Here is a 230,686-nt window from a genome sequence, read left to right as displayed (position 1 = left end):
TACCGCCGCCGACGATGACGAAGTCGTAGGTATCGGAGGAAGGCATTTCGTTCATGGACACCACCCTCGCGCCGGGCGATGTGCCCCCGCATCCGTCAGGTGACGGTGATCGCGACGTAGCTCATCGGGCCGCGGAACGACGTACGTCGATGCCAGCGTCATCTGACGGATGTGCCGCCCGGGCCCCGGCGACGACAGTGGAGTCGTACAACCCGCATCCACCTGTTAGAAGGACGAGATCCCATGGTCGACAACGGAAATGGCCGCAACAAGCGACGCGCTACCCGGGCTGCCGCCGCACTGGTGGCCGGTGTCGCGGGCCTCGCCCTCGCCGTCGCCTGCTCCTCGAACACCGTCACCCACGCCGGTCCCGACGAGGATGCGCCGCGACCGACCATTGTGCTCGAGCACGGCGCGTTCGCCGACGGGTCCAGCTGGAACGATGTGATCGCGAAGCTGAGCAAGGACCGGTATCCCGTGGTGGCGGCGGCCAACCCGCTGCGCGGTCCGGGCAGCGACGCCGCCGCGCTGCGTAGCGTGATCAGCCACATCGACGGGCCCGTCATTCTGGTCGGGCATTCCTACGGTGGCTCGGTCATCAGTGCCGCGGCGGCCGGAAACGACAAGGTCAAGGGGCTCGTCTACGTGGCCGCGTTCTTGCCTGCGCCCGGCGAGACCGCGCTCGAACTGACCAACAAGTACCCCGGCTCCACCCTGCCCGGCACCTTGAATCCGGTGCCGTTCACCAATTCCGACGGCAGCGCCGGCACCGATCTCTACATCCAGCAGGCCAAGTTCCGCGGCCAGTTCGCGGCCGATGTGCCCGAGGATCGCGCCGCCCTCGCCGCCGCGGCGCAGCGCCCGATCGCCCAGTCCGCGCTCGAGGAGAAGACCACGGTCGCGGCCTGGAACGAGAAGCCGAGCTGGGACATCGTCACCACCGAGGACCTGAACATCCCGGTCGCGGCGCAGCGCTTCATGGCCGAGCGGGCACACGCGCAGGTCACCGAGGTCGACGCCTCGCATTCGGTCGCGGTCTCGCATCCGGACGTGGTCGCCAAGGTGATCGAGCAGGCTGCCGCAGCCGCGCACTGACCCGAAACCCCACCACCACAGGAGAACACGATCATGGATATGAAACTGGAAGTCGTCGTGCTGCCCGTCGCGGATGTCGATCGCGCGAAGGCGTGGTTCCTGCAAGAAATCACGCAGCGCGCGCCCGGCCGCTGACCCCCAGAGCCCTGAAAGCACATCATGTCTGACGAGAACATCCAGACCTACGACGTCATCGTCCTCGGGGCCGGGCCGGTCGGGGAGAATGTCGCCGACCGCACCAGCGCCGCCGGACTGAGCACCGTCATCGTCGAATCCGAACTGGTCGGCGGCGAATGCTCCTACTGGGCTTGCGAACCGAGCAAGGCGCTGCTGCGTCCGGCCCTGCTGTACAGCGAGGCCGCGCGGTTCCCCGGCGTCGCGAGCGCGGTGACCGGACCGCTCGATGCCCGCGCCGTCTTGAAAAACCGTGACCGCATGGTCGCCGACTGGAACGACCAGGGCCAGGTCGAATGGCTCGAATCCTCCGGGATCGCACTCATTCGCGGCCACGGGCGCCTCGATGGCGTCCGGCAGGTCACGGTCGAAACCCCTGACGGCGGCATCGTGCGCCTGCATGCCAGGCACGCGGTCGCGGTCTGCACCGGCACTCGCGCGGCGCTGCCGCCGCTTCCGGACCTGGACACGCTGCGGCCATGGACGAGTCGCGAGGCCACCAGCGCCCCCGACGTGCCGCGCCGGCTCGCCATTCTGGGCGCGGGTGTGGTCGCGGTCGAAATGGCAACGGCCTGGCGGGCTCTCGGCTCCGAGGTGATCCTCATCGCCCGCGAGCCGCGACTGCTCACCCGTGTCGAACCCTTCGCCGCGAATCTGGTGGCCGACCGGCTCCGCGCGGCGGGTGTCGAGTTGCGCTTCGGCTCGGGCATCGCGACCGCGGAACGGGCGGGCGGCCCCGATGACGGCGTGCATCTGAGCCTGGACGACGGCACCCGGATAGTCGTCGACGAACTGCTGCTCGCGACCGGTCGTGCGCCGCGCACCGATGACATCGGCTTGGAGACGGTCGGTGTGGCCTCGGGGGAGTGGCTTACCACCGATGACACCTTCACGGTGACCGCGGTCGAGGGCGAATGGCTCTATGCCGTCGGCGATGTCAATCACCGGGCGCTGCTCACGCATCAGGGCAAGTATCAAGCGCGGATCGCGGGCACGGTCATCGCCGATCGGGCGTCCGGCGGGGAACTCGACACGTCCCCGTGGGGACGGCATACGGGAACCGCCGATCTACTCGCCGTCCCACAGGTCGTGTTCACCGATCCGGAGATCGCCGCCGTCGGCCTCACCACCGAGGACGCGGCACTAGCGGGCCGGACGGTCGATGTCGTCGACTACGACATCGGCCGGGTCGCCGGTGCGCTCCAACATGATCCGGACTATCGCGGGCGGGCGCGCATCCTGATCGATCCCGAACGGCGGGTGATCGTCGGGGCCACCTTCGCCGGAGCGGGCGTCGCCGAACTGCTGCATTCGGCCACCATCGCCATCACCGGCGAGATCACCCTCGACCGGCTATGGCACGCGGTGCCCTCGTTCCCGACCATCAGTGAGGTGTGGTTGCGGCTGCTCGAGACCTATCGGGACCAGCGTGCGAAAGCCTAGTCGGTCGGCACGGACGAGCGTCGGGTGAGCGTCGTGGATTACGTCATCCGACGCTCGCCGCCCGCGCGTGGCGGATTTTAACGTCGGACTATGACGACGACCACAGCTCAGCGCGGAGTCCCGGCCATGACGGAGGACGAAGACGAATGATCACCTACGACCGGCTCTATGTCGGTGGCTCGTGGACCGAGCCCACCGAACCGGCACTGCTGGAGATCCTCTCGCCGCACGATCGATCGCTCATCGGCCGTGCGGCGCAGGCACAACCCGCCGATGTGGACCGTGCGGTGGCGGCCGCACACACGAGCTTCGAAGACCGCGTGTGGCGCGACACCGCGCCCGTCGAGCGCATCGCGGTGCTGCGCAGGTTCAATGAGCTGCGCGAGGAACAGGCCGATCGGATCGCCGAGCTCATCACCGCCGAAAACGGTTCCGCCGCATGGTTCACCAAGGCCGGTCAGGCCGGTCTGACCCGGCAGGCGAACGCTTACCTCACCGCCGCCGAGAATTTCGACTGGGAGCGCACGCTCACCCCGTCGGATCCGAATAGTAAGGTGCGCAGCGTGGTTCGGCGCGAACCGGTCGGCGTGGTGGCCGCGCTGATCCCGTGGAACTCGCCCTTCTCCTCCGCGACCTCGAAGATCCTGCCCGCTCTGCTCACCGGAAATTCGGTGGTGCTGAAGGCATCCCCGGAGAATTCGCTGAGCATGGGCCTGCTCGCCGAGCTGGTGGATCGCATCGGCCTGCCGGACGGCGTGATCAGTGTGCTGCCCGCGGAACGGGAGACGAGCGAGTATCTGATCTCGCATCCGCGAGTAGACAAGATCGCGTTCACCGGTTCGACCGGAGCCGGTCGCCGGATCGCGACCATCGCGGGCGAGCAGCTCAAACGGGTCAGCCTGGAGCTGGGCGGCAAGTCGGCGGCGGTGATCCTGCCCGATGCCGATCTGACCGCGGTGATCGACGGCCTGAAGTTCGGCTCGCTGCTGAACAACGGCGAATCCTGCATCGCCCAGACCCGGATCCTCGCCCCGAACTCCCGCTACGAGGAGGTGGTCGCGGCGCTGACGGCGCTGGTCGAATCCCTGCCGGTCGGTGATCCGCGCGACCCGGCAACCTTCATCGGGCCGATGGTCCGCGGCGATCAGCAACAGCGGGTCCGCGACTACATCGAGATCGGCCTCGGCGAAGGCGCCCGCCTGGTCTGCGGCGGCCCGCAGCTGCCGCCCGGCCTGCACGACGGCTTCTACGTCACGCCAACGGTTTTCGCCGACGTCACGCCGGACATGAGGATCGCGCGGGAGGAGATCTTCGGTCCGGTCCTGGTCGTCATCGCCTACGACGACATCGACGACGCGATACGCATCGCCAACGACTCCGACTACGGGCTCTCCGGCGGCGTGTGGTCGGTGGACGAGGCCGCCGCCGTGGCCGTCGCCCGGCGCATCCGCACCGGTACGGTCACCATCAACGGTGCACCGGTCGGATTCGACGGTCCCTTCGGCGGATTCAAGGCCAGCGGAATCGGCCGCGAATTCGGCGCTGTGGGCCTGGGCCAGTACACCGAATATCAGACGATCACCGTCTGACACCGCTGGTAGAGTGGCCGCGTGCTCATCGAGGAAGTCGACAGAATCTAGCCGCCCAGCCGAAGGCGGCGCTCTCTCACACCTTCTTGCCTTCGTCTGGCTCCGTGACGTCCGAAATCACGCGCGGCCCGCTCGTTCACGAGCAGGAAAGAGTCGACGACCCATGTCTTTGTCGATGTACACAGCCACATCCATGCCCTCTGCCATCACCTTGCAGAATCTGTCCTTCGAATGGCCCGACGGCACCGTCGCGCTGTCCGGGCTCAACGGCACGTTGAGTACCGGGCGCACCGGTCTGGTCGGCCGCAATGGCGCCGGGAAATCGACGCTGTTGCGGCTGATCGCCGGACTGCTGACACCCACGTCCGGGCGCATCGAAACCACCGGCGCGGTGGGCTATCTCCCGCAGACACTCACCCTCGGCCGCGAGGCCACCATCGCGCAATTGCTCGGTATCGCAGGCAAACTCGCCGCCCTGCGCGCGATCGAATCCGGCGAGACCGCCGACGCGCACTTCGAGACGATCGGCGACGACTGGGACATCGAGGCCCGCGCCGACGAGGCGCTGCACGAAATCGGTTTCAGCGCCGCCGATCTGGACCGCCGGGTCGGGGAGGTCTCGGGCGGTGAAGCCGTGCTCGTCGCGATCACGGGTCTGCGGATCCAGCGCACGCCGATCACCCTGCTCGACGAGCCCACCAATAACCTCGACCGCGAAACCCGTGCCAAGCTGGCCGGATTCGTGGACTCGTGGCCGGGCACCCTCGTCGTGGTGAGTCATGATCTCGAGTTGCTCGAGCGCATGGATGCCACCGCGGAGCTGCACGGCGCGACGCTCGAGGTATTCGGCGGGCCCTACAGCGCCTGGAAGCAGTACGTAGAACAGGAACAGGCGGCGGCCGCGCAGGCGGCTCGGACCGCCGAACAAGCGTTGAAGGTCGAGAAGCGGCAGCGCATCGAGGCCGAGACCAAACTCGCCAGACGCGAGCGCACCGCCCGCGCGACCCAGAAGGACGGCGGAATTCCGCGGATCCTCGCGGGCAACCGGGCGAGCAGGGCGCAAGGCTCGGCCGGGACCATGCGCACCACGCTGGACGCGAAAGTCCGTGCGGCCCAGGACATCCTGGACGCCGCGTCGTCGCGGGTCCGCCGTGACGAGCACATCCATCTCGAACTGCCCGATCCGGAGGTGCCGCGCAGCCGCCGCATCGCGGAACTGGGTGACAGTGACCGGCGCGTCGTCATTCAGGGCCCGGAACGAGTCGCCTTGATCGGCCCTAACGGCGCGGGCAAGTCGACGCTGATCGAGCATCTGGTCGCGGGCAGCGATCCGGACCGCGGCATCCTGCTCACCGATCGGGTGGGATATCTGCCGCAACGGCTGGACAACCTGGACGAGCAGGCCAGCGCTCTCGACAACGTCCACGCGGCGGCCACCACCACCGCGCCCGGCACGATCCGAAATCATCTGGCCCGCTTGCTGCTCCGCGGCACCAGCGTGGAGCGGCCCGTCGCGACGCTGTCGGGCGGTGAGCGCTTCCGAGTGTCTCTGGCGCGCTTGCTGTTCGCTGATCCGCCGCCGCAACTGCTGATCCTCGACGAGCCGACCAACAACCTCGACATCGCCAGCGTGGATCAGCTGGTCGAGGCCATCGCCGACTATCGCGGTGCGATACTCGTTGTCAGCCACGACTATCCGTTCCTGCACAGACTCGGCATCGAGACGGTCATCGAGCTCGACGGCGAGGGCGGTATGCGGCGACGCGACTCGCTATAGACAGCAGACAGCCGGTCCCGGCGGTATTGCCGGGACCGGCTGTCGTGCGATGTCAGAGGTGGTCGGCGTCGATGATCGCCTGCGCGAACGGGTGTGGCGCTTCCTGCGGGACGTTGTGCCCGATGCCGTCGAGGACGCGGTGCTCGTACTTCCCGGTGAACTTGGCGCGGTAGCCCTTCCCGTCCTTGGCGGCTCCGTCGAAATCGCTGCCGATCGTGATGGCGGGCACGGAGATTGCCGGTCCGGTGGCGAGTCGCTGTTCATAGGCGTCGTATTGCGGCTCGCCCGGGGCCAGGCTCAAGCGCCACCGGTAATTGGAGATGACGATGTCCACCTGGTCGGGATTGTCGAAGGCGGCGGCGCTGCGGTCGTAGGTGGCGTCATCGAAATTCCATGCCGGAGAGGCCCGCTTCCAGATCAACTTGTTGAAGTCGTGCCGATTACGGTCGTAGCCGAGGCGGCCGCGCTCGGTGGCGAAGTAGTACTGGTACCACCAGCCCAATTCAGCCTCCGGCGGCAGCGGCTGCTGCTGAGCGGCCTGCTGGGTGACGATGTACCCGCTCACCGCGACCATGGCCTTGACCCGCTCCGGCCACAGTGCGGCGATGATGTCGACCGTGCGTGCGCCCCAATCGAATCCGCCGAGCACGGCCTTGTCGATGTGCAGGGCGTCCATGAAATCGACGATGTCGCGTGCAATGGCCGACTGCTGTCCGTTGCGGACGGTCTGCGCCGACAGGAAGGTGGTCTCACCGTAGCCGCGCAGGAACGGGACCAGCACTCGATATCCGGACGCGGCCAGCAGCGGAGCGACATCGGCGTAGCTGTAGGCGTCGTAGGGCCAGCCGTGCAGCAGGATCACGGGTTGCCCGGTGGCGGGTCCGAACTCGGCGTAGGCGACATTGAGGACACCGGCGTCGATCTTCTTGATCGGTCCCAGGCTGGTGTTGGCTCCCGATCCCACCCGCAGGGCCGCGCCCGGGATGGTCGCGGGGGAGTTGGTCGTGGTCGCGGAGGCGGAGTCCGTGGAGCAGGCAGTGAGGGAAGCCGCGGCCACGCCCGCCGCCAGCACTCCAGTGAAGAGTCCTCGTCGGTTGATGTTCATGACGTCGACGCTAGGCAGCGCGCCCACCCCGCCGCGTGCGTCGGATGACGTAATCGGTGTCGATCGGCCGCGCAGGCGGCCGATCGATCAGCTCGCCGTTTCCTCCAGGGTGGGCAGCAGCGCCGCGAGGTCGCCCCGCGAACTGATGCCGAGCTTCGGGAAGATCCGGTGCAGGTGGGTGCTGACCGTCCGGTGCGACAGGTACAGCCGCTGCCCGATCTCCCGGTTGGTCAGCCCCTGCGCCGCCAATTGCGCGATGCTCAGCTCGTGCGGGGTGAGCCGTTCGCGGGCATCCGGGTCGCGATTCGGGCTGGATTCGCCCGCGCTGCGGAGTTCCAGGCGGGCCCGTTCACTCCAGGCGGTGAAGCCGAGAGCATCGAAAATCTCTCGGGCGGTGCGCAAATGGGTGCGGGACTCCACGACCCGGCGCTGCCGCCTCAGCCATTCGCCGTAGGCCAGGTGTAGGCGGCCGCGCTCGGCCGGCCAGCCGGTGAGATCCGCCGCCAATGCCACGGCGAACAGCTCCGAGGCCAGATCTCCGGCGAGAACCGCTCGCGCGTAACGCATTCCGATGTGCAAGGCAGGCGACGGCGTGGACGCCGCAACCGGTTCCAGTCCGCGCACCAGTTCCATCGCGGCGTCGGTCTGCCCGGCGCGGACCGCGGCCTCGGCGAGTTCGGTGAGGAAGCACGCGCGCAGCGTCAGCGAATATGACGGGTCGCGCGGATCATGGATGCGGGCCAGATCGGTGAAGGCGTCATCGAATCGGCCCTCGCCGAGCGCGGTGAGCCCCCGGGTGAGCTGCACGGTGGCCAGCACGGGTCGCGCACCGGCGGCCAGACCGGTCCGTTCGGCTTCCGCGGTGAGCGCCGTGGCGTGCGCGTAATCCCCACGCAGAGAGGCGATTTCGGCCTGCACCGCGATGACTGTCGCGTGCATGAAGGGTTGCCCGGTCTCCAGTGCGAAGGCCGCGGCCTCCGCCGCGATGGGCGCGGCGGCGGTGAGGTCACCGAGTCGGGCCAGGCTCCAGGCCTGGATCGCGAGTGCGCGGGTCAGCAGACCTAATTGCCCGGCGGCCCGGAATCCTGGTGTGGCCGCGGCGGAGAAGTGGGCCGCGAGGTCGAAGGCGCCGACCTGGTAGGCCGCGCTGCTGAGAAAGTGATCGACGTCCGTATCGCGCCCCGTGCTTGTGGCCAGCACCCGCAGGTGACCGAGGACCTGTTCGCCGCGCTCGAACGGTGCCACGATCGAGTCGATCGCGAGCTTGGCCGGGTCGCCGTCGGGAATACCGAAGGTATCGGCGACGGAGAGCACTGCGCGACGGATATCGGGTCCGGGTTCGGACCAGAAGCACCGTGAGGCCGCGGCCCACAGGATCCGCAGCCCGGCATCGGGAAATCCGTCGGTGGCGACGGAGGCCGCGAGCGCGGCCAGCTCACCGATGTGCGCGGGATTGTCGCGCATGCCGTCCTCGAACCCGCTGAGCACCCACTTCGCGGTGGCCTCCTGCCCGGCGGTGAGCGGGAGCATGCGCGCGGTGTCGACAAGCCGTTCGACTGTCTCACGGTGGCCGGAGTCGACGGCCAGCTCGGCCGCCCGCAGCAGCCGATCCGCGCGGCGGACGGGAGTGGTGCTCAGGGCCGCGGCACGTTCCAGCGCCGCGATCGCGCCACCGCGGTGCCGGGACCGTTCGGCCGCGTCCTCGAGTGCGGCGGCCACGTTCTCGTCGGCGCCCGAAGTACCCGCCGCTCGATGCCACACTTGGCGATCCGGGAATTCACCGAGTGTCTCGGCGAGTGCCTGGTGTGCGCCTCGGCGTTCCTCGGCCGTCGCCGCCGCGACCAGGGCGGATCGAACCAGCGGATGGCGGAAGGTCACCGTGCCGGAACCGGCGCCGATCAACCGGGCCGCCACCGCGGGCTCGAGGACTTCGGATGTCACCCTCGTGTCCAGGAGAATCCCAGTGGCAGTGAGTGTTTCGGCGGCCGAATCGCCGTCGTTGAGCGCGGCGACAAGCAGCGCCGAGCGGGTCGGCCCGGGCAGCGCGGAGCCACGCGCCGAGAACGCTCGTTCCAGCCGCTCGGTCAGGGGTAGCGCGGGAGCGGTCTCGGTGAGATCCGCTGCGGCCATAGGTAGTTCGGCCAGCGCCAGCGGATTGCCATGGGCCTCGGTGAGCACTCGGTGGCGGAGCGGGGCGGGCAGGTTCGGTGCGATGGTGTCGAGGAGCGCGTTCGCGTCGTCATCGAGCAGCGGGCCGAGCCGCATGACGGTCAGTCCGGTGTCGTGCAGCGGTGACGTCGTGGAGTCGCGTGAAGTGGCCAGCACCGCAACGGGTTCGGAGTCGATGCGGCGCGCGACGAAGGCGAGTACCTCGGCGCTGGCCATATCGAGCCAGTGCACGTCCTCGGCGACGATCAACACCGCGCGGTCGGCCGCCGCGTCGGCGAGCAGGGTCAGCGCGGCGAGACCGACCAGGTGGATGCTCGGCTCGTCGGTGCTGTCCGACATGCCCAAAGCAGTTGCCAGCGCCTCGAATTGACGTGACGGCAGGGCATCGAACTCACGCCGCAGCGGATACAGGAGCCGGTGCAGTCCGGCGAAGACCAGATTGCTCTCGGCCTCTACCCCCGCGGTCCGCAGCACCCGCAATCCCGCGGCGGTCGCGTCGGCGGCGGTCTGCTCGACGAGCGTCGATTTCCCGATGCCGGGCTCACCCTCGATCAGGATGCCGCTCCCGCCGTTGCCGGCCACGAGCGCGGCCAGGTCTTTCAGTTCGGTGTCGCGTCCGAACAGCAGCATGGTGCGGAATCCTCCTTCGGACCCCGAAACGGTATCGGGCCCGGTCGTGACCCTACCCAAACTGGATTACGTCAAGACAGCGTCATCTGACAGATTCGGCGCCCTGCCACCGGCGACGAAGGTATTTCCCATGGCTACCGTTCGCTTTCACCTGATGTCCACCCTGTCTCCCGCCGAAGTCATGCACGTGCTCACCGACTTCGGACCTACCCGGCCCGAAGCGTGGCCGAGCATCGACGCCGAACACTTCACCGTCCACGCCCGCGGCGAGAACTGGGCCGAGGTCACCGAGGGCACCGCCGCCGCCTGGGAACGCGCCCGCTACGACTGGGATCCGGCCGGGGACACCGTCACCGTCACCACGCTCGACTCCAAGCTCTTCGGCGCGGGCGGCGGCTGGGTCTTCAAGATCACGCCCGACCTGCCCGGCTGCCGGGTCGACGTCGAACTGACCCGGACCCCGCAGGCGCTCAAGGGCAAGATCCTGGCGGCGCTGCTGCCCCTGGTCGGGCCGTCTTCGCTGCGCAAGTCCTTCGCCACACCGTTGCAGGCCGCGTGATGTCCATGTCGAACACGACCTCCGACGTGCTCGCACCTGGCGCACACGCCTTCGAGTCCGACAGGCTCATTCAGCGGTATCACGTGTACGGCAGTGGACCGGTCTGCCTGGTACAGCCCGGCGGGCCGGGTATCCACTGGGAGTACCTACGCATGCCCGACCTGGAAGAGCACCTCACCATGGTGTACGTCGAGGCGCTGGGCACCGGTGCGTCCGGCCGCCTGCCGACGCATCCGAACGGCTACACCCGGGAGCGCTACAGCGTTGCGCTGCAACGAATCATGGATCACCTCGGCGTGCCGGAGGTGTATCTGATGGGCCACTCGTACGGCGCGTTCGTTGCCGCTTACCACGCGATCCATCGCCCGGCCGGGCTGGCGGGGATCATCCTGTACGAGGGCGCACCGGTGACCGGACCCGAGCACGGTGCGGAGGCCGCGCGCCGACTTCAGGAGTTCGCCGCCGCGCACGCCGATCGGCCCGAACTGGACGAGGTGCTGGCGGCCTTCGGTGGAATGCAAGACATTTCGAGCGATGAGCAAACCCTTGCCGTCGCCCGCGGTGTCCTGCCCTCGTACATCGCCGACTACTGGGGCGACGAACAGCGCTGGGCTCCGGTCCGAGATGCGCTGCGCGCCAGCTACATCTCAGGACTGGACGCGCTCGGTTCCCCCGATCTCATCGACGACCGCGCCGACCTGCCGAAAGTGACTGTCCCGGCGCTGATCATCGTGGGTCTCTTCGACGTCATCTGCGGACCGCGCTGGGCGCGGGAACTGCACGACCTGATGCCAGGTTCGCGGCTGGTGGTCCTCGAAAACAGTGGCCATCTCGGGCATCTGGAAGAACCCGAGCGTTTCACCGACGCCGTCCGGAACTTCGTCCTCTCGACTCGATCTCTGCCATCGCCGAGCGATAGCAATCCCGAAAGGCTCATGAGATGAACCAGCAATATCCCGAACGACCTTTGATCGCAGAGCTTTTCGTCTGCGGACCGATCGCGATGCTGATCTGGTCGGAGACCGCCGTGCTGGACGGTCGTGGACCGTCCGTACGGGAGCTCATGGGCTAGCAGCGCGTCCTGCTCGACGCCGGTTACCGCGTGATCACCTACGACCGCCGTGGTTTCGGCAACTCCAGCCGCCCGACCGTCGAGAGGGGCCCGGAACCATCTGGCTCCGGGCCTTTTTCATGTTCGGACCAGATCCCCGCAAGCAGCTGAACCAGCGGTTTGCGGTGGACACCGTCAGTGCAGGTGGGTGTTCAAGAAGGACAAGGCATCCGGGAGCGAGGCGAGGAACGCGCCGCTGTGGTCCTTGCCCGCGTACTCGTTCAGGGTGATCCGGACGCCCGGGTTGAGCGATTGCAGGGTGGTGGCGTAGGTGGGGGTGTCGGTCGGCGGGACATCGATGTCGGCGGTGCCGTAGCCGATCATGAGATCGGTGGGCAGTCCGTCCTCCTGGTAGCCGACCAGGTCCACGAGATCGGTCTCGAAGGTGGGGGTGGGGCGGTCCGGGTCGGCGACCAGCGCGGCGGGGCGCTGCCCGGCGGCGGTGGCGACCAGGTCGGAAAGGCAGGCGGTGGCGGCCTTGTCGACGAACCGCGTGCCGAATTCGGAGAGGTACGGCGCGACGCTGCCGGGGTGACGATCCTCCAGGGAGGCCAGGTAGTAGCCCGCATAGCCGACCTGATTGTCCGAGCCGGTGGAACTGCGGCGGAACATCTCTCGCAGGCTCTTCGCCGGATTGCTGCGCAAACCGGTGGCGATGACGCCGCTCAGGCCGGGAGCCGCGCCCCCGGAACGGTTGTAGAGGCTCGCCGCGCTCATGACCGCGTGCGCACCCTCGGACTGGCCGACCAGAACCCACTTCGCGGACAAGGGAATCGGGAGGGAGCGGACGGCGGTGACCGCGTCCAGGATGGAGTGGGCCTCGACATCCGTGTTGTAGTAGCTGAAATTGCCGCCGGTGCCCAGGCCCTGGTAGTCGGGAGCCAGTACGGCGTAGCCATTGTCCAGAATCTGGTTGAAGTAGCTGCGGTTTCGCTCCGACTGTGGGCGGTGCGAGGGCGCGCAGTCATTGCCGATGCCGATGGTGCCGTGCGCCCACACCACCAGTGGCCAGCCGCCCAGGGGTGGCAATCCCGGTGGTAGGTACAGCCCGGCGGAGGCGCGCGCCGGGGCGTCGCGCTGATCGACCGTGCCGTAGGTCAGGCCGAGGGAGGTGGCGGCCTCACCGAATGACCATGCGGCATCGAGCAATTCGACACCGCTCAGCTGTCCGGAGGTGAGGGTTTCGGCGGTGGCGGGCGCGGCCGTGAGACCGAGTGTGGTGCACAGCGTCAGCGCACCGGCCAGCGTGCCCCGGCGAAGGAAGGACGCGAATCCGCGACGAATCGGAAGTCGGACCGGCATGACAAATCACTCTCTACGACGGGCTGCCCACCCGCGTGGATCATAACGAAGATCACGCGATGAAAAGGTGAGTGCCGCAATCACATCGCCGGGTGTGATTGCGCGATGATGCTGCTGCCCATCCAGCGGCGGAGGTAGCGGCGGAGCTCGTCTTCGGTTCTCGGCGGGGTGCCGGGGGAGACGAAGAAGGATTGCATGGTGCGCAGGACGTATTCGACGAGTTCGTGCAGGGAGGCTTCGTCGTAGCCGTAGTGCTCCCAGTCGACGTCGAAGCGCCGGATCATGGCCATGCCGAAGGTTTGCGCCTCTTCGGAGGTGAGGCCGTCGGGGGTGGCGTTGGAGTAGGTCGTTGAGAGCAGGATGCCCAGGTGGGGGGTTCGGGGTACTTCGGCGAGGGTGAAGACGACGGCCTCGGTCATGGCTTCGGCCGGGTCTTCGATGCCGCTCACGCGTGCGGTCAGGCGGTCCAGGAAATCGGATACCGAGGCGATGGCCGAGGCGCGCATCAGTGAGTCGGCGCTGGGGAAGTATCGGTAGACCGTCTGACGGATCACGCCGAGCGATTCGGCGACTTCGGCAATGCTGATCTCCGCGCCGGTGCGGGCGATCAGATCGACTGCCGCGGAGACGATTCGGCGGGCCGCCTCCTCGTCGTTTTCCGGTGGGCTGCCGCCCCACCCGCGCCTTCGTGCCACTGCCCCCGCTTCCTCGGACGAAGCCTCGACGCTACCAGGGAGGGTCTTGCCGCAGGTGGTGGGGATTCTGTGGCGGCCTGCGAATTGTTATCATACATCGTGGCGCATCGGTGTATGTTGACTCGAAGCAACCGCGTGGGTCGCTGAACCAGCCCGCGTCCGAAAGACGAGGTATCGCCGAAAATGACGGATCTGATTGTGCGAAAGATGAATTTCGCCTTCGAGGATTACGATGTGCCCTTCCTGTGGAACGAAGAGAACCCGGCGTTCTCGAGCATGGCCAATGCGGTCTCGTTCCTGGCGATCGGCTTCGAGAAGATGATCGTGAAAATGATCCTGCAGACGAAGCCGCTGATCACCGATCCCGAGATCGCCGAGGAAGCGGACGCGTTCATGCGGCAGGAGGGGCAGCATTCGACCGCCCATCGCCAGCACGTGCGGGCCCTGATCCGGCAATACCCGGGGCTGCAGGACACGCTCGACGCGGTGATCGGCGAATTCGATCTGCTCACCGCGAACACCCCGCTGAAGTACCGGCTCGCCTACACCGCCGACCTGGAAGCCACCTTCACCTCGGTGTTCAAGCTGATGCTCGACAATGAGGAAACCCTGTTCCGGCCGGGCGACGATCGCGTTGCGTCACTGTTCATCTGGCACTTCGTCGAGGAAGTCGAGCATCGCAGTTCGGCGCTCATCATCTTCGAATCCGTTGTGGGAAGCGATATGTACCGGATGCGGGTGGCTCCGTCGATCTTCCGGCATGTGATGAGGATGATCCGGATCGCCTGCGAAGGCTTCAATGAGCATGTGCCGCTGGAGGATCGGAAGTCCGACGCGATGGGGATGTTCGCCTCGCATCGGAATATGCAGAAGCTGCGCGGGTGGCTGCCGTGGCTCGACGCGCAGGACAACGGCCCGATGCCGCGCGCCTTCGACAGCCTTGCGCTGGGTGAGCAGCTCATCGCCTTGCGGGGCATCATTCGCAGCCAGCTACCCAAACACAATCCCGCCCACGAGCAGCTGCCCGCGCTCGCCGACGTGTGGTTCCGGCGCTATGAGGCCGGGTATGACGTCGCGCATTGGTACACCGCGGATGCCATTGCGGCGGAGGCCCAGTCGTGACCGACCATTGCTCACCCACCTTCGATCAGCTCGCGACGGCCCTCGGATTCTCCTGTCAAAAGGCCGGAGGGCTCGTCGAGGTCCGTAATCCGTTCGGGCTGGAGAACTGGACCCTGCCGGTTCTCGAACTCACCATCATTCTCGGTTCGGTGCTCGCGCTCGTGCTGGCGATCGTGCGGCTGCGCCGGAACGGTGATCCCACCAACCTGGTGCTCTGGTTCGGCGCTACCGCATACCTTTTCATCATCGAGCCACCGCTGTATTTCCCGGCGGCCTTCGGCATCGGCGACCATGTCGACACCATGTTCGCGCACAATGTGTTCACGGTGGACTTCCTGTGGGGTCGGCTCCCGCTGTACATCGTCGCGATCTACCCGTTCATGGCGACGGTGGCCTACGAGATCGTCCGGATGTTCGGTGTGTTCCAGCGATACGGCGTCCTGATCGGCGCGACCTGTGTCGGCTTCGTGCATCACGCCTTCTATGAGATCTTCGACCATCTCGGACCGCAGCTGCGGTGGTGGGAATGGTCGACCTCGAATCCGCTCAATCAACCCATGTTCGATTCGGTTCCGCTGCCGAGCGTGGTGGTGTTCGCGGCACTGTGGCCGATGTCGCTGGCCTTCTGCGTGCAATGGTTCGTCGGTCGCCACGTCGATCAGGGTCGGCGGTTCAGTGGTGGCCAATTGGTGTGGCGCACAGTGGTAATCGGAATGCTGGCATCGCTCGGCACGTTCATACTCCCGCTCCCGGCGACCGTGTTCGGTATGGGGAGTGACACGGTGCGAGGGGTCCTCTACGCGCTGGAACTGGTCATCGTCACGCTCGTCGCGATTCCGGTGCTGTTCCGGCAATGGGTACGGCTGCGCGGGGAAGCTTCGGATGCCTCGGGATACTCGAATGGCTTCGTCCGTATCTACAGTGCGCTGTACCTCTGCGTCTTCGCAGTGCTCTGGGCCACCGCATTGCCCGATTTCCTTGGCGCAGTGGATGGCTCGACGAAGAACGGAGACCCGATCGGAAGTCTCTGGTACACACTGGCCTGCTTCGCCATCGCAATACTGTGCGTGATCGGCGTCAACACCTTGCCGCGCAGGGCGGGAGCGGTCGGCATTTCCGCTGATGCGCAAGCTGATTCGGCGGTCGCCGAGACTCCGTGACCGTCAGGCCAGGGCGCTGCCGCGCTGCCAGTCGGGCCAGGGGAGGGTCCAGTCGCCGCCCTGCCACATGTCGAGGGGGTCGCCGCCGGTATTGCGGACCTCGACCACGTCGCCTGGGTTCGCGAAGTCGTAGAACCAGGCGGCGTCGTCCGGGCTGAGGTTGAGGCAGCCGTGCGAGACGTTCGTATTGCCCTGGGCCCAGACGGTTGCCGCGAGTTCGTGCAGGTAGATGCCGTCGTGGCTGATCCGGACGGCATTGCTGATCATTTGGTCGTAGCCGAGGCTGGAGTGCACGGGCAGACCGTAGCTGGAGGAATCCATCTTCACCTGGCGCTTTTTATCCAGGACGGTGTAGACGCCGGGGCGGGTCCAGAAGGACAGCGTGCGCCCGCCCACGGTCGCGGTGCCGCCCCGGCCCATCGAGGTGGGCATGGTCCGGATCAGCGTGCCGTTCTCGAATACCTCTATGTGCTTGGTGTTGTCATCGGCGATGGCGACGTGCGCGGGGCCGATCAGAACCGAGACCCGCTCGTCCTGTGTGCCGTACAGGCCGTCGCCGAGGCGGACGCCGAACAGGTTGGCGGCGAGGGTGATTCGGGTGCCGGGGGCGTGATAGCGCTCCGGCCGCCAGTGCGCGTTGCGGTCGTCGAGCCAATACCAGGCACCGGGTGCGGCGGCCGGTTCGGTGATGACTTGCAGGGCCCGCTCCGCAGCGAATCGGTCGACGGGTTCGTCGAAGCGCACGGCCAGCACCAAACCCACTCCGTAAGTGGCGTTTTCGAGCAGTGCGTCCTGGTTGTTCGAGCGCAGTGAAACATCGGTCAGTTCGGCGGGATTCACGGTGGTGAAGGTCGCGGTGACGGCCCGGTCACCGGTCTCGCCGTGCGCGGTGGCCGTGGCCGTATAGAAATGCCCATATCCGAGCGGTTCGACGCTGGTCCAGGCGGCGCGATCGGGTGTCAGCAAACCGGGCAGCGGTCGGCCGGTCTCATCGATCCATTGGACCGAGTTCAGCGTCCCGTCGGCCACGTGCACGCTGCCGAGTTGTCGTGCGTCGAGGTCCTGTCCGCCCGCCGGGGTGATTACGATCCGGGCGGTGGTGGGGATGTGCGCCGCGACCGGAGGGAATCGCCGATCCGCCGCACTCCCGGCCAGCAAGAGCGCACCTATCCCGGTGAGCCCGGTCAGTACCTGACGACGACGCAACTCCATCGCCCTCTCCCTTCGCCCGGTCACCCGAGCACAAGATCGACTCGGTGGCGTCAGCATGCCGCTGCGAGGGTGCGCGATCACCACGACAGCGCGAATCTCGACCGATCCGTCGCGCAACCGACACCTCGCGGCAACCGAGTACTAACCGAGCGGTTTGTGGCGATCACGCTCGTCCGCGGCGGCGGCAAAGACCGAGGGGCCCGATCGTTTTCCGAACTGCCATTCATTGAAGGCCAGATTGAGTACGACGGCCGTGAGGGCGGCGGCGCTGATTCCGGAGTTCAGGACCACACCCACCTTCTCGGGGAAGGCGTCCCAGAACTTCGGGGCAGCAACGGGTATGAGCCCGAAGCCGACTCCGACCGCGACAATGATCATATTGAGGTTGTCCTCGTAATCGACCCGGGAGAGCGTGCGAATCCCCGCCGCGGCGACCGAGCCGAACAGGACGAGTCCGGCCCCGCCGAGCACCGGATAGGGGATTCCGGCGACGATCGCGCCGACCACGGGAAGCAGGCCGAGCAATACCAGGATCAATCCGCCGGTCGCGACCACGAACCGGCTCTTGATCCCGGTCAGCGCGACCAGCCCGACATTCTGGGCGAAGGCGCTGCATGTGAAGGATCCGAATACCGGTGCGACCGTCGTCGACAACATGTCCGCGCGCAGTCCGTCCGCGACCCGCCGGGCATCGACATCGGTCCCGACGATCTCGCCGATGGTCAGGATGTCGGCGGTGGTCTCGATCAGGGTGACCAGGATGACGATGGTCATGGCGACGATGGCCCCGACCTCGAAGGTCGGTGCGCCGAAATGCAGCAGCTGCGGCGGTGCGATCAGCCGCGCGTCACCGACGCTCGAGAAGTCGGCCTTGCCGAGGCCCGCCGCGATGACCGTGCCCAGCACCAGCCCGATCAGTATCGACAGCCGCGACAGCGCCCCTTGGAACAGTCGACTGATCACCAGAATGATCAAGAGGGTGAGTCCGGCCAATCCGATATTGGCCATCGACCCGTAGCCGGGTTTCGAGGGATTGTTGCCCAGCGCCCAGGAGAAGGCGACCGGCATCAGGGACAGTCCGATCACCGTGATGATCGTGCCCGTCACGACCGCCGGAAACAGTCGCACCAATTGCGCGAAGAAGGACGAGAGCACCAGCCCGATCACCCCGGCGACAATGATCGACCCGAAAACCGGTTGCAGCCCGCCCGTGCTCGCGATCGACACCATGGTCGACACGCCCGCGAAGGAGATGCCCTGCACGATCGGCAATCGGCTGCCCAACGGTCCGATACCGAGGGTCTGTAGCAGTGTGGCCAGGCCCGAGACGAAAAGTGCCGCGGTCACCAGCAATCCGATCTCGGTGGCCGACAGCCCCGCCGCGCCGCCCACAATGATCGGAGGTGCGATAACACCGCCATACATAGTCAGAATGTGCTGCGCCCCATAGGCGGCAAGCTGTCCCGGCGAGTGCCTGGCGTCCTCCGGCCGCAGCCGGTTCGTATGCTCTCGCCGCCGGTTGAATATCGCCATCGGTCATCCTCTCCGAGCGCGGACCCCTTCTTCCGCTGCCCGGAAATGTGACATGCCTCACGAGACGCCGTCCATGGTATGACCGTCCAGACAACGGTCCGTATTGGCGGCTGTCCTTTGGTGATTCGGTTACTTGTAGTGGAAATCCGTGCGGCCAGAACCGGACCGGCTGCTGGATCGGCTGGCTCACGTGGCGCTCGTACAGCAAACCCCGCCTCGTTATCCAAAGAGGCGGGATGAGCTGCCATTTCGATTACTGGAAGCTGCCGCCACCGAGCGCCTGGGCGGAGCCGAGGGAGAAGTCGGAGGCCGAACCGGTGACGATGGAGAAGAGCTCGAGCAAGGAGGTTGCGACGGACATTAGTGATGGCCTTTCATTTGTGGGTTGTGTTGCGTGCGCGGGACTTTCGGTGTCCCGCTTTCCGGAAGGAACAACCTCCGGAAGTCTTCGGTCCGGTGACCTACGCGGCCTTCCGCGTGGCCGCCATCAGCTCGTGGTATCGCTTCATCAGGTAGGCGTGGTGCACGAGTTCGGCTGCGCCCCAGGGCCCCCCGACGCTGTAGTGCTCCAGCTCCTCCAGCACTTCCACGAGGGTCAGGTCGTCATCGGTGATGGGTTCGGGCATGTGTCAGCTGCCGCCGGATCCGGTACTCGAACCGCTGTTGCCGGAGTCCATCGCGCCGGTCGCGAGGGCATCGATCCACGCGGTGCCGCATGCGACCGCGGCGAGTTTGTACTGAAACTTCATTCGAGGGACTCCGATTCTTTCCTCGCCGACCGTTTGCCGGCAGCGCATTAGCAGCCGTAATAGATTGTGGTACAAGGGAATTCGGTCAGAATCCGGTTGTGCTGGTGGCTCTGGCCGTGGCACCAAGAATGCAGGCTGGTCCGGATCTGTGTCAACAGATTCGCGCCAGAAATGGCGCGATTATGATCCATTGAGATGGTCATGTACGGTTGAAACCGCTGGTCAACCGCACAATATTGGATCGAATTCAGAACATTGTGAGTCAGGTCACTATCTGTTGTGAAGTGCGAAGACTGCTTGGCGGTTGGCCCGTGAGTGGCCCATAATCGGGCCGTGAGTGCGTGGACGGAGTGGAAATCGGCGGTCTCCCAGGGAGCTAGTCAGCGGGCTATCGCCGCGCGGCTGGGGATGCCGCATAGCAAGCTCGACCGGCACCTGAATACCGAGAGTCCAGTGGCGGAGACCGTTATCGCGTTCGCGCGGGCCTATGGCGTCAGCCCTACCCAGGGGCTGGTCGCGGCGGGGATACTCACTCGGTCCGAAGCTGATGGGAACGCGATTCGGGACGGTCTGCAACAGGCGAGCAGGAGCGAACTCTTGGACGAACTCGATCGCCGACTGGCTGGGGCCGAGGCGAAAACCCGCAAATCCGATCAGCGCTACAGCGACCGCGAACCCCAACGCGGCGGTCCTTCCATGGCGGAGCGGTTACTCGGATGACCAGCACTATCCTCTTCGCGGCGGCGCTGCTCACCGCCGCCTACGCCATCTGGCTGCGCGCCCACGATTGGGGCAGGCCCGTCGCGGTATCGCGACCGTTCACACTCGCGCTCGCCTGCTTGGCGCTCTACGCGGTTTTCAAGCTCGGCTGGCCCAACCTCGATGACGGCCCCGGCCACGAAATCATCGACCTGCTCGATGATGCCGCCCTGCTCGGTGCCGACGTCTTTCTCGCCGCCCACATAATCCGAACCTGGGGCTACGGCCGCATCCTTTGGATCGCCGCAGCCGCAGCCGCACTCGCCGCCTACGCCGTCGTCGCCCACGTCACGTTCGGCCCCTCCGACAGTCCCACCGGCGGCATCTGGCCCACTACCGGCTGGGCCGTCCCGTACACCTACGCCGGTCTGATCGCCGACGCCTCGGTGCATTCGGCGGTGGCCGCTTCCGCATTCTGGATGTGCCGCCCCGGCATCGGCACCCCGCGCGCAAGTCTGCTCCCGCTCGTCCTGCTCGGCTCCGGCGGCGCGGTCATCGGTCTTGTCCGCCTGCACATCCTGTTGGGCCACGCCATCACGGCGCTCCCCGAACCATCCATCACCGCGGAAGTCCGCCCCTCCATGGCCGTCGGAACAATTCTCTACGCCATGTCCGCCATCGTCTGGCATCGAGCGTCGGCGAAGGCGGCCCGTGAGCGAGACAACGCGTCAACCGGATCGCCTGCCTGAGAGATTCGACCAGCGAATAGTGTTGCAGTACAAGCGAAGCCCGCCCGGGCGCACTGCCTTACCGTTGCCGCATGCCAGCGAATCCGCAGTATCACCCGGCCGATACAACCGATGCCTCGATTATCAGCCAGCTCTTGGAGCGGGGCAAGCGACCGGTGGGCCCGCACCGCGCCAATTGATGTAGCCGATGGTTAGCTGAATCGTCGAATATGCGATCAGGCAACTAGGGCTCGGTTAGGATCTTGGAGGGTTTGATCGAACATCTTCGAATTCGAACCGGCCGGAGGATGTAGTGGATACTGCTCTCTCGGATTCATCCCGCGTAGTCGTGCTCGGCCACCAGCATGCCGATAAGGCGTTCGTGGTGCGCGATTTTCTGGAGCGAAATGTCGTGCCGTACGCGTGGCATGACATGAATCGGAGCGAGCCTGCCCGGGAGATGGCGCAACGGCTGGGAATGTCCGGAGATGCCGCGGTCACCGTGGTGCTGCCGGACTGTCGGGTTTTGCATGATCCCTCGCTGATCGACCTGGCGCTCGCGCTGGATCTGACTCGCCCGGCCAAGTCCGATACCTACGATCTGGTCATAGTCGGCGGCGGCCCCGCCGGGCTGGCATGTGGTGTGTACGCCGGATGCGAGGGCATGAAGGTTGTCATGATCGAGGACGACGCTCCCGGCGGACAGGCGGGTAGCACCTCACGGATCGAGAACTACCTGGGGTTTCCCAGCGGAATCGGCGGTGCGGAACTCGCGCGGGCAGCGCTCACCCAGGCCAAGGGTTTCGGAGTCGAATGGCTCTCGGCACGAGTGGCGAACCGTCTGGGCACCGACGGTGACTGGCGAACCGTCGGACTTGCCGACGGCTCGGTGATCCGCGGCCGCGCCGTGCTGATCGCGACCGGAATGCAGTGGCGTCGTCACCCCGCGCCCGGCGTGGATCGTTTCATCAATGCCGGGGTGTACTACGGATCATGTCTGAGCGAAGCCGCGACCGTCGCGGGCGAGGATGTCTACATGGTCGGCGCGGGGAACTCCGCCGGGCAAGCGGCGCTGGCGTTCGCCCGCTACGCCCGCTCGGTGACGATGCTGGTGCGCACCGCCGAGCTGGATACCATGTCGCACTATCTGATCGAGCGACTCAAGGCTTGTCCCAACATCTCCGTGCGCACCCGGACGGAGGTCGTCGAATCACTGGGTGACACGTCACTGACCGGATTGGTGCTCCGGGACGGTGTCACCGGTAGTACCGAAACAGTTCCCGCGGCGGCGTTGTATCTGCTGATCGGAGCCACACCGTGCACCGAGTGGTGTGGCGATCTCATCGGACGTGACGATCATGGTTTCGTTCTCACGGGCACCGAAGTCGTTCGCGATGACCGGCCGCTCGCGGTCCCGTGGTCGGCAGCCCGCGACCCGCTGTTGATGGAGACCAATGTGCCCGGAGTGTTCGCCGCCGGTGATGTCCGATCCGGGAGCGTCAAGCGCGTGGGCTCGGCGATCGGGCAGGGCGCGGTCGCGCTCCAGGCGATCAATGAATATCTCGGCAGTATGGTGACCGCGTCGGCGAAATCCTGACACACGTAGGCAATTGACGCACCCAGAGTCGCGCGCCGCCCATGGCGTTCAATTTGCCCTTCTGTTGCTGTAACGACGAAGAGGAATGTGCGTGAATGGGTAGTTTCGCGGAGTCCATCACGATCGAGTCGCTGTATACCGACCCCTATCCGATCTATGCGCGGTTACGCCTGGAAGAACCGGTGGCATGGGTACCAGCGCTCGGCGTCTGGCTGGTCGCCCGCCTGCAAGATGTTCGTCAGGTCCTGTCCAGTCCGGAGTCCTTCGCCACCAGCGATCCCGATGCGCCGCTGACGAAACTGTGCGGCCCGGGTATGTCGATCCTTGCCCGGGAGGGCGACGCGCACACTGAGATCCGGGACAGCGTCGCCGGCCGTGTGGCCGGCGACGCGAGAGCCAACCTCGAGAATGTCGCGAACGAGATCGCGACAGCGCGATTGGCGGAAATAGGTCACCGCGACACCATCGACCTGATGTCGGAGTATTTCCAGCCCGTCTGCGTTGCCGCCATGGCCCGGACTCTGGGTCTCGGCGCGGTCCCCGAGGCCACGCTGCGCGGGTGGTCGGCGGCCTTCACCGATGCGCTGCAGAACCCCGGCGGCGATCCTGGCCGGAGCATCGCGGCCATGGACGCAAGCCGGGAGATGGATACGACCCTCGGCCCGCTGCTCACCGAACTCGGCGCACACCCGGACGGGTCGTTCCTGTCCGCCCTGCTGCACACCGGGCGACCGGCCGACCGACCCAGGAATGCCGAAACCGTCCTTCCGACAATCAAAATGATGATCAGCGCATTCCAGGAGCCGGGGTGGCTCGCGGGAAACCTGACCTACGCCCTCGCCACCCATCCCGACCAACGCGCGCAGGTATCCGCCGATCGCGAGTCGCTCGCGGCCGCCGTGCACGAAGCGACGCGCTGGCTCGCACCCGTCGGATTGGTCGGGCGCAAGACCACGCGGGAGATCTCCCTCGGCGGCGTGCGAATTCCCCATGGCGCGTGGGTATCTCCGTGCCTGTCCTCCGCCAATCGAGACGAGCGCGAATTCGACGACGCCGACCGATTCGACATCCAGCGGGTTCGCAAGCCGTACCTCACATTCGGCTACGGCCTCCACCAATGTCTGGTCGGCGCACTGGTACCGGTCCTCGTCGAGGTCGCCGTCGATCGGTTGCTGCGTGGTATCCCGAACCTGCGCATCGAACCGGACGCTGGAGAGCTACGCGGCTGGAAGTTTCGCTATCTGAACCACATTCGCGCTACGACAGCACACGATTTCAGCACAGGTCGGTAACCGCGTACCACGAGGAAGGCGGACAATGCTCTCGCATGTGCAGTCAAACCGGTGGGCCGAATCGGTCGATGTCAACCCGCTCTACTGCGGGCTGGTGCCCGAGGGCGGGGTACCCAGATTCAAGCTCCCCGACGGTCCGATGCCGCCCGATGCCGCCGCCGCGCTGATCCGCGACGAACTCATCCTCGACGGTAACGCGCGACTGAACATGGCGACGTTCTGCACGACCTGGATGGAACCACAGGCCCGGGCTTTGATCGCGGATACCTTGGATCGCAATATCGTCGACTACGACCAGTACCCGCAGACCGTCGAACTGGAGGCGCGCTGCGTCAACATTCTCGACAATCTGTGGGGCGACCCCGATGGCATCAGCGTCGGCTGTTCGACCGGCGGTTCCAGCGAGGCCGCGATGATGGGCGGGCTGGCCATGAAGTTCAGGTGGCGCGAACGCCGGCGCGAACAGGGCCTGCCGGTCGACCGGCCGAACCTGGTGCTGCCCACGGCCGTACACACCTGCTGGCCGAAATTCTGCCAGTACTGGGATGTGGAGCCGCGGTGGATGCCGATCGAGGAGCCCTCGTACACGCTCGACCCGTCGCGACTGTCGGAACTGTGCGATGAGAACACCATCGGCGTCATCGGGGTCCTGGGCTCCACACAGGTCGCCAAGCTCGATCCGATCGAGCGCATGGCGGCGGAGCTGGACAAGCTGCAGCAGCGCACCGGGATCGACATTCCGCTCCATGTCGACGCCGCGATAGGAGGCTTCGTCACTCCGTTTCTGGAGCCGGATACGGTGTGGGACTTCCGGTTACCGCGCGTCCAGTCGATCAACACCTCCGGACACAAATTCGGTTTGGTGTTCCCCGGAGTGGGCTGGATCGTGTGGCAGGAACCGTCCGCGCTGCCCAAGGACCTCGTGATGAGCTGCGAACTGCTCGGCGGCAGCATCGAAACCTTCACCCTGAACTTCTCCCGCTCCGGGGCTCCGGTCATCGCGCAGTACTACAACTTCCTGCGCCTGGGCTTCAATGGATACCGTGCAGTCCATCAAGCGTGCCTGGACGTCGCCCGCCATCTCGCCGAACAGTTGGCTGATATCGACAGCGTGCAGGTGATCTCGGCCGGTGAGCACCTCCCGGTCCTCGCCCTGCGGATCCACCCCGACTACGAGAACACATACACCGTGTTCGATCTGTCCAACCGACTGCGCACCCGCGGCTGGCAAGCCCCCACGTACACGCTGCCGCCCAACCTGGAACACATCTCGGTCATCAGGTTCGTCATCCGCAACGGTTTCAGCCGAGACGTCGCCGAAATGCTGCTGTCCGACCTGCGTCGGGAGATCGGAATCCTGGAGGCGACCCCGAAGCGCTCCGAGGGGTGAAATGAAAGTCCCTGACCGGAATTACTTCATTTCCCCGGGAAGGGGGAATTGACCGTTGTGAAGTATTGGGCCGCGGCGAGGATTGCTATGGGGGCGGTGATGAAGATTTGTCCGGCGAGGGTGCCTAGGAAGCCGACGGCTCCCATGCCTGCGATGCAGCCGACGACTGCGCCGGGGAGGGCGCCGAACATGGCGGTGAGGGCGCCGGTGAGGAGGGCGCTGGTGGCTCCGCCGATCAGGCAGCCGATGCCTGCGCCGCCGATGCCGCCTACCAGGGTGGCGATGCTTGCGCCGAGGCTGATGGTGCCGGTCATGCGGCTCCAGGCGGCGACCTCGCGGTCGTATTCGGACTTCCAGGGGGCCTTGTCTTCGAAGGGGAGGGCGACCGGCTTGTAGGTGGCGTGGGCGAGGTCGAATTGGGGGGTCAGGGTGGCGGCGTTACCGGCGATGTCGGCGGCTATGGGGAAGACGAAATCGTCTACGCGGAAGTTCAATTCGGTTCCGGCGACGGTGGTGCCGTTAGCGGCTTTGATCTTGAAGACGCCGTTCTCGACGACCATGGAGCCCGCATCGGTGTTGATGATGGTGGACGCTTCGGTGGTGGTGGCGGTGTAGTTGATGGACTCCGCGTTGATGGCGCCCTCGGTGTCGGGGGCGGCGTGGCTCGTGCCGGCGGTGACGCCCAGGGCCGTGCTGAGGGCAGCGGCGAGCAGTGCGTACTTGGTGAATTTCACTGGGGGAGAACCTCTTTCAGGCATGAGCGGTGAGTGGCGGCGGGCAGGGATGGAAGCTCTGACCCGAACCGCTTCGAAACGTTAGGGTAGGCAAACCTTCATCCACAAGAGGTTGGTTAGGCTAGCCTTGCTTTCGGACCTGGCGATTCTCTCGCCCGAAAACGCCTGACCTGCCTGAATACGCTGGAGAAAACGTCTCGATGAAAAGATCGTTGTGGCTGCTGGCGGTGGCCGGATTGGCTGCCGTCTGTTTGCTGAGCCTGCTCGTCGGCACCAAATCGATTCCGGTCGCGGAGATTTGGGCCGCACTGTGCGGTGACGACAGTTCGCCCGATCACCTGATCGTCACCGAGTACCGGGTGCCGCGCACCCTGCTCGGACTGCTGGCGGGGGTCGCGCTGGGTGTCGCGGGCTGCCTTATGCAGGGGCTGACCCGGAATCCGCTGGCCGATCCGGGGCTGCTCGGCATCAATGCCGGTGCGGCATTCGCGATCACGGTCGCGGTCGCGTTTTTCGGGATCGGTGAGATCACCTCGTACGTGTGGTTCGGGTTCGCGGGGGCGGCCATCGTCTCGGTCGCGGTCTACCGATTGGGGACCGCGGGACGCAGGGGGACCGATCCGGTGCGGCTGACCTTGGCGGGTGTCGCCCTGACGGCGGTGCTGTCCGGGCTCACGAAGGGGCTGATTCTGTTGAACGCCACCGCATTCGATGAGATGCGCCAGTGGGATTCGGGGGCGCTGACCGGGCGTGGTTACGCGATCATCGCCGGGGCCGCGCCGTTCATCGGCGTGGGAGTGATCGCCGCGGTGATCGCCGCGCGCTCGCTGAACGCGGTCGCGCTCGGAGATGATCTGGCCCGGGCGCTCGGTGTCCGGGTCGGCCGGACCCGGCTGCTTACGGCCGTGGCGCTGACCCTGTTGTGCGGCACGGCGACCGCGGCGGTGGGGCCGATCGCCTTCGTCGGATTGGCGGTGCCGCATATCGCGCGCTGGATCGTCGGCCCGGATCAGCGCTGGATCCTCGCCTTCTCCATGCTGCTCGCGCCGACTCTGGTGCTCGGTGCGGATGTGGTGGGGCGCATCATTATTCGGCCCGCCGAGATTCCGGCCGGGCTGGTCACCGCGTTTCTCGGCGCGCCGGTGCTGATCTGGCTGGCTCGCCGTCCCCAGGTGAGTGCGGCATGACCGCCCGCGTGGATTTCGGCCGTTCGATGCTGGTGGTCCGGTCGCGCGTGCTGGCCACCCGGGTCGGCGTCCGAACCGTGCTGGTGTGCGCGGTGCTGGTGGCGGCCGCCGTGGCCGTGGCGGTGCTGGCGCTCGGCACCGGTGACTACCCGATACCGCCGGTGCGGGTGCTGCGGGCGCTGTTCCTCGGGGATGAGCGATTCGATCGACTGGTGGTGTGGGACTGGCGATTGCCGCGCATTCTGCTGGCGCTGGTGTTCGGGGCCGCGCTCGGGGTGAGCGGCGCGATCCTGCAAACGGTGACCCGGAATCCGCTGGGCAGTCCGGATATCGTCGGCTTCAATACCGGCGCGTACACCGGTGCGCTGGTCGTCATCCTCGCGCTCGGCGGCGGGCAGTTCCGGACCGCGCTGGGCGCGCTGATCGGCGGTCTGGGTGCGGCCGTGGTCATCTGGCTGCTGGCATTCCGGCACAATGTGACCGGCTTCCGGCTGATCATCGTGGGAATCGGGGTCAGCGCCATGCTGGCCTCGGTGAATACGTGGCTGATCCTGCGCGCCGATCTGCACGCGGCCATGTCGGCCGCGGCGTGGGGTGCGGGCTCGCTGAACGGATTGTCGTGGCCGCAGGTCGGGCCCGCGCTGGCCATTCTGGCGGTGCTGACGATCATGCTGATTCCGCTGGCGCGGCAATTGCCGGTGCTGGAGTTGGGCGATGAGCTGGCCAGTTCGTTCGGTGTCGGCCTGGGCCGCAGCCGGTTGCTCTTGATCGCGGTGAGCGTGGCGTTCACGGCGGTGGTCACCGCGATCGCGGGCCCGATCGCGTTCATCGCCTTGGCCGCACCGCAATTGGGCCGCCGCCTGGCCCGCACGCCTACGACCGGGCTGTTCCCGGCCGCGGCCATGGGGGCGCTGCTGCTGGTCGCCTCCGATTGGATCGCCCAGCGCGCATTCGCGCCGACCACATTGCCGGTCGGCGTCGTCACCGTTTCGATCGGCGGGCTGTATCTGGCGTATTTGCTGGTGGCCGAGGCGCGCCGGAATTAGGACCCGATGGAATCAGAGGAAGCGACGATGAACGAAAACCACGGCCCGCGAGCCGGATTCGATGCCGCGGATGAAGCCGAGTCCCGGTTGCGGGCCGAAGCCGCGGACAAATCCGAGTCCAGGTTGCGGGCCGAACGGGTACGCCTCGGCTATCGCGGGCGGACGATCAGCGACGAGCTGTCGGTGGATATTCCGGATGGGGCATTCACCGTGATCATCGGCCCGAACGCCTGCGGCAAATCCACCTTGTTGCGCGCACTGGCCCGCTTGCTGACGCCCGAATCGGGCGCGGTATTGCTGGACGGCAAGCAGATCGGCGCGTATCCGGCCAAGGAGGTGGCGCGCCGGATAGGGCTGCTGCCGCAGACGTCCACCGCACCGGATGGTATTCGCGTCGCGGATCTGGTTGCGCGCGGGAGGTATCCGCATCAGTCGCTGCTGCGGCAGTGGTCACGCGCCGATGAGGAGGCGGTGGCGGCCGCCATGGCCGCCACGGGTGTGTCGGAGTTGTCGGCGCGACTGTTCGACGAATTGTCCGGCGGGCAGCGGCAAAGGGTGTGGATCGCCATGGTGCTGGCACAGGACACGCCGGTGATCCTGCTGGACGAGCCGACCACCTATCTCGATATTGCGCATCAGATCCAGCTGCTCGACCTGTGCCGGTCGCTGCAACGGGATTCGGGGCGCACGGTGGTGGCGGTGCTGCACGATCTGAATCACGCCTTCCGCTATGCCGATCACCTGATCGCCATGAAGGACGGCCGGGTGATCGCCGCCGGTCCGCCGCAGGAGATCGTGACTGCCGAACTGGTGCGGGAGGTGTTCGCGCTGGGCTGCCGGATCATCGATGACCCGGAAACCGGTGCACCGCTTGTCATTCCGCTGGCCGAGAACGCTGTGGGTGCGCACTGAGGGGTCCGTGGACGCGATTGCCGCAGGCCAGGACGTAGCAACACCACGGCAAGTAAAGTTAGGCTAACCTTTCTTCTTGAAGTTGTCACTGAGGGAGGAAGTTACCGTTGTCGCCGATCGAACCTGACGCTACGCCGGGCGCGGGTGCCGACCATGTCGGATTGCCGCTGACGGGACCGCAATCGGGCATCTGGAATGCCCAGCGGTTCGACTCCGAATCCGGGCGGTATCTGGTCGGCGAGGTACTCGAGATCACCGGTGACGAGCCCATCGATGTCGATCTGCTCGCCGAATCGATTCGCCGAACGGTGGCCGAGGCCGAGAACATGCGGCTGAGATTCCGCGAGACCGCGGATGGGCCAAGGCAATTCGTCATCGACGCGGCGGCCGAACTGCGGCCCACCATTGATCTGCGCGCAGCAGCCGAGCCGGTCGCGCTGGCGCATGAGGCGGTGGCGCTCGAACGGCGGCACGCTGCGGAACATGCGCGCGGCATGGTGGACCGGCAGCTATACAGCTACACGCTGATTCGGGTCACCGACTGTGAGGTGTGGTGTGTACAGCTGTACCACCACCTCATTGTCGACGGCTACAGCGCGGCCCTGCTGTCGCGCCGGGTCGCCGCCCACTACACCGCTCTGCGGCGCGAAACCTCGCCACCCAAGCGGACTTTCGGGATGATCGCCGAGTTGGTCGACGAGGAACAGGCCTATCGCGCGAGTGAGCAGTTCGAACTGGATCGCCGATTCTGGCGGGAGCAGTTGACGCCCTGGCCGGACCTCGATGGCCGTGGGCGACACCTGGGTGGCCCGGTGGAACGGACCATTCGGGCCGAGGCGGTACTCCCCGTCGCCACGCTCGACCGGTTGCGGGAATGCGCGGACAACTGCGGAATCACCTGGGCGGACGCGCTGGTCGCCTGTTACGCGGCATTCGTGAACCGGGTGCTCGGCAGCTCCGATGTCGTCGTCTCGATGCTCTTGATGGGGCGGGTCGGCCGGGCCGCGCTGCGGACGCCCGCCATGGCCGTGAATGTGCTGCCGCTGCGACTGACCGTGCACTCCGATGATCGGTTCGCGGAACTCGGGCCTCGGGTCGCGGACGCCCTGCGTGAGGTGCGGGCGCATCAGCGCTACACCGGTGATGACCTGGCTCGGGACTTCCATGGCTTCGGTGCGGGCGAACTGCTGCACGGGGTCGGCGTCAATCTCAAGGTCTTCGACTTCGCCCTGGATTTCGACGGGGCTCGGGGCGTACTGCGCAATATCGCGGGCGGGCCGCCGGAGGATTTCGGGCTGGTGGTGACACCGCTTCCCGATGGCACGGTGCTGCTCGGCTTCGAATCCGATGCGCGGACCAATGATCCGGAGGCCGTGCGACGGCGGATCGACGGACTGGTGCGGGTGATCGAGGCGTTCACGGGCGGGGACAAGCCGCCGGTCGGGGCATTGGCGTTGATCGCGCGGGACGAGCGGGCGCGACTTCTGACTGACCGGTCGGGGCCTGCGGAGAGTGCTGCCGTCGAGCTATTGCCCGACGCCTTCGATCGGCTCGTACGTGAGCGGCCCGAAGCGATACTGCTCACGAGCGACGGGGAGCAGTGGGACGCAGCCGAACTCGGCGATCGGATCAACCGGCTCGCCCGCTATCTGCGCAGCAAGGGAGTGGGGCCGGAGACAATCGTCGGCATTGCCCTGCCCCGCAGTGTGGAGTTCGTGGTGGCGATGTTCGCGGTGTGGCGGGCCGGTGGTGCGTACCTGCCGCTGGATCCGGAATACCCATTGCCGCGATTGCAGGCGACGGTGGAGGATGCGGCACCCTTGCTGGTACTCACCGCCGGTACGCTGGGCACGGCCTTCGGGGCCGACACCGTGGCGATCGATGAACCGGCATATCAGGCTGAGCTGCAACAGCATTCATCAGAACCACTGACAGCTGCCGAACTTGGTTTCGCGCCGCATGAGAGTCACGCCGCGTATCTGATCTACACCTCGGGATCGACCGGTCGGCCCAAGGGAGTGCTGGTTGAGCATGGTGCGGTGGCGCGACTGCTGGCCGCGCACCGATCCGGGATCTATGCCGAGACTGCGGCCAGGGCCGGGGATAGGCCGCTGACCGTGGCGCACACGACTTCGTTCGCGTTCGACGCCTCGCTGGATCCGCTGCTGTGGATGCTGGATGGACATCGTATTCATCTGTACGACAGTGAGATTCGGCGCGATCCTGCCGCACTGGTGGCGGCCTTCGCTTGCGATCGGATCGATGTCGCGGATGGCACGCCGGGGCAGGCGGCGGCACTGTTGGAGCACGGGTTATCGACCGTCGCACCGCATTTGCTTGTACTCGGCGGAGACGCTTGCCCGCCGGATCTGTGGCAGGAGATTCAGAGCCTCGGTATCACCGCGGTCAACCTGTACGGGCCGACCGAGGCGACCGTCGATGCGATCGGCGCGCCGGTGCGCGGTACCGCACCGCATATCGGTCGGCCGCTGCCGGACACCCGGGCTTATCTGCTCGACAACGGCTTGCAGGTTGTCGCCGAAAACCAGGTCGGGGAGCTGTATTTGGCGGGTCCGCAGATCGCACGCGGCTACTTGGGGAGATCGGCGGTGACGGCGGATCGATTCGTCGCCGATCCGTACGGGCCGCCGGGTGCGCGCATGTATCGCACCGGCGATCGGGCGCGCTGGGTTCCCGGGTACGGCTATGAGTATGTCGGCCGCGTCGACAACCAGGTGAAGATTCGCGGGCACCGGGTCGAGCTGGCCGAGGTGGAGGCGGCGCTGGGTGCGCTGCCTCAGGTGCGGGCCGCAGCGGCGGATATTCGCGAGGTCGCGGGTCGGCCGACCCTCATCGGGTATGTCGTTGCCGCCGGTGGGAGTGCGCCGAACTCCGTCGAATTGCGTTCCGGGCTGGCGACTTCCGTGCCGGACCATATGGTGCCGTCGCGGATCGTCGTCCTCGAGGAACTGCCACGCACGGTGAACGGGAAGCTGGATCGCTGTGCGCTTCCGGAGCCGCCGTCCGATGCGGGTGGGCGAGCGCCTTCCACTCCGGCCGAGCAGGCACTGTGTGCGGTGATCGCCGAGGCGCTCGGCCACGATGCGGTCGGTATCGACGATGACTTCTTCGGTGTCGGCGGTGACAGCATCACCGCCATCAGTGTCAGCAGCCGGTTGCGGGAGCAAGGGATCATGCTGTCCCCGCAACAGCTGCTGACCAGGAACACGGTGGAGTCGCTCGCCGCCGCCGTCGAATTCGATTCCGGCGCTGTGGAATCCGTCGTCGGTGCTACCCCTTCCGGCACCGGGGCGCTGCCGCAGCAGACCATGGACGAGCTGACCGCGCGATACGGACCCATCGCCGATGTGCTCCCGCTGTCGCCGCTTCAGGAGGGCCTGCTCTTCCACGCATTGCGGGACGGGGCCGAGGACGTCTACACCATGACCGCACGCTTCGAGCTGGACGGCGTGGTCGATACGGATCGGCTGGCGAATGCCTTGGAGCACATGCTGGCCCGGCATCCGAACCTGGGCGCGGCCTTCCGCTATGAGGAGTTCGATCATCCGGTACAGGTGATTCCCCGGACGCCGCGATTGTCCTGGCGGGTGCGGGATCTGCGCGGCCGTGCGGGCGAGGACCTCGACAGGCTTGCACTCCGGCTGGAGCGCGAGGCCGGTGCGGAGCTTTTCGACATCGGTGAGCCACCGCTCTTGCGGGTCTTGCTGATTCGTATGACCGATACCGTGCATCGGCTGATCCTCACCGCGCATCACCTGCTCGCTGACGGCTGGTCGGTGCCGATCATGCTGCGGGAAACGCTCGCGCTCTATCACGGTGCGGACCGGCTTCCCGAATCTGGTTATTACGGTGACTATTTGGCGTGGCTGGCCGCGCGGGATTCAGACTCGGCGATCGATCGCTGGCGCGAATACCTGGACGGGCTGACCGTGCCGACGCTGGTTGGGACTACGGGAAGCAAAGAGCCTGCGGTTGGACTGCGAGTTCCTCTATCCGACACGGCAGCAACCGAATTGGAGGCAATCGGCCGACGCTACGGGCTGACCATGAACACCCTCTTGCAGGGCGCATGGTCGATGGTGCTGGCCGACCATCTCGGCCGCACCGATGTGGTCCTCGGTGCGGTCGTCTCCGGCCGCCCGGCAGATCTGCCGCAGGTCGAGACCACGGTGGGGCTGTTCAGCAATACGATTCCGGTGCGGCTGCGCCTGGATGTGCAACGCCCACTGCCGGATCAGCTCGTCGAGTTCCAGCAGGCATCGTTCGCACAGCAGGCCCATGCCTACCTGGGTTTGGCCACGGTCGAGCGGGCCGTGGGGCTGGGGCGGTTGTTCGACTCCCTCGTCGTCTACGAGAACTTCCCGAAAACGGGTTTGCGACAGCCGGATTCGCACACCCTTCGGGTCGCCGATGTGGCGGTCCACAGTCTGACGCATTACCCGATTACGGTGACCGCGCTACCCGGCGACCGGTTCAACCTGATGTTGCACCACGATCCGGGGTCGGTGTCATCCGAATCGGCCACATGGCTGACGAACCGGTTGGGGGAGATCCTCACCGCTCTGGCCGCCGACCCGGCCGTGACGGTCGCGGCCCTGACGGAGACGACCGGGCGGCGGGATACCCGAGGCGACACCCTGGCGACCTGGGGATCGACCGCGGTGGTCGATCCGGACGCATCGGCCATCACGGCCGAGAGTGGAGCGATCAGCCACGGGGAGTTCGAAGCTCGTGCCAATCGCCTGGCCCGCTGGCTGGTCGCGCGCGGTGTCGGACCCGAATCGGTGGTCGCGGTCGCCATGGGCCGCAGTATCGATTCGGTGATCGCGGCGCACGCGGTGTGCCGCTCCGGCGGCGTCTACCTGCCGGTGGATCCCGAACAGCCCGCGCAACGCGTCGATCTGATTATCGAAACCGCTGGTCCCGCACTGGTTCTCAGCACCTATTCGGATGGGTTTGCGACCGATCGGGCCGAGGTGGTGGCACTCGAGGAGCTGGATCTGACGGGGGTCGCCGACACGGCGCTTGCCAACATCGAGCGCAAATCCCCACTGCGTCCGGACAATTCCGCCTATCTGCTGTTCACCTCCGGCTCCACAGGTGTCCCGAAGGGCGTCACCGTCAGCCATGCCGCGATCGTGAACACCTTCGAGTGGTTGCAGCGACAGCACCGATTCGGTCCGGGCGACACCATCCTGTACCGCACCCCCGCCACCTTCGACGCTTCCCTGCTGGAGTTGTTCCTGCCCCTGCTGACGGGGGCGCGCATCGTGCTGACCCGCCCCAACGGACATCGTGACCCGTACTACCAAGCCCAGCTCATGCGCCGCGAGCAAGTGACCGCCATTCAGATGACGTCCTCCATGCTCGGCGTCCTCGGCGAGGAAGCCGATCTGGCCGGATACACCGGCCTGCGCTGCGTCTTCACCGGCGGCGAGGCACTTCCCCCGGCCACCGCACACCGCATTCGCGCCCTGACCGGAGCCCGGGTCAATAACCTGTACGGCCCCACCGAGGCAGCCGTCTGCATCACCTATCACCAGACCATCGATGCCGACACCGGCACGGTGCCGATCGGCAAACCCGCTCCCAATGCGGGAGTCCGCGTCCTCGACGAGAACCTCCGCCCAGTCCCCGCCGGTGCGGTGGGTGAGCTGTACCTGACCGGCGTTCAGCTGGCTCGCGGCTACTTGGCCCGTCCCTCGCTCACCGCAGGCGCATTCGTGGCCGACCCGTACGGCACCGGCGAAAGGATGTACCGCACTGGCGATCTCGTGAAATGGGGTCCGCACGGCGAGCTCGAATACGTGGGTCGCGCCGACAGCCAGGTGAAGCTACGCGGCCAGCGCATCGAACTGGGCGAGATCGAATCGGCCTTGTCCCGCTGCACCGGCGTGGCGACCGCAGCCGTCCTGCTGCGCGAGGACACCCCCGGTGACCAGCGGCTGGTGGCCTACCTCAGCGCCAAGGGGGATACCGAACTCGACACTGTCGCCATTTGCTCGGACCTGGCAAAAGCCCTGCCCGCGTATATGATTCCCGCCGCCTTCGTCGTACTCGACCACATCCCCCGCACGACCAGCGAGAAGCTCGACCGTAAAGCGCTTCCGGCCCCAACCTACGAGACGGAATCTGCGACAGCCGAGCAGGTCTCGGCCGAGCGGCAGGCGTCCGGCGATGATGGTCCGCTCGGCGAGATCCGTCTCGCGATGGCTGCCGTGCTGTCCGCGTCCGTCATCGGAGCCGATGAGGACTTCTTTGCTGCCGGTGGGCATTCGCTCACCGCCGTCCGCCTGATCGGCCGATTGCGGCGCGCGGGAATGGAAGTGGTGCTCGACGATGTGTTCGAGGCTCCGACCGCGCGTGCGCTTGCGGCTCGAATCAATACCGCCGCTGTCGATTCCGACGCCTCGCCGAGACCCGTCGACGGCCTCGCCATGCTGGGCGGTCGCCTCGATCATGTGCTGGAACTGCGGTCCACCGGGTCGGCGGAGCCGTTGTTCTGTGTTCACCCGGTGGGCGGAACGGCATGGCAGTTCGCGCCTTTGGCCCGATTGCTGCGCGCGGATCGGCCGATCATCGGACTCCAGCTGCCTTCGCTCAGCGGGAATGAGTTCCGGGCGAGCACGATCGACGAACTTGCCCGGCACTATCTGGTGACGATTCGCGAGATTCAGCCGCACGGTCCGTATCGCCTGCTCGGGTACTCCCTCGGCGGCAATATCGTGCACGCGCTGGCGGCGATTCTGGAGGCTGCGGGGGAATCGGTTGCGTATGTGGGCCTGGTGGATTCGTTTCCGTTGGCGGGCCTCGCCGAGCAAGCCGGGCGGGCATTGGCTGATCCCGCGGAGCTGGACCGGCTGTTGCCAGAACTTCCTGATGACGCACCGGAACTCGCGTCGGTCATCCGGGACGCCGCGACCGCGCTGCTCGGGATGGTCACCGAATCGTCCTCGCCTCACTACCGCGGACTGATGGCGCTCTATGCCGCCGATCCGGGTGGCGATCCCGATTCAGCCCCGACCCCCGGCCGTACCGATGCGCAGGTGGCGGGCTGGCGCGCGGCGGATGCCCGCCTCGTGGTCCGCCGACTGCCGTACACCCACGTCGGCATCGTCTCCGAGACCGGCTGGGCGGATGTCGCCGCACTGCTCGACGCTGACCCCGCGCTGTCCACCTGACAGTGGCGTCCCCCTGAGCTGCAGGGCTTCTCAACAGCTGCAGGCCTTACAACCCCTGCAGCTGTCGAGAACCCCTGCAGCTTCCGCACGACACAGAAAGTTGACACACGCATGACCTGGAAACGACGCGCGAGCCGAATGCGCGCCGCCTTGGCCCTACTGCTGATCGCATCGGCAGCGGTGGCGGGTTGTAGCTCGACATCGGACTCAGCTACCGCATCCGAGACGCGTGCGGTGCAGACGGACCGCGGATCTGTCACCGTGCCGAGCGATCCGAAGCGGATCGTCGTCGTGAACGGCGCGCTCGCCGGGTACCTCTACGATCTCGGTGCGCCCGTGACTGCCGCCGACCCGCGCTTGCTCGGGGTCAGTGGGCGTAGTGGCGATTTCCCGCCCGCGTGGGCGGAGGACGCGAAGCGGCAGGGCACTCAGGTGCTTCCGGTCGGCGACAAGATCAACTTGGAGTTCATCGCCTCGCAGCATCCGGATCTGATTCTCGGTGGCGGGCAAGGCTATCCGGCGCAGCAGTCGATCGACGCCTATGACCAGCTGTCGGCCATCGCGCCCACCGTGTTGGTGTCGGCCACCACCACCAATTGGCAGGACCAGCTGCGCGCGGTCGCCGATGCGGTGGGGCGCGGCGATCGGGTCGATACCCTGCTGAACGCGTACCGGGACAAGGTCAAGCAGGTGAAGTCGACGATCAAGCCGCCCGCCGGGTCCGTCGCCTACTTCCAGTCGCAGAAGAGTCAGCAGCCGACGCTGGTTCTGCCGACTGCCACCCTGCCCACACTGCTGGCCGAGGTCGGGATCGTCGCGGATGACAAGGTGCTGGCCAAGGCGGGGAATCCGTCGCGCAATGAGGCCGCGGACTGGTTCCAGTTCAGTCCAGAGCTGCTGACCGCCGTGGTCGACGCCCCGGTGTTGTTCGTGCTCACCCTCGACGGCGGCCGCACCGCAACGCAGCTGGCCACCGATCCGATGTACGCCAAACTGCCCGCCTTTCAGCAGAACAAGGTCTTCGAACTGCCCGCCAGCAGTCAGCGTCCGGATTACCGCGGCGTCATGTCCACCCTCGATCTGATGGCGGAGCGCTTCCAGTGACAGGCCTGTCCGGGCTGGTCATCGACGTCTCCCCGCTTCGGGCCAGCCGGGCTTTCCGGTGCGCCTTCGGGGCCCGGCTGGTGTCGGTGCTCGGGATCGGGCTGCTGCTGGTGGCACTGCCCGTGCAGATCTACCAATTGACCGGATCGACCCTGCACGTCGCGGGCGTCACCGCCACGACGGCGGTCGCGTTGTTCGCCGGAAGTCTCGGCGGCGGGGTGATCGCCGATCGATACGACCGGCGCACGGTAATCCAATGGTCGCGGACCGCAGCGGGTTTGGGGTTTCTGGCACTGGGAGTCAATGCGCTGCTGCCGAATCCGCTGCTGCCGATGATCTATCTGGCGGCCGCAGTGGACGGGGTGGCGGGCGGTATCAGCGGCAGCGCCATGATGGCCCTGGTGCCGATGCTGGTCGGGCGCGAGAACGTGGCGGCCGCCGGAGCGCTCACCGCGCTCTCCTCCGATCTCGGCACCATGATCACTCCGGCGCTGGCCGGTCTGCTGATTGCCGAAACCGGAGTTGCCCCGGCGTATTTCATGGCCGCGGCGGCAACGGTCGCGACCGTAGGGCTGATCCGGGCGATAGGCGCGGCACCACCACCGGCCCGAGCCACCGCGAACCCGTTGCGGGAATTGTCGTCCGGTATCGGATTCGCGGTACGGCACCGGATCATTCGTGCCGCGCTGCTGACCGGCCTGCTCGCCATGCTGGTGAGCGGCCCGCTGGTGTTGCTCCCGGCCATGGCCGATGAGCTCGGTGCAGGGCCGACGACCCTGGGCCTGTTGTATGCCGCCCCTGGTGCGGGAGCCGTGCTCGGCTCGCTGACCAGCGGGTGGATCGGCCGGACGGGTCGCAGTGGACGTGCCTTGCTGATCTCGCTGGCGCTCATGCCGCTCGGGGTCATCGCGGCCGGGGCCGGGTCGCATGCGATCTGGGTCTTCCTCGGACTGGCCGGTTTCGGGCTGGCCCGGGCGGTGAACACGGTGTTGCGCTACACGCTGCTGCAACAGCAGTCGCCCGAGGAACTGCGCGGCCGGATCTCGGGCCTGCTCATGGTGCAGGCGGTCACCGGGACCGCGATCGGATCCCTGGTGGCGGGCGTGGTGGGGCAACTCTTCGCACCCGGGACCGCGCTCATGGTGTACGGGCTGACGGTGCTGGTGCTCGGCGGGCTCATGGCGGCCGCCGCTGGGCCGTTGTATCGGCTTTCCGGACCGAGTGCACGGAGCACTCGCGTCGAGAAGATCGAAAAAGCCGATGCGCGAGGCGCTTTCGCCGCCTCCGGATCGGATAGCGGAAAGGATGAGAGGTAATGGATCGCGCTGCTTATGCCGAGCGCATCGACGAGGTGCTCGCCGGTACCCAGGGTGCCAAGGTCGGCTACCCGATTGGACTGCGAGAGGTGGGGGTCGTGCGCAGCGTGCCCGTGGGATCCGGGTTGCTGCGCATCACCTTCGGCGGTCCGGAGTTGGACGGTTTCCACAGCTATGTCCCGGATGAGCATGTGCGCCTCGTCTTTCCGGACGACGAAGGCGTCCTGCGACTGCCGGAGCGGGATGGACTGTCGCTGGAGTGGGGGAGTCCGCGGCCGGTGTCCCGGGAATACACGGTGCGCCGCTACAGCGCGGAGGACGGTGAACTGGATATCGACTTCGCCATCCACCCAGGCGGTTTGGCGTCCGAGTGGGCACTGGCGGCCACGCCGGGTACGCGAATCTACATCGCGGGCCCGCCCGGGGGCGTAGTCGTTCCGCGCAACTATGACCGATATCTGCTTGCCGGGGATATCACCGCATTACCCGCGATCGCCCGCTGGCTGGAGTGGTTGCCCCGCAACGCCTTCGGCTGGGCGTTCATCGAGGTGAGTGGGGCGGAGGAAGAGATTCCGCTGGACCATCCCGTAGGAATCGACGTGCGGTGGGTGCATCGCGGCGCGGTGCCGCCCGGGAGTAGCGATGCGCTGGAACAGGCCGTGCGCGGTATCGAAGCACCTGTCGGAAAACGGGTTTATGTCTGGCTGGCCGGTGAGGCGAACTGCCTGCGTCCGCTGCGCGGCTGGGTGCGCAAGGAACTCGGCGTGGGTGCGAAGGACAGCCTGATCGCCGGGTACTGGAAGCGCGGCGTCGCCGACTACGACCGTGATGAATGACGACTTCAGGGAGTGAGCATGACCAAGGATCAGACTGTCGCTGAGAATAGGCAGCGTGTAATCGACGATGTGGCAACAGCTTTGGGTATCAGCCCAGAGGAGCTGTCCGCCGAGACCGACCTGATGGATGCCGGATTGGATTCGGTCCGGATCATGTCGCTGGTGGAGAAGTGGCGGTTGGCGGGCCACGACCACATCGACTTCCCGACCTTGGCGTCTGATCCGGTGCTGGGGTCCTGGCTCGAAGTACTGGCGTAACGGGGTGGCGCGATTGTCGCGCCACCCCTTCCGGTCAGTGTCCGCCCGTCCCGTTCGCCAGCAGCTGCCGCAGTTCCTTGCGGCTGGTCTTGCCGACACCCGTCTCCGGGAAGTCCTCGACGATCACCACGGCGTCGGGCATCTTCCACGCCGCCACCCCGCGCTGCCGCACGAAGGCGCGCAGGGTGGTGAGGGTGAGCCGCTCGGCAGGATCGGCGGGCTGGACGAAGGCGCAGATACGTTGTCCCAGAATCGGATCCGGTGTGCCGACGATTACCGCGTCGCGAACCTCGGGATGGGCCAGCAGGTGTGCCTCGAGCTCCTCGGCGGATACCTTCTCGCCGCCGCGGTTCACCCAGTCACCGGCGCGGCCCTGTACCTCCAGATTCCCGTCGGGCCGCACGCGCACCACATCTCCGGTGCGGTACCAGTCCTCGGCCGTGAAGCTGCGGGCATTGGCTTCCGGGTTGTCGTAGTAGCCGCGAATTGTATAGGGCCCATGGGTGATCAGATTGCCGTCGACGCCCGGAGGAACTTCCTCGTCATTGTCGTCCACTACCTTCACTTGGTCGTGTTCGGACATGGGGCGGCCCTGGGTGGCGACTACGACCTCGAGCGGATCATCCAGGCGCGTATAGCAAACCAGGCCCTCGGCCATACCGAACACTTGTTGCAAGGTCACTCCGAGGGTCGGTCCGACCCGCCGCGCCAGTTCTTCCGGGCAGCGTGCGCCGCCCACCTGCACCACGCGCAGGCTGGAAAGATCCGGTGTGTCACCGGCTTCGGCGCGCTCCACCCACAGGCGGGCCAGGGGCGGCACCAATCCGGTGATGGTGACGCCGAATCGCTCGATCGCGCGGAAGGCGGTCGCCGGTGTCGGATCCGGAGTGAGTGCGACCGTGCCGCCCGCCCACAGCGCTCCGAGAATGCCCGGGGAGCTCATCGGAAAGTTGTGCGCCACCGGCAGCGTCGCGAGATACACGGTGTCGCTGCCGAGTTCGCAGATCTCGGCGCTGCGCCGCACGCTGTAGAGGTAGTCGTCGTGGGTGCGGGGGATGAGTTTCGGGATTCCGGTGCTGCCGCCGGACAACTGGAGGAAAGCGACGTCACCCGCGTCCACCACGGGCAGTTCGCCCGGCTGGTCCCGGAATTCGGCGATATCACGCGTGCCATCCGGCAGCGGTGCGTCGGTGTCGTCGGTGACGAGCAGCACGTGCCGCAGCGAATCTACCTGGTCGCGAATCGAATCGGCCAGTGCCGCATGGTCGAATCGCTGATGCCGGGCGACCGTGATCATGGCCACCGCCGCGCTGGCCGTGGCGATCGGCACCAGTTCCGCCTGCCGGTGCGCGGGCAGGCAGAACACCGGCAGCGCGCCCAGCCGGAACAGCGCGAAGATCACTTCGACGAATTCGGCGCGATTGGGCAGCTGCACGAGAACCCGGTCGTGGCGGCCGATTCCGAGCCGGGACAGCCCGGTGGCGAGGGCGCGCGAGCGGCGGTCGAGTTCGGTGTACGTCCAGCGGTGCGCGTCATCGACGACGGCGAGTGCGTCCGGCGTCGCCGCGGCGTGTGCGGTCAGGACATCGCCGAATGTCTCACCGGTCCACAGGCTTTGGGAGCGGTACTGCTCGGCCTGGTCCGGCGGCCACGGAGTGAAGCCGGGGAGAACGGTCGGGGGCATGCTGGCCACCTCTTTCCAGGGGATCGTGTGCGGCTCGACTGGGCCTCGGGAGGAACGGACCCACTATTCGATCATGTCAGGTTAGGCTAACCTTATGTCCACGATCGATTCGGCGACAGGGGTTGTCGTCATCACCGGAGCAGCGGGCGGGATCGGCGCGGCGATCGCCGCGGAACTGGCCGACCACGCACGCATTGTGTCGCTGTGGGATCGCGACCCGCGGGTGCACGAGGTCGCCCGCGAACTCGAGGTTCGCACCGCGGGATCCGTCTCGGTGCACGCCATCGAGGTTGATGTCAGCAACCATCAGGAGGTGGGCAGCGGTTTCGACCGGCTTGCCGCCGAGCATGGTCCGGCCGACATCGTCGTGCATGCGGCGGGAGTTGTTTCCAGCGCAACCGCATTGGACGTCACGCCCGAGGAATGGGAACGCTGCGTCGCGATCAACGCCGGTGGGGCGATGTACGTCGCGCAGCGTGCGGCCCGGGACATGGTCGCGGCCGGTCGCGGATCGATCGTGGTCGTATCGTCCAATGCCGCAAGCACTCCACGCGTCGGCATGGCCGCCTACTGTGCGGCGAAGGCGGCGGCCACCGCCTATACCCGTGCGCTCGCATTGCAGGTCGCGCCGCACGGAGTCCGGGTGAACCTGGTCTCGCCCGGCTCCACCGATACGACCATGCTGCGCGGCATGTTCAACGAGGGCGACCAGGCTCTCGACGAGGCCGCGCACACCGGCCTGCTCGACGGCGATCCGCAGGCCTACCGCCTCGGAATTCCCTTGCGTCGCATTGCCACTCCCGCCGATATCGCCGCGGCGGTTCGCTTTCTGGTATCCGATGACGCCCGCCATATCACCATGCATGACCTGCGGGTGGATGGCGGAGCCACGCTCGATATGTGACCCCGAGAGGATGATCATCATTTCCGACACACCAGTCGACACGTCGGAGGCCGCCTTTGTGCTGTCTCGCCCGCATCGGACCGTGATCGCGACAGCGGGCGGCCGGGCCTTCCGCTCGGCCGCCGAGGCGGTCGCCGCGCTGCGCAGTGGGCAGGTCAGCCACATTGTGGGCGCGCTGCCCTTCGCTCCCGATGCGCCCGCAGCCCTGTGGGCTCCGGATTCGGTGACGGTGCGCGACGGCGGCTACCGGTCGAACGCGCCGAAAGCCCTGCCCGACTTCGATTTCGATGAGGCCATCCCCGCACCCGAGGCGCACGTCTCGCGGGTCGCCGCTGCCGTCCGGCTACTGGGCGATGCCACTCATCCGGTGCGAAAGGTGGTGCTGGCAAGGTCGATTCGAGCCCGATCCGATCGCCCGGTGCCCGCCGCCGACATTCTGGATCTGCTGGTATCCACCGATCCGGTAGGCAATGGGTTCCTGGTGGATCTCTCCGCAGCGGGCGCATCGTATAGCGGCAGGCGCCTCATCGGCTCCAGCCCCGAAGTCCTGGTTGAGCGCACCGGCACCGACGTACTGAGCCACCCCCTCGCGGGCTCCGCGCGACGCGTCCCCGGCGACGATGCGGCGGACCGCGAAGCCGCTCGAAACCTGCTGGGCTCCGCGAAGGATCAGCACGAGCACCGCTACGTGGTCGACCAGGTCAGCGATGTGCTGCGCGACCGCTGCATCAGCGTGCGCACCCCCGGAACTCCGGAACTCACCGGCACTCCAGAAATGTGGCATCTAGGCACGCCGATCACCGCCACCGTGCGCTTCGACGGCCCCTCCGCCCTGGAGTTGGCCGCAGCCCTGCACCCCACACCCGCGGTCTGCGGCACCCCCACCGCCGCGGCTGCCCGGCTGATCAGGGAACTCGAAGGCGACCGCGGCTTCTACGCCGGTGCGGTCGGCTGGTGTGACGCGGACGGCAATGGCGAGTGGATGGTCAGCATCCGCTGCGCCGAACTATCCAGTGAGGGAACAACTCTCCTCGCCCACGCGGGCGGCGGCATCGTCGCAGAGTCCGATCCGGCGGCCGAATTAGCCGAAACCACAGGCAAATTCCAGCGCATCCTCGCCCCCCTCGGCATCGCGGATCTACCCGTCACCGTCGGCTGACCCGACCCACCCCTCGACGAACCGGAGCCCCGTCATGGCTATCCCCCCGATCGCCCCCTATTCCATGCCCACCCCCGACGAAGTCACCCCCGGCGGCGTGACCTGGTCCGTGGACCCCTCCCGCACCGCCCTCCTCATCCACGACATGCAGCAGTACTTCATCTCCGCCTACGACCAGGACCGCGATCCCGCCCGCACCCTCCTCGCGAATATCGCCCGCCTCCGAGACCGCTGCCACGAACTCGGCATCCCAGTCATCTACACCATGCAGCCCGGCAACCAGCACCCCTCCCGCCGCGGCATCCTCGCCGACTTCTGGGGATCCGGCATGTCCCAAGGCCCCGACACCGAAGTAGTCCCCGAACTCCGCCCCACCCCCCAAGACATCGAAGTCACAAAGTGGCGCTACTCCGCCTTCCAACGCACCGACCTCCGAGAACTCCTCGCCTACTACAACCGAGACCACCTCCTGGTAACCGGCGTCTACACCCACATGGGCTGCATGCTCAGCGCCGCAGAAGCTTTCATGAGCGACGTCCGCCCCTTCCTCATCCTCGACGCCACAGCCGACTTCTCCCGAGAAGAACACCTGATGGCCCTCAACTACACCGCCCGCCGCTGCGGCACAGTCCTGACCACCACCCAAGCCCTCTCCCACCTATCCAAAACCTCATCGAACGAGGCAGTCCGCCGCATAACCCCAGGCGCAGCCTGACCCCCGACCAACCCGCTTCCCCGCAGGTCACGGCCGGATTTGGCGATTCCCCACCCCCGTGTGTAATGTTGTGTTCACACCGACGCGGGGTGGAGCAGCTCGGTAGCTCGCTGGGCTCATAACCCAGAGGTCGCAGGTTCAAATCCTGTCCCCGCTACTACGGAAATGGCCCCGGAATCACTGGTTCCGGGGCCATTTTCTTTGGATTGGCAAAGCGAACTGCTACTGGGAGTTGTAGAGTTCCACGATCGCGGTGGCGGTCTTGGCCAGCTCCTCGCAGGTGGTTTGGCCGCTCATCTCGACGACGTCCACCCAGCGTTCGGGGTCACCGGAGTTATAGGTTGTGACGCGGGGGCTCTTCTCGTCGAGGTAAAGGTCCAGCGAGCAGTAGGCCGGTTTGGAGCTGCTGATTCTGGCCCGTGCGCTGCCGACCTGCATGGTCTCGTTCTTCTTCACCGCGTATTCCACCATGTCCAGCGTTTTCTGCGTGGAAGTCAGATTCTGCGCGGTGGACTGGTCGTCGCTGTCGAGCATGAATCCGCAGTAGTAGGGAACGACTCCGGTCTGCACCTTCAGGCGCGGGCGGTTCTTTCCCACGATCGACAGGGCGGCACACGGATCCATCCGCGCCAAGGGTGTGTTGTTCAGCGCGATCTTCGATTCGCTGCGCAGCGGCGTCGTCCGGAACTGGGGGAGGGCTGCGGTAACGAACTTCTTGGCCTCGGAACAGGTATCGGATCCGTTGAGGCTGTCGGTCCAGAAACTGATTACCCGATTCCGGAAGGGCACATCGGCGATACAGTATCCGCCCTCCGCTTTCACTCCGACGCTGGTCCCACCGAGGTCTACCTTCGGTGAAGAGCTGCCGCGGAATTCGGTCGTCACCTTGATCCTGGACAGTTGGTTGGGGCCGACCGCGGGCCTGAAGATCAGCAGGCATTCGTCGAAGCCCTGGTCACGTCCGAAGTAGGTGGGCGTGCCGAGCGTAGCGATCGCCGCGTCGTTGACGAATCCACACGGATCCAGTTCCCGGACGAAATCTTTTGCCGCGAGATCCTGCCGCACCTCCGCGCCGAGCCAGCCACGGTATTCGGACCCCTTCGGCGCCACCGATACTGGGCTTCCTTCAACCGCTCGCACACAGCCGGTCAAGGCCGCGACCAACAATAGAACGGTGGTAAGCAACACCCTCGTCCGTCGGTACCCATCCCCGGACCGTGACGGCTCGTCATCCCACACCAACCCCAGCCCCCTTATTCAAAATTGCTGTGTGCCAAGCTAACCCATACCTGGCCGATCACTCAAGGTGCCGTCCTCTTCCGGTGGCATTGCCCGCGGCAGCCTCGCGCCCCGATGTCCATTACCTCTCGCGTGATCGACATCGAAGGCGAAGGCCCGCTGCTCGTTCTGATGCAGGGGCTCGGCGACGTCCGGGCAGCCTACCGCTTCATGGTTCCCGAGTTGGTGGCTTCGGGGTACCGGGTCGCCAATGCGGATATGCGCGGTCATGGGGAATCGAGCGTCGGCTGAAATTCGTACTCGCGCACCGATATTGCGGACGACCTCATCGCACTGATTCGCCACCTGGGTGGACCGGTCACCATTGTCGGCGCGTCATGTTCGGGAGCTGCGGCGGCGATCGTCGCGGCCAGCGTCGGAATGTATTTGCGCTACTTGAATTTCGCCTACCCGACCGTCAAACCTGCCGAATACACCGAGACGCTAAAGGCCAACCTGCGCGAGCCTGGGCGAATGGACGCGGCAGCCAAGGCGGCCTTCTCCTCACCGGCCGACGCGCAGGCCCACCTCTCGAATATCAGGTCACTACCCCCACTCCCAATACCCGAACGAGGTTCTAGCTGCCGTCCTCCCCTTCCTCGCACGGCTCCGAACCAGCTAGAAGAGCGCCGTTTTGGTATATCGACCCAACACTTGTACCGTTCTGTTCACCCAACGCGGGGTGGAGCAGCTCGGTAGCTCGCTGGGCTCATAACCCAGAGGTCGCAGGTTCAAATCCTGTCCCCGCTACTAGGGAAAACGCCCCCGGAACCACTGGTTCCGGGGGCGTTTTTCGTTGGATTGGCAACGGATTTGGCAGCGCTGCTCAGATCCCCGGCGAGGGCCGCGCGGAGGATCGATCGCCGACACGGCTCGTCGCCACCCGGGGGAGGAGGAAACCGAGTGCGACCATGCCGACTCCGAGGCCGAAGTGCAGCCAGTTGTCAGCGGTGTTGACCGGGACGAAGTTCGCATCGCTGGTGCGATCGATGACCAGCCCGTAGATCCACAGCGCCAGGTAGATCACACCGCCGCCGATCAGGAAGTTTCGCGAGGCGGACGCCATCCGTGCCGCGAGAATGCCATTCGCGCGCGGCGCATCAACGTCCTACCCCGGCCGGGCGCGGTGAATCAGCGAATGTTCCGGCGCTGCACCGACTGTTTCCCGATCGGTTGTGAGGGTAGGGCAGAGATGTCAGTACACAACTCACGAAAGGAATCGACAGCGATGACCTCATCGACGGAAACCGGTAGTGCGACGGGCACGGCCGACAAGGATTACAACCTCATCTGGTTCACCGAGGCGTGCTTGAGCAACGCCCTGCGGATGCAGATCTACGCCCAGGACGCCGAACGAGCCGGCGACAACGAGCTTGCGAAGTTCTTCCGCCGGGCCCAGGCCGAAAGCCAAAAGGGTGGCGAGCAGGGCAAGGAACTGCTGCGGCAGCGGCTGGGCCACTGACGTCGGGCAACGCCGACCCGCAGCATTGCGGTCCGTGCTTGGACGCTAAGTCGGGTGATGCGCCGGTGGCGGCTGGCGGCTCGGGGCCATGTGGTCAATACCGGATTGAGGGATCAGTTCGAGGTGGCGAATCCGAATGCGACGGAGGATATTGACCTGCTGATCCGGCAATTCGGATGCCCTCGCCGCATCGACTACGTTCTCGTCGGCGCGTCTCTCGCCCACCCCCGTGCCTTTGCCCGGATCCGCAGTGCCGCACTGGCATTCGACAAGGCGGTCGACGGGGTATGGGCAAGTTATCATTTCGGGCTGGTGGTCGACCTCGAAAACCCTGTGAGTGAGCAGATTTCGGAGTTGGGACGTCCTGCGCGGTGACCGCCTGGCGGTGATGTTGCGCCATATACGGCGCGTCGGCGGTGGGTGCGGAGTAGCTTCCGTCCATGCCCGACCGGCCGACGAACCCGCACGATGCGTACTTCCGGCATGTGCTCAGCCGACCGGCTGACGCGGCCAGCGAGTTGCGGGCCGTACTACCGGAAGGTGTTGCGGCACGCGTCGATTGGGGCGCCCTAGTCCTTCAGCCGGGCAGTTTTGTGTCCGAGGAGCTGCGTTCGCGCTACAGCGACATTTTGTTCCGTACTCGCCTCGATGGGCACGACGCGTATGTCTTCTTGTTGATCGAGCATCAGAGTCGCAGCGACCGGTTCATGGCCTTCCGAATGCTGGACTATCTGGTTGCGATCTGGAACCAACACCTGCGTGAGTACCCCGACGCCCGGACGTTGCCCGCGGTTGTCCCGGTGGTCGTGCACAGCAATCACACCGGCCGTGCTTGGAGCGCGGCGACCGAGCTGTCGGAATTGATCGACCTGGACCCGGCGACGCGGGCGGTGTTGGGACCTTTTCAGCCGAGTTTCCGGTTTCTGCTTGACGATGTCGCGGCGCTGGACCTGCCGGCCTTGAAGGCGCGGGATCTCACGCCTGCTGCCCGGGTGATGCTGATGTTGCACAAGATCGCGCCAGGCAATCATCAGCTGGGTGTGGACCTGCTGCCGCTGGCCGATGATCTGCGTGCGATCTTGGATGGTCCTGGTGGTATGCGGGAGCTGCGGTGCCTTGTGACGTACATTCTTATTGTCGGCGATACCACCGAAACCGACTTCGAACCCCTGATGGATCGACTCGGTCCCCAAGTGAAGGAGGCCATCATGACCACTGCGGAACGCCTCCGCGCGGAGGGTGAAGCCAAAGGACGGGCCAAAGGTCGGGCTGAAGGCTGGGCTGAGGGTGAAGCAGTCGGCGAGGCCAGGGGCCGAGCGGCAACTTTGGTCTTGCTGCTGACCGAAAAATTTGGGTCGGTACCCGCAGCGGTCGCCGAATCCGTGAGCGCCGCCGATCCCGCGACTGTACAGATCTGGACCCGCCGCGTTCTCACCGCGGACAGCCTCGACGATATTTTCCGCTGACCGGCAGCTCCATCGCACGGTTCGTCGGTGCCGCGCACTGCTCGGTTTAGCTCGTCCTCGATCGTTTTGCTTGAGCTGCCTCCGCCGACTACGACCGTCTGGGCGCCGGTACCCGCGCCGATCAACAGCCTGTTCGTCCCTGAATCCGCAAGATTGACAACGAATTTGGCAGCCGGACGTGGCGGAATCCACCGAGCCGTCGCCGAGTGGGCGTCGATATTCTCGGATTACGCTCTGTTGCAACCATTTTCGCAACTCGATCGAGCGTTCTGGGTGCCGGGCTCACCCGTGTTCACGGCAGGCCTGAGCGGATACCACGGCCTCGAAACCCTGGCACTGGCGCACCACGGGTGGACACGGGAATCCTCCGACGGCGCCATCGACCGAATGGTGCGGCGGCTGTCCGCTGGCGGGTCGATCCAGCTGCGGATTTCGCCGAGCCTCGAATGGCGAGATCTGATGCGGTATTCGACCCACACCATAACGAGCATCGACCCGATCGACACCGACCTGCACACCCTCGACCCGGTCACCGCATCGGAGCTGATCCGCGAATTGGAGGCACTCCGCGCTGGATGAGAACACCTGGGAGGCGCCCGACGCCTGGCTACAGCTCAACTCATGAGCTGTAGCTCACGGATCAATTCCGAGGCAGCGATCGGGTCGAGTTCGGACAGGGTCGCTCCATAGAGGGTGGCTCGAGTAATGGTCTGCTTCTCGTCATCGTGGAGCGCGCCCAACCAGAGTCCGGGCTCGATCGTGATCTCGGCACGGACGTTGTCTCCGAGCGTGCGCGTCAAGCGGGTCACGACACCCCCGCCGGTTTCCTGCCACCGCCAATCGAATCGCTCGAGGCCCAACACCGTGCCGGTGCGCACGGTCCGGCCGGCGAGGCGGTCGAGCGCCTCGGCGAAGCCCGGTGAATCAGCCGTCCACCAGGGGCGTTCCAACTGCTGGAAGGGTGCGAGTACCTCGTAGTCGGCGAACAGCCGCGCCCACTCACGTGTCGACCGGCCCAGTTGGACGGGATGCGCAACCCCGACGAGCGTGTCACCGGCCTCCACGACCTCGTCATTGATGTCCGCGCGGCTGCCGTCTTCGGCGATCCGGAAGGACCCGGTGACCGCACCGGCCTCGTCGACGATCACCCAGACGAGCCTGCGGGCCAAGTGTTGCATCACCGGATGCTCGACGAACAACCGCTGAAACTCCGCACTGGACCAGCGCCGCCCCGAAACCATCGCCTGTTCGAGCCGCTTCGTCTGGGCCGCGACTGTCGTTTTCAAGATCTCCTTGAAAGCGGTGTGATCCTGGTAGGCAGGGACAGCCTTGTCCTGATCGTCCTTGGCCGTTGGCCGGGGAAGCAGCTTGCGGCTGCCCGCCGCGGCCCACCCGCCGCGGTCATCGAGCACCGCGTCGAACACGAGCGGGCAGAGTCGATGGTCGATTCGGACGAGAAATGCGCGAGTGCCGTAATCGACGAGCATCGCTCCGGTTTCGCGCAAGCCGAAGTCCGGCACCAAACGGTCGGCGAATTCTTCGTCGGTGAGGCCGCGTGCATCCGCAATCTGGCGCACAGCTACAGACGCGTGCTTTTTGAACGCCTTCGCCTTGGCTTGCTGAGAGATCCGATGCAGCACCGTGAGGGAAGCATCGCTGTCGATGGCGACCAGCACCCGCAGGGCGGCTTCCGCCGGTGAACCCGCGCCGTAATCCCAAGACCGGATAATCGGTTCCAGTCGCCAGGCGGTCTCGTCATCACCGAAGAGCGCCAGCGCCTGCATCACCCATATGCCGCCGTCGATCAGGCCGGAGAACCGCCACGCCTCGAACAGCCCCCAGGCGAAGCCCGCCAGCGAGCCCGGTTCGGCGACCGCGGCGAGTTGTGCGATACCCGGATGCTTACCGTGGGACTCGCTCAACGCGAGCATGGTGACCAGCGTGTGGACTGCCGCATCGGGAACCACGAAACCGCTCTCGCGCAACACGATCGGTGGCAAACCCGCAAGCATGAGCCAGTCCGGCAGCGCGGGAAGGTCTTTCGGCGGAGTCCAGCTGTCCACTATCGCGGTGACGGTCTCGACGGCGTCGGGTACCAGGATCGCCGCGGTCGCCAGAAGCGTGTCTCGGTGCCGATCGGCCAACGTGCGCACCGCCTTGTCGGCGGCGGTCCTGGATTTGCCGGGCACATCGAGGACCGCGGCGACCAGATCCGGTGAGGCCGTGGCGATATGCCGATCGAACCAACGGCGAGCAGCGATGCGGTGTTTCTTGCCGTTGAGCCAGCCGATCATCCACGTCGTCACCTGAGTTCCGACGAACGGCATCAGGATTTCCGGGTCGATATCGCCGACCTTCGGACCGAACGTGAGCAGGAAATCCGAGGCGTTCGCACTGTCGACCCGGCTGACGGACCGCCGCCGATCCAGGTGCGTAGCCCACCGGGCCTTTTCGCCGGGCAGCCAGTCGAGCGAGATGGGTTGGTGCCCAAAGGAAGAGGTGGCGACAGCGGGCCGGGCACGGGCAACTCGACGCTGATGAAGTGGCGTCCGCAGCGATTCGGGAAGAATATCGAGATCTGCCCAAGCACGCGGGGAAAGAAGAACTCCGAATTCGGTCGCGAGATCAGGGCGCGTGCGGGCGTAGCGGTCACGGAGATCGCGCACAACGAGGGAGGGTCGTTCCCACCCGGCAAGTACCCTCATCGCGCGCCGCGGAAAACGGGCCATCGATGCAAGTACCTGTGGCGAAATGCGAGGTAGGTCCAGGCGGGCCAACAGCAGAGAAAATGCTTCGTCGGAGGGGAGGTGTGCCAATATTTCGGCGAACTCCCGATACCAACCCTGCGTGTCATTGCTGAGGAGCTGATCCACCACGGCGGCCGCGTCGGCACCGAGTCGAGCGACGCCCGTATAGAACGGGGCACGGTCGATGGAGGTCCCTAGTCTCGGCGAGCCCGCTTTTTCAACCAACGCGGTGAATTGCTCGCGTGTGGAGATCGACATCAACAGTAAGCGGTGCAGGTTGTTCAGATTGGCGGGCTGCTTCCTCGCGTCGCGTATGTCCTTGTCGACCCAATGTTGCTCGGTGGGCGCCAGCACCGATGTCGCGATTCGGGTGACCGGGTGCACGTTCGGACCACGCAGCTCTCCGAGCCGGACCGCCACCGTGCGATAGGTGTCGTCGGGTAGCACTGCAAGATGCTGCCGCATCCGGAACAGTATCGAGGGGTACACCGAACCGCTGATGTCGTCCGGACGACGCCTGCACGGGACAAACGTCCGCGCTTGCCCGTGCCAACTACTACCCAAACTGGCCAACTGCACAGCGGCCTCGGCAGCGAAGACTGCGCCGTAAGTACTGACCCAGGCGTCGGCGACAGCGGCGTGTGTCTCAGACCAGTGGCCGGTGAGCGCCACGGTCTGCGCAAGCACAGCCGCACCGAGTGGGGTTGCAGACGCCGAGTCTTCCAGTGCTGCCCTACCGGCATCGCCGAGCTCCGCACATTCAACGCCGTCCAGCACTTGACGAATCTCGGAGATCCGTGCGGCCACCACCGCGTCCGCGCATTGTTCGGCTGACCCCGCCATCGCATCGGGATCCAACGCCGCCTGAGGTCCGCACCCACGGCCGGGGACTACCGGCCATCCGGCGGGCACCTCCCAGACATCCTCGACGGATTCGATCGGAATCGCGTGAGTCATAGTCCCCCCCAATATGTTGCAACACACTCACGCAACAACTTAACGGGCTGGTACGACAACCCTCGCATGGACCGTGTCCATAAACCTCCGGCAACGAAACCCTTGTGAGACAACGGAACACCGCAGATCACACGAGAGCGGCTTTGGGTGATGCTCGAGCAATCCCAGCCCGGACCCCAGCCGACCGCTCGCCGGGTGTGGTGTCGCGGGGTAAGTCCTTGGCGCGTAAGATCATTACCGTCGGCCCATCCCCCCCGGGTCGACCATCGCGGGCCTCGGCTGACTCCCCCCCTTTGCCGAGGCCCGCCCCCATGTCCGGAGTCGGGGTGGAGAACCGGGCCACTCCCCTCCTTCTGGCCCGATTCCCCACCGCCCCACGCCTATTGGTCTTATTGCACCCCACTCTGTTTCGCGATCATTTCTGATCGTCAGGGAAGTAAATCATAAGATGGAAGGTGGGGAAAGTTCACGGTTGCTAGGAACTGGTCCTGTTCTCCGAGTGCCGGTCTGGCGCTCACAAATGATCGTGCCAATGGCAGACTGGGCCTCATGACCGATGCTTCGCAGAAGACGCCCACCCTGACTTGCGGTAGCCGCCACCGCACCCAGTCCGATGCGCTCGCGCGTGCGGGACAGCTCGGATCGGCGATTCTGGCGGCCGGTATCGGGCGCGGTGACAAGTGTGTGATCATGGCCCGCAACGACATCGAGTTCCTCGAGACCTCGGTCGGTATCGCCTCCACCGGTGCGAACCCGCTGCCGATCAATACGCGCTGGGCCGCCCCCGAGGTGGCGCACGTACTCGCCGACGCGAACGTGCGAATGATCTTCGCGCACACCGAATTCGTGCCCGTGGTCGAGGCTGCCCGCGAACTCGTCGCCAGTGACGCCCGAATCATCGAGATCGCCATGTCGGCCGAGCTGCTCGCCGAAGGCGGGTGGGATCAGCGGCTGGCCGAGCCCACCGGCCGTCATGAACTGCTCGAAGAGCTGATCGTCGCGCACCCCGACCCTGTCGGTCATATCGAAGGGGCAATCGCCGACAGCATGGGTGTTATCTACACCTCGGGCACTACCGGCAAACCCAAAGGTATTGCGCGCGAGAAGATGGCACAGCAGCAGTTGCTCACCATGGCCGGGGCCAACGTGCAACGTGCGGGTCTGGCCCCCGGTGTACCGATACTGGTGGCCGGGCCGCTGTATCACACCAGCCCGAACGCGCTGGCAGTGCTCGGGCTGCGCATCGGCGCCGACATCGTGATCATGCCCAAATGGGATGCGCGCAGGTTCCTGCAGCTGGTCGACAAGCACCGTATTCAGCAGGTGAAGATCGTGCCCACCATGATCTCTCGCATCCTGAGCGTGCCCGCCGAGGAACGCGCGACCTACGATCTGTCGAGCCTGACCCATGTCATCCATTCCGCCGCTCCATGCCCGCCAGCGCTCAAGCGGGCCGCCATCGACCTGTTCGGCGAGGCGCTGTGGGAGTTCTACGGGTGCAGTGAAGCGGGCACGATCACCTGGATCGGCGCCAATGAATGGCTCGCCCACCCGGGAAGTGTCGGGCAGCCTGCCGACGGGTCAGCGGTGACGATCGCCGACGAGCACGGAAACCCGTTGCCCGCCGGGGAGATCGGGCGCGTGTATGTGCGGGGCGCGGACTACTGGCCCAGCTTCGAATACCTCAACCTCGGTGCGCCCTCCTCACCGGTACCGGGCATGCTGTGGGTCGGGGACCTGGGCTACCTCGATGGTGACGGCTATCTGTTCCTGACCGGTCGTGACACCGAAGTCGTGATCCGGGGCGGGGTCAACATCTATCCGGCCGAGATCGAGAACGCCCTCATCGCCCTCGAGGGTGTGGAGGACGTTGCGGTGTTCGGTATCCCCGACACCGGCGATCTGGGGGAGGTGGTGGCCGCGCACATCCAGCTGCGTCCCGGCACGGACCTCACCGAATCCGCAGTGCGCGAGGCGTTGTCGTCTGAGCTGGCCAACTACAAGGTGCCAACCCATATTCGCATCGTCGAGGCGCTTCCCCGTGACGACAGCGGCAAGATCTACAAGCGTCAGATCCAGACTGCTTACGCCGCAGGTGAGTTCGCGGAATCCGGTGCCGGGGTAGCGTGACGTTCGTCATCGGCGCGGCGAGCCAGCGTGTACTCCCGGGTTTCGCGGGCTCGCCGCAACGCACCACTGATCTGTCCACTGAGCAGACCGCTGACCAGCAATGTCAGCGCCGTCAACCCGGTGGCGACGCTGACCGGTGATTCCAATGGGATGACCTCGCCGGTGAAGTATCGGACCGCTGTCCCGGCCACCTTCCACCCCGCCCAACCGACACCGAGTACACAGCCCGCAAACGTCGCCCAGCGCGTGATCCCACGCTGAAAGCGAAACACGAACAGCCCCAGAGCCCCCAGCGGTAGTCCCAGCCACGCGGCGAAGATCAGCTCATAGATCACGACGCGAAGGTCAGCGCCGTAGGCGTTGAGAAAGTCGTTGCTGGGCAACAGCTCCGGGCCCGGAAGCCAGGAAACTGCGCGAAGCACCACCGTACTCGAGACTGCCGATACGCACAGCCCGATCACGCGCCGTCGGTGCGTCTTGGCTGAGTCCCGCGGTTGCTTCATGATGATCAGCAGTAATGCCAACATCGCAGTTCCGGCGGCTACCGCGAAGGTTGCCGCCCATACCCGCTCATCGGTGGTCATCGGGACGCGCACACCGGAGACTCCCAACCGCGCGAACTGCCGCATGGCGAGGGCGTAGAAGGCAATTCCGATCCCGAGCAGCTGCTGGGTCTTCACGCCCCGCCACATCCCGCGCCCGAACACGACCATCCCGACCAGGAAACCGAGCCAGGACACCCCCGCAATTGTCTCGCCCACTTGCTCTGTGATCCCGAATCTCGATCTCTGTTGCCCGTTACACCGTGCCGAACGCTTCCGCCAAGCCTCGCGCCACCCCGGGCATCGGCACGGACGTTCCGGCCTGCTGTCGTTTGATCTCCAGCCCGACCTTGCGCGCGAAACGTTCGCACAAAGCTTCCTGGAGACGCGCTTTCATGGTTGCACGATAGCCGAGCAGTTTCTTCTGCGTGCAGTTGTGGCCCTGCAGCAGATGCCATAGTTCATGCGCCAGAATGTGGACCTGGAACTCTTCGGTCGCATCGTCGGGTACCAGGATGACCCCGCAATCTCCTTCGCGCACAACCATTCCGGTCAGCGGAGTCCCGCGTCGCACCTTCGGGAGCACGATCAGTCGCATGCCCAGGACTTGTCCGGCTCGATCCACAAGGCCTGTCATCGTGTACGGCGTAGGCACAATCCGCACTGCAAGATCGTTCATACGGTAACGCCGCGTACGCATCTATCTCTCCGGTCCCACCTCGTCGTTCAGCACCTGACGCGCAATGTCCAAGAGCCCACGCAACTCCGTGTGCGCCTCGGGCGTCAGATCGCCCATCGTACGTAAGCCAGCCAGCTGCAGCCGGGACTCTCGAAGTACCGCCGCGACTTCGTCATCGCTGGTGGCGGAGAAATACCCCAAGGGCTTGCCGAAGAATTGTGCGATCGCCTCGAGTACCGCGCCATCGACCTTGCGGACCTTGCCGGCACGGATTCGATAGATGTACTGCCGGTCGATATCCCGGCCCGTCACTCGAGAGACGAAGGCCGCCACCTCCACGGTTGCCGCACGACTCCCGGCAGGCCAGCGCTCCGCGAACAGCGCGTCGATTTTGTCAGCCAGAGACCTGCGGTCACGACTCATATCGCCCACACTCCAAGCAACACCGAAGTCCGCCTCTCACCGCTCCCACGGTACTCATCCCCACCCCGATTGCCGCGCATACGTTTCCGTCCGAGGCGTAATACTTACCAAGATTAACGACCCGACCCCGATGAGCGAAACCAGATTTCCGGCCGGGGCGAGGCACACTGGTGTGAGTCGTGAACTGCGGGAGGGGGCACCCGCTGAACTCACACGCTTGGAGGCGAGTTTGCGTTGATGACGGATTTCGAGACCTTCGATATTCGAACGTCGGGCACCACGATTCACGGCCGTACCAAAGGAACTGGACCGCCGGTTCTGTTGCTACACGGGATTCCGGAGACCCATCTGATGTGGCATCGGGTCGCGCCGCGGCTGGCGGAGCGGTTCACCGTGGTCGCGACCGATTTGCGCGGATTCGGTGACAGCGGAACTCCGCCGAGTACGCCCGACCATGACCCGTACAGCATGCGGGCGATCGCCGCGGAGCAAGTGGAGGTGATGGCGGCGCTGGGACATCGGCGGTTCGCGGTGGCCGGGCACGATCGGGGAGCGCGGTGTGCCTATCGGATGGCGCTCGATCACCCCGGCGTCGTCACTCGATTGGCGGTGCTGGACATCATTCCCACCGCCGAGGTGTTTCGGGCGGATCCCGGCGGATTCTGGGTCTGGTCGTTCCTGGCCGCGCCGGAACCCGTTCCGGAGCAGTTGATTTCGGCTTCGCCGGACACCCTGGTCGATCACATGCTCGACTCGTGGTCGAGCACTCCCGGGGTGTTTCCCCCTGACCTGCGCGCGGCCTACCAGGCCCAGTTCCATGATCCGCGCACGGTGCACGCCATCTGTGAGGAGTATCGGGCCGCGGCCACGCTGGATCGACAGCACGATGAAACAGACCGGGACAACCGGAAAATCGCCTGCCCCACGCTGATCCTATGGGGAGAGTCCGGCGGAATCGCCGATGGCACAACAGATCCGCTGGAGACGTGGCGGCCATGGTGCCAGGCCGTCACCGGCCGGCAATTACCCTGCGGGCACTTTCTGCCCGAGGAGGCACCGGAGGAAACCACAGCTTTGCTGCTGGGATTCCTCACGGCCTGACCGGGCTCAGAACCTCGGGGTCGCAGGTTCGAATCCTGTCCCGCTACTACTAGGGCGGTCTACTCACCGCACGCTGAGTGCCGTTGGCGAGTCGATGTGGGTCAGCTTTTCCGGGTTGCGGACGAAATAGAGCCCCGTGATGCGGGTGTCGTCCATTCGGAAGGTCATGATGCCGACTTCGCCGTCCCAGCGCAGGACGAGGGCCGGGTTGCCGTTGACAACGGTGGGTTCGGTGCTGAGCGTGGCACCGATCTTGCCGAAGCCGACCAGCAGGTTCCGCAGCACGCGCTCGATGCCGATGATCGGCACCCGTGCCGCGGTCTTGATGCCGCCGCCGTCGGTGAGAAGCACGACATTCGGGGCGAGCACGTTCAGAAGCCCTTGCGGGTCACCGGTTTCCAGCGCCATCTGAAACGATTCCAGGGCCGCTCGCGCCTGGCCGGGGGAAACGACCGAGCGCGGGCGTCGGGCCTCGACATGCTGACGCGCGCGGTGGGCGATCTGGCGAACCGTCACCGGTGTCTTGTCGACCGCGGCAGCGATCTCTTCGTAACTGACGTCGAAGACTTCGCGGAGCACGAACACCGCACGCTCGGTCGGCGACAGCGTCTCCAGCACGAGCATCAGCGCCATCGACATACTTTCGGCAAGCTCGATGTCTTCGGCCACATCGGGTGCGGTGAGCAGTGGTTCCGGAAGCCAGGGGCCGACATAGGATTCCTTGCGGCGCTTCATGGTTCGAAGCCGGTTCAATGCCTGTCGAGTGGTGATCCGGACCAGGTAGGCGCGATGATCCTGCACCTGGTCCATATCGACCTGCGCCCACCGCACCCAGGTCTCCTGCAGCACGTCTTCGGCGTCGGCAGCCGAGCCGAGCATCTCGTAGGCGACGGTGAACAGCAGATTGCGGTAGGCGACGAATGTGTCGGTCGCCGAGTCGGCCGTTGCGCTGCTCATTCCGCTCCTCATGCCTTGCCGCAAATGCCCGGCAAGGCTACAGGGTCAGGCAACGAACGGTTCGAGCACGAACCGGCCCCACACCACGAATGCCGCCATCGCCAGATAGATGACATTCGCAGTGATCACCTTGTATTCGCCGTCGCGGATGTGGGTGATCATCGCGCCGATCATCAGGATCGACCAGCACACGGCGGTGACGGCGACCATGACGGGCGCGATATCGAGCACGGCGGGCAGAATCAATCCGATCGCGGCCAGAACCTCCAGAGCCCCAAGGGTTTTGATGACACCGGCACCGGCGGTGGCTGTCCACTGCCCGCCCGGGGCTTGGGCCAGTTTGGGCTTCGGCGTGAACATTTTGATATTGCCGCTGACGAGCGCGACGACAGCCAGCAGTCCGGTGACGATCCACAGTGCGATGTTCATGATGTTCTCCTTGCTCGAGGTTCGAGCCTGAAGACACCCTGAGCCCCCATTTCCGTGACATTGCGTGACGCAGGTCACTGTCGAAACATCAAGGCCAGCATTGGATCGCCAGCGTCGCTATCCGTTCGAGTTCCTTTCGGCTCGCGCCGTCGCGCGCGGACTGGGAGATGCCCTGCAGCATCGCGGTGGTGTATCGGGCCAGCGCGGCCGCATCGGTTCCGGAAGGCAGTGTGCCCGAGTCGATATCGGCTTTGATGCGCTGTTCGTAGACCGCGACGTCGCCATCGCGGAGTTGGCGAAGCCGTGCGGCCACCTCGGCGCTGTTGGTGTTGTCCGCCGCGCACAACAGCATGCATCCGCGTGGTCGCCCCGGCCGGGTGTGCTCGGTGGCGGCCTCGTGCAGTATCCGGCCGATGGCCTGCTTCGCGGTGGGTTCCTCGGCCAGCGCGCGGGCGATCCATCCGCCGTAGTTGAGGCTGTATGCCTCGATCACCTCGTCGAACAGTGCCTGTTTGTCGCCGAACGCGGTGTACAGGCTGCGGACGCCGATGCCCAGCGCGTCGGTCAGGTCGCTGATGGAGGTCGCCTCATACCCCTTGGACCAGAACAGCCGGACCGCCTGGTCCAAGGCCGTATCCCGGTCGAACTTCCGCGGTCGGCCGCGCTGAGGTTTCTCCACAAGATTATTTTACAGCGATCGCTGCATATTCTGATAACGTCTGTTTCTGCAACGATCGCTGTAAAAAGATGGAGGTGGCGTCATGGCCGCACTGACAGGCAAGACCGCACTGGTAACCGGGGGTAGCAGGGGTATCGGCAGGGCCGTAGCCGAACGCTTGGCGCAGGACGGCGCGCGCGTCGGCGTGCACTACAACACCGGCGCGGACGCCGCCAAGCAGACCATCGCCGCGATCGAGCGGGCGGGAGGTTCGGCCTTCGCCGTTCAAGCCGAACTCGGCGTCGACGGTGACGCCGAAGCACTCTGGACGGCCTTCGACTCCCACGCCGACGGACTGGACATCCTGATCAACAACGCGGGCATCGCGGAGCTCGGGGGAGTCGCCGACACCACCCCGGACGCGTTCGCCCGCCTCTTCGCTGTCAACACCACCGCACCGTTCTTCATCACCCAACTCGGCTTGGACCGCCTGCGCTCCGGCGGCCGCATCGTCAACGTCTCCACCAGCTACACCCTCGGCAAACCCGACCCGCAACTCACCACCTACGCGATGACGAAGGCGGCCATCGACGTGTTCACCTCCGCACTGGCCAAGGAGCTCGGCCCGCGCGGGATAACCGTCAACGCGGTCAACCCCGGCGCGATCGACACCGACCTCAACGCCGCATGGTTGCGATCGAACGACGAGGCCCGCGCCGCCACCGCCGCCCGCTCGCCGCTGGCCCGCGTCGGCGTCCCGACCGATGTCGCGGGCGTGGTCGCGTTCCTGGTCTCCACCGACGCGGGCTGGGTCACGGGCCAACTCCTCGACGCGACAGGCGGGGCGCTGCTGTAGCGGTGCTCTCAACCCGGGATGAGATGCGAGGCGTCCTGGATGGTTTCGGCTCGCTTACTGACCCGACCCAGCGCCCTGCCCGCCGATGTGGGCAGGGTGCCCAGGGTCAGGATTTGTGGGACTTGATCGGCGCTGTTGTGGGTGGGAGGAATAGGTGGCCTCGGAGGCTGCCCGTGGCGGTTTGGGTGGCGACCAGGCACCAGGTTGCCAGTAGGCCCATGAAAGCGATTACCGCGGCGACACGAAATGCGGGTAGGTCGGTGTGCACTGCCAACTGCGTTGTGCCGGTGACGAATGTGCCCACTGGGAAGGTCAGGCTCCACCACGTCAGTGCGAAAGGCATCCCGCGCCGAGCGGTACGCACGGTCAGTGCGGTCGCGAGGGCAATCCACAGCACTGCGAAGCCCCAGATCGGAACTCCGAAAAGGATTGCGAATACCCGCATTCCGGTGGCGACTTCCGGTGCGACTGCGAGGGTGGCGTTGGCGCCGAGTAAGCCTGCGGCGGTGATGGATTGGCCGAGAGGGCCGAGGACTATCCAGAGGGTGGGGACTCGGGCTGTGCCGGAACTGCCGAAATGGGCGAGGCGGCTCCAGACCATCGTGATGATGATGATTGATGCGAACAGGGATAGGCCGAACATCGCGTAGCAGCCGTAGAGCAGCGTTGCGCGCCCCGATCCGGGTGGCACGTGCGGGATGAGCAGCGCACCGGTGGCGGCGGAAACCATTGGGGGCACGACCGGCATGAGCCAACCGCCGAAAGCGCCATCGGGTTCGACGGAGTGGCGGGTGAACATCAGATAGGGGATGGTCAGGGCGGTGAACAGGCCGCCGATCGTGCCTGCGGTCCATAGGGTCCAGTCGAGGGCTACTGCGGCTGGCTCTCCGATCAGGGACTTTCCTACCAAGTTTGCGCCCGCGCCGACGGTGAGCAATGCCATCGGTGCGGCACCGTAGAAATGCGCCATTTGCGGGTTGTACGCGCGGGCCTGGGCCGGATGGCGGATCCAATGGGCGGCTGACGCCAGCAGCACGATCGCTAGCAATGCCGAGGCGATCAGCCAGACCACCCGGGCGAAGACCTCTTGTCCGGGGATCTGTACCGGCAGGGTTGCTGCCGCTGTGGCCACGATTCCGGTTCCCATGACGGGCGCGAACCAGTTGGGTCCCAGGTGGCCGAGTATTTGGCTCGGCGACTCCAGCGAGGGCAACAACCAGGGCTTTTTGGTGGGGCCGCTTACGTCGGGGCTGTCCATGGCGGTAGTGAAGCAGGTATTTCGGACCGGATTCGGCACGCCGACGACTCCGCCGCAGCGTGTCGAGGTTAGTAGCGCTAGTGAACTAACCCGTCTACGCTGCTCCTATGACGGACTGGCGGCCCACGGCCTGCATCCTGTGTGAGTGCAACTGCGGCATTCAGGTGCTGCTTGGCCCGGATGGGCGGTCCTTCGAGAAGATTCGCGGGGACAAGCTGCATCCTGCGTCGGCGGGGTACACCTGCAATAAGGCGCTGCGGCTGGACCACTATCAGAATGGACGCACCGGGCGGGTGACCGCGCCGCTGCGGCGGCGGGACGATGGTGAGTTCGAGGAAATCGATTGGGAGACTGCGATTTCCGAGATCACTGCGCGGATGCAGGAGATCGGGCATCGGTATGGCGGGGAGTCGATCTTTTATTACGGGGGTGGGGGGCAGGGGAATCATCTGGGTGGGGCTTATGCCCCGGCGACCATGGCGGCGTTCGGGATGCGGTACCGGTCCAGTGCGTTGGCTCAGGAGAAGACGGGGGACTTCTGGGTAGGGGCGCGGATGTTCGGGTATCCGGTGCGCGCCGATGTCGAGCATGCCGAGGTGGCGTTCTTCATCGGTAAGAATCCGTATCAGTCGCATGGGTTTCCGCGTGCGCGAACGGTTTTGAAGGAGATTGCGCGCGATCCGGGGCGGTCGATGATCGTGCTGGATCCGGTGCGGACCGAGACCGCGGAGCTTGCGGACTTCCATCTGCAATTGCGGCCGGGGACGGATGTATATCTGCTGTCGGCGATGGCGGCGATTCTGGTGCGCGACAACCTGATCGACGAGGAGTGGCTGGCGGAACATGCCGAGGGCGTCGACGAGGTGGTTGCCGTGCTTCGGGCGGTGCCGATCGAGAAGTACTGCGCGATAGCCGATGTCGATGTGGAGCTGGTGACGGCGGCGACCAGGCGACTGGCTGACGCGGAATCCGTGGCCGCGCTCGAAGATCTTGGCGTGCAGATGAATCGGTACTCCACCGTGGTCAGTTATGTGGAGAAGCTGGTGTGGTTGCTGACCGGGAATCTCGGCAAGCCGGGCACCCAGTACGCGTTCACCGGTTTGGCCGCGCTCGGGCACGATCGCGGGCATCCGGCGGGGGAGGGGCCCAAGAGTCCGGTGGCCGGTGCGCCGATCATCAGTGGGCTGGTGCCCGCCAATGTGATCACCGAGGAGATCCTCACCGATCATCCGGGCCGCTATCGGGCGATGTTCATCGAAAGCAGCAATCCGGTGCACTCCCTGGCGGATTCGGCGCGCATGCGGGAGGCGCTGGAAGCTCTGGAACTGGTGGTGGTTGTCGATGTGGCCATGACCGAGACCGCGCGACTGGCCGACTATGTGCTGCCGGTGCCCACTCAGTTCGAGAAGTACGAGGCTACGTTCTTCAATTTCGACTTCCCCCGCAATATCTTCCACCTGCGCCATCCCGTGCTGCCCGCGCCCGAGGGCGTGCTGTCCGAGCCGGAGATCCATGCCCGCCTGGTGGAGGCCGCAGGAGTTCTCAGCGATGCCGACTATGCACCCCTGCGGGCCGCGCTCGCCGAGGGGCGCGAGGCGTTCGCCATGGCCTTCCTCGGCATTCTCGCCGACCCGAGCAAGTCGAAACTTGTTCCCGTGCTGCTGTATCGGACATTGGGCGAAACCCTGCCCGACGGTGCTGCCGCGGCCGCACTGTTGTGGGCGGCGGCCTACAACTGCGTACGCAAATTCCCGCAGAGCGTCGAACGGGCGGGTTATGGAACGGGTTTGGAGGCTGGAGAGCGGCTGTTCGATGCCATCCTGACCGGTGCGCACGGCATTGTGATCACCGAGGACGACTACGAGGTGACGTGGAGCCGGATGCGTTATGACAAGCTGCGGCTGAATCTCGCCGATCTACTGGACGTCGTGGCGACCCTGCCCGAGCCGGAAGGCGATCCCAGCGAGTGGCCGTACGTGCTGTCGGCGGGGGAGCGCCGCGCTTTCACCGCGAATACCATCGTCCGCGACCCGAATTGGCGCAAACGCGATAGCTCAGGCACCCTGCGCATGAGCAGCACCGACGCCGAACGCCTGGGTCTGAGCATGGGCGACCTGGTCCGCGTCACCACCCGCCGCGGCAGCACCGAGGTTCCGGTCGAACCCACCGATCGCATGCGCCCCGGCCACCTGTCCCTCCCGAATGGCTTCGGCCTCTCGGTCACCGATCCGGACGGCAGCACCGTCACCACCGGCGTCGCCCCCAATGAACTCACCGAATTCGACTCCCGCGACGAATGGGTAGGCACCCCGTGGCATAAATACGTGCCCGCCCGCCTGGATACCGTAAGCGCATGAAACGCACCACATTCGCCGACTGGCCGTGCACGGTCGCCCGCACGGTCGACCTGATCGGCGACTGGTGGACGCCCCTGGTGCTCCGCGAGGCCTACTACGGCGCAAGGCGTTTCGACGAGTTCGAGCGCACCCTCGGCCTGAGCCGCAATGTCCTGACCCAACGCCTGACCCGCCTCACCGAAGAAGGTCTCCTGCAACGCGTCCCCTACCAGGACCGCCCACCCCGCCACGAATACCACCTCACAGACAAGGGCAGAGACTTCTTCCCCGTCATCGCCGCCATGATGGCGTGGGGCGACCGCTGGCTGGCCCCCGAAGGCCCCCCAATAGTCCTGCACCACAACACCTGCGCTCACGACACCCACGCCGAAGTAGTCTGCGCCCACTGCCGAGAACCCCTCCACCACCGAGACATGTCCGCCCACCTGGGCCCCGGCTTCCCGACCCGCCACCGCGAAACCGCCCTGGCTACAGGCAGATTCGATGACGCCGCCCGCAATCCCTGACGCCAAGTCAAAGCACGGCGTTGTCGGCACTCCCGGGGAAATCGGTGCTCAGCGCGAGGTCCATGCCCGCGTCGAACTCTGGCATCTGCCGCCGACATCGCCGATGTCCGATCGGGCTTCGGATCGGTTCTACTTGATCGTTCGGGACAACCATCCGGTGCAGTTCATCAGGGTCCGGCCCGACAGTAATCCGATTCTGATGATGAGGGGTGCGGTGGTGACCAAGGAGACGGTGCTGGTGCCTTCCGGCTCGAGGCTCGAGCCGGCGTAGTGGGAGCCCATCCCGACCGGGCAGGGGGCTAGCGCTGGGAGGGTCAGTGGGGGCCGTGTAGTTCCTGCTGCCAGAGCGCTTCGCAGAGCAGGTCCAGGCCGTGGCGTAGGTGGCGGCGGTAGGTGCCGTAGGGGAGGTTCAGGCGGCGGGCTGCGGCTTCCTGGGTGGGGGCGCTGGAGAAGTAGGCTGCGGTCAGGGCCTCGCGGGCGCGTACGCCGCGCGGGTCGGCGGCGAGGTTGTCGACGGTGCGGTGGAGTAGGGCGCGGAGCTCGTCGGCTGGGTTGGCGAGATCGGCTGCCAGGCGGGCGCGGATCAGGGCGCAGGCGGCGAAGGCGGTGGGGGTTCGCCAGTGGGACAGGGCTTCTCGGACGGCCTGGTCGAATGCTGTGCGGGAGAAGCCTGAGGGGCCGGAGGGGGCGGGGACGGCTGTGGCGGAGATGAAGTGGCGCAGCCAGGTTTCGACGGGTACTTGGCGCCAGTCGACGCCGAAAACGCCGTAGGTGTGGTCGCCTACTCGCGGGCGCGCACCAGTGTCGGTGAGGCTGCCCGCGACTCGATCGGACCATGATTCGGCATCCCGCCATACGGCGAAGCCATAGGCGCGGGCTCGGGCTCGGGCGGATTCGGCCTGGGCGCGGGAACTGCTCAGGTCGATGACGCGCGAGGGCACCTGGTACTTCTCGGGGTACACCGAAAAGCGGCTGATACCAATGTGTTCGCCGTCGCGCACGGGCGCGGTGGCCTCGGTGTACTCCCACGCGGCCGCGACGACGGGGTCGGTGGCGAGGTCCTGCGGGTCGGGCGGAGCGGGCAGGGCGAGGCGGGCGGTGAACGCCACGATCCTGCCGGTGCTCACCAGGCGGTAGACGCTGAAGGCCTGAGGCTGGCGCTGCACCCAATAGCGGACCAGGTCCGCGGCGGCGGGGCCCTCGGTCTCTTCGGCCATGCGCAGCACGGTGTCGAGATCGTCCGGACTCAAGGGGCGGTCGTGCACCTCGTCCTCGCGGGACCAGGTACGGGTACGAGCCACGACCTCGCCGTCGCGGAAGAGGTGGAAGAGTTCGTCGGTCACCGTGAAGACCTGCTCCTCGGGTGCCTCGCGCAATAGCCGCAGGTACTCCTCGGCCAAACGCCCGCGCATCGTCTCGAAGGCATTGGGGGCTCGCCAGCGCAGGTCGGCCGCAAGGGTTTCCCGTGCGGCATCGTGCGGGTACAGCCCCCGATGCGTGGACTCCATGAAGGGCAGATCCCGTAGCCAGGTGAACAGGAGATGGGCGTCCTGATCGGGCAGCACCGCGGCGAGTAGTTCCTCCGAAGTCGAATACGCTTGCGCCGCAACCTCCAAAGCGCGGCGGTGGGCGGCGGTCGGCACCTCGCCGATCAGGCCCGCCAGCAGGGTGCGCAGGGTGTCGGCCGAGGGTGCCCAGGTCTCCTCCGGACCCCAGTCGGCCATTGCGGCGGCAGCCGCGAGCGACAGGGCCAGCGGATTGCCCCCGGCAAAACGCAGGATGCGCGGGCGCAGTGCGGGCGGGACCCGACTGGTGGTCAATAGGTTTCGGGCCTGCTCATCGGAAAACGGCTCGAGTTCGCGGACATACAGGATCTCGGCCCAGGCCGGGTCGGCCGTCCACTGCGGCTGCGGCGCGAGCCGACCCGCCAGCACCACCAAGGTGTCTTCGGCGGCACGCGGCAGGAAGCGTTGCCACAGCCAGCTTTCCAGCCACTGGCAGTGCTCGAAGGAGTCGACGAACAGCACCGTGCCGGGAATGTGGAGGAACGCCTCCGCATTGCGTTCGAAGTCGGCTGGATCCCGGCTCACGAAGCGGCCGTCCAGTTCCAGGAGTGTCCGGTCGGCTGCGCGTGCCTCATCGGCGAGGCGCCGGAGCAGTGTCGACTTTCCGATCCCACCGGGCCCGAACAGGTAGAACGCGAACGGAGCCGTGGTGTCGCCCGCCAGTGCCTGCGTGAAGTGTTCGAGTTCGCCCTCCCGGGCGACGAATGCCTGAACGCGCGCACTTGCCAGTCTGTCTCTCACGGATGCCACGACGGCTTCGCCTTCCCATGCTTTGGCGCCCGTACTGCCTCGAGCCTCACCCGGCCAGATCCTAACCAAGGACGGCGAAAGGCGCCGGGTGCCGAGTGGACAGCAGTGGACAGCATTGAGCACCGTCCGGGTCTGGGAAATGGACAGCGGACGGGGCCAGGCTTTGTGCCATGGACCTCACCACCGAAAAGCCCTATCTGACAGGTCATTACACTTCCGTCGCCGACGAGATCACTGCCACCGAGCTCACCGTCGAGGGCACGCTGCCGCCCGAGCTGACGGGTCGGCTGATCCGCAATGGCCACAACCCCAAACCCGGTGTCACACCGACCCATTGGTTCAAGGGCAGCGGCATGGTGCACGGCATCCGCCTGCGTGAGGGCCGGGCCGAGTGGTATCGCAATCGCTGGGTGCACACGCCCGCGCTCGACGGCGCGCCCTATATGACCGAGCACGGCCCTGACCTGACCGCCAGCGTCGCGGGCACTCATGTCATCGAACACGCGGGCCGCCTGCTCGCGCTGTGCGAGGCGAATCTCCCCTACGAAATCACCGCGGACCTGGATACCGTGGGCGCCTACGACTTCGACGGCAAGCTGAGCTCCGTCATGACCGCCCACCCGAAGACCGATCCGGTGACAGGCGAGCTCCATTTCTTCGGCTCGTCGCCGTTCCCGCCCTTCCTGATCTATCACGTCGCCGACGCCAAGGGGCAGCTCGTGCAGAGCGCCGAGATCCCCGGGGCCACAGCCGCTCTCAAGCACGACTTCGCTATCACCCGCAATCACGTTGTGTTCATCGAGGGCAGCGTCACCTTCGACCCGAACGAACACTCCGGTATCCCGTACGGCTGGAATGACCAGCAGCCCGCCCGCATCGGCGTCATGCCGCGTGGGCCGGAAGGGCCCGCGAGCATCCGCTGGTTCTCGATCGAACCGGGCAATATGCTGCACGCCGCCAACGCCTACGAGGATGGGCAGGGCCGCATCGTCCTGGAGGGTCCCACCGTGGACCGTGAGGGCTTCCGTCTCTCCTGGAACTGGTGGGTCGGCGCCCCGGGGCGCGGCACCGAGCCCAATGCCCGTTCCTACACCCGCCGTTGGATGATCGATCTGACGGCAGGCACCGTCGACGAGCAGATCATCGATGATCTGGCGGTGGAGTTCCCGACGCTCAACGAGGACTACCTGGGCAGGGAGCACCGCTACCAGTACGCCATCGCCTTCCCGGACGAGAAGGGCTTCGGCGCTTACGGTCTGGTCAAATACGACCGCACCACGGGTGCGCGGCGCGTCCGTCCCGTCGGCGACGCCCGGCTGCCCAGCGAAGCCGTGTTCGTGCCCGCCGCCGGGGCCACCCGCGAGGACGACGGCTACCTTCTCACCGTCGTCTCCGACCTCAAGCAGGAGGCCTCCCAACTGCTGGTCCTGGACGCCTCCGGTCTCGATCAGATCGCCGCCGTCCACCTCCCGCGTCGCGTCACCGCCGGGATCCATGGTTCCTGGATCCCCGACGACGAACTCCGCCACTGACCCGCCTGTCCGACGATGTAGTTTCGGCCCAGTCCACCCATAGAAGGAAAACCATGTCTCACACCGATATCCGCTCGGCCCTCACCGATCTGCTCTTCACTCCGGGACTCGACCTGGACGTCGCCGCCGATCGCCACTTCGCCCCGGACTATCGGCAGCGCACCGACGGCCGATGGGACGACCGGTCCGAGTTCCTGACGCACATCGCGCATCTGCGCGGCGTCGTCGCGGACGGTTCGGTCGAGGTGCACGATGAACTCGCGGACGGCGACCGATACGCCGATCGCCACACGGTGACCGTCACCAAGACCGACGGTGCCACGGTTCGCATGGAGGTCTACCTCTTCGCGGAGTTCGCGCCCGACGGCCGTTTCCGCCGTATCGAGGAGACCACCCTCATGCTCGAAGGCACCGCGGCGGACCAGAATCTCGGCAGCGCCCGCTGAGCACACCCGACTCGACTCCGTGGTTGCGCTGGGGCGGCTCAGCGGGCTGGGTTTGTCAGGGCTTGGGCCAGGAAGTCGGACATGGCTGTCAGCTGTGCTGGATTCAGGGAGACGTGTTCGCCGAAGCCTGGGACTGCGCGGAAGTTCACGCCGTTTGTGGCGAACTGGGCGGCTAGGAGGCCGTGTAGGGGGGAGGGTATTTGGGTGTCGGTTACGTTCAGCAGTAAGAGGATCGGGGCGGTGTAGCCGGAGGTTGGGACGGCCATGTAGTCGGTGAGGGTGTCGCGGAAGCGGGTGTCGGACAGGGGGCGTGACAGGAGTGATCCCAGGCCCATTCCGAGGGTATAGGTCTGGATTGCGGGTAGGCACATGGTGTCGAGGGTGTCGGCTACCGTGCGGCCCATGGGGGTCAGGTAGCTGTCGACATCCAAGGCGGGGCGGGCGGCTCGTAGTGCGGCCAGAATCATGGCGTTGTATCCGGTGGTGGTCGGATCGCCGATGGCGGGTGTGGACGGCCCCGCTTGTGTCAGCACCAACTCGACGTCGGACTCCGGATCCACCGCGACCGTTCCCCGGAAGTCCAAATCGGGGACATAGGCTGCCTGTAGATGGCTGGTCCCCAAAGCGGCTTGACCGCCTTGCGATTCACCCACCACCGCCCAGGTGCGTGACAGCCCCGGCTCCCGCTGGTGCGCCGCGCGCAGCATGTCGAGCGTCGCCGTCGCCTCGTTGCCGATATCCAGGTAGGGGTGCGGCCCGGTGTCGAAGCGGCCCAATCCCACGTAGTCGGGGGCGACGACGGCGTATCCCTTCGACACCCAGTCCCGGAAGAACTGCGAAACACGTTCCGCATGAACCGGATCCGGATCGAACATGGAGTCGACGCCACCGGAACAATCCGCCGCCATGCCGGTCGTCCCATGGTCGTAGACGACAACCGGCCAGCCTCCCGAGGGCGGCTCACCCGGCGGCACGAAGAGCGCCCCGGTCGCTTGCACCGGCGTACCGGTGGCACCGTTCGTCCAATAACTCAGCACCGACCCGCCCTCGATGCCACGAATACTCGCGGGCAGCGGTTGCGATTCGATGAGCTGGCCGGGATTGCCGGTGTCAGCGGTGGCGACCCTCGGCTCCGCCGACACGACGAACACGCACAAAGCGACGGTGCCCGCGGCCCGGGCGAACGACCCATTACGGCGCATGACCGCGATCCTAGGTACCAGTTACCTGATGGCTACCCAAACACGCGGGGAGGAGGTCCGCTTCGCTCTTCTGTGACCTCCGTCCGGCGCGGAAGCCCGCCTTCAGGGCGTGATGATCGGCCCGAACACCCGGCCCCTCACTCGTACGCGTTCGACGGTGCCGGACGGGTGGGGATCATGGTGATTCGGGCGTCGGTCGCGAAGCCGATCTGCCCCAGCGTGAGGGGCATCATGCAGTCTCGCACCGGGTGCGTGAAGATCGGGTCGAGTCCCGGGTCGGTGCGTCCCGTCGCCGACTTGAAGTAGGGCCCGAACGGTTGTCCGCCGGACACGCTCACCCCGAAGCAATCGACCTCCAGGATGTAGGTGCCGTCGCCGCCGCAGTGGGCCGCCGCACCGCTCCACCATCGATCCAGCGTGCAGTCCTGCGGTTCCGCCCCCGCCGAACCCGCCACGACCGTAGCCATTGTCGCGGCACTCGCGATCAGAATCGGCATACCGACAATGCGGCGAACCATCGCTCTCATTCACGTCTCCGAATCCCTGGCCGAAAGAGCTTCTCGGCCAATCACCCTAGGGCTGTGGCGATACCCGGCCGCTGAACGACACAGTTGTCCGGCCGGGCTTCGCGCCGAACCTCAGATGGTGTAGCCACCGTCCACGGCGAGGGCGGTTCGGGCGGCGTGGCTGGTCACCGCCGCCTGACCGCCTTCTGGCCGGCGGAGATGAACAGGAGGCCGGAGGTGTCGAGGTAGCCGAGATCGCCGGTGTCGAGCAGGCCGCTCGCCTCGTCGGGCGGCGGGGTGTCGGCGTTGTCGCCGAAGAGCTGGTGATTGCCGATGTGGATCCGCCCGATCGTGCCGATCGCGACCGGTCGGCGATTCGGGGCCAGGACGGCCACCGCCGTGCCCAGCGGTGGGCGGCCCGCGGTGGTGGGGGCGGCGCGCAGGTCTTCGGGCGTGGCGATGGTAGCCCAGGGGATCTCGGTGGAACCGTATGTGCCGTAGAGGATGTCGCCGAAGGCGTCCATGAAGCGCAGCACGGTCGCGGTGGCCAGCGGCGCACCGCAACTGGCGACCACGCGCAGACTCGTGGTGTCGTAGCGGGCACGCACGGCGACGGGCAGATCGAGGATGCGCTGCAGCATGGCGGGTATGACGATGAGACTCGTCGCCTGGTGTTCGGCGATCTGGCGCAGGCAGTCCTCGGCGTCGAAATCCCCCGGCAGCACCACCGTGGTGCGCAGGGCTGTGCTCAATTGCAATACGGCCAGTCCCCAGGATTGGAACAGCGGCGCGGGGATGAGCATGGTTTCGTTCATGCACAACGGGATTCGGGACAGTAGTGCCGCGACGGTGGCGAAACCCTTGGCATGCGGACGCCGTGCCTCCTTCGGCGTACCGCCGGTGCCCGAGGTCAGCACGATCAGGCCGCCGGCGTGGGAGGGTTTGCGGAAGGTGCGTCCCAGTGCGATCAAACCGCTGGTGGTCACCCGGCCGGACGCGGTCGGATCGGTCAGGTAGCGGTGAATGTCGGTGTGCGGATATCGGACCAGCGGTTCGAGTTCACTGTCCACGAACAGTGTCCTCAGCCGGTGTCGCCGCACGACGTTCTCGATCTCGACCGCCGACAGTCCGGCATTGAGCAGCACGACGTCCACACCGAGTTTTCCTGCGGCGACCATGATTTCGACAGCCTCGGCGTGATTCCGTGCCAGCAGGCCCACCGCGTCGCCGGGACCGAGGCCGAGCGAGGCCATCGCACCCGCCAGGGCCTGGCTGTGCTCATGGATCTCGCGGAAGGTGCGAGTGCCCCGGTCGTCCACGACCGCGATCCGATGCGGTGAGTACGCGGCGGCGGCAGCGTAGCCGCCCGCCAGATTGAATCCCCATTTCGCAAGTCCGCCAACCTGTTTCAGCACGCGAATCGGCCGGAACGAACGCACCACGCCGGTCGAGACAACCTGTTCGGCCACCCGGACGCGACGCAGCAGCGGCGTGCTTCCGCTGTTCGTCACCACCGAAGGCTGTGTACCGGAGACCAGTGGGGGTCGGATCAGGTTCGTAATGACCGGCAATTCCGTCGTCGTGTCGAATTCTCTGTCAACCATCGAATTCGACATTGCGAGCTGTGCTCATCGTCTACCTCCGAGGCGACACGGTAACCGAAAGCGGCTAGGAACCAGCAGGTTTCGGACCACTTTCGCATGCCGCGGCGGTCAGTCGAGTCGCCATTCGAGCCGGTTGTCCGCGAACGGCCGAGGAGTCCGGTTGCGGCGGCGAGCTGTTCGATCAGCGCGTCGCGTTCGAGTGTGGCGGCCTGTCAATTACGTGTCGGGTAGTCGACTCCAGGGGTGATGGCGGGGAACAATCGCGCCATGGTCGAGATCGGAATCATGTTGCCCAGCAGGGAAACCGCGATGACCGGGCGGCATGATGCCGCCGGTCTGGTGTCCTTCGCGAAGTCCGCGGAGGATGCGGGATTCGACTCTGTATGGATCGGCGACTCCCCATTGGCCCGAACCAGAGTGGATCCGATGACCGTCCTCGCAGCCGCGGCCGCGGTGACTTCCCGGATTCGCTTGGGCACCGCAGCACTGACCGCCACCTTGCGGCAGCCACTACTCGGTGCGCACGTCGCCGCAACCGTAGACCAACTCAGCGCCGGCCGACTGATACTCGGCCTCGGCGCAGGCTTTCCCCTACCGGAGAGCCAGGACGAGTTCGACACGCTCGGCATACCGTTCAATGAGCGAGTCGGACGACTCGACGAGACGGTACGAATCTGGCGACATGCCTGGTCCGGCGGATCGGACTTCAACGGAAGATATTGGAAACTCAAGGATTTGACGCGAACGCTGCCCCCACCCAGCCCCGCTGGCCCACCACTGTGGCTGGCAGGCAGTGATACACCAAAGGTGCTCGCTCGCGTTGGCCGTCACTATGACGGCTGGCTACCCTTCCTACCCGATTCGACGGCCTACGCCCGAGCCTGGGAAACCATCCAGGAGCACACCACCCGCACGATAACCCCGGCGATCTACCTGACAGTCCTCCTGGACCCCGACCCAATCCGAGCCCAAGCCGAACTGGATAACTATGTCCGCCAGTACTACCGACGCTCCCTAACGGAAATGTCCACCATCCAAGCCTATTTCGCCGGTACCCCCGAAGCATGCGCCGAATGGCTCCACGGCTACATGAACGCCGGTGCCTCCCACCTGATCCTCCGCCTAGGCTCCCTGAACGCCCCCCGCCAACTAGACCTCGCCGCCCAGGACCTACTCCCACTCCTCTCCCGCGCATAACCCAGATGTCTCAGAGCGCGGCGAGCATCGACTCCCAGGCCCTGGCCGTTCAGCATGACCGGGTGCGGTGTGGGAACCCTTGTGGTGGTGGCGGATTTTGCTGGACTCCGGCCAGGCGTCGGCGCACTATGAAAACAGGTGACTGAAGGGTCGTCACCCATACCGCGCGGGATGCGGGACACAAGGGGAGGGACGGCATGCCGGAGGACAGTCGGCGAAACACCGCGCGGATACCCGTGATCGATCTGGGCACCAACCGGATGGCCTTCCTCGACCGGCGGGAGGGGAAAGTGCGGTTTGCCTTCCCGCAGATGACGATCACCGACGACGAGATCAAGGCGCTCGCTGCAGATTTCGACGACCCAGCCCGCGCCCGCGCCAACGGCATTCGGGTCGACGGAACCCGATACTCCACGCTGAGCGTGGATACGCGAAGTATCCACGCCCGAATGGGTCAGGAGACCATCCTCGCCGTCGCAACTCAACACTGGATCATCGTCGGGGTATACGACAAAGAACTGGAGCCGGCCAGGGAGACGCAGTTGGTCGAGGTTCTGGCCGGCCTCATCAGTGATGACACCAAGGCTGAACGCATGATCGGGCTGCTGTCCGACCTCATCGACAAAAAGGGTCGATGACCTGACAAGACAGTTGGACGACTTCCTGCCGTGCCCGATCCCATGGATCGAAAGCCCAAGTGCCATCGGAGGCGAAGAATCATTGTTCCTCGCGATGCCACGCAAGTTCTTGATCGGCGCGCATGTTCAGCTGGGCAGATCCCGAAGCGGAGGCATCGCCCGCCGGGCGTACGTTTCTTCGGGGTGGATCGTGACCACGTCGAGCTTTTTCACGAGCGAGCCCGGTGCTTCGCCTTCCTCGAAGTGCTCCAGGGATGGCACGAACACCGCCTCAGCGTCCAACCGCGTCGCTTGTGCCTTCAGCCGCGCCAATGGAGGCCGACCGGAGTTCGGGTCATAGATCACCATGTCCGCGAAGTCGTAGCCGTACCTGGTTGCGAGCCTGCGTATCTCGGACTCGTCCCATTGCTGACTGATCCCGGATACATCGGTTCGCAGGTATCCCAGCGCTGTTGCCCTGTAGCGCATTACCGCCCCTGTGTCCTCGTGGCCGTTGAGTGCGATGTGTCCGTGAATCTCCAGGTAGAACCCGGAGCAGTCGTCTGATTCGTCTCCGTGCGACTGGAGTTCCAGCACGCCACCGGGGAACGGGAACAGTCGTGTACGCGGCGTGGTTTCCGCTTCGGCCTCGAACGCCATGAACCGACGCTACGAATCCGCCTGTGCCGACGTCTACGAACTTGCGGATACTTGCACACTTGGATTCATCTTCCAGCGAGATTCGCTGAGCCAGAGGACCATAGAAGGTGTTAGTCCAAATACACGCAAGTTGTCAGCCGGAGGCTGGATCATGCATCTGAATTTCCTCGGGAAGTGCGGCTCCGACAAGAAGAACTGCCCCACCCTGTACGCCACTGATCAGCGGAGTTTCGTCGTCCAGGGCTGGAGGACCGACCGCCCTGAAACGATCGAGATTCCGCACGCGCTGCTCGGATTCGCCGGAGAGGAGGGTTTCATCGCAGCCGAGATGACCGACACGGGCAGGGGGTCCTTCGTCGTGTCAGGGCGGCCGATCACCGATAGCGGAACTCTCGAACAGCTGACCATGGAAGACTTCGAGACAGCGATCGAGGTTCCGAGAGCTGAGAGGAGCTACTTCGGTGGAATATCGCGGCGTTGACGACTGGGACGATCTGTTCGACGAGTGTCGAGAATCGGCCTATCACATGGAGGTTCGCGATAGCTATGCAGTCGCGAGCGAGTCTGAGCCGCTGCGGCGATTCCTCAATGGGGAACCACCACCGGACTACGACAAGTCCGACTGGATTGACCTTATCCGGGAAGTGACGGGCCGTGGTGTTGTTGTCAGCCGCGTCCGCGTCGTTACGGTGCCGCACAGCGACTACCAGCGGTGGCTGCTGTCAGTCACTGGTGAGAACGTCGAGGCAGGCGAGGATATTCGTTATCTGCCAAGGCATCTCGTCGATTCAGCCGATATTCCCGGCGATGACTGGTGGTTGTTCGACGGCAGTCGCGTTGCCTTCAACCTGGTCGATCAAGCGGGGCGGTCAGTCGGCGTTGCGGTGACGACCGATCCGAAGATCGTGGCGTTTTGCCAGGGCGTGAAGGACCAGTTGCTGGCCGTAGCGACGCCGTATCGGAAGTACGTCGACGAATCTCCGGTGAATAGCCGGTAGTGAGCGATTCGGTACAGGAGGCGCGGGAGGCTCTTGGCAAGCGGCTCCGGGAGATCCGCCGCGACGCCGGAATCACCGGCCGAGAGCTTTCCGCCCGCGAGGGCTGGCATGAGTCCAAGGTCTCGCGTATCGAGCACGGCAAGGCCAGGCCATCGACAGCGGATCTTCGCGCCTACTGTGCCCACTGTGACGCGAGCGAGCAGCTACCCGATCTGCTTGCCAGCCTCCACAACATCGACTCCGCATGGCTCGAATGGCGGCGACTACTCGGAACAGGTGTTAAGCGCGGCCAACAACTGGCCCTGAGGCTCGAAGCCTCGACGACCCTGATCCGGAACTACGAGCCGCAGATCATTCCCGGACTGCTGCAAACCGCGGAATACGCCGAGGCCAAGCTGAAGCGAGTAATCGAGTTCTACCGCTTACCCGATGACCTGGACGCCGGAGTATCCAAGCGCATGGAGCGGCAACAGATCCTCTACCGGCGGGGTCACCAGTTCCACTTCCTCATCGGCGAGACATCGCTGTATACGACGGTCGGCGACGACGACGTGATGCGAAGTCAACTCGACCGACTGCAGACGATTATCGGAATGCCCCGTGTCACACTGGGCATCATCCCGCTGACGGCTGAAGCGCTCGTGGTCGTCGAAGCATTCATGATGTTCGACAACCGAATGGTGAAGGTCGAAGCGCACACAGCCGAGCTGACCGTCTCGCAGCCGAGGGAAGTCGCGCTGTACGGGCGAGCGTTCGACACCCTGGCGAGTCAATCAGTCACGGGTAAGGCGGCACGAATGTTGATTCATGAAGCCATAAACAGGCGAAGCGCTCGGCCCAATTCGCAGCCCCTTTCATAGCGTTGACGGTGGTAATTCGTCGCCCGGCACGGCATGCTGTCATGCGATTTCCGCGGTGGAATCGAGGATGGTTGCTCGTAGGGCGCTGATTATGGTGGCGCGGTGGGGCATTCGGAGGTGGCCGGGTTCCGGTTCGCTGGCCCAGTGGCAGGCGAGTTGGTAGTCGGTGAGCGGGAGCATGATTCGGTCTCCGCGGCGGGGGAGGGTGGCGCCGTGGGCCGTTAGGCGGCTTTGGAGTTGTTGGGGGACAGGGTGGTAGGGGATGGGCGGGGTTACGAGGAAGGTCCAGCGGCGGTTGCGGGGGTCGGCGATGGCGGGGATGGATGGGAGATCGATCAGGCGGTTGCGGACTTGGCGGGCCAGGGGGGTGGGGAGTGCGATTGCTTCGACCGTGCGGCCGGAGATCAGGAAGGGGCGGTCGGCGAATAGTTCTACGGGGAGGCCGTAGCGGGCGCGGAGAAGGTGGGCTGCATCGAAGGGGGAGTGGCAGGATTCGAACATCGGGACCTCCGTGCGGGTGGTGAGGGTGCACCCGGGCCGGGCTTGTCGGGGACGGGTGCCGACAACATGGCGGGACCGAATCGGCGGCGTCGGAACCGATTCGGTGCCTGAAGGGGAGGCGGTGAGCCATGGTCCGGCACCGGGTGCGGAACATAGCTTGCGCGTTGGAGTTTGCCGGGGCGGTGACGTGTGGATGGCGTTCGGGTGACCGGGGGTAACGCTGTGATACCCCACGGCGGTCCCGTCATGGTGAGGAACCTCAGCGCGCCGTTTATCGTTCTGCGCGTTGCCGTTTGGGCGTGGCATGCCGTAGTCGCCCGGGGTGTGACCGCCGGCTAGCCGAAGTGCTGCTGGAACCAGGTCAGCAGTTCGGCCTCGGTCTTGGGCCCCTGGCGGGGGTCGTCGGTGTGCAGCGTGCACGCCAGGACCGCGAATCGCAGTTCCTCCTGGGTGGCTTGCAGGCACGGGTGCAGCGGGGTGCCGCTGCCGGTGACGTCGTCGTAGCAGAAGATGCGGCCCACCGGGCCGTTCGCCTGTTGCCATACATCGTCGGTCCCGGTACCGCCGCACTTGTGGCCGATGACCTGTACGCGATGCTTCTGATAGCCCGTGATCGCGGTTTGACGATCGCGGTAGTTGACGAAGGACACCACGAATCCCGTGGGGTAGCCGCAGGCGATGCGGGTATTCGCGACGGTGTTCGGATCCTTCGGATGTTCGTGCCGGCAGTTGGTGTGCCGGTAATCCTTTCCGAGGACATCGAGCAGTCTGTTGTCGAACTCGTTGAAGGAGTCGGGATCCTGAGCGTCCTGCGAGTTCTGGAACTGAACGGAGTCATTGTTCTTGGCCACATAGTCGCGGACCGCTTCATCGTCGGGGGAGTCCCACGTGTACACCGCCAGCGACTGCAATGCCTCGTTGGTCAGCATCAGAGACGGTTGTGGACTGGCTGGATTGCGGCGGTCGATGAAACACACCTTGCGCCCGACGTCCTTGCCGTGGAAGGCCGACGGGGCGTCCAGCCCAGCCGGATCACCGGCACAGGGTTCGGCGCGGAAGCTGCGGATATAGCTCATGTAGGCGTCGCCCAGACTCTCGATGCTCTTGAAACGCAGGAATTCCGCGTCGGGATCACCGGATGCGGAATTGGCCGTGCACGTGAACGACGCGACCGTCTCGTCCCTGGGTTTGTGGCTGCAGTTGGCGCGTTTGTACCCCGTAGCGGCTGTGCGCGACAGCAACTCGATATCGGGCTGCGTCAAGGCGGTGGCATCTGCCGTCTCCGACCCCTTCAGATTTCGCTGCGGTGCGGCCCAAACCGCGAAACTCACAGTGGCGGCGACCAGGAGCAGTACCCCGAACGTGGCGGCCGCTCGCCGCCGGGAGCGATCCGAATCCCGCATTGCCGGAACAGGAGTGACCACCGGTAGTAGATCCTGAGGTCCCGAGGGCGATACCCGGCTGGGCTGTCCCGGATCGCTCACCACCTGCGTCGTCTCCGGTACCAGGGTCTCGGCTCCGGTCGGGAACGGAGGTAGCGAGTTATCCGGCTCCGTACTCGCCCGGCTGAATCCGGATGGCGTCCAATCGCCGTCCCCCGAACCAGGATCCGCAGATATCTGATGGGTGAGGGCGGCGCGCGCCGCGGTGGCCAGCGCGCCCGCGGTGCGGTAACGCTCGAGCGCGTTCTTGGCCATTCCCTGCGCCACGACGGCGTCGAAGGCCGGGGGGATGGCGTCGGGGCGCACCAGGCTGGGGCGGGGTATCGGGCCCAGGATGTGCGCGCACATGATTTTCGCGGCGTCGGTGCCGGCGTATGCGCGCCCGCCGGTGAGGCATTCGTACAGCACGCAGGCCAGGGCGTACACATCCGCCGCGGGGGCGGCGACATCGCCTTCGGCGAAGCGTTCCGGGGCCATATACCCGTAGGAGCCGATCGGAGTCCCGGTGCCGGTGAGGGTTTCGTCGGTGACTGTCCGCGCGATACCGAAATCCGCCAGGTAGGCGAAGCCCTCGTGGGTGACGAGAATATTGTCCGGCTTCACATCCCGGTGCAGCAGACCCTCGCGGTGCGCGGCATCGAGCGCGGCACCGATCTGGTCGATCAACCCGACGGTCATTTCCGGCGAGAAGGGCGTCCCGCGGTTCAGTAGCTCGCGCAGACTGCTGCCCTCGACGAGCCGCATATCGATATAGAGCCGCCCGTCGATCTCACCGAAGTCATGGATGGGAATGACATGCGCTTCCCGCAGCCGCGCAGCCGCCCGTGATTCCCGCTGAAAACGCTGCCGGTACAATGGATCTCCGGCCAGGCTCGGCGGCAGCACCTTGATCGCGACGACCCGGTCCCGCTTGGTGTCGTAGGCCCGATACACCTCGCCCATGCCGCCGCGCCCGATCAACCTGTCGAGCCGATACGACCCGAACCACGACCCGACGGTGAGTGGCTGCTGCGGATCGGTCATGTCGTCCCCCCACCTTTTCACAGGGCGAAATACATCCTGCTGGGGATACCGTTACCGGGACAAGGCCGCAGTGTCCCGGAAATGGCCCTTCCGCCACTCAGTTTTCACGGATGCGGGAGGCTGGGCCGGTGTCTGTCACCATCCGTCATCTGGACGCCCGGAGCTTTCCTGCCTGGCGCGAGCGCAGTCGAGCCGCGTACGCCGAAGACCTCGTTGCCACAGGGCAAACACGCGAGGATGCCCACCGGCATGCGGACGAAACCATGACTCGCTCCTTCCCCTCCGGCGCACCGGCTGCGGGGCATGTGGTGTTCGACGTGGTCGATGATGCCGGGGTGGCCGTCGGCTATCTCTGGATCGGACCGGACACGAGCGGCGATGCCGGGGCCTGGTGGGTCTGGGACATCGTGATCGACGCCGATAAGCGTGGTCGGGGGTTCGCGCGGAAGGCCATGATCCTGGGTGAGGAATACGCCCGGGCGCAGGGCGCTCATAGCATCGGGCTCAGTGTCTTCGGGTTCAATGTGGGGGCGCGCGGCCTGTACGAGTCGCTCGGTTACGCGACGACCTCGATCAAGATGCTCAAGAAGCTCGACTAGTCGAGCTTGTAGAGCCAGAGTTGGGGGTCGGCGAGTTCGCCTGCTACGGACCAACGGTAGGAGTGGGCTGTGCCGTCGCCGTGGTAGCCGTGCAGGAAGGTGCGGAGGGCGGTGCGGGTGGTGTTGCCGGAGACTATGGCGCGCAGGACTATTGCGGTGAGGTCGTAGGCCTCGACGGCGTAGGCCTTGGCGGGGGTGCCGGTGGCGGTGCGGTAGTCGGTGAGGAAGCGGTCCGTGGCGGGGCCGCAGGGGCAGGCTACGAGGGTGCCGGTGGCGGCGGGTCCGGCGGCGGTTCGGAAAGAGGGGTCGTAGCTGCCGTCGCCCAGGACGAAAGGTGCTTTGACACCGGCACTTCGGAGCTTGGTCACCAGGGTTGCGGCGGCTGCGGCATAGCCGGAGTAGTAGACGGCGTCGGGGTGGGCGGCCGCGATGGCGTCCACCGCCTGGGCCGGATCGCCGTCGGGATCGATGCGGACCGAGCAGGTCGCGGCGGTGCCGAGTCCTTCGGTAACCGAGTCGGCTAGTTCGGCTCCGAATCCGCCGCCATTGTCGCGGACCACGCACACGCGGGAGAAGCCCGCTGTCTTCACCAGATACCGGCCGAGTGCGGGGCCTTGAATGTAGTCGTTTGCCAGACCTCGGAAGAATCCGGTCCATCCGGACTGTGCCAGTACGGGATTCGTCGCCACGGGGGTGAGGAAGGACAGCCCGGCGTCCTCGAAGGTTTTGCCCGCCGCGACCACTTCCCCGGACAGCGCGGGACCGATCACCGCGACGATGGACTTGTCCGCCGCGATGCGCTGGGCGGCCTGCATCGCCGTCGCCTGGTCACCGCCGGTGTCGAACTCCTGCACCGTGACCGGGCAGACATTGTTGCCGCCCTGGACGAACTGGGAGGCGGCCAGCTTCGCGCCGCCGAGCACTGTATGCCCGAGCTCGGCGTCCCTGCCGGTCAACGGCAGCGCGGCCGCGATCGACACCGGTTTGCACGGCAGTCTGCCGTCATTGGCCGGATCTTGCACCGATGCCGGTGCAGCGACCGGGTTTCCGTCCGCGTCGATCCGGGTGAGTGGTGTGAATCCGGGATACACGGCGGCGTGCGAGGTGGCCGCGGTGGGTGGCGTGTTCTTCTGGGTGGATGGACTGGAATCATTTGTCGCCCAGAAGATTCCGGTGGCCACCGCGATCACGACGACCAGTGGACCCGCTCCGGACGCGACCAGACGCCCACTCCTCCGCGCTCGCCCCGAACCAACCCGGGGGCGTGATTTCGAATCCGCCGCGTGCCGTGCCGCCGAATCAGGTTCAGGCTGCGCTGAATCCGCCGCGTGCCGTGGGTCTGAATTCGCCGCGTGCCGGGGCACCGAATCCGCTGCGGACTGCGGCTCCAAATCTGCCGCGTGCCGGGGCTCCCAATCCGTTGCGTGCCGTGGCTCTGGATCCGCCGCGTGCCGTGGCAGCGAATCAGTCAGGGGCTGGGCCACATTCGTCGGGGTCGCAGAGACCCGCGCCGACAAGGTCACCGTGGCGGGCTCGGTATCGCCCGGACGGGTCGTCACCTGCGTGGCCGCGGTCGCCCGATGGGTCGCGGTGGCTGATGCACCGTTGGGCGACGGCAGCAGGGTGGCATCGGAATCGGGCGACATCGCTTGCACCGCAGCCTCGGCGAAGGCGCGGCAGGAGTCGAAGCGATCCTCGGGCCGCTTGGCCAGACCGCGCGCGAGCACCTCGTTCAGGGCGTCGGGAAGCTCCAACCGCCGATCGGTCACCCGTGGCACCGGATGCTGCAGATGCCCCGCGATGACCGCGGCGGCCGTCTCCGCCTGGAATGGCGTCGCACCGGTGAGCAGCCGGAAGAGCGTGCACGCCAACGAGTATTGGTCCGAGCGCGGGTCGAGCGGTTCGCCCGACAGCTGTTCGGGTGAGGCGTAGGTGAGTGTCGCGGCGAGCGTCCCGGTCTTGGTCAGCTCCGCCGTGTCATCGCGCAGGCGTCCGATACCGAAGTCCGTCAGCAGGATTCGCCGTTCCTGCCCGGGAACGACACGGGTCAGCAGAATATTGGCGGGTTTCACATCGCGGTGGACCACCCCCATCGAGTGGGCGTAGTCCAGGGCTTTGGCGGTCTCGCCGATTATGTGCACCGCGTCTTCGGGCGGCAAGGTGTACGGATCCAGTGCCGCGGCGTCCCCGCCGTCGACGTACTGCATGGCGATCCACAGTCGCCCGTCCTCGACGCCGCGGTCGTGCACGGTCACGATATTCGGATGGTCCAGTCGCGCGACGAGTTCGGCCTCCCGCTCGAACCGCCCGCGAGTCTGCTCGTCCGACACCAGTTCCCGCATGAGCAGCTTGATCGCGACCAGCCGCGGCAGGCGGGGATGCCGGGCGAGATAGACCTCCCCCATTCCGCCCCCGCCGAGCCGTCGCTCGATCAGGTATCCCGCAAATTCCTCGCCCGCACGCACCATTCGGCCCCTCGTACCACAAAAACCTTATGAACCCTACCGCTTCGGCGTGCCGTGCGGCTCTCCACCTGTGGATCGCAGTTCATGGCCGGGGCGCAACCTATTGTCCGCGAGGACTACCCGCGCGTGCCGGTGCGACGTCCGGCGCGCTTCCCGTGCCGTCCGCGTGCGGAGTTCCTGATCTGCTGGGTGAACGTCCCACCCGGCACAGAAATCCCCGAGTAGCTCGGCCACCCACCAGCATTTCCGATCCGGTCCGGACGCATGTTGTCCGGACCGGAAACCATTGCCCAACTGCACTTTCGGGTCGAATCACGATCATCGTGACGTGCGCCTAATTGGGCTTCTGCCTAGCGTCATATTCGTCCCGCAATACATTCCGGGAATGACGCACAAAGGCAAGAACAATGAAGAAGATCATTACGGCAGTGGCCATGGCAGGCGCGGCGGTGCTCGCACCGGTCACTCCGGCCCACGCCTACACCTACAACTATGGCGCGATCTCGATCGGCAATAACTGGACCTATGCCGCCATCGCCGTCAACTATCCCACCTGGCAGGACGCCGCCAGCGCCGCCAATGACCGCTGCGGCTACACCGACTGCGGCTATGTCCTGACCTTCTACAACCAGTGCGCCTCGGCGGCGGTGGCGTCGAGCGGTCACTGGGGCTGGGCGAAGGAGCCCTCGCTGAGCTACGCCGACGAGGTCGCCATGGGCTGGGCAGGTTCCGGGGCGTACTGGGTCGTGCACGGCTGCACCGACCGCTAGCGTCCCGTGCCCGTCTGCGGGTTACGCTGCGGTTCATCGGCCGGTTGTGTTCAGCGGGAAGGTGAACCATGTGGGATCCGCAGCAGTATCTGGCCTTCGATGATCATCGAGCGCGGCCTTTCTTCGATCTGGTGAACAGGGTTCGGGCGGAGAAACCGCGCCGGGTGGTCGACCTGGGCTGCGGCCCTGGCAATTTGACCGTGGCGCTCGCCGAACGCTGGCCCGACGCCGTGCTCGAGGCCTCCGATTCCTCACCCGAGATGGTGGCCGCGGCGCGGGCGCGCGGAATCGATGCCGTGCTCGGGGATGTGCGGGAGTGGCGGCCGGGCCCGGACACCGATGTGGTGGTGTCCAATGCCGTCCTGCAATGGGTGCCCGGCCATCCGGACCTGCTGGCCTCCTGGGTGCGGGAGCTGCCCGCCGGAGCGTGGCTGGCCTTCCAGGTGCCCGGAAATTTCGATGCGCCCTCACATGTGTCGATTCGTGCCCTGGCGGCCCGGGAGCAGTGGCGGGAGAAGCTCGCTCCGGCCGGGCTGCTGGAACCGCGCGCCATACTCGATCCGGAGGGGTATGCCCAGGTGCTGACCGCCGCGGGTGCCACGGTCGACGCCTGGGAGACCACCTATCTCCAGCGACTGAGCGGTCCGGACCCGGTGCTCGAGTGGGTCACCGGCACGGCGCTGACGCCCGTGCGCGATGCTCTGGATGAGGCCGGATGGCAGGAGTTCCGGTCACAGCTCGCCCCGACGCTGCGAGAGGTCTATCCGCCGCAGTCCGACGGCACCACCTGGCTGCCGTTCCGCCGCGTATTCGTGGTGGCCCGCACCGGAATCTGATCGCCGAAGCCCCCGGCTAACGTCAACGACGGCGAGAGGGCGCGGCCGGGGGTTGGGCCAGCAGATCCCCGGCGGTCAGTGCACCGGCCTGTTTCAGGCGGCGCAGGACGGGTGACAGTTCGAAGCCGTGAATCCCTTGAAGCGCAGCCAGTTTGGTGGTCGTGTAGCGGTACAGGGCATCGGGTGTTTCGCAGAAGATGGTGGCGAAGAGGTTATGCGGACCGGTCACCGCCGCGGTGTAGGTGGTTTCGTCATGGTCGGCGAGCGCTCGCCCGACCGGTTCCAGTTGGGCTGGACCGACATTGAGCCAGAGAAAGGCCGCGAACCCGGAACCCAGTGCGGCGGGAGCCATATCGAGGTCGAAGTAGAGGATTCCGGCCGCTTGCAAAGCATCCACTCGGCGGATTACCCGGCCGATGGTCATACCGGTGGAGCGGGCCAAGACCGAATAGCTGGTTCGGCCGTCCAGCGCCAGCAGGGCCAGTAGTGCCCGATCGCCGTCTTCGATTTGAGAATCCTTGGCGGGCAACGAGTTCGAATCAACAGGCTGTCCGCCGGTGCGGATTTCCCGCCGACCACGCCAGTCGACGGCGTTCCGGCCGACAAAACGATGCAGGATCATCGAGGCCGTGATGTCCAGGACCGGCGTACTGCGTTGCAGCCGCTGGACGAGCAGATCATCGCGATCCTGCTGAGTGCGCGGATGCAGTGAGAACACGACCTCCGCGCCGCCCGCGGCAATGCTGACCCAGGCGGCATCCTCGCGCCGCGCCAGGGCCTCGGCCACCTGCACCGCGCCCTCGGGGCGACAGCGCACCCGGATCAGCCAGTCGCTTTCGCCGAGGGCGGGCGCGTCGACGAATCCGATCACCCGCGCCAATCCCTCACGGCGCATGCGCCGGTAATGCCGGGCGACCGTCTGCTCCGCGACACCCAGTTCGGACGCTATGTGACTGAAGGACGAGCGCGGATCCAGTTGCAACAGCTGCACGATCTGCTTGTCCAAGGAGTCCAAAGAGGAATTTCTTCTCGGCGGAATCGCTGCCATGGGAGGAAATTTACGCCGCACCCCGAGTTCGTCGACCGATGATGGTCGCCCGCCGGAAACTCGACGCCGTCATAACAGGCTTCGAGGAAGGACACCGGCACATGCGCAAGTGGCTACCGCTGCTGACGATCTGCCTGGGCACGTTCATGCTGCTCATCGACGTCACGATCGTGAACGTCGCACTACCGGACATGGCCCGCGACCTGGATGCGTCGTTCGGCTCGCTGCAATGGGTGGTCAATGCCTATGCGGTGGCCATGGCGGCCCTACTGCTCGGCGCGGGATCGATCGCCGATCTCGCCGGACATCGGAGGATCTATCTCGGCGGGCTCGCGGTATTCGCGGTGTCCTCGCTTATCTGCGGAATAGCGCCGAATCCCGTGGTGCTCATTGCCGCTCGCATCGCACAGGGCGTCGGCGCGACCGCCATGGCCGCGACCACCTTCCCGCTCTTGAACAACTCCTACGAGGGGCGTGATCGCGGCACCGCCTACGGTGTCTGGGGTGCGATCGCGGGGGCTTCGTCGGCCATCGGCCCGATCATCGGCGGGGTGCTCACCGAGGCGGCGGGCTGGCGGTGGATCTTCTTCGTGAACCTGCCGGTCAGCGTGCTCGCGATCGCCCTGTGCATGTGGGTGCTCTCCGAGGACTCCGAAACCCACCGGGCCCGAATCGATCTCGCCGGAATGGGCACCTTCGCCGTGGCCGCCGCGTCCGCGACCTATGCCCTCATCCGCGCGAACGAACACGGCTGGTCCGATACCGGCACGGTGTCCATGCTGGTGGTCGCGGCGGTGGCCTTGGCCGCCTTCGTGATTGCCGAGCGGCGTGCCACCGATCCACTGCTCGACCTGAACCTCTTGCGGGAACGGTCGTTCGCGGGCGTGCTGATCGCCGCCGTGGCACTGTTCTTCGCCGCATTCGCCGCCTTGATGTACACCTCGATCTGGCTGCAATCGGTGCTGGGCATGACTCCGATCCAGGCCGGGCTGATCGGTTTGCCGTTGTCCGCCATGGCATTCGTGGTGTCCGGCGGGTTCGGCCGCTATCTGCACGGCGCGAATGCCGGGCGCATCATCGGATCCGGGCTGCTGGTGATCGGCGCGGGCGGGCTGGTCGGCGCGCTCCTGGTGCACGGTGACGCGAGCTGGCCCGCACTCGTCCCCGGGTTCCTGCTCATCGGTGGCGGCGTCGGATTCGCCACCGCCACATTGGGTTCCGCCACCATGTCGACCGTGCCGCCGCAGCGGGGCGGCATGGCGACGGGTGCGGTCAATACCGCGCAGCAGCTGGGCATGGCATTCGGCATCGCGGTGCTGGGCGGGGTATTCACCGCACGGGCGCGGACTGTGCTCGGTGCGCGCGATGTGCCCGATGCCGAGGCGTCCGCGCGGGCGGTGGCGGGTGGTCGATCGGCCATGCTGCCGCCACAGCTTCAGGATGCGGTACATGCCTCGGCGGTGGCCGGAGTCCAGGGCGCGCTCGCCGTCGCGGGCGTGGTCGGAGTGATCGGCGGCCTCGCGGCGCTGGCGCTGATCCGGCCCGCGCGGGCCGCGGCCATCGCCGATGCGGAGCTCGAGCCGGAGACCGCGGGACGGTAGCTGGGCGATTGGTCCCGTTTCGCGAGGTCGAAACGGGACCATCGGCAAATTTCATAGCAAGAGCACAGGAAAATCGGGAGCAGACTCACGGGTTTTGTCCGTTGAATGGGGGAGTGCTGGTCGACAGCACCCATCGGGCTAGTCCGAGGAGGTCGGGCCATGCACACCGCTGCCATCGAGGTCGGAACCGCCATGCCCGGCGAGCCGCCAGGGGAGATTTCGCGGGAGTTGCCGCGCCTGCTCGGCACGGTATCCGGGTCGTCGGTGAGCAAGGTGGGGCGGCGCACCATCAATGCGGATGCGGTCGCCACCGTCACCGATGAACGGCTGGGGCGCAGTGCGTTCGTGGTCGCGGACGGGGTCGGTGATCATCTCGGGGCCGCGCGGGCGGCGCGGATCGTCGCCCGGACGGCGGCGCGGGTGGCCGTCACACAGGGTGCGCGTGCCGGAATCCTTGCCGCGCAACGGGAATTGCTGCGCCAACTGCCGGAGTCCGAGGCCGACAGCGTGCTGGTGGTCGCGGTGCTACCGGCGAGTGGGCAGCCGGACGGACCGTGCGATATCGCGTGGTTGGGCGACTGCCGCGCCTATCGATGGAACGGCCGCGTGCTGCATCAGATCACCACCGATCACACGGTGGCCGAATACTTCCGGTTGCGCGGCCATGAGCCGATGGCCGGAATGGGACATCTGGTCACCACTTCCGCGCGCACCGTGCGGCCCGGCGATATCGGGGAGGCGAGCACCGGTTCGAGCGTGGGCCAGCTGGTGCTATGCACCGATGGCGTGGGCAAGCGCCTGGAGATGGCCGATATCAAATCGATTCTCGCCGAGGGTGATTCGCCGGGTCGCACCGCGGCCGCACTGGTGGATACCGCGCTGGATGGGGGCGGCACCGACAATGCCACCGCGCTGGTCGTCTCCGCCCCAGCTATCCCTATCGCCCCGTCGCCGCGCAAGCCCCGCGCATTGGGGGCACCGCAAGATCAATAAGCTATCGGCGATGCGAGATACTTCTTCTGATCGGCGACTCGAGAACAAGCGGCCCGGAACCCAAAGGTGCCGGGCCGCTTCGCTGTCCGCGCGGGTGTCGCCGTTCCGCGTGGAGTCAGCTGTCCGCGCGAATCAGCTGTTCGAGGCGAACGTGACCGTCCAATGCTGGTGGCCGTCCTTGTAGATGACCGCGACACCGATCCGGGTGTAGCCGGTGGAGAGCATCAGCGCCTTATGGGTGGGCGAGTTTTTCCAGAACGTCATGGCGTCGTTCGGCGTGATGTTGTATCCCCAGTAATTGATCTCGCCGTAGGCCAGAGTGCTGTTCGAGAGGCCGCACTGGTGCAGGCGGGTGTCGATGCCACGGCCCAGCGTGTCGATGTGGTTGCTGGGGGAGTAGCCACGATTGGCGCTGTCATTGCTGGCCCATTCGGCGGGCCGGGAGAGGGTGTCGTCGATGGCGAGGGTCTTGATACCGGCGTCCTTGCGCAACTGGTTGATGGCGAGCAGCACATCGGGCTCTTCACCGCGCACGGCCAGCGCGGCGGTCTCGACATCGCAATTGGTGTAGGTGGGTGCGGCCGAGGCCGACGGCAGGGCGAAGAGGGTGGCTCCCGCGGTGAGGGCCAGGGCGGCGGCCAGGGGCTTGAGATTCATGGTTTGCTCCGGTGACTGATGGTGGGTTGTCACCAGAGTCGACCCGGCCACTAATGAGTTGCCAGGCAGGAACTAATGGCCGTCGCTCGTCCGGTCGGACTTGCCGCTCGCGTCGGCGAAAAGTTGACCGAGCAGGGTGGCCACCGTGGCCGACCGTTCGAAGTGCAGGCCCTGATCGGCGGCGTGTCCGGCGATCAGATGCCAGGTCGACGCCGCCAGCATGACAGCCGTGCGCTCCACCGTCTGCTGCCCGGAATCCACTGTCGTATCGATGTATTCGGTGACCACGCCTTCGACCATCCCGATCACTCCGTAGATCAGCGGCCGGAACGGTGACACATCGATGCCGAACACGGCCGTCCCGGAGGAGATGCGCTGCCAGAGTGTCTCGGCAATGCGATGGCGGGCAATCGAAATGCTGGTCTCACCGGCGGCGTGACCGTGGACCGGGCCGCTCTGCCCGTAGCGGTACAACCGGGGATGCTCGGCCGCCCACTCGACGATCTCCCGTATCACATCGAGGATGATCTGCTCGACGGTCTTGGCCGGGTCGAGTACCAGCAGATCTTCGTACCCCTCGAGATACAGCCCGAGGATGAACTCACGCACATGCGCGTCGAGATCCTCGCGGTGCTCGAACTGGCGGTAGATGACCGAGCGGGCCAGCCCGGCACGATTGGCGATCTGCTGGATCGATATCTCGGACCCCGGATCCTGCTCCTCGATCAATGCGACGGCCGCGGTCATGATCTGGGTCTTGCGCGCGGAATTGTGTTCCTTCCATCGACGTCCACCGGCCCGCCTCCGGTGGGGTCGCATGTCGATGGGCAGCTCCACGGCGGTGACTATACGGCCGTGTCGGCGCGCTCTGATTCCGGCAAGCTGCCTTCCAGGAAGCGCGGGCGCATCCGCAACGGCCCGTCCGGTCCGCCGGTAAAGGAGATCTGCCTGCGCACGCGCTGGCCGGGCACCGCGTCCAGTTGCAGCTGCTGGGCGAAGGTGGCGACTATGAGCGCGGCCTCCATGGACGCGAAAACCGAAGCGACGCACATGCGTTTGCCCGCGCCGAAGGGGATGGCCGCCCGTTTCTGCTGGCGCTCCAGGATTTCCGGGAGGAAGCGGCTCGGGTCGAATTCCTCGTGGCGCTCCCAGACCTGCTGATTGTGGTGCAGGCCGTGCAGGGAGATGGCGACCGTGGTTCCCGGCTTGATCGCGTAACCGCCCAGCACATCGTGATCCTTTGCGGTCCTGGCCAATCCGATCACCGGCGGCAGCAGGCGCATGGTCTCGGAGACCACGGCCTGGGTCCAGGGCAGCCGGTCGAGATCGTCGGCGGTGGCCGGGCGTGAGCCGAGTACCGAGCGCACCTCGTTCCGGAGGCGTTCCGCGGCCTCTGGATGCTCGGACAGTAGATACCAGACCCACGTCAAAGTTGTTGCGGTGGTTTCCATTCCGGCGCCGATGAAGGTCATCAGCTCGTCGTGGATCTCCTGGTCGCTGTAGCGGTAGCCGGTCTCGGGATCGGAGGCCTCCATCAGCAGTGCCAGCAGATTGTCCTTGCGGTCGATGCGGCCGTTGCGATGATCGGCGATCAACCCGTCCACGACACGTTCGGCATGACGCAGATCGCGCATGGTGCGCGTTTCCCCGACCCACCCGGCCATGCGCATGATCTGGATTCCCAGCCGGGAATTGGCGGCCTCGCCGTCGCGGTGGGTGCGCTTGTGCAGCCAGACGGCGAAATTGTGCAGCGGGTGGCTGGCATTGGTCATGAAGCCGCGCCCGAAGAAGCGCAGCAGGCGGGAGAGCACCACCTCGGACATGGGCCCGGTGATATCGGTGCCGAACATGGTCCGCGAGGTGACATCCAGTGTGAGACGGTTCATTTCGGCATTGATATCGATCACGCCGTCGGCCGCGGCGAGCTCGCGAATGCGGGTGACGGCATCGCGGGCCGCCTCGACCATCACCGGCGCGAAGGCATCGGTATTGCGCTTGGCGAAGATCGGCTGCACCAGCCGCCGATTCCGTTGCCACTGTTGCTCATCCCTATCCGTGACGAGTCCACGGCCGAACGCGACGGCGAGCATGTCGTATTCGGGGGCCTTCATGTAGTTGTTCTGATTATTGATCAGGACGTGCCGCACCAGGTCCGGGCTGCGCACCACCACGAACTTGGCGAAGGGCACCCGCGCGACGATGACATCGTCCTGACCGGGCAGCCCCGCCACATAGTCCATGACGGTGTGATCACGCACCCGCGGCACGATGGCCAGCGACAGGCGGATGGACTCACGCCAGGTGATCGGGGTCTTATGCCATCGAATGAAGGTCGGCGCCCAGCGCGGGGGATGCAATACGGAATCGACACCATCGGCCATGGCCTTGGCTCCCTTGTTGCGTACACGATTTATTGAGACGTGATGTCTCATACGGTAATGGGACATGATGACCCGGTCAATGGTTCGAATAGGCTCGGGACCAGTGTGGGCGCGGAAGCCGCACGGGCAGTGGAAGATCCGCCCGGCCCTCACGCACTGATCAGGACAGGAGTACTTCGCATGGATCTGGGACTCACCGGGCGCACCGCCCTCATCACCGGCGCTTCCGCCGGAATCGGCGCGGCCGTCGCCGAGGCGTTCGCCGCCGAGGGCTGTCACCTGCACCTGGCCGCCAGGACCAAACAGCAACTCGACAATCTGGCCGAACGGCTGCGCGCCGACCACGGGGTCGATGTCCACACGCACAGCGTGGATTTGCGCCTGACCGAGGACATTCAGCGGCTGGTCGATGCGGTCGGCGCGCCGGACATCCTGGTCAACAACGCCGGTGACATTCCCGCCGGATCACTCGAAACCGTCGACGCCGACGCGTGGCGACATGGCTGGGATCTCAAGGTGTACGGCTATATCGACCTGACCCGGCTCGTCTACGCCGCCATGAAGCAGCGCGGGCACGGTGTGATCGTCAATGACATCGGCGCGGCCGGTGAACGTCCCGACTTCGATTACATCGCGGGCAGCACCGGCAATGCCGCCCTCATGGCCTTCACCAAGGCGCTGGGCGGGCGCAGCTGGCGCGACGGGATTCGCGTGGTGGGCATCAACCCCGGGCCGGTGGCCACCGCACGCATCAACCACCTCATCGATTCCAGTGACCGTTTTCGTGCCATGGCCGAAGAATTTCCCTTCGGCCGTCCCGCCCATCCTCGCGAAATAGCGGACCTGGCAGCATTTCTCGCCTCCGATCGCTCCGCGTATACGTCAGGAACCATCGTCACCGTGGACGGCGGTTTGAGTAACTCTTGAGCCCGGCGCTAGGTGGTGGCCGCGTCGATTCGGCCGAGGTCTATGGCGGCGAGCAGCGCATCGTGGTCGGTGGCGGTCTGGTCGGCGTAGGCGAGTGCGAATTCCCCTAGGGCACGGTCGAATACGTCATTGTCGCCGAGGTAGGCGGCAATGGCGACGCGATCGCCGGAGCGGGCGTGGCCACGCGCCAGCGTGTGGCCACACAGCGCGGCATAGGTGCGCAGCTCCTCCGCCGACATGTCGTCGATCGTCACCGAACCCTTCATATCCTTCAGCTGCCGCCAGTAATAGAACGTGCCGTCCGGGCCGCTGGCCCAGCCGAGGAAGATATCCCCGGCAGCTTGGGTCAGGCGTTGGCCGTGCACTACGCGATGGCCCTGATGGCGGAATACGCTGGCGCGCAGGTGTGGTGCCAGGACTGATTCCTCGGCTTGCTTGACTTGCAGGAACAGGGGATCGCCCGTGGTGCGCCCGGTGAGCAATGCGATGAAGCATCGCGTACCCACGCTGCCGACTCCTACGACTTTCATTGCGGTGTCCCGCATTTGGTAGCGATCGAGGAGTACGCGCCGTTCCTCCGGCAGGGTGTTGCGGTAGTCCGCCAGCACCATTTCCAGTGCCGCCATCTCGAGTTCCTGGACCGGCATGACCAGCGGGGGATCCGCCTTGATGTGGGGAATTCCGTCTTCGTCCGGTTCGGTCAGCTTGTCCAGGGCTTGCAAGCTGGTGCGGCCCATGGCTTTATTGATGACTTTTTCGGCGCGCTTGCGATCTTTGGGGGCGGTGGTCAGCTCCGATACTTTTGCTACATCGACCATCTCGTACCAGACATCGGTTTCGCCGAGGGTGGAGAGGCGGTTCATTGTTTCGCGGTAGGCGGTCGCCGCCGCGGTGGCGGCGTCGCTGGCCTCGGTGTCGGTGAAACCATTGGCTCGGGCTGCGACCGCGACGCTTGCGGCTAGGCGTTTCACGTCCCATTCGAATGGGCCGGGGAGGGTTTCGTCGAAGTCGTTGAGGTCGAAGACTAGTGAGCGTTCGGGGGATGCGAATAGGCCGAAGTTCGACAGGTGTGCGTCGCCGCAGAGTTGCACGGTGAGGCCGGTGTTCGCGGTGGAGGCTAGATCTGCCGCCATGATCGCGGGGGCGCCTCGATAGAAGGGGAATTGGCCTGCGGCCATTCGGGCGTAGCGGATTCGCACCAGGTCTGGGACTCGGGTGGTTGCTTGTTTTTCCAGCACGGCGATCGGATCTTGCCGATCTGCGACGGGTTCCCACTTCCCGTGCTCTGAGCGGGACACCAGTTTTCGTGCTGCCCGACCGGCTTCGGCTGAGGATTCCGCGTCGGACAGTGCAGGTTCGGCCTCGGGTGTCGGCATTCTCGGGACTTTAGTTCGGGTGAGGTGAAAGACGAAGAACAAAAGACAAGAGAAAAAGATGCCTGGACGAGAAGGGACCAAACCTTGGTCGGCTCGCTTCGCTTCGCCACACCTCGACACGCCGCGCCCCTGACGCTAGAACACGTTCAGGAGGGACATGAGGCTGGGGGAAACGGACAAAACCCCGGCTCATGTCCCCTCTCGATGGGTGGGCGTGGTGGGGGGCGCACATTTGGCTAGGAGTACAGGTGGTTGAGGGTCCATTGGGTGGCGGCCGGTGTCATGGGGAGGGCGGCGTGAGTGGAGGTTCCGGCCTCGGGGGAGAGGTCTTCGAGGAAAGCGTTTTCTACGCCGGGCTCTTCTATGAAGGACGCGGTGCCTACCGGAGTGAGGATTTGGTCGCCTCGGGTGGAGAGGACTGCGTAGGTGACACCTGGTTGGGTTATGCCGCCTTCGAGGATTTGTTGGGTGATTTCGGAGCCTGAGAGGCAGTCGAGTGCGCCCTGGAAATTGGTGAGGAGGGTGTCGCGGAGTGGGTCGAGGGTGGAATACAACAGGCCGCCTGGGCCATCGGGGGTGGCGGTCAGGTTGATTCCGGCGGTGAGGGTGGCGGCGGTGGTGCCTCGGGTGACGGGGGCGAGGAAGACCGCGTGTTCGACCTGGGGGGAACCGTGCAGGAACTTCAGGTAGTAGTTGGCTACCAGGGCTCCCGAGGAGTGGGCGACTATGTCGACGTGGGTGGCTTCGGTTGTGGCCAGCACCTTCTCGATGAAGTCGCTCAGTTGCTGCGCGGACTCGGGCACTCCGGCGGCGGCGTGCATGGGGCCGATGATGCCGTAGGCGAAGGGGAGGGCGCAGCCGCCGCCGGTGCGGATGCCGGTCATGATTCCGGCCATTTGTTTGTTGATGGTGGCGGTGATGTCGCCTACCGCGCCGAAGCCTGCGAGTAGGACTACGGGGTTGGGGCGGTCCGGGCTCGGGGTGCAGTCCAGGGCGGGTTCGATGGTGGTGGAGATCGGCGGGGCGATTCCGGTGCCTGCGTGGGCGGTGGTGGCCGCGCAGAGGGGGAGGGTGAGGGCCGACAGCAGGGTGCACGCGTGAACACGGATGTTGCGCAATAGTTCTCCCGGATTTGTTGTTGCCGCACGGTGCATGGGTCTCGCGGGGCTGCATTTCTTCCAGACAGGATGCGCTCGAACGGGTCGCGGTGTTGTAGTTCGGAGAACTGGCTGATCGGGATATATGCCTGGTCGGCGTGTCGGCGGTGTGGCTTAGGCTGCCGGGGATCGGAAGGAGCACGGGTATGAGGTACGCGGACCGCGTCGAGGTGAAGTCATGAGTAAGCGCGGCTGGCTGCTGTTCCTGGGGATGGGCGTTATCTGGGGGGTGCCCTACGCGATGATTCGGGTCGCGGTGGGGGATTACGACCCGGTGGTGGTGGCGTTCGGGCGGACCTTCATCGGTGCGCTGGTGTTGTTGCCGATCGCGTTGTACAGCAAGGCTTTCGCGCCGGTGTTGAAGCGCTGGAAGTGGCTGCTGGCCTACACGGTGGTGGAGATCACGGGGCCGTGGCTGTTGATCGGTTCGGCGGAGACCAAGTTGAACAGTTCGACCGTCGGGTTGCTGATCGCGGCGGTGCCGCTGATCGCGGTGGTACTGGCGCTGTGGCTCGGGGATGAGCGCCTCGACACTCGGCGGATCGTCGGCCTGCTCATCGGGCTGGGGGGTGTGGCCGCGCTGGTCGGGCTGGATGTCGACGTGTCCGACTTCGGTGCGCTGGCGGCGATCGCGGTGAGTTCGGTCGGTTACGCGTTCGGGCCGATCATCATCAATCGCAAGCTGGCCGATCTGCCCCCGATGGGCGTGGTGGCGGCCTCGCTGATCGTGGCCGCCGCCATCTACGCGCCGTTCGCGGTGTGGCGCAGGCCGACTCACTACACGGCCGATGCGACCTGGTCGGTGGTCGGGCTGGGCCTGCTCTGCACGGCGATCGCCTTCGTGGTCTTCTTCGCGCTCATCGGTGAGGTCGGTCCGGCGCGCGCGACCGTCATCACCTACATCAATCCCGCGGTGGCCCTGACGATCGGCGTCTCCCTGCTGGACGAGCCGCTGACCGCGGGCATGGCGATCGGCTTCCCGCTGGTCATCCTCGGCTCGATTCTGGGCACGGCCCGCGCCAAGGAAGAGATCAAGGAACCCGCTCCGGCCTGATCCGGGTCACTTCGACGCGGCGGGAGTCTGCTTGCCGCTCTTGTCCGTTCGGGTGCGGCGTTCGATGCGCGGATCCTCGGCGACGTCGTAGCGCTTGATGTACTCGCTGAAGAACGCCTGCACGGTGGCGGTCGCGGGAATGGCGAGCAGGGCCCCGACCGCACCGAGCAGGGCCGCGCCGACCATGACGGAAAGCAGTGCGACGGCGGGATTCACGTCGACCGTGCGCGCGGTGATGCGGGGTTGCAGCACATAATCCTGAATCCACTGGTAGACCACCACGAAGATGAGAATCCACACCGCGTCGATCGGGCGGATGGTGAGCGCGACCAGAATCGGCAGCACCCCGGCCAGATAGGTGCCGATGGTGGGCACGAAGGACGCGACCACGCCGAACCAGATGCCCAGCGCCACCGCGTTCGGCAGCCCGAGAATGGCAAGGAAGGCACCGTGCGCGATGGCGGAGATGACCGCGAGCAGGGCGCGCGAATACAGGTAGCCGCCGGTCTTGTCGATGGCGAGATCCCAGGCGTGCAGCACCGCGCCCTGCCGCGCGGGCGGCAGCAGCGAGCACACCGAACGGCGCAGCTTGGGCCCGTCCGCGGTCATGTACACGCTGAATAGCGCGATGGTCAGGAACCGCGCCAGCCCGCCCAGCACCGTGCTGGACAGCCCCCACACATTATTGGCCGCCCGCTCGGCGTACTGGCTGATCACATCGGAGTCCTTGAACATCCGATCGCGCAGCTGCGTCACGGTGAAGTCTTGGTGGAACGTGTGATTCACCCACGAGATCAGTTGATCGAGCAGTCCCGGCAGCTCGTCGAGCACATCGCCGACGGTCTGCACCATCAGCACGCCGAGGGTGGCCACGAACCCGATGGCACAGGCGAACACGATGATGAACACCACCGCCGTCCCGAGTCCGCGATGCACGCCGCGCGCGGCCAGGGCGTCCACGGCCGGTTCCATGGCGAGCGAGATGAAGAAGGAGACGGTCATCATGATCGCGATGCCGATCAGCTGATGCGCCGCCCAATTGGCGAGCTCGAAGAGTCCGAGGAAGGCCAGCGCGAGCACCATGGCGCGCGGCAGCCAGCTCGGCATGCGGCTGTCGTTCTTCGCGGAAGCGGGAGGGTGGGCGGCCACCGACCCAGTGTCGGGGATTGCGGGAGGTTACTCGGTGCGACTCACCGAGGCGTTCGGCGCGCCGGAGTGTGTGTGACCGCCGCGATCAATCTGGGCGGTCGGTTTTATTGAGACAAAAAGGACCGAGAGCCTTTCCGCCCGAAAGCATTTGCCGCGATAGTGTGCAGTTGTGCTGGCGGGCGGACAAGATATGCGAGTGCGGACGAAATTCTCCATCGAGCTCACGGCATTGACCGATGAGCTCGCACACATGGCACGGCTGACCCATGAGGCAGCCGAGCGGGCCTCGGCGGCCCTGGTCGGGAGTGACCTGACCGCCGCCTATGAGGTCTTCGCGCTGGAGGAGCACGTTCAGGTCGAGCACGCGAAGTGCGAAGACCGTTCGGTCATCCTCCTGGCCCTGGAGGCCCCCGTGGCCCGGGACCTGCGCCACGTGATCACCGCCATGCAGATCGCCGATGATCTGCTGGGCATGGCCACCGCCCTGAGCCGCGTGGCCGAGGTCGTGGTCCGCCACTACCCCGACTCCGTGGCCCCTCGATCGATCACCCTCGTCCTCTCCGAAATCGCGAGTGCCGCCACCGATCTCGCCGCCACCGTGGTCCGCGTGATCGGCGCCCAGAACCCGCCGCGCGACCAGATCCTGATCGCCCGGGACGAGAACATGGACCGCCTGCGCGCGCAGGTGGTCGAGACCGCCGCCGACCCCGCCTGGTCGCACGGCTCCGCCATGGCGATCGATATCGCCATGCTCGCTCATCATTACGGCCATTGTTCAGACCATTCGGTCCGCATAGGCCAATTGATCCGCTTCTTCCACACCGGAATTCCGCTTTACGCTCAAGTAGACGCTTAGCCCCCGGTAAGGCTCCGTTAACCGCGAGGTAAGCTGCCCGAATTGCTTCAATGCGAGGTCTTTTCGAGTAGCACCGCACACAACGGACAGCCGAAACCGACAAGGGCCGCAAAATATGACAAATGCCATTACCGAGGCGCCGGCAAGACCGGTGCGGGTGGAACCTGCTGTGGGTGCGGAACTTTCGCATCGGCAGATCTTGACTGTTTTGTCCGGATTGCTGCTGGGGGTATTTCTGGCCGCACTGGATCAGAACATTGTGAGCGTGGCGATCGTCCGGATCGCGAATAGTCTGCACGGGTTCGATCAACAGGCCTGGGCCACTACGGCTTATCTGATCACCGCCACGATCAGTACGCCGCTGTACGGGAAGCTGGCGGACATCTACGGGCGAAAGCCCTGCTATCTCATTGCGATCGGGGTGTTCGTACTGGGCTCGGTGGCGTGCACCTTCGCCACCTCGATGTATCAGCTCGCGGGATTCCGTGCGGTGCAGGGGCTCGGCGCGGGCGGGCTCATGTCGCTGGCGTTCACGATCGTCGGCGATATCGTGCCGCCGCGTGAAAGGGTGCGGTACCAGGGCTATTTCATGATGGTCTTCGGCATCGCGACCGTGCTCGGGCCGGTGCTGGGCGGCTGGCTCTCGGGCGCGGACCGGCTGGTGGGGCTCTCGGGCTGGCGCTGGGTGTTCCTGGTGAACGTGCCCATCGGCGTGCTGGCCATGCTGGTCGTGGCCCGGGTGCTCGACATCCCGTTCGAGCGCAGGCGACAGCGCACCGACTGGCTGGGGGCGATCACCCTCACGGCGGGCACGGTGCCGCTGCTCATCATCGCCCAGCAGGGGCGGGATTGGGGCTGGCAGTCCCATCGCGCCCTGCTCTGCTACGGCATCGCCGCGGCCGGGCTGGTGCTGTTCCTCCTCGTGGAATTCCTCATGAAGGACGCCGCGCTGATTCCCTTGCGGCTGTTCAGGAGTGGCACCTTCAGCATTGCCATCGTGGGCGGCTTCATCGTCGGCGTCGCCATGTTCGGCGCGATCGTGCTGGTACCGCTGTACTTCCAGGTGGTGCGCGGCTATTCACCCACGCGCGCAGGGCTTTTCATGCTGCCGTTGGTGGTCGGCATCATGATCGGGGCACAGCTGTCCGGACTGGTCACCAAGTTCACCGGCCGCTATAAATTCATGCCGGTGCTCGGCTCGCTGGTCATCGCGCTCGGCTCGGTGCTGTTCGCCCTGGTGCACTACGACAGTCCGCTGTGGCAGCCGCTGCTGTATTGCGGCGTCATCGGATTCGGGCTCGGCGGCTGCATGCAGACGCTCATCATCGCCGCCCAGAATGCCGGACCGCGCGCGGATATGGGCGTCTCCACCGCGTCCGCGACCTTCTTCCGCCAGATGGGCGGCACCCTCGGCGTCGCGGTATTCCTCACCATCCTGTTCAACCTGCTGCCGCACAAGATCGTGGACGCCTTCGGCGGCAAGCTCCCGCCGGGCTTCGACGCGGCGCAATTGTCCAGCGTGGAAACCAATACCAGCGGGATCGCGGCCCTGCCCGGGGAACTGCGGACGCCCATCCTGATCGGCTTCACGCACGCCATGAGTGGTGTGTTCTATGTGGCGGCGGCCGTGGCGGCGCTGGCGGCCTTCGTGCTGCTGTTCATGAAGGAGATTCCGCTGCAGGACTCTCCGGTGCCTGTCGCCGCCGAGGCGGTCGCCGAACCCGATCCCGATCCGGAAATGCCGGAGCCGCAGGAGGATCTGCGGATCATCGAGCCGTCCGGGCTGTCGGTGTCGGGCTGCGTGCACCGCGAGGACGGCCATTCCATTCCCGACGCCGTACTGACCCTGATCGACGAACGCGGACGGCAGGTTTCGCGCGCCATCGGCGAACCCGACGGCTCGTACATCATCGGCGTCCCGCGCGCGGGGGGCTTCGTGCTCATCGTGTCGGCGCACGGCTATCAGCCCGCCGCGGTCACCATCACGGTCGGCCGCCGCCCGCACGAACTGGATATCGCCCTCATGGGTTCGGGCGAGGTGTCCGGCATGGTGCGTTCCGCCGTGCGCGGTGTGCCGCTGGGGGATGCGACGGTCACCCTCACCGATTCCTACGGCGATGTGGTCGGCTCCGCCATCACCACCGCCGAGGGCGTGTACGCCTGCCGCGGCGTGCTGGCGGGCACCTACACCCTGGTCGCGGTGGCCGAGCATATGCGCCCGATCGCCACCACCCTCACCGTGCCCGACAGCGGAATGCTGCGCCACGACCTGGAATTGGCCCCGCGCGCCGTACTCGCCGGTTCGGCCTGCACCGATGCCGGACGCGGCGTCCCCGACGCCCAGATCACCGTCCTGGACGAGGACGGCGACCTGATCGCCGTCACCCGCACCGACGACACCGGCCGCTACCTGGTCCCCGATCTGGCCGAGGGCCGCTACACGGTGATGGCACGCGGCTACCCACCCTCCTTCACCCGCGTCACCGTCTCCGACGGCGAGGTGGCCCACGATGTCCTCCTAGGCTACGAACGCGCCGAGAGCTATGAGCGGGTCGAGTCGGTGGACCACGTGTGAGCGCGCCGGATCGCGCGGGCCTGGGCATGCTGGCATTGCTGCGGCCATCCGGCACGCGCGACGGGCGAGGGGCTGTTAGGTTCCTGAATTGAAGGGCGGTCCAATTGATTTCGGGGATCGATTCCGGGGAGGAAATTCATGAAACCTTTGCGCGCGCTATTCACGGCCGCGGCGATCGGCGCGGTACTGCCCGTCGCGGTCGTTCAGGCCGATCCGCCCGTCGAGGCTCCGGCCTACAACGAGTATGTGGCACTGGGTGATTCGTGGGCCGCCGATGCCACGTTGAGTCAGATCAGCACCGAACATACCCCGTTGAACTGCGTCCAGAGCGCCCACGACTACGCCAAACAGGTGGCCGAGGCGCTGGCAGTGCCGGTCTTCCGCGATGCCACCTGCGGCGGTGCGACCACCGTGAATATGACCGCCCCACAGTCGACCGTGCTGGGTACCAATGCTCCGCAATTCGATCGGCTGACCCCGGACACCGATCTCGTCACGCTCGGAATCGGTGGCAATGACGCGGAATTGGCGATCACGGTCATCGATTGCGTCACCCTCGACCCGTCGGTGAATCCCTGCCTGAATTCCAAGATCGTCGATGGCGTGGATCGCATGTCACTGAAGATTGCCGCCGCCGAACCCAAGGTGATCGCGACCATCGAGGGCATTCGGGCACGCTCCCCGCATGCGCGAATTCTGTTGCTCAACTATTTCGAGGGCATCGGCACGTGGGGCGGCTGCTTCCCGGAGATCCCGATCTCCGATGCCGACGCGGTGTGGTTGGGCACCAAGCTGATCGAGCTGGATGCCATGCTGGCCCGGGCGGCCGAGACGACCGGCATCGAGCTCGTCGACACCTACTCCGGCAGCTCCGGCCATGACGCCTGCAAACCCGTGGGAACCCGCTGGGTCGAGGGTTTGCTGCCGTACTCCGGCAATCCGGTCGGGCTGGCGGTTCCGTTCCATCCCAATCAGCTGGGTGCGGACTACCAGGCCCGGCGGCTACGGGAAGCGCTCGGCGTGAACTGATCTCCGCCCGATTGTGACCATGCGCACTCTTCCCTCCGGCTCTCGATCATGAATACAGTACTGTAAATTTCAATTGGGAGGGAACGGGCATGGTTCACATTCACCACCGCGGCGAGGCCGCGGTTCCGGTCGAGTTCGCCTTCGCGTACATGGTGGACTTCGACCACCTGAAGGACTGGCTCTATGGCTTCCAGAGTGCGAGGCTGATCGGCGATATTCCGCACAAGCAGGTCGGGGCGACCTACGAAGGGGCGGTCAAGATCGGCGCGACGCTCAAGGCCAAGGCGCGGATCACCGAGATCGAGGAGAATCGGTTCTTCGCCACGGAGTCGGTGTCCGGGTTCAGCTTTCAGTCGCGCTGGCAGTTCGAGGAGATCGGGCCCGAACGCGGCGCGCTCATCGTGGATGTGGACTACCAGTTGCCTGGTGGTCTGGCCGGCCGCGCGCTCGGTGCCGCGATCGAACCATTTGTCGCAATTGCCATCCGGCACACCGAAACCAAGCTGCGTCACATCCTGCAGGAGCGCTACCGGTCGGAACAGGCGTCCGTTTAGTTTGCTTTCGGAGAGGCCGTAAAGCCCACTCCACCAGGCATAATCCCCACCGACTCGGACGACACGCCCGCCGCGTTATATAACGACACGCTGAGCCGGTGGGGTACTCTCTGCGCGCAGCTAATGAGCGGCAACGGTGTTGCGGGGGCGGAAGTGCGCGGTGGAAAGGGAGATTCATGATCGCCCCTTGCCTGAGGCTCGTCGGTGTGGTGTCCGGTGCGGCGCTGCTGTCGGCCTGTACCCACGCGGAGCCCCGGGGTGAGGCCATGGCCGTCGACACCACCGAAATGCAGCGCAGCGCCTTCGTGACCGAGTGCACGGGCACCTCCGCGGGCTGGCAGGCCACCGCCGTGGTGAGCAATCGCGATCAGATCGAGCACACCTACCTCGTGGTGATCAGTTTCCTGTCGCCGGAGGCGATCGTGCTGGACCGCACTCGCACCGAAATCGTGGTCGCGCCGGGCGCTACCCAGGACTTCACCACCGAGACCCGGCTCGACCCGGTGGACCGTCCGCAATCGGTGCGTTGCGTGCTGCGCGGGGTCGAACAGCTCTGAAAGTTGCGCGGGCACACCGGTCAACGCCTACTATCGACCCGCCGACCATGCTCGGTGGGCTGACCTGCGTGTCGGCAGGCTGCGAAATCTCCGGATGTGGATTTGTCGGTGCCATGGGGCATGCTCTTGGCACGCAGATGTCCGCCCGTCCGCTCGGAGTGCCCAATGTCGTCCCGTACCACCAAGTCACAACCCTTGTCAGATACCGAAATTCGGCAGATCGCCTCGGAAATCGACGCGGGTAAGACGCCGATGGTGTGGTTCACGGCGGCGGCAGTCGGCGTGCCGGAAGGCCGTTCCGGAAAGGTGATCTCGCTCGGCGATCCGTCCGAGGGTGATTTCCTTCAGGTGAAGCCCACCGGTTCTAAAGATGTGCTGTCGTTCGGCCCCACCGAGGTAACCCTGATCAAGCCGGCCCGCCAAGCCGCAGCCGGTGTCAAACCGGCCGGTGCCAAACCGGCCACCCAGACCCGGGCTGGGTCCAGCCAAGCCGGGTCCACACAAAGACAGGCAAACAGGAAGGACTCCACAGTGACGATGTCGTCTCCCGTGACGACGCCGGCCACCCCGCCGAGCGTTCCGAATACCCCGCCCGCCCCCGTCACCAATCCCGATGCGCCACAGGCCTCCAGCGATACCGCTGGTGACTCGGCCACCGATTCGGGCAAGGGTGCGGCCAAGCCGGCTGCCTCGCGTCCCGCACGCAATGCCGCCAATGCCGCCGCCGCCAAGAAGCCGAAGGCGGCCGAGGTCACCGTCACGCTGAACGGCACCGCCGACGGCGAATGGACCCTCGATGTCGTGAATGGCAAGAAGCGCACCATTCGCGGTCTGTCCGTACCGGGTTCGGCGGTCTCGCAGGCCGCCAAGCTGCTACACCCGGAGGTCGCCGAGGTGGTCGACGGAGTGCTGGAGGCCGTACGGCTCACCCAGCGCGCCAAGGTCGAACAGCTCCAGGCCGAATTGGAAAGCGCCCGTCGGCTACTCGACGAGCTGGCCGGCTGAGTAGTACCGGGTAATCACCGGAAGTGATCGACGCCGGGAGCGCCGCGGGGCATCAGACCGCGGACTCCCGGTGCCAGGTCCGCTGACCGGCCGTGCGTGGCGTGGTCCCGGCCGGGCGCGGTGCGGTGGGACGGGGTCCGGCGTCGGGTCGCGGTCGCCGCAGATCATCGTGGAAGACGTACCCCAGGGAGAATTCCTTGGCGTGGTACATGGCCGAATCCGCCTCGCGCAGAAGCTCATACACCGTGGTGTCGGTTCCCCGCGGCCCGCTGCACGCAATGCCGATACTGGCCGCGATGCGCACCTCGGCCGCGCTCAGTTCGAATGGTTCCCCCAGCGTGGCGAGCAGTCGTCCCGCCAGCAGCAGCGCCTGCTGCCGGGACAGCGGCGCGAGCACCACGAATTCGTCACCGCCATAGCGGGCGGCCGCGTCGTCGCGGCGGATGATGCGCCGAATCCGGGCCGCCGCATTGGCGATCAGCTCATCGCCGACCGCATGCCCCCAGTTGTCATTGACCCGCTTGAAGCCGTCCAGGTCGATGAACAGCAGCGCCAGGGGCTGATCACCCCAGCGGTCCCGATTACGATGCAGCGCCCGCAGCAGGGCGGCGCGGTTCAGGAGTCCGGTCAGCATGTCGTGATCGGCCTGGTACTGCGCGCGCCGTTCGCTGCGGGCGCTGCGTTCGATGGCGCGTTCGCTGCGTAGCAGGACCCCGGCTAGGAGCAGGGCGAACAGCGAGGACACCACCACGCGATCGGTCAGGTCCAGGCTCGAGCCCACCACCGGGACCAGGGCGGCCACGATCATGAGAATGGCGATGATGCTGGCGCGCTGGCGGGACCGGTGCGCGTGAATATCGCGCGGGGCCCCGAGCATCACCATGGTCGGGTGCAGGGCGGCCGCGCCGATCAGCGTGTAGGCCAGTTGCAGTGGCATGAGCAGGATCTGGCGTCCCAGATCGGCCGACCCGGCGGTCTCCAGGTTGTAGCCCAGATCCCCGGCCAGGATCACCAGCATGGCCAGGTAGACCAGCCGCAGCGAGGTTTCCGAGCGCGGCGAGGTGACCACCGAATGCGCGACCACGGTGAGCAGCAGCGCGTCCACGATCGGATAGGTGATGGCCGTGATGGTGGTGAAGCTGACGCCCGCGGTCCGGTGCAGGATGGGCGAGATGAGGAAGGTCCAGGACAGCAGCAGCGCGCCCAGCCCGATCAGCCCGGAGTCCAGCAGCAGATCGTGATCGGTGCTGTTCTGCCTGGGCCGCAGCCACAGCACGGCCGCCGCGCCGATGCAGCAGTACCCGCTGAGGGTGAACAGGTCGTCGAAGGGGTGGCGGTGCCAGTCGGTGACCTCGCGCAGGGTGGTGCCCACGGTGAACTGCACCGCGGAGGCCGAGAGCAGATACCAGGGCAGCGGGTGGCGCGGCCGGTAGCGGCGCACGCCGAGGCCGATCATGAGCAGGCTGATGGTGACGGAACCGATGAGGGTGATCAGCGCCAGCGACCTGGAGTTCACGAGGAGTGGCAGCGCGAGAATCAATAAGCCGCAGCTGAACAGCATGGTGCGCAAGCAGATTCTGAACCGCCACCCGGACCGTCCGGGCGGTTCTGTATCTGTTCCCACCAGCCCCCCTTGTCCACTCCGCCGAGAGAACTTGCCGCGTCGTAGGTATGCGTAATCCCTTGCAATTGCAGCGGTGATCGCATAACCCAGTGTTGCTGTAAGAGCATAGGTCCCAGCCGACGGCGGCAAAATCCACGGTAGAGCGACGCTGCCATCAGATCCGGGCAACCGAGTCGATCATGGCACGAAAACCCGCCCTCCGTAGCGGAGTTCGACGAACCCGCAGGATCGCGCGGTGCGAGGCTCGATATGCTCGCTCCGAATCGAACCGTACGGCCTGCACGACCCCCGGACAGGAGCTCGCGGTGGAATGGACAGTGGGACGATGGCTTGCCCCCGGGCGGGTCAACCTGATCGGTGAACACACCGATTACAACGATGGCTTCGTACTGCCGATGGCCCTGCCCATGGGCGTGACCTGCACCGCCGGGGTACGCACCGACGGCGCGGTGCTGGTGCGCTCGATGCAGGCCCCCTGCGATTTCGTCGAGACCACCCTGGACGGGCTCGGGGCCACGGGCTGGTCGGACCTGCCGCACTGGGCGCACTATCCGCTCGGCGTGATCCGTGAATTCGCGCGCCGTGGCCATGAGCTGCCCGGCGTGGAACTCGAACTCGACGGCGAGGTTCCGATGGGCGCGGGCCTGTCCTCCTCGGCGGCGCTGTCGTGTTCGGTCGCCATCGCGCTGCGGGATCTGTACGCGCCCAGCGTGTCCGCGGCCGAGATCATCGATATCGCGCGTACCGCGGAGAACGTCTATGTGGGCGTACCGACCGGCATCCTGGACCAGTCGGCCTCCATTCTCTGCACCGAGGGCCACGTGCTGTTCCTGGACGTGCGCAGCGGCGCGACCGAGCAAATTCCCTTCGACCTGAACAAATTCGGGCTGGACCTCCTGGTCTTCGACACCGGCAGCCCGCACCGGCTCGTCGACGGCGAATACGCGCAGCGGCGCGTGGAATGCGCGGCGGCGGCCGAGGCGCTGGGCGTGCCGTTCCTGCGCGACGTCCGCGATTTCGCCGATGTGGAACGGCTCAGCGATCCGCTGCTGCGCCGTCGCGCCCGGCATGTGGTGAGCGAGAACTTCCGGGTACTGCTGGTCGCGGAGGAACTGCGGGAAGGCTTCGACCCGCGCAGCATCGGCACCACACTGACCGCCGGACATGTCTCGCTGCGTGACGATTACGAGGTGTCGACCCCGGCGCTGGACGTCGCCGTCGATACCGCGCTCTCGGCCGGGGCCTACGGTGCCCGCATGGTCGGCGGGGGTTTCGGTGGCAGCGTGATCGCGCTCGTCGAGCAGGAACAGACCGGTCGGGTCACCGAGGCGGTGCGAGAAGCGTTCGCGCGCAGTGGTTTCGACGTGCCGCGCGTATTCCACGCCGCCCCGTCGGCGGGCGCGCACCGCCTCGAATAGCCGACGCGACCGGTCCTGCCCGGCTAGCCTGGACAGCGCTAACGATCCACTCGCACATCAGGAACGAGCGAGAAATGGTGAGTCTGTTCGAATTCGCCGGCGGTGATGAGGCTTTGCACCGGCTGGAGGAACTCTTCTATTCCAAGGCCCTCGCCGACCCCGTGCTCCGGGAGGTATTCCCGGAGCGCCGTCCGCACCACGTCGAGCACTTGACCTGGTTCACCGCCGAATCCTTCGGCGGCCCAACGCGTTTCACCGAGAATCTGGGCTTCGATTACATTATCCAGATGCACCGCGGCCTGAAGATCACCGACGCGCAGCGACAGCGGTTCGTCGAGGTGTACCTGGCCGCCCTGGACGAGGCCGGGCTGCCCGCGGACGAGAAATTCCGGGAGGCCTTCCGTCAGCATGTCGACTTCGGCTCGCACGTAGCGCAGCAGAACTCGCTTGCGGAAACTGACGAGCAACTACATCCGTTGCGGGCAGTTCCACACTGGACCTGGTAATTTCCGGACACTTTTACGGATCGCCACGCGCCTCCCGGGTGTTAGCGAACACCCGGCTAGTATTGCGCGCTACAGTCGGTCCCCGCGTCATCTCGTGCCTGTGTCATTCAGTACTGCGCCATCACGTGAGCATAATTCTGTGATCGCCTCGACAGGAGTGCCGTATGTCGTTCGACGTCAGTATGCCCGCCGGCGATTCCGCCGTGCTGGCATCGGCGCTGCGGCTGGATGCCGATCCGATCGACTATGCCCTGGTCGCACTGTATTTCGTCTTCGTGCTCGGGATCGGCTGGCTGGCCCGGCGGCGGGTGTCGACGAGCATCGACTTCTTTCTGTCGGGCCGCTCGCTCCCGGCCTGGGTGACCGGCCTGGCCTTCATCTCCGCCAATCTGGGCGCGGTCGAGATCATGGGCATGTCCGCCAATGGCGCGCAATACGGCATGCCGACCATGCACTACTTCTGGATCGGCGCGGTCCCGGCCATGCTGTTCCTCGGCATCGTCATGATGCCGTTCTACTACGGCTCCAAGGTGCGCAGCGTCCCGGAATTCATGCTGCGCCGCTTCGGACCTGGCGCGCATCTGGTCAACGCACTGAGTTTCGCGGTCGCGCAGGTGCTCATCGCCGGGGTCAACCTGTATCTGCTCGGCTCCATCCTGAATGTGCTGCTGGGCTGGCCGCTGTGGGTCTCGGTGCTGGTGGCCGCGGTGATCGTGCTGTCCTACATCACCCTGGGCGGGCTCTCGGCCGCCATCTACAACGAGGTACTGCAGTTCTTCGTGATCGTGGCGGCGCTGCTGCCGCTGACCCTGGTCGGCCTGCACAAGGTCGGTGGCTGGGAAGGGCTGCGGGTCAGGGTGATCGAGGGACCCGGCGGGGTGGAGCAGCTGCACGCCTGGCCGGGCACCGAGCTGACCGGGTTCACCAGCAATTTCCTGTCCATTGTCGGCATTGTGTTCGGGCTCGGCTTCGTGCTGTCCTTCGGTTACTGGACAACCAATTTCGTGGAGGTGCAGCGCGCGCTGGCCACCCACTCCCTCTCCGCCGCGCAGCGCACCCCCATCATCGGCGCGTACCCGAAGATGTTCATCCCGTTCATCGTGGTGGTCCCCGGCATGATCAGCGCGGTGTTGGTGCCGCAGATCGCCGACTTCAAGACGCAACTCGCGGCCGACCCGGACTTCACCAGCGATGTCACCTACAACCAGGCGCTGCTCTACCTCATGAAGGACGCGCTGCCCAATGGCCTGCTCGGGGTCGGGCTGGCCGGGCTGCTGGCCGCGTTCATGGCCGGTATGGCCGCGAATATCTCGGCGTTCAATACCGTTTTCAGCTACGACCTGTGGCAGACGTACGCGGTGAAGGACCGGCCGGACCACTACTACCTGACCGTGGGCCGCCTGGCGACGGTGGGCGCGACCGTCATGGCCGTCGGAACCGCGTTCATCGCAGGCAATTTCGCGAACATGATGGACTACCTGCAAACCCTGTTCAGCTTCTTCAACGCACCGCTGTTCGCCACCTTCATTCTCGGCATGTTCTGGAAGCGGATGACTCCCGCGGCGGGCTGGATCGGCCTCGTCTCCGGAACCGCCACCGCCATCACGGTTTTCGTGCTCAGCAAGGCGCACGTCTTCGAATTATCCGGGCAGGGCGTGAGTTTCGTCGCGGCGGGCTTCGCCTTCACGGTTGACATCGTGGTCAGTGTGCTGGTCAACGGCTACACCCAGCCCAAGCCGGTCGCCGCACTGGTCGGCCTGGTCTACTCCGAGACCCCTCACGAACTCCGCACCGACCCCGACGCCGCGACCCTGCCCTGGTATCAGCGCCCCGGCCTGCTGGCCGGTATCGCCTTCGGCGTGGTCATCATCCTCAATATCTTCATCGGATAAGAAAGGCGCACAATGCTGTTCGACATCCGCACCATCGTCGGTTCGCTGCTCGCCTGCTACGGCGTGATCCTCATCGTCGTAAGCCTCAGTTACGACTCCGAATTCCAGCGCATGAAAACCGGCGGCATCGACATCAACCTCTGGGCGGGTATCGGCATGGCCGTGGTGGGCCTGGCCTTCTTCGCCTGGGTCCGCCTGCGCCCGGTCCGCGAGGCGGTCACGGTCGTCGACGACGACGCGTAACCGCCTCACGCAAGGGAATTACTTGGCCGGAGCCACGAAGGGCTGGTTGATCGTCGTGAAGTACTGCGCCGCAGCGAGAATCGCCACCGGTGCGGTCACGAAGATCTGGCCCGCGAGGGTGCCGAGGAAGCCGATCACGGACATGCCGACAATGCAGCCGAGGGCCGCGCCGCCGAGCGCGCCGAACATGGCGGTCAGCGCGCCGGTCACGGTCGCCAGCGTCACGCCGCCGATAATGCAGCCGACGGCCGCGCCGCCGATGCCGCCGACCAGGGTGCCGATGGTGGCGCCCATGCCCAGGGTGCTGGTCATGCGGCTCCAGGCGGCCTGCTCGCGGTCATACTCCGATTTCCACGGGGCGGAGTTCTCGAACGGCAGCGCGACCGGCTTGTAGGCGGCGTGCGCGAGGTCGAATGCCGGGGTCAGGGTGGCCACATTGTCGTGGATCTCGGCCGCGATCGGGAAGACGAAATCGTCCACGCGGAAATTCAATTCGGTGCCCGCGACGGTCGTGCCATTGGCGGCCTTGACCTTGAACACGCCGTCCTCGACCACCATGGAACCCGCATCGGTTCGAATGATGGTGTTGGTTTCGGTATTCGTGGCGGTGTAGTTAATGGTCCCAGCGTTGATCGCACCGTTCTCCGCGTCCTGCGGAGCGGCCTGCGAAATGGCGGCCGTGTTGACAAGCACGCTTGAAACGAGAATGGCGGAGACAGCGTACTTCTTGAGCTTCATCAGGTGAATTTCCTTGGGTCAGTGCAGGTCAGGTTCTGCACGGGTAGAGCGGATCCCACTGCAAGGGATCTGCAAAAGAGTAGGCGAATCCGGCGACACGGCCTTTTGGCCGTGCCGCTCAAAGAGATTCGATTTCAGGCGGCGGTGCGACGGCGGGCGTACAAGCCCACCAAAACGTCGGCGATCAGGAATCCGAGTAGCGGATATCCGATCATCGGCGCGAACCAGCCAACCACCACCGCACCCGCCGCGAGCGGCAGCACAATGGCAATCGGCGTCTGCCGCAAGGCACCCCGGCGCGGGGCTTTACCGGCCGCGAACTTCGCATCCTTGGTCGGGCGGCGACGCCACCACATCAGGTAGCCGCGCGCGATGACGGTGATCAGGCCGATCATGATGGCCAGCAGCAACAACTGATTCAGCAAGCCGAACAGCAGGCCCATGTGGAACTGGATGCCCCAGTTGGTCAGCTTGGCCATGAGCGGCCAATCCGAATACCGCAGAATGTCGGTCACATTGCCGGTATTGCCCTCCACCGCAATGGAATCGCGGGTGTAGACGCCCGGACGGCGCAGCTCCTGCGCGACGAAGGCCTTACCTTCCTTCGCCGGAATGCCGATCTCCAGCGGGCCTTCCAGCCCATTGGCGCGCGCCACCCCGTACACGGTGTCGACCATCTTGGGGGCGTCCGCGGCGGGAGCGGCGGCGGGCTGCCCGCTGCCGTGCCCGGCGTGCTCGCCGCCCGCGGGCATGGCCGGACCCATCGAACCCGGCAGCTTGGCGTTCACCGCGGGCGTGGTCCAGCTCATTTCCTCGCGCAGCTTGGTGACATTCTCACCGGCGTACTTCGACCAGGTCATCCCGGTGGCCGACAGCAGCAGGAGCACCGGAATGATCCAGACGCCCACCGCCGCATGCCAATTCATGGTGCGAGCGCGCGGCTTCGAGCGATCCGGCCGGAGCAGCCAGCCCGCCGAGCGGCGTTCGCGCCGAGCCCGGACCCGGCGGTACCAGAGCACCAGACCGGCCAGCGCGATCAACCACAGCCAGGATGCTGCGATCTCGCTGTAGTAGCGGCCGAAGTCGCCCAGATGCAGGTCCCGATGCAGCTGGTCGATCCAGGTGCGAGTGGGCAATGCGCCCGAACTGCCGTAGATCACGCTGTCGCCGACCGGCTTGGCGGTGACCGGATCGATGAACACCGCGCGGCGCTCGGAAGCGCCGAGCGAGGGATCGCTGAAGATGATCCGGGTGGTGTCGCCCGCATTCTGCGCCGGTGCCACCGCGCTCAGCGGCAGCGTGGGCTCGACCTGCACGCCCGCGGCGATCTGCTCCGACAGCGGTTTGGCCGGGCCGGTCGAATCAGTGTGCAGCAGACCACGATCGGTGAAGGTCTCCAACGTTGGCGCGACGGCATAGAGCGCACCGGTCACAGCCGCGATCAGGATGAACGGTGCCACGAACACACCGGCGTAGAAGTGCAGTCGCAGCATCAGCGCCTGGAAGGCATTGCCCGCACTGCGTTTGGTGGATTGCGTGGACGGAGTGGATTCCGTCGATTGGGCAGGGGACGGCGGCGGTGTCGTCTCGACACCGCTTTCGGTGATTGTCACTAGCGGTCTTTCTGGTGGTTCGAGGAACCCGGCGGCTACGCCGATGCCTTGATACGCAGCCTCGGCAGGCGTCGATGCCCGTGGTCCGACCGTCGGGGATGACGCGCGCAGCTACGCATGCCGAAGCCCCTCATGGTGCGCAGGGCAAACGGCGAGCACACACGGGCCGATGAGCCCATGTGCCGGGTGAAGGATGAAACTAGCCTCGAACGCGCGCGGGTGGACCGCGAGTGTGGAAGGCATCGGCCGCGAAGATGCGCAGCACGACGCGATCGCGATGCCGAATCGGCAGCGCGGGCGGTCCGGACAGGACCGGAAGCGAAACGGGAACCGGCAGCACCCAGGACAGCACCGTGGTGCCGATCCGATAGGCGGCCTCCGCGCCGAGAATGACCACGGCGGCGGCCACGGCGGCCGTAATGTGCGCGGCCAGCATGGCCGGACTCCACATGGACGCGTGGTGATGATGATGATGGCTACTGCCGGGCGAACCCCACATCATGGCGAAGTGCCCGAGCATCTGACCGCACACCAGCGCGAGCACCAGGCCCAGCCAGGTGGTGCGCAGCGCACCGACCCCGGTGACCAGCGCACCCACCGCGGCGGAGGCGAGCACCAGCAGCGTCAGCGGCCCGGACTCCAGGGGAGCCGCCCCCGAGATCCAGCCGTGCGCGGCGACGGCAAGAGCTCCGGAAAGCAATCCGGCCGCGCCACCACGCAATACCCCGGCATCACTGCGGGATTGCGCCGTGGAACGGCCGGACGGAGAGCTCACGCGCTGATGATAGCCGAGCGTATGCGGCGGCTATTACCGCCGCGTACACCAGTTCCAGACGGAATTATTCGGCGGGAACCGACATTTCGATGAGCGGCTTGCGTAGCAGCTTGCCGGTGGCATTGCGGGGCAGCTCATCGAGGAAGATCACCTCGCGCGGCACCTTGTAGCGCGCCAGATTGTCCTTCACGTAATCCTTGATCTCCTGCGCATCGCGCTTGGACTCCGGGCTCGGAACGACAATGGCGCGCAGACGCTTTCCGAAGGCCTGATCATCGACGCCGACGACCGCGGCCTCCAGCACGTCATGCCGGTTGGACAGCAGGTTCTCGACCTCCTGCGGGAAGACGTTCTCGCCGCCGGAAATGATCATGTCGTCATCGCGGCCGTCGATGAACAGCAAGCCGTCCGCGTCGAAGTGGCCGACATCGCCACTGGACATGAGGCCGTCCACGGTCTCCTTGGTGCGACCGTCGGTGTACGTCTTGAAGGAGTGGCCGTTCTCGATGAAGATCGTGCCGGTCACATTCGGCGCGGTGATGCGATTGCGCTTGTCGTCGTAGAGCGCGATGCGAATGCCGACCGGCGGCTTGCCCGCGGTGGTCGGGGCCTTGCGCAGTTCCGACGGGGTGGCCACGGTCATGACCGCGCACTCGGTGGAGCCGTACACGTTGTAGAGGCTGTCGCCGAAGTAGTCCAGGGTGCGGGTGACCACGTCCGGCGGGATGGCCGAACCGGCGGCGAACAGCACCTTCAGGGTCTCGCCCGGCTGGTACTTGGCCAGGGTCTCCGGCGGCAGGTCGAGGATGCGCTGCAACATGGTCGGCACCACGGTCAGGCCCTGCGCCCGGTACTTCTGGATATTGGCCAGGGTCAGCTCCGGGTCGAAACGGCGCTGCTGGAACACAACCCGATTGCCCAGCGCGATCGACAGCGTGAACTGGGACAGGCCGGTGGCGTGGAAGATCGGCGCGGCCATGACGACGGTGCTGTTGCGCGGCGTCGGAATCCGGTCCAGGAACTGCGCGGTAATGAAGGGGCTGACCTTATCGCGGGGAGCGCCCTTCGGGGTGCCGGTGGTGCCGCTGGTCAGGATGACCATGCCGCCCGGCTTCTCCGGCGGCGACAGCGCCTCGGTGGACTGCCCGGCCGCGACCGAATCGATGGTCGGGATGGACGGATCGACATTGTCCTTCTCGTCCACCCAGGTCAGGATGCGCGGGACGTCCGTCGGGATGGCGCTCATCAGGTCGACGAACTCGCTGTCGTGCAGCACCGCCTTGACCTTCTCGCGCTCGGCCACATCGGCGAACTGCGGCTTGGCGAAACCGGTGTTCATGAGCACCGCGCGCACGCCCAGCTTGCCGGCGGCGACCAGGCTCAACACCATGCCGCGGTGATCGCGGGCCAGCACGCCGATCACATCGCCGGGGCCCAGGCCCTGTGCGGCCAGGCCGCGGGCGAAGGCGCTGGACTGCTGATCCAGCTGCTCGAAGGTCATCTCGCCGCGTTCGTCCACGATCGCGGGGGACTTCGGATTGGTCTTGGCGGCATGCACCACCGCGCCCGCGAACGGACCGAACTTCAGCACATTGACGGCCGAACGCAGCGCGTGATCCGGGCGCAGCGGATTGAAGAGACCCCCTCGGACCATGACATTGACGCTGAGCGCCGCATCGCCCGCCTTGCGAAGAACCGTGCCTGCCGATGGAAGGGCAAGTGACATTGATACAACCTTCCGCGATCCCCTGCCGGACGAGTCGGCTGACGGACCGCAACCTCGAGATCCAGTGCGGTGCTAACACTAGCAAGCACCGAGCGCCCGGGTGTGGCCGAGGTCTCTGTTACGCGCGGTAGCGCATAAACACCCCAGGTCGTGGGGCAGGTCGCACGGTTGCCACTGTGTCGCGGGCTGACGAGGGCTCCGCCCCCGAACCCCCTGAAAGAGAAGGGAAACTTGGGGGCCAGGCCCCCAAACGCCCGAACGGGAAGGGTGGGACTGACCCTGGCGGGATCAGGGTTTGTAGTCGATGAGGACTTTGCGGAGGAGCTTGCCGGTGGCATTGCGGGGGAGTTCTTCGAGGAAGAAGACGTCCCGGGGGACCTTGTAGCGGGCCAGGTTGCTCTTGACGTAGGCCTTGACCTCGTCCGGCTCCAGCTTCTCGCCCGGTTCGGGGATTATGAACGCGCGCAGGCGTTTTCCGAATTCGACATCATCCACGCCGACCACGGCGCAGTCGAAGACGTCGGGGCGTTCCAGGAGGAGGTTTTCGACCTCCTGGGGGAAGACGTTCTCGCCGCCGGAGACGATCATGTCGTCATCGCGGCCGTCGACGAAAAGCAGTCCGCGGTCATCGAAATGGCCGATATCGCCGCTGGACATGTAGCCGTCGATGATCTGCTTGTGGCGGCCGTCGGTGTAGCCCTTGAAGGGTGCGCCGGAGCGGATGAAGATGCGGCCGGGGACGTTCTTGGCGTGGATGCGCACGCCGTCGTCATCGAAGAGGACCACTTCGCAGGTGGTGGGGGCGCGGCCCGCGGTGCCGGGGGCGAGGGCTAGATCCTCCGGGCGGGCGACCGTCGCGACGGCGCATTCGGTGGAGCCGTAGAGGTTATAGAGGACGGGGCCGAAGACCTCGGCGGTGCGCGTACTCAATTCGGGGGAGAGCGCGGAACCCGCGATCACGATCCCCGTCAGCGAGGAGGTGTCGTACTTTTCGCGAATCGCCGGATCCAGCTCCACCATTCGGTGCAGCATGGTCGGCACCGCCACCAGCATCTGCACGCGATGCTCGGCGATCAGGCGCAGCGTCCGCTCGGCGTCGAAGCGGCGCGTCACCACCACCTTGTTGCCGAAGGCGCATCCGGCCAGCCAGGTGCCGAAGCCGGTGCTGTGGAAAATGGGCGAGACGATCATCATCGTCCCCTGCTGCGGAAAGTCGATGCGATCCACGATCTGCACGGTGGACAGCGGGCCGGTCTTATCGCGCGGCGCGCCCTTGGGCAGGCCGGTGGTGCCGCTGGTGAGAATGATGAACCCGCCCGGCTTCTTCGGTGCGGGCAGCGGAGCCTTGGCATTCGAGGCGATCAGCGCGTCCAGAGTCGTTGTGCCCTCCGGGATTTCGGTGCCCTCATCCACCCAGGTGAGCACGCGCGGCAGGTCTTCGGGCAGGGCGTCGAGCAGTCCGATGAACTCGCTGTCATGCAGCACCGCCTTCACGTTCTCGCGCTCGCACACCGCGGCGAACTGCGGCTTGGCGAAACCGGTGTTCATGAGCGCCAGTCGCGCACCGAGCTTGCCGAGCGCGACCATGGTCAATAGCAGTCCGCGATGATCGCGGGCCAGCACACCCACCACGGTCCCGGGTTTGACGCCCATGCGCTGGAGTCCGCGCGCCACCGCATTCGACTGATCGTCGAGTTCGCGATAGGTGAGTTCACCGCGCTCGTCGGCCAGTCCCGCACGCTCCGGCCACATGCGCGCCGCGCGCCGCACGGCGGTGGCGGGCGGCCCGAAAACCCTGGCCTCCAAGGCGGTTCGCACCGTGGCCACGGGATCGCGCGGATCGGTGATCCCCAATTCCCGCAGGCGTTTCAGGCCTTTGACGGCCTCGCGAGTGTGTGCCAGTCGCTGCTGCGCCGAATACAGGACCGAGGGCATGCCGACCACCTCCGAGAGAACGTGCGCCCATCGCCCGAACCCGCGACGGGGTAGCGCCACCGTAACAGCGAGGTGTGATGGCAGTTACACAAATTCGGTCACAACAGACATTTGCTATGTGTGTGCGAAACGACCACCCGACTTCACCCGCAGGACACGCGCCGTACACCTACGTGACCGAGGCTGCGTGCGAACCCGCTAACCAACTTGATGAGGTATCCCCATGGAATTGCTCGCTGTGCTCGCCAACCTCGTGACCACCCTCTCCTCGGGCAGCGCCGGTCTGGCCGGCTGAGTCGCGAAGCGGTAAGAGCCGCGACCGAGAACGGCCCGCCGGTGTTACGGCGGGCCGTTTCTCATGTCCGGGTCAGTTCACCGTGGACTCGAGACCGGTGGTCAGGCCCAGGTGCGCGGTCGCATCCAGATCCGCGGCCACCGCCGCCAGCTTGCCGCGAATCGCGCCCACCGCATCCGGTCCCAGCGCCAGCCGCAGCGGCGGATTCGCCTGTCCCACAGTGGCGATGACCGCGGCCGCCGCCTTCTCCGGATCGCCCTCCTGCTGCTGATCCGAGGACGGCAGCCCATCCCGGATCGCGCCGACGGTCTCCGCGTAATCCCCGATCTCACCGCTGATCCGCAGCGCCGCGGGCTTGGCGAAACTGGTCCGGAACGCGCCCGGCTCCACGATCAGCACCTGGATGCCCAGCGGATTCACCTCCGCGGCAAGCGCCTCACTGGCCAATTCCAGCGCACCCTTGGCGGCACTGTAGATGCCCACGCCCGCGAAGGACATGAACCCACCCATGCTGCTCACCTGCACGATGGCCCCGCTACGGCGTTCCCGCATCTGCGGCAGCACCAGCTGGGTCAGGCGCAGCGGGCCGTGGAACATGACCTCCATGGCATCGCGCAGATCCGCGTCACTGGTCTCCTCGATCGCACCGACAATGCCGTACCCGGCATTGTTCACCAGCACGTCCACCCGCCCGGCCTCCTTCACCGCGCGCTCGGCGGCATCCGGGTCACGCACGTCCAGCGCCACCACCTGCACCCGATCCGGGTACGCGGCAACCACTTCCGCCATGCTGTCGGGCCGCCGCACGGCCGCCACGACCTCATCCCCGGCGGCCAGCACCGCCCGGACGAACGCCGCCCCGAAACCGCTGTTCGCGCCGGTGATCAGCCAGCGGCGCGAGGTGCTCTGTGCACTCATGGTCGATCCTTTTCGCTGTGCCCCGGCCGTTTCACCCGGGGTCCCGTCGAAAATCATGCCGGGTGCGCGCGTGGCGGGCCATGGCACGAAAGTGGAATATTTGAACTGTGACCGGTGCGCTGACAGACCCCACCCGCCGACCCCGTCCGCTCCCCGACGGTGATGCGCTCTCCCCGGAGGATTTCCGGCGACTCGTGGGTGTCCTGGAATCCGTCGACCGGGCCGCCGACCTCCCCGAGTTCCGGGAAAGCCTCGTTCATGCGCTCCAAAGCTGGTTCGGCTTCACGGGAGTGGCCGTCCTGCACGGCGCCACCCTGTGCGACGCCCTCCTGGGCGGCTGCGGCGTACAAGGCGGCTACTCCCCGCAATTCACCGCGGAATACGAAGCCCGCTGGGCGGATTCGGACCCCCTCCGCACCGAACACGCCGCCGAGGTCATCATGTCCCGAGGCGTAGCCCGCCTGGCCGAAATCGCCCCCGATTCCCCCTTCATCTCTGATTTCCTGCGCCCCAATGGAATCACCGACAAGGCCACCATGGTCGTGGACGCCGCACCCTCCGGCGTCCTCTTCGTGGGCATGGCGGTCTGCGACACTCCCCGAGTCCCCGACCGCGATATAGCCCTCCTGCAAGCCCTCCGCCGCCACCTGGCCCCACTGGTGGCAGAACAACTCGACCGAGACCGAGACCGTCACGCCGCCAGCACCAATTGGCAACTGACCCCGCGTGAATGGGATGTCGCCGACCTGGCCGCCCAGGGCTTGACCAACCGTCAGATCGCCGACCGCCTCTTCATAGGCATAGACACGGTCAAGAAACACCTCAGCCGAGTCCTGGCCGAAACCTCCTGCACCAGCCGCACCCAACTCGCCCTCCGCTTCGCCACCGCCGCCTGACCGAAGGCGGTTCCGGGATGCCGTCAGGGCGTAGGGACTATCGGGATCCGTGGTCGGATCCGCCGGGGCCGACGCCCGGCAGCTTGGTGGAGATGTCGGCGGTGGACAGCAGCAGTGCGGCGATGAGGTCGGTGAGATGCTCACGGCTGGTGTCGATTTCGCCGCGCAGCCAGGCGGCGACCAACTCCATGACGCCACTGACCATGGTGAAGGACGCGAGATCGCTGTCGAGTTGAATGGGCGCGGAGCCGCCGAGTAATTCGCGCGTCATCGCTGACATTGCGTTGGCGATCATGCGAGTGCTTGCCAGCCGCAGTTTTTCGACGCTTTCGGCGGAGCGGGCTTCCATCAACATCTTGCCGCGGCGGGGATCGGCGGCCAGAAAAGCCAGGCTCGCTTCGACAGCCGCATGAATCTGAGCTTCGATGCCGGGTGGCGCTTCCATGGTCGCGGTGACGACCGCTTCCAGCCCCTGAGCGGTCATATCCTGGGCCACCGATTCCAGCAGTGCATCCCGGTCGGTGAAGTGCTCGTAGAAGTAGCGGTCGTTGAGTCGAGCCCGGGTACACACATTCCGCTTGGTGACCTGGTTCAAGCCCCCTTCGGCGAACAGGTCCAGGGCGGCCTCGGCAAGAGCAGCGCGGCGACGGGTCCGGCGTTCCTGCGCGGTCTCTCCGCCGTAGCTGCGTGGTTCCATTCCCGGCATTCTTCCGCATTCCCTTGACGGCTGCCGTGATCTGGTGCACTCTGGCACCATATTATCTGGTGCGTGGGTGCACCAGATGCTCGGAAGTGGCGTCGACCAGCCCAGCAGCTCGACGCCGGAACAAAGGAGTTCACCGATGACCTGCCCCGTGAACCACTCACCGGCCGAGTCGGAAGCCGTCACCACCGCTACCGACGACACGGTCGCGCGGTTCCAAAGGTTCGCCGGAAGTTGGCTCGTCGGATTCTTTGCCGCGGGACTGTTCGATCAGACCATGCTGCCCGCGGTGTCGGGCGCGCTGGAGGACACCGGCCGGTTCCGCAACGCACCCTTCGAACGGGCACTGCGGTCCGCGGCCTCGGATCAGATCATGTTCGCCGGAGATGCGGACGATCGGCGGGCAGAGGCCGAACGGCTGATGCGATTGCACCGCGATGTGAAGGGCGTCGGATACAACGGCATCCGGTACAGCGCACTGAATCCGGAGTCCTGGAATTGGATTCTGATCAGTACCTTCTTCGTCTACCGCGCCGCATTCGTCACCGTCACCGGCGAGCGCCTCAGTGCAGCCGACAATCAAAAGATCTGGGACCACTTCCGCGAGTTGGTCGACGGCCTGCAACTGCCCGGCCGTTCACGACTGATCGAGAACTACTCCGAGATGTGCGCCTACTACGACCGAATGGTCGGCGAAAAGCTGGAATCCACTCGCACCCTCGAGAATGTGGTCGGCACCCTCCGTCGCCCCCCGCTGCCGGGATTTCTCCCCCGCGCCATCGCGCCCGCCTGGAAGCTCGCCGGCCCGGTCGCCGGGCATGTCAGCGGCGTACTCGGCTACGGGATCATGCACCCCGGCGTGCGAGCGATAACCCCGACCCGATGGACCAAACGCCACGATCTCGAATTCGCCGTCCTGACCAAGCTGCTCGCTCTCGGCTATCGGCATCTGCCCCAAGCGATCACCGAAACCCCACTCACCCGCAACCGCCGCAAGTACACCCGGCTGATGGGCCGCTACCAGAACATCGGCCTCACATCCTTTGCCCCGGACAATATTTCGAAGGTCATGCAGTCGGCCTCATAGTCGGCAACAGCAGGTTCACCGCCACCGCCGCTCGAGTGTTCACTGATGCAGGCATTTGCCGAGAAGGGCCCTGCACCAGTGAACACTCGGTGTGGATCAGCTACGCCGAAGGGCTGACGAGCAGGCAATACAGGCTGAGCAGGGGGTCGGCGTTGCAGAGGCCGCCGGCTACGGGCTCGGTTGAGGCGGCGGGGGCCTCGAGGGGGAGGGGGGCGGCCGTGGCGGCACCGGCTCCGGCCAGGGCTGCCGCGCCGATCAGGGCGGCGACGAAAGTTCCACGCAGTGCGGACATTTGAAAACTCCTCATAGGTTGGCGACGTCAACCTATGGCGCTGATCGGGGCAGCGGTATCGGGCAGATGCCCTATTGGGCTCGGCGTGCCAGGGGGGCGGGAGCGCAGTTAAGGTGCGGGCATGTCAGAGAAGGTACGGCTCGTTATTTTGATTACTGCTCAGCCGGGGCGCGGGGAGGAGCAGGTGGCGGCTTTCGAGCGGCTCGCGCCGGTGGTGCGGGGCGAAGAGGGTTGCCTGCAATACGACATGCATCAGGTGAGTGGGGACCCGGATCGGTTCGTGCTCATCGAGGAGTGGGGTTCCAAGGCGGCGCTGGCCGCGCATGATGTGACGGCGCACATGGTGGCGGCGGACGCGGCCAGTCCGGGGTTCCGGGCGGGGCCCGCGACGGTGCTGGAGATTTCGGCGGAATCGGTTGCCTGAGGGGCTATTCGCGCAGTAGGTCGATGACCTTGGTTTCGTGCAGTTCGCCGTGGCCGGCTTCGACGAGGCGGGTGAAGATGTCCTCGGCGGTGTGGCCCAGAGCGGCGGGGGCGGAGACGGCGTCGGCCAGTTCCACGCCGATGCGGGTGTCCTTCAGCCGGAGGGTGGCGGTGAAGGCGATGTTTTCGGTGTGGTCGCCTTCCAGCATCAGGCGGCTCATGCGGACGACCGTGGGGCTGGCCGCGCCGCTTTGAGAGAGGGTGTCCACGACCGTGGGGAGGTGCAGGCCGGAGAGTTCGGCTATGCGCAGGGCCTCCGCGGTGGCGGCGATCTGGATGGAACCCAGGAGGTTCTGGACGAGTTTGTAGGCGGTGCCGGAACCGACCTCGCCGAAGTGAACGATATTGGTGCACAACGGAGTAAGTAGGGGGCGGACGGCTTCGAGGTCGTCGGGGGTCGCACCGACGAACAGGGTCAGTTCGCCCGCGGCGGCCACCTCGGGGAGACCGGTCACCGGGCAGTCGATGTAGCGGAAGCCTTGTGCGGTGGCGTGTTTCGCCAATTCCAGGACCCAGGGGCGGGAGATGGTCGAGCACTCGATGGCGAATGCACCCGGGGCAACATCGGCGGCCAATGCGCCGTCGTCACCGAGCCACACCCGGCGAGAGGCGTCGTCATCGGCGACCATCGAGATGATCGCGTCGGCCTGAGCCGCGGCAATACGCGGCGTCTCGGCCAGGACAGCGCCCGCCTCGACCAACTCGGCTGCCTTCTCCGGGGAACGGTTGTACACCGTCACCTCATGCCCGGCGGACATCATGCGCGCCGCCATTCCCAAACCCATCCGGCCCGCACCCAGAAACGCAATCTTCGCCACGCGCCGCACCCTACCCGGCCGCAATACAAGATCAAGGAGCGATGGTGGCTGGATCCGGGCCGGAAATCCGCCACCACAGCTCCCTCACCGGCTGCGTGCAATACCCGAAACGGGAATTCAGGGCGGCGGGGCGGTCGCCTACGATTGGGCGGGTGAAGGTGCTCGGGGCTTGCCCACTCGATTGTCCGGACGCGTGCTCCTGGGTGGTGACCGTGGAGGACGGAGTGGCCGTCGGGCTGCGGGGGAACAAGGAGCATCCGGTTACCAGGGGTGCGCTGTGCGTGAAGGTGAATCGGTACCTGGAGCAGGTGCAATCGCCGGAGCGAATTCAGTATCCGATGCGGCGGGTGGGGCCCAAGGGGGCGGGGCAGTTCGAGCGGATCAGCTGGGATGAGGCGCTCGGGGAGATCGCCACGCGGCTGGACGGGATCATCGGGGAGCACGGCGGTGAGGCGATCTGGCCGTTCCACGGGACGGGGAGCCTCGGGTACATCCAAGGGCTCGAAGGGTTCTCGGGGCGACGGTTCTTCAATGCGCTTGGGGCCTCGCTGCACGATCCGACCATCTGCTCGATCGCGGGCGGCGTGGGGCTCCGGTACACGCTGGGGACGGCGGCCGGGATGGATCCGGAGGATTTCGCGAAATCCAAGCTGATTCTCTTGTGGGGCACCAATCCGCTGACATCGGGGCATCACGGGTGGAAGTTCATTCAGGACAGCGGGGCCTACACGGTCGCGATCGATCCGGTGCGCACCCGGACCGCGGAGCGCTGCGATGAGCATCTCGCGCCCTTGCCGGGGACCGATGCGGCGCTGGCGCTCGGGCTCATGCACGTCATCGTCTCCCTGGGGGCGCACGATGTGGAGTTCATTGCCGAGCACACCGAGGGCTGGGATGAATTCCAGGGCCGCATAGCGGAATTCACGCCGGAGCGGACCGCCGAGATCACCGGGCTGTCGGTGGAGCAGATCGTCACGCTGGGCGAACGGATCGCGCGCACGCGGCCGACCGCCATCAAGGCCTCACAGGGTATGCAGCGGCATGCGGGCGGCGGCATGGCCTTGCGGGCGCTGGCTTGCCTGCCCGGAGTCACCGGCGACTGGGCGATTCCCGGTGGCGGACTGCACTATTCGACCAGCGATCACTTCGATCTAGATGTCCCCGGACTCCTGCGCCTGGATCTGCTGCCGAATCCGGTGCGCACACTGTCCATGACCCGGCTCGGCGAGGCCCTGCTGGAGGTCGATGATCCGCCGGTCAAGGCGCTGTTCGTGATTGCCGCGAACCCGATCGGCTCCAACCCGAATCAGACCGAGGTGCGCCGCGGACTGGCTCGCGAAGATCTGTTCACCGTTGTGCTGGAACACTTCCCGACCGACACCGTCGACTACGCCGATATCGTGCTGCCCGCCACCATGCAACCCGAACACCTGGATGTCCTGGCCGCGTACGGCAATCTCTACATGGTCTGGAATGAGCCCGCCGTCGCCCCACCCGGCGAATGCCTCTCCACCACGGAGACTTTCCGTCGCCTCGCGCACCGTATGGGTCTCACCGAACCCGCCCTCTACGACTCCGACGAGGAGCTGGCCAACCAGCTGTTGAAGGGCCACGACGTCGATCGGCTGCGCGCCGACGGCTTCCTGAAGATCGCACCCAAGCAGGTCCCCGCGGGCAAGCTCCAGTTCGTCTCGCGCCGAGCCGAATCGGCAGGCCACGACCCGCTTCCGGCCTACACGCCCCCGGCCGACCCCGGCGACGGCCTGGTCCTGATTTCGTCCGCCTCCCACTACTTCCTGAACACCAACTTCGGCAACAACCCTGAATTGCTGCGCCGCTCAGGCGATCCCCGCATCACCATCCACCCGGACGATGCGGCCGCCCGTGGCATCACCGACGGTGCCTCGGTCACCGTCCACAACGATCGAGGCTCCTTCCAAGCCACGGTCGAGGTCTCCGATCAGGTCCGTCCCGGCGTGGCAGCCACCACCAAGGGCCGTTGGGCCAAACTGTCCGGTGGCGCGACCGTCAATGCGACTGTTGCCGAACGTGATTCGGACTTCGGTGGCGGCGCTGTCTTCCACGACAATCGCGTGTACCTCACCCCGGCCGAATAGCGATCAGGGGGTTGCGTTGAAGAGGTTGCGCATGGCGGTGAAGACCTGGGACGCACCGCCGAGGGACCAGCCGCCGTCCACCGGGATGACCGCGCCGGTTACATAGGAGGCCTGGGGCGAGGCCAGCCACAGGCAGCAATCGGCGATCTCCTGGGCGGTGCCATACCGGTTGAGCGGGACCGAATCGGTGACTATGTGTTCCATCGCGGGGGTGGGGGCGAGGCGGGCCATGCCCTCGGTGCCTTCGATAGGGCCGGGGGCCACGGCGTTCACGCGCACGCCGGAAGGGCCCCATTCGAGGGCGCAGACGCGAGTGAGCATGTCCACCCCGGCCTTGGCGGCGCAGGCGTGCGCTTGCAGATCCATCGGGATGGAGGACTGCGGGGCCGAGATATTGATGACCGATGCACCAGGTTTTCGTAGGTGATCGTAGGCGGCGCGCAGGACATTGAAGGTGCCCTTCAAATCGATGTCCACGACGGCGGCGAAGGCTCGCGCGGACATGGATTGTGCTGCGGCAGGGAAGTTTCCGGCGGCCCCCGAAACAAGCACATCCAGCTCACCCAACTCCTGTTGCGCGGTAGTCAAGGCCGCCGACACGGCATCATAGTCACGCACGTCAGCAGCGAAACCCAGTGCGGTGACCCCGATTTCACCGAGCTCATCGACCGCGGACCGCACCTTGTCCGGGGTTCGGGACAGTACAGCCACGGATGCGCCCGCGCGAGCGAAGGCCTGCGCCACGCCCAAATTGATGCCACTCGTGCCACCCGCCACGAAGACGGTCCGGCCGGAGTAGTCGAAAGGTTGTGTCATCATGCGATTTTCCTGCCGCGGCGCGTACGGCGGGTCCGATTCGTAATGGTGCCTCAGTCGGTACGCAACCGCAGTCCCGGATTGGCATCCAGAATCGCGCGGATCGGCTGAAAGGTCAGCGCATTGAACACAGGCCGCTTGACCGAACCACCCACATTCCCCGCGATGCCGACGGCCTTCGTCCCACTGATCAGCGGTCCTCCACTATCACCCGGCGACAGAAAGATGCTCGCGATCGCCCCATGCCGGTAAGTCCCCTGGTTATTGGTGTACTCCTCATCCACGGATGTCACGATGCCGCAGGCGAACCCGGTCACCCCGCCGGACTTACAGACGGGCGCACCGAGCACCGGGTCCGCGATACCGTCGATCGCGATCGGCACCCCATCCCGCACCCCGATCAGATTGTTCCGAAACCGCGCCGCCGCCGCGTCACCGATCCGAATGATCCGGTGATCAACCGCAGGATCAACCGGCACCTGCAACTCCCCAACCTCGGGCCCGAGCGTCGAAGCGGAGAACTGCCCCGGCGTCACCGGAAGCATCCGCGCCACCCTGATCTCGCGCGCAACCGTATCCAGCGATTCCCCCGAATCCGAATCCGTTCTGTCACAGTGCGACCCGGTGATATTGACGACGTTCCCATCCCGATCGGTGCCGTTGAACCCGGTATTGCAGAACATCGGCATGCCATCCCGAACCGTGTAGAACCACGTCCCGCCCACAACCGTTGAATCACCCCCCGCCCCAGCCGCCTGCGCCTCACCGGCATCCATATCGACGGCGCGATACCCGATCGCCTCGCCTCCGGGACGCGTCGAACCCGCTGCGCCACTCTCGATATCGAACCCGGCCGCCAGCGCCGCAGCGCGAGCACCGTCACTCACCGCACCATCCGCGAGTCTGACAACCCCCCGTCCCTCATCGCCGACCCGCACCCCAACGACTGCCGAAGGATAGCTACGCCTCGCATCCCGTTGAAAATCTGCGAGCTGCTGCGCAATTTCGGCCCGCCGCATGTACTGCTCGCCACTCAACCCAAGATCCCGCGACACAGCATCTTCCAACTCCACCGGCAACCAGGGCGCAGCGAATGGAACCGAATTAGCAGGGGAAATAACGCCCGGCCCACACCCCAACAGCGCGGCGCAGCCGCCAATAGTAACCATTCGGCGCAGCATCGAAGTTCTCGCAGCCAACAGTTCTCCCGTGGTCGCCCAAACGTTCGCCACATGCTAGCTGCCACACGGTTCTCGACAATGACACCACACATCCTCGGTGAGTCATCCTCTACGCAGACACGAAAAAACCGGTGCGAGGCAGGTGGTCTGCCTCGCACCGGTTTCCGTTGTGCTGGTTGCTACTTCAGCTTGTCGCTGCTCAGGTTGAGCACGCGGCGGGCCACAATCAGCTGCTGGATCTGCTGGGTGCCTTCGAAGATGTCCAGGATCTTCGAGTCGCGGGACCACTTCTCCAGCAGGGTGCGCTGGGAGTAGCCCGTGGCACCGGCCAGTTCTACGGCCTTGAGGGTGACGTCGGTGCCCATGCGGCCTGCCTTGGCCTTGGACATGGAGGCCTCGAGGGAGTTGGGCTTCTTGTTGTCGGCCATCCAGCCTGCGCGCAGGGAGAGCAGGTAGGCGGACTCCCAGTCGGCTTCCATGCGGAGGAATTCCGCGGCGGCGGCGTGCTGGTTATTGGCGGGCTTGTCGTAGGAGATTTCCACGCCCGCGTCGGTGAGGACCTTGCGGAGCTCTTCGAGGGCGGCGCGGCCCACGCCGACGGCCATAGCGGCGACGAGGGGGCGGGTGTTGTCGAAGGTCTGCATGACCCCGGCAAAGCCCTTCTCCACGTTCACTTCCGGCGAACCGAGGATATTGTCCTTCGGGATGCGGCAGTCCTCGAAGCGGATCTCGGCGGTGTCGGACGCCTTGATGCCGAGCTTGTGCTCGAGCCGGGAGATGGTGAGGCCCTTGGCATCGCGGGGGACCACGAAGGACTTGATGGCGGCCCGGCCCAGCGACTTGTCGACCGACGCCCACACCACGATGTGGGTGGCGCGCGAGCCGGCGGTCACGAAGATCTTGGTGCCATTGAGGACCCACTCGTCACCGTCGAGGGTGGCGGTGGTGGTGACGGCCGCGGAGTCGGAGCCGAAGGACGGTTCGGTGATGGCCATGGCGGCCCACACCTTGCCGAAACGCGACAGCTGCTCATCGGTGGCGACCGCGGCGATGGCCGCATTGCCGAGACCCTGGTAGGGGATCGACAGCATGAGGCCGACATCGCCCCACGAGGTTTCGAGGGCGTTCATGAGCGCGGCCATATTGCCGCCGTTGGTGTTTCCGAGCAGCTCGGTGGCGTGCGAATCGGTTTCACCCTCGGCCTTGCGGCCGCCGGTGGCGCCGGACACGTCCGCGCTGCCGGAGTCGGACAGGCCTTCCACCATGGCGGCCATGGTGTCCAGCTCGACCGGGTAGTCGTGCTCGGCCAGGTCGTACTTGCGCGATGCGGGACGGAAGATCTCCGCGGCGACCTGGTGGGCCTGGTTGGCGCTGGCCCGGAGCTTCTTGGGGAGTTCGAGATTGATCATGGTTGGTGTCTCTCCGTTGAGAAGTTCGGGTTAGACGAGCACGACGCCTTCGGCAACGCCGACGGCACGAAGATCGCGGTACCAGCGCTCCACCGGGTGTTCCTTGGTGAAGCCGTGACCGCCCAGCAGCTGCACACCGTCCAGGCCGATCTGCATGCCCTTGTCGGTGGCCAGCTTCTTGGCCAGCGCGGCCTCGCGGGCGAACGACAGGCCCTGCTCCGCGCGTGACGCACCCCGCAGGGTCACGAGCCGGAGACCGTCGAGCTCGATGGCCATATTGGCGACCATGAACGCCACCGCCTGGCGGTGCGCGATCGGCTCGCCGAACGCCTCACGTTCCTTCACATACGGAATCACGTAATCCAGCACGGCCTGACCGGTGCCCACGGCTAGCGAGGACCAGCCGAGGCGGGCCAGGCGCACGGCGTCGGCGTAATCCTCGGTGCGCTGCGCGACGTCCGCGTCACCCAGGATGGCGGTAGCGGAGACGGCGACATTGTTCAGCAGCAGGCGACCCAGGCCCGCGGCGCGCAGACCCATCGACGGGTCGGCCTCGATGACGACACCCTCGGTGTCGGCCTCGACGATGAAGAAGGCCGGGCGGCCATCCAGCTCGGCGGCCACGATGAACAGCTCGGCATCACCCGCGGCCGGAACCAGGCTCTTCACGCCATTGAGGCGGAAACCGCTGGGCGAGCGAGTGGCCTTGGTCTTCAGCGCGAACGGATCGAACAGCGCCTGCGGCTCGGCGATGACCACCGAGGACTGCGGCACATTCTCACCGGTGTAGGCACCCAGGAAAGTCTTCTGCTGCGCGTCGGTACCCCACTGCGACAGCGCGACCGCGACACCGCTCGGCGCCAGGATCGGCAGCGCCAGGCCCATGTCACCGTGCGCGAGCGCCTCGGCGACAAGGGAGTTGGTGACCGCGCCACGCTCGGAGGCAGCGCCCTCGAGCTCCTCGGGCACATTGATCAGCGTGATGCCGAGTTCGGCGGCGCGCTCGAGCAGATCGCGCGGGGCCTTGGCGGCATTGTCGGCGTCGTAGGCGGCCGGGCGCAGGATTTCCGAAGCGAACTCGCGGACCGTCTCGACGATCATCTGCTGCTCGTCGGTCGGGGTCAGGTCGAAGTAGTCCTTGCCCTTGGACTCGTTGGCGGGCAGCCGCTTCGGGGCGCCGCCACCGGAGACCGCCTCGAACGCACGAGTCGCGGCACCCAGGGTGCGGAACCCGGTCTTGGTGCCCTCGTAGGTCAGCCGTTCGATCGGCTTGCGCAGGTTGTACTTCTCGGCGAGCGGCGACCCCGTGATGGTCGTCATGACCCGCATGGCTGCGCCCATCCAGTCGCGCTTGACGGGGTTGAGGCCGACGGCGGAAGTATCCCGCTTCGTTGCGGTGTCTCGAGTGCTCATAATCACCAGTTCTTCTCGGGGTGGGGTGGGTGATCCTGCCCAGCAATCTTACTCCAGAGTAAGACTATCTTACTCCAGAGTAAGAACAACCGTCGAGGCTTGTCGAATCGGCAGGTCGACGCGGTGGTTTCCGGGCACATCACGGCCGCTCGACAGATAGTGAAACAAACCTCCTTCAAATGGGGTGCGACTGGGCTACGGTGGCGGCGCATCATCCGCCCCCACATGGAGGTCTTGCTATATGAAAACGCTGGTGGGTACGACCGGCGCGATAGCCATCGCCCTCTTCCTCGCCGTGGCGCCCAGCGCCGCTGCCGAGGGAATCCCCTTGCAGCCCGCCCAGCCGGTCGGCGCTGCCCCTATCGGCAACGGCACACAGACCGGATCCGGAAACTCCAAGACCGAGGGCGGTATCAGCCTCGGCTCCGGAGACGTCGGGTCTTCCGGTGATACCGGATCGGGAGAGACCGGTTCGGGCCTCGGCTCCGGCTCGGGTCAGACCGGTTCCGCCGGTAGCGGTTCCGCCGGATCCGGCTCCGGAGTCTCGCTGCCCATCGCCACCACGAATCAGAGCGGTTCCAGCCAGGGCGGCTTTACTGGCGGCACGGCCTCCGCGGGCTAGCCGCCGCGCCCGGCGTGGGGGCCGCAGCCCCGCGCCGGACATGCTTCGGCACAAGTGTTTCAAAGGGGATCGAGTGGGTACCATGAATGCGAACATTTCATTTCGTCTTACCGCGTTCCGGACGGACAATGACGATCGGTATTCACTCTGATCGGGCATGGTGGCGGAATGTACTGGGTAGCGGGGATTTTCGCGGTAGTACTGACTGCTTGTTCGAATCGGTACGGATATCACCGCGACGAACTGTATTTCCTGGCCGCGGGGCGGCGGCTGGATTGGGGATACGCGGATCAACCGCCATTGGTGCCACTCTTGGCGCGGGTGACGTCCGCGATCGACTCGGATTCCCTCGTGGTACTGCGCATTCCGGCGATTGTCGCCGCTGTATTGGTGGTCGTGTGCGCCGGATGGATGGCCCGGGAGCTGGGTGGGGGACGGGCCGCGCAGACGTTGAGCGCCGGTGCCGTGGCCTCCGCCGCACTGCTGCTGGGGGCCGGACATCTGTTCGGCACAACGATTTTCGACCTGGCCGTGTGGTCCGGGGTGACGGTGCTGGTGCTGCGTCTGCTGCGCCCCGACGCCGATTCGCGCTGGTGGCTGCTGCTCGGCGTGCTCGCCGGGATAGGGATGCAGAACAAGGCGCTGGCCGCGCTGCCCTTGCTGGTGCTGGCCGTGTCGATCGCCGTGCTCGGACCGCGAGAAGTGTTCGCTACCAGGTACTTTCCCCTCGCGATCGGCATCGCGGCACTACTCGTATCGCCGTATCTGTGGTGGCAGGCCAACAATGACTGGCCCCAATGGACGCTGAGCCGGGCCATTGCGGGCGGCTCGTCCGGCACCTCGAACTCGCCGCTCAGCTTCGTGTTGTTGCAGTTCGGGCTGATGGGGCCGGTGCTGGTGCCGCTGTGGATATTCGGGCTGTGGTGCCTGTGGCGGCGGCCGCGCGTCCGCGCCTTCGTGCTGGCGTATGGCCTGCTGTTCACGGTGTACCTGTGCACCGGCGGCAAGGCCTACTACCTCGGCGGAATGTATCCGCTGCTGCTGGCGGCGGGCGCGGTGGGGCTCGAGCCGAAGCTCATCGGCAGCCGGATGCGCGGTGCCGCAATGGCTTCCGTGGTCGCGGTCAATGCGGCGGTGTCCGCTGTGCTGTTCCTGCCGATCCTCCCAGTGTCTGAATTGCCTGGTTCTCCGGTTCTGGCAATCAATTACGACGCGGGGGAGACCATCGGCTGGCCCGAGTTCGTCCGGCAGATCGCCGAGATTCGCTCCCGCCGCGCACCCGACGCCGACATCCTCACCGCGAATTACGGTGAGGCCGGGGCGATCGAGCGCTTCGGGCCCCGCTACGGCCTCCCCGTGCCACACAGTCCGCACAACTCGTACTGGTGGTGGGGTCCGCCCGACGGCTCTCACCAGGTGATCATCGTCGGCGTCTCGCGCGAACGCGTATCGCACGTGTGTGCCGATCCAGATCTGTTGGGCGGCATCGACAACGGCCTCGGCCTCGACAACGACGAGCAGGGCAAGCCGGTGGTCCTCTGCCGCGCGCCATTGACCCCGTGGCCCGAATTGTGGTCTAAGCTGCGACAACTCGGTTGATGACATGTCCTCGCAATGTAATTGCGTATGGAATTCTCGAAAAGTGGTTGTGCACACAGCAATTCGCTGCGTAGTGAATCATGCATTGACAGTACTCGAGTGCTGTTAATTCGTTTTGATCATGCGAACTGCTAACGGTCACTACGGTTTTGAACGAGACGAAAGGAGGATCGGTTATGTTGTCAGGACTCGTCTCGCTCGTTCTCAATCTGCTCAGTGGTGTGGTGGGAGTGCTTGTCGGCCCACTCAACTCGGGTAACAGTTCAGGATCGGCATAGTTCTAAACGCACGAAGCGAACACCCCCGCATTGCTGCGGGGGTGTTCGTGTGTTCGAAGGCGTTGCGGCCGTGCTCGATCAGGCCGCGAGCGCCGCCAGCACCTGATCTTGCAGGTGCGAGTTGGTCGCCACCGCGCTGCCGCCGTGCGGGCCCGGCTTACCGTCCAGAGAGGTGAAGGTGCCGCCCGCCTCGCGAATCAGGATGTCCAGCGCGGCCATATCCCACAGCGAGAGCTCGGGCTCGGTCACGATGTCCACCGCGCCCTCGGCCAGCAGGGCGTAGCCGAAGAAGTCGCCGTAGCCGCGCACCCGCCACACCTCATCGCTGAGGGTGATGAATTTGTCGCGCCGTCCGATAGCCCGCCAGCCGTGCAGGCTGGACATGGCCAGGCTCGCCGCACCCAGTTCGGCCACCTCGGAAACCGCGATCGCCTTCGGCTCGGACTTCTCGAAGCTGGTCCACGCGCCCGACCCGGCCGCCGCCCACCAGCGCCGCGACAGCGCGGGGGCGCTCACCACGCCGACCACCGGCACGCCGTCCTCCAGCAGCGAGATGAGCGAGGCCCACACCGGCACGCCGCGCACGAAATTCTTGGTGCCGTCGATCGGGTCGACGACCCACTGCCGCCCGCTGAACTGGGCATCCCCGCCGAATTCCTCGCCGAGCACCAGATCCTGCGGCCGTTGCTCGCCCAGGATCTCGCGGATCTTCTGCTCGACCGCCAGGTCCGCGTCCGACACCGGGGTCAGATCGGGCTTCGAGTTGATCTTCAGATCGAGTGCGCCGAACCGGTCGCGGGTAATGGCGTCGGCGGCATCGGCCAAGGTCAGGGCTAGCGCGAGGTCAGCGGAGTAGTCGGTCACGGCGAAAACGTTAGCGGTTCTCGGTTAACCGCGCGTGTCGGCCGCTAACTCTTCGCATCAGACCGATGCGGGAACGCTGCGGGCGGCGACGAGGGCGCTCGCCCACCACTGCAATTGGTCGAGCATCTCGGCGGCGGCCGCCTCGAACTCGGCGGGCTCGATCAGCTGCCCGGCCTGATCGAACAGCAGGTAGAAGCGCGGGAACGAGACATATTCACGCAGCGTATGGGCGTGCAACTCATTGAAGACCTGGCGCAGGCCCTCGATCGCGAGCAGGCCGCCGCTCTTGCCGCTGTAGCCGACGAAACCGATGGTCTTGCGACTCCACTGCGTGTAGTGCCAGTCGATGGCGGTCTTGAGCGATGCCGGGAAGCTGCGATTGATATCGGGCGTGACGATCACCATCGCATCGGCCGCGGCCAGGCGCTCGGCCAGCTCGGCCGTATTGCCGGGCCGGACCGGATCGGGCTCCATGAGCGGTGACACCGCGGGCAGGGCGTGCGGCAGCGGGTAATCGGCCAGATCGATCACATCGATCTCGAACCCGCCGTGCTTGGCGGCTTCCCCGGCGAACCACTTCGCCACCACGGGGCCGAAGCGTCCCTCCCGGACGCTGCCGATGATCACCGCGAGGCGCAGGGGCGTGCTGGTCATGATGGTCTCCTAAGCGAATTCCGGGCGACCGCAGCGGCCGCTGTGAATGACCTTGCCGCCCGGCCGAATACATAGGGAGACCGCGCCCAGAGTGGTAGTGGCAGGGTCATGATCCCGGTTGCGCGGGTTGGTACCTTCGAATACGTGAGCGATAACGAGCTGGGATTGTTTCTGCGCATCAAGCGCGAGGCGGTCACGCCCGCCGAGGTGGGATTGCCCGCCGGTGCGCGTCGCCGCACGCCCGGACTACGCCGCTCGGAGCTCGCCACGCTGGCCGGGGTGAGTGTCGAATACATCACCCGCATGGAACAGGGGCGGGATCGGCATCCGTCGTCGGCGGTGCTGACCGCGCTGGCGGACGCATTGCATATGACGTCGAGCGAACGCGTGCACATGCACCGGCTTGTGAAGGCCGAGGCGCCGGGGTTCAAGTGCCAGGGCACCGTCGAGCCGACTCGTGTTGTGCGCCCGGCGGTTCGGGCCATTCTCGAGCAGCTCGAGCCCGCACCGGCCTTCGTGGTCAACCGGGCCAGCGAGATCCTGGCCTGGACCGATGCGTATCGCAGCCTGATGGGTCCGACCGGTCTGTTCGACAGCAGCGTGCCCGCCAACTTCGCCCGCTACATGTTCACCGACGCCCGCGCGCGCGTGACGCATCCGGACTGGGAGCACGCCGCCGACACGGTCGTCGCGACCCTGAAGGTCGGCCCGTTCCGCGCCGATCCGGTGGTCTCCTCCCTCGTCGACGAGCTGACCGCCACGGTCGGCGAGGAATTCACCGACCGAGTGGCCCGCATCCCCGGCCTGCCCGACGTCACCGGCATCGAACGCCTCGACCACCCCGAGGTGGGCCCCTTGCGCCTGGCCCACGAAACCCTCGAACTCTCCGCCGACGACGATCAGCGCCTGATCATCCAGCTCCCCGCCGACGAGGCCAGCGCCGCCGCCCTCGACCGCCTCATCGGCCGCAAGCCCGGCAGCCTCCGCGCCGTCGCCGGTTGAAGAAGTAGCGGTGTAGCCCACACCCCCGCAAGGCCCCTCTTCCGCGCCGCACCGACTTGAGTGTGGTGCGGCTGTCGCATGCCCGCTCCCGGTCCGCCGCGGAGTTTTGTGGCCGACAGCCGTACGCCCTCGCCCGGCCGCGGTGCCTGCGGTCCATCTCCCATTGTTTCAACGACCCAGAGAGGGGTTGTAGCCTTGAACACCGTGCATCCTGACGTCTCCGCTGATCTGGCCGAACTCGACACGACTCTCAAGACCGTGGAGTCCGTGATCGATATCGATGAGCTGGTGCGTCGCATCGACGAGCTGGAACATCAGGCAGCCGATCCGGAGCTGTGGAACAACCAGGAACACGCACAGGCCGTGACCAGCGAGTTGTCGCATGCGCAGAGTGAATTGCGGCGCGTTCGCGAATTGCGCCAGCGCCTGGAAGACCTCCCCGTGCTTTACGAGCTGGCGGAGGACGAGGAAGGCGACGCGCAAACCCAGGCGCTCGCCGACGCCGACGCCGAGCGGGCCTCGGTCCACGCGGATGTGGAGGCCCTCGAGGTCCGCACCCTGCTGTCGGGCGAATACGACAAGCGCGAGGCGCTGGTCAATATTCGCTCCGGCGCGGGTGGCGTGGACGCCGCCGACTGGGCCCAGATGCTCATGCGCATGTACGTGCGCTGGGCCGAGCGGCACAAGTACCCCGTCGAGATCTATGACACCTCGTACGCGGAAGAGGCGGGCATCAAGAGCGCCACCTTCGCGATCAAGGTGCCCTACGCCTACGGCACGCTCTCGGTGGAGATGGGCACGCACCGCCTGGTGCGGATCAGCCCGTTCGACAACCAGGGCCGTCGCCAGACCTCCTTCGCCGAGGTCGAGGTGCTGCCGGTGGTCGAGACCACCGACCACATCGAGATTCCGGACGGTGACATCCGCGTCGACGTGTACCGCTCGTCGGGCCCGGGTGGTCAGTCGGTCAACACCACGGACTCCGCTGTGCGCCTGACGCACATTCCGACCGGTGTCGTGGTCACCTGTCAGAACGAGAAATCGCAGTTGCAGAACAAGATTTCGGCCATGCGCGTGCTCCAGGCCAAGCTGCTGGAGCGCAAGCGGCTGGAGGAGCGTGCCCAGATGGACGCCCTCAAGACCAATGAAGGCGCATCCTGGGGCAACCAGATGCGTTCCTACGTCCTGCACCCGTACCAGATGGTGAAGGATCTGCGGACCAGCTACGAGGTCAACAATCCTTCGGCCGTGCTCGATGGCGACATCGACGCCTTCATCGAAAGCGGAATCCGCTGGCGCATGCGGGAGCAGCAGACCACTCAGGGGTAATCACGCATGGGTTCGATTCTCGCCGCCGGCTCGGGCGCAGATCTAGGTAACTGGCTCCGATCCAGCGGGCTCGAGATCGTGCTGCTGATCGTCGGCGCAATGCTTTTCAGTCGCGCCGCCACGTATGTGCGGGACCGCATCACCCGCAAGATCGACGCATCCTTCCGCAGCAGCGATTCGCTGGTGCGGTCGGAGGCCGCCAAGCACCGGCATGCGCTGGCGCAGGTGATCACCTGGGTGGTGCTGTCCGTCGTCTACTTCCTGGTATCGCTGGAAGTGTTGCGGCGCATGGGGTTCCAGCTCGGTGGTCTGGTCGCCCCGGCCGCGGTGCTCGGTGCCGCACTGGGTTTCGGCGCGCAGCGCGTCGTGCAGGATCTGCTCGCCGGATTCTTCCTGATCACCGAAAGGCAGTACGGCTTCGGCGATGTGGTGCGGATCGCCGTCACTGGATCTTCGGCGGATGCCGAGGGTACGGTCGAGGACGTCACGTTGCGTATCACGACTTTGCGTAGCGTCGACGGCGAAGTGATCACCGTGCCGAACGGTCAGATCGTGAAAGTGACCAATCTGTCGAAGGATTGGGCGCGGGCAGCCATCGACGTCCCCGTGCCCGCGACCGCCGATATCAACAAGGTCAATGAGATTCTGCGTGACGTAGGCGCCAAGGCGTTCGCCGATCGCAAGCTGAAAGCGCTACTGCTCGACGAGCCCAGCGTGATGGGTGTCGAGGATCTCACCGTCGACAAGATGAGTATCAAGATGGTGGCCCGGACGCTACCGGGCAAACAGTTCGAAGTCGGACGCGAGCTGCGGGTGCGAGTTGCCGCGGCGCTGCGCCGGGAGGGTTTGAGTTCGGGTGTTGATTAAGAAGGCATCGATCAAGAGAACACGTAAGTCCACGGCGATCCTGATTTCCGTCTGGCTCGTCACGTTCGTGTTGTACATGTTCGTCAAGCCAGAGGGACACGACAATTCGGGCACTCCGCCCATTGTGAACACCGTGCTCAGCAACTATCTGCCGAACGGACCGGAACGCTAGCCGCTCTCGGGCCGCGCCTGCGCGGCGCGCTCGACTACCGTGACCAAACGGTTACACTCTGGTCCCGTGATAACCCTGCGGAACGTCACCAAGTCCTACAAGACCTCGACGCGACCCGCGCTGGACAACGTTTCCGTCGACATCGGAAAAGGCGAGTTCGTCTTCGTCATCGGCCCCTCCGGCTCCGGAAAGTCGACGTTCATGCGGTTGCTGCTCAAGGATGAGAAGCCGACCTCCGGCGAGGTGTGGGTCGCGGACTTCCCGGTCGACCGGCTGCCCGCGCGGAAGGTGCCGAAACTGCGCCAGCGCATCGGCTGCGTCTTCCAGGACTTCCGGCTGCTGCAACAGAAGACCGTCTACCAGAACGTGGCCTTCGCGCTGGAGGTGATCGGCAAATCGCGGGCGTTCATCGACCGCGCGGTTCCGGAGGCCCTCGACATGGTCGGGCTCGCGGGCAAGGCCGACCGGCTGCCCGGTGAACTCTCCGGCGGCGAACAGCAGCGCGTGGCCCTGGCTCGCGCCTTCGTGAACCGGCCGCTGGTGCTGCTGGCCGACGAACCCACCGGCAACCTCGACCCGGAGACCAGTCAGGACATCATGCTGTTGCTGGAACGGATCAATCGCACGGGCACCACGGTCGTCATGTGCACCCACGACAACACCATCGTCGACGCCATGCGCCGGCGCGTGGTCGAACTCGATCGCGGCCGCCTGGTGCGCGATGACGAGCAGGGCGTGTACGGGGTGGGCCGGTAATGCGCTTCGGATTCCTCTTCGGCGAGATCTTCACCGGCCTGCGCCGCAATGTCACCATGACCATCGCCATGATCCTGACCACCGCGGTCTCGCTGACCATGCTGGGCGGCGGGCTCCTGGCGGTCCGGATGGCGGACAAGATTCAGGACTACTACGTCCAAAGGGTCGAGATCAGGCTGTATCTCGACGGGGACGTCTCGCGCAGCGATCTGGACTGCACACAGGATCCGTGCAAGACGCTCATGTCGGATCTGAAGAAGCACAAGTATGTGTCGAGCGTGCAGTTCGTCAATAGCGTGGACGCGGTGAAGGAGGTGAAGGAGACCACCTTCAAGGATCAGCCCGGGCTGGCCGACGAGGTCAGCAAGGACGGGCTGCCCGCCTCGTTCCGGGTGAAGCTGGATGACGTCACCAAATACCGGTCCATCTATGACGACTTCGCCAAGCGGCCGGGCGTGATGACGGTGCTCAATGACATGGACATCGTGGACCGGCTGGTCAGCTTCTTCGTGGGGCTGCGCAATGCGGCGTTCGGGTTGGCCGCGCTGCAAGCCTTGGCGGCATTGCTGTTGATCGCGAACATGGTTCAAGTCGCGGCGCTGGCCCGCAAGACCGAGGTCGACATCATGCGATTGGTCGGTGCGACGCGGTGGTACACACAACTGCCCTTCCTGCTCGAGGCGGCGCTCGCGGCGCTGGTCGGATCATTGCTGGCGGTGGGCGGATTGTTCGTCGCGCAGCCGCTGGTGATCAATCGGGCGCTCGGCAGCCTGTTCAACGATCAGGTTCTGCCTCGCATCTCGGGCGACGATATTGCCGCGGTGGCATTGATCGTCATGCCGGTCGGTGTGGGCTTCTCCGCTCTCGCCGCGTACGCCGCGCTTCGCTACTACGTGCGCGATTGAGCTGCGCGGGTGGCGGATTCGCGTTCGGGATGGATGACGGGACGGGCTTTGGGCGTGTCGCGGTGCGAAGTTGTGGGTGAAGGTAGCGAACGGGTGTTCGGGCGTCGGGTGGTGTCCGTAGGATTGCGGGCGTGAGTGCACCGGAGGTTGAGACCCTGATCGGCGACGCGAGCACGAGCGGCGTCGGGAGTGACGCAGCTCACCAGGTGCTGCGAAAGACGTTCGGGTACGACAGTTTTCGCGGGCCGCAGCGGGAGATCGTCGAACAGGTGATCTCCGGCGGCGACGCGCTGGTGCTGATGCCCACCGGTGGCGGAAAGTCGCTGTGCTATCAGATTCCGGCGCTGGTGCGGCCCGGCGTGGGTGTGGTGATCTCGCCGCTCATCGCGCTCATGCAGGATCAGGTCGATGCGCTGAACGCGGTCGGCGTGCGCGCCGGATTCCTCAATTCCACGCAGTTCCCGGATGAACGGCGCACGGTCGAGGCGCAATTCGTGGCGGGAGAGCTGGATGTGCTCTACCTCGCACCCGAGCGGCTGCGGCTCGCGGCCACGGCGCAGCTACTGGACCGGGGCAAGATCTCGGTCTTCGCCATCGATGAGGCGCACTGTGTCTCGCAGTGGGGCCACGACTTCCGGCCCGACTATCTGGCGCTGTCCATGGTGCATGAGCGCTGGCCCGATGTGCCGCGCATCGCGCTCACGGCCACCGCCACCGAGGCCACGCGGAAGGAGATCGCCGAACGGCTGGATCTGCGGGAAGCTCCGGCAGGCTCCGCGCGTGGTGCCAAGCATTTCGTCGCCAGCTTCGACCGGCCCAACATTCAATACCGCATCGAGGCCAAGAACCGGCCTGAGCAGCAGCTACTTTCGTTCATCCAGAATGAGCACGCGGGTGATGCGGGCATCGTGTACTGCCTCTCGCGCAATTCGGTGGAGAAGACCGCGGCCTTCCTGAGCGCCAATGGTGTGGCGGCGGTGCCATATCACGCGGGTCTGGACAATCGCACCCGTGCGACCAACCAGTCGCGGTTCCTGCGTGAGGACGGGCTGGTGGTGTGCGCCACCATCGCCTTCGGCATGGGGATCGACAAGCCGGATGTGCGGTTCGTCGCGCACCTGGATCTGCCGAAATCGGTGGAGGGCTACTACCAGGAGACCGGTCGCGCCGGGCGTGACGGGCAGCCGTCCACGGCGTGGATGGTCTACGGCCTGAGTGACGTTGTGCAGCAACGCAAGATGATCGACTCCTCGGAAGGGGACGCCGCCCACCGCCGTCAGCTGCAACTGCACCTGGACGCCATGCTCGCGCTGTGCGAGACCGTGCAGTGTCGCCGCACCCAGCTACTGGCCTACTTCGGTCAGCCCGGTACCGCCTGCGGCAATTGCGATACCTGCCTCAACGCGCCGGAATCCTGGGACGGGACGGTCGCCGCGCAGAAGGTGCTCTCCACCGTGCTGCGGCTCAAACGCGAACGGGGACAAAGCTTCGGCGCGGGCCACATCGTGGACATCCTGATCGGCAAGCGCAATCCCAAGGTCGAGCAGCACGCCCACCATGAACTCAAGACCTTCGGCGTGGGCACCGAGCTGCGCGATATCGAATGGCGCGGCGTGGTCCGCCAGCTGCTCGCGCACGGCCTGCTGGCGGTGCACGGCGACTACGGCGTACTGACTCTCACCGAATCCAGCAATGAGGTGCTCTTCGACGGCCGCCAGGTCAGCTTCCGCCGCGAGCCCGAACGGGCCAAGGCGGCCCGAGCATCCAAGCCCGCCAAGGCTTCCCGCCTCGCCGCCGCCGACCTCGCTCCCGGCGACTCCGATCTCTTCGAGAAGTTGCGCGCCTGGCGTGCGGCCACCGCCAAGGAACAGGGCGTCCCCGCCTACGTGGTGTTCCACGACGCCACCCTGCGCGAAATCGCCGCCCGCAAACCGGCCAGCCTGGCCGACCTCGGCGGCATCTCGGGCATCGGCGAGAACAAGCGCGCCAAGTACGGCGAGGGGGTGCTCGAGGTCATCGCGGGCAACGGGTCCGCCGCGACCGGCGGTTCGCCCGCCGACAGCGCCTCGGCCGCGGTGCCCGCCTCGGCCCGAACATCTGCCTCGGCTGGGATGTCTGCCTCGGTAGGAGCATCTGGTTCGGCTGGGACGTCTCCTTCGGTAGGAACAGCTAATTCGGCTGAGACTTCTGCTCTGACAGGAACATCTGGTTCGGTCGGGACGTCGGCCTCGGGCGGGGCATCTGCCCGGTCGGTCTCTTCCGCTCCGGCTTCGAGTCGTGGGGCTTCCGCCACGCCGTCGCGGTCGCGGCTGGATGCCGGGAATCCCGTGCCGACCCGGTCGCGGGCGGCTTCCGTGCCCGCGCAGTCGCGCCCGGCTGCCGGGAATCGTGCGACACCGCCGAGCCAAGTCGCGCCCGCCTTCGATGATGTTCCGTGGCCGGATGAGGCTCCGCCGGACTTCGATGAGCTGCCGCCCGACTACCAGTGACTCGGCGGGCCCGGCGGTCATGACCTTGAAATGATGGCGGTTGTGACCTTGGACGGCCGGTAGCTGCGGATTTGGTTGCTGGGCGTCGGCACGATAAGCTTTCGGAGCTGCCGCGGTCCTCGGATCGCAGCTAGTCACTTGGTCCCGTCGTCTAGAGGCCTAGGACGCCGCCCTCTCAAGGCGGTAGCGCGGGTTCGAATCCCGTCGGGACTACAAAGAAAGACCCTCAGCCATTCGGTTGGGGGTCTTTTTCGTTTCCCTTGGTGGAGAACGCTTTTCAACGCAACCGTGTGGCAAACACCATTTCCTTCACGGGTGACTGTCGAAGACCATCCGGCTTGTGCGCGAAACCATGCTGGAAATGGCGAAGTTCTCGGGCATGTGACTCATAGACTCAAACCCCATGACACGTCGCATGGTTCGCTCGTTTGTTGCTTGCTTGACGGTCGCCGCCGGATTCGCCGGTATCCCGCAGGTTCAAGCCGATCCCGGTATGCCGCCGCTCCCGGCGCAGGACCCCTTCTACGCTCAGCCCGACTCCTTGCGGGGTATGGGCATGGGGCAGGTCGTCGACAGCCGTCCGATCGCGCTCACCGGCGTTTCCGCGCAGGCCCCGCTCTCGGCCTGGCAGGTCAAGTACGTCAGCCAGGACACCAAGGGCAAGCCGTGGACCACCATGGCGACCGTCATCAAGCCGAGCGTGCCGAACCCGCAGGCCAAGCTGGTCTCTTTCCAGCCGTGGATCGACGCCCTCGACACCCGCTGCAATCCGTCCTATCAGCTGCGGGCCGGGGTTCCGTACCAGGCCAGCACCGGCATGATCGCCGAGAACGGCAATCTCGCCACCTTCTTGGACCATGGCTACACAGTGGTGGTCCCCGACTACCTCGGACCTGAAAACCAGTTCGCCGCAGGCTATGTCGAGGGTCGCGCCACCCTGGACGGCATTCGCGCCGCCGAGAACTTCGCGCCCGCCGGGTTGAACGGCAATGCGACCCCGGTCGGCCTGTTCGGCTATTCCGGTGGTGCGCGCGGCACCGAGTTCGCCGCCGAACTCGCCGCCGACTACGCGCCCGAGCTGAAGATCGTAGGTTCCGCGGCGGGCGGGCTGCCGACTGATATGGGTCGGTCCGCCGAGGTCATGAACGGCGGGCCCTTCGGCGGCATCAACTTCAGCGCGAGTTACGGCATTGCCCGCGCCTACCCGGAGCTGAACATCCCCGCCTACTTCAACGATCCCGGTCTGCTTCCGGCCCTGTCAGGAATGTGCCAGACCCAGATCCTGGGCAGCTACCCGTTCGTCCCGATGCAGAGCAAGACCGTCAATGGTGTCTGGCCGCTCGGCGACCCGCAGGTGCAGGCGGTCCTGGACACCTTGAAGGCCGGTCATTACGGCACCCCGAATGCCCCGCTCTACCTGTTCATGGCCGAGCATGACGAGATCGCCGTGACCGAGGGCACCGACGCGCTCGTGGACGAGTACCACCGCCGCGGCGTCGACGTGACCTATGTGAAGTACCCGGGAACCGAGCACGTCATCGCCGAATCCGTGGGCTCACCGGCCGCGATCACCTGGGTCGTCGACCACCTGAACGCCGCCAACTGACCGCTTCGGGCGCACACCTGGAATAAAGGGTTGGCCCGGGCAATTATTGTTGGTCGTTATGAAGGAAAAGGGGCGCAAGGTCATCGCCAGCAACAAGAAGGCCAAGCACATCTACTCCATCCTCGAGACGTTCGAGGCCGGGGTCGCGCTGGTCGGCACCGAGGTGAAGAGCTTGCGCGAGGGCAAGGCGTCGCTGGTCGACGCCTACGCCACCATCGACGACGGTGAAGTGTGGCTGCGTGGCCTGCATGTGCCCGAGTACGGGCACGGCACCTGGACCAACCACGCGCCGCGCCGCACCCGCAAACTCCTGCTGCACCGTCGCGAGATCGACAAGCTGGTCGGCAAGACCAAGGAGTCCAGCCTCACCCTGGTCCCGCTGTCCATGTACTTCTCGGACGGCAAGGTGAAGCTCGAGCTCGCCCTCGCCAAGGGCAAGCAGGAGCACGACAAGCGCCAGGACCTCGCCAAGCGCGACGCCGACCGCGAAGTCGCTCGCGAGTTGGGCCGCCGGCTCAAGGGCATCCGCTGAGACCCATTACCCCTGCTCCCGGGGGTTCTGGGGCGAAGCCCCTGCGGGTCGCGGGAGCATCCACCACAACGCCGGGATAATGGGATGATCCCCTGTTTGACCGGTGTTACTATGGGGAGCCCGGTGAGAGCCGGGTGTTTTATCTGGATCGCTGAAACAGCACGGGGCTGAACGGTTTCGACTGCGTACGTTGATTCAGGGGAAGCGTGTCAGTGCAGGCAGGAGACCACTGTATAAGCGTCACTGCAACCCTATAAGCGCCGATTCCAATCAGCGCGACTACGCTCTCGCCGCCTAAGCAGCGAAGCGTGTCTGTCAGCCCGGGTTCGCCCTCGACCCGGTCCCTGGCATCAGCTAGAGGGCTCTACTGTCCGGCGCGGTCGCGGCGTCGGACAGGACATCAAACAGCGACTGGGATCGTCATCTCGGCTTGTTCGCGTGACTGAGAGATCCGAGTAGAGACATAGCGAACTGCACACGGAGAAGCCCTGGAAACACGGCGGAGGACCCGGGTTCGATTCCCGGCAGCTCCACCAAGGCCCTCCACCTGGGAAACCAGGTGGGGGGCCGTTTTCGTGTCATCCCCGGCCACGGGTTGGCCTCCGGGGCGGGCACGCAGGCAACGTGCTGGCGCGGGGGTAACGAAATCGCGCGGTATGCGGCATGTCAGTGTGTTCCGATACGTTCGCCGCATGGAAATCGGAGCGAAAGAGCGTCCGTCACAATCTCTCCCAGGGGCTGTCGCATGACTCGCACAACCCCGCCCCGTCCGGTCGATCTCGAGGCCGCCTTTCCCGAGCTCACGCCGCTGGCCCGCACCGCGACTCGACTGCACCCGCGCCCGGGAGATCCATCGCCCCAGGACAGTTCGATCGGCGGGCCACTGTTGTGGCCGGCGAGCGAGCCGTGGCCGCACTGTCCCGGGCACGACCACGCCGCGGGACCGCTGCTCCCACTGATCTCGTTGGCGGACGCCAAAATACAACGGCGCATCGACAAAGCAAGGGGCAGCAGACCAGAACGGGCGTACACCACGCAGGAGCGGGCGCTGCTCGAGCGGATCGAGCGGTTGCACAACCCCGAGGGCCCCATCGCGATGTTGCCGCTCGCGCAGTTGTATGTCCGTGATGTGCCCGGTCTGCGTGCGCCCGACGGTATGGATCTGCTGCAGGTGTTGTGGTGTCCCTTCGAACACGTTGACGACGCGATGCCCGCGACCGCCGTCGTCTGGCGGTCCTCGGCGGCGGTCACCGAAATCCTGCTCGCTCCACCGGAACCGGCGGCAGTGGCGTATGGCGTGGACTTCGTTCCCGAGCCGTGTGTGCTCGATCCGGAAGTGGTGATCGAATACCCGGGCTCGCTCGAACTCGACCGGGAGCTGCGTGAGCGAGTGGAGCCGTGGGCCCGGGCCGAGCACCACATCGAGTACGCCAACTTGTGCATTCCGCCCGGATGGAAGGTCGGGGGTTATGTCAATTGGGGCCTGACAGATCCCTATCCGAGCCCCTGCCCCGCTTGCGGCTCCGCGACCGAGCTGCTGCTGAGCATCGCCAGCAGAGAAAAGCATTTCGGTGGCGACCACTGGATTCCTTACCAGGACCAGGCCGCGCATGCCGCGTGGAGCGACGGGCAGAGCGGCCCGAACGCACCGACCGGGATCTGTGTCGGGGATGGCTTCAATCTGATCATCCGAATCTGCGCGGCATCACCTGAGCACCCACACACCCAGATAGTCCAGTAGCCGTGATCATTCTCCGGACGATTCGAACCACCGGGTCACGGCAATGTAGTGCGTTGGGTGGCACCGCGACGACACACCCCATAGTTCGTTGCGCTTGCTCATCGCCACCCGCCCGCCGCCGATAATCGTGCGGTGTCCTACTACGGCATCGATGGATACCAACCACAGTGGCTCACGGGGCGGGCCACCATCGAGTCCGCTCACGGCCAACGGCTAGGCGGACTGGTCGGCAAACGCCTGTCGAGAAGCTGGTTGGTTTGGGACCAATACGACGAGTGGTTCGCCGACTGCCCGGTCGTGCTGGACTTCGGCGGGGAACAGGTCGAGATCACTCACCAGAAGTTCGACGAGCTGTCGATCACCTGGAACTGCATCGACCCCCTTCGGCAGCGCTCGTGGTCCGATCCCGAGGACAACGACCCGGAGGTCCACGCCTTCCACCTGACCTGGCGATCCGACGCCATCCCCGCGTTGAACGCACTCCAAGGCCAGCCGCTACTTGCGGTCGACTTGCTCGAATGGACAAGTCAGCGAGCCGATTTCGCCGCAGGCATGGTCGCGGTCAGCTTCGCATTCGCCGATAACCGGGTGACGATCAGCAACGGACTCGACGAGAACGACCTCGAATTCGGTACACCACCGGCCGACTACCTCCAGCACCCTCTCCACAACTGAGGGTCGGTTGTTCGTCCGGTTCGGTCAGCGACAGATGAGTTCGTCGGGGTGCGCTGTGACGGGATCTATGGGACGGCGGTATCACCGATAAGGAAATCGCCTGAACCGATCTCGGATTCGTCAAGCTCAGGCACGATCAGCCCCATCGTGACGGGTTGACCCGGCCGCCAGCCCACCTTGTCCACGTATTCCACTGCCTTGCAGGTTCCTGATGGTCCGAGCGCACCACCGACTCGTAGCAGCCGAAGTCGATCACCGAGCGACACACGACCTTGCTCGATGTAACCAACGAACACCCTGGCATCGCGAAGGGTCAGCGTGAAGACACTCTCGACCCGAAACCGAAACTGATCGTCCTTCGACGGTTCACTGGGCATCCGATGATCATGCGACCGGCCGAGCCAGCCTGGCCGATGGCACACCGCAGCCGGATGGAAACGGCGCCACCAAGAGCGACTGGCGAGGAGTGCAGTACCTGCTGCCCGATCGCGACTCCAGCAGCGCTGTTGATGCTGTGGTCGAGATGTTCGACGCCTCCTCCATGCGATGCGAAGCGTTGACCACGTTCGGAAAGCTGATATCCGCGGTCCCTACCGGTCAGATAGCAAAGGCGGTCGGTGCCACCGAGTTCGACCAGTGGCGCGCCGACCACGATGTCGCAGAGTTGTCGCCAGGCACGTGTGTCTCACCCAAGCGGTACGCGTTCCTCGGTGGTGACGGCCGACTGAGCGATCGCTCGATCTCGGTGCAGGTACATGTCGGGATGGCGGCCAAGCTGAGGTGGAAAATGCAGCAGCTGGGTTTGAAGCCGGGCGATCGGTTGCCTACAGGTTTCTTCCAGCTCTGAATCCGAACCGACTCTGCCACAGCCGCACCCGGGTATCGACGGAACGATCCATGACCTCGATCGCCTCGTTTCGATCGACCATCTCAATGTCGAATTCGCAGGTCATCGATCGAGGCTAACCACTCGGCTACGGTCCGCATCGAAGGAGCCGAACGACACTCACATCATCTCGTTCCACGTCGACCTGCCCGCGCAATACCAGCGCCGCGACCATCTCGAATTGAGCGATCAGCGGCAAGAGCGGATATTCGGCACGTCAATAGTCCGGATATGCTGACCGATGACTGAGACAGGATCGCTATCGCGACTGAGGAGGTTGATTGTGAGATCGGACCTCAGCGAAGCCGTCGTCAACGAGTTGCGGTCGCGGGCACGGCGGGGAGACACATCGGCTGAAATAGCTACCTGGTTGATGCAGGAGCTTGGGAACACGTCACTCTTCCGGGTCTTTGTCTATTGGCGCGAAGCCTTCGACACACCTATACGGGTTCTCAAGGGCGCCCATGACTGGGTGGGACTCGGGCAAGGTGGCACGCTGTCCGATAACGAACTGAACCATATGCTCAGTCCCGCTGGTTCTCCGTTCTGGTGACCGAGAACGGTGCGATACCTAGATGGTCCCTGGCGGTTCCTGACAGTACCGAGCCTGTTCTGCCACGCGAAACAACGCATTCGCCCTCATCGGCAGATAAGTGCGTTCGCCTGGTCGAAATGTGTTCGGCTCGTTGATCTTCGAGCCGAGCCGCCTGGCCGGTCCGAACCGCGCGCCACGCGGCATGACCGGATGTCGCGTTCGGAAGGCACAGCAGCGATCGCGTCCGGCCTGAACATGCACTTAGACCCATGAATAGTCAGAAAACTGACCGGCAACAGAGGTTAGTGCATGAATAGGCCGGTAATCCGGAATTCGGCATGAGAGGGCGTTCTAGCGGCGCACTTCCGAAAATCCGCGCCCTTGGGTTCCTGACTCGAAGGTGGTAAGTCAGGAATTTTTTGTACGGCCTCGAATCTGGGCGAGATCGTCCCGCCTGCCCTTGACGGAGTGTGTTCCTCTCCGGGGAGAGAGGATCCTCTGACTTACCGCCGACGAGTCAGGAGGCGGGGGTGCGAGTTTTTTGGAGCCCAGGTCGAGAGCTGGGAGGCGGCATAGTGTGGCGGTATGACAGCGGCGAGGGTGTGGTCAGTGACGTCGACGACTCCGACCGAGGATGATGCGCGAGCCATTGCAAGGGCTGTAGTCGCTGACCGGCTCGCGGCCGGGGCCGAGATCAGCGGGCCTGCTACGTCGGTGTTTTGGCACCTGGGGGAGCTCGGCGAAGGCAAGGAGTGGCGGGTCACTCTGCGAACGTCCGCTGCCGTGCGCGACCGGCTCGCGGCACGGGTGGCCGAGCTGCATCCTTGGAGTAGCCCAGAAGTGACGGCGCGCCCGATCGAGTGGTGTATCGACAGCTATGCCGAGTGGGTCGAGCAGACTACAGCTGCGTCGGAATAGGCACGTGCGCGGCGTCGGCACGCCTGGCGAGTTCGAGCCCACCCGCGAGACCGATTGCGGCGCATCGCTGTGCGGCGTGGGGTGTCGCTGATCGAGTCAGGGGGACCGGGGTGTCGATCTTTGGGCCGCGCGGTGGGCTCAGATCTTGACGTCCGCCCACTTGGCGAAGTGCGCCAGTTTGTCGGTGCCGCGCCGTGAATGGGCGAGCACGCGCAGGGTCTCGTGTACCTGGGGATGATTGCGGGTCAGCTCCGGTGCGACCTGGCGCGCCTGCTCGAGGGTTTGGAATGCGCGATCCTTGTTGCCATGCAACAGCCAGGCCCGCGACACGTCGATGTAGTAGTGACCGGCGCGCGACGGCGCGACCGATCCCGCTAGACGGATGTGTTCGGCCCGCGACAGAGCGGTAGTCCCGTCGGATAACTCGACAGGAACGGCGACGGAATGGATGTCGACGTTCGACGGCCGGAATCCTGTGCCGTAGTTGCTGTATCGGCTCTCCCGAATCGCATTGGCCACGCGGCGCGCCTCCTCAATGTGCGACTCGGCGGTATCACCATCGAGCGCGCGGGCCGACAGTATCGACCCGCGCAGGTGCAGTGCGCCACGGACCGCCAACAGGTCCGGCGTCGTCGGAAGCTGTTCGCTCGTCGCGTACGCGCGGTCTATTGTTCGTAGCCCACCAACATAGGCACCGGAGTAGAGCAGGATCAGCGCTCGGTTGTACTCGGCTGCGATCGGCCATATCGGGTCGCCGCTGCGGCTGGCGGCCCATCCGCACCGTTCCGCTGCAAGCCCCGCGAGGTCGAGGTACCCGTACTGATACGCGAACAGCATTGCCTTGCTGTAGGCGTAGGCGAGAGATGAATGGATCTCTTCGAGATAGCGACCGGATGCCTCGGCGTCCGAGAGTTGGTGCAGGCCACGGATCACGTCCGGCAGCTCCGCGGTCATGTCGTTGTATCGAGCGCGGCGCATCCCCTCGCGGACGCGGTCGAGCGCCGCTGTTAGATCGTCGAATGTGGTTGGCCCGGTAGGCGGCTCGTCGTCGAATGCCACAATTGCGCGGCGCAGCTCGGGGATGGTCGCGTGCGCTGCGGTGTCGCCCGGTTCGGGTTCGTACGGTTGCCCGTTCAGGTCGCCGACACTCACACCGAGCACGCGGGCAACGGCGGCCGTCAGGGCAGGCGTCGCCGGGCGGTCGCCCTGCTCGACCTTGCGGAGCAGCGACAGCGAAACGTTGGCCTTCTGCGCCAACTGCACCTGAGTGAGCCGGGTGAGTCTGCGCGCTCTACTAATGCGTGCGCCGACCCCCATGTCGTCCATTCCTCAACGGTGCCACATGCTGTGGCACTTCGCAGGGTCCTGGTGAAGCAGGCTGATCACAGGTTGCGCCGCCGGGTCGATGCCCTCGCCCCACCTGGCTCCCCGGCGTTGCTGCCTGCCAAACCGCAAAGGGCGAGGAGGGAACGTCAGTGACGAAACCAAGGGCTATCGGATACCTGCGCCGGGACATTTCCGGCATTCGGCAGGAGACTCATGAGATTCAAATGCGGAGTCTTGCAGCAAGATTCGGATACGACTACTGCAAAACGATCGTGTTCGGTCAGGACACAGACAGGCCGGTGCATCGGCTGCGCGTCGCCGTAGACCGCACGCGGGCAGCGGCAGTGTTCACACCGAGTATCAGCCATTTCGAGGGCGACACGGTGCCAACCGAACTTGTGCAGGTGGCTGCCGTAATCGCTGTTGATACCGAGAAGACATTCGCGCGTCACGACGCCCCGTTGGAGACTTCCAGGAGAGACGTATGAGCACCCATCTGCCGAGCAGCGTGCGCATGCCCGAGCTTGCGCGGCTGCTCGATTCCGCTGCCGAGATCGCCTCTCACGGTGGGGCGGATCGGGTAGGCGCCGACCATGTCTTGCTTGCGTTGCTGCGCGATCCGGGCGCAATCCCATCGAAAGCGTTGCTGGCGATGGGATTACACCCGAGCCTCGTGATGACGCGGCTCGCGGAATTCGCCTGTCGTGAGATCGATGCCGACCCGGCTGGGCTGCCTGCCAGTGCCCACATTTTCCCCACAACTGCCCTTGCGGCGCGAGCCTGCTAGTCGGGTGTGTAGGGTTCGCCGTCGGCCTTGGGTGGGCGGGTTTGGCCTACTGCGCCTGCTACGGCGACCACTGTGAGTAGGTAGGGGGTCATTTGTAGGATTTCTGTGGGGATGGGGGTTGCCAGGACTTGTAGTTGGCCCTGTAGGGCCTTGGTGAAGCCGAAAAAGAGTGCGGCGGCGGTGGCTCCGATCGGGTGCCAGCGGCCCATGATCAGGGCTGCCAAGGCGATGAAGCCGTTGCCGGCTGTCATTTCCTTGGTGAAGCCGCCGGTTGATCCGATCGTGAAGTATGCACCGCCGAGTCCGGCGACCACGCCGGCGAGCAGGACGGCCTGGTAGCGGATTCGCAGGACATTGATGCCGACCGTGGCGGCGGCGCGCGGGTGTTCGCCGACGGCTCGCACGCGCAGGCCCCATCTGGTCCGGTACAGCACGAAGGTGATCAGGGCGACGAGCACGACCATCGCGTATACCAGTGCGGTTTGGTCGAATACCGTCGGTCCGATGATCGGAATCGAGGACAGTGCCGGCACGGCGATGGGTTGCATGGTGCCTGGCGTGTTGAATCGGGCCGAACCGTCCGGAAGCGCGGTGAGCTGATCGAAGAGGAAGCCGGTGATGCCGGTGGCGAGCACCACCAGCACCACTCCCAGCACGATCTGATTGACCAGGTAGCGAATCGAGAACACGGCGAGCAGCCAGGCGACGAACACACCGGCTACCACCGCGGCCACCACCCCGACGAGGAAACTGCCGCTCACCGTCGCGATGATGGCGGCCGCGAACGCCCCGGCCAGCAGTTGACCCTCGATGGCGATATTGATGACACCGGCCCGCTCGCACAGCACTCCGGCCAGTGCGCCCAGAATCAGCGGGGTCGAGAGCGCCAGCGTGCCTTGGATCTGGTTGGTGAGCGGGAACAGTTTGCCCGATGCCGCCCAGCAGATGAACGTCATGACGAATGCGATGCCGAATACCGAGAATGCGGCGACCGCCCATCGGCCGGACAAGCCGCGCCACAGCTGGGCGACCGCTATCACCAGCGTGATCGCCGCAGGCACCGCCGCGGCCGGTCGCGCCGGCAGACGCAGGTCGCCCGGACCGCTGGAACCCGGTGCGGCCAAACGGAAGTCGACGGTCCCGGCGGCGGTCAACGCCGCCAGCGCGACCCCGGTGATCGCGAGGATCAGCAGCAGTATGCCCAGGCGCAGCCGTCGGCGCCGGTGCTCCGGCGACTCCAGCTGGCGGGTGCTGCCGGTCGCGGTGGTGGTTGCCATTGTCAGTTCCACCCTTTCGCGAGCACGGCCTGCGCGCCCTCGGCCCGGATCCGGAAGACCGTGCGTACCAGCGCCGGTGCCGCCACCAGCAGCACGATCACGGCCTGTAGGACGGTCACCAGCGTGAGCGGGGTGCCGGTCGCCGCCTGCATCTCATTTCCGCCGGAGTGCAAGGCGCCGAAAAGCAATGCCGCGCAGACCGTTCCGACCGGACTGCCGCGGCCGAGCAGGGCGACGGTGATGCCGTCGAAGCCGAAGGATCCGGCGATACCGTTCGTCAACGGCAGATCGGTGCCCAGCACCTGCTGCGTTCCGGCCAATCCGGCGAGGCCACCCGCGATCAGCATCGCCAGGACATATGCCCGGCCGATCGGCATACCGGCGGTGCGGGACGCCTCGTGATTGGCGCCGACGGCCCGCAATTGGAAGCCCAGTGTCGATCTCGACAGCAGCCACCACACGAACACCGCCGCGAGCAATGCGACGAACAGCCCGAGATGCAGCCGTGTGCCCCCGAATCGGGGGAGCTGCGCGGTGGTGTCCACGATCGGGCTGATCGGCTCGTTCCGACCGGGCCGCTGCAGCGAGTGGGTGGTGAGCAGCCAGGTGAGCGCGTACAGCGCGACATAGTTGCCCATGATGGTGACAATGACCTCGTGAGCACCGGTGCGCGCCTTGAGGATTCCGGCAAGTCCGCCCCACAGCGCACCACCGGCGATACCGGCCGACAGCGCTGCCAGCACGTGAATTCCGGTGGGCAGGTGCACCGCGAAACCGACCCATCCCGCGGCCAGTGCGCCGGCGATGAGCTGACCCTGCGCGCCGATATTGAACAGGCCGGTGCGGAACGCCAGTGTGACCGATAGACCCGTGCAGATCAAAGGTGTTGCCGCGACCAAGGTTTCGGCGAGCTGATGCCATCCGCCGAAGGCTCCCAGAAACAGCGCCCGATAGGTATCGCTCACCGCGCGGGCCGCCGCCGACACGGTATCCATCGGCCGCGCCAGGAAATACCCGAATGCCGACGTCACGGTGGGCGTACTGACGATGATGAGGACCGCGCCGACCAACAATGCCAGCAGAACGGCGAGTGTGCTGACAATCAGCTCGTGCAACCACTGTCGTTCAGAAAACCATCTTCTTTCGGAAAACCGCTGTCGTTCAGACATCACGACCTCCGGCGGTGTCCGCCGGTGCACATCCGGCCATCATGAGACCGAGTAGGTCACGCGGCGTATCCGGGCCGACGATGCCGACGATGCGTCCGCGGTACATCACGATAATGCGGTCCGACAGCGCGGAGATCTCGTCCAATTCAGTGGAGACGATCAGCACGGCGGTGCCCTGATCCCGTTCGCGGACAATGCGATTGTGCACGAACTCGATCGACCCGACGTCCAGGCCGCGGGTCGGCTGCCCGGCGATGAGGACCGTGAGTGGCCGGGAAAGTTCCCGCGCCAGCACCACCTTCTGCTGATTGCCGCCGGACAGTGCTCGCACCTGCTCGGCCGGTGACCGGCCGCGAATGTCGAACTCCTGCATCCGGTGTTCGGCATTGCGCTGCACCGCATTCGGCGAGAGCACTCCGTGCCGGGAGAATTCGGGGCGGCCGATCAGATCCAGGACGAGGTTCTCGGCGATGCTGAACACGCCGATATAGCCATCGTGCGAGCGATCTTCGGGGACGTAGCCGATTCCGGCATCCAGATGCCGACGCGGAGAGCGGCCCGCCAACTCCTGTCCGCCGACGGTGATCGAGCCGCGCACCGGTGTCTGCAAGCCGATCAGGGCATTGATCAACTCGGACTGCCCGTTGCCCGCCACCCCTGCCACCCCGACGATTTCGCCGCCGCCGACCTGGAAGGACACGTCGTCGACCAGTACGGTGCCGTCGGCGCCGGTGAGGGTGAGGCCGTCGACGACGAGGGCCGGGCGCGTCGGCCGGGCAGCTGTTTTGGTGACGACGAGTTCGACCGACCGCCCCACCATCAGCTCGGCAAGCTGGGTTTCGGCGGCGGCCGGTGCGACGTTGCCGACCACCTTGCCGCGGCGGATGACGGTGATCCGATCGGCGATCCGCCGGACTTCCTTCAGTTTGTGCGAGATGAAGATGATCGACGTGCCGGTCGCGGCGATCGCGCGCAGCACCGCGATCAGCTCGTCGATCTCCTGCGGGGTGAGCACCGCGGTCGGCTCGTCGAGAATCAGCACCTCGACGTCATTGGCCAGTGCCTTCAGGATCTCCACGCGCTGCTTCTCACCCACCGAAAGGTCGGACACCAACGCGTCCGGGTCCACCGGCAGGCCGTAGCGCTGGGACAGCTCACGCACCTGTCGGCGGGCCGCGCCGCGGTCGAGCACGGCCCGGTAGGTGGTCGGTTCGCGGCCCAGCATGAGGTTCTCGGCGACGGTGAAGACGGGTACCAGCATGAAATGCTGATGCACCATGCCGATTCCAGCGGCGATCGCCGCCGCGGGGGAGCGGCAGACGAACGGCTCTCCGTCGAGCAGGATCTCACCGGAGTCCGGCTGCGAGAGCCCGTACAGCATGTTCATCAGCGTGGTCTTGCCCGCGCCGTTCTCGCCGAGCAGGCAATGGATTTCGCCCGGCTCGACGGTCAGGTCGATGCTGTCGTTGGCAACGAAGGTGCCGAATTTCTTGGTGAGAGCGCGTAATTCGAGCCGCATGACCGCCTCCCGAGCCGCGGCCTATTTGGCCGCGGGCTGCGCCTTCGACGTGATGGTGATCTTTCCGTTCGCTATATCTGCTGCCAGCGCCGTGATTTCACGCTTCAGGTCAGCGGGGACGGCCGTATCGAACTCGTGATAAGGCGCCAGTCCGACACCCTGGTTGGCCAGCGTGCCGACGTAGGTGGTGTTGGTGAATGCCTTGTTGTAGGCGTCGGTGACCGCCTTGGTCACCGCGATATCCATCGCCTTCTGCACGCTGGACAGCAGTGTCGTGCAATATTCGGCGGCGCTCACGCAGCCGTCGGTGTCGACCCAGATCGCGGTGACCTTGCCGCCGGAGGATTTCGCGGCCTCCAGCGCACCCAGCCCGGCCGGGCCCGCGACCGGCAACAGGATGTCGGCGCCCTGGCTGATCAGGTCGTTGGCCTTGGTTTTAGCGGTGTTCTTGTCCTGAAAATCGTTGGTGATCACACCCTGTTGCGCGGCCTCATCCCAGCCGAGCAACTGGACCTGCTTGCCCTTCTGCTGGTTGTAGTACGCGACGCCTTCGGCGAATCCGTCCATGAAGATGGCCACGGTCGGGATATTGATCCCGCCGAAGGTGCCGACCTTGCCGGTTTTCGTCATGCCGCCCGCCAGGTATCCGGCCAGGAACGACGGCTGCGCGGAATTGAAGGTCAGCCCTTGCAGATTCGGCAGCGGCGGGAACTTCTGCTGATCGGTGTAGGAGTAGTCGACGATCGCGAAGTCGATACCGGGATTGGCCTTGGCCGCGGCATAGGTGACGTCGCCCTGCTTGAAGCCGATCGTCACGATGATGTTGCACTTCTGCCGAACCATCGTATCGATATTGGTGGGGTAGTCGTTGTCCGACTTGGACTCCAGTTGAGCCTTCGAAATCCCCAGTGCTGTAACAGCATCGGTGATCCCCTTGTAGGACGTCTGGTTGAACGACTTGTCGTCGAACCCACCGGAGTCCGACACGATGCAGGCCTTGAAGTCCTTGGCCCCCGGAGCACCCGACTTCCCCTGATCCCCCGGTGGGGAACCACATGCCCCGACCGTCAGCGCGAGCACGCTCGCGGCGGTGAGAGTGCGCAACCGTCTGCCCATAGTGAGCTCCTAGACAGCAAGATCATCGAACCGATCCGACGATCCTGCCCCACGCAGCACGAAAATGTATGCGTTTCAAACTATTCGGCGTCGACTGGAGTTCACTGGGAAGGACCACTACGTCGCACTGTTCAAAAGAACCCAAGTCACCAGGTGGGGGCTTTTCATGCTGGGCGCAACTGGCGGGGCTACTGGAGGGCCTTCAGAGCTTCCGCGATGTCGGGAACCTCTTCCATGTTCCCGGTGGCTACGGCGATCACCAACGCTTCGGCGGCGTCATCGTCTACGCGGAGTCGGATTTCGTGGAGCGCGAGTAGCAGGATGCAGGCCATCCACGCGGTTCGCTTGTTGCCGTCGATGAACGGATGGTTCCACGACAGTGAGTGCAGGAGCGCTGCGGCCTTGGAGAACACATCCGGGTAGGGGTCGAGCCCGAATACGACGGTGAGTGGCCGGGCCACGGCCGCTTGAACGAGGCCCATGTCTCGGACCATGGCGGGGCCGTCGCCGGTGACCAGGTTCGCGATCTTGAGGACGTCTTCCAGCGAGACGTATTTCCTCACTTCAGGCGTTCCAGCAGGCCCGCCCAGCGTTCCATCTCGGTGCCGAGGATTTCGTCGACGACGGCGTTGTGGTTGTGGCGTTCGTAGTACTCGGCCACGGCCTTGTTGATGATGTTGTTGATGCTGGTCCCCTCCCGATCGGAGAGTTCCTTAGCTTTGTCTTCGTTGCCGTCGATGAAGCGGACGTTGATAGCCATACTTGATGGTACCAGTGTAGTACCATAGAAGGCCCGGCCCAGCTGGACCGGGCCTTCTACGTTGCTACGGCGGTGGGTTAGCCGCCTGCGCGGCGGCGGAAGGTGCGTTTGCCGCCTGCGGCTGAGTGGGCGCCTCGGACCTTGCCGTCGTTGTGGGCGGCGGCGGCTGTTGCGGTTTGGCCGTTTTTGCGGTCGAGGGCTTCTCGGAACTTGCGCTTGGTTGCCTCTTCCGGTGACTCGGCTTCCTCCGCGAGATGGTCGACGGGGACTTCTTTTTCATCGGACATAGGCCTAGCCTGCCATGCGCGGGGGGTGGGTTCGTTCGGCCAGGGGGAGTTCGCGCTGGGTGCGGGCGATGATGGTGTCGATCAGGCGGGCGGTCAGGTGGGGGGCGAGGGCGGTGAGGCGGCGGATCAGGCGGGCTCGGGCCGAGGGGATTACGGTGGGGCGGCCTCGTGCGGCTCCGGCCAGTAGTGCTCGTGCGACAGCTGTGGCGGGCATCGGTGGGGAGGCGTTGAGGGCTGCGAGTTCGGGTGGTTTGGTGGCGGCTTCGGCGGCCAATTGGGGGGTGTCCACGTCGGGTGGGAGTACGACTGTCACCATCACGCCGGTGGGTTTGAGTTCTTGGCGCAGCACCTCGCAGAGTGCGCTGACCGCGAATTTGCTTGGGCTGTACGCCCCGTAGCCGAAGCATGGCAGGACTCCGGCCATCGAGGAGATGACGGTGATGCTGTCGCGGTCGCGGCCGCGCAGATCCGGCAGGACATCGCGGATCACGTTCAACGCGCCGAAGTAGTTGACTGCCATGTGCTTGTCGAAGTCTTCGGCGGCGAGGCGCGAGAAGTAGTCCGGCTTGGCGATTCCCGCGCAGACGATCAACGCGGCGATGCGCCCGTGCCGTTCGCGGGCGAGCTCTACCGCTGCTCGGGTCTGCTCGGCCTGGCTCACGTCGGCGGCGATAACCGCCAGCCGTCCCGCCGCGGCGGGCATCCGCGTCGGTAGCTCTGTCAGCGCTTGATCGCCGAGCGCGAGCACGCTCACCCGCGCTCCCGCCGCGAGCGCCGACCGGGTTACTTCGAGCCCGATCCCGCTGCTGCCTCCGGTGACCACCACATGCCGCCCCTCCCAATAGCGCGCCACGTCGATCGGGAGCCCGCGTCCCCGCCGCCCACCGATCCGTCGCAGGATCGACGAGGTCATCGCGGGACTCTTCCCGCCGGTGAACGTCCAGCCCACTCGAATATTGCGCACCCGCATCCCCTTTCGTCCAAGGGTCCGGTTCGCCCGAGCCCATGGACGATCGTGGGAGTTGATCCGCAAAGCCACGACAACGGTTCGGCAAGATCACGTAAGGATCCATACCGACCGCTGCGGTGTGGCGTGACAAGTTGATGGTTGTGGGTATTGCCTGAGCATGATTGCCATCGTTGCCGCTGCACTGTTTGCTATCGCGTTGCTGTTGGAGCTTGCCAATAAGGCTGTTACCTATGGGGTTTCGGCGTTTGTTATTGCCGGGCTACTGGCATTGGCCCTGCATATGGCCGGGTTCAGTGATCGTCTTCCGACCGGGCGGGGGCAATGGAAGTCGCGGGCCCGGTGGGGGCGGCGATGAGGTGGGGGTGAATCCATACCGACCGGCCATCCTTCTTGGGCGCGGCAACGAATAATTGATCGGCACAAGTGTCCGTTCGGCTCGTGGCCGGCGGGCGAATCAAGTTGATCTATAAACATCTTTCGCGAAGGAGGAAAGGCATGATCCCGCATTTCATTGGTGACGTCATCGACGCAGTCAACAGCCTCCTCGGGATGTTGTTGATCCCGTAGTACCGCGCATGCTGCGAGAGGCCCTTCGCCTGAACTATCAGGTGAAGGGCCTTTTTCGTGCCTCGGGCGGTGATGGCGGTCACATTCGAGTGTGGGGTGGCGGCGGGCACGTGGCCAGCAAATTCGGAGCGCACTATGGTGGATGTATTGCCGACGTGAGGCGGTAGTCGATGATCGAAAAGCAATCGATGTTTCGAGCCTGGTGGCGGGACCGGGTCGATTACCGATGGCTGGTCGAGACCTTCGAATCCCATGGGGCGCTGGGGCGGTTCAAGTTCATGCTCGGCGCGGGCGGAATCGTCATGCTGTCGATCGCCCTGCTGGCCATGGTGGCGCAGCACGAGTTGACCGGGGTCACCGGGCTGGTCCAGGGCCTCGTCGAGGCCGCGGTGGCGGGGATCTGGACGATTCGGTGGTGGTTTCTGCCGTGGCCGCGCGAGGGCGAGTCGCTGGTGTGGCTGGCCCTGTTCGATATCGACGTCATGCTGAACGATGTGCTCGTCCACGATCGGGTGATCGGGGTGCTGGGGCTGGTGCTGCTGGTCGCGATGGGGGCGTACGTGACCGTCTTCCATACCGCGCGGATTCTGGCCTTGCACGTCGCGTGGTCGCTGGTGGCGGCGGGGCTGCTCGCGTGGCGGCTGTATTCCGGCGGGCTGGGTGGCCATGAATCGGCGGATCACGACCATCGGGTGGAGAACCTCGCGCTGGCCGTCTCGATTGTCCTGGTGGTGTTCGTGGTGGTGGGCGTCATGCTGCCGTTCATGCAGTTCAGCCATTGGCTGCTGCGCGAGGACGCGCTGACGGATCCGCTGACGAAGCTGCTGAATCGGCGCGGTCTCGACTCCCGGGTTTCGACTCACTTCCAGCACTGCCGGAACAGGCAGGCGTATGTGGCCACGCTGGATCTGGATCGCTTCAAAGCCGTGAACGATACCCACGGGCACGCGTTCGGCGATGAGGCACTCGTGCGCACGGCCGAATGCTTGTGCGCGGCGGTCGATTCCGATGCGCTGGTCGCACGGACCGGCGGTGAGGAGTTCGTCGTCATCGGCCGCCCGCGAGAGTCCGCCGCCGCCATCGGCGAACGCCTGCGCCACGCCGTCGAAACCCAGTCGAGACTTCCCCTGACCATCACCGCCAGCATCGGAATCGTGGTTTTCGATGCGTCCGAACCGAATTCGCGATCCGTCACCGCCACGTATCAGGACCTGCTCCGCGATGCCGACTCGGCCATGTACCGCGCAAAACGACTGGGCGGCAACACCGTTGTCATCGCGGAGGCGACCGAACAGATCGGCGCGGCGGTCGGATGGTGATTACGTATCGCGCTGCGTTTCAGTAGATTCGAGTGATGGATCTCGCGAGAGTTCGTGGCCGGCTCGGGGCGTTCGGGGTGTGGATCGCGCCGATGACGCTGCTGGCGACGCCGATGCCGGTGCAGCGCACGCAGTTCGCCCGGATCGACAGTCTGGGGTATGGATCGCTGTGGAGTGGGGAACCGCCCGCGGATTCGCCGATCGGCGGGCGTGAGGCATTCTCCGAGCACGGGTTGATGCTGGCGGCGACGGAACGGATCGTGGTCGGGACCGGCGTCGCCAATATCAGCCGCCGGGATCCGGATGCCATGCACAGTGGCGCGGCCACGCTTGCCGAGGCCTATCCGGATCGGTTCATCCTCGGCCTCGGCGGGCAGTCCGGCGATCGGCCGCTGGCACAGCTGGGTGAATACCTCGATGCCATGGACGCGGCGGCCGAACGCATACTGCCGGATGTCGAGTATCCGCGCGTGCTCGCCGCGCTCGGCCCGAAAATGCATGATGTCGCCGCCCGGCGGGCGCACGGCGTTCATCCGTTCATGCAGACCGTCGAGCACACCGCGACCGCCCGCAAGCTCCTGGGCCCGGACGGCCTGCTGATCCCGCACCAGTTCGTGATGCTGCACGAGGATCCCGAGACTGCCCGCGGCACAATACGTTCGGTGTTCGGCCACGGCAGGAATCTCCCGAACGACTACTACTCGAACAATTTTCGCCGGTCCGGCTTCACCGACGAAGATCTGCGCGGCGATCGCAGCGACCGTTTCGTCGATGCCGTCCTGGCTTGGGGTGACCAGAATACGGTTGCCAATAGATTGCGGGAACATCTGTATGCCGGTGCCGACCACGTATTGCTGCACCCGATCGCCAATGACCTGACCGCAGCCGTCGATCAACTCGAACTGCTCGCGCCGCTCCTCACGGTCTGAGCCCGGGAAGCCGCTTCCACCTGGACTTATGTATCTCGATAGGGTGGCTCACCCAAGGTCACGGCCGCGGTAGTGGTGCGGGTAACACATGTTACGAGTCGGTGGGCCGCGGGCACTCGCATGCGTGGGATGTTCGTTTCTCGGTGCGTTAACAGGTGGTCACGGGTTAACAAGCAGATTGCTAGTTAGTTGCCAAACCGCTGTACTGGGCGTCCGCGATTGGGCGGGTCCAGACAGGGAGCGAACACTTCATGCGCATTCACCACTTCACAGTCGCCGGGCGTGCGGGCTCGACCATAGCGATCATGTTCGGCGTCGGCACGGTGGCCGTGCTGGCGGCCGGTATGGGTGTCGCGGGCATGGGGGCGGCGGAGGCCGAGCCGGTCGCGGTGCTGGGTGGCAGTTCGGGCATTGTGCTCGGTGATACCACCGCGTGCTCCCTCACGGCGATCGGTTACGACGCCGCGGGCAGGCTCGTCGGTTTGACGGCCGGGCACTGCGCCGCGGCGGGCACGCCGGTGAGCGCCGAGCGCGCGCGGGACATCGGCACGATCGGCACGGTCGACTTCTCGGACGGCGGTCGCGGCCTCGATTACGCGGTCATCGCCTTCGATTCGGCGAAGGTGGCCCCGGTCCGTACCGTCGGCGAGACGACCATTGCCGGTTTCGGCCCCGCTCCCGGTCCCGGCGCCACGGTCTGTGCCAGCGGCCGGTCGAGCGGATTCGACTGTGGCGTCGTCTGGGGTACGCAGGGCGACCGTATTCTCAGCCAATCCTGTTCCATCCCCGGCGATTCCGGTGGCCCGGTGACGATGGGGGATCAGCTCGTCGGCATGAATCAGGGTCGCATCAACCCGTTCGGTGTCGCGGTGCCCTGTGTCGCAGCGGCTTTCCCGATTCATTCGCCGGAGTACTTCCGATCCATCGATCAGATCCTGCGGGCCATCGACGCGGCGGGCGGTGTGGGCGCGGGCTTCCGGCCCGCATAGCCCGGTCCACGTAGAGCCCGGTCCAGACGGACCGGGCCTGCGATACGGCGGCGGAGATTACGTATTCGGTTCCCCGTAGGCGGCGGCGACCGCCTCCGAACTGCTCCACCGGCTGTAGGTGGGTGATTGCGGCCATCCGTCGGGCGAGTCCTGCCATTCCTCCTGCCGTCCGTACGGCAGCAGATCGATGAGTGCGAAGGAGTGACTGAGCTGTTCGGTGCCGCGGCCATTGGTGTGCCAGGTGCGGTAGACGGTGTCGCCGTCGCGGAGAAAGACATTGACCGCGAAGCCGCCACCGGGAGGTGCGCCGACATCGGCGCCGAACGAGCTGTTCGCCGTGGAGTACCAGGTCATCTTGTTGCCGACCCGGCGCTTGTACGCGAGCGCCTCGTCGATCGGTCCCTGCGTGACGATCACGAAGCGAGCGTCATAGTTGCCGAGGAACTCCAATCGGGTGAACTGCGAGGTGAATCCGGTACAGCCGCCGCACTGCCACCGCTCACCCGGAAACCACATGTGGTGGTAAACGATCAACTGCGGCATATCGCCGAAGATGTCCGCCAGCCGAACCGGCCCCTCCTCACCTTCGAGCGTGTAATCCGGCATCTCGACCATCGGCAGCCGACGCCGTTGCGCGGCAATGGCATCGAGCTCCCGAGTCGCCGCCTTCTCCCGGACACGCAGCGCATCGAGCTCACGCTGCCAGGTTTCGCCGTCCACCACGGACGGCATTTTATTGATGCTCATAGGGATCCTCCCTGACTGAGTTCACAGATTGCGGGCTGTATATGCAGACCGCGCAGGATCGCGGAACTCATCGGTGGGGAGGCGCTACATTCGTGCGATGCCGGATGTGGTGCTGGCGGGGCGGCGGGCGGACCGGTCGGTCGATTCTGAAGTTGCCTGGGCCTGGCGGCAACTCGCGGTCAGTCGAGGCCGAGTTCGCTTTGGTGATCTTGCTGTCGAGATCGGCTGGAGTCGGCAGCGGCCGGGCAGGCAATAGCGAAGGCCCGGTCCATCGGGACCGGGCCTGTCGTGGGGAAGGAGTTGGGGATTCAGTTGTTCGCGGTTGCCACTTTTTCCTTGCCCGTGGCGGCTTCCTGGGCTTGCAGGGTGGTGGCCATGCGGAGGGCGGCCACGGCGCTGCGGTGATCCTTCGCCATTTCGTGCGCGCCTCCGAGCAGGAACCACATCCGCCAGTCCTCGGGGGATTCCTCCGCGGCGCGGCGGCGTTCGTCGCGGTATCGGGCTGCGGCGGTCTGGTTCACGCGACCCGACGGGGTGCGCTCGATCTCCGGATAGCAGCGGGGATCGCCTTCCTCCACCATCAGGTTCAGGAGGCGGTCGGCGCGCATGCCGAATCGGATCTGACTGGCGATGAGCCAGGCAGCCATGACGCCGAACCCCGCGAGCGACGCGCCGATGGCGATGCCCGCGGGGGACGCGGTGAGCAGGAATCCTCCGGCGGTGTACACCAGCCAGGCGGTGCCCATCAATCCGACCAGCGCCGAGGCGACTGCGAGCAGTTTCTTGTTCATGTCACATCTTCGAGACGACGAGGGCCGCGAACCAGATGATGAACACGGCCGCGAAGGCCAGCGCGATATCGAAATAGATGCCGACAGACATGATGTGCCTCCTGAGGCGGTCAGCGGGCGGGGCAGAACGAGGGCAGGTTCTCCACGGTGCCACTCGTCGGGCACGGATCGAAGGTGAAGATGGTGTAGGTCCCCGCGAGCAGCATCACGACCGCGAACACCGAGACCAGACTGGTCAGCCAGAACCGCGCCCCCAGACTCGGTGCATAGTCACGAATGATGACCCGCACACCATTGGTGCCGTGCAGCACCGCGAGCCACAAAATGGCGAAATCCCACAGCTGCCAGAACGGGCTGGCGTATTTGCCTGCCACGAACGCGAAGTCGACCTTGAACACACCGTCACCGGCGACCAGGTTCACATACACGTGCACGAGAATCAGCACCAGCAGCACGACGCCGGACAGGCGCATGAACAGCCACGCGTACTTCTCGAAGTTATTGGAATTGCCGGAGTTTCCGGGGGCGCCCAGGGCGCGCTCGATCGGAGTAACAGTAGCCACGATGCTCACCTACTTGAAGTAATGGCTCAGATGGTTGACGGTGAACGGGATCATCAGCAACGCCCAGATGATGACCGCGCCCCACAACATCTGGTTCGTCTTGCCCACACCCTTGCCCCACAGGTCGATGAACACGATCCGCAGACCGTTGAGCGCATGACCCAGAATGGCGGCGACCAGGCCGATCTCGCCCAACCCCACGACCAGCGTCTTATAGGTGTGGATGACCTCGTTGTAGGCGTCCGGGGATACCCGCAGCATCAGATTGTCCGCGACGTGGATCAGCAGGAACACATAGATGAGCACACCGGTGATCCGCTGGGCCACCCACGCCCACATGGACAATCCACCCCGATAGAACGGGATCCGACCACGCTTCAGCTCTTCGCTGAGTGGGATCGTACTTGTTGTCACCTGCTCCTCCTCCAAGCCTTTTCTCCGGGCGTCAAGCTAGCACAGCCGAAAGTTGCCTTCTCCCTGCGCGAATGGAGACGGTTTGACACTGGTCGGGCCGATATTGTATTGGGTGCGAGAGGTGAATCTTTCCCATTGTTTCGGGACGTCAAGCTGCTACGCGTCGGTAGCTTTGTTGTGATGCGCCACGGGCTCGGTCGCTGCTCGTGAGCTAGATCACCGAATGCTCCGCATAGGCGTGGCCGTGACGGGCGGTCATCGTCATGGGAAATGCCACACTCCCGCTCACCGGCACGTTCGCGTGTCGCCGTCGGCGTGCCTGCGTCCATTCGGACTGAGCCACAGCGGGATTCGGGCGTCTCCGGTAACTTACCGGGAATGAAGGTGGGAGATAACCGGCGGATCAGACGTGCGTGGTTGAAGAAGACGGTCACGGTCGTGTCGGCGGCCGTGCTCATGTCCTCGGTCGGCCTGGGTGCGGCGGCGGCCGCGCCGGGACATGCGCCGATCATGCGAACGCCGATGGGCGGGACCGAGGATCTCTGGGTGCCATCCAGCATGGGGCCGATCAAGGTTCAGGTGCAGTGGGCGGCGCGCGGCGGCAGTGCGGCGCTCTATCTGCTCGACGGGCTACGTGCCCCGGGCGATCACAGTCAATGGACCACCGATACCAATGCCATGCGCCAGTTCGCGGGCGACAATGTGACGCTGGTGTTCCCGGTCGGTGGGCACTCCAGCTTCTATACCGACTGGTATCGGCCGAGCAGTAGCAATGGCCAGACGACGACCTACAAGTGGGAAACCTTCCTGACCCAGGAGTTGCCCGCATTCCTGGAGGGATACGGCGTTTCGCGCACCAATAATGCGATCGTCGGCCCCTCGATGGGTGGCAATGCCGCGCTGACTTTGGCCGCGCATCATCGCGACCAGTTCAAGTTCGCCGGATCCTTCTCCGGCTACGTGCATCCGACGTTCCCGCTGTGGAGCGAGGCCATGCGCGCCGCCATGCGGGACGAGGGCAATTTCAATGTGGACGATATGTGGGGTCCGACCAGCGATCCCGCCTGGAACCGCAATGACGCCACCAATCAGGCCGAACTGCTGCGCGGACTGCCCATGTACCTCTGGACGGGCAATGCCGTGCCCGGCCTGCCCGACCTGTCGAACGGCGTCACCAATACCGTGAACGCGATGGGCCTGGAGGGGATCACCATGGTCGCCAACCAGATGTTCCGGGATCGCGTGGCGGCCTTGGGCATCGGCGCACGTATCGATTTCGGCCAGGGCACGCACACCTGGCCCTACTGGCAGCAGGCGCTGGCCAACTGCCGCACCCAGATCCTCGACGCGGTCGGCGGATACTGACAGACAATCGAAAGAAGGCCCGGTCCAAGCGGACCGGGCCTTCCTTGTTTTCGGGCTATTGCGTTTTCAGGCTACTGCGGCAGCCGGATCAGTTCGGACGCGTCGTCGTTGTCGTCGTGGTCGTGTCCGTGGTGGTGGTCGGCTTGGTGGTTTCGACCGGTGCCGTGGTGGTGGTCACGGCCGGAGGCGTGGTTGTCTCCGGGGCGACGGTCGTGCTCGGGACCGTGGTGGTCGTGGTCGTCGGCGCGGTGGTCGTCGGGACGGTCGTGGTCGGGTTGACCGAGGTCGACGGATCGGTGGTCGGCGCGACCGTGGTGGTCGGTCCGGTACCGGCGATCTCCTTCACCGGGGCGGTGCCACTGGTGGTGGTCGTCGTCGGTGCGGTGGTGCTCGCCTTGGTCGTCGTCTTGGTCGTGGTGGTCGTCTTGGTGGTGGTGGGTGCGGGCGGGTCGAGGGTCGGCGAGGCCTTGACGACCGCGACGGCCTCGGCGGCGGCCTTGTAGTCCGAGTCCTGCGGCTTGACGGTCTTGTCGACCGGTTCGCCCGCCTGAGCCTTCTTGGCCTGGGCGGTCAGCCACGCGGCGGCGTATTCGGCCGAGGTCAGGTTCTTGCCATTGCTGGAGTCGGAATCCCGCCAGTAATCGAAGTGGTGACCGGTGCCGTTCGGGCCCAGGGTGAGCTGGTAGGGATCGCTCATGATGACCGGGATGGTGTTCTGGTTGGTCACGATCAGCCCGACGATCTCATTGAAGATCTTCTGCGGCAGGTAGGCCAGCGGCGACATCTGATCGGTCGAAATGGAATCCGCACCGGAGTTCGTCGCATCCGCCGCGCCCGGCTTGTAGTTCGGGTCCGACACCTTCAGCAGCACCTGGAGGAACGTTTCGTTGCTCGCCATCCAGTTCTTGTGCGAGGCGATGTAGGTGAAGGCATCGAGCGCGGTATTGCCGAGCTTGACCGCGACATCCGCTCCGGTCGCGGGGGTGAGCCCGTCGTTCTGCAGGGCGTCGACATTCAGCTTGCGGCCCACATTGATCGCCAGCGTCAGGAGCGAAATATTCTGCGGCGCGGCACAGGTGAGGTCACCGTCGGAGCAGAAGGAGGCGATCTTGCCGTTCAGCCTGCCGAAGCCGCCGGCCTGATCCTGCAGCGCGCCCTGGCCGCCCGCGACATTCGTATTGTTCTGGTACTTCGTATCGAAGTTGTCCGGATGGCTGGGGTCCTTCGCGCCGATGAACGGGCCCTCGCCCGCCTTGCGGCCCGAGTCGGCGAGGATGACGACGCCGACGACCTTGTCCGGGTCGACGGTCGTCTCCTTGCCGGGCTCCTCATTGCCGATCTCCATGGCGACGCGGCGCACCACATCCGAACCCTCGGAGTAGCCGACGATGGAGAAGCGGGTGTTCGGGCACGCCGCCGAGATGTCCTTCATGACTTGCTTGGTGTTCGCGGCGCCGGTGGCGACCGCATCCTCATAGCTATTGAGGTTGGCCGGGTACGCGATGTAGACCGCGGCGTAGTTGCCCGGATCGACCTCGGAGGCCGGCGCGTTCACCACCGGATCGACCCAGGTGCTGTGATAGTCGTCGGACAAGGCGGCGGGTAGTTCATTGCCGTTCTCGTCGACGAGCATTTTGGTAGTGGAAGAGTTGGGCGAGTCATTGCGCCCCGCCACCGAAATCGTCACCATGTCATGGCATTCCGTGACAGATGAGGTGAGCTGCGTCTCGATGGTGCGGGACGGTGTCGATGTCAGTCCCCAAGAGGCCGCGACGGCCGCGACGACGCCCAGGGTCGCCAAGGTGGCGATGGGCACGGCGGTGCTACGACGCGTCAAATACTTCGGAAGAGCCAATGTCCTGATCCCCGTTCGGATACATAAACGGATGAAGGCCCCCCGACGGGCCGTGATTCACCGGTGACGTCGGCTTCGGAGAGGGGAGCGTTACATGAACTCCCATATGTGCTGGTCGCTTGGTTTTTCTGGGCCCGCGAACGGATGGCTACCCGGACCGGGCTACTTCACGCTCTTGCGGAGAATCGGCACCAACTTCTCCAGCAGGATCTGCTCGGAGCCGTCGGTCCAATTGCGCAGCGCGTCGACGGCGATCGGATCGTCCAGCACCAGGACGGTCGCCTTGCGCAGGGTGATGGTCTCGGGCAGGTGCACCATGCTGCCCTTGCCCGAATTGGTGTCGCTGCGCACGGCGAGCAGATAGCCCGAGTCGATCTGGTTCAGCACGCCCACATCCGAGGGGTTGTAGGTCGCGGCCAGCGGGCGGGGAGTCGGCTCGTCGTCCACGCGGGTGCAGCCGTGGTGGTAGGTGAAGCCGAGCGCCTCGAAGAAGGTCGCCTGCGGACTGGGCTGAAGATGAATCGCGACCTCGGGGCGGTAACCGTTCTCGCCCGTGACATCCACGGCGGCAATGGTTTTGCCGAGGAAGGCCGGGTTCTGGTGGCGCGCCTCGGCGACCGACTTCGGGGCCGCGACGGATGCGGTGGTGGTCGTGGTGGGGGAGGCGACCGCGTCCGGGGTGTGGTCGCGCACGGCCCACAGGCCGCCGCCGACCGCAAGCGTGACTGTGACCGCCACGGCTCCGGTCGCGAGCCAAAGCCTTTTGCGGGCAGGTGTTTTGGGATCGGCCGTGGTGGATTCAGCGGGCGGCAGTGTCGGGTCGATGAACTCCTGCCGAGCGGTCGGCGGTTCGGGGGCGGCGGCTCCGGGCCGGGTGCGGACGGTCACCACCGACTCGCCGTGATGCAGCGCCCGCTCCAGAGCGCTCGTGAATTCGTGGCAGCTGTCGAAGCGTTCCCGCGGGTTCTTCGCCATGGCGACCGCAAGCACATCGTCCACCGCGGTCGGCAGATCGGGCCGGACGGCGGTGATGCGCGGCGGCGGCTCGTACAGGTGCCCGGCCATCACCAGCGCGGGTTGCGCACCGGGATAAGGGTTCCGGGCCGTGACCAGCTTGTAAAACGAGCACGCCAGGCTGTAGATATCGGTGTGATGGTCGAGCCGCTGCCCGGAGAGCTGCTCCGGTGCGGCATAGGCGATGGTGGCCAGGAAGGTCCCGGTCTGGGTGAGCTCGAGGGTGTCCTCGGTGGATTTCGCCAGCCCGAAATCGGCCAGCAGCACGCGTTCCTCATTGATACAGCCCTCATCGCCGCCGCCGAGGGAGAGCATGAAGTTGGCGGGTTTGACATCACGGTGCAGCAGTCCGCGCCGGTGTGCGTGGTCCAGGCCGCGGCCTACCTCGGTGGTAATGCGCAGCGCGCGTTCCGGTGTCATGCCCTGCGGGAACTCGGTGAGCGCGGCGGAGGCGTCGGTGCCGTCCACATACTGCATGGCGATCCACAGCTGCCCGTGATCCTCGCCGCGGTTGTAGACCGCCACGATATTCGGATGATCCAGGGCGGCAGCGAGATTCGCCTCCCGTTCGAATCGGCCCCGGTATTCGCGGTCATTGCTGACCTCGGTGCCGAGCACCTTGAGGGCGTCGAAGCGCGGCAGGCTGGGGTGTTTGGCCAGGAACACCTTGCCCATGCCACCGGCCCCGAGCACCCGCTCGATGCGGTAGCCGCCGATGACCGTGCCCGGTCCGATATTCATGCCGTTCCCATATTCCTGCGACGCCCTACATCCACGCGCTGTTGACGAGCAGTCCGTATTGCGCCGCGGCGCGCTGCTTCGCGTCCTGCAACTGGGCGCTGGCGACCCGGGCGATATAGCGGCCGTGCCGCACCATGCAGGTGAAGCGTTCGGCCGCAATGGTGTTCGAGGAGTTCTCGGTGCACCGGGCGTCGGGCACGCCCGCCGGGGCGTCGGCGGGCTGTCCGTCGCGGTATCGCGGGTCGGTCATCACCTCGGTGGCCGCGTCGGTGTCGCGCGCGCGGAACTGCAGCGCGCCGTCGGATACCCGGGCGATCGCATCGATGCCGCCGGTCTCGATCAGCGGCATCCAGTTCTCGGTGGTGGCATTGACGAAGCCGCGCGGGGTGAACACGGCCTCCTTGTCGAAATCCGGGAGCATGGTCGACTCCGGATGCAGGGTGCGGCGCAGCATCGCTTGCGGGTCGTAGTCCAGACGCCTGATCTCACGCGCGGACAGCGGAGGGAGCTGGTCCAGCAGCGGCAGCTGCACGGCGAGGGCCTGCTGCGTCAGGGCGCGCAGCGCGGTGAGGTCTGGATCGTGGCGTTCGGCGAACACGCTGACGAGGTAGTTGCCGTGCGCCAGGGTGGCGGTGAGGGCCGGAGTGCCCGGCCGCCAATGGGCTTTCACATCCGGATACCGGTCGAGGGCGACCGGGGCGTTCTCCGTCGCGAGCGCGAGGTCGGCGGCCTCGATTCCGGTGGCCGCGCTGCGGGCGGATTCGATATCGGGGAATTGGATGACGGTCAGGTGCACACCGGTCCCGGCGGGCTCGGTGGCCGCGGCCATGGCGAAGCCGAACATCATGCCGTGGTTTTCGAGGATGGGATTGGCGGCCTCGGTGGGCAGGTTGCCGAGGCGGCGGACATCGCGCGTGCCATCCGAGCGCGCGCCGCTGATCGGGTCGGCCGAGACCTGGCGTTTCAGGCTCGGATCGATCTCCCAACCTCCGGCGACGAAACCGGCCAGGCGCGCGATGGCCAGCTCGGTACCGTAATAGGCGTTGTGCAGGTAGGTGTTCCGGTAGTCGAGCGGATCGGTCGGATACGCGCCGATATCGAGCGGACGGATATCGACCTCGCCCGGTACGGGCACGCCGGTGATCGTGGAACCGCATCCGGTGAGCAGAGCGGCGGCGAGCACGGCGAGAGCGGCCCGCCGCAGGGGCATGCTGAGTGTCATGATCTCCGGCCTACCGGCGTACGAGCAGGGTGTATTGGGCGGAAATCCGCTGGTGGACATCGGATAGCTGGCCTGCCGAGGCGACCATCACGTACCGGTCGACGGCGACATAGCAGGAGTACGGCGCGGCATCCTTGGACGGTCCGTGATACTCGCTGCACCGCGCAATGGGCAGGCCCACAGGAGAATCCACCACCCTCCGGTACTTGTCGGCCTGCTCGGTCGCGAGTAATCCCTTGGCCGACACCGCATCCCGGGCCCGGAGCAACAGACCGGCCTCGGCGAGCACCATGTCGACACCGAACTTCTCGTACTTCGCGCGGGCCGCGACCGGGTCGTCGAGCAGGTGCACGAAGGCATCACGAGGGTAATTGCCGGGCAGGTTGTAGACCTTGTCGCCCGGCGGCCGGTGCACGGCAATGCGATCCAGGCCTTCGGGATCGGTGGGGAGATCGGGGAGGGACTTGGGTGGCGTCGGCTGGAAGGCCTTCAGCCGTTCGGCGGTGACCGTGATCGCATTGTCGGTCAGTGAGGTCAGCAGGTCCTGGTCCGAGGCTCCCAGCGCCCGGTTCTCCTGACTGTCGACCACCGACACGATGACGAACTTGCCTGTGGCATACCAGGATGCGAGCACCTGCTGGTCCGGAACCCAGGAGCGGATGGCCTCCGGATGCTGGGCCGAGCGTGCCTCCTGGACGCGACGCCCGTCCTCATTGTCGGTAATCTTCCAGCCCCGCCGGGAGAGCGCGGTCGCGGCTTCTGTTGCCTGCTGGTCGGTTTCGAAGAGCAGCACCGAGGTCGAGAGCAGGGTCGAGATCGAATAGTCCTGATCGGTTTGTCCCGTGGTGGCGAATCCCGTGACGAATCCGGCCGTGTCGCCGAGGAATCTGTCCTCGTTCAGCCAGTGGTACATCGGCGGCGGGTAGGTGTCGACGGGTTCGAGGAAGGCGTGTACCGCGTCGGGGCGGTTGACCTTCAGCCGCGGGTCGATCTCCATCGGCAGCGGCATTGCCGCGCCCAGTCGCCCGGCCTCCCAGATCCGCGCCACGAAGCGCGGATCGGTGCGCGGCGAGTCCTTCGGCACCGTCTTGTAGATGCCGGTGTCCAGCGCGGCCAGATCGATCACCGGCTCCACGGCCGCTTCCGTAACGGCCTCTGCCGCAACGGAATCCGAGCCACACGCGGACGTCCCCGCCACCAGTCCGGCGGCAACCAGTATTGCCCCCAGGTTCCGCCGTAACCGCACGGATGTCCCTCCACCTACTCGACGTGCTTGCGCAGGATCGCACCACCCCTGCCCACGTCAGAGTCGCTCCCCGTGCAGGAGCATATCGCCGGAATCAGACATTCTTCCGTTCTGACCAATACTGATCCAGGCGCTGAGCCAGCTCCTTCGGACGGCTCAGCATCATGCAGTGGCTGCCGTCGATTTCGTCCGGTGTGATGCCGAGGCGCTTCTGGACCAGCGGCCGCATGAACTCCGGCGGGAAGAAACGGTCGTCGCGGAACAAGAGGAAGCGGGTCGGAACATCCGGCCAGGACTCCAGCGGAATCGGCTTATCGCCATCCTTATCCGTCTGATCGCGCCCGTGCTTCTGTGACTCGGCCACCAGCTCGGCGGGCACATCGTGCATGAAGACCTCGTTGATCTGCTCCTCGGTCTCCATCTTGATCCCGAGGGCCCCGTACTCGGCCCCGTCCCACCACTTGTCCGGCGCTTGACCCGGCACGGGAATCATCGCGTTCAGCAGCACCAGCAGCTCGGTGTGGATCCGCGAGCACACCACCGGCGCGGTGATTCCGCCGAACGAATGCCCGACCACCACGATATTGCGCGCATCTCCGATATCGGCGATCACCGAGTCCGCGTACTCCGAGATGCCCGTGTCCGGGTCCTCGATGGGCAGATCCACCGCGATCACCCGATGCCCGAGTTCCCGCAACTCGGGCTCCACCAAATGCCAATCCCACGAACTGCCCCCACCCCCGTGAATCAGTACGAAGGTGGCCGCATCCTGATCCGAACTCATGTCTCTGTCTCCCATACAGCCCTGTCCTCCCGTACAGCGCAATCCGTTTCATTCGGAGCGTATCGGGAGGCATCGTCACGAAGGGCCGTTCGCGCGAAGCCGTTCTTCCGGTCGGTGTGGCGTCAGCTCAACTGCGTGCCGAACCGATCAAGGGGGCGGAGGCATTGGCGGTTTCGGGGATTCGGTTGCCGCGCAAGGAGGTACCGGCGGTTTCGCGCAGATACCTCCACGCGAACAGGCCCACGAGGGAGGCCAGGGCCATGTAGATGGCGGGGAACAGGGTCCAGTCGGTCTTCTCGATCACGGCCTCATTGATGAGTGGGGCGGTGCCGCCGAAGGCCGCGGTGGACACGTTGTAGGCCAGGGCGAAACCGGCGTAGCGGACGTGGGTGGGGAAGATCGCCGGGAAGGTCGAGCTGATGGTGGACAGCTGCGGGACGTAGAGCAGTCCCAGGACGACGAATCCCGCTATGGCCCAGCCGGTTCCCTGACCCATGAGCCAATACATGGGCAGCGCAAGCACACTGAGGCCGGTCAGGGAGATCAGCCAGAGGGGGCGGCGGCCGATGCGATCGGACAGGCCGCCGAAGAAGGGCAGTGCGACCATGATGACCAGCTGACCGATCAACATCATTGCGGTGGTGGTGGATTCGCCCAGGCCGATGGTGCGCTGCAGGTAGGTCGGCTGGTAGGTCAGCAGCGTGTAGTTGACGACATTGAGGGCGATGACCAGGCCGCCGAGGGTGAGGGTTTCGCGGCGGTAGGTGGTCAGCAGTTCGAGCAGGCCGCCACGCGGTTGCTGCTCCTCGGCGGCCTCGGTGAAGACGGGGGATTCGTCCAGGCGGGCGCGCAGGTACCAGCCGATCAGGCCGAGCGGGAGTGCGAGCAGGAAGGGGATGCGCCAGCCCCAGTCGTGCATGGCATCCGAACCCAGGACGAGCTGGCAGGCGAGAACCACCGCTGAACCGCCGACGAAGCCGAGCATGGTGCCGACTTCGAGGAAGCTGCCCAGGAAGCCGCGCTTGCGGTCGGACGCGCATTCGGCCAGATAGGTTGCGGCTCCGCCATATTCGCCGCCGGTGGAGAATCCCTGTACGACGCGCAGGAGAATGAGCAGGATCGGCGCGAGCACGCCGGCGGTGGCGTGCGTCGGCAGGATTCCGATGGCCGACGTTGCCACGGCCATCAGCAGAATCGTGATGGCCAGCACGGCCTTGCGGCCGATCCGGTCGCCCATCGGCCCCCACACCATGCCGCCGAGCGGGCGCAGCAGGAATGAGATCGCGAAGCTGAGCATGGTGCCGAGCGTGCCCAGTTCGCCGGGGAAGAAGGCATCCGTCAGATAGGTCGCCGTCGCCGCGAACACGCCGTAGTCGAACCATTCGGTGGCATTGCCCATGGCGGACGCGGCGACCGATCGCCGCAGCGGAAATTCCTCTGTCTTCTGGTCCATCGCGTGCAGTCCTCTCCAGCCCGCTGGACGGACCTCGATCAGTTCAGGCCCGGGTCATTGCCCCCGGGTCCTTCGCACGAAGAGAGTCGTTACCCAGGTTCAGCAGATGGCAAACAACCGCTCGGTTTCGTAGACCCGGGTCGCGGAGCCGTGACCAGCGGCCGAGCCGGTAAATGTGAGTGCCACCACACCCCGGGTTTCGGGCCACGGGTTGGGTGAGCGACCGCATGTCGTTCGCTGATTAATAGCTGATGGATATAGCATCCCGCTCATGACCTCGCGTGCGCCGCGATGCGCTGTGCGTCCTCGACCGCACCGACGTTGGTGGGCGGCGGGCCTGATCGCTCTCTTCGTGACGACCTTCCCGGTGACCACCGCGCCCTCGGAGGGGTGGGCGGATCCCGCAGAACATCTGGTGGCGGCCTCAGCGCTGGGAATGGGGAAGTCCTTCACCTTCCCCGGACGCCAGCACGAGATGACCTTGACGCTGCCGGTGCTCCCCGGACTCGTGCCCAGTGCGATCGTCGGGACCATCCAGCTGCCGCCGAAGATTGCTCGCGGGACGCTGGATGTGCATTCGGGGGCGCGACTGCTGGATCGGGTGCCGCTGCCGAACGATCCGAAGGCGCCGGTCCGACTGTCGCTGGCCGGGGCGGAGGTCGAGGACGACACGATCACCGTGACGCTCTCCACGGCTCTGGTCGAGGAACCGGGGACCTGTGTCATCGACTGGCTGGGTCGGCCGACGACGCTGTCCGATCCGGCGATCGTGTACTTCGGCGAGGAAGTGCAGCCCACCACGGTGGCGGATTTCCTGCCCGCGGTGCTGCAACGCCTGACCATTTATGTGCCGTCGGAGCCGACGGAGACCGAGAGTGCGGCCGCGCTGTCGCTGGGCACCGCGGTGATCGCGCGCTACAACGGGCAGCCGGTCGTGGTGGAGCTGCGCAAGATTCCGGCGGGCGGGCAAGCGGATCACGCGCCCGCGTTCCTGGAGCGCCAGATCGCGATCACCGAATCCTCCACTACGGGATTGAGTCTGGCCACGGGTGCGGAGCCGGTGCTGACCATTGCGGGTGACAAGAACTCGCTGCCGGATCAAATCCGTTTGCTCACCAGCGATTTGACCAAGATCGCGCTGGCCACCAAGGTGAGGGCGCAGTCGCTACCCGCCGCACCGCAGATCGCGCCCGAGGCAGCGAGCCTGAGCGAGCTCGGCCAGTCGCAGCTGAGCTCGACCGGGTTCGGCGCGGTGCGCGTCGATATCGGCATCGATCAGGCGCGGCTCGGGCGAGCGGCCAAGGACGTGCGAGTTCGCCTGCTGGGCAACTACACTCCGCTGCCGAACACCATGAACGGACAGATCACCGTGCGGGTGGGCAGCCACCAGCTCGACAGCTGGCCGGTCAGCGGTGACGGTCGCATCGAACGCTGGATCGATATTCCGGACGAGGTGCTCGGCCGGTTCACCACGCTGTCGGTGACCTTGCAGCAGACCGGACTCGCCTACGGCTGCGGGCTGGAACAGCCGATCACGCTGACCATCGACCCCGACAGCGAGGTGACCAGCCGGATCGCGAAACCGCCTGTGCCCGGCGGGTTCCAGGCGCTGCCGCAGGGCCTGCTGCCGCAGGTGGACGTCGGCCTGCGGACTCCCGGCTTCGCGGACACGGTGCGCGCGGCCACCATTCTCAATGGGCTGCAACGCTTGACGAGCGTGCCCATGCGGCCGGAACTGGTGTCCTTCGACACGGCGGTGCGCAGCTCGAAGCCCGCCATTCTGATCACCGCGAATGGTGATGTGCCCGCGTCGATCCGGCTGCCGCTGGCCGAATCCGAGGATGTGCTGACGGTCAGCAGCCACAATGCCGCTCTGGCCGAGTTGAAGATCGATCCGGCGATGCCGTTCGGCTCCCTGCAGACCACCTGGTCGAACAATCGCACGGTGGTCGTGGCCACCTCGACCAATGCACCCGAACATCTGGATCGGGCCCTGGCCTGGCTGGATGCGGACCTGGATCGCTGGACTCGGCTGGAGGGTTCGGTGCTGTTCCAGGCGGGCGATCGGGAGCCGGAGTTCTTCGATCCGGCCGCGGCCGTGACCGGTTCGGGCGGAAACACTTCCACCATCCCGATGGCCCGGATCCTCACGATTGTCGGCGGTGTGGTGCTCGGCCTCGGCGTGCTGCTCGCGGCCTTCCTACTACTCGGTCGACGCCGCAGGCGCTGACATGTCCCATCGGATCGAGCGGCCGCACGTCCACATCACCGTCACCAAGGCGAGCCTGTGGGTGCTGCTGATCGTCATCGCCACGGCGGTCGCCTTCTGGTTCAGCTGGGTCGAGATCGAGGAGGATGTGCGGTACGACTCCAGCATCGGGTTCGTGTTCGTGCTGCCCGTGCTGGCGTTCTTCGCGGCCGCCGGAACGGCTTTGCGGCGCGGTGGCGAGCTGCCGATTCACGATCGGCAGACCGACATCATCGTCGGGATCATGGGGCTGGGATTATCGGCGGCCATTCTCGGACTGCTGGTGCCGCGCTACCGCTACCAGTACGAACTACTGCACCTCGATCTGACCGCGGCCTGGCTGTTCGTCTTGAGCAGCGCCATCCTGCTTTTCGGGCTGCGGCCGGTTTCCCGATTCTGGGCGACCTGGCTGCTGGTGTTGCTGCTACTGCCGCCGCGCAATCAGCTGCTCATGATCGCGTTCGGAGGCACCAAAGTGGCGGCAGGGCTGGTGATGGTGTTGCTCGCGGGATTGGCGGCGGCCATCGGATCCGGGCGTACGCGCAAGCGGGCCTTGGCTGGTGCCGCAGTCGCGCTGCTGGTCGGTGGAATCGCGCTGGCGGTCATGGCATACGGATTTCCGGAGGCGTCGATCCTTGCCTACCAGGCGATTCCGTCGATACTGGGCGTGTTCTCCGCATCCTTCGTCATGTATGTGGACTGGCGGCGCGGGAGCTCGCTGAAGCCGCTGGATCGAAAGGTCAAGCCGCTCACCGCCGCTCAGTCGCGCAGTGCGGCGGTGGTTGTGGTGGTGGCCACGATCGGGCTGATGGTGATTCCCTTGCCGACGCAATACGCGCCGAACTTCACCCGGATGCAAGGCCTGGTGGTCGATGAGAACCCCATCGTCCCACCCGGGTGGACGCTGCTCGGATCGCAGCAGTACCCGTGGGCGCACCGCTATCTGGGGCCGAGCGTCACGCTGACCCGGCAGCTCATTCGCGCTGATCGCGGTAATCCGCAGTGGGACAAGGACTCCCGGCGACGCCGCATCGTGGTGGATATCGTGCGATCGGACAATCCGAACTTCATCGACCGGTATCCGGAATTCACGCTCTACCTACTGAGTCAGCCGCGCATCACGCCGCCCACCATGGTGGACCTGGGCAATGGCATCACCGGGCGGATCAATACCGTGCTGGACGACCGGCGGCTGCTGAGCTGGACCTGGCTGACCTGGAAATGGAGCGGGGCGGGCGGTGCCGAGCGAATCAGCCTGATCGCGGCCGACAATCACCTGCCCGACGCCGAATTCCCGCAGCCGCAGCGGTCGATCAGCGCCAATATCGAGAACCTCATGCATGAGTTCTTGCGCGGAAATGCCGTTGTGCTCGACCCGAATTCGGATGAGGTCGAGGCGGACACCGATCACAAGGACCACGAGATGCTCACCACCGTCGCGCAATCCATTGTGCAGAGCGCGGGCAAGGCGTCATGAGCACGCCGGAGGGCGTCGACCCGGAATCCGAGGCGTTCAAGGCCGAGGCCCTGCATCTGGCGGTGCACGGGCTGCGCGAATCCGATCCGCTGGCCTCGGCTTCGGTGGCATTCATGCCGTGGCAACGCAATACGGCCCTCGCGATCGTGGCGCTGATCGTGCTCTGCGCGGTCTTCTTTCCACTCGGCACGCTCGCCACGCTGGTGGCGATCTGCACGGCCGGGTATCTGGCGGTGCTGATCGACCGGCTGCTGATCCTCACCCGGGGCATGGACCGCGACGCCATTCTCACCATCGATGACGAGCGGGCGCGGGCGCTCTCCGATGACGAGCTGCCGCCCTACACGATCCTGGTTCCGGCCTACGGGGAGCCCGAGGTCGTCGGCGATCTGATCGGCGCTCTCAGTGCCATCGACTATCCGGCCGACAAACTCCAGGTGCTGTTGCTGCTCGAAGAGGACGACTCGCCCACCATCGACGCTGCCCGCAATGCCGGAATCGGTTCCGGCGGTTACGAACACATCGTCATCGTGCTGGTACCCGCTGCCGATCCGCGCACCAAACCCAAGGCCTGCAACTACGGCCTGCGCCGCGCCACCGGAGACATCGTCACCATCTACGATGCCGAGGACATTCCCGATCCGCTCCAATTGCGGCGGATCGTAGCGGCTTTCGGGGATCTGCCGGAGACGGTGGTCTGCATTCAGGCCAAACTCGCCTTCCATAATGCGGGGCAGAACCTGCTCACCCAGTGGTTCACCATGGATTACGGATTGTGGTTCGGGTTCCTGCTGCCGGGGCTCATGCGCAGTCGCGCGCCGATTCCCTTGGGCGGCACCTCGAATCACTTCAAACGCGATGTCGTCACCGATATCGGCGCGTGGGATCCCTACAACGTCACCGAGGACGCCGATCTCGGGGTGCGGATCGCGGCCTCCGGGTACTCGACCGCGGTGCTCGACTCGACCACGCTCGAAGAGGCCAATCCGGACCCGATCAACTGGGTGCGGCAGCGGTCCCGCTGGTACAAGGGCTACCTGCAGAGCTGGCTGGTGCACACCCGTCGGCCGGTCCAATTGTGGCGGCAGATCGGCACCATCAGCTTCATCCGGTTCACGCTGATTCTGGCGGGCACCCCGATCATCGCGTGCCTGAACCTGATCTTCTGGTTCATCAGCCTGTCCTGGATTCTCGGTCAGCCCTCGGTGATCGGGAAGTTGTTCCCGGCCGCCGTCTACTTCCCGGCGCTCATCGCGCTGATCATCGGCAACGCCGCGACCATCTATATGAATATCGTCGCCTGCCGGGAGAACAATCGGCCCGACCTGCTGCTGGCCTGCCTGACCGTGCCGCTGTACTGGCTCATGATGAGCATTGCCGCCACCAAGGGATGCTGGCAGCTGCTACGCAATCCGTCTTACTGGGAGAAGACCTTTCACGGTCTCGGCACCTCGTCGGAGGACAGCAAATGACCGTGACGCAGGCGCATCCGACGGCGGTCAGCGCACCGGCCCGGACCGGGATCCGGCCGCGCACCCTGTTCTGGGTCTCGACCCTGATCTATCTGGCGGCCGGTGTGGTGGTCAGCACCGGGCACGGATACCTGATGGGCGATGCGCTGAGCCGGGTCTCGGCCACGCAGGCCGCCCTGTTCAGTCGCGACCCGCACCTGTCGGCCATCGGCTTCGTGTTCACGCCGCTGACCTCGCTGGCGCAGATCCCGATGGAGCTGTTCGCGCCGATCTTCCCGGGCATCACCACCTGGGGCTTGTCCGGGGTGCTCATGTCGGCGCTGTTCATGGGCGGCGCGGTGACCCAGATCCACGGAATCGGGACCGACCGGGGTGCGCCGATGTGGTTGTGCCTCAGCGTGACCGTGCTGTTCGCATTGAATCCGATGGTGTTGTTCTACGGCGGCAATGGGATGAGTGAAGCGCCATTCCTGTTCTGCCTGTGCTGGGCGGTGCGGCGGCTGAGCCGGTGGGTGCGGACTGATGATGTGCATGATCTGCTCGCCTGCGGAATCGCGCTCGGGCTGGCGTATTTGACGCGGTATGACGCGGTGGCTCCGGCATTGGCTGCGGGGGCAATGGTTTTCGTGCTCAGCTATAAGCGTCGGCGCGAGGATGCGCACCGGTGGTCGGCGGCATTCATGGATCTGGTGCTGGTGTCGGCTCCGATCGTGCTGGCATTCCTGGTGTGGGCGATCACCAGCTGGCTGATCACGGGGCAGGCATTCCAGCAGTTCAGCTCCCAGTACGGGAATTCGTCGATCCTGGCGCAGTCGGGGGCGTCGGGGCCTTCGGCACCCATTGCGGCACTGCAATATTCGATCGCCGCCACCCTGGTGCTCGGACCGATCCTGCCGCTGCTGATTCCGATCTCCGGTGCGCTCGCGGTGCGCCGTCGCGATCTTCAGGTATTGGTGCCGATTCTGTTGTGCGGTGCGGTGCTCGGGTTTCAGGCATTCAGTTACGCCAGTGGATCGACGTTCGCGTTCCTGCGCTTCTATGTGGCCGCGATACCGCTGGCGGCCGTTCTGACCTTGTACATCGCTCCCGCGGCCCAGCAGCCGCCTAGTCATCGACCCGGCCTGCATGTCGAAGCGCCCCCTCCGCATCGTCGCGTGCCCGTGTTCGGTGCGGCTTTGACGGTGGTGCTGTTGGCTGTGTCCGTGCCGATCACCGGGTGGGGCATGAACAGTAATGACCTGGCCGTGCAGGAATACGCGCTGGGCGCGGTGCTTTTCCCGAATCCCGGGAATGCCTCCGCGCGTTATGCCGATCAGCGGCGGATCGCCGCGACCTTCTCCACCGAGCGCAAGATCGCGAACTATCTTGATGCCATGCGGCTGCCGCGCGGCGCGGTGCTGATGGATACCGTGTACGGGTTCGCGGTGGCCGTCGCCTCCGATCGCCCCGATCAGTTCGTCATTCCGTCGGATCGGGACTTCGTTCGAGTGCTGGATCGTCCTGCCGATCGCGGCGTGAAATACATTCTGGCGGTGCCGAACTCGGGGCGCGGTGTCTCCGATGCCGTCAATCGCAGGTATCCCACCATGTACGACAATGGCGCGGGCATCGCGACTCTGGAGTTGGAGATACCGAACGACGGTGCGGGACAGCCGCAATGGCGGCTCTACCGGGTGGTCGGCGCGGACCGCGTCAGCCCACCGTGATCTTCTCGGCGACCAGCGACCACAGCGGATCATCCGGCCCGACATCGTAGGTGCACTCGTTCGGTCGGGGATCGGGAACATACGCCCAGATGAGGGCACCCGCCGAGCCTTCCGCGCGCTGCCCGCCCATGCTCCCGGCAATACTGTCCCGCCGCTCGTTCAGGCTCAGGCACGATCCGGCGTACACCCCGATCTCGGCCACCAGCAAGGGTTTTCCGAGTTCGGCGGCCTGTCGTAGTCGCTGCGCCAGGCCATTGCGCGGACCGCCGGGCAGCGCTATCTCATCGCTGGAGTAGTCGTGGTATTCCACGACATCCACCTGCGGTGACGCACTGACGAAGGCGAAGTCGGCGGCGGCCGTGCCACATTGGCTGCCTCCGGTGAATCCGGCGAAGATCAGGCGGTGCGGATCGAGTTTGCGCACGATCTGCCCCGACTCGTCCAGGAACCTACGCAGCACCGCGGCCGCATCCGCCGGACAGGTGCGGGACCGCAACGCACAGTTCTTTCCGGCGCACACACTGGTTTCCGGTTCCCCCACCAACTCCCAGCCCGCCAGCACCGGCGAACTCCGCCACCGGTTCACCGCGGTCCGCACCCAGTCCCGGAAACTCATGACCGCGCGGCCCGGAATCGAGACGTCCTTGGTCCACCCGTTCACATACCAATCGCGCTGCTTGAACGTCTCGTCATCGCAATCGCCGTCCTGCGGCGCGAGCACCGGCAAGATGACCTGCCCGTACTTCTCCGCAGCCGCGAACACCGCATCCGCCGCCTTGAAGTCCAGCTGCCCGGTGTTCTTGTCCACCGCCAGTGCCTGAAACATCGAGAACCGCGTCAGCGCATTGGCCGGAAGCTTGGCGAAGAAGCCGTCGAGATCGAGTTCCGCCCCGCACCCGAAGTTGATCGAATAGTTCGTGGCCGCCTGCGGAGCATTGAACCCGGCAGGCCACCAAGGCTTCCCGCGCAGCTGTAGCCCGGTTCCGCTCGCGCTCACCGCCGCGTCGGCCGCCGGCGCACCCATCGGCTGGGCGGCCTCCGGACCCGGCGTGAGCCGCACGCTATGGGGCGGCCGCTCCCCGCATCCCGCCGAGCAAACCAGCACCGCGGCCGCGATCGCGATCCGCGCGGCCGTAACCCACCCTGACCTCAGCACCGATCCTCCATCGCCCAAGCGAACACGGAGCAAATGTCGCGAACCTACCCGGATCGCCCGGCATCACCCTCCGCTGACACGCCGGGTCCGGTTTCCAGCGCCCCCGACGGCGTGTCAGCCGTGCACCCGCGGACGGCGGGCGATTACGTTGGTGGAGTTTGCTGATTGTTCGCTTTTGTTGGTGATCGGCGAGGAGGGCCTTGTGAGCACCGTAATCGACGACGCACCCTTCACCGGGTTCCACAAGCGGCTCGCCATCGCCTGTTCCGGCGGGCCATTGCTGGACGGGTACATCCTCAGCATTGTCGGGACCGCGCTGATCGGTATGAAGCCGGAACTGGGTCTGAGCACCGCCGACGTCTCGCTCATCGGTGCCTCGGCCCTCATCGGAATGTTCATCGGCGGCGCGCTTTTCGGTGTGCTCACCGACAAGATCGGCCGCGAGGTCATGTACACCGCCGACCTGGTGGTCATGGGACTGTGCTCGATCGCCTCGTTCTGGGCCGAATCCGTCTGGCTCATAGTGATTCTGCGCTTCATCCTCGGCATGGCGGTGGCCGCCGACTACCCGATCGCCACTTCATTGCTGGGGGAGTGGTTGCCGATCAAACAGCGAGGCCGTCTACTCGGCTTCCAGATCATCGCCTGGTACGCCGGATCGGTTCTCGCCTATGTGGTCGGCTACCTCTGCCTCACCTTCGCCGGAGACGGCAGCTGGCGCTGGCAATTGGCCAGCGGATCAATCCTCTGCGCGTTCTTCCTGATAATCCGCCAGAGCACCGCCCCCGAATCCCCCCGCTGGCTGGCCCAGCACGGCAAGGCCGACAAGGCCGCCCGCATGGTCGAGAAGTACCTCCACGTGCGCATCGCACCCGAAGACCTGATCGAGTCGAGCCTCGACGGCCAGCCGGTCAATCACGGATCGATCCGCGAACTCTTCGGCCCCCTCTACCGCAAACGAACCATCTTCTGCTGCGGCTTCTTCCTCTGCCAGGTGGCGGTCCTGTTCGCCATGCTCACCTTCGGCCCCCAAATCCTCTCGGCCTTCGGCATGCCCGCAGGCACCTGGATGGACACCCTCGGCACAGCCTTGATCAGCATGGTCTTCCTCATCGGCTGCTTCCCCGCCCTCCGAATGATCGACACCATAGGCCGCCGCCCCACCATCGTCTGGTGCTTCGGCCTGATGATCATCCCCGTACTCCTCATAGGCATCTGGCCAAGCATGCCCACAATCCTGGCCTTCGCCCTCCTATGCCTATACGCCTTCTTCTGCGGCGGCCCCAACGTCCTCGACTGGACCTACCCCAACGAACTCTTCCCCACCCACATCCGAGCCACCGCAGTAGGTTTCGCCACCTCGATCAGCCGAGTAGGCGCAGCCCTAGGCACCTACCTCCTCCCCTGGTCCCTAGACCACCTAGGCCTAGGCCCCACCTTCCTCTACGCCGCCCTCCTAACAGCCATAGGCTTCCTGATCTGCCTATGGGGCGCCCCAGAAACCAAGGGCCGCACCCTAGAATCCGCAGCCGCATAACCCCTCGCCTGACGCGATCAGACATTGCGGCCAGGTTCAATGGCCCGGCTCGGCCTTCGGCCATCGCTTTCACAACCGCACACCCCCGGAGGGTCGGCTCGGGGAGCGCGCTACGCCAACCGCAGAGCAAAAGCTTGTTGCGTGGTGACGTCGCCTGCCGTACCCGACTTGAGCTCCCCCATCGGGAGCCGTCCTCTCTCGTACCAGCCTGGCTGAAAGGTTGTGGTCCCGTTCCGGGACCAACAACCAAAGAGAAGAGATGAAAAGACAAGGGCGCCCGGACGAGATAGAGAAAAAGAGCAAAGAGACAAGAGCCAAGACCATCGAGCAGCCCGAAATGTCCGAACTAGCATCCGCCGCTACGCATCTCAGAGGTAGAACACGTTCAGGAGGGACATGAGGCTGGTCTAACCGGACAAAACCCCGGCTCATGCCCCCTCTCGATGAACGGGCCACCGCAACACGCCGACGCCCGTCCCGACTCGGGCTTGCTCGCGTCCGATTCGCCGGATTCCCTGGCTGGGCAGGCGTTCAGTAGGACATGAGGCTGGGGTAATCGGACAAATCCCCGGCTCATGTCCCACTCGACGAAGGGACGGGTCTCGAGTCTTGATCTCGAGTCTTTCAACTCTTTCTCGTCCGGGCGCTCTTATCTTTTGGTCTTTGATCTTTGGTTTTGGTTGTTGGTCCCGGAACGGGACCACAACCTTCCAGCCAGGCCGGAATCGCCGGACAACGGCACCCGATGGGGGAGCTCAAGCCGGGTACGGCAGGCGACGCCACCACGCAACAAGCTTTTGCTCTGCCGCTGGCGTAGCGCGCCTCCCGAGCCGTCCGCGAACCCGCTACTCCGACAACGCCATTGCGGCGTGCACGAGCTGAGGGTCGAGGGGCGCGCCCGGGAGCGGATGGGCCGCGCTGGTGCGCAGGCCGTCGAGCAGTATGGCGACATGCCGCCGCCAGGCGTCCGGCGCGGTCGCGTGAATGCATCGGTGGCGCGGACGACCGCCGGAGCAAGTCGCTATCAGTGGCCACAGGCTTGCGATATGTCCTCAACGACATATATCGTGGTTGTTGTGGGTGAACTGTTCTCCGTAGAGATCGAGCCCGAAGTCCGAGACTGGCTGGAGGCGCTGCCTGCCAGGCATTTCCTCAAGATCGACGAATACGTCGGTCTACTCGCAGAGCAGGCAGAGTCGCTCGGTGAACCCTTCGCCCGATACCTTGGTGACGGGGTCCGTGAGCTGCGTCCAACAGTTGATGGCGCGGCCATCCGCATCACCTACTGGCTCGCGCCGGGCCGGCGTGTCATTCTGCTGACTGTGTTTCGTAAGACGCGGCGTCGCGAAGACGCCCAAGTCAGACGTGCTTGCGCAGCGGGGCACGAGCCCGCCCATCAAGAATTCGTCCGCAATATAGAGAAAGGAGAACTGGACCGATGAGCCACGCACGCTGGAAGACCCTCCGAGAACGCAAACTTGCCGAGGGTCACGCCGAATCCGACGACATCGCCGAAGCCCGCCGCGAAATCCGGCTCTCCATGGCACTGGCCAAGGCCGTCTACGACCGCCGCACCGAACTCGGCCTCACCCAGAACGAACTCGCAGAACGCGCGGGCCTGACTCAGGCCAAAATCTCGCGTATCGAAGGCTCCGACACCATGCCCACCCTCCCACTGCTCGCCAAGTTGGCGGACGCCCTCGACGCCACCCTGAATATCGCCCTGGACGCCGACGCCACCCGAGTCCACTTCACAAGTCACACCGACGCCGCCTGAGGGCGGGCGGCCGTATTGTGCCCGCATTGTGCCCGCATCCGGGCGCGCTACACGGATGGGTCCATTCCCGGTCAGTCGCGCCGCCGCGCTGCGGCTGCTCACTCCGGCTCAGCTGCTGCACACCTTGCTACAGGCAATGGCCGAACGAGGCTCAGGCGCAATTGTTTTCGCGCAGGGATCCTCGGCGCGGCAGCCGAATGCCCGGTTGGCCAGCGTCGGTGTGCCGCAAGCGGGACTGGTCAACTACCTGGTTGCCGCGGATGCCGAGGTACGTGCGCGTGGTGTCCGTGTCGGCAGTCTGCAAATCGGCAGTCTCATCAAAGGCAGTGCCGCCGAACAGCTTTTCGACGCCGGTCACTTCGACGGATTCGATCTCCCCGAGGTTCGCCGGGTCACGCCGGACGTGCTCGCCGACGCCGTGTACGAGATGGCCACCACCGATACGGAGGTCGAGCGCGCCGCCTGACGGACCGTCATGAAATCCCGGCTCGCAGGGCCGGGATTTCGCCGTGAGAGAAGGTATCTCTTTCGAGGGGAAGCGGTTTCGCGGTGGGGCTAGGCTTCGACGATGAGTGACGAGCCGGTGCCCAATGGGACGCTCTCCGGGACGGCTCGGGTGGAGGCGTTCAGTGATGGGGTGATGGCCATTGCTATTACCTTGCTGATTCTGGAGATTCGCGTTCCGCCGCATGAGCCGGGGCATCTGCTCGAGGCGTTGGGGCATATTTGGCCTGCGTATGTGGCGTACTTGGCCTCGTTCATGACCATCGGCGTGATCTGGATGAACCACCATAGTTTCTTCGGGCGGTTGCGCAGTATCGATCATGCGCTGCGGTGGTGGAATCTGATGTTGTTGCTGGGGGTTTCGATCATTCCGTTCCCGACCGCGGTGGTTGCGGATTACATCACGCATGGGACGCATCGTGATGCCGTCACCGCGGTCACCCTGTACGGAATCGTCGGGGTGATGATGACCGTCCCCTGGGCTCCTATGTGGTTTCGGTTGATCAAGCGGCCGGAGATGTTTCGGCCGCCGTATGACGCCGAGTTCGCGCGCAGGGAGAGTTGGCGGGCCTGGCCCGGGATCTTGGTTTACGCGGTGTGCATCGGGATCGGGTTGGTGGCGCCGGAGGTGGCGTTGGTGCTGTTCCTGTTGGTGTCGGTGTTCTACGGGATCACCAACCGGGGGCGGACGTCGGCCGATCAATCCGGGGTCGAGTAGTAGCCGAGGTTTAAGCGGATGTGATTAACTGCATTCAGTCGGCGAGTGGAGTTGCGATGAGTGTGGTCAGAGGACCGGTCACCCAGATTGCCTGGGTGGTGACGGACATAGCGGCGAGCGAGAAATACCTGGGCGCGATGCTCGGGGGAGGCAAGTGGACCCGCATACCGGATGTCGCCTTCGGCCCCGAAAACTGGACCTACCGAGGCGAACCCGCGGACTTCACCGCCCACGTCTCGATGACCTACCAGGGCGATACCCAGCTCGAACTCATCCAGCCCGTGCGCGGAGCCTCCATCTACGCCGAATTCCTGGAGCGCGGCGGACCAGGCCTGCACCACATCTGCTTCGAGCCCGAAGATTTCGACACCGCGCTGAAAGACGCTGCGGCACAGGGCGTTGGCGTGGTGCAGCAGGGCAGCCTGGGCGGCGAAATGCGATTCGCCTACCTCGACGGGGCCGCGGCGGGCGTGCCGTACATCGAACTCGCCGAGGTCGGACCGAACCTGCGCAAGCTCTACGAGAAGATCAAGAAGGACGCGGCGTGAGCGCACAGATTCCGGAAATCGTCGCAGCGGACTCGATCGGCGAGTGGAACGGCGAATTCGATGTGGTCGTCGTCGGATTCGGCATCGCGGGCGGATGCGCGGCCGTGGAAGCCGCCGCGCAGGGCGCACGCGTGCTGATCCTCGAACGTGCCGGAGTCGCGGGCGGCACCACCGCCCTGGCCGGTGGCCACTTCTATCTCGGCGGCGGTACTGCGGTTCAGCAGGCGACCGGGCAGGCGGACTCGGCCGAGGAGATGTACAAGTATCTGCTGTCGGTCTCCCGCGACCCGGAACCCGAGAAGATTCGCGCCTACTGCGACGGCAGCGTCGAGCATTTCGACTGGCTGGAGGCCCTGGGCTTCGAATTCGAGCGCAGCTACTACCCCGCCAAAGCGGTGATCCAGCCCGGCACCCAAGGGCTCATGTACACCGGCAATGAGAAGGTCTGGCCCTACCGCGACCAGGCCGTACCCGCACCGCGCGGGCACAAGGTGCCGGTACCCGGTGAGACTCAGGGCGCCGGCATGGTGATCGAACTGCTGGTGAAGCGGGCCGCGGCGCTCGGCGTCGAGGTCTGGTACGAAACCGGCGCGACCCACCTCATTGTGGACGCCGACGGCACGGTGGTCGGCGTGCAATGGCGGCGACCCGGCGAAACCGGTGCGGTGCGGGCGAAATCGGTGGTGCTCGCCGCCGGTGGCTTCGTCATGAACGCCGATATGGTCGGCGAACACGTGCCATGGCTGACCGAGAAGCCGTTCGTGCTCGGCACCACCTATGACGACGGCCTCGGCATCCGGCTGGGCATCTCGGCGGGCGGCGCGGTGCGGAATATGGATCAGGCCTTCGTGACCGCGCCGGTGTATCCGCCATCGCGGCTGCTCACCGGAATAATTGTGAACCGCGAGGGCAAACGCTTCGTCGCCGAGGACTCCTACCACTCGCGCACCTCGGCCTTCGTGCTCGAACAGCCCGGCGCCGCCGCGTATCTCATTGTCGACTCCGCCCATATGGAGCGGCCCGAATTCCCGCTCGCCCCCTTCATCGACGGCTGGGAGACCGTCGAGGAAATGGCCGAGGCACTCGGAATCCCCACTGAAGCACTGCAATCCACCCTGGACAGCTACAACGAGCACGCCCGCGAGGGCGAGGACCCCGACTTCCACAAGGGCCCCGAATGGCTCCAGCCGCAGGACACCGGACCCTGGGGAGCGTTCGACCTGACCCTGGGCAAGGCGCTGTACGCCGGATTCACCCTCGGCGGCCTGCGCACCTCGGTGAACGGAGAAGTGCTGCGGGACAATGGCTCACCCGTTCCCGGCCTGTATGCGGCCGGTGCGACCTCCTCCACCCTCGCCCAGGACAGCAAGGGCTATGCCAGCGGCACCCAGCTCGGCGCGGGCTCGTTCTTCGGCCGCCGCGCCGGGCGTCACGCCGCCAGCCGCTCCAGCTGACGCAGGAGTTCGGAGGCGGCGATGGCATCCAGCGCACCGAATTCGCCGCCACTGAGCTCCACCGCGACAATGCGCTGCTGCTCGGCCTCATAGCGGTAGCCGCCATGAATGCCCGGGTCCAGGAGCACCGAGACCCGGTGTGACATACCGAACCGGCGATAGATGCGGTCGTAGTCCAGTTCCCACCCACGCTGTCGTAGTCCATACAGCTTGCCGGTGGCCAACGGCCGATCCACAAAGCGGGACAACCGATTCGAGGCCGACTCCTCGGGCGTGAAGCTGTGCAGGCTGCGATCGAGCTGATCGAACGGTTGCAGCAGCTCGTAATCCGCGAACAATTCGCGCCACTGCCCGAGCGAATCGCCGAGGTGCAGGGGATGCGCCACGCCGACCAGCGCATCATCGGGAAGCTCGAAGCGCTCGTCGCCGAGATCGGCGAGCGTGCGATCGGTTTCCACCCGGAACGAACCGGTCACGGTTCCCTCGGTATCGAAAATGGCCCACACCAGGCGGCGCGCCAACTGCCCCAGCACGGGATGCTCGATTATCAGCTCGCGCTGTGCGCCCGCCCGCCAGCGGCGGCCATCCACCATGGCCGCCTCGAACCGCCGGATCTGGTCGGAGGTCACCGTTTTCAGTTCCTTCGTGAAATCTCGGAAGGACTGATAGGCGACGGGTGCGAGTGCGGGATCATCGGCGGCACTCGGTTTCGGCAGGGTGCGCAGCCGCGAACCGTCCGCCGTCACACTGGGCCGCATTTCCTGATCGACGCCGATATGGAAGTGGCGCGCACCGTAATTCAGCGTCAGCGTGCTGTCGCCGGACAGGCCCAGATGCGGGACGACCCGGTCGGCCAGCTCGTCATCGCTCAAACCCCGTGCACGGGCAATGACTTCGACGTGCTCTGCGGCCCGTGCGCGCAGACTGTCGGAGCGGGCCCGCTTGGCGATGGCGTGCAGGTGCATGAGTGCCACCTCACCACCGATGGCCGCCAGGGTATTCACTCCCTCGAGCGCTCGGGCATGCGCGGATTTGCTCGGCCATAGCGTGATGAACGGGACGAGCCGCCGCACGGTGTCGTCATTGCCGAGCCGTCCGAGCGCGTGCAGCACCCAGCCGCTCTTGCTCGGGTAGGCGGCCAGCTGCCAGGCGTCGAAGATCGCCCACGTGAACTCGGCCAGGGAATCGGGGTCGACAGTGTCGGCCACCGTCGCCAACCCGGGATGATCGCCCTCGGTGCCGCCCGCCATCAGCATCGTAATGAACTGTGCGGCAGCGGCTTCCGGTAGTGCGGTGCGCGACTCCCGCAATTGGATCTGCGGTAGCAGCGCGGGCACCAGCCAGGTGGGGGGTTTGGGGGAGCGGCCCTTGCGCTCGGCCGTCAGGACCTCCGGCAGCTGATCCGCACTCGCATCGGGCAGCCGCGTCGATGCCTCGAGCAATGGCACGGCCGCCGGATCCGCGTGTTCGGCAATGAGTTCCGGATGAGCGTGCGCATGCACCCGGAGAATTCGGATCACCACCGGCGAGCTCGACTCCACGGCCCGCCGGGACAGCAATCGCAGGGCGCGCCGCGGATACCTGTCCGACGCCTTGGCGACCTCGGCCGCGACGTACTTATTGTCGATCCTGTCGAGCAGCGCCAGGTATGCCACGTCCTGCGGTATCCGGCCGAGAATGCCTGCGAGCCACTGGATGCCTCGGCCGACCGGGTCCGTCTGGCTGAAGTCCTGCACGATCAGCGGCACGGCTGCCGGGCCGAGCTGGGTCAGCATGCTGTAGTGCTGCTCGCGGCGGTCGTAGTGCCTGGGCGGCGGCGCGATCATCAAGAATCGGGTGAGCTGCTCGGGCGTCGTCACGGCGGTGATCAGCATCTGCAAGGGGCTGGCGTCGCGATCCAACCCGTCCAGTGCGAGATCCGCCTCGAGCCAATCCTGCTGTTCGGGAACCAGATATGAGGTGGCCAGTCGTGCCCACACCGTGCCGGGCTCGGCGCGCAATTGTGAAAAACGTTGCACCACAGCGTGATACTCGTCGTCCGGTGCCGCGGCGAGGTGTGCTCGCACCCGTTGCGCCATGCGGTCGAAGGGATACCGGTTGCCCGCATCGCCGGGGCCCACCGTGCTCAGCGCGGTGTATATCGTGCGATCCGCTGACTGCAGTCGAGCCAACCGGAGTTCGCGTCTGCGGACCACGGCTTCGGCGGCGAACATCAACCCGTGCTCCAGCAGCCAGCTGTCCAGAAACGGGTCGATGATCTCCCGCTCCACATGTTCGGCATGCGTGCCCGCCACCGCTCGGCAGCAGGTCCACATATCGTGCTCGACAATGGCCCAAACTACTGCCGCGCCAGCAGGTTCAGCGCTGCTGTCCGAGGTGAAGTACGCGTATCCGGCATCGGCGATCTCGCCCAGGCCGTTCTCCCGGGCGGTATCGAGGGCGGCGCGAATACTGCCCCGGTACTGGCGGAGGATCTTCATCAATGCTGACGGGCCATCCGGATCGATCCGCCGCGGCGGCACGGTGTTCAGGCCGCGGAACGGCTCCGCCTTCGCCCGCCAGTCCGCGGGCACCGACCACGTGTCCTCATCCGTCATGTGCACGATTTTGCCGTTGCGCACCGACAGTTTCGTCGGTGGCTGCCGGTAGTGTGCTCGATGACGCCTGGGGATGGGCGTGGCTAGTCACATGATCATCGTCAATTGGGGGATATTCATGCGTCTGTCTCGGTATGGAATGGGTTGGCGGACCGGTATTGCGGCCATGGCGGCGGTACTGCTGGCGGCGTGCGGGGGATCGGACGCCGCCCGGGATTCGAATCAGTGGCTGGAGGAGTTGGACAGTCCGCGCGTGCAGTCCTGGGTGGCGGCGGAGAATGCCAAGACGCTCGGGATCCTGGAGAAGGACTCGCGCTATGCCGACAATCTGGCGCAGGCCACGGCGATCGGCAATGCGCCCGATCGGCTGCCGAACCCACGCTTCGTGAATGACGTGATCGGTAATTTCTGGCAGGACTCCGAACATCAGCGCGGCATCTGGCGGGAAACCACGGTCGCGGATTACGAATCGGCACAACCACAGTGGAAGACCGTGCTGGACCTCGACGCGCTGGCCAAGGCGGAGGGCCGGAACTGGGTGTGGGAGGGGATGGACTGCGATCCGGTGACTCGCATCCACTGTCTGGTGCAGCTGTCCGAGGGCGGTGAGGACGCGGTCACCGTGCGCGAATTCGACCGGTCCATAGGGCAATTCGTGCCGGACGGGTTCGTGCTCGAGCGCGGCAAGCAGTACACCTCATGGCTGGACGCCGACACGCTGCTGGTGTCGCGGGAATGGCAGCCGGGGGAGAAGACCGTCTCGAGCTATCCGTATGTCGTCAAGCGCTGGCAGCGGGGGCAGTCGCTGGATCAGGCCGTGGAGCTCGTGCGCGGTGAGCAGTCCGACGGATTGGGCACCGCGCCGGTGGTGTTGGACAGCGGCAGCGGCAAACGAGTCGGTCTGGTGGTGCGCCGCCCGACCTTCTACGAGGTGCAATACAGCCTGCTCGGCGGCGATGGGCAGCCCGTCCGGCTGGCCTTGCCGCCGAAGGCCGACGTGGAAGGCATGGTCGGCAATCGGGTGCTGGTATCGCTGCGCCAGGACTGGACCACCGGTGGTGCCACCTTCGGATCCGGATCGCTGATTTCGCTGGATGCGAGTGAAATGGCCAAGGACCCGGAGCAATTGCGGGCCACCCTCGTCTACGCGCCCGGCCCGCAGGAGACGGTGCAGAGCGTGCTGACCACCCGTGATCACCTGGTGCTGACCTCGCTTTACGACGTGAAGGGCCGCGCCACCGTCTACACCCCGCAGCCCGACGGCACCTGGACCGGAGCGCCGATCCCCTTGCCGGACAATGCGACCGTCACCGCCGTGGATTCGGACACTCGGGGCGATATCGCGTATCTGTCGGTGACCTCGCTACTGGACCCGGCCACCATCTGGCGCGTGAACACCGCGACCGGCGCGGCGAATCCGGTGAAATCCGCACCCGCGCGGTTCGATTCGTCCCGTTTCGTGGTCGAGCAGATCAAGGCCCCCGCCCCGGACGGCACCCAGATCCCCTACTTCATCGTGCATGCCGCCGATATGAAGTACGACGGCTCCAACCCGACCATCATGTACGCGTACGGCGGTTTCGGTATCTCCTCGACCCCCGGCTACAACGGCCTGCTGGGCAAGGCGTGGCTCGAGCACGGCGGCGCGTATGTCATCGCCAATATTCGCGGCGGCGGCGAATACGGCCCGGCCTGGCACGATGCCGCCCTGAAGACCAAGCGGCAGACGGCATTCAGCGATCTGGCCGCAGTGGCCGACGATCTCATTGCCCGCAGCATCACCACGCCGAGGCATCTGGGGATTCAGGGGCAGTCCAATGGCGGCCTGCTCATGGGCGTCGAGTTCACCCAGCATCCGGAACTCTGGAATGCCGTCGATATCGGGATTCCGCTGCTGGACATGGTCCGCTTCGAGCAGATCGCGGCGGGCGCGTCCTGGGTGGGCGAATACGGTTCCGTTGCCAACCCGGACGAACGGAAGTTCCTCGAATCCATCTCGCCCTACACCCAATTGAAGTCGGGCGTGAAGTATCCGGAACCGTTCATCTGGACCACCACCAAGGACGACCGTGTCGGGCCACAACATGCCCGCAAGTTCGCCGCCCGACTAGCCGAGCTCGGCGACCCGTACCTGTTCTACGAGGCCACCCAGGGCGGCCACGGCGCGGGCGCGAATATCGACGAGAAGGCCCGCACCAACGCCCTCGAGTACACCTACTTCATGCGGAACCTGATGTAGCCGCGTCGGTCAGTCGCGGGCGATGAGGGAAAGCGCCATGGGCACGAGCAGTTCCACCAGGTCCGAGACCGGCGGTCGCGGGTCGGAGAGGAGCCATTCGTGAGCGAGGCCATTGACCGCGCCGATCAGCGCGCTGATGGCCAGCTCCGGATTGACGCGGGCGTGCGCTCCCGCACCGGCGAGCGGTTCCACCGACATCAGTAGGACGTCGGTCCACCGGTGGCGGCGGGCCCGGCGGTGCTGCTCCATGCGCTCGCTCACGCCGACCACTTCGACGAAGGCCAGCTTGGCGCGATACGGGTCGGAACCGATCGAGACGAGGAAGGAGGACAGCACCCGGGTGACGGTGTCTTTCGCGTTCGGATTCGGGCCGACATCGCTCAGGGCCGTGGCAAGGGCCGCGGTGGCCTCGTCCTGGATCTGGTCGTAGGCCGCGACCAGGATGTCCTCGCGGGTCTCGAACTCCTCGTAGAACTGGCGCTTGGACAGGCTCGCGGCGGCGCACACGTCGGCGAGTGAGCAGTTGGCGTAGCCGCGCTCGCCGAAGATGCGGATGGCCGCGTCGAGGAACCGCTGTCGGCGTTCGGCTTTGCGCTCGGTGACGGCGCGGCCGCCGTACTGTCTGCCCGCGATGGTGGTCACCGTCTGCCCTCGAACTTCACGCATACCAAGGTATCGGCAGGCGTTACGGATTCAGCGACGGGGACGCAACCCGTCCAGCAAATGCGTCACGGTCTCCTCGAAGAGGCTGTCCGCCTCCTCGGCCGGAATGAACCCGGAACCGACGAAAGCGGCCAGGCCCTGGAGTGCGGCCACCGCCGACAGGCAGATGCGCCGGGGGTCGCCGGGTACCACCTCGCCGCGCGCCTGACCATCGGCGATCATGCTGAACGGCGTGGCGAAGGCGTGCGTCACCGCCTCCTCGATGGCGGGCGTCTGCCGATGCTTGCGCGCGAACATGAGCGCCAGCAGGGCCGGATTGTCGATGGCGAAACGCAGGTAGGCGCGGGCCATGGCACGCAGCCGATCCAGGAGAGTGCCTGTCGCCGCGGCCTCCTCGAAGGTCTCCCCGAGCCGCTCGAATCCGGCCACGGCCAGCGCGTCCAGCAACGCCTGTTTATCGCGGAAGTGCCGGCTCGGCGCGGCGTGACTGACCCCGGTGTCGCGCGCGAGCTGCCGCAGCGACAACCCGTCCACCCCGGCGCGGCGTAGCAGAGCCTCGGCGTGGCGCAGTAGTTCGGCACGCAGGTCGCCGTGGTGATAGGAGCGCGAGCTGACGATGGGCATGGTGAGAGCAGGATATAGGACACACTCGGGGATGTTGGCATTGACTACTTTGTAGTCGCTGCCTACATTTGCCGTCATGGCGAAAGACAGTGTCGTGAAAGGCGATCGACCCGGCGTACCCCTGCGCGGCTGGATCGTCCCCGTCTTCGTGGTCTCCCTGCTCGCGGCGCTGATGGGCACCATGTACCTCGGCTACACCTCCGATCCGGACAAGAACCTGCACGACTTCCCGGTCGCACTGGTCAATTCGGATGACGGCGATGTGCTCGACGGGCGCACGGTCAATATCGGCGATCAGATCTCCGACGCGCTGACCTCGAAGATCCCGGCCGACAAGATCGACCTGCGGCTGATCGGATGGAACGAGGCCCGGCGGCAATTGCAGGACGGGCAGATCTACGGCGCGATCGTCATTCCCAGTGACTTCAGCAAGCGGCTGTCGATTCTCGCGGCCGCCTCGGTGGTGCCCGGCGATGTGGAGCGGCCGGTCATCTCGGTGCACACCAACCCGAGGGCCGGTACCTACGCCTCACAGATCGTGCAGCGCGTCACCGATCGCGCCATGAAGCAGGTCAATGCCACCGTCGGCACCCAGCTCACCGAGCAGGTCAAGGCGAAACTCCAGCCCGCGCCCGGCGCGGCTCCCACCGAACTCAGCGGTGCGGCGCGCTTGCAGCTTGCCAAGCCCATCGATGTCGTGGTCAGCCCGTACCGTCCGCTGCCGGAGGGCACGGGCCAGGGCCTGTCGGCCTTCTTCTACACGCTCATCCTGCTGTTCTCCGGATTCAGCTGCGCCCTGATCATTCACGCCATGGTCGACAATGTGCTCGGCTATGTCCCGGCCGAATACGGGCCCTGGTACCGGCATCTGCAACCGGTGGCCATCAGCCGCTGGCGCACGCTGATCGTGAAGTGGGCCATGGCCGTGATCGCCGCGCCCATCATCTCGGGCATCTTCCTCGGCATCGCCACATTGATGGATATGCCGATCGACCACCCGCTGGCGCTGTTCCTGTACGGCACGCTGGCCATCAGCGCGGTATCGGTGACGGGCCTGTCGATCCTGGCGGCGTTCGGCACCGCCGGGCTGCTGGTCAACATGATCGTGTTCGTGATCCTGGGCCTGCCGTCCTCCTCCGGCACCATTCCGATCGAGGCGACCCCGCGCTATATCGCCTACCTGGCGCACTTCGAGCCGATGCACCAGATCTACCTGGCGGTGCGCTCCATCCTGTTCTTCGACGCGCATCTCCAGTCGGGGCTCGGCACCGGCATCTGGATGACGGTGTTCGGGCTGGCCCTCGGACTGGTGCTGGGCGCGGTCGCCACCCATGCGTACGACCTGCGGGGGCTGCACCGCCTAGGCGTGTCGCACAAGACCACTCCGGGCGCGCTGGTGGAGTAAGTCCACGCAGATCGCCTCATCGCCTGGAATCGGGCCTCCCGCACCCCGTTCGAACCGGACCTCCCCAAATCCATTGGCCTGGTGGAAGACCCGGAGAAGGGCGTGAGCGGCCCGATCTGGGTGCGCGGCGGCACCCACCCGCACCATGCGTGCACGACGGTCAACGGGACTCCAGCCGGGCGTTGAATATTCGGGGAGGCGGTAAGAGCCCTTCGGCCCTGGTTGTTGTAGAGCTGTGACGGCAGGATTGGCCCTGGGCGTCGAATAACTCATCGCACAAGCGATGATCTTGGGGCGGTTCGTTCATGAGTACCTCACAGTTCGACCAGTTGACCGGCCAGTTCCTGCGTGCCGTACGGGATTCCGGTGGCGGGATGACGGCGGTGTGCGCGGCCTGCGTGCGCGTGTTACCCGTGCGGCGCGCCGCCATCGTGCTGGAGGAGCGCGACGCCGGTATGCAACCCTGGTGCGCCAGTGACGAATTCGCCGATCGGGTGGAGGCGGCGCAGGCCACGGCGGGGGAGGGCCCGGCGGTATCGGCGGTGGCGGATGGGGCACCGGTGGTCGTCACCGATCTCGCCTCCGATTGCGAGCACTGGCCGGGATTCGTCGAGGCCCTTGCCGGTGCTCGGGTGTCCGGGTCGCTGCTGGCGGTCCCGCTGCGGCTGGGCACGATTCGGCTCGGCGCGGTGGATCTGTACCGCGATGCGGTCGGACGCCCCGGGCCGCGAATGCTGGCGGCCGCCCTGCATATCGCCGATCTGGTGACGGCCAGTCTGGTGCTGACCGCTGCGGACGGGACGGGGCAGTGGGCGCAGCCCGCGTCGAGTCAGCGGATTCATCAGGCGGCGGGGATCACCAGCGCCCAGCTCGGCATCGAGATCGGCGATGCCTATGCCCGCCTGCGCGGATATGCCTTCACCCACGGGCTTTCGCTGGTGGAGGTGTCGCAGCTGGTGGTGGACAGGTGTATAGCGATCGAGGCCGAATAACCCGCAACTGTTCCGCGAAGCAGTCGTCGGACCATACGATGAACTGACGGCAAATGCGGCACAGTACTTTCGTGGCGGACGCTTCCGGCGCTCGTCCTTGCGGGGTGATGGCGGTGTCCGAGAGTGAGTTGCTGGTGGCGGTGCTGGCGAGGTTCGCGCGGCTGTTACCGGCGGCACACGAGTTGCCGCATATCGTGGACGAGTTGATGCGCAGCGCGGTCGAGGTGCTGGCGCCGGGCGGGGTCACTGTGGCGTTATCCCCGGAGCTATCACCGGATAAGCCGCACGGCGATCAGCACCGGTCCGACCGGTCGGACCACTTCGGCGGCCTGCCCGAGGAACTCCTCGATCTCGAAGTCTGCCAACGCGACTGCGCCCGGGGCCCCGGAGTGGTCGCGCAGACCCGGGGCGCACCGGTCACCGTCACCGATATCGGCCGCTACCACGATATCTGGCCTGAGTACGCGAGTATTGCTGTGCAGCACCGTATTTCATCGGTCGCGGCGATCCCCATGCGGCTCGATGACACCGAAGTCGGTGTGCTGAGCCTGTATTCGCTACGAGAGCGCCGCTGGTCGGCCCAGGACCTCTCGGTCGCGACCCTGCTCGCGGGCATGGCGACCGGTCACATTGTCACCACGAATCTGGTGCAGCGGCACCGCCGCGTGACCGAACAGCTCCAGCACGCACTGGTCAGCCGGGTCGTGGTGGAGCAGGCCAAGGGCGTCATCGCGCATGCCAAGCACACCACGCCCGACGCCGCCTTCGAACTGATTCGCGCCCATGCCCGCCGCAATCGGGTGACCGTGCACGCGGTGGCGCACGGCATTGTCGAACTGGGACTGCGGATCTAATCCGACACGCCGAAGCGGGAGAGTAGCCTGGACAGTTGGCGGAACCGAAAGCCCCTGTCCCCGGCCGGTTTCGAAAATGCCGCAGCGGAAACAACAGTGAAGACTTCATCAGCCGTTCACGGCTGGTGGCCGTCCCAGTACCCGACGGTTCAGTCGACCGGTCTGCATTCATACCCGTCACCCTGGGGGCAAGCGTGAACGTGTCACGAGCACAGCATGATTCCGCGCCGTCGCCGGCGCTATCCGACCGTCCAGCCCGTCCCCCAGGCCGTACCGGCCAATATGCTCGCCGCGCCAGCCAGTACGACCTGCTTCTCACCGCTGTCGCCACCGGCGATCGTGCCGCCTTTGCCGAGCTGTACCGCATGACCCGCGGTCTGATCTATACCCGCATCCTGCCCATAGTCCGCGATCCCGGCTATGCCGAGGAGACCTGCCATGAGGTTTACCTGCAGGTATGGCGCAGCGCCGCCGCCTTCGACCCGCGGCGCGGCAATGCCCTGACCTGGCTCACCACCCTGGCGCACCATCAGGCCGTGGACCGGGTGCGCCGCGAGTCCACCGCCGCCGGACACGAGAACCGCTGGGGCATAGTCGATTACCGTCCGGAGATCGATGTCGTCACCGAGGAGATCATGCGCCGCCACGAAGAACGCGCCGTCCGAACGGGTTTGGCCGCCCTCACCCCGTGTCAGCGCGAATCCGTGGTGCTCGCCTTCTACGGCGGCCTCAGCTATCCGCAGGTCGCCGCCCGCCTGGGCATCGGCCTCCCGGCCGTGAAGGCCCGCATTCGCTCCGGTCTGAGGCAGTTGAAAGTCGTTCTGGCGTAATGGAAGACGGTTCCACCGGGAAAACGCGCGCCGTCCTGACTCCGGTGCCGCGGCTGCTGTTGGCGGTCTGGGCCCGGCGGATCGCCGCGCGCCGGAGCCGATGCCGCGTCCTCAATGCGCTGCGGTGGCCTTGAAGCCCTTGGGTACCAGCACGAAGGTGAGCACCGTGACCGCGCCCACCATTGCCGCGGAGATCCACGAGGTGGTGGTCAGCGCGGAATCGTAAGCCTGCTGGGCTATTTCGAGCACCCGCGCGCCGGTCGTGCCGCCGATCTGATCCGCGATGTATGCCGCTCCGCCGACCGACCCACGGGCCGTCTCGAGTTGATCACCCTGCAATGGGAGGCCGATCATATGGTTGACGAACAACCGGCCGTGAATACTGCCCAGCAGCGCCACGCCGAGACCGATGCCGAGCTCATAGTTGGTCTCCTCCACCGCACCCGCCTGCCCGGCCCGCTCCGGCGGCACCGCCGACACCAATACGGCCGCGGCCGTGGTGATCGCGATACCGTCACCGATGCCGAGCGCGACCAGGATCATGGCGACCAGGGGGTAGGTGGTTTCCGGAACTGCGGCCAGCACGGTGAAACCGATTGCCAGCGCGCCCAATCCGAATGTCATGAGCGCTCGCACGCTCACTCGTTGCAGCAGCCACGGCGTGGACAGCGATCCCAGCAGGGTGGCGATGGCTGCGGGCAGCGTGCGCAGGCCCGCCTCCGACGGCGTGTAACCGTGAATGTATTGCAGCCACAAGGAGATCAGGAACAGCGCCGCGCCGATGGCGAGCATGGCCATGAGTGTCCCCAGCGCGGCCGCGGTGAAGGCGCGATTGCGGAACAGCCGCACATCCAGCAGCGGATCCGGCGAACGCAGCTGCCGGTAGGCGAACAACCCGAGCAGCAGCACCGAGGCCGCGAAGATCAGCAGATCGACCGGGGCCGGATTGCCCTTGGCCACATGCTTGATGCCCCAGGCCAGTGCGATGATGCCGAGCACCGACAGCACCGCGCTGAACCAATCCAAGCTGCCGTGCTGCGGGGCACGGTACTCCGGCAGCAGCCACAGTCCGGCCGCCACAGTCACGATGACCACGGGAACATTCAGCCAGAATGCCGCCGACCACCCGAACGCCTCCACCAGATGACCGCCGACCAGCGGGCCGATCGCCGCGCCCGCACCCGCCACCGAGGCCCAGATGCCGATGGCGAGTGTGCGTTCCCGGTCGTCGGTGAAGATATTGCGAATCAGCGAGAGCGTGGACGGCATCACCATCGCGCCGCCCACCCCGAGCAGCGCCCGCCCCGCGATCAGCTGCGCGGGCGCGTGCGCGGTGGCCGCGACCACCGAGGCCAGCCCGAACAGTACGAATCCGGCAATGAACAATCGCTTGCGCCCGAACCGGTCACCGATCGCCCCGCAGGTGATGAGCAGACCGCCCAGTACCAGCCCGTACAGGTCCACGATCCACAGCTGTTCCATGGGACTGGGTTCCATGTGGTCGATCAGCGAGGGCAGCGCGACATTCAGAATGGTGGCGTCCATGGCGACCAGCAACAAGCTCGCACACAACACGGCGAGCATGGCCCACCGGCTGGTACTCGGGGTGGAGCCCACGTTCCCGCCTCCTCGATTCGGTGATCTCAGCTCACGGCAACAGCGTGGCTAAGACTACAAGGCAGGCAAATGACAGCGTTCGAATGAGAGCGGCCCGCCGCGAGGATCGCGGCGGGCGCTGTCATACGAGCGGTCCGGGCTACCCCCGAAGATTCCGCGAGGGTTCGGGGTACTGACCCTGCGGGTTGGCCGGGGGCTCGGGGGTGTAGCCGCGATGCAGGCCGGTCGCGCCGTGCGCCCCGAAGGCCGCTTCGGACGCATTGCTGTTCTGCTTGGCCAGCAGATCGCGGATCTCGGCGAGCAGCTCGAGCTCGGTGGGATCGGCCTTCACCTTCTCCGGCTTGATCATCCGCGACTTGAGGATGCTCATCGGGTGGATGAGCACGAAGTACAGGACCGCCGCCACGGTCGCGAAGTTGATGATCGCGGTAATGATCGGCCCGAGCGCAATGAACGTGGACGGCTTGTCGGCCATCAACTGCACGCCGAAGCCGAATTCGCTATTGCCCCCGATGGTGGCGAGCAGCGGCTCGATCAGCCCCTTCGTCACCGAGGTGACGATCGCGGTGAAGGCGGTACCCATGACCACCGCCACCGCGAGGTCGATGACATTGCCCCTCATCAGGAAGCCTTTGAAACCCTTGAGCATGACGCTGCGTAATCCAATCCGAGACTGTTCATTCGACGAGCACCGTGTGATTATCCGCGTTCAACTCTAGAGGTTGACGGTGATCACATGAATCCGCCACTTCAGCTTCCGCGTTCGGCCCGGAAGGTGCGAACCAAGGCCGCGCACATGGCCAGCATGACCACGCTGAACGGCAGTGCGACCAGGATCGCCACCGTCTGCACGGTGGTCAGCGCCGCGGTGCCGCTGCCGCTGGCCACCAGCAGCGCGACCGCCACCGCACCCTGCGCGCAGGTCCAGAACGCACGGCTCCAGGTCGGCGGCGACGGATTGCCTCCCGAGGTCAGCATGCTCACCACCAGCGCGCCCGAATCCGCGGAGGTGATGAAGAACAGCACGATCACCAGAATCGCGAGACCGGCCGTGAGGGATCCGCCCGGCAGGGTGTGCAGCAGGGCGAACAGCGCGCTGTCGCGGTCGGGCCCGTCCGGCCCGATCAGCCCACCGCCGCCGAACATTTCGCGATGCAGGCCCGCGCCGCCGAACACCGCGAACCAGACGAAGGTCAGCAATGTCGGCACCAGTAGCACCCCGGCCACGAACTCCCGCACGGTCCGCCCGCGCGAGATGCGCGCGATGAACACACCCACGAACGGGGCCCAGGAAATCCACCAGCCCCAATAGAACACGGTCCACTGCTGCGTCCACGCCGTGCCGGTCGGACCCTCGGTGGCCCCGGTGTAAAGGCTGATCTTGGGCAGGCTCTGGAGGTACGCGCCGAGGTTCTGCACCAGGTCATTGACGATGAACAGGGTCGGACCGGCCACCAGCACGAACAACAGCAGCATGCCCGCCACGCCCATATTCGCCTGCGACAGCAGCTTGATGCCCTTGTCCACGCCGGTCACCACCGACACCGTGGCCAGTGCCGTCACCACCACGATCAGCACCACCTGCAAGCCCTTACCCGGTTCATGCAGCCAGCCTTGGTAATTCAGCCCGGCCGAGATCTGGAGAATGCCCAGCCCGAGCGAGGTCGCCACACCGAATACGGTGCCGATCACGGCGACCACATCGATGACATCCCCGCGCCAGCCCCGAATCCGGTCGCCCACCAGCGATTCCAGCGACCAGCGAATCGACACCGGTCGTCCCTTGCGGTGAATCGAGTAAGCGATGGCCAGGCCCACCACCACATAGATGGCCCAGGGGTGAATTCCCCAGTGCAGGAAGGTCTGCACCATGGCGGCATCCGCGCGCTGTGCGGTCGTCTCGCCGACGCCCGGGCGCGGATCGTCGAAGTGGAACAGCGGTTCGGCCACGCCCCAGAACACCAGGCCGATACCCATGCCCGCCGCGAAGAGCATGGAAAGCCAAGCGCCCATGGTGTATTCGGCGCGCTCGCCATCATCGCCGAGGGTGATATCGCCGAAGCGGCCCACGCCCAGCCAGATCGCGAACACCACGAACAGCGTCACCAGGACGATGTAGTACCACCCCAGCCCGCTGATCACATTGTCCTGCAAGGCTTTCGCCTGATCGGCTGCGGTATCGCGAAAGACGATGGCGTACACGGTGAATGCCGTCACCACAATGGCCGCGGGCCAGAACACCCTGGGCGCGAGCGACGCCGAATGATGGGCCGGGGCCGGTTCGGCGGCGTCGGATGACCGACCGGATCGTTCGGAGGAACTATTCGGCGGTGCGCTCACGTGGAATGTCCTCCGTGGTGGGTTGATCGAGCCGGTTGGAGATGCGGAACAACCCCGATCCCGGGCCGTCGAGCCCGGGATCGGGGTTGCCTGAACTACTTTCCGCCGACCTTGTCCTTCATGGCGGTGACGATCTCGTTGACCGCCGCCATGACGTCCTGGGCGGCGTGTTCGAGATTCGCGCGCACCGCCTCGAGGGTGCCTTGCAGATCCTCGGTATTGATCTTGTCGGCGAATGCCTTTGCCATATCGGCGAGTTCGGCCGCCGCATTGGCGGCCTTGTCGGCGAGTTCGGCGGAGGCGGCGCTGGCCTTCTCGGCCAGCTGTCCCGCCGCCGCTTCGGCCTGATCGCCGAATGTATCGTTCGTCGGCATCTGGGTGCTCCTACTTCGAGCCGCCGAGCCGTTCCTTCATTTTGTCGACGAACCCGCCGACCTTCTCCTTGACGTCCTCCGCCGCATGCTTGAGCTTGTCTTCCATTTGCTCCGCCGCGCCCTGGGCCTTGCCTGCCGCGTCCGAGGCGGCGTCGCGCGCGTCCCCTGCCGCGTCCTTCGCCTCATTGGCAGCGTCATTGATGTTGTCACCGAAAGAAGACATCGAAACCTCCTTGCGTATGGTCACGCCCCGGTCGGGCGCGCATCCAGGACAGTCCGACGAGCAGAACTGCTAAAGCAGCGATCTTTCAGCAACCGATCATAGTCGGATCGGCCAACCGTGCCCAATAACGAATGGGCCGAGGGAGAATCCCTCGGCCCATCGGCGGTGTTCTACGGACGGCTCAGCCGATCGGGCCCAACACGCGCTCGATGTACGCGTTGGTGAAGCGGCCCTTCGGGTCGAAACGCTTGCGGACCTCGGCGAACTTATCCCAGTCCGGGTAGCGCTCGGCCAGGGTCTCGGCGGTCTGGAAGTGCCGCTTGCCCCAGTGCGGGCGGCCGTTGTAGCGGTCGAAAACCCGCTCGCAGGCGCGGAAATAGGGCTCGTAATTCATGCCCTGGTACTGGTGCACGGCGATGTAGCAGGTGTCGCGGCCACCGGCGGGGGAGAGGAAGGCGTCATCGGGGGCGACCCAGCGCACCTCGATCGGCATGGCGGTGTCGAAATGCCTGGCAATGTCCTTGATCTCGCGGATCGCATCGATCGAATGCTCGCGCGGGATGGCGTATTCCATCTCGGTGAAGCGGAACAGGCGGGGGCTGGCGAACACTCGGTAACTGCGCTCCACCTGGCGGCGGTAGCTGCCCGCGTAGGCGGCGGCGCGCTGCACGGTCGGGATGGCGCTCGGGTAACGCCGGGTGAGACGGCACAGCGCGTCGAAGGTGTAGTTGGTCATGAGGATGTCGGAGAACCAGTCCACGGCCTTGCCGCGCGGCTGCTCCGGCAGGTCCACGGTGTTATTGCGCTTGGTCATGGCCAGCGGGCTGTGCGCGAACATGTAGAACTCGAAGTGCTCGTTGCCATCCACGTGGGCGTCGAGGTCGGCCAGGACCTCTTCCACGGGCAGTGGCCGTTCGATTCCCTCGAGCACGAACGACGGCACCATTTGCAGTGTGACCGCCGTGACCACGCCCAGCGCGCCGATATTCACGCGCGCGGCGCGCCAGCCGTCCGGATCGGTCTGCTCATTGAGCTCGACCCGGCTGCCGTCGGCCAGCATGAGTTCCACCGATTGCAGTGCGGCGGAGAGGTTCTGCAGCTTCGCGCCGGTGCCGTGGGTTCCGGTGGCGGTCGCGCCCGCGACCGATTGCACGTCGATATCGCCGAGATTGGGGAAGGCCAGGCCCATCGGGTGCAGCGCATTGCTGGCGGCATTCAGCGTGATGCCCGCTTCGACGCGGGCCAGCCCGCTCTCGCGGTCCACCGAGAGGATGCGGTCGAGCTTGTTCAACCGCATCAGGGTGCCGTCGGTCAGCACGGTCTCGGTGAAGGAGTGCCCCGATCCGGCGACGCGCACGGTGTTCCCGGCCACCTCGGCCTGTGCGAGCACGGCGGCGACTTCCTCGGGCGTGCCCGGTTCGACGATGGACGCCGGAGTACAGCTCTGATCTCCGGCCCAATTCGCCCAAGAGTTGGTCATGCGACCAACATTAAACCGGGAGTGTGAGACGCGCTACCGTTTCCGGCACGCGTACATGGCCTCCTTGGCGCGATCCACCTCGTCTTCGGTCAAGGCGGGTTGCGTGAGCGGCATGCGAGCCACGCCGTCGCCGCGCACGCCATTGAGAATGACGGTCATATAGCGCCGCCAGACATCGGGATTCACCGGCCGGGCGAAACCGGCGACCGCGTCCACCATGTTCACCATGGCGAAGAAGTCACCCGCCTCGATATCCGTGTGCAAGGCCCCGACGTCCTTGGCGCGATTGATGACGGCCTGCATGCCGGGCCGGATCCGATCCCGCATACAGACGAAACGCTCCATGCTGTCGTGCATTTCGAGCACGACCTCGCCGAAGCCGCGGTTACCCGCCATGTGCTTGCAGGAGTACTCGAACAGATCCACCAGGCCCTGCCAGGGGTCCGAGTGGTGCAGCGCGGTGTCGACCGCCTGGGCCAGTTCGGTGACCATCTGGTCGAAGACCTCGAGGATGAGCTCCTGCTTATTGGCGAACCGGCGGTAAACGGTGCCGACGCCGACTCCGGCCCGCTCGGCCACATCGTCGAGCGTGACCTCCAGGCCACGGTCGGCGAACAGCTCGCGGGCGGCCGCGATGATGCGCTGTTGATTGCGGGCGGCGTCCGCGCGCAGACGCCGAGGTGGGGGCGCGGTGGTGACGTGATTCACACGCTGATCCTAACAGCAATCGGGATTATCCGGAGGACTTCTCTCCGTTTAGATGATAGCTTAAGTCGATGCGGAGGCCGCTTCTCCGCTAATCCTAGGGGACGAGGAAAACACCATGACCACAGCACTAGAGAAAGACGTGGCCGCCCCGGTCGACAACGGCCGCCGCGGCTCGCATGCCATGCGCTGGTGGGTACTCGCCGTACTCGGCGTCGCCCAGTTGATGGTTGTGCTCGATGCGACCGTCGTGAACATCGCTCTACCTGAGGCTCAGCTGGATCTCGGCTTCTCCAATTCGGACCGGCAGTGGGTCGTCACCGGTTACGCCCTCGCCTTCGGCAGCCTGCTGCTGCTCGGCGGACGCCTCTCCGATCTGTTCGGCCGCCGCACCACCTTCATTGCGGGCCTGGTCGGATTCGCCCTTGCTTCTGCCGTCGGCGGTGCCGCGGCCAACTTCGAGGTGCTCGTTGGTGCGCGTGTCGCGCAGGGCGTGTTCGGCGCGCTGCTCGCGCCCGCCGCGCTGTCGCTGCTGACCGTCACCTTCACCGAACCCTCCGAGCGGGCCAAGGCCTTTGGCATCTTCGGCGCGATCGCCGGTGCCGGTGGCGCACTCGGCCTGTTGCTCGGCGGCGCGCTCACCGAGTGGGCGTCCTGGCGCTGGGTCATGTACGTGAACCTGGTCTTCGCGGCCGTCGCACTGGTCGGCGCGATCCTGTTGCTGGCCAAGCACACCGCCACCGAGCGACCCAAACTGGACTTCCCCGGCACCATCACGGTGACCGCGGCCCTGTTCTCCATCGTCTACGGCTTCTCCAAGGCCGAATCCGACGGCTGGACCAAGCCGGCCACCCTGGGCTTCCTGATCGGCGGCGCGGTGCTGCTGGCGCTGTTCGTGGCGCTGGAGGCGCGGGTGCGCAATCCGCTGCTGCCGCTGCGCGTGGTGCTCGACCGCACCCGCGGCGCGTCCTACACCGCTGTATTCCTCACTGCCATCGGCATGTTCGCCATGTTCCTGTTCCTGACCTACTACATGCAGCAGCAGCTGGGATACTCGCCGATCATCACCGGTGTGGCCTTCCTGCCCATGGTGGCCGGCATGGTTGCATCGTCCACCACGGTGCCGTCGCTGCTGGTGCCCAAGGTGGGTCCGAAGGTCACCCTCGTCGTCGGATTCCTGCTCGCCACACTGGGTATGGCGCTGCTGACCCGGATCGGCGTGGACACCGCCTACGCCACCCACATCCTGCCCAGCCTCATCCTGATGGGTGTCGGCCTCGGTACCGCCATGTCCACCGCGTTCATCGGCGCGACCTCCGGCGTGCACCACACCGACGCGGGCGTGGCCTCGGCCATGGTGAACACCAGCCAGCAGGTCGGCGGTTCCATCGGCACCGCGCTGCTGAGCACCCTCGCTGCCACCTCGTTCAGTAACTATGTGTCCGACCATGTTCCGCCGACCAAGCTGACCATGGCCGAGGCGGCCGTGCACAGCTACACCACCGCCTTCGGGTGGGCGGCCGGGATCTTCCTGGTCGGCGCGGTGCTCACCGGCCTGATCATGCCGAACAAGGTTCCGGAGCCCTCGGAGGGCGAGCCCGTTCTCGCACACTGAGATTCGGGTTCCCGGGACAACGACGTCCCCGATAACGACTCGGCCCCGCTCACGAATGTGAGTGGGGCCGAGTCGTTTCGAGCTGTTCGAGTCGTCAGCGGCAGTTCGACGGCGGGGCCAGGCCCGCGAAGCGGTCGCCGAGGTAGCTGAAGGCACTGATCGAGCCGGGGAAGATGGCGGTGGCGTGATCCGCTCCGCCGATGATGTCGAACTGGACCGGGGTTCCGGCGGCACAGTAGCGACCGGCGGTGGCGAGGGTCAGATCGAGGGGGACCTGATCATTGGCGCCGTGCCACATGTAGAGCGGGGCGTGGATGAGTTCGGGGGCGATCTCCAGCGCATTCTCATGGAATGTGGCGATCAGGACCGGATCGTTCTCGATGCTGGTGTGGAACATCTCGCTGATGCGATGGTTCGCTCCGGCCGAAATGATGTCGTCCACACAGGAATTGGCGATTCGATCGCGCAGGGCGAAGCCCGCCGGGGTCAGTGCCTCGTCGAGGGGCAGCTGCGCGGGGTATTCGCGTTGCAGGCCGACGCCGACCGCGAAGCCGAGTCCGAACAGCGCCTGCGGGGTGTCACCGGCCTGGATGGCGATCTTGCCGGGGTTCACCGGAGTTCCGCCCAATGCCACGCCGACGATGGGGAGTTCCGGCGCGTAGGACGGGGCCAGCGCGCCCGCGAATCCGGTGGACATCGCGCCGCCCGAGTATCCGGCCAAACCGACTGGACCGTCGGCTAGTCCGGCGGGCGCGAAACGCTTCACCGCGCGAATGCTGTCAAGGGTGATCTGGCCGCCTAGTCGGGCCGCTCCGTACGCACTGGTCGGTCCTAGATGGTCGGGCACGGAAATCGCCCAGCCGCGCGCCAGCAGCAGCGGCAGCGCCTGGGCTTCCTTCATGCTGCCGTCGAACAGGCTGTGCGACGGAGCGCATTGCATGCCCAGCGAATTCACGAACGGCTGATACGACAGCAGCGGCTTCGGGCCGGGCCCGGGGGAGATGAGCGTGGTGACGGCCGCGATCGGCCCGCCCTGGGAATCGGTGGAGCGGAACAGCAACTGCCACACCGTCGCACCGCCGAACGGATGCGCGGGGATCAGACGGGAGTTCAGCACGTCGCCGGGGGCGGCAGCGCCGAGATTTCCTCCCGCATAGTAGAACCCGTCCCGGTCGGCGGCCGGGTAGATCGCGCCCGCGTGAGCGACGGGTGCGGTGGCGACCGCGGCGACGATTACTGCGGCTGTCCCGGCGCTCCGGACCAGCATCCTTCTGATCGATTGGCGGACCGCCAACTTGGGCTCCTCGAGGCCGATGGGACAACACCGGGCAAGCCGCACTATCCTCGCAGTTCCCGGGTGTAGTTCAGGCTCAGCAACACGCCGAACGGCAACGATTGAGCAAACTAGAGAGGAGGCGTGTCGTGAGTCGTATCGATCGAAGCTCCGATGCGCCTGTTCTCGCCGTCATCGCCCTGGGCGGCGCGATCGGCGCGGTCGCGCGCTACGGCATTTCACTTTGGGTGCCGCACAATGGCTCGATCCCGTGGCAGACCTTGACCGTCAATGTGATCGGCTGCTTCGCCATCGGCGTGCTGATGGTCGGCATCACCGAGATCCGGTCGCCACATCGACTGCTGCGGCCCTTCGTCGGAGTCGGCGTACTCGGCGGCTTCACCACCTTCTCCACCTACGCCGTAGAAGTTCGTACACTGCTCGAATCGGGCCAAAACATTTCAGTTGGGTTCGGCTATCTCGGGGGGTCTGTGGTGGCGTCGCTGGTCGCGGTCGTGCTGGGGGTAGGCGTGACGCGGTGGGTATCGGGAGCGGCACGAGGAATGGGGGCAGACGATGAGTGAAACGAATCGGCACTGGGCACCGGCGTCGCGGCTGACGGTACTGCTCGGCGAGAACGACCTGTGGCGGCACAAGCCCCGCTACCACGAGATCGTGCGCCGCGCCCGCGACACCGGACTGGCGGGCGCGAGCGTGTGGCGCGGCGTCGAGGGCTATGGAGTGTCCTCGCAGATCCACACCACCCGGCTGCTCGACCTGGCCGAGCGGCTGCCGGTGCTGGTCATGATCATCGATGACACCGCGCGACTGCGGGAATTCGTGGAATCCAATGCGGATCTTTTCGATTCGGTCACGGTGGCGCTCTCACCCGTAGAAGTGTGGGATGGGGTGCGGCGGTGACGGCGGCCCTGGTGATGCTCGGCGCGGTCGTCGGCGCACCGACCCGCTATCTGGTGGATCGCGCGGTGGGCCGTCGATTCGATACGGTGTTCCCACTGGGCACACTGATGGTGAACGTGACCGGTTCGGCGCTACTGGGCGCTTTGATCGGTGCGGGAGCAAACCATTGGCTGCTCGCCACCGTGGGAACCGGGTTCTGCGGTGCGCTGACCACGTTCAGTACGTTTGGATACGAAACGGTTCGATTGGCCGAGGAGGGCGCTTACAGCTATGCGGTGGCGAACGTCGTGATCGGCGTTGCGGCGAGCCTGGCCGCGGCCTATGCCGGCGCCGGCCTCGGGCAGTGGGTGTGGCCATGATCCTGATGACCAGCCGGGCCCAGGCGATACGGAAGGGAGGCACGAGCATGGCGCACGATCGTGCCGGGCGACCGGCACGGGCCACGGACCTCGAGGACATCGCGCACCTGGTGACGGCCTACTACAGCCAGATCCCGGATCCCTCGGATCCCGCGCAGCTGGTGACATTCGGGACCTCCGGGCATCGCGGGTCCAGCCTCGACAATGCCTTCAATGAATCCCATATCCTCGCGATCACCCAGGCGATCGTGGAATACCGTGCGACCCGCGGCATTACCGGGCCGGTGTACTTGGCGCGCGATACGCACGCGCTGTCCGAGCCCGCCTGGACGACCGCGCTCGAGGTGCTGGCCGCCAATGACGTCACCGCGATCATCGACTCGCGCGACAGGTACACGCCCACACCGGCTTTGAGTCATGCCGTGCTGCGCCACAATCGCGGCGGCACCCGGCATCAGGCCGACGGCATCGTGGTCACACCCTCGCACAATCCGCCGCGCGACGGCGGCTTCAAATACAACCCGCCGCACGGCGGGCCCGCCGACACCATCGCCACCGACGCGATCGCCGCGCGCGCCAATGAGCTGCTGCGCAATGGCCTCTCGGAGGTGAAGCGCACCAGCCTCTCGCATGCCCTGGCCACCAAGGTCGAACGCTACGACTATCTGGATCGCTACATCTCGGACCTACCCAACGTGCTGAACCTGGATGCCATTCGCGGCGCCGGGATTCGGCTGGGCGCGGACCCCATGGGCGGGGCCAGCGTGGACTACTGGGAGGAGATCGGGCAGCGGTACGACCTCGAACTCGAGGTGGTCAATCCGTTCGTCGATCCCACTTGGCGGTTCATGACGCTGGACAGCGACGGCAAGATCCGGATGGATCCGTCCTCGCGGTATGCCATGGCTTCGCTGGTCGCCATTCGCGACGACTACGACATCTCCACCGGCAATGACGCGGACGCGGACCGGCACGGCATCGTCACTCCCGATGCGGGACTGATGAATCCGAACCACTTCCTGGCCGTGGCGATCGAGCATCTGATCGCCAATCGGATGGGGTGGGACGCGCTCACCAAGATCGGGAAGACGGTGGTCACGTCCTCCATGATCGATCGCGTCGTGGGCGTGCTCGGGCGCGACGTGTACGAGGTGCCGGTCGGGTTCAAATGGTTCGTGCCCGGATTGTTCAGCGGCAGCCTGGCATTCGGCGGCGAGGAATCCGCCGGAGCCTCCTTCCTGCGCATGGACGGAACCGTCTGGACCACCGACAAGGACGGCATTGTGCTCGCCCTGCTGGCCGCGGAGATCACCGCCGTCACCGGGCAGAGCCCGTCCACCCGCTACACCGAACTGGAAAAGCGCTACGGCAGCCCCGCCTACAACCGGGTCGACGCCAATGCCACCCCGGAACAGAAAGCGCGGCTGGCGGCGTTGACGCCGGACATGATTACCGCGAAAGAGATCGCCGGTGAGGCGATCACCGGCATCCAGACCCGCGCACGCGGCAATGGCGCGGCGCTCGGCGGCGTGAAGGTGACCACCGAGAACGCCTGGTTCGCCGCACGGCCGTCCGGGACCGAGGACAAGTACAAGATCTACGCGGAATCGTTCGAAGGCCCCGAGCACCTCGCCCAGGTGCAGGCGGCCGCGGAGGAAATGGTGGGACGGGCCCTATCCGGTGAGTGACAGATCGAAAGCCCTGCCGGTCGAGATCTGGGTCCTGGTGGGGTCCGCTTTCACCATTGCCATCGGATTCGGGCTCGTCGCCCCCGCACTTCCCCAATTCGCCCGCAGCTTCGGAGTGGGCGTTGCCGCAGCCTCTTTCTTGATCAGTGCGTTCGCCTTGATGCGCCTGGTGTTCGCGCCCATGAGCGGGCGGCTCATGCAGAAGCTGGGGGAGCGGCCGGTCTATCTGACCGGACTGATCATCGTCGCGGTTTCCACCGGCGCGTGCGCGTTCGCCCAGACCTACTGGCAGCTGCTGATATTGCGCTCGCTCGGTGGTATCGGGTCGACCATGTTCACGGTGTCCTCGCTGGCACTGGTGATTCGCATGTCGCCGCCTACCGAACGCGGCCGGGTCTCCGGCGTCTACTCGACCAGCTTCCTGATCGGCTCCATCATGGGGCCGCTGGTCGGCGGTGCGCTGTCGTTTCTGGGCCTGCGTGCGCCGTTCATCATCTATTGCATCGCCCTGCTGATCGCCAGCCTGATCGTCTATGTGGCACTGAAGGATTCACCGCTGGCGGTCCCCGAATCAGCCAATGGACTGCCGGTCATGACCTTCCGGCAGGGCCTGGCCCGTCCCGAATACCGGGCGGCGCTATGGTCCAACTTCGGTAACGGCGCAGCCGTATTCGGCGTGCGGATGGCGCTGGTTCCGCTGATCGTGGTCGAGGTGCTGCATAAGGACGCGGCCCTCGCGGGTGTCGCTCTGACCGTATTCGCCGCCGGTAATGCCTCGGTCCTGTTCCTGTCCGGCCGTTGGTCGGACACGCTGGGCCGCAAGCCCTTCCTCATCGCGGGCACACTGATCTGCGCCTTCGGAACCGCCGGTCTGGGTTTGGCCTCCAACCTTCCCTGGCTGCTCGTGGCCTCCTGCATCGCGGGCATCGGCTCCGGCATGTTCTCACCCGCCCTGCAAGCCTCGGTAGCCGATATCGTCGGACCCCGCACTCGCGGCGGCCCGGTGCTCGCGGGTTACCAGATGTCCGCGGACCTCGGAACATTCCTCGGCCCGTACCTGATCGGCACGCTCGCCGACCAGGTCTCCTACGGCGTCGCCCTGGGTGTCACCGGTGTCCTCCTGGCCTCCGCCTCGGCGGCTTGGATGGTGGTTCCCGAAACCCTGCGCCGCAAGGAACCAGCCGTCGTGACCAGCTCCTAGCGGCGGTCGTCACACCCGCGAGGTGAAGCTGCCGTGGAATCCGGGGAAGAAATGGCGGTCGACGCGGGCGACGGCGATCGGCGGCTTCTCCGGGTTGGCGGCATCGAGAATCACCAGGGCGCTGCGGTCTTCGGCGGCCAAGTAGGCGACGGTGAGCAGCCAGCCATCGTCTTCGGCGGCGGTGGCGGAGCGCGGCACGAACATGGGTTCGCCGACCACGTCGCCGACGTCGAAGGCGTGTTCGTGGTGTGCGCCGGTTTCGATATCGATCTTCACGATGCGGGGGGTCATCGATCGATCGGCGGAGACGGTGGCGTGGTAGCCGTACCGGTACGGCCGCGACGTGCGCCGCCAATCGTGTTGCGGCAGTTCGGTGCGCATCTCAGTGAAGTCCTCGACGGTCACTCGATCGCCGGTGGTGACCCGCAGGCGGGACGCGAACCCGCCGATGGCGAAGTTCGGATTGCGGAAATCCCGTACCGGGTCGAAGAATTCGCGGTAGTCGTCATAGCGGGTCAGGTCGACGACGATATCGCCGCGATCCTCGAAGGCATTGTTGATGTGCACGTAGACCAGTGGCGGGCAGTCGATTTCGCGATGCTTGCCGCCCCCGCGGGGCACGATCACAATCTTGGTGCCGACGTCGGCGCGGTAGGAGGTGGCGAGCTCGGCGGTGCGGTGGCCCAGCATGGCCTGGATGGGGTCGGCGATGATCGGGGCGAGGACGAAGACGTAGTAGTGCTCGGTGAGCGCGAAATCGTGCTGGATGTAAGCGTGGTCCAGGGGCACCGTGGCATCCACGTGCATGCGGCCCGAGGGGTCCACGCGATAGCACTTGAGGCCGATCGGGAGCTTCGCGGCGATCCGGGGCGCGAAGTCGAGACCGAAGTTGAACATCTCGCCACTGATCGGATCCAGATGCGGGTGCGGGGAGAAGCGCGAGACGGGTGACAGTTTGCCGTCGAAGGTGCACACGCCCCGGGTGCTGAGGTCGTCCAGATCGAGCTCCCACGGACGGCCCGCATCGGAGAGGGCGAGCAGGCGTTCGGCGTGCACGACGGCATGGGTGTTGGCGCTGTCGGCGGGGAAGCGGCCGAGATTGCCGAGCAGGCCGCCACTGCGCTGGTTGCCGATGCCGCGGACGCCCGCGCCCTTACCTGCCTCCTCTGCGGCGAATTTTGGGGTTCGCACGTACTGGCTGCGGAAACGCACGGTGCCACCGTCGATGACGAATTTCGAGACCAGTCCGTCACCGTCGAAGGCGTGCTGGGCGATGAATCCGCCCGCTTCCCATCGGCCCGGACCATTTCGGTAGAGGGTGCCGCGCAGCTCTGCGGGGATGGTTCCGGTGATATCGGCGAGTACTTCCGCGCCGGCCTCGAGGGCCGGGCGAAGGACCGGATGTGTGCCGGTCGACAGGTCCAACGACGTTGTTGGGGACATGGGCCTCTCCCATCTGGAAACGAACGTATCTTCTAGATACGCGCGTGTTCAGAATGTTGCCGCAGGAGGTGTTTGTCAAGATGGTTCCCGTGACGATCGAACGCCCGTACGCGGGCAAGCTGGCGGACGAGCGCAAGCAGACCCGGCGCGCGGCGCTACTGGCGGCGGGGCTGGAGCTGCTCGGCACCGAGGGCGTCCAGGCCACCTCGGTGCGCGCGGTGTGCCGCCAATCCGGGCTGTCGTCGCGATACTTCTACGAAAGCTTCACCGATCTGGACGAATTGCTCGTCGCGGTGTTCGACGACGTCATGGAGGGCGGCTTCGTCCGCGCCCTGGAACAGATTCCGAACCTCGACGGCGACCTCCGCGCGATCATCGCCGCGGTCTGTTCCGCCTTCGGCGAGACCCTCCAAGACCCCCGGGCCATCCGGATACTTCTCGTCGAAGCCTGGGGAAGCGAAGCCCTGCAACGGCGGCGCGTGGAAACCCTGCACGCCGGTGCGGCCGCCCTGGCCGCCGTCGTCCGGCAGGACGCCGACCCCGCCCCCGCCGACGGCGTGGTCGAAATCGCCGCCTTCGCCATTATGGGAGGCCTGCTCGAAACCACCCTGGCCTGGGTTGACGGCGCATTACCGCTCCCGCTCGAGCGAGTCTTCGAACAGTTCATCGACCTGTCCGTCGCCACCATGCGGCAGGCGCTCGCACCCGCACCGCAGGCCTGAAATACGCGGCGCGACAACCATTCCTCCGGCATCCCGGACCCGAACGGGCGCTGAGTCCGGGGTTCGGGCAGAGTGGTGCGCGTGAGCAAACCGACTTCGAAGCACACACCGCAGCCGGTCTCGAGCAAAACCACCTATGCGCTCGGCGCGGTGGCTGTCGCGGTGTTGTTGCTGATCGTGTTCGCCGTCTACCAGTGGAATCGAGGTGGCAGCGACGAGGTCCGCAATGACGGCTACGGTTCGTCGCACGACCCCGCCGTGAGCGTGGCACTCGACTCCGACGGCGCCATCGTGATCGGCAAGCCGAACGTCGCCAAAACCATTGACGTGTACGAGGACCCGCTGTGCCCGGCCTGCGGCCTGATGGAGAAGACCTACGGCCAGGAAATCGCCCAACAGGTCGACCAGGGCAAGCTCACCGTGCGCTACCGCATGGTCAATTTCCTGGACCGCAGCTCCGGCAGCAAGGACTACTCCACCCGCGCCATCGCCGCCAATGAATGCGTAGCCCAAGCAGGCGACGGCCCGGCCTACTCGAAGTTCCACGCCCTGCTGTTCACCACAAAACAGCCCAGCGAGGGCGGCTCCGACCACGACAACAAGGAACTGGCAGCCATCGCCAAGGAGTCCGGCGCCTCCGACGACGCAGTCACCTGCATCACCAAGGCCGACCGCCTCGACCCGGCCCGCAACCACGCCGAAGCAGCCCTGAAATCACTCGGCGACCGCGCAGCCACCCCCACCGTCTTGATCGACGGCAAAAAGGTCGACGTCTTCAAAGACACCGACTGGGTCCTCAACGCATCCAAATAGTCCCGCCCTCAGGACTCGAAAGCAGCCCGGCGCAGGCGACCCGTGTAGTCGCCTGCCCGCCCCAAAGCATCATCCGCCGCATCGATCTCGATAAGCGCTTCATCGAAAACCTCTACAGCTCCGGCAATGCAATACCCCGGCGTCAACAGCGCCCCCACCCCCTCGGTATCCAACAGCAGCCCAGACTCGGGCAGCCCCCGATAAGCCGCAGCCAGCTCCCCCAGCTCATCCCGAAGCCCTTGCACCCGTTCCCGAAGCATCCGCCTCCGCTCCTCGAGCAGCGCGGGATCGCTGGTCATCGCCGCTTCCGAACCTGAATTCCTATCTGCCATCCCCCAAGCATCCGGCACCAAACCCTGCACGGCTCGGCCTTCGGCCATCGCAATCACTAACCGCACCGGTCAAAACCAGCGTCTCGGCCGCTCGTGCCCGAAGCGCACGGCAGTACGGATATAGCGTGGTTGCTTCGCCTGCCGTACCCGACGTTGGCTCCCCAGCCCGGAGCCGTCCTCTCTCGTTCCAGCCTGGCTGGATGGCTGTGGTCCCGTTCCGGGACCAACCACCAAAGACAAAACACGAAAAGACAAGAGATTCAAGACAAAAGACAAGGACGCCTGGACAAGAAGGGACAAAACAAGAGACACAAGACAAGAACAAACCCCAACGAGCAGCCGTGAAGCCTCCGATGGCCCCGCCGCTGCGCGTCTTAGGGGTAGAACACGTTCAGGAGGGACATGAGGCTGGGGTAACCGGACAAAACCCCGGCTCATGTCCCCTCTCGATGAACAGGCCACCCCGCCACGCCGCAACACACCGACACCCGCCCCGGCCCGCCCCGGCCCGTGCGGGTGCATGCCCGGTTTGCCGGATTCCCTTGCCGGGCAAGCCCTCGAGGGGCTCCCCGCCGACCTTCCCAGCGTGTCGCCACCGGGGAGGCACCTCCGATCGCGCATCCCCGGGGGTGGAACACGTTCAGTGGGACATGAGGCTGGTCGATCCGGACAAAACCCCGGCTCATGTCCCACTCGGCGAACCAGCGGCCCCGACACGCGTGTGGCGCGGCTCGACACGCCGGGCAGTGGGGTGAGGGAGCTGTGGTGGTGGGGACACGCCGGAATTCCCGCCACCAGAGCTCCCTCACCACCCGCTAGCCGCAGCTCGACGCCCGCCACCCGCAGCTCGACGCCCGCTAGCCGCAGCTCGACGCCCGCCAGTCGCAGCTTGACGACCGCCATCCGCAACGCGACGCACCCGCCGGGCCCCTTCGAGAATGAGCCGGTGGAGTCCAAGCGCAGCGGGCCCGGGATGCGAAGCCGAGCCACTCAGGGATGCGAAGCGCGACTCAGGGATGCGAAGCGCAGCGAGGTTCGGGATGCGAAGCGCAGGGAGGTCCGGGACGCGCAGCGCAGCGAGCCAGGGAGAGACCTCCACGGTCCGGGGCGTCTCGAGTTCTTTGAGTTTTGTCTCTTCTTGTCCGGGCGTCTTTGTCTTTTGGTCTTTCAGGTCTTGTTCTTTGGGGTTGGTCCCGGAACGGGACCACAGCCTTTCAGCCAGGCTGGGACGAGAGGGGACGGCTCCGGGCTGGGGAGCCAAAGTCGGGTACGGCAGGCGAGGCGACCACGCTATATCCGTACTGCCGTGCGCTTTGGGCACGAGCTATCCGAGTCGTGTTTCTGACCGGTGCGGTTAATGAAAGCGATGGCCGAAGGCCGAGCCGTCAGAGTGGGGGCACAAATGGCCGAGTGTTCACTGGTGCAGGGGAATTCGGACATTTCCCTGCACCAGTGAACACTCGTTGGTCGAGCATGCAATGGCTGAGGTAAATCCCCAGGAAGCCCCTCCATCAGTGCATGCTCGCGGGTGGATTCGGCGGCTGGGGTGGGGTGCGGCCCGTCGGGGGTGCCGGGGTGAGCCGCACCCCGGGCAAGGAGCCGCACTGGGGGTGCGGCTCCGTGGATTGGGGTGCGGCTCAGCGGGTTGCGGGGCGGGGGTCTGGGATGTCGTTTTCTGGGGTGGCGCGGGACAGCTGGGGGTGGATCAGGATGTGGTTGTCCAGGGGGTAGGCGAGGTCGGCTGGGTGGGGGTGGCCTAGGAGGGGGAGTTCATCTTGGGGTGAGGCCGGGCGGAGAGTGTGGGGCTGATGGGGGCGGGGGCGGGTCGGGGCATCGATGTCTGTGTGGGGGAAGAGGTATCGGGCGCCTTCGCGGATGGTTTCGTGGGGTTCGCCGGTGAGATCTATCCAGCGGAGGCGGTCGGTGTCGGCCAGGTAGACGCGCCAAGGGTGTTTTCCGCTGTCGGCCAGGACTTTCAGGCGGTGGTGGTGGCTGCACAGGACTGCTCGGGACGGCATCATCTGTGGGGCCGAGTATCCGGCGTCGGGGGGATTGAATTGGGTGACAACGGTTTCGGCTGCGGGCATGGTGCAGCCGGGAAACCTGCATAGGCCGTCGACGGCGCGTACCTCTCGGGGTGGCGCGGCTGAAAACGGCCGGACCCTGGTGACTTTCGAGTGCGCCGCGCCCCCGATGGGAGTTGCCGCGGCCGCGGATCCAGGACTCGGCGCATCAGTGGCTCCGGGCTCGCGCACCCGTCGATCCCGTTCGATGCCTCCGGGCTCGCGATCCCGTTTGGCGCCTCCGGCTGTGGTGTCCGGTTGGGCGGGTTCGGAATCCGTCGAATCCGGAGGTGCGGGATGTGCGGCGTTCGGGGCCGCGGTCTCCTCGGATCGGGCGGGCTCGGGAGTTGTGAAGTATTCCGGGATCACCTGGAAGCGGGCGTGTTCGGCGATGGTGCGGGCCAAGGCCGGGTCTATCGGGCCGTAGCCGGAGAGGAAGGCTGGGTCGTCTCGGAGGCCGAGGAGGGTTTCGGCGGAGATGCCTACCTGGATGAGGGGGCGGCGGGGGTTTGCGGGGACGGCGGCCTTGGGGCAGTTGGTGCCGTGGGTGCAGGTGCAGTGGAGGCGGGCGGAGCCGTCGGCCAGGGCGATCAGGGCGTCGGCTCGGCGTTGGGGCATGGTGCGCGGGTCGTCGTCGCAGACCTGGAGGCTCATTTCGCGTAGGCGCATGGCCAGGGTTTGAGCGCCTGCCGCGGGGAGGAGGCCGTCGAAGACCGCCATGCCGTCTTGGACCGCGCGGATGCGGACGTCGCGGTCGTTCTCGCGTTCCTCGCGGCGGCGCTGTTCGCCATTCGGGTCCAGGCGGGTCACCCAGCGCTGGGCGGTTTGGCGGAGCCGGGCCGGATCGGAGCGCTGGGCCGCGTCAATGAGCTTGGGCTCCAGCGTTTCTCGTAGTTCGCGAGTCAGACCGCGCATGCTGTCCGCGATGATCTGGACGCGGGACAGGTCGATGCGTCCGGCGGCGAAGGCCAGGCGGGTTTGCGGTAGTGAGTCGAGCGCTAGTCCTATATCTATAAGGGCCGCCGCCACCGCCTCGGAGACGTGCACCGCGACCGCGATCTCCGCCGCCGCGAACTCGCCGGCCCGCACGCCGCCCGGGCCGGGCGCGGCATTGCTCGCCCGATGCCTTCGATACACCTCCCGAATGGCTGTGACTTCCGCCGCTTGTGCGAACGCCGCCGCCCCGTGTGCCCGTCGCAGCGCGTCGATCAGCTCCTCGTCGCCCATCGCCTCCACCTCTCGGCTGTCGAACATATGTTCGAGCGTACGCCTTGAAGATCGCCTTCGCTACCTTCTGTCCAGGCGATTTGGTTTGTAAGAGGCGTGTCGTGTAACTTCGTTCAGGCAAGCGGGGCACGCCCCGGGAGCAAAACTGAACACGGGGCTATGGCGCAGCTGGTAGCGCACCTCACTGGCAGTGAGGGGGTCAGGGGTTCGAATCCCCTTAGCTCCACTTAATCGAAGCCGCAGGTCATTGACCTGCGGCTTCGATTCGTTTTACCCGATGCCGATGGCGGGCAGTTCCCGGATCCGCCCATGTCCGCAGTGATATGCCGAACGATGTTGGTGTTCACCGCGATCGGGAGGACAACGGTGACATTGACGCCGTGCGCGGCGGCCCCGTCACCCACGTCGAGCCCCAGTGCGTCGGCTTTCCCCGGCCCGGTGGCATTCAATTCCGTCGCGACCCGCTGGGCTCCCGCTTCGTCGATGTCGGTGATGAGGACGAAATATCCCTTCTCCACCAATGCGACCGCGTATCCCATGCCGATTCCGGATGCGGCTCCGGTGACTATGGCTGTCTTCAGTGCACACTCCTCAGCAGCCCGCTAATTGCCTCAGACAGTGAGCGGGCTGTGGGTGGGATTGCACGGGTGAACTCTCACCGTTGCGGCGCGTACGCCTCCAAGTACCGGATCAGGGCGAGGCGGCCCTCGGCGACGATGGCCGGATCACCTTCCGGCGCACGCCGATAGGCGATTTCGAAGACGCGGTCCGCGATTTCAATGGCGATTTCCGTGACGAGCGGCGCGGTGTCGGGGCGGATGAGGTTATTGCGGATGAGCACGGCGTGGATCGGCGGCACCATGAGGCCGCGATGGCCGGGGATATCCACACCCAGTTCTTTGGCGTGCGCGTAGTAGAGGACGACCAGGTCGGGGTGGGCATGGTAGAAGCCGCGGTGGCGGACCAGGATTTGGTCGACGGCGGATTCGATGGTGTCGGCGTGGACGTCCTCGAACATGCGGGGGAGTTCGCTGTCGAGTTGATCCATGATGCGGACGATCAACTCGTGCAGGACCGCTTCCCGATTGGGGAAGAACTGGTAGAGCGTCGCGACGGGGACATCGGCCTCGGCCGCGATGGCCCGGGTGGTGGCGGCCGCAATACCGCCCTCGGTCACGAGTTTCATTGCGGCGCTCAGGATTCGCTCGACGCGTTCGCGGCTGCGAGCCTGGGTCGGCTCACGTCGTCGGTGGGGTTGCGGTGTCGGCATCGGGGCTCATCCTGCCATGCCGAATCATTGAACATGAATCATGTTCATGTTACGTTCCGTAACAGCACCGCCCGTCAATGGCGACGGGCGGCGCGTTCTTGATCGTCGAGGATCGGTGAAGCGAAGAAGATGAAAAGGGCTCGCTGCCCGGCCTGGCTCACGCTGGCGCTGGCCTGGCTGATGTTCCCGAGTGCGACGGCCGCGGCCACGGAACTGCCGGTGCCCTATGGCAATGGCGAGATGATCCGGGTCGCGCTCAGCGATTGGGATGGACCGGTCGCGGGCGCGGACGACTACTCTTGCAAGCCGAGTACCGAGCATCCGGAACCGGTCGTGCTGATCGCCTCGACTTTCCTGTCCGCCGCCGTGAATTGGACCGCGCTCGCGCCGTATCTGCACAATCGGGGCTACTGCGTATTCACCTTCGACTATGGCCGCAGGCTCTACAACGTGGGTCCGGGACTGGACGGTATGGATCCGGTTCCGATGTCCGCACAAGAGGTTTCGGCCGTTGTGGACAAGGTGCTCGCGGCCACCGGGGCGGCCAAGGTGGACCTGGTCGGTCACTCGCAAGGCGGTCTGGTCGGGCGCTACTACCTCAATGAGCTCGGCGGCCGCGACAAGGTGGATCAGATGGTCCTGCTGTCCTCGCCGTATGCGCTGACCGGGTTGCCCGTCGATGTCGCGGAGCTGGCACGCAAGGCGATTCCGAAGGATCTCTACGACGCCATCCTCTACAACGGCCGCGTCGTTCCCCTGGGCTTCAACCTCCTCGATCCGTGGTCGGTGGGTGCGGCAATGCCCCTGCAACCCGGCATCCGCTACTCCCAGATCACCGATAGCGCAGACGAAATGGGCCTTCTCGGCGGCATGCGACCGCCCGCCGGCGCGACCAATGCCACTACCGAGTACATCGACGCGGTGTGCCCCACCGACTTCTCGCAGCACTTCGCGCAGCCCTATTCGCCGACCGCCGTCGCCATGATCGGCAATGTGCTGGATCCGACGCATCCGGTCGCACTGCCCTGCACCGTCGTCCCGCTGTACTCGTTCGGTTAGGGGCGATCGCGGGCGTCCGGCCGGTGCCCATCGGAGGGGAGCACCGGGCGGACGCTCGTTCCATGTCATCCGGGTTCGGGGTGCAGTGCTCCCAGTACTCCGTGGGCCGGAACCCAACTGCCGCAGGCCCAGCCGTCGGCGGCCTGGCGGACGCTTTTCACCCAGGCGGAGCGCGCCACCGTGACCAGTCGGCCCGAGACCGGGTCGATCTGTACGGAACTGGGGGTGGCGAGCAGATAGCAGACGCCGGTTGCCAGGCCGGGGGAGGGTAGTCGGTTGCACACCTGCTCGGCCGCCAGATCCAGATCGGCGGCCACCACCACGCCCGCCGGGAGTGACTGCACCAGATCGGGATCCATCAGCATCACCGCTCGGACCATCCACTGTTGGGGTATGACGTCGCCACGCAGGGCCCGGGGATGCTCGGAATCGCTTGTTCCGAAACCATTTTCGGAGTCCGATCGCCGCACCCAGGGGGTGGCGGGCTCGTCGGGCAAGGGCTCGACCATCGTTGTCGGCATTTCCTCGCTCACCAAATACCCCCTGCGCTGGGTTCGTAACTCGAACGAACCGTCAGGGTCTGGAGCGGCATAAACCAGAAGTGTCGCTCGTTCTACTCCGGCGGCTCTACGGGCGCACGAAAATTATTGTAGCGGAACGTTTATCATGAAATCGCCGAATTCTTGCAGTCGGGTTGATTTCGTCGAACGAACGCGTGAATTTCCTTGTCCGAGTAAGTGGTAGTTGCATTTTGAATTTCATTCGCTGTGAGAAGCGACCGGTCGGCACCCGTCATGACTCGAAGGGATGCCGGGTGAGCAGGCGTTCATCGGCGTCGTACTCGTACAGCTCCGCGTACCGCCCCCAGTCGACGGCGGTTCGCAGCTGCCGTTGCGCGGCGTCCTCGGTGAAGCCGCGACGCAGCAGATCCAGGAAGAAGCCGTCGCGCAGTTGATTATTGTGAGCATTGGCCAGCGCATGGTCGATGGCTCCCACCAGTGGGGCCTTGTCCCGGGCCAGCCGGGCGAAGATCTCCTTGGCCTTGTTGATATCGGCCTCGGCGAAATTGTGGCCGTCGAGGGTGAGTTCGATCTCCCCGCCCGAGGTCGTCGCCAGCCCGAGCAGTCCGGCGGCGTCCACCAGCGGCATGATGTCGTCGATTTCGAAACGCAGCCCGCTGGCGAGCTCCGGGATATCGGCGCAACCGCCCTGTGCGGCGACCAGATCCAGCATGCCGCCGATCCCGTCCACACTGGCATCGGGCAGTGGCCGCGTGGTGGGCGTGGGCGCGATGGCATGCCGGTCACCGTCGAACGCGCCGTCGGTGAGCAGCCGGTAGGCCTGATCCACGATATTGAGGAAATGCCGTCCGCGGGTGTCACGCGGATGCTCGAGCCCGACCTTGATCTCACCCTTGATGCGGCCGGGATTATTGTCCAGCACCAGGATTCGGTCGGCCAGCTGCACCGCCTCCTCGATATTGTGCGTCACCATGAGCACCGTCTTGGTGGGGAAGGCGGTCTGCGCCCACAGCCGGATCAACTCACCGCGCAGGTTCTCCGCGGTCAGTACATCCAGCGCCGAGAACGGCTCGTCCATGAGCAGCACCTCCGGCTGGACGACCAAGGCGCGGGCGAACCCGACACGCTGGCGCATACCACCGGAAAGCTCTTTGGGATAAGCGTTCTCGAAGCCGTCCAGACCGATCATGTCGATGGCCGCGGTGACGCGCGGCGCGCGCTCCGCCACGGGAACCCCCTGGGCGCGCAGCCCGAGTTCCACGTTCTGCCACACGGTCAGCCAGGGCAGGAGCGCGAAGGTCTGGAAGACCATGGCCGTGCTCGCGCCCGGCTCGGTGATCTCGGTGTCGCCGTGCCGGGCCGTCCCCGCCGAGGGCTTGACCAGTCCGGCGATAATCCGCAGCAGCGTGGACTTGCCGGAGCCGGATTTGCCCAGCAGCGCGACGATTTCGCCCTCGCGCAGTTCCAGGCAGACCTCCGACAGCACCGGCAGTTGCTCGCCGGAGGGATTGGTGAAGCTCTTTGTGACGCGATCTACGGTGATGATGGGGGTGGACATCGCGGTCCTCCATTTCGAAAAGCGTTGTGTTTCAGGCGGCGTTGTGTGTCAATCGGTGTTGTGTCTCAGGTCAGGGAGTAGCGGCTCTCGGCCTTCGCTTGCAGCCGTCGCCAGACCAGGCGGTTGATGGTGACGGTCACGATGCTCATGACCGTGGTGCCGAGCAGCACCTTCGCGAAGTCGTTGTCGATGGTGGCGTTGGTGATGTACGCGCCCAGGCCGAAGGCCTCGAGATGCGTGCTTCCGGAATCAACCACCTCGCCGACCAGCGTGGCGTTCCATGCCCCGCCGAACGCGGTGATCGCGCCGACGAGATAACCCGGTGCGATCGCGGGCAATATCAAGGACTTCCAGCGTTCCCGCCCGCGCACGCCCAGATCGTCCATGGCCTCGCGCAGATCGGTCGGGATCTGCCCGGCCGCCGCGATCACATTGAACAGCACGTACCACTGCGCGCCGAGCGCCATCAGCACGGTGCCGCCGATATTGAGCGAGATGCCGGTATAGGTCAGCGCCGCGATCACGAAGATGTACAGGAACTGCGCCGGGAAGCTGGCCAGCACCTGCACCACCGGCTGCGCGAACCGGCAGACCCGCGGGTTCATACCGATCCATACGCCGATCGGCACCCACACGAGGGTGGAGAAGACCAGCAGGACGATCACGCGGCTCAGGCTGGCCATGCCCATGAGCGCGGCCGGGCCGAATTCGTCGAAGCCGACGGTCCTTTCGAAGTAGGTGGCCAGCTTCCAGATGAGCCAGCCGACCACGCCGAACACCAGCGCGAAGAAGAGGAAATCCCCTGCGGCGCTGCCTGATCGGTTGTCGTAGGCGGAGCGGGTGCTGCGCCCGAATACCCGCATGGCGCGATCCACACGATCGGCGACCGGCCGCAGCCGTCGCCCGATCCGGCCCGGCACGGTGGTCCGGCGCAGCAGGTCGAGCACGAGACTCCTTGGCGCCAGCGCGCTTTCGGTGTTCTCGATCCGGAATCGCTCGGCCCAGGCGGTGAACGGCCGCCAGAACAGCACGTTCACCAGCACAATGCTGATGACCATCACGACCGCGCCGAGCATGAGCGTGCCGACCTGCGCATCGGCGGTGGCCGCCGCGATGAAGCTGCCCATGCCGGGCAATGCCTGATCACTGCCCGCCGCATTGATCACCTCGGAAGACGCCAGCATGAACCAGGCCCCGCCGAAGCTCATCATGCCGTTCCAGATCATCGGCACCATGGCGGTCGGAATCTCCAACTGCCACAACCGCTGCCAGCGGGTGAGCCGCATCATGCGCGCCGTCTCATCGAGGTCGCGGGGCATATTGCGCAGCGCCTGGTAGTAGGCGAACGTCATGTTCCAGGCCTGCGCGGTGAAGATGGCGAAGATGCATGCCGCCTCCGCGCCCAGGTAGGAGCCGGGGAACATGGCCACGAACGCGGTCACCGTGATCGACACCAGGGCCAGCACCGGCACCGACTGGAGAATGTCGAGTACCGGGATGAGCACCTTCTCGGCCCGCCTGGAGCGCGCGGCCCATTGGCCGACGATCAGCGTGAAGATGATCGACGCGCCCAGGCCGAGGAACATGCGCAGCATGGTCCGCGCGGCGTAGTAGGGCAGATTGGCTGGATCGGTCGAGACGGTGTCCGGGCTGTCGCCGGGCACCCACGGCACCGACATATCGCGAAACAGCTTGAGCACCACAATGATCAGAACGACCCCGGCGGTGATCAACAAGTAGTCGGCGGGCCGGAGACCGCCGCGCACGCGTCGGGCATCGGGGGATGTCTTGGGGCTGTTCGGAATTGCGAGTTCGAGAGTCATTGCTCTGATTCCCTCTTACCGAGAGGCGTTGCCGCCCGGTCTCAGTCGTTCGCTGCCGCGGTGTCGAGTGCGGGTGGGGCGGCCATGACGTTGTAGTAGTGCACGGCTGCGGCGATCAGCGCCGGTACGCCGATGAGAAGGTTGAATACGACCATGCCCATACCGGCCCCGGTGACCGCGCCGGTGAGACAGCCGATGATCGCGCCGGGCAGGGACATGGTGGCCGCGCCGACGAGGCCGAGGCCCACGCAACCGATCGGTCGACGATTCGGGCCTCGCCGCCGATGGAGGGGGTGGTGGTCACGCCGGTGGCGCGCGACTCCCGTTGTGTCGGGTCGGCCCAGCCGGTGGCCTGGTTGCCGACCAGGGCGGCGGCGGTCGCCGCGGCGGCGAGTGTGATCATGCGAATTCTCATCGGGTTGTTCCCTCGATAAAGCGGCCGTCCACGCGGGCGTGCTGTAGCAGGCGCAGCGGGCAGCATTGATTGCCGTATCGCACGATCGTGCGTACGGGCATGGGCTATTGCGAATTGCCGAATTCGGTCGGAATTGCGCACACGAATAATTCGGCAGCGCGGCTGCTGCCGAATTATCGGAGAATTACGCGCACGTCGAATGGACGATGCGGCGTGCGGTGATGGTTATCGGCCGGATTCGGCTGGGAGGGGGTGGTCCGGAGGCTCCGGACTGTCGTCGGGCATCATCGGATGGCACACCTCCTCGCTGGTAGAACGCAGATACGTCGGCGCACGCGGGGGAGGGTGCCCCGCCGGAGCGGGACTCGAACACCCCTCTCGTCAAAGCTTCGGCACTGCACGACGTGTTCCGGAAGATCCGGAAAGCCACCTTGGATAACCCCTTAATCCGGAGAAATCTGTCCTAACCTTGGGCGTCTCTCGACGTCGTCAGATCAGTGGCCTGTGTTCGTGCAGGAGCCTCGCCTATCGAGGTGCGATACCGAATCTAGAGAAGGTCCGCACGAAAGTCAATTTCCGATTGGAAATTCTCGCTATGCCTCGATGAACGTGGCGGCGATGTTCCAGAACAGGGAGCGGTCGACCGCGCGGAAATCCCAAGTCTGCGTGAGGTTGTAGGTGGTGCAGACGATCGCGGGGATGTCGAAGTCCTCGCGGGTGGCGGTGCCCTTGGCCTCGAGGGCTGTGATGACGAAGGCGGTAGCGGTTTCTGCGGTGTGGGGCATGGGCGAGCTCCAATCGAGTACCGGGCCGGGATGTCATACGGTTCGTCCAGTCTCATTACGTCGTACAGTCCGGGGGAGTGCAGAATGCGCCAACTCCGTTCAGGACACGTCAACTCTGCTGTTGCCGAAATGTCGCTGCGATGTTGCTAGAACATGCTGCGGGCGTAGAGGTTTCGATTGCCGGAACCCCTCAGGTCAGCCATCATCGCGTTCTTGCCAGCGCTGCACCGCTCGGCGCAGGCTGGCTGGATCCGCATAGCCGAGATATTGCGCCTGCCGTGCTCGGGGGAGGTGGACGGCGCGCTCGAGCCGACGGCGGCGCGCACCGTCGAGTTCCCTGCGCCAGCTGGTGCCGGACTCGGCCAGTCGCCGTTGCAGCGATCGGGGCGAGATCAGGAGTCGGCGGGCCACGACGTCGAGGGTCGCCACGCCCTCGTGCAGCGCGGCGTCGAGCACGGCGGCCACCCGGTCGATCCAGGTCGCCGCGAACTGTGCGGGCTCGGGCATGCTGGCGGCATAGCCGCGCAGGACGGCGGCGAGTCCCGGATCGGCCGTCTTCATCGGCAGTTCCAGATCGCGGGCGCGCAGCGTGATCGTGTCCGCCGCAGTCCCGAAATCGACTGTCGCGGTGCCGAACAACTCCTCGAACGCGACGCGCGAGCGCGGCTCGGGTTCGCGGAATGTCACCCGCAGCGGATCCACCTGGCAGCGCGTGGCCCAGCGAGCGCGACCGATCATGAACGCGAAGGCGGAGTGTGTGAGCAGTTCGCGCCCACGGCTGTCCTCGACGGCGGTCCGGAGTTCGTAGGTGACCTCTCGATCGGTTCGATCGCCGATCACCAGGCTGTAGCTCGTGGTCAGGGCGCCGGTCCGGTGTACGCAGACCGAGAAGGCAGCGCCCAGCGTCGGCTCGGAGAGGACGAGATATTCGAGCAGCCCGAGTTCGCCGACGGTGCTGTCATCAGCGGCTCGAAGCGCTACTGCCGCCTCGCCGGTCTCGTCTTCCAGCAGCTCCCACAGCCGCAGGCAATATCGGCTGGAGACGCGGGTGGCCTCACCGCCTTCCGCCCAGCCGGGTACACCGGCCAGGCGAGCGAGCCGCTCGGAGTCCAGTCCCGCACCGATCGCCCGGTTCAGGACGAAGCGGGGCATGAGGATGCTGTCCGTCCCGGCCGGCCGGGCACTCATAGGTGCGGGTGCGCACTGGCGCGAGGGCCGGTGTACCCGGTAGCGCACCGGCTCGGGTGCGCACTAGCGCAGTGGCGGAACACTATTCGCGGTCAGGGTCGGCGAATTGCGACTCGGTCGCGCGGGCGTCGGCCGCGTCGAGCTGTTCGAGATGTCTTTTGCGGGCTCGATCGACCTCCATGCTCCATGTTGTTCCCGATTCGGCCAGGCGGCGTTGCAAGGTCCGCGGGCTGGTGAACAATCGGCGTGCCACCTGATCGAGCGCGGGCTCGCCCTCGCGGAGCTCGTGTTCGAGTCCCGCCGCGACCCGATCGGGCCATTCGGTGGCGTGCGGGGGCGGCGGTGGCATGCTCGCGGCATAGCGGCGGAGCACCGCGGCCAGCATGGGGTCGGCGGTGACCTGCGGCAGGTCGAAATCGCTGAGCCGGTAGGTCATGCTGTCGACGGGTGCGCCGAAATCGACTCTGGCAGTACCGAAATGTTCGGTGAAGGCATCGTGCCGCTGGGGTGCGTTCTGGCGGAAGGCCACGCTCACGGGATCGACCGGACGCCCCGTCACCTGACGGATCCGTGACACCAGGATGCCCAGCGAGGATTGCACCGACAGATCGCGGCCGCGCCCCTCCGCATTGATCATGTACAGGTTGAAGGTCGATTCGGTCTCGGTCTGTTCGCCGGGATCCATGCGGAAATTGGTGCTCACGGACCCGACGTAGGGCCCCACCACCGCGAGTCCCTCGCCGAGCGTGTCGGCCGTGGAGATCAGGTAATCGAAGAGCCCCAGCGCGCCGACGCGATATCCGCCGACCATCCGGAGCGTCGTATCCTGGTCGCCCACTTCATGTTCGAGCAATTCCCACAATCGGGGATAGAACTCGCTGGGCACGCGGGCATTGTCATCGGCCAGCAACCAGGTGGGCATCCCGGCCTCGCGCGCCAGCCGGTTCGGATCGATGCCCGCCGCTGCCGCACGAGACAGGATGAACCTTGGCATCAGAACGGTGTCGGAGGTGTGCATCAAGCAATCGTGCGGCGAATGCCCGGGTGAATCCCAGGAATTCGCCGCACTGTCCGGTCAGATGTCCGTTTATGTTTGCTGGCGTCAGGGTCGCAGGAAGCTGGCCACGATGCCCCAGAACCTGGTATGGCAGACCGAGCGGAAATCCCATGTCTCCGCGATATTGTGCGTCGCGCTGACGATGCCGGGTACGTCGAAGTCCTCGCGGCTGGCCGTGCCCTTGGCTTCGAGCACGTCGATGACGTAAGCGGTGGCGGTTTCCACGGTGTGGGGCACTCTCTGGCTCCGATCTGGTCGTAGGGGAGAACGAAGAGCTGGGATCAGGGCTTTGTATCGGTGAGAACGTCCTCGTAGCGGTACTCGGTGGTGCTGGGTTCGCCGGTGGCGTGGACCTGCTCCTCGCGGTGGCGCAGGTCCACCCGGCGGATCTTGCCGGAGATGGTTTTCGGTAGTTCCGCGAATTCCACGCGACGCACCCTCAGGTAGGGGGCGAGGTGGTCGCGGGCGTATTCGAGGATGCTGCGGGCGGTTTCGCGGTTGGGCTCCCAGCCGGCGGCCAAGGCGATGTACGCCTTGGGCACGGCCAGCCGGGTGTCGTCGGGTTGCGGTACGACGGCTGCTTCCACCACGGCCGGATGCTCGATCAGCACGCTCTCCAGCTCGAACGGCGACACCTTGTAATCCGAGGATTTGAAGACGTCGTCGGTGCGACCGATGTACGTGATGTAGCCATCGCGGTCGCGGGAGGCCACATCGCCGGTGTGGTAGTAGCCGCCGTCCATGACCGCGGCATTGCGTTCCGGATCGCCGAGGTAGCCGGTCATCAGATTCATCGGGGCCGCGGCCAGATCGAGGCAGATCTCACCCTCGTCGGACGGTTCCCCCGTAATCGGATCGACCAATACCACCGGTACACCCGGGGCGGGACGGCCCATCGATCCAGGTTTGACGGCTTGGCCGGGCGTATTCCCAACCTGCAGTGTGGTTTCCGTCTGGCCGAAGCCGTCACGGATGGTGAGGCCCCACGCCTTCTCAACCTGGGCGATGACATCGGGATTGAGCGGCTCACCCGCGCCGAGAATCTCTCGCAAACCAGAGGGTTTGTCGCCGAGTTCGGCCTGAATGAGCATGCGCCACACCGTGGGTGGGGCGCAGAAGGTATTGATCTCCGCGGATCGTAGCTGCTCGAGCAGGGCTTCCGGGTCGAAACGGCCGTAGTTGTAGACGAATACGGTCGCTTCGGCGAGCCACGGAGTGAAGAAACAGCTCCACGCGTGCTTGGCCCAGCCGGGTGCGCTGATGGCTAAATGCACGTCACCGGGGCGAAGTCCGATCCAGTACATAGTGGACAAATGACCGACCGGGTAGCTGATCTGGGAATGCTGGACCATCTTCGGCTTGCTGGTAGTGCCGGAGGTGAAGTAGACGAGCAGCGGATCGGTGACCTCGGTGACGGCGTCGAAGGGTCCTTCCGAGGCCACCGTGGCGGCTTCGGCATAGTCGTGCCAACCGGTCACCTTCTCGCCCACCGAGATTCGGGTGTACTCGCCCGGAACCTCGGCGAATTTCGGGGCATCGGTCGCGTTCGCGCAGACGAAACCCGCACCGCCACGCTCGATTCGATCGATCAGGTCCGCGGGGCCCAGTGCGCCGGTGGTCGGCATGATGACCGCGCCCAGCTTGGCCACCGCCAGCATGGCCTCCCATAGCTCGACCTGATTGCCGAGCATGAGCATGACCCGATCACCCTTGCCGACCCCCAGGCTCTTCAGCCAGGTCGCCACCCGATCGGAGCGAGCGGCCATGTCGGCGAAGCTGATTCGCTTCTCCTCGCCGTCCTGCTCGACGATCCACAGTGCGATGCCGTCGTTGTCGCGGGCGATAACATCGAACCAGTCGATGGCCCAGTTGAACGTTCCGGTGAGTTGCGGCCACTCGAAGGTGCGCAGCGCGGTCTCGTAGTCGGTGGTGACCTCGAGTAGTCGGTCCCGCGCTTCGCGATATAGCTCGGTATTGCTGGTCATGCTGCGCCTTTCTTCGCATGCCCGAGGGGCCCTGCGGGGTTACGCAGGCAAACGCGGGGAGGAGGAGCGACGCCTCCGGGCCCTGACTCGGTCATGCGTCCTCCTGAGCGGACAGGCCGAGCAGTCGCGCGGAGATCTCGCGCATCTCGACCTTGCGGATCTTGCCGGTCACCGTCATCGGGAACTCGTCGACGATGTGCACGTAGCGGGGGATCTTGAAATGCGCGAGCCGTCCGGCGCAGAACTCGCGCAGGGTTTCTGCACTCAGGGGCTTTGTACCCTCCTTCATACGAATCCATGCCATGAGTTCCTCGCCGTATTTCGCATCGGGCACGCCGATCACCTGAGCGTCCAGAATGTCCGGATGGGTGTAGAGGAATTCCTCGATCTCCCGCGGGTAGATGTTCTCCCCGCCCCGGATCACCATGTCCTTGATCCGGCCGGTGATGGCGATGTACCCGTCGTCATCCATTGTCGCCAGGTCACCGGTGTGCATCCAGCGGGCGGAATCGATTGCCTCGGCGGTCTTCTCGGGCTCGTTCCAGTAGCCGAGCATGACCGAGTAGCCACGCGTGCAGAACTCGCCCGGCTCACCGCGCGGCACCGTCAGGCCGGTTACCGGATCCACAATCTTGATCTCGATATGCGGTCCGGCCCGCCCCACCGTCCCCGTGCGCTGTGCCAGCGAGTCGCCGCGGCGGGTCTGCGTGGAAACCGGTGAGGTTTCGGTCATGCCGTAGCAGATGGCCACCTCCCGCATGCCCATTCGCTCGATGACCTGCTTCATCACCTCCACCGGACACGGTGATCCCGCCATGATCCCGGTCCGCAAGCTGGACAGGTCAAAGGAATCGAACTCCGGGTCCGCGAGCTCCGCGATGAACATGGTCGGCACCCCGTAGAGCGAGGTACACCGTTCCGCCGCAACGGTTTCCAGCGTCGACCGCGGATCGAAGGCCGGAGCCGGAATCACCATGGCGGCCCCATGGCTGGTAGCGGCCAGATTTCCCATCACCATGCCGAAGCAGTGATAGAACGGCACCGGAATGCAGATGCGGTCCTTCTCGGTGTAACCGCACAGCTCACCGACGAACCAGCCGTTATTGAGGATATTGTGATGGCTGAGCGTCGCGCCTTTGGGGAAACCCGTTGTGCCCGATGTGTATTGGATATTGATCGGATCGTCGGTGGACAGCCCCGCCTGCGCCAGCGTCAACTGTTCCGGATTGGCGGCGCGCCCGGTATCGAACAGTCCACGGCATTGCGGGCTGTCCAGTAGCACCACCTGCTCGAGTTCCGGGCACTCCGGCCGGACCGCCGTGATCATGCCCGCGTAGTCGGAGGTCTTGAAGAACGGCGCCGCGACCAGCGTGTGAACCCCCGCCTGCCGCAACACATATCGCAGCTCATGCTCGCGATACGCCGGATTGATATTCACCAGGACCGCGCCGATCTTGGCAGTCGCATACTGCGTCAATGTCCACTGCGGGCAGTTCGGCGCCCAGATCCCCACCCGATCGCCCTTGCCGACCCCCGAGGCCAGCAACCCCAATGCCAGCGCATCCACCTCCGCCGCGAACTCCCGATACGTCCACCGAATGCCCGTCGTGTAGTCGACCAAGGCCTCCCGCCCCGGATGTGCCGCCACCGTGCGATCCAGATTCGCCCCGATGGTGTCCCCCAACAGGGGCGCATCCCACACCCCGAAGGAGTAGCTCGCCGACTGGACCCGACCCGTGCTTGTGCTCACATGGATAGGATCTACGTCACAGTTGGAGCCGACTACCCCCGGAAAGGGGTACCTGATGCCCCCCGACACCGAAGCCCTGCTGCGCCCGAGCGACGCCGACGCCCTACGCGCCGAACTACGCACAATCGCCACAGCCTCCCAGCTCCCGGTGGTCTTCGGCGGCACGGTCCACGAGGGCACCCTCATCCTGAGCGAGTTCGTAGGCACCCGCACCAACGGCATGCGAGGCCTGGTGGTCGCCCAAAGCTCCGGCCTGGGCGGAGCCGCCGTAGCCACCCGCACCCCCCGCTCGGTAGCCGACTACCGCTCAGCCTCCACCATCACCCACCACTACGACATGCCTGTCCTGGGTGAGGGCCTGCGCGCAGTAGTAGCAGTCCCGGTAGTCGTAAGCGGCGAAGCCCGCGCCGTCCTCTACGTAGCCAACCGAGAATCCGGCGTAATCGGCGACCGCATAGCCGACGAAATGCTCCAATCCGCCCGCCGCCTGAGCATCGAACTAGCCATCCGAGACGAGGTAGACCGCCGCCTCCGCCTCCACTCCACCCAGCCCGCGCCCCCCACTCCCGACGCAATCATCACCGAACAACTCCGGGATCTGCACGCCGAGCTTCGCGGAATCACCCAGTCAATTCCGAATGGCCGGGCCCGGGTCCGGCTTCGTGAAGTATCGGACAAGCTCGCAAGGCTGGTATCCGGCGTCCCCGCCCCAGATGAGGAGATCACCCTCGCCCCCCGCGAGCTGGACGTGTTATCCCAAATAGCCCTCGGTTGCACGAACAGCGAAGCAGCCCAACGCCTCTCACTCCGCCCGGAGACAGTCAAGAGCTACCTCCGCAGCGCAATGACCAAACTGGGTGCGCACACCCGCCACGAAGCCGTAGTCCGGGCGAGGCGCCTCGGCTTGCTGCCGTAGCTGGGGAGAGCAAGAGACGAAAAGACAAGAGATTCAAGACAAAAGACAAAGACGCCTGGACAAGAAGAGACAAAACAAGAGACACAAGACAAGAACAAGGACCAACGAGCAGCCGTGGAGGCCTCCCATGCCCCCGCC

At 65.7% G+C, this 230,686-nt stretch carries 206 protein-coding genes, 4 tRNA genes, 1 other RNA gene, 2 pseudogenes and 1 riboswitch (1 of these 214 running past the window's edge); of the genes and pseudogenes, 115 read left to right on the top strand and 98 right to left on the bottom strand.

Annotated features, from left to right (window positions below):
- Positions 1–55, bottom strand: the 5' end (the start) of a protein-coding gene (locus AB0N05_RS17105; RefSeq protein WP_364694242.1) for a GMC family oxidoreductase N-terminal domain-containing protein. It extends 1,466 nt beyond the left edge of the window; the window shows 55 of its 1,521 coding nt (coding positions 1–55); the start codon lies at positions 53–55; its stop codon lies beyond the left edge, outside the window.
- 188 nt (positions 56–243) lie between these two features.
- Here AB0N05_RS17105 and AB0N05_RS17100 point away from each other — a divergent pair, with 188 nt between their 5' ends.
- From AB0N05_RS17100 to AB0N05_RS17085, 4 genes are all read left to right on the top strand, one after another.
- Positions 244–1,095 carry an alpha/beta hydrolase gene (locus AB0N05_RS17100; protein ID WP_364694240.1) on the top strand — a complete coding sequence of 284 codons (852 nt, stop codon included), beginning with the start codon at positions 244–246 and terminating at the stop codon, positions 1,093–1,095.
- Positions 1,096–1,254: 159 nt separating this feature from the next.
- On the top strand, positions 1,255–2,712 hold the full coding sequence (locus AB0N05_RS17095; protein WP_364694237.1) for an NAD(P)/FAD-dependent oxidoreductase: 1,458 nt from the start codon (positions 1,255–1,257) through the stop codon (positions 2,710–2,712).
- Between the two features lie 146 nt (positions 2,713–2,858).
- The gene (locus AB0N05_RS17090; protein WP_364694234.1) at positions 2,859–4,301 is read left to right on the top strand and encodes an aldehyde dehydrogenase; all 1,443 of its coding nucleotides are present in this window, start codon (positions 2,859–2,861) and stop codon (positions 4,299–4,301) included.
- 193 nt (positions 4,302–4,494) lie between these two features.
- Entirely contained in the window at positions 4,495–6,078 is a 1,584-nt protein-coding gene (locus tag AB0N05_RS17085) for an ABC-F family ATP-binding cassette domain-containing protein (protein ID WP_364694231.1), read from the top strand.
- A 52-nt stretch (positions 6,079–6,130) separates the two neighbouring features.
- On the opposite strand, the gene AB0N05_RS17080 is transcribed toward AB0N05_RS17085, so the two are convergent.
- Positions 6,131–7,183, bottom strand: coding sequence for an alpha/beta hydrolase (locus tag AB0N05_RS17080; RefSeq protein ID WP_364694227.1), 1,053 nt, complete (start codon positions 7,181–7,183; stop codon positions 6,131–6,133).
- 87 nt (positions 7,184–7,270) lie between these two features.
- Positions 7,271–9,982, bottom strand: a complete 2,712-nt coding sequence (locus tag AB0N05_RS17075; protein WP_364694224.1) for an AAA family ATPase — start codon at positions 9,980–9,982, stop codon at positions 7,271–7,273.
- A 130-nt stretch (positions 9,983–10,112) separates the two neighbouring features.
- On the opposite strand from AB0N05_RS17075, the gene AB0N05_RS17070 reads away from it, so the two are divergent.
- The 3 genes from AB0N05_RS17070 to AB0N05_RS17060 are packed head-to-tail and all read left to right on the top strand — an operon-like array spanning position 10,113 to position 11,613.
- Complete coding sequence (locus AB0N05_RS17070; RefSeq protein WP_364694221.1) at positions 10,113–10,541, top strand: hypothetical protein; 429 nt, start codon at positions 10,113–10,115, stop codon at positions 10,539–10,541.
- Positions 10,542–10,546: 5 nt separating this feature from the next.
- Positions 10,547–11,485 carry an alpha/beta hydrolase gene (locus AB0N05_RS17065; RefSeq protein WP_364694218.1) on the top strand — a complete coding sequence of 313 codons (939 nt, stop codon included), beginning with the start codon at positions 10,547–10,549 and terminating at the stop codon, positions 11,483–11,485.
- Positions 11,482–11,613: a hypothetical protein gene (locus tag AB0N05_RS17060; protein ID WP_364694215.1), complete on the top strand. Its 132-nt coding sequence runs from the start codon at positions 11,482–11,484 to the stop codon at positions 11,611–11,613. Before AB0N05_RS17065 ends, AB0N05_RS17060 begins: the two co-directional genes overlap by 4 nt.
- A gap of 174 nt (positions 11,614–11,787) precedes the next feature.
- On the opposite strand, the gene AB0N05_RS17055 is transcribed toward AB0N05_RS17060, so the two are convergent.
- Positions 11,788–12,954, bottom strand: coding sequence for a lipase family protein (locus tag AB0N05_RS17055; protein WP_364694212.1), 1,167 nt, complete (start codon positions 12,952–12,954; stop codon positions 11,788–11,790).
- A gap of 80 nt (positions 12,955–13,034) precedes the next feature.
- Positions 13,035–13,649 carry a TetR/AcrR family transcriptional regulator gene (locus AB0N05_RS17050; protein WP_364694209.1) on the bottom strand — a complete coding sequence of 205 codons (615 nt, stop codon included), beginning with the start codon at positions 13,647–13,649 and terminating at the stop codon, positions 13,035–13,037.
- 183 nt (positions 13,650–13,832) lie between these two features.
- On the opposite strand from AB0N05_RS17050, the gene AB0N05_RS17045 reads away from it, so the two are divergent.
- The gene (locus AB0N05_RS17045; protein WP_364694206.1) at positions 13,833–14,771 is read left to right on the top strand and encodes a metal-dependent hydrolase; all 939 of its coding nucleotides are present in this window, start codon (positions 13,833–13,835) and stop codon (positions 14,769–14,771) included.
- Positions 14,768–15,931, top strand: coding sequence for a hypothetical protein (locus AB0N05_RS17040; RefSeq protein ID WP_364694203.1), 1,164 nt, complete (start codon positions 14,768–14,770; stop codon positions 15,929–15,931). Before AB0N05_RS17045 ends, AB0N05_RS17040 begins: the two co-directional genes overlap by 4 nt.
- Before the next feature lie 3 nt (positions 15,932–15,934).
- On the opposite strand, the gene AB0N05_RS17035 is transcribed toward AB0N05_RS17040, so the two are convergent.
- From AB0N05_RS17035 to AB0N05_RS17025, 3 genes are all read right to left on the bottom strand, one after another.
- Positions 15,935–17,143, bottom strand: coding sequence for an Ig-like domain-containing protein (locus AB0N05_RS17035; RefSeq protein WP_364694200.1), 1,209 nt, complete (start codon positions 17,141–17,143; stop codon positions 15,935–15,937).
- A gap of 141 nt (positions 17,144–17,284) precedes the next feature.
- Positions 17,285–18,676, bottom strand: a complete 1,392-nt coding sequence (locus AB0N05_RS17030; protein WP_364694197.1) for a nucleobase:cation symporter-2 family protein — start codon at positions 18,674–18,676, stop codon at positions 17,285–17,287.
- Between the two features lie 461 nt (positions 18,677–19,137).
- Positions 19,138–19,302 carry a hypothetical protein gene (locus AB0N05_RS17025; protein ID WP_364694194.1) on the bottom strand — a complete coding sequence of 55 codons (165 nt, stop codon included), beginning with the start codon at positions 19,300–19,302 and terminating at the stop codon, positions 19,138–19,140.
- 438 nt (positions 19,303–19,740) lie between these two features.
- Between AB0N05_RS17025 and AB0N05_RS17020 the strand changes: the two genes are divergently transcribed.
- The 5 genes from AB0N05_RS17020 (at position 19,741) to AB0N05_RS17000 (ending at position 25,131) form a co-directional block, all read left to right on the top strand.
- A complete protein-coding gene (locus tag AB0N05_RS17020; RefSeq protein WP_364694191.1) occupies positions 19,741–20,145 on the top strand; it encodes a helix-turn-helix domain-containing protein in 405 nt (134 codons plus the stop codon).
- A complete protein-coding gene (locus AB0N05_RS17015; protein ID WP_364694188.1) occupies positions 20,142–20,873 on the top strand; it encodes a hypothetical protein in 732 nt (243 codons plus the stop codon). Before AB0N05_RS17020 ends, AB0N05_RS17015 begins: the two co-directional genes overlap by 4 nt.
- Before the next feature lie 292 nt (positions 20,874–21,165).
- Positions 21,166–22,449, top strand: a complete 1,284-nt coding sequence (locus AB0N05_RS17010) for an FAD-dependent oxidoreductase (protein WP_364694185.1) — start codon at positions 21,166–21,168, stop codon at positions 22,447–22,449.
- A gap of 95 nt (positions 22,450–22,544) precedes the next feature.
- Entirely contained in the window at positions 22,545–23,741 is a 1,197-nt protein-coding gene (locus AB0N05_RS17005; protein ID WP_364694182.1) for a cytochrome P450, read from the top strand.
- A 37-nt stretch (positions 23,742–23,778) separates the two neighbouring features.
- Positions 23,779–25,131: a glutamate decarboxylase gene (locus AB0N05_RS17000; RefSeq protein ID WP_364694179.1), complete on the top strand. Its 1,353-nt coding sequence runs from the start codon at positions 23,779–23,781 to the stop codon at positions 25,129–25,131.
- A gap of 26 nt (positions 25,132–25,157) precedes the next feature.
- Here AB0N05_RS17000 and AB0N05_RS16995 read toward each other — a convergent pair whose 3' ends face one another.
- Positions 25,158–25,865, bottom strand: coding sequence for a hypothetical protein (locus tag AB0N05_RS16995; RefSeq protein ID WP_364694176.1), 708 nt, complete (start codon positions 25,863–25,865; stop codon positions 25,158–25,160).
- Between the two features lie 200 nt (positions 25,866–26,065).
- Here AB0N05_RS16995 and AB0N05_RS16990 point away from each other — a divergent pair, with 200 nt between their 5' ends.
- The 8 genes from AB0N05_RS16990 to AB0N05_RS16955 all read left to right on the top strand — a co-directional run bounded on the left by AB0N05_RS16990 (position 26,066) and on the right by AB0N05_RS16955 (position 39,726).
- Complete coding sequence (locus tag AB0N05_RS16990) at positions 26,066–27,052, top strand: iron chelate uptake ABC transporter family permease subunit (RefSeq protein WP_364694173.1); 987 nt, start codon at positions 26,066–26,068, stop codon at positions 27,050–27,052.
- On the top strand, positions 27,049–28,098 hold the full coding sequence (locus AB0N05_RS16985; protein WP_364694171.1) for an iron chelate uptake ABC transporter family permease subunit: 1,050 nt from the start codon (positions 27,049–27,051) through the stop codon (positions 28,096–28,098). Before AB0N05_RS16990 ends, AB0N05_RS16985 begins: the two co-directional genes overlap by 4 nt.
- Positions 28,099–28,125: 27 nt before the next feature.
- The gene (locus tag AB0N05_RS16980; protein WP_364694168.1) at positions 28,126–29,010 is read left to right on the top strand and encodes an ABC transporter ATP-binding protein; all 885 of its coding nucleotides are present in this window, start codon (positions 28,126–28,128) and stop codon (positions 29,008–29,010) included.
- A gap of 107 nt (positions 29,011–29,117) precedes the next feature.
- On the top strand, positions 29,118–36,212 hold the full coding sequence (locus AB0N05_RS16975) for an amino acid adenylation domain-containing protein (protein ID WP_364694165.1): 7,095 nt from the start codon (positions 29,118–29,120) through the stop codon (positions 36,210–36,212).
- A gap of 111 nt (positions 36,213–36,323) precedes the next feature.
- The gene (locus tag AB0N05_RS16970; RefSeq protein WP_364694162.1) at positions 36,324–37,316 is read left to right on the top strand and encodes an ABC transporter substrate-binding protein; all 993 of its coding nucleotides are present in this window, start codon (positions 36,324–36,326) and stop codon (positions 37,314–37,316) included.
- The gene (gene entS, locus AB0N05_RS16965) at positions 37,313–38,632 is read left to right on the top strand and encodes an enterobactin transporter EntS (protein WP_364694159.1); all 1,320 of its coding nucleotides are present in this window, start codon (positions 37,313–37,315) and stop codon (positions 38,630–38,632) included. The genes AB0N05_RS16970 and entS overlap by 4 nt, the downstream gene beginning before the upstream one ends.
- A complete protein-coding gene (locus AB0N05_RS16960) occupies positions 38,632–39,468 on the top strand; it encodes a siderophore-interacting protein (protein ID WP_364694156.1) in 837 nt (278 codons plus the stop codon). The genes entS and AB0N05_RS16960 overlap by 1 nt, the downstream gene beginning before the upstream one ends.
- 18 nt (positions 39,469–39,486) lie before the next feature.
- Complete coding sequence (locus AB0N05_RS16955; RefSeq protein ID WP_364694153.1) at positions 39,487–39,726, top strand: phosphopantetheine-binding protein; 240 nt, start codon at positions 39,487–39,489, stop codon at positions 39,724–39,726.
- A 34-nt stretch (positions 39,727–39,760) separates the two neighbouring features.
- On the opposite strand, the gene AB0N05_RS16950 is transcribed toward AB0N05_RS16955, so the two are convergent.
- Complete coding sequence (locus AB0N05_RS16950; protein ID WP_364694150.1) at positions 39,761–41,410, bottom strand: AMP-binding protein; 1,650 nt, start codon at positions 41,408–41,410, stop codon at positions 39,761–39,763.
- 94 nt (positions 41,411–41,504) lie between these two features.
- Here AB0N05_RS16950 and AB0N05_RS16945 point away from each other — a divergent pair, with 94 nt between their 5' ends.
- From AB0N05_RS16945 to AB0N05_RS16930, 4 genes are all read left to right on the top strand, one after another.
- Positions 41,505–42,314, top strand: a complete 810-nt coding sequence (locus AB0N05_RS16945) for an SDR family oxidoreductase (RefSeq protein ID WP_364694147.1) — start codon at positions 41,505–41,507, stop codon at positions 42,312–42,314.
- A 10-nt stretch (positions 42,315–42,324) separates the two neighbouring features.
- A complete protein-coding gene (locus AB0N05_RS16940; RefSeq protein ID WP_364694144.1) occupies positions 42,325–43,473 on the top strand; it encodes a chorismate-binding protein in 1,149 nt (382 codons plus the stop codon).
- A gap of 34 nt (positions 43,474–43,507) precedes the next feature.
- Positions 43,508–44,188, top strand: a complete 681-nt coding sequence (locus AB0N05_RS16935; RefSeq protein ID WP_364694141.1) for an isochorismatase family protein — start codon at positions 43,508–43,510, stop codon at positions 44,186–44,188.
- Positions 44,189–44,271: 83 nt separating this feature from the next.
- A tRNA-Met gene (locus AB0N05_RS16930) sits at positions 44,272–44,345 on the top strand.
- A gap of 65 nt (positions 44,346–44,410) precedes the next feature.
- Here the strand turns inward: AB0N05_RS16930 and AB0N05_RS16925 are convergent.
- Entirely contained in the window at positions 44,411–45,298 is an 888-nt protein-coding gene (locus tag AB0N05_RS16925; RefSeq protein ID WP_364694138.1) for a hypothetical protein, read from the bottom strand.
- A 261-nt stretch (positions 45,299–45,559) separates the two neighbouring features.
- On the opposite strand from AB0N05_RS16925, the gene AB0N05_RS16920 reads away from it, so the two are divergent.
- Positions 45,560–45,718 (top strand): hypothetical protein, encoded by a 159-nt coding sequence (locus AB0N05_RS16920; protein WP_364694135.1) that lies wholly within the window; start codon positions 45,560–45,562, stop codon positions 45,716–45,718.
- A gap of 424 nt (positions 45,719–46,142) precedes the next feature.
- Positions 46,143–46,216, top strand: a tRNA-Met gene (locus AB0N05_RS16915).
- A 76-nt stretch (positions 46,217–46,292) separates the two neighbouring features.
- Here the strand turns inward: AB0N05_RS16915 and AB0N05_RS16910 are convergent.
- A pseudogene (locus AB0N05_RS16910) lies at positions 46,293–46,550 on the bottom strand (DUF4383 domain-containing protein); the annotation flags it as partial.
- 144 nt (positions 46,551–46,694) lie between these two features.
- On the opposite strand from AB0N05_RS16910, the gene AB0N05_RS16905 reads away from it, so the two are divergent.
- From AB0N05_RS16905 to AB0N05_RS16890, 4 genes are all read left to right on the top strand, one after another.
- The gene (locus AB0N05_RS16905; protein WP_364694132.1) at positions 46,695–46,928 is read left to right on the top strand and encodes a hypothetical protein; all 234 of its coding nucleotides are present in this window, start codon (positions 46,695–46,697) and stop codon (positions 46,926–46,928) included.
- A gap of 54 nt (positions 46,929–46,982) precedes the next feature.
- Positions 46,983–47,303 carry a hypothetical protein gene (locus tag AB0N05_RS16900; protein WP_364694129.1) on the top strand — a complete coding sequence of 107 codons (321 nt, stop codon included), beginning with the start codon at positions 46,983–46,985 and terminating at the stop codon, positions 47,301–47,303.
- A gap of 65 nt (positions 47,304–47,368) precedes the next feature.
- Positions 47,369–48,394, top strand: a complete 1,026-nt coding sequence (locus AB0N05_RS16895) for an Rpn family recombination-promoting nuclease/putative transposase (protein ID WP_364694126.1) — start codon at positions 47,369–47,371, stop codon at positions 48,392–48,394.
- 288 nt (positions 48,395–48,682) lie between these two features.
- Positions 48,683–48,973: a hypothetical protein gene (locus AB0N05_RS16890; RefSeq protein ID WP_364694124.1), complete on the top strand. Its 291-nt coding sequence runs from the start codon at positions 48,683–48,685 to the stop codon at positions 48,971–48,973.
- Between the two features lie 35 nt (positions 48,974–49,008).
- Here the strand turns inward: AB0N05_RS16890 and AB0N05_RS16885 are convergent, their stop codons facing one another.
- Positions 49,009–52,098 carry a DUF4132 domain-containing protein gene (locus tag AB0N05_RS16885; RefSeq protein WP_364694121.1) on the bottom strand — a complete coding sequence of 1,030 codons (3,090 nt, stop codon included), beginning with the start codon at positions 52,096–52,098 and terminating at the stop codon, positions 49,009–49,011.
- A 549-nt stretch (positions 52,099–52,647) separates the two neighbouring features.
- Between AB0N05_RS16885 and AB0N05_RS16880 the strand changes: the two genes are divergently transcribed.
- Entirely contained in the window at positions 52,648–54,228 is a 1,581-nt protein-coding gene (locus tag AB0N05_RS16880; protein WP_364694118.1) for an AMP-binding protein, read from the top strand.
- Here AB0N05_RS16880 and AB0N05_RS16875 read toward each other — a convergent pair.
- From AB0N05_RS16875 to AB0N05_RS16865, 3 genes are all read right to left on the bottom strand, one after another.
- Entirely contained in the window at positions 54,183–54,968 is a 786-nt protein-coding gene (locus AB0N05_RS16875) for a hypothetical protein (RefSeq protein ID WP_364694115.1), read from the bottom strand. The genes AB0N05_RS16880 and AB0N05_RS16875 overlap by 46 nt on opposite strands.
- Positions 54,969–55,026: 58 nt before the next feature.
- The gene (locus AB0N05_RS16870) at positions 55,027–55,368 is read right to left on the bottom strand and encodes a hypothetical protein (protein ID WP_364694112.1); all 342 of its coding nucleotides are present in this window, start codon (positions 55,366–55,368) and stop codon (positions 55,027–55,029) included.
- A 102-nt stretch (positions 55,369–55,470) separates the two neighbouring features.
- A complete protein-coding gene (locus tag AB0N05_RS16865; protein WP_364694109.1) occupies positions 55,471–55,872 on the bottom strand; it encodes a hypothetical protein in 402 nt (133 codons plus the stop codon).
- Between the two features lie 237 nt (positions 55,873–56,109).
- On the opposite strand from AB0N05_RS16865, the gene AB0N05_RS16860 reads away from it, so the two are divergent.
- Entirely contained in the window at positions 56,110–56,973 is an 864-nt protein-coding gene (locus tag AB0N05_RS16860) for an alpha/beta hydrolase (protein WP_364694107.1), read from the top strand.
- A 63-nt stretch (positions 56,974–57,036) separates the two neighbouring features.
- On the opposite strand, the gene AB0N05_RS16855 is transcribed toward AB0N05_RS16860, so the two are convergent.
- The 3 genes from AB0N05_RS16855 to AB0N05_RS16845 all read right to left on the bottom strand — a co-directional run bounded on the left by AB0N05_RS16855 (position 57,037) and on the right by AB0N05_RS16845 (position 59,038).
- Entirely contained in the window at positions 57,037–57,930 is an 894-nt protein-coding gene (locus tag AB0N05_RS16855; protein WP_364694104.1) for an RNA polymerase sigma-70 factor, read from the bottom strand.
- A 45-nt stretch (positions 57,931–57,975) separates the two neighbouring features.
- A complete protein-coding gene (locus AB0N05_RS16850) occupies positions 57,976–58,359 on the bottom strand; it encodes a DoxX family protein (protein ID WP_364694101.1) in 384 nt (127 codons plus the stop codon).
- Positions 58,360–58,447: 88 nt separating this feature from the next.
- Positions 58,448–59,038 carry a TetR/AcrR family transcriptional regulator gene (locus AB0N05_RS16845; RefSeq protein ID WP_364694098.1) on the bottom strand — a complete coding sequence of 197 codons (591 nt, stop codon included), beginning with the start codon at positions 59,036–59,038 and terminating at the stop codon, positions 58,448–58,450.
- Between the two features lie 82 nt (positions 59,039–59,120).
- Between AB0N05_RS16845 and AB0N05_RS16840 the strand changes: the two genes are divergently transcribed.
- The gene (locus AB0N05_RS16840) at positions 59,121–59,873 is read left to right on the top strand and encodes an SDR family oxidoreductase (protein ID WP_364694095.1); all 753 of its coding nucleotides are present in this window, start codon (positions 59,121–59,123) and stop codon (positions 59,871–59,873) included.
- Between the two features lie 106 nt (positions 59,874–59,979).
- Here the strand turns inward: AB0N05_RS16840 and AB0N05_RS16835 are convergent, their stop codons facing one another.
- Positions 59,980–61,131, bottom strand: a complete 1,152-nt coding sequence (locus tag AB0N05_RS16835) for a TDT family transporter (RefSeq protein ID WP_364694092.1) — start codon at positions 61,129–61,131, stop codon at positions 59,980–59,982.
- Between the two features lie 107 nt (positions 61,132–61,238).
- Here AB0N05_RS16835 and AB0N05_RS16830 point away from each other — a divergent pair, with 107 nt between their 5' ends.
- The 3 genes from AB0N05_RS16830 to AB0N05_RS16820 are packed head-to-tail and all read left to right on the top strand — an operon-like array spanning position 61,239 to position 64,265.
- The gene (locus AB0N05_RS16830; protein WP_364694089.1) at positions 61,239–63,488 is read left to right on the top strand and encodes a molybdopterin-dependent oxidoreductase; all 2,250 of its coding nucleotides are present in this window, start codon (positions 61,239–61,241) and stop codon (positions 63,486–63,488) included.
- A complete protein-coding gene (locus AB0N05_RS16825; RefSeq protein WP_364694086.1) occupies positions 63,485–63,994 on the top strand; it encodes a helix-turn-helix domain-containing protein in 510 nt (169 codons plus the stop codon). The genes AB0N05_RS16830 and AB0N05_RS16825 overlap by 4 nt, the downstream gene beginning before the upstream one ends.
- A complete protein-coding gene (locus AB0N05_RS16820; RefSeq protein WP_364694684.1) occupies positions 63,972–64,265 on the top strand; it encodes a hypothetical protein in 294 nt (97 codons plus the stop codon). The genes AB0N05_RS16825 and AB0N05_RS16820 overlap by 23 nt, the downstream gene beginning before the upstream one ends.
- Positions 64,266–64,308: 43 nt before the next feature.
- Here AB0N05_RS16820 and AB0N05_RS16815 read toward each other — a convergent pair whose 3' ends face one another.
- Entirely contained in the window at positions 64,309–66,309 is a 2,001-nt protein-coding gene (locus tag AB0N05_RS16815; protein ID WP_364694083.1) for a hypothetical protein, read from the bottom strand.
- A gap of 170 nt (positions 66,310–66,479) precedes the next feature.
- On the opposite strand from AB0N05_RS16815, the gene AB0N05_RS16810 reads away from it, so the two are divergent.
- Entirely contained in the window at positions 66,480–67,841 is a 1,362-nt protein-coding gene (locus AB0N05_RS16810) for a carotenoid oxygenase family protein (RefSeq protein ID WP_364694080.1), read from the top strand.
- Between the two features lie 53 nt (positions 67,842–67,894).
- Positions 67,895–68,287: a nuclear transport factor 2 family protein gene (locus tag AB0N05_RS16805; RefSeq protein ID WP_364694077.1), complete on the top strand. Its 393-nt coding sequence runs from the start codon at positions 67,895–67,897 to the stop codon at positions 68,285–68,287.
- Positions 68,288–68,325: 38 nt separating this feature from the next.
- Here the strand turns inward: AB0N05_RS16805 and AB0N05_RS16800 are convergent, their stop codons facing one another.
- The 3 genes from AB0N05_RS16800 to AB0N05_RS16790 form a co-directional block, all read right to left on the bottom strand.
- Positions 68,326–69,489: a lipase family protein gene (locus AB0N05_RS16800; RefSeq protein ID WP_364694073.1), complete on the bottom strand. Its 1,164-nt coding sequence runs from the start codon at positions 69,487–69,489 to the stop codon at positions 68,326–68,328.
- 137 nt (positions 69,490–69,626) lie between these two features.
- A complete protein-coding gene (locus tag AB0N05_RS16795) occupies positions 69,627–70,016 on the bottom strand; it encodes a hypothetical protein (RefSeq protein WP_364694070.1) in 390 nt (129 codons plus the stop codon).
- Positions 70,017–70,180: 164 nt separating this feature from the next.
- Positions 70,181–71,506 carry an AMP-binding protein gene (locus tag AB0N05_RS16790; protein ID WP_364694067.1) on the bottom strand — a complete coding sequence of 442 codons (1,326 nt, stop codon included), beginning with the start codon at positions 71,504–71,506 and terminating at the stop codon, positions 70,181–70,183.
- Positions 71,507–71,866: 360 nt separating this feature from the next.
- Between AB0N05_RS16790 and AB0N05_RS16785 the strand changes: the two genes are divergently transcribed.
- On the top strand, positions 71,867–72,796 hold the full coding sequence (locus tag AB0N05_RS16785; protein ID WP_364694064.1) for an LLM class flavin-dependent oxidoreductase: 930 nt from the start codon (positions 71,867–71,869) through the stop codon (positions 72,794–72,796).
- 197 nt (positions 72,797–72,993) lie between these two features.
- Positions 72,994–73,434, top strand: a complete 441-nt coding sequence (locus tag AB0N05_RS16780; RefSeq protein ID WP_364694061.1) for a profilin — start codon at positions 72,994–72,996, stop codon at positions 73,432–73,434.
- Positions 73,435–73,560: 126 nt separating this feature from the next.
- On the opposite strand, the gene AB0N05_RS16775 is transcribed toward AB0N05_RS16780, so the two are convergent.
- A complete protein-coding gene (locus AB0N05_RS16775) occupies positions 73,561–74,073 on the bottom strand; it encodes a hypothetical protein (protein WP_364694058.1) in 513 nt (170 codons plus the stop codon).
- Positions 74,074–74,224: 151 nt separating this feature from the next.
- On the opposite strand from AB0N05_RS16775, the gene AB0N05_RS16770 reads away from it, so the two are divergent.
- The 3 genes from AB0N05_RS16770 to AB0N05_RS16760 are packed head-to-tail and all read left to right on the top strand — an operon-like array spanning position 74,225 to position 75,931.
- Positions 74,225–74,554, top strand: a complete 330-nt coding sequence (locus AB0N05_RS16770) for a hypothetical protein (RefSeq protein ID WP_364694055.1) — start codon at positions 74,225–74,227, stop codon at positions 74,552–74,554.
- Positions 74,535–75,071, top strand: coding sequence for a DUF6879 family protein (locus AB0N05_RS16765; protein WP_364694052.1), 537 nt, complete (start codon positions 74,535–74,537; stop codon positions 75,069–75,071). Before AB0N05_RS16770 ends, AB0N05_RS16765 begins: the two co-directional genes overlap by 20 nt.
- Positions 75,071–75,931: a helix-turn-helix transcriptional regulator gene (locus AB0N05_RS16760; RefSeq protein WP_364694049.1), complete on the top strand. Its 861-nt coding sequence runs from the start codon at positions 75,071–75,073 to the stop codon at positions 75,929–75,931. Before AB0N05_RS16765 ends, AB0N05_RS16760 begins: the two co-directional genes overlap by 1 nt.
- 39 nt (positions 75,932–75,970) lie before the next feature.
- Here AB0N05_RS16760 and AB0N05_RS16755 read toward each other — a convergent pair whose 3' ends face one another.
- Positions 75,971–76,432 carry a hypothetical protein gene (locus AB0N05_RS16755; RefSeq protein ID WP_364694046.1) on the bottom strand — a complete coding sequence of 154 codons (462 nt, stop codon included), beginning with the start codon at positions 76,430–76,432 and terminating at the stop codon, positions 75,971–75,973.
- 335 nt (positions 76,433–76,767) lie between these two features.
- Positions 76,768–78,897: a serine/threonine-protein kinase gene (locus AB0N05_RS16750; protein ID WP_364694043.1), complete on the bottom strand. Its 2,130-nt coding sequence runs from the start codon at positions 78,895–78,897 to the stop codon at positions 76,768–76,770.
- Positions 78,898–79,025: 128 nt separating this feature from the next.
- On the opposite strand from AB0N05_RS16750, the gene AB0N05_RS16745 reads away from it, so the two are divergent.
- Complete coding sequence (locus tag AB0N05_RS16745; RefSeq protein ID WP_364694040.1) at positions 79,026–79,496, top strand: GNAT family N-acetyltransferase; 471 nt, start codon at positions 79,026–79,028, stop codon at positions 79,494–79,496.
- Here the strand turns inward: AB0N05_RS16745 and AB0N05_RS16740 are convergent.
- The gene (locus AB0N05_RS16740) at positions 79,493–81,964 is read right to left on the bottom strand and encodes an ABC transporter substrate-binding protein (RefSeq protein WP_364694037.1); all 2,472 of its coding nucleotides are present in this window, start codon (positions 81,962–81,964) and stop codon (positions 79,493–79,495) included. The two genes, AB0N05_RS16745 and AB0N05_RS16740, sit on opposite strands and share 4 nt — an antisense overlap.
- A gap of 404 nt (positions 81,965–82,368) precedes the next feature.
- On the opposite strand from AB0N05_RS16740, the gene AB0N05_RS16735 reads away from it, so the two are divergent.
- Both AB0N05_RS16735 and AB0N05_RS16730 read left to right on the top strand, forming a co-directional pair.
- Positions 82,369–82,731 (top strand): DUF4189 domain-containing protein, encoded by a 363-nt coding sequence (locus AB0N05_RS16735; RefSeq protein ID WP_364694034.1) that lies wholly within the window; start codon positions 82,369–82,371, stop codon positions 82,729–82,731.
- A 68-nt stretch (positions 82,732–82,799) separates the two neighbouring features.
- Entirely contained in the window at positions 82,800–83,567 is a 768-nt protein-coding gene (locus AB0N05_RS16730) for a trans-aconitate 2-methyltransferase (protein ID WP_364694031.1), read from the top strand.
- 22 nt (positions 83,568–83,589) lie between these two features.
- Here the strand turns inward: AB0N05_RS16730 and AB0N05_RS16725 are convergent, their stop codons facing one another.
- The gene (locus tag AB0N05_RS16725) at positions 83,590–84,615 is read right to left on the bottom strand and encodes an Lrp/AsnC family transcriptional regulator (protein ID WP_364694027.1); all 1,026 of its coding nucleotides are present in this window, start codon (positions 84,613–84,615) and stop codon (positions 83,590–83,592) included.
- Positions 84,616–84,716: 101 nt separating this feature from the next.
- Between AB0N05_RS16725 and AB0N05_RS16720 the strand changes: the two genes are divergently transcribed.
- Complete coding sequence (locus tag AB0N05_RS16720; protein WP_364694024.1) at positions 84,717–86,216, top strand: MFS transporter; 1,500 nt, start codon at positions 84,717–84,719, stop codon at positions 86,214–86,216.
- A 159-nt stretch (positions 86,217–86,375) separates the two neighbouring features.
- A complete protein-coding gene (locus tag AB0N05_RS16715) occupies positions 86,376–87,209 on the top strand; it encodes a protein phosphatase 2C domain-containing protein (protein ID WP_364694022.1) in 834 nt (277 codons plus the stop codon).
- Positions 87,210–87,341: 132 nt separating this feature from the next.
- On the opposite strand, the gene AB0N05_RS16710 is transcribed toward AB0N05_RS16715, so the two are convergent.
- The 3 genes from AB0N05_RS16710 to AB0N05_RS16700 all read right to left on the bottom strand — a co-directional run bounded on the left by AB0N05_RS16710 (position 87,342) and on the right by AB0N05_RS16700 (position 90,247).
- On the bottom strand, positions 87,342–87,866 hold the full coding sequence (locus AB0N05_RS16710) for a CAP domain-containing protein (protein WP_364694020.1): 525 nt from the start codon (positions 87,864–87,866) through the stop codon (positions 87,342–87,344).
- Between the two features lie 72 nt (positions 87,867–87,938).
- A complete protein-coding gene (locus tag AB0N05_RS16705) occupies positions 87,939–88,703 on the bottom strand; it encodes a TetR/AcrR family transcriptional regulator (RefSeq protein WP_364694017.1) in 765 nt (254 codons plus the stop codon).
- Between the two features lie 8 nt (positions 88,704–88,711).
- Positions 88,712–90,247: a cytochrome P450 gene (locus AB0N05_RS16700; protein ID WP_364694013.1), complete on the bottom strand. Its 1,536-nt coding sequence runs from the start codon at positions 90,245–90,247 to the stop codon at positions 88,712–88,714.
- A 180-nt stretch (positions 90,248–90,427) separates the two neighbouring features.
- On the opposite strand from AB0N05_RS16700, the gene AB0N05_RS16695 reads away from it, so the two are divergent.
- Positions 90,428–91,174: a short-chain dehydrogenase/reductase gene (locus tag AB0N05_RS16695; RefSeq protein WP_364694010.1), complete on the top strand. Its 747-nt coding sequence runs from the start codon at positions 90,428–90,430 to the stop codon at positions 91,172–91,174.
- Positions 91,175–91,182: 8 nt separating this feature from the next.
- Here the strand turns inward: AB0N05_RS16695 and AB0N05_RS16690 are convergent, their stop codons facing one another.
- Positions 91,183–92,550 carry a DUF2252 domain-containing protein gene (locus tag AB0N05_RS16690; protein ID WP_364694007.1) on the bottom strand — a complete coding sequence of 456 codons (1,368 nt, stop codon included), beginning with the start codon at positions 92,548–92,550 and terminating at the stop codon, positions 91,183–91,185.
- Between the two features lie 236 nt (positions 92,551–92,786).
- Positions 92,787–93,668 carry a hypothetical protein gene (locus tag AB0N05_RS16685; RefSeq protein WP_364694004.1) on the bottom strand — a complete coding sequence of 294 codons (882 nt, stop codon included), beginning with the start codon at positions 93,666–93,668 and terminating at the stop codon, positions 92,787–92,789.
- Positions 93,669–93,885: 217 nt separating this feature from the next.
- Here AB0N05_RS16685 and AB0N05_RS16680 point away from each other — a divergent pair, with 217 nt between their 5' ends.
- Positions 93,886–94,761 carry a DMT family transporter gene (locus tag AB0N05_RS16680; protein WP_364694001.1) on the top strand — a complete coding sequence of 292 codons (876 nt, stop codon included), beginning with the start codon at positions 93,886–93,888 and terminating at the stop codon, positions 94,759–94,761.
- Between the two features lie 6 nt (positions 94,762–94,767).
- Here the strand turns inward: AB0N05_RS16680 and AB0N05_RS16675 are convergent, their stop codons facing one another.
- A complete protein-coding gene (locus tag AB0N05_RS16675) occupies positions 94,768–95,910 on the bottom strand; it encodes an AI-2E family transporter (protein ID WP_364693998.1) in 1,143 nt (380 codons plus the stop codon).
- A gap of 196 nt (positions 95,911–96,106) precedes the next feature.
- On the opposite strand from AB0N05_RS16675, the gene AB0N05_RS16670 reads away from it, so the two are divergent.
- From AB0N05_RS16670 to AB0N05_RS16645, 6 genes are all read left to right on the top strand, one after another.
- Positions 96,107–96,766 (top strand): PhoU domain-containing protein, encoded by a 660-nt coding sequence (locus tag AB0N05_RS16670; RefSeq protein ID WP_364693995.1) that lies wholly within the window; start codon positions 96,107–96,109, stop codon positions 96,764–96,766.
- A 199-nt stretch (positions 96,767–96,965) separates the two neighbouring features.
- On the top strand, positions 96,966–99,341 hold the full coding sequence (locus AB0N05_RS16665; RefSeq protein ID WP_364693992.1) for an MFS transporter: 2,376 nt from the start codon (positions 96,966–96,968) through the stop codon (positions 99,339–99,341).
- A gap of 138 nt (positions 99,342–99,479) precedes the next feature.
- Positions 99,480–100,370 (top strand): SGNH/GDSL hydrolase family protein, encoded by an 891-nt coding sequence (locus AB0N05_RS16660; protein WP_364693989.1) that lies wholly within the window; start codon positions 99,480–99,482, stop codon positions 100,368–100,370.
- An 89-nt stretch (positions 100,371–100,459) separates the two neighbouring features.
- Positions 100,460–100,924: an SRPBCC family protein gene (locus AB0N05_RS16655; protein ID WP_364693986.1), complete on the top strand. Its 465-nt coding sequence runs from the start codon at positions 100,460–100,462 to the stop codon at positions 100,922–100,924.
- A gap of 176 nt (positions 100,925–101,100) precedes the next feature.
- Positions 101,101–101,481, top strand: coding sequence for a hypothetical protein (locus tag AB0N05_RS16650; protein WP_364693983.1), 381 nt, complete (start codon positions 101,101–101,103; stop codon positions 101,479–101,481).
- A gap of 195 nt (positions 101,482–101,676) precedes the next feature.
- The gene (locus AB0N05_RS16645; RefSeq protein ID WP_364693979.1) at positions 101,677–102,486 is read left to right on the top strand and encodes a DUF6319 family protein; all 810 of its coding nucleotides are present in this window, start codon (positions 101,677–101,679) and stop codon (positions 102,484–102,486) included.
- 52 nt (positions 102,487–102,538) lie between these two features.
- On the opposite strand, the gene AB0N05_RS16640 is transcribed toward AB0N05_RS16645, so the two are convergent.
- Positions 102,539–104,047, bottom strand: coding sequence for a GGDEF domain-containing protein (locus tag AB0N05_RS16640; RefSeq protein ID WP_364694628.1), 1,509 nt, complete (start codon positions 104,045–104,047; stop codon positions 102,539–102,541).
- A 368-nt stretch (positions 104,048–104,415) separates the two neighbouring features.
- Here AB0N05_RS16640 and galK point away from each other — a divergent pair, with 368 nt between their 5' ends.
- From galK to AB0N05_RS16620, 4 genes are all read left to right on the top strand, one after another.
- Positions 104,416–105,528, top strand: a complete 1,113-nt coding sequence (gene galK / locus AB0N05_RS16635; RefSeq protein ID WP_364693976.1) for a galactokinase — start codon at positions 104,416–104,418, stop codon at positions 105,526–105,528.
- Positions 105,529–105,602: 74 nt separating this feature from the next.
- Positions 105,603–106,034, top strand: a complete 432-nt coding sequence (locus tag AB0N05_RS16630) for a group II truncated hemoglobin (protein ID WP_364693973.1) — start codon at positions 105,603–105,605, stop codon at positions 106,032–106,034.
- A 206-nt stretch (positions 106,035–106,240) separates the two neighbouring features.
- The gene (locus AB0N05_RS16625) at positions 106,241–107,926 is read left to right on the top strand and encodes a sodium:solute symporter family protein (protein ID WP_364694625.1); all 1,686 of its coding nucleotides are present in this window, start codon (positions 106,241–106,243) and stop codon (positions 107,924–107,926) included.
- Positions 107,927–107,938: 12 nt separating this feature from the next.
- Positions 107,939–108,169 (top strand): hypothetical protein, encoded by a 231-nt coding sequence (locus tag AB0N05_RS16620; RefSeq protein WP_364693970.1) that lies wholly within the window; start codon positions 107,939–107,941, stop codon positions 108,167–108,169.
- Positions 108,170–108,187: 18 nt separating this feature from the next.
- On the opposite strand, the gene AB0N05_RS16615 is transcribed toward AB0N05_RS16620, so the two are convergent.
- The 6 genes from AB0N05_RS16615 to AB0N05_RS16590 all read right to left on the bottom strand — a co-directional run bounded on the left by AB0N05_RS16615 (position 108,188) and on the right by AB0N05_RS16590 (position 116,169).
- Positions 108,188–108,907, bottom strand: coding sequence for a hypothetical protein (locus tag AB0N05_RS16615; protein WP_364693967.1), 720 nt, complete (start codon positions 108,905–108,907; stop codon positions 108,188–108,190).
- Positions 108,908–109,041: 134 nt separating this feature from the next.
- Positions 109,042–110,520 (bottom strand): PepSY domain-containing protein, encoded by a 1,479-nt coding sequence (locus tag AB0N05_RS16610; RefSeq protein WP_364693964.1) that lies wholly within the window; start codon positions 110,518–110,520, stop codon positions 109,042–109,044.
- Between the two features lie 199 nt (positions 110,521–110,719).
- The gene (locus AB0N05_RS16605; RefSeq protein ID WP_364693961.1) at positions 110,720–111,295 is read right to left on the bottom strand and encodes a hypothetical protein; all 576 of its coding nucleotides are present in this window, start codon (positions 111,293–111,295) and stop codon (positions 110,720–110,722) included.
- A gap of 64 nt (positions 111,296–111,359) precedes the next feature.
- Entirely contained in the window at positions 111,360–113,021 is a 1,662-nt protein-coding gene (locus AB0N05_RS16600; RefSeq protein ID WP_364693958.1) for an acyl-CoA synthetase, read from the bottom strand.
- Between the two features lie 288 nt (positions 113,022–113,309).
- Positions 113,310–114,956 carry an acyl-CoA synthetase gene (locus AB0N05_RS16595; protein WP_364693955.1) on the bottom strand — a complete coding sequence of 549 codons (1,647 nt, stop codon included), beginning with the start codon at positions 114,954–114,956 and terminating at the stop codon, positions 113,310–113,312.
- 367 nt (positions 114,957–115,323) lie between these two features.
- Positions 115,324–116,169: an SDR family NAD(P)-dependent oxidoreductase gene (locus AB0N05_RS16590; RefSeq protein ID WP_364693952.1), complete on the bottom strand. Its 846-nt coding sequence runs from the start codon at positions 116,167–116,169 to the stop codon at positions 115,324–115,326.
- A gap of 107 nt (positions 116,170–116,276) precedes the next feature.
- Between AB0N05_RS16590 and AB0N05_RS16585 the strand changes: the two genes are divergently transcribed.
- Positions 116,277–117,065 carry a LuxR C-terminal-related transcriptional regulator gene (locus AB0N05_RS16585; protein ID WP_364693949.1) on the top strand — a complete coding sequence of 263 codons (789 nt, stop codon included), beginning with the start codon at positions 116,277–116,279 and terminating at the stop codon, positions 117,063–117,065.
- Positions 117,066–117,102: 37 nt separating this feature from the next.
- Here AB0N05_RS16585 and AB0N05_RS16580 read toward each other — a convergent pair whose 3' ends face one another.
- Positions 117,103–117,762: a TetR family transcriptional regulator gene (locus AB0N05_RS16580; RefSeq protein WP_364693946.1), complete on the bottom strand. Its 660-nt coding sequence runs from the start codon at positions 117,760–117,762 to the stop codon at positions 117,103–117,105.
- A gap of 145 nt (positions 117,763–117,907) precedes the next feature.
- Here AB0N05_RS16580 and AB0N05_RS16575 point away from each other — a divergent pair, with 145 nt between their 5' ends.
- Positions 117,908–118,855 carry an oxygenase MpaB family protein gene (locus AB0N05_RS16575; protein ID WP_364693943.1) on the top strand — a complete coding sequence of 316 codons (948 nt, stop codon included), beginning with the start codon at positions 117,908–117,910 and terminating at the stop codon, positions 118,853–118,855.
- 100 nt (positions 118,856–118,955) lie between these two features.
- On the opposite strand, the gene AB0N05_RS16570 is transcribed toward AB0N05_RS16575, so the two are convergent.
- Entirely contained in the window at positions 118,956–119,147 is a 192-nt protein-coding gene (locus AB0N05_RS16570; protein WP_364693940.1) for a hypothetical protein, read from the bottom strand.
- Between the two features lie 121 nt (positions 119,148–119,268).
- On the opposite strand from AB0N05_RS16570, the gene AB0N05_RS16565 reads away from it, so the two are divergent.
- A complete protein-coding gene (locus AB0N05_RS16565; protein ID WP_364693937.1) occupies positions 119,269–119,571 on the top strand; it encodes a putative quinol monooxygenase in 303 nt (100 codons plus the stop codon).
- Between the two features lie 4 nt (positions 119,572–119,575).
- Here the strand turns inward: AB0N05_RS16565 and AB0N05_RS16560 are convergent, their stop codons facing one another.
- Complete coding sequence (locus AB0N05_RS16560) at positions 119,576–120,448, bottom strand: NAD(P)-dependent oxidoreductase (RefSeq protein ID WP_364693934.1); 873 nt, start codon at positions 120,446–120,448, stop codon at positions 119,576–119,578.
- Between the two features lie 152 nt (positions 120,449–120,600).
- On the opposite strand from AB0N05_RS16560, the gene AB0N05_RS16555 reads away from it, so the two are divergent.
- The gene (locus AB0N05_RS16555) at positions 120,601–122,565 is read left to right on the top strand and encodes a molybdopterin-dependent oxidoreductase (protein WP_364693931.1); all 1,965 of its coding nucleotides are present in this window, start codon (positions 120,601–120,603) and stop codon (positions 122,563–122,565) included.
- A 3-nt stretch (positions 122,566–122,568) separates the two neighbouring features.
- Here the strand turns inward: AB0N05_RS16555 and AB0N05_RS16550 are convergent, their stop codons facing one another.
- From AB0N05_RS16550 to AB0N05_RS16535, 4 genes are all read right to left on the bottom strand, one after another.
- Positions 122,569–123,384, bottom strand: a complete 816-nt coding sequence (locus AB0N05_RS16550; protein WP_364693928.1) for an SDR family oxidoreductase — start codon at positions 123,382–123,384, stop codon at positions 122,569–122,571.
- 50 nt (positions 123,385–123,434) lie between these two features.
- Positions 123,435–124,268 carry a S1 family peptidase gene (locus tag AB0N05_RS16545; RefSeq protein ID WP_364693924.1) on the bottom strand — a complete coding sequence of 278 codons (834 nt, stop codon included), beginning with the start codon at positions 124,266–124,268 and terminating at the stop codon, positions 123,435–123,437.
- Positions 124,269–124,741: 473 nt separating this feature from the next.
- On the bottom strand, positions 124,742–125,971 hold the full coding sequence (locus tag AB0N05_RS16540; protein ID WP_364693921.1) for an acyl-CoA dehydrogenase family protein: 1,230 nt from the start codon (positions 125,969–125,971) through the stop codon (positions 124,742–124,744).
- Between the two features lie 30 nt (positions 125,972–126,001).
- On the bottom strand, positions 126,002–127,384 hold the full coding sequence (locus AB0N05_RS16535) for an acyl-CoA dehydrogenase family protein (protein WP_364693918.1): 1,383 nt from the start codon (positions 127,382–127,384) through the stop codon (positions 126,002–126,004).
- 241 nt (positions 127,385–127,625) lie between these two features.
- Between AB0N05_RS16535 and AB0N05_RS16530 the strand changes: the two genes are divergently transcribed.
- Both AB0N05_RS16530 and AB0N05_RS16525 read left to right on the top strand, forming a co-directional pair.
- The gene (locus AB0N05_RS16530; protein WP_364693915.1) at positions 127,626–128,006 is read left to right on the top strand and encodes a hypothetical protein; all 381 of its coding nucleotides are present in this window, start codon (positions 127,626–127,628) and stop codon (positions 128,004–128,006) included.
- A 168-nt stretch (positions 128,007–128,174) separates the two neighbouring features.
- On the top strand, positions 128,175–129,605 hold the full coding sequence (locus AB0N05_RS16525) for a glycosyltransferase family 39 protein (protein WP_364693912.1): 1,431 nt from the start codon (positions 128,175–128,177) through the stop codon (positions 129,603–129,605).
- Between the two features lie 356 nt (positions 129,606–129,961).
- On the opposite strand, the gene hisN is transcribed toward AB0N05_RS16525, so the two are convergent.
- Complete coding sequence (gene hisN / locus AB0N05_RS16520) at positions 129,962–130,747, bottom strand: histidinol-phosphatase (protein ID WP_364693909.1); 786 nt, start codon at positions 130,745–130,747, stop codon at positions 129,962–129,964.
- Positions 130,748–130,804: 57 nt separating this feature from the next.
- A complete protein-coding gene (locus AB0N05_RS16515) occupies positions 130,805–131,401 on the bottom strand; it encodes an NAD(P)H-dependent oxidoreductase (protein WP_364693906.1) in 597 nt (198 codons plus the stop codon).
- Positions 131,402–131,545: 144 nt separating this feature from the next.
- Here AB0N05_RS16515 and AB0N05_RS16510 point away from each other — a divergent pair, with 144 nt between their 5' ends.
- From AB0N05_RS16510 to AB0N05_RS16450, 13 genes and pseudogenes are all read left to right on the top strand, one after another.
- Positions 131,546–132,403 (top strand): helix-turn-helix transcriptional regulator, encoded by an 858-nt coding sequence (locus AB0N05_RS16510; protein WP_364693903.1) that lies wholly within the window; start codon positions 131,546–131,548, stop codon positions 132,401–132,403.
- Positions 132,404–132,607: 204 nt separating this feature from the next.
- Positions 132,608–133,732: a peptide chain release factor 2 gene (gene prfB, locus AB0N05_RS16505; protein WP_364693900.1), complete on the top strand. Its 1,125-nt coding sequence runs from the start codon at positions 132,608–132,610 to the stop codon at positions 133,730–133,732.
- Positions 133,733–133,738: 6 nt separating this feature from the next.
- Positions 133,739–134,599 carry a mechanosensitive ion channel family protein gene (locus AB0N05_RS16500; protein WP_364693897.1) on the top strand — a complete coding sequence of 287 codons (861 nt, stop codon included), beginning with the start codon at positions 133,739–133,741 and terminating at the stop codon, positions 134,597–134,599.
- Positions 134,589–134,771 carry a hypothetical protein gene (locus AB0N05_RS16495; protein ID WP_364693894.1) on the top strand — a complete coding sequence of 61 codons (183 nt, stop codon included), beginning with the start codon at positions 134,589–134,591 and terminating at the stop codon, positions 134,769–134,771. The genes AB0N05_RS16500 and AB0N05_RS16495 overlap by 11 nt, the downstream gene beginning before the upstream one ends.
- Positions 134,772–134,837: 66 nt before the next feature.
- Positions 134,838–135,527, top strand: coding sequence for a cell division ATP-binding protein FtsE (gene ftsE / locus AB0N05_RS16490; protein ID WP_364693891.1), 690 nt, complete (start codon positions 134,838–134,840; stop codon positions 135,525–135,527).
- A complete protein-coding gene (gene ftsX / locus AB0N05_RS16485) occupies positions 135,527–136,432 on the top strand; it encodes a permease-like cell division protein FtsX (protein WP_364693887.1) in 906 nt (301 codons plus the stop codon). The genes ftsE and ftsX overlap by 1 nt, the downstream gene beginning before the upstream one ends.
- Positions 136,433–136,587: 155 nt before the next feature.
- A pseudogene (gene recQ / locus AB0N05_RS16480) lies at positions 136,588–138,456 on the top strand (DNA helicase RecQ); the annotation flags it as partial.
- A gap of 605 nt (positions 138,457–139,061) precedes the next feature.
- A tRNA-Glu gene (locus AB0N05_RS16475) sits at positions 139,062–139,134 on the top strand.
- Positions 139,135–139,324: 190 nt separating this feature from the next.
- Positions 139,325–140,527 carry a lipase family protein gene (locus AB0N05_RS16470; RefSeq protein WP_364693884.1) on the top strand — a complete coding sequence of 401 codons (1,203 nt, stop codon included), beginning with the start codon at positions 139,325–139,327 and terminating at the stop codon, positions 140,525–140,527.
- A gap of 58 nt (positions 140,528–140,585) precedes the next feature.
- Entirely contained in the window at positions 140,586–141,059 is a 474-nt protein-coding gene (gene smpB, locus AB0N05_RS16465) for an SsrA-binding protein SmpB (protein ID WP_364693881.1), read from the top strand.
- A gap of 163 nt (positions 141,060–141,222) precedes the next feature.
- Positions 141,223–141,595: a transfer-messenger RNA gene (gene ssrA, locus AB0N05_RS16460) on the top strand.
- 209 nt (positions 141,596–141,804) lie between these two features.
- Positions 141,805–142,800, top strand: a complete 996-nt coding sequence (locus tag AB0N05_RS16455) for a hypothetical protein (RefSeq protein ID WP_364693878.1) — start codon at positions 141,805–141,807, stop codon at positions 142,798–142,800.
- Positions 142,801–142,932: 132 nt separating this feature from the next.
- Positions 142,933–143,475, top strand: coding sequence for a hypothetical protein (locus AB0N05_RS16450; protein ID WP_364693875.1), 543 nt, complete (start codon positions 142,933–142,935; stop codon positions 143,473–143,475).
- A gap of 65 nt (positions 143,476–143,540) precedes the next feature.
- Here the strand turns inward: AB0N05_RS16450 and AB0N05_RS16445 are convergent, their stop codons facing one another.
- Positions 143,541–143,852 (bottom strand): hypothetical protein, encoded by a 312-nt coding sequence (locus AB0N05_RS16445; protein WP_364693872.1) that lies wholly within the window; start codon positions 143,850–143,852, stop codon positions 143,541–143,543.
- 89 nt (positions 143,853–143,941) lie between these two features.
- On the opposite strand from AB0N05_RS16445, the gene AB0N05_RS16440 reads away from it, so the two are divergent.
- Complete coding sequence (locus AB0N05_RS16440) at positions 143,942–144,322, top strand: hypothetical protein (RefSeq protein WP_364693870.1); 381 nt, start codon at positions 143,942–143,944, stop codon at positions 144,320–144,322.
- A 1,159-nt stretch (positions 144,323–145,481) separates the two neighbouring features.
- Positions 145,482–145,814 (top strand): divalent cation tolerance protein CutA, encoded by a 333-nt coding sequence (gene cutA, locus AB0N05_RS16435; protein WP_364693867.1) that lies wholly within the window; start codon positions 145,482–145,484, stop codon positions 145,812–145,814.
- Positions 145,815–145,952: 138 nt separating this feature from the next.
- Here the strand turns inward: cutA and AB0N05_RS16430 are convergent, their stop codons facing one another.
- Positions 145,953–147,140, bottom strand: a complete 1,188-nt coding sequence (locus tag AB0N05_RS16430; protein ID WP_364693864.1) for a helix-turn-helix transcriptional regulator — start codon at positions 147,138–147,140, stop codon at positions 145,953–145,955.
- A 484-nt stretch (positions 147,141–147,624) separates the two neighbouring features.
- Here AB0N05_RS16430 and AB0N05_RS16425 point away from each other — a divergent pair, with 484 nt between their 5' ends.
- Positions 147,625–147,927, top strand: a complete 303-nt coding sequence (locus tag AB0N05_RS16425) for a Clp protease N-terminal domain-containing protein (protein ID WP_364693861.1) — start codon at positions 147,625–147,627, stop codon at positions 147,925–147,927.
- On the opposite strand, the gene AB0N05_RS16420 is transcribed toward AB0N05_RS16425, so the two are convergent.
- From AB0N05_RS16420 to AB0N05_RS16385, 8 genes are all read right to left on the bottom strand, one after another.
- On the bottom strand, positions 147,924–149,204 hold the full coding sequence (locus AB0N05_RS16420; protein WP_364693858.1) for an ABC transporter permease: 1,281 nt from the start codon (positions 149,202–149,204) through the stop codon (positions 147,924–147,926). The two genes, AB0N05_RS16425 and AB0N05_RS16420, sit on opposite strands and share 4 nt — an antisense overlap.
- Before the next feature lie 2 nt (positions 149,205–149,206).
- Positions 149,207–150,319: an ABC transporter permease gene (locus AB0N05_RS16415; protein WP_364693855.1), complete on the bottom strand. Its 1,113-nt coding sequence runs from the start codon at positions 150,317–150,319 to the stop codon at positions 149,207–149,209.
- A gap of 46 nt (positions 150,320–150,365) precedes the next feature.
- A complete protein-coding gene (locus AB0N05_RS16410; protein WP_364693851.1) occupies positions 150,366–151,892 on the bottom strand; it encodes an ABC transporter ATP-binding protein in 1,527 nt (508 codons plus the stop codon).
- Positions 151,893–151,913: 21 nt separating this feature from the next.
- Positions 151,914–153,008 carry a BMP family ABC transporter substrate-binding protein gene (locus AB0N05_RS16405; RefSeq protein ID WP_364693848.1) on the bottom strand — a complete coding sequence of 365 codons (1,095 nt, stop codon included), beginning with the start codon at positions 153,006–153,008 and terminating at the stop codon, positions 151,914–151,916.
- Between the two features lie 188 nt (positions 153,009–153,196).
- Complete coding sequence (locus AB0N05_RS16400) at positions 153,197–153,571, bottom strand: type II toxin-antitoxin system death-on-curing family toxin (RefSeq protein ID WP_364693845.1); 375 nt, start codon at positions 153,569–153,571, stop codon at positions 153,197–153,199.
- Positions 153,568–153,768, bottom strand: coding sequence for a hypothetical protein (locus tag AB0N05_RS16395; RefSeq protein ID WP_364693842.1), 201 nt, complete (start codon positions 153,766–153,768; stop codon positions 153,568–153,570). The genes AB0N05_RS16400 and AB0N05_RS16395 overlap by 4 nt, the downstream gene beginning before the upstream one ends.
- A gap of 77 nt (positions 153,769–153,845) precedes the next feature.
- Entirely contained in the window at positions 153,846–154,055 is a 210-nt protein-coding gene (locus AB0N05_RS16390; RefSeq protein WP_364693839.1) for a DUF5302 domain-containing protein, read from the bottom strand.
- Positions 154,056–154,059: 4 nt separating this feature from the next.
- The gene (locus tag AB0N05_RS16385; protein ID WP_364693836.1) at positions 154,060–154,968 is read right to left on the bottom strand and encodes an SDR family NAD(P)-dependent oxidoreductase; all 909 of its coding nucleotides are present in this window, start codon (positions 154,966–154,968) and stop codon (positions 154,060–154,062) included.
- Positions 154,969–155,762: 794 nt separating this feature from the next.
- Here AB0N05_RS16385 and AB0N05_RS16380 point away from each other — a divergent pair.
- From AB0N05_RS16380 to AB0N05_RS16370, 3 genes are all read left to right on the top strand, one after another.
- Positions 155,763–156,911, top strand: a complete 1,149-nt coding sequence (locus tag AB0N05_RS16380) for a GGDEF domain-containing protein (protein ID WP_364693833.1) — start codon at positions 155,763–155,765, stop codon at positions 156,909–156,911.
- Positions 156,912–156,946: 35 nt separating this feature from the next.
- The gene (locus AB0N05_RS16375; RefSeq protein ID WP_364693830.1) at positions 156,947–157,840 is read left to right on the top strand and encodes a TIGR03620 family F420-dependent LLM class oxidoreductase; all 894 of its coding nucleotides are present in this window, start codon (positions 156,947–156,949) and stop codon (positions 157,838–157,840) included.
- Between the two features lie 251 nt (positions 157,841–158,091).
- Entirely contained in the window at positions 158,092–158,829 is a 738-nt protein-coding gene (locus AB0N05_RS16370; RefSeq protein WP_364693827.1) for a S1 family peptidase, read from the top strand.
- 57 nt (positions 158,830–158,886) lie between these two features.
- Here the strand turns inward: AB0N05_RS16370 and AB0N05_RS16365 are convergent, their stop codons facing one another.
- From AB0N05_RS16365 to sdhC, 4 genes are all read right to left on the bottom strand, one after another.
- Complete coding sequence (locus tag AB0N05_RS16365; protein ID WP_364693824.1) at positions 158,887–159,576, bottom strand: DUF899 family protein; 690 nt, start codon at positions 159,574–159,576, stop codon at positions 158,887–158,889.
- A gap of 308 nt (positions 159,577–159,884) precedes the next feature.
- Positions 159,885–160,367, bottom strand: a complete 483-nt coding sequence (locus tag AB0N05_RS16360) for a hypothetical protein (RefSeq protein WP_364693821.1) — start codon at positions 160,365–160,367, stop codon at positions 159,885–159,887.
- A 110-nt stretch (positions 160,368–160,477) separates the two neighbouring features.
- A complete protein-coding gene (locus tag AB0N05_RS16355; RefSeq protein ID WP_364693818.1) occupies positions 160,478–160,930 on the bottom strand; it encodes a succinate dehydrogenase in 453 nt (150 codons plus the stop codon).
- Between the two features lie 9 nt (positions 160,931–160,939).
- Positions 160,940–161,344 carry a succinate dehydrogenase, cytochrome b556 subunit gene (gene sdhC, locus AB0N05_RS16350; protein ID WP_364693815.1) on the bottom strand — a complete coding sequence of 135 codons (405 nt, stop codon included), beginning with the start codon at positions 161,342–161,344 and terminating at the stop codon, positions 160,940–160,942.
- A gap of 456 nt (positions 161,345–161,800) precedes the next feature.
- Between sdhC and AB0N05_RS16345 the strand changes: the two genes are divergently transcribed.
- A complete protein-coding gene (locus tag AB0N05_RS16345; protein ID WP_364694622.1) occupies positions 161,801–162,709 on the top strand; it encodes an alpha/beta hydrolase family protein in 909 nt (302 codons plus the stop codon).
- 88 nt (positions 162,710–162,797) lie between these two features.
- Here AB0N05_RS16345 and AB0N05_RS16340 read toward each other — a convergent pair whose 3' ends face one another.
- The 6 genes from AB0N05_RS16340 to AB0N05_RS16315 form a co-directional block, all read right to left on the bottom strand.
- Positions 162,798–164,564, bottom strand: a complete 1,767-nt coding sequence (locus tag AB0N05_RS16340) for a cutinase family protein (protein WP_364693812.1) — start codon at positions 164,562–164,564, stop codon at positions 162,798–162,800.
- Between the two features lie 162 nt (positions 164,565–164,726).
- A complete protein-coding gene (locus tag AB0N05_RS16335) occupies positions 164,727–166,319 on the bottom strand; it encodes a serine/threonine-protein kinase (protein ID WP_364693809.1) in 1,593 nt (530 codons plus the stop codon).
- A 25-nt stretch (positions 166,320–166,344) separates the two neighbouring features.
- On the bottom strand, positions 166,345–167,541 hold the full coding sequence (locus AB0N05_RS16330) for a hypothetical protein (RefSeq protein WP_364693806.1): 1,197 nt from the start codon (positions 167,539–167,541) through the stop codon (positions 166,345–166,347).
- 10 nt (positions 167,542–167,551) lie between these two features.
- On the bottom strand, positions 167,552–168,787 hold the full coding sequence (locus AB0N05_RS16325) for a hypothetical protein (protein WP_364693803.1): 1,236 nt from the start codon (positions 168,785–168,787) through the stop codon (positions 167,552–167,554).
- Between the two features lie 94 nt (positions 168,788–168,881).
- Complete coding sequence (locus tag AB0N05_RS16320; RefSeq protein WP_364693800.1) at positions 168,882–169,571, bottom strand: alpha/beta hydrolase; 690 nt, start codon at positions 169,569–169,571, stop codon at positions 168,882–168,884.
- Positions 169,572–169,698: 127 nt separating this feature from the next.
- Positions 169,699–171,024, bottom strand: coding sequence for an MFS transporter (locus AB0N05_RS16315; protein WP_364693797.1), 1,326 nt, complete (start codon positions 171,022–171,024; stop codon positions 169,699–169,701).
- A 352-nt stretch (positions 171,025–171,376) separates the two neighbouring features.
- On the opposite strand from AB0N05_RS16315, the gene AB0N05_RS16310 reads away from it, so the two are divergent.
- The 4 genes from AB0N05_RS16310 to AB0N05_RS16295 are packed head-to-tail and all read left to right on the top strand — an operon-like array spanning position 171,377 to position 177,927.
- Positions 171,377–173,254, top strand: a complete 1,878-nt coding sequence (locus AB0N05_RS16310; protein WP_364693794.1) for a hypothetical protein — start codon at positions 171,377–171,379, stop codon at positions 173,252–173,254.
- A gap of 1 nt (position 173,255) precedes the next feature.
- Positions 173,256–174,749 (top strand): hypothetical protein, encoded by a 1,494-nt coding sequence (locus AB0N05_RS16305; RefSeq protein ID WP_364693791.1) that lies wholly within the window; start codon positions 173,256–173,258, stop codon positions 174,747–174,749.
- The gene (locus AB0N05_RS16300; protein ID WP_364693788.1) at positions 174,746–176,221 is read left to right on the top strand and encodes a glycosyltransferase; all 1,476 of its coding nucleotides are present in this window, start codon (positions 174,746–174,748) and stop codon (positions 176,219–176,221) included. Before AB0N05_RS16305 ends, AB0N05_RS16300 begins: the two co-directional genes overlap by 4 nt.
- A complete protein-coding gene (locus AB0N05_RS16295) occupies positions 176,218–177,927 on the top strand; it encodes a glycosyltransferase family 39 protein (protein ID WP_364693785.1) in 1,710 nt (569 codons plus the stop codon). Before AB0N05_RS16300 ends, AB0N05_RS16295 begins: the two co-directional genes overlap by 4 nt.
- Here the strand turns inward: AB0N05_RS16295 and AB0N05_RS16290 are convergent.
- Positions 177,914–179,083 (bottom strand): beta-mannosidase, encoded by a 1,170-nt coding sequence (locus AB0N05_RS16290; protein ID WP_364693782.1) that lies wholly within the window; start codon positions 179,081–179,083, stop codon positions 177,914–177,916. The genes AB0N05_RS16295 and AB0N05_RS16290 overlap by 14 nt on opposite strands.
- Before the next feature lie 202 nt (positions 179,084–179,285).
- Here AB0N05_RS16290 and AB0N05_RS16285 point away from each other — a divergent pair, with 202 nt between their 5' ends.
- From AB0N05_RS16285 to AB0N05_RS16255, 7 genes are all read left to right on the top strand, one after another.
- A complete protein-coding gene (locus AB0N05_RS16285) occupies positions 179,286–180,620 on the top strand; it encodes an MFS transporter (protein ID WP_364693780.1) in 1,335 nt (444 codons plus the stop codon).
- A gap of 1,076 nt (positions 180,621–181,696) precedes the next feature.
- Positions 181,697–182,062 carry a type II toxin-antitoxin system RelE/ParE family toxin gene (locus AB0N05_RS16280; RefSeq protein WP_364693777.1) on the top strand — a complete coding sequence of 122 codons (366 nt, stop codon included), beginning with the start codon at positions 181,697–181,699 and terminating at the stop codon, positions 182,060–182,062.
- Entirely contained in the window at positions 182,059–182,397 is a 339-nt protein-coding gene (locus AB0N05_RS16275) for a helix-turn-helix transcriptional regulator (protein ID WP_364693774.1), read from the top strand. The genes AB0N05_RS16280 and AB0N05_RS16275 overlap by 4 nt, the downstream gene beginning before the upstream one ends.
- 55 nt (positions 182,398–182,452) lie before the next feature.
- The gene (locus AB0N05_RS16270) at positions 182,453–182,863 is read left to right on the top strand and encodes a hypothetical protein (RefSeq protein WP_364693771.1); all 411 of its coding nucleotides are present in this window, start codon (positions 182,453–182,455) and stop codon (positions 182,861–182,863) included.
- A gap of 102 nt (positions 182,864–182,965) precedes the next feature.
- Complete coding sequence (locus AB0N05_RS16265) at positions 182,966–183,619, top strand: TMEM175 family protein (protein ID WP_364693768.1); 654 nt, start codon at positions 182,966–182,968, stop codon at positions 183,617–183,619.
- 56 nt (positions 183,620–183,675) lie between these two features.
- On the top strand, positions 183,676–184,167 hold the full coding sequence (locus tag AB0N05_RS16260) for a VOC family protein (RefSeq protein ID WP_364693765.1): 492 nt from the start codon (positions 183,676–183,678) through the stop codon (positions 184,165–184,167).
- Complete coding sequence (locus AB0N05_RS16255) at positions 184,164–185,621, top strand: FAD-binding protein (RefSeq protein ID WP_364693762.1); 1,458 nt, start codon at positions 184,164–184,166, stop codon at positions 185,619–185,621. Before AB0N05_RS16260 ends, AB0N05_RS16255 begins: the two co-directional genes overlap by 4 nt.
- On the opposite strand, the gene AB0N05_RS16250 is transcribed toward AB0N05_RS16255, so the two are convergent.
- Positions 185,597–188,218, bottom strand: coding sequence for a DUF4132 domain-containing protein (locus AB0N05_RS16250; protein ID WP_364693759.1), 2,622 nt, complete (start codon positions 188,216–188,218; stop codon positions 185,597–185,599). The genes AB0N05_RS16255 and AB0N05_RS16250 overlap by 25 nt on opposite strands.
- Positions 188,219–188,336: 118 nt before the next feature.
- Between AB0N05_RS16250 and AB0N05_RS16245 the strand changes: the two genes are divergently transcribed.
- Positions 188,337–190,457 (top strand): prolyl oligopeptidase family serine peptidase, encoded by a 2,121-nt coding sequence (locus tag AB0N05_RS16245; RefSeq protein WP_364693756.1) that lies wholly within the window; start codon positions 188,337–188,339, stop codon positions 190,455–190,457.
- Between the two features lie 9 nt (positions 190,458–190,466).
- Here the strand turns inward: AB0N05_RS16245 and AB0N05_RS16240 are convergent, their stop codons facing one another.
- A complete protein-coding gene (locus AB0N05_RS16240) occupies positions 190,467–191,123 on the bottom strand; it encodes a TetR/AcrR family transcriptional regulator (protein ID WP_364693753.1) in 657 nt (218 codons plus the stop codon).
- A gap of 27 nt (positions 191,124–191,150) precedes the next feature.
- Positions 191,151–191,744, bottom strand: coding sequence for a WHG domain-containing protein (locus tag AB0N05_RS16235; RefSeq protein WP_364693750.1), 594 nt, complete (start codon positions 191,742–191,744; stop codon positions 191,151–191,153).
- A 76-nt stretch (positions 191,745–191,820) separates the two neighbouring features.
- Between AB0N05_RS16235 and AB0N05_RS16230 the strand changes: the two genes are divergently transcribed.
- The 4 genes from AB0N05_RS16230 to AB0N05_RS16215 all read left to right on the top strand — a co-directional run bounded on the left by AB0N05_RS16230 (position 191,821) and on the right by AB0N05_RS16215 (position 195,825).
- Positions 191,821–193,149, top strand: a complete 1,329-nt coding sequence (locus AB0N05_RS16230) for an ABC transporter permease (protein WP_364693746.1) — start codon at positions 191,821–191,823, stop codon at positions 193,147–193,149.
- Between the two features lie 305 nt (positions 193,150–193,454).
- Positions 193,455–194,141: a GAF and ANTAR domain-containing protein gene (locus AB0N05_RS16225; RefSeq protein WP_364693743.1), complete on the top strand. Its 687-nt coding sequence runs from the start codon at positions 193,455–193,457 to the stop codon at positions 194,139–194,141.
- Between the two features lie 113 nt (positions 194,142–194,254).
- Entirely contained in the window at positions 194,255–194,995 is a 741-nt protein-coding gene (locus tag AB0N05_RS16220) for a GAF and ANTAR domain-containing protein (RefSeq protein WP_364693740.1), read from the top strand.
- A 194-nt stretch (positions 194,996–195,189) separates the two neighbouring features.
- A complete protein-coding gene (locus AB0N05_RS16215; RefSeq protein ID WP_364693737.1) occupies positions 195,190–195,825 on the top strand; it encodes a sigma-70 family RNA polymerase sigma factor in 636 nt (211 codons plus the stop codon).
- A gap of 111 nt (positions 195,826–195,936) precedes the next feature.
- On the opposite strand, the gene AB0N05_RS16210 is transcribed toward AB0N05_RS16215, so the two are convergent.
- From AB0N05_RS16210 to AB0N05_RS16180, 7 genes are all read right to left on the bottom strand, one after another.
- A complete protein-coding gene (locus AB0N05_RS16210) occupies positions 195,937–197,442 on the bottom strand; it encodes an MFS transporter (RefSeq protein ID WP_364693734.1) in 1,506 nt (501 codons plus the stop codon).
- A gap of 139 nt (positions 197,443–197,581) precedes the next feature.
- Complete coding sequence (gene mscL, locus AB0N05_RS16205; RefSeq protein ID WP_364693732.1) at positions 197,582–198,091, bottom strand: large conductance mechanosensitive channel protein MscL; 510 nt, start codon at positions 198,089–198,091, stop codon at positions 197,582–197,584.
- Between the two features lie 101 nt (positions 198,092–198,192).
- On the bottom strand, positions 198,193–199,782 hold the full coding sequence (locus AB0N05_RS16200; protein WP_364693729.1) for a BCCT family transporter: 1,590 nt from the start codon (positions 199,780–199,782) through the stop codon (positions 198,193–198,195).
- A gap of 95 nt (positions 199,783–199,877) precedes the next feature.
- Positions 199,878–200,156: a hypothetical protein gene (locus AB0N05_RS16195; protein WP_364693726.1), complete on the bottom strand. Its 279-nt coding sequence runs from the start codon at positions 200,154–200,156 to the stop codon at positions 199,878–199,880.
- 10 nt (positions 200,157–200,166) lie between these two features.
- Entirely contained in the window at positions 200,167–200,379 is a 213-nt protein-coding gene (locus AB0N05_RS16190; protein ID WP_364693723.1) for a CsbD family protein, read from the bottom strand.
- 181 nt (positions 200,380–200,560) lie between these two features.
- Positions 200,561–201,859 carry a D-arabinono-1,4-lactone oxidase gene (locus AB0N05_RS16185; RefSeq protein WP_364693721.1) on the bottom strand — a complete coding sequence of 433 codons (1,299 nt, stop codon included), beginning with the start codon at positions 201,857–201,859 and terminating at the stop codon, positions 200,561–200,563.
- A gap of 33 nt (positions 201,860–201,892) precedes the next feature.
- Positions 201,893–202,567 carry a helix-turn-helix domain-containing protein gene (locus AB0N05_RS16180; protein WP_364693718.1) on the bottom strand — a complete coding sequence of 225 codons (675 nt, stop codon included), beginning with the start codon at positions 202,565–202,567 and terminating at the stop codon, positions 201,893–201,895.
- A 115-nt stretch (positions 202,568–202,682) separates the two neighbouring features.
- Between AB0N05_RS16180 and AB0N05_RS16175 the strand changes: the two genes are divergently transcribed.
- On the top strand, positions 202,683–204,179 hold the full coding sequence (locus AB0N05_RS16175; protein WP_364693715.1) for an MFS transporter: 1,497 nt from the start codon (positions 202,683–202,685) through the stop codon (positions 204,177–204,179).
- Between the two features lie 94 nt (positions 204,180–204,273).
- On the opposite strand, the gene AB0N05_RS16170 is transcribed toward AB0N05_RS16175, so the two are convergent.
- Positions 204,274–205,446 (bottom strand): lipase family protein, encoded by a 1,173-nt coding sequence (locus AB0N05_RS16170; protein ID WP_364693712.1) that lies wholly within the window; start codon positions 205,444–205,446, stop codon positions 204,274–204,276.
- Between the two features lie 155 nt (positions 205,447–205,601).
- Between AB0N05_RS16170 and crcB the strand changes: the two genes are divergently transcribed.
- The 5 genes from crcB to AB0N05_RS16145 are packed head-to-tail and all read left to right on the top strand — an operon-like array spanning position 205,602 to position 209,621.
- Positions 205,602–206,036: a fluoride efflux transporter CrcB gene (gene crcB, locus AB0N05_RS16165; RefSeq protein WP_364693709.1), complete on the top strand. Its 435-nt coding sequence runs from the start codon at positions 205,602–205,604 to the stop codon at positions 206,034–206,036.
- On the top strand, positions 206,029–206,373 hold the full coding sequence (locus AB0N05_RS16160; protein ID WP_364693706.1) for a DUF190 domain-containing protein: 345 nt from the start codon (positions 206,029–206,031) through the stop codon (positions 206,371–206,373). Before crcB ends, AB0N05_RS16160 begins: the two co-directional genes overlap by 8 nt.
- The gene (locus AB0N05_RS16155) at positions 206,370–206,732 is read left to right on the top strand and encodes a CrcB family protein (protein WP_364693703.1); all 363 of its coding nucleotides are present in this window, start codon (positions 206,370–206,372) and stop codon (positions 206,730–206,732) included. The genes AB0N05_RS16160 and AB0N05_RS16155 overlap by 4 nt, the downstream gene beginning before the upstream one ends.
- Before the next feature lie 47 nt (positions 206,733–206,779).
- Positions 206,780–208,420 (top strand): phosphoglucomutase (alpha-D-glucose-1,6-bisphosphate-dependent), encoded by a 1,641-nt coding sequence (gene pgm / locus AB0N05_RS16150; protein WP_364693700.1) that lies wholly within the window; start codon positions 206,780–206,782, stop codon positions 208,418–208,420.
- On the top strand, positions 208,413–209,621 hold the full coding sequence (locus AB0N05_RS16145) for an MFS transporter (RefSeq protein WP_364693697.1): 1,209 nt from the start codon (positions 208,413–208,415) through the stop codon (positions 209,619–209,621). Before pgm ends, AB0N05_RS16145 begins: the two co-directional genes overlap by 8 nt.
- A gap of 9 nt (positions 209,622–209,630) precedes the next feature.
- Here AB0N05_RS16145 and AB0N05_RS16140 read toward each other — a convergent pair whose 3' ends face one another.
- On the bottom strand, positions 209,631–211,064 hold the full coding sequence (locus AB0N05_RS16140; RefSeq protein ID WP_364693694.1) for a carotenoid oxygenase family protein: 1,434 nt from the start codon (positions 211,062–211,064) through the stop codon (positions 209,631–209,633).
- A gap of 89 nt (positions 211,065–211,153) precedes the next feature.
- Here AB0N05_RS16140 and AB0N05_RS16135 point away from each other — a divergent pair, with 89 nt between their 5' ends.
- Positions 211,154–211,786 (top strand): TetR family transcriptional regulator, encoded by a 633-nt coding sequence (locus AB0N05_RS16135; RefSeq protein WP_364693691.1) that lies wholly within the window; start codon positions 211,154–211,156, stop codon positions 211,784–211,786.
- Positions 211,787–211,867: 81 nt separating this feature from the next.
- The gene (locus tag AB0N05_RS16130) at positions 211,868–212,599 is read left to right on the top strand and encodes a thioredoxin domain-containing protein (RefSeq protein WP_364693688.1); all 732 of its coding nucleotides are present in this window, start codon (positions 211,868–211,870) and stop codon (positions 212,597–212,599) included.
- Between the two features lie 8 nt (positions 212,600–212,607).
- Here the strand turns inward: AB0N05_RS16130 and AB0N05_RS16125 are convergent, their stop codons facing one another.
- Together AB0N05_RS16125 and AB0N05_RS16120 are read right to left on the bottom strand one after the other, a co-directional pair.
- Positions 212,608–212,898, bottom strand: coding sequence for a hypothetical protein (locus tag AB0N05_RS16125; RefSeq protein ID WP_364693685.1), 291 nt, complete (start codon positions 212,896–212,898; stop codon positions 212,608–212,610).
- Between the two features lie 1,670 nt (positions 212,899–214,568).
- Positions 214,569–216,248, bottom strand: a complete 1,680-nt coding sequence (locus AB0N05_RS16120; protein ID WP_364693682.1) for a DUF222 domain-containing protein — start codon at positions 216,246–216,248, stop codon at positions 214,569–214,571.
- A gap of 126 nt (positions 216,249–216,374) precedes the next feature.
- Between AB0N05_RS16120 and AB0N05_RS16115 the strand changes: the two genes are divergently transcribed.
- Positions 216,375–216,447 (top strand) — tRNA-Ala (locus AB0N05_RS16115).
- 1 nt (position 216,448) lies between these two features.
- On the opposite strand, the gene AB0N05_RS16110 is transcribed toward AB0N05_RS16115, so the two are convergent.
- Positions 216,449–216,790 (bottom strand): SDR family NAD(P)-dependent oxidoreductase, encoded by a 342-nt coding sequence (locus AB0N05_RS16110; RefSeq protein ID WP_364694619.1) that lies wholly within the window; start codon positions 216,788–216,790, stop codon positions 216,449–216,451.
- Positions 216,791–216,876: 86 nt separating this feature from the next.
- Positions 216,877–217,491, bottom strand: coding sequence for a TetR/AcrR family transcriptional regulator (locus AB0N05_RS16105; RefSeq protein WP_364693679.1), 615 nt, complete (start codon positions 217,489–217,491; stop codon positions 216,877–216,879).
- 129 nt (positions 217,492–217,620) lie between these two features.
- Here AB0N05_RS16105 and AB0N05_RS16100 point away from each other — a divergent pair, with 129 nt between their 5' ends.
- Positions 217,621–218,550 (top strand): alpha/beta fold hydrolase, encoded by a 930-nt coding sequence (locus AB0N05_RS16100; protein ID WP_364693676.1) that lies wholly within the window; start codon positions 217,621–217,623, stop codon positions 218,548–218,550.
- Positions 218,551–218,615: 65 nt separating this feature from the next.
- Here the strand turns inward: AB0N05_RS16100 and AB0N05_RS16095 are convergent, their stop codons facing one another.
- The 10 genes from AB0N05_RS16095 to AB0N05_RS16050 all read right to left on the bottom strand — a co-directional run bounded on the left by AB0N05_RS16095 (position 218,616) and on the right by AB0N05_RS16050 (position 229,632).
- Positions 218,616–219,083 (bottom strand): hypothetical protein, encoded by a 468-nt coding sequence (locus AB0N05_RS16095; protein WP_364693673.1) that lies wholly within the window; start codon positions 219,081–219,083, stop codon positions 218,616–218,618.
- Between the two features lie 259 nt (positions 219,084–219,342).
- A complete protein-coding gene (locus tag AB0N05_RS16090; protein WP_364693670.1) occupies positions 219,343–220,629 on the bottom strand; it encodes a nitrate/sulfonate/bicarbonate ABC transporter ATP-binding protein in 1,287 nt (428 codons plus the stop codon).
- A gap of 65 nt (positions 220,630–220,694) precedes the next feature.
- On the bottom strand, positions 220,695–222,452 hold the full coding sequence (locus AB0N05_RS16085) for an ABC transporter permease subunit (RefSeq protein ID WP_364693667.1): 1,758 nt from the start codon (positions 222,450–222,452) through the stop codon (positions 220,695–220,697).
- Between the two features lie 41 nt (positions 222,453–222,493).
- Positions 222,494–222,700, bottom strand: a complete 207-nt coding sequence (locus AB0N05_RS16080; RefSeq protein ID WP_364693664.1) for a hypothetical protein — start codon at positions 222,698–222,700, stop codon at positions 222,494–222,496.
- Positions 222,701–223,233: 533 nt separating this feature from the next.
- A riboswitch (M-box (ykoK) riboswitch) is annotated at positions 223,234–223,407 on the bottom strand.
- Positions 223,408–223,460: 53 nt separating this feature from the next.
- Positions 223,461–223,652 (bottom strand): hypothetical protein, encoded by a 192-nt coding sequence (locus AB0N05_RS16075; protein WP_364693661.1) that lies wholly within the window; start codon positions 223,650–223,652, stop codon positions 223,461–223,463.
- 195 nt (positions 223,653–223,847) lie between these two features.
- Complete coding sequence (locus AB0N05_RS16070) at positions 223,848–224,840, bottom strand: AraC family transcriptional regulator ligand-binding domain-containing protein (protein ID WP_364693658.1); 993 nt, start codon at positions 224,838–224,840, stop codon at positions 223,848–223,850.
- Between the two features lie 82 nt (positions 224,841–224,922).
- Positions 224,923–225,834 carry an AraC family transcriptional regulator ligand-binding domain-containing protein gene (locus tag AB0N05_RS16065; protein WP_364693655.1) on the bottom strand — a complete coding sequence of 304 codons (912 nt, stop codon included), beginning with the start codon at positions 225,832–225,834 and terminating at the stop codon, positions 224,923–224,925.
- A 108-nt stretch (positions 225,835–225,942) separates the two neighbouring features.
- Positions 225,943–226,134 carry a hypothetical protein gene (locus tag AB0N05_RS16060; protein ID WP_364693652.1) on the bottom strand — a complete coding sequence of 64 codons (192 nt, stop codon included), beginning with the start codon at positions 226,132–226,134 and terminating at the stop codon, positions 225,943–225,945.
- Between the two features lie 44 nt (positions 226,135–226,178).
- Complete coding sequence (locus AB0N05_RS16055; RefSeq protein ID WP_364693649.1) at positions 226,179–227,882, bottom strand: AMP-binding protein; 1,704 nt, start codon at positions 227,880–227,882, stop codon at positions 226,179–226,181.
- A 91-nt stretch (positions 227,883–227,973) separates the two neighbouring features.
- Positions 227,974–229,632: an AMP-binding protein gene (locus AB0N05_RS16050; RefSeq protein ID WP_364693646.1), complete on the bottom strand. Its 1,659-nt coding sequence runs from the start codon at positions 229,630–229,632 to the stop codon at positions 227,974–227,976.
- 55 nt (positions 229,633–229,687) lie between these two features.
- Here AB0N05_RS16050 and AB0N05_RS16045 point away from each other — a divergent pair, with 55 nt between their 5' ends.
- Positions 229,688–230,548: a LuxR C-terminal-related transcriptional regulator gene (locus AB0N05_RS16045; protein WP_364693643.1), complete on the top strand. Its 861-nt coding sequence runs from the start codon at positions 229,688–229,690 to the stop codon at positions 230,546–230,548.
- Positions 230,549–230,686 lie beyond the last annotated feature (138 nt).

Source organism: Nocardia sp. NPDC051030 (assembly GCF_040683015.1).
Taxonomy (GTDB): domain Bacteria; phylum Actinomycetota; class Actinomycetes; order Mycobacteriales; family Mycobacteriaceae; genus Nocardia.
The sequence above is the reverse complement of the archived record's forward strand: the minus strand, read 5'-3'. Positions and strand labels throughout refer to the sequence as shown.

Excerpts from the sequence above, each read along its gene's own strand:
- AB0N05_RS17100 (WP_364694240.1), top strand. The coding sequence starts at position 244 with ATGGTCGACAACGGAAATGGCCGCAACAAGCGACGCGCTACCCGGGCT.
- AB0N05_RS17095 (WP_364694237.1), top strand. The coding sequence starts at position 1,255 with ATGTCTGACGAGAACATCCAGACCTACGACGTCATCGTCCTCGGGGCC.
- AB0N05_RS17090 (WP_364694234.1), top strand. The coding sequence starts at position 2,859 with ATGATCACCTACGACCGGCTCTATGTCGGTGGCTCGTGGACCGAGCCC.
- AB0N05_RS17085 (WP_364694231.1), top strand. The coding sequence starts at position 4,495 with ATGCCCTCTGCCATCACCTTGCAGAATCTGTCCTTCGAATGGCCCGAC.
- AB0N05_RS17080 (WP_364694227.1), bottom strand. The coding sequence starts at position 7,183 with ATGAACATCAACCGACGAGGACTCTTCACTGGAGTGCTGGCGGCGGGC.
- AB0N05_RS17075 (WP_364694224.1), bottom strand. The coding sequence starts at position 9,982 with ATGCTGCTGTTCGGACGCGACACCGAACTGAAAGACCTGGCCGCGCTC.
- AB0N05_RS17070 (WP_364694221.1), top strand. The coding sequence starts at position 10,113 with ATGGCTACCGTTCGCTTTCACCTGATGTCCACCCTGTCTCCCGCCGAA.
- AB0N05_RS17065 (WP_364694218.1), top strand. The coding sequence starts at position 10,547 with ATGTCGAACACGACCTCCGACGTGCTCGCACCTGGCGCACACGCCTTC.
- AB0N05_RS17060 (WP_364694215.1), top strand. The coding sequence starts at position 11,482 with ATGAACCAGCAATATCCCGAACGACCTTTGATCGCAGAGCTTTTCGTC.
- AB0N05_RS17055 (WP_364694212.1), bottom strand. The coding sequence starts at position 12,954 with ATGCCGGTCCGACTTCCGATTCGTCGCGGATTCGCGTCCTTCCTTCGC.
- AB0N05_RS17045 (WP_364694206.1), top strand. The coding sequence starts at position 13,833 with ATGACGGATCTGATTGTGCGAAAGATGAATTTCGCCTTCGAGGATTAC.
- AB0N05_RS17035 (WP_364694200.1), bottom strand. The coding sequence starts at position 17,143 with ATGGAGTTGCGTCGTCGTCAGGTACTGACCGGGCTCACCGGGATAGGT.
- AB0N05_RS17030 (WP_364694197.1), bottom strand. The coding sequence starts at position 18,676 with ATGGCGATATTCAACCGGCGGCGAGAGCATACGAACCGGCTGCGGCCG.
- AB0N05_RS17025 (WP_364694194.1), bottom strand. The coding sequence starts at position 19,302 with ATGCCCGAACCCATCACCGATGACGACCTGACCCTCGTGGAAGTGCTG.
- AB0N05_RS17015 (WP_364694188.1), top strand. The coding sequence starts at position 20,142 with ATGACCAGCACTATCCTCTTCGCGGCGGCGCTGCTCACCGCCGCCTAC.
- AB0N05_RS17005 (WP_364694182.1), top strand. The coding sequence starts at position 22,545 with ATGGGTAGTTTCGCGGAGTCCATCACGATCGAGTCGCTGTATACCGAC.
- AB0N05_RS16990 (WP_364694173.1), top strand. The coding sequence starts at position 26,066 with ATGAAAAGATCGTTGTGGCTGCTGGCGGTGGCCGGATTGGCTGCCGTC.
- AB0N05_RS16985 (WP_364694171.1), top strand. The coding sequence starts at position 27,049 with ATGACCGCCCGCGTGGATTTCGGCCGTTCGATGCTGGTGGTCCGGTCG.
- AB0N05_RS16980 (WP_364694168.1), top strand. The coding sequence starts at position 28,126 with ATGAACGAAAACCACGGCCCGCGAGCCGGATTCGATGCCGCGGATGAA.
- AB0N05_RS16970 (WP_364694162.1), top strand. The coding sequence starts at position 36,324 with ATGACCTGGAAACGACGCGCGAGCCGAATGCGCGCCGCCTTGGCCCTA.
- AB0N05_RS16960 (WP_364694156.1), top strand. The coding sequence starts at position 38,632 with ATGGATCGCGCTGCTTATGCCGAGCGCATCGACGAGGTGCTCGCCGGT.
- AB0N05_RS16955 (WP_364694153.1), top strand. The coding sequence starts at position 39,487 with ATGACCAAGGATCAGACTGTCGCTGAGAATAGGCAGCGTGTAATCGAC.
- AB0N05_RS16950 (WP_364694150.1), bottom strand. The coding sequence starts at position 41,410 with ATGCCCCCGACCGTTCTCCCCGGCTTCACTCCGTGGCCGCCGGACCAG.
- AB0N05_RS16945 (WP_364694147.1), top strand. The coding sequence starts at position 41,505 with ATGTCCACGATCGATTCGGCGACAGGGGTTGTCGTCATCACCGGAGCA.
- AB0N05_RS16940 (WP_364694144.1), top strand. The coding sequence starts at position 42,325 with ATGATCATCATTTCCGACACACCAGTCGACACGTCGGAGGCCGCCTTT.
- AB0N05_RS16935 (WP_364694141.1), top strand. The coding sequence starts at position 43,508 with ATGGCTATCCCCCCGATCGCCCCCTATTCCATGCCCACCCCCGACGAA.
- AB0N05_RS16905 (WP_364694132.1), top strand. The coding sequence starts at position 46,695 with ATGACCTCATCGACGGAAACCGGTAGTGCGACGGGCACGGCCGACAAG.
- AB0N05_RS16895 (WP_364694126.1), top strand. The coding sequence starts at position 47,369 with ATGCCCGACCGGCCGACGAACCCGCACGATGCGTACTTCCGGCATGTG.
- AB0N05_RS16885 (WP_364694121.1), bottom strand. The coding sequence starts at position 52,098 with ATGACTCACGCGATTCCGATCGAATCCGTCGAGGATGTCTGGGAGGTG.
- AB0N05_RS16880 (WP_364694118.1), top strand. The coding sequence starts at position 52,648 with ATGACCGATGCTTCGCAGAAGACGCCCACCCTGACTTGCGGTAGCCGC.
- AB0N05_RS16870 (WP_364694112.1), bottom strand. The coding sequence starts at position 55,368 with ATGCGACTGATCGTGCTCCCGAAGGTGCGACGCGGGACTCCGCTGACC.
- AB0N05_RS16865 (WP_364694109.1), bottom strand. The coding sequence starts at position 55,872 with ATGAGTCGTGACCGCAGGTCTCTGGCTGACAAAATCGACGCGCTGTTC.
- AB0N05_RS16860 (WP_364694107.1), top strand. The coding sequence starts at position 56,110 with ATGACGGATTTCGAGACCTTCGATATTCGAACGTCGGGCACCACGATT.
- AB0N05_RS16855 (WP_364694104.1), bottom strand. The coding sequence starts at position 57,930 with ATGAGCAGCGCAACGGCCGACTCGGCGACCGACACATTCGTCGCCTAC.
- AB0N05_RS16850 (WP_364694101.1), bottom strand. The coding sequence starts at position 58,359 with ATGAACATCGCACTGTGGATCGTCACCGGACTGCTGGCTGTCGTCGCG.
- AB0N05_RS16840 (WP_364694095.1), top strand. The coding sequence starts at position 59,121 with ATGGCCGCACTGACAGGCAAGACCGCACTGGTAACCGGGGGTAGCAGG.
- AB0N05_RS16835 (WP_364694092.1), bottom strand. The coding sequence starts at position 61,131 with ATGGACAGCCCCGACGTAAGCGGCCCCACCAAAAAGCCCTGGTTGTTG.
- AB0N05_RS16830 (WP_364694089.1), top strand. The coding sequence starts at position 61,239 with ATGACGGACTGGCGGCCCACGGCCTGCATCCTGTGTGAGTGCAACTGC.
- AB0N05_RS16825 (WP_364694086.1), top strand. The coding sequence starts at position 63,485 with ATGAAACGCACCACATTCGCCGACTGGCCGTGCACGGTCGCCCGCACG.
- AB0N05_RS16820 (WP_364694684.1), top strand. The coding sequence starts at position 63,972 with ATGACGCCGCCCGCAATCCCTGACGCCAAGTCAAAGCACGGCGTTGTC.
- AB0N05_RS16810 (WP_364694080.1), top strand. The coding sequence starts at position 66,480 with ATGGACCTCACCACCGAAAAGCCCTATCTGACAGGTCATTACACTTCC.
- AB0N05_RS16805 (WP_364694077.1), top strand. The coding sequence starts at position 67,895 with ATGTCTCACACCGATATCCGCTCGGCCCTCACCGATCTGCTCTTCACT.
- AB0N05_RS16800 (WP_364694073.1), bottom strand. The coding sequence starts at position 69,489 with ATGCGCCGTAATGGGTCGTTCGCCCGGGCCGCGGGCACCGTCGCTTTG.
- AB0N05_RS16795 (WP_364694070.1), bottom strand. The coding sequence starts at position 70,016 with ATGAGAGCGATGGTTCGCCGCATTGTCGGTATGCCGATTCTGATCGCG.
- AB0N05_RS16785 (WP_364694064.1), top strand. The coding sequence starts at position 71,867 with ATGGTCGAGATCGGAATCATGTTGCCCAGCAGGGAAACCGCGATGACC.
- AB0N05_RS16780 (WP_364694061.1), top strand. The coding sequence starts at position 72,994 with ATGCCGGAGGACAGTCGGCGAAACACCGCGCGGATACCCGTGATCGAT.
- AB0N05_RS16775 (WP_364694058.1), bottom strand. The coding sequence starts at position 74,073 with ATGGCGTTCGAGGCCGAAGCGGAAACCACGCCGCGTACACGACTGTTC.
- AB0N05_RS16770 (WP_364694055.1), top strand. The coding sequence starts at position 74,225 with ATGCATCTGAATTTCCTCGGGAAGTGCGGCTCCGACAAGAAGAACTGC.
- AB0N05_RS16755 (WP_364694046.1), bottom strand. The coding sequence starts at position 76,432 with ATGTTCGAATCCTGCCACTCCCCCTTCGATGCAGCCCACCTTCTCCGC.
- AB0N05_RS16750 (WP_364694043.1), bottom strand. The coding sequence starts at position 78,897 with ATGACCGATCCGCAGCAGCCACTCACCGTCGGGTCGTGGTTCGGGTCG.
- AB0N05_RS16740 (WP_364694037.1), bottom strand. The coding sequence starts at position 81,964 with ATGGTGCGTGCGGGCGAGGAATTTGCGGGATACCTGATCGAGCGACGG.
- AB0N05_RS16735 (WP_364694034.1), top strand. The coding sequence starts at position 82,369 with ATGAAGAAGATCATTACGGCAGTGGCCATGGCAGGCGCGGCGGTGCTC.
- AB0N05_RS16730 (WP_364694031.1), top strand. The coding sequence starts at position 82,800 with ATGTGGGATCCGCAGCAGTATCTGGCCTTCGATGATCATCGAGCGCGG.
- AB0N05_RS16725 (WP_364694027.1), bottom strand. The coding sequence starts at position 84,615 with ATGGCAGCGATTCCGCCGAGAAGAAATTCCTCTTTGGACTCCTTGGAC.
- AB0N05_RS16720 (WP_364694024.1), top strand. The coding sequence starts at position 84,717 with ATGCGCAAGTGGCTACCGCTGCTGACGATCTGCCTGGGCACGTTCATG.
- AB0N05_RS16715 (WP_364694022.1), top strand. The coding sequence starts at position 86,376 with ATGCACACCGCTGCCATCGAGGTCGGAACCGCCATGCCCGGCGAGCCG.
- AB0N05_RS16710 (WP_364694020.1), bottom strand. The coding sequence starts at position 87,866 with ATGAATCTCAAGCCCCTGGCCGCCGCCCTGGCCCTCACCGCGGGAGCC.
- AB0N05_RS16700 (WP_364694013.1), bottom strand. The coding sequence starts at position 90,247 with ATGGCCGATGGTGTCGATTCCGTATTGCATCCCCCGCGCTGGGCGCCG.
- AB0N05_RS16695 (WP_364694010.1), top strand. The coding sequence starts at position 90,428 with ATGGATCTGGGACTCACCGGGCGCACCGCCCTCATCACCGGCGCTTCC.
- AB0N05_RS16690 (WP_364694007.1), bottom strand. The coding sequence starts at position 92,550 with ATGCCGACACCCGAGGCCGAACCTGCACTGTCCGACGCGGAATCCTCA.
- AB0N05_RS16680 (WP_364694001.1), top strand. The coding sequence starts at position 93,886 with ATGAGTAAGCGCGGCTGGCTGCTGTTCCTGGGGATGGGCGTTATCTGG.
- AB0N05_RS16660 (WP_364693989.1), top strand. The coding sequence starts at position 99,480 with ATGAAACCTTTGCGCGCGCTATTCACGGCCGCGGCGATCGGCGCGGTA.
- AB0N05_RS16655 (WP_364693986.1), top strand. The coding sequence starts at position 100,460 with ATGGTTCACATTCACCACCGCGGCGAGGCCGCGGTTCCGGTCGAGTTC.
- AB0N05_RS16650 (WP_364693983.1), top strand. The coding sequence starts at position 101,101 with ATGATCGCCCCTTGCCTGAGGCTCGTCGGTGTGGTGTCCGGTGCGGCG.
- AB0N05_RS16640 (WP_364694628.1), bottom strand. The coding sequence starts at position 104,047 with ATGCTGTTCAGCTGCGGCTTATTGATTCTCGCGCTGCCACTCCTCGTG.
- AB0N05_RS16630 (WP_364693973.1), top strand. The coding sequence starts at position 105,603 with ATGGTGAGTCTGTTCGAATTCGCCGGCGGTGATGAGGCTTTGCACCGG.
- AB0N05_RS16620 (WP_364693970.1), top strand. The coding sequence starts at position 107,939 with ATGCTGTTCGACATCCGCACCATCGTCGGTTCGCTGCTCGCCTGCTAC.
- AB0N05_RS16615 (WP_364693967.1), bottom strand. The coding sequence starts at position 108,907 with ATGAAGCTCAAGAAGTACGCTGTCTCCGCCATTCTCGTTTCAAGCGTG.
- AB0N05_RS16600 (WP_364693958.1), bottom strand. The coding sequence starts at position 113,021 with ATGTCACTTGCCCTTCCATCGGCAGGCACGGTTCTTCGCAAGGCGGGC.
- AB0N05_RS16595 (WP_364693955.1), bottom strand. The coding sequence starts at position 114,956 with ATGCCCTCGGTCCTGTATTCGGCGCAGCAGCGACTGGCACACACTCGC.
- AB0N05_RS16590 (WP_364693952.1), bottom strand. The coding sequence starts at position 116,169 with ATGAGTGCACAGAGCACCTCGCGCCGCTGGCTGATCACCGGCGCGAAC.
- AB0N05_RS16580 (WP_364693946.1), bottom strand. The coding sequence starts at position 117,762 with ATGGAACCACGCAGCTACGGCGGAGAGACCGCGCAGGAACGCCGGACC.
- AB0N05_RS16575 (WP_364693943.1), top strand. The coding sequence starts at position 117,908 with ATGACCTGCCCCGTGAACCACTCACCGGCCGAGTCGGAAGCCGTCACC.
- AB0N05_RS16570 (WP_364693940.1), bottom strand. The coding sequence starts at position 119,147 with ATGTCCGCACTGCGTGGAACTTTCGTCGCCGCCCTGATCGGCGCGGCA.
- AB0N05_RS16565 (WP_364693937.1), top strand. The coding sequence starts at position 119,269 with ATGTCAGAGAAGGTACGGCTCGTTATTTTGATTACTGCTCAGCCGGGG.
- AB0N05_RS16550 (WP_364693928.1), bottom strand. The coding sequence starts at position 123,384 with ATGATGACACAACCTTTCGACTACTCCGGCCGGACCGTCTTCGTGGCG.
- AB0N05_RS16540 (WP_364693921.1), bottom strand. The coding sequence starts at position 125,971 with ATGATCAATCTCGAACTCCCCAAGAAGCTCCGGGCCAGCGCCAACCAG.
- AB0N05_RS16535 (WP_364693918.1), bottom strand. The coding sequence starts at position 127,384 with ATGAGCACTCGAGACACCGCAACGAAGCGGGATACTTCCGCCGTCGGC.
- AB0N05_RS16530 (WP_364693915.1), top strand. The coding sequence starts at position 127,626 with ATGAAAACGCTGGTGGGTACGACCGGCGCGATAGCCATCGCCCTCTTC.
- AB0N05_RS16525 (WP_364693912.1), top strand. The coding sequence starts at position 128,175 with ATGTACTGGGTAGCGGGGATTTTCGCGGTAGTACTGACTGCTTGTTCG.
- AB0N05_RS16515 (WP_364693906.1), bottom strand. The coding sequence starts at position 131,401 with ATGACCAGCACGCCCCTGCGCCTCGCGGTGATCATCGGCAGCGTCCGG.
- AB0N05_RS16500 (WP_364693897.1), top strand. The coding sequence starts at position 133,739 with ATGGGTTCGATTCTCGCCGCCGGCTCGGGCGCAGATCTAGGTAACTGG.
- ftsX (WP_364693887.1), top strand. The coding sequence starts at position 135,527 with ATGCGCTTCGGATTCCTCTTCGGCGAGATCTTCACCGGCCTGCGCCGC.
- AB0N05_RS16470 (WP_364693884.1), top strand. The coding sequence starts at position 139,325 with ATGACACGTCGCATGGTTCGCTCGTTTGTTGCTTGCTTGACGGTCGCC.
- smpB (WP_364693881.1), top strand. The coding sequence starts at position 140,586 with ATGAAGGAAAAGGGGCGCAAGGTCATCGCCAGCAACAAGAAGGCCAAG.
- AB0N05_RS16455 (WP_364693878.1), top strand. The coding sequence starts at position 141,805 with ATGACTCGCACAACCCCGCCCCGTCCGGTCGATCTCGAGGCCGCCTTT.
- AB0N05_RS16445 (WP_364693872.1), bottom strand. The coding sequence starts at position 143,852 with ATGCCCAGTGAACCGTCGAAGGACGATCAGTTTCGGTTTCGGGTCGAG.
- cutA (WP_364693867.1), top strand. The coding sequence starts at position 145,482 with ATGACAGCGGCGAGGGTGTGGTCAGTGACGTCGACGACTCCGACCGAG.
- AB0N05_RS16430 (WP_364693864.1), bottom strand. The coding sequence starts at position 147,140 with ATGGACGACATGGGGGTCGGCGCACGCATTAGTAGAGCGCGCAGACTC.
- AB0N05_RS16425 (WP_364693861.1), top strand. The coding sequence starts at position 147,625 with ATGAGCACCCATCTGCCGAGCAGCGTGCGCATGCCCGAGCTTGCGCGG.
- AB0N05_RS16420 (WP_364693858.1), bottom strand. The coding sequence starts at position 149,204 with ATGGCAACCACCACCGCGACCGGCAGCACCCGCCAGCTGGAGTCGCCG.
- AB0N05_RS16410 (WP_364693851.1), bottom strand. The coding sequence starts at position 151,892 with ATGCGGCTCGAATTACGCGCTCTCACCAAGAAATTCGGCACCTTCGTT.
- AB0N05_RS16405 (WP_364693848.1), bottom strand. The coding sequence starts at position 153,008 with ATGGGCAGACGGTTGCGCACTCTCACCGCCGCGAGCGTGCTCGCGCTG.
- AB0N05_RS16395 (WP_364693842.1), bottom strand. The coding sequence starts at position 153,768 with ATGGCTATCAACGTCCGCTTCATCGACGGCAACGAAGACAAAGCTAAG.
- AB0N05_RS16390 (WP_364693839.1), bottom strand. The coding sequence starts at position 154,055 with ATGTCCGATGAAAAAGAAGTCCCCGTCGACCATCTCGCGGAGGAAGCC.
- AB0N05_RS16385 (WP_364693836.1), bottom strand. The coding sequence starts at position 154,968 with ATGACCTCGTCGATCCTGCGACGGATCGGTGGGCGGCGGGGACGCGGG.
- AB0N05_RS16380 (WP_364693833.1), top strand. The coding sequence starts at position 155,763 with ATGATCGAAAAGCAATCGATGTTTCGAGCCTGGTGGCGGGACCGGGTC.
- AB0N05_RS16375 (WP_364693830.1), top strand. The coding sequence starts at position 156,947 with ATGGATCTCGCGAGAGTTCGTGGCCGGCTCGGGGCGTTCGGGGTGTGG.
- AB0N05_RS16370 (WP_364693827.1), top strand. The coding sequence starts at position 158,092 with ATGCGCATTCACCACTTCACAGTCGCCGGGCGTGCGGGCTCGACCATA.
- AB0N05_RS16365 (WP_364693824.1), bottom strand. The coding sequence starts at position 159,576 with ATGAGCATCAATAAAATGCCGTCCGTGGTGGACGGCGAAACCTGGCAG.
- AB0N05_RS16360 (WP_364693821.1), bottom strand. The coding sequence starts at position 160,367 with ATGAACAAGAAACTGCTCGCAGTCGCCTCGGCGCTGGTCGGATTGATG.
- AB0N05_RS16345 (WP_364694622.1), top strand. The coding sequence starts at position 161,801 with ATGTCCTCGGTCGGCCTGGGTGCGGCGGCGGCCGCGCCGGGACATGCG.
- AB0N05_RS16335 (WP_364693809.1), bottom strand. The coding sequence starts at position 166,319 with ATGAATATCGGACCGGGCACGGTCATCGGCGGCTACCGCATCGAGCGG.
- AB0N05_RS16330 (WP_364693806.1), bottom strand. The coding sequence starts at position 167,541 with ATGACACTCAGCATGCCCCTGCGGCGGGCCGCTCTCGCCGTGCTCGCC.
- AB0N05_RS16320 (WP_364693800.1), bottom strand. The coding sequence starts at position 169,571 with ATGAGTTCGGATCAGGATGCGGCCACCTTCGTACTGATTCACGGGGGT.
- AB0N05_RS16315 (WP_364693797.1), bottom strand. The coding sequence starts at position 171,024 with ATGGACCAGAAGACAGAGGAATTTCCGCTGCGGCGATCGGTCGCCGCG.
- AB0N05_RS16305 (WP_364693791.1), top strand. The coding sequence starts at position 173,256 with ATGTCCCATCGGATCGAGCGGCCGCACGTCCACATCACCGTCACCAAG.
- AB0N05_RS16300 (WP_364693788.1), top strand. The coding sequence starts at position 174,746 with ATGAGCACGCCGGAGGGCGTCGACCCGGAATCCGAGGCGTTCAAGGCC.
- AB0N05_RS16295 (WP_364693785.1), top strand. The coding sequence starts at position 176,218 with ATGACCGTGACGCAGGCGCATCCGACGGCGGTCAGCGCACCGGCCCGG.
- AB0N05_RS16275 (WP_364693774.1), top strand. The coding sequence starts at position 182,059 with ATGAGCCACGCACGCTGGAAGACCCTCCGAGAACGCAAACTTGCCGAG.
- AB0N05_RS16270 (WP_364693771.1), top strand. The coding sequence starts at position 182,453 with ATGGGTCCATTCCCGGTCAGTCGCGCCGCCGCGCTGCGGCTGCTCACT.
- AB0N05_RS16265 (WP_364693768.1), top strand. The coding sequence starts at position 182,966 with ATGAGTGACGAGCCGGTGCCCAATGGGACGCTCTCCGGGACGGCTCGG.
- AB0N05_RS16260 (WP_364693765.1), top strand. The coding sequence starts at position 183,676 with ATGAGTGTGGTCAGAGGACCGGTCACCCAGATTGCCTGGGTGGTGACG.
- AB0N05_RS16250 (WP_364693759.1), bottom strand. The coding sequence starts at position 188,218 with ATGACGGATGAGGACACGTGGTCGGTGCCCGCGGACTGGCGGGCGAAG.
- AB0N05_RS16245 (WP_364693756.1), top strand. The coding sequence starts at position 188,337 with ATGCGTCTGTCTCGGTATGGAATGGGTTGGCGGACCGGTATTGCGGCC.
- AB0N05_RS16240 (WP_364693753.1), bottom strand. The coding sequence starts at position 191,123 with ATGCGTGAAGTTCGAGGGCAGACGGTGACCACCATCGCGGGCAGACAG.
- AB0N05_RS16235 (WP_364693750.1), bottom strand. The coding sequence starts at position 191,744 with ATGCCCATCGTCAGCTCGCGCTCCTATCACCACGGCGACCTGCGTGCC.
- AB0N05_RS16230 (WP_364693746.1), top strand. The coding sequence starts at position 191,821 with ATGGCGAAAGACAGTGTCGTGAAAGGCGATCGACCCGGCGTACCCCTG.
- AB0N05_RS16225 (WP_364693743.1), top strand. The coding sequence starts at position 193,455 with ATGAGTACCTCACAGTTCGACCAGTTGACCGGCCAGTTCCTGCGTGCC.
- mscL (WP_364693732.1), bottom strand. The coding sequence starts at position 198,091 with ATGCTCAAGGGTTTCAAAGGCTTCCTGATGAGGGGCAATGTCATCGAC.
- AB0N05_RS16195 (WP_364693726.1), bottom strand. The coding sequence starts at position 200,156 with ATGCCGACGAACGATACATTCGGCGATCAGGCCGAAGCGGCGGCGGGA.
- AB0N05_RS16190 (WP_364693723.1), bottom strand. The coding sequence starts at position 200,379 with ATGTCTTCTTTCGGTGACAACATCAATGACGCTGCCAATGAGGCGAAG.
- AB0N05_RS16185 (WP_364693721.1), bottom strand. The coding sequence starts at position 201,859 with ATGACCAACTCTTGGGCGAATTGGGCCGGAGATCAGAGCTGTACTCCG.
- AB0N05_RS16175 (WP_364693715.1), top strand. The coding sequence starts at position 202,683 with ATGACCACAGCACTAGAGAAAGACGTGGCCGCCCCGGTCGACAACGGC.
- AB0N05_RS16170 (WP_364693712.1), bottom strand. The coding sequence starts at position 205,446 with ATGCTGGTCCGGAGCGCCGGGACAGCCGCAGTAATCGTCGCCGCGGTC.
- AB0N05_RS16160 (WP_364693706.1), top strand. The coding sequence starts at position 206,029 with ATGAGTGAAACGAATCGGCACTGGGCACCGGCGTCGCGGCTGACGGTA.
- pgm (WP_364693700.1), top strand. The coding sequence starts at position 206,780 with ATGGCGCACGATCGTGCCGGGCGACCGGCACGGGCCACGGACCTCGAG.
- AB0N05_RS16140 (WP_364693694.1), bottom strand. The coding sequence starts at position 211,064 with ATGTCCCCAACAACGTCGTTGGACCTGTCGACCGGCACACATCCGGTC.
- AB0N05_RS16125 (WP_364693685.1), bottom strand. The coding sequence starts at position 212,898 with ATGACCAGCGATCCCGCGCTGCTCGAGGAGCGGAGGCGGATGCTTCGG.
- AB0N05_RS16120 (WP_364693682.1), bottom strand. The coding sequence starts at position 216,248 with ATGTTCGACAGCCGAGAGGTGGAGGCGATGGGCGACGAGGAGCTGATC.
- AB0N05_RS16105 (WP_364693679.1), bottom strand. The coding sequence starts at position 217,491 with ATGCCGACACCGCAACCCCACCGACGACGTGAGCCGACCCAGGCTCGC.
- AB0N05_RS16100 (WP_364693676.1), top strand. The coding sequence starts at position 217,621 with ATGAAAAGGGCTCGCTGCCCGGCCTGGCTCACGCTGGCGCTGGCCTGG.
- AB0N05_RS16090 (WP_364693670.1), bottom strand. The coding sequence starts at position 220,629 with ATGTCCACCCCCATCATCACCGTAGATCGCGTCACAAAGAGCTTCACC.
- AB0N05_RS16085 (WP_364693667.1), bottom strand. The coding sequence starts at position 222,452 with ATGACTCTCGAACTCGCAATTCCGAACAGCCCCAAGACATCCCCCGAT.
- AB0N05_RS16075 (WP_364693661.1), bottom strand. The coding sequence starts at position 223,652 with ATGCCCCACACCGCAGAAACCGCTACCGCCTTCGTCATCACAGCCCTC.
- AB0N05_RS16070 (WP_364693658.1), bottom strand. The coding sequence starts at position 224,840 with ATGAGTGCCCGGCCGGCCGGGACGGACAGCATCCTCATGCCCCGCTTC.
- AB0N05_RS16065 (WP_364693655.1), bottom strand. The coding sequence starts at position 225,834 with ATGCCAAGGTTCATCCTGTCTCGTGCGGCAGCGGCGGGCATCGATCCG.
- AB0N05_RS16055 (WP_364693649.1), bottom strand. The coding sequence starts at position 227,882 with ATGACCAGCAATACCGAGCTATATCGCGAAGCGCGGGACCGACTACTC.
- AB0N05_RS16045 (WP_364693643.1), top strand. The coding sequence starts at position 229,688 with ATGCCCCCCGACACCGAAGCCCTGCTGCGCCCGAGCGACGCCGACGCC.